Annotated in this window: 220 protein-coding genes, 1 tRNA gene and 8 pseudogenes (2 of these 229 only partly in view); 119 read left to right on the plus strand and 110 right to left on the minus strand. The window is 68.8% G+C overall.

Annotated features, from left to right (window positions below):
- Positions 1-58, minus strand: partial view of a cysteine hydrolase family protein gene (locus NKI68_RS14345; protein WP_254543788.1) — the 5' portion only. Its footprint begins 518 nt before the window's first position; only the first 58 of its 576 coding nucleotides appear in the window; its start codon is at positions 56-58; its stop codon lies beyond the left edge, outside the window.
- Between the two features lie 143 nt (positions 59-201).
- Here NKI68_RS14345 and NKI68_RS14350 point away from each other — a divergent pair, with 143 nt between their 5' ends.
- Positions 202-657 (plus strand): YbhB/YbcL family Raf kinase inhibitor-like protein, encoded by a 456-nt coding sequence (locus NKI68_RS14350; RefSeq protein ID WP_254543789.1) that lies wholly within the window; start codon positions 202-204, stop codon positions 655-657.
- A 39-nt stretch (positions 658-696) separates the two neighbouring features.
- On the opposite strand, the gene NKI68_RS14355 is transcribed toward NKI68_RS14350, so the two are convergent.
- Entirely contained in the window at positions 697-1,575 is an 879-nt protein-coding gene (locus NKI68_RS14355) for an NmrA/HSCARG family protein (protein ID WP_254543790.1), read from the minus strand.
- A gap of 244 nt (positions 1,576-1,819) precedes the next feature.
- On the opposite strand from NKI68_RS14355, the gene NKI68_RS14360 reads away from it, so the two are divergent.
- Positions 1,820-2,242 (plus strand): hypothetical protein, encoded by a 423-nt coding sequence (locus NKI68_RS14360; RefSeq protein WP_254543791.1) that lies wholly within the window; start codon positions 1,820-1,822, stop codon positions 2,240-2,242.
- 68 nt (positions 2,243-2,310) lie between these two features.
- Here NKI68_RS14360 and NKI68_RS14365 read toward each other — a convergent pair whose 3' ends face one another.
- On the minus strand, positions 2,311-3,063 hold the full coding sequence (locus NKI68_RS14365) for a DUF2797 domain-containing protein (protein ID WP_254543792.1): 753 nt from the start codon (positions 3,061-3,063) through the stop codon (positions 2,311-2,313).
- A 185-nt stretch (positions 3,064-3,248) separates the two neighbouring features.
- On the opposite strand from NKI68_RS14365, the gene NKI68_RS14370 reads away from it, so the two are divergent.
- The 4 genes from NKI68_RS14370 (at position 3,249) to NKI68_RS14385 (ending at position 6,274) form a co-directional block, all read left to right on the plus strand.
- Positions 3,249-4,037, plus strand: a complete 789-nt coding sequence (locus NKI68_RS14370) for a phosphatase PAP2 family protein (RefSeq protein ID WP_254543793.1) — start codon at positions 3,249-3,251, stop codon at positions 4,035-4,037.
- 133 nt (positions 4,038-4,170) lie between these two features.
- On the plus strand, positions 4,171-4,911 hold the full coding sequence (locus NKI68_RS14375) for a restriction endonuclease (protein ID WP_254543794.1): 741 nt from the start codon (positions 4,171-4,173) through the stop codon (positions 4,909-4,911).
- 117 nt (positions 4,912-5,028) lie between these two features.
- Positions 5,029-5,838 (plus strand): hypothetical protein, encoded by an 810-nt coding sequence (locus NKI68_RS14380; protein WP_254543795.1) that lies wholly within the window; start codon positions 5,029-5,031, stop codon positions 5,836-5,838.
- A 118-nt stretch (positions 5,839-5,956) separates the two neighbouring features.
- Positions 5,957-6,274: a BsuPI-related putative proteinase inhibitor gene (locus NKI68_RS14385; RefSeq protein WP_254543796.1), complete on the plus strand. Its 318-nt coding sequence runs from the start codon at positions 5,957-5,959 to the stop codon at positions 6,272-6,274.
- A gap of 2 nt (positions 6,275-6,276) precedes the next feature.
- On the opposite strand, the gene NKI68_RS14390 is transcribed toward NKI68_RS14385, so the two are convergent.
- Entirely contained in the window at positions 6,277-7,209 is a 933-nt protein-coding gene (locus NKI68_RS14390; protein ID WP_254543797.1) for an NAD-dependent epimerase/dehydratase family protein, read from the minus strand.
- 5 nt (positions 7,210-7,214) lie between these two features.
- Between NKI68_RS14390 and NKI68_RS23820 the strand changes: the two genes are divergently transcribed.
- Together NKI68_RS23820 and NKI68_RS14395 are read left to right on the plus strand one after the other, a co-directional pair.
- The gene (locus NKI68_RS23820) at positions 7,215-7,376 is read left to right on the plus strand and encodes a pentapeptide repeat-containing protein (protein ID WP_368410954.1); all 162 of its coding nucleotides are present in this window, start codon (positions 7,215-7,217) and stop codon (positions 7,374-7,376) included.
- The gene (locus NKI68_RS14395; protein ID WP_254543799.1) at positions 7,373-7,924 is read left to right on the plus strand and encodes a tRNA (cytidine(56)-2'-O)-methyltransferase; all 552 of its coding nucleotides are present in this window, start codon (positions 7,373-7,375) and stop codon (positions 7,922-7,924) included. Before NKI68_RS23820 ends, NKI68_RS14395 begins: the two co-directional genes overlap by 4 nt.
- A gap of 195 nt (positions 7,925-8,119) precedes the next feature.
- Here the strand turns inward: NKI68_RS14395 and NKI68_RS14400 are convergent, their stop codons facing one another.
- On the minus strand, positions 8,120-8,890 hold the full coding sequence (locus NKI68_RS14400) for a methyltransferase domain-containing protein (protein WP_254543800.1): 771 nt from the start codon (positions 8,888-8,890) through the stop codon (positions 8,120-8,122).
- A 182-nt stretch (positions 8,891-9,072) separates the two neighbouring features.
- On the opposite strand from NKI68_RS14400, the gene NKI68_RS14405 reads away from it, so the two are divergent.
- Positions 9,073-10,506, plus strand: coding sequence for an FAD-binding oxidoreductase (locus tag NKI68_RS14405; RefSeq protein WP_254543801.1), 1,434 nt, complete (start codon positions 9,073-9,075; stop codon positions 10,504-10,506).
- A 57-nt stretch (positions 10,507-10,563) separates the two neighbouring features.
- Here NKI68_RS14405 and NKI68_RS14410 read toward each other — a convergent pair whose 3' ends face one another.
- The 3 genes from NKI68_RS14410 to NKI68_RS14420 form a co-directional block, all read right to left on the minus strand.
- Positions 10,564-11,760: an AI-2E family transporter gene (locus NKI68_RS14410; RefSeq protein WP_254543803.1), complete on the minus strand. Its 1,197-nt coding sequence runs from the start codon at positions 11,758-11,760 to the stop codon at positions 10,564-10,566.
- Positions 11,761-12,057: 297 nt separating this feature from the next.
- On the minus strand, positions 12,058-12,669 hold the full coding sequence (locus NKI68_RS14415) for an HdeD family acid-resistance protein (RefSeq protein WP_254543805.1): 612 nt from the start codon (positions 12,667-12,669) through the stop codon (positions 12,058-12,060).
- Between the two features lie 142 nt (positions 12,670-12,811).
- Positions 12,812-13,165: a hypothetical protein gene (locus NKI68_RS14420; protein ID WP_254543806.1), complete on the minus strand. Its 354-nt coding sequence runs from the start codon at positions 13,163-13,165 to the stop codon at positions 12,812-12,814.
- 92 nt (positions 13,166-13,257) lie between these two features.
- On the opposite strand from NKI68_RS14420, the gene NKI68_RS14425 reads away from it, so the two are divergent.
- The 4 genes from NKI68_RS14425 to NKI68_RS14440 are packed head-to-tail and all read left to right on the plus strand — an operon-like array spanning position 13,258 to position 15,925.
- Complete coding sequence (locus NKI68_RS14425; RefSeq protein WP_254543807.1) at positions 13,258-13,776, plus strand: transcription factor; 519 nt, start codon at positions 13,258-13,260, stop codon at positions 13,774-13,776.
- A complete protein-coding gene (locus tag NKI68_RS14430) occupies positions 13,776-14,441 on the plus strand; it encodes a DUF2110 family protein (protein WP_254543808.1) in 666 nt (221 codons plus the stop codon). The genes NKI68_RS14425 and NKI68_RS14430 overlap by 1 nt, the downstream gene beginning before the upstream one ends.
- Positions 14,438-15,169, plus strand: coding sequence for a DUF5803 family protein (locus NKI68_RS14435; protein WP_254543809.1), 732 nt, complete (start codon positions 14,438-14,440; stop codon positions 15,167-15,169). The genes NKI68_RS14430 and NKI68_RS14435 overlap by 4 nt, the downstream gene beginning before the upstream one ends.
- A gap of 39 nt (positions 15,170-15,208) precedes the next feature.
- On the plus strand, positions 15,209-15,925 hold the full coding sequence (locus NKI68_RS14440) for a competence/damage-inducible protein A (protein ID WP_254543810.1): 717 nt from the start codon (positions 15,209-15,211) through the stop codon (positions 15,923-15,925).
- A 312-nt stretch (positions 15,926-16,237) separates the two neighbouring features.
- Here NKI68_RS14440 and NKI68_RS14445 read toward each other — a convergent pair whose 3' ends face one another.
- Positions 16,238-21,100: a multicopper oxidase domain-containing protein gene (locus NKI68_RS14445; protein ID WP_254543811.1), complete on the minus strand. Its 4,863-nt coding sequence runs from the start codon at positions 21,098-21,100 to the stop codon at positions 16,238-16,240.
- A 517-nt stretch (positions 21,101-21,617) separates the two neighbouring features.
- On the opposite strand from NKI68_RS14445, the gene NKI68_RS14450 reads away from it, so the two are divergent.
- Together NKI68_RS14450 and NKI68_RS14455 are read left to right on the plus strand one after the other, a co-directional pair.
- Positions 21,618-22,685, plus strand: coding sequence for an ATP-NAD kinase family protein (locus NKI68_RS14450; protein ID WP_254543812.1), 1,068 nt, complete (start codon positions 21,618-21,620; stop codon positions 22,683-22,685).
- A gap of 102 nt (positions 22,686-22,787) precedes the next feature.
- The gene (locus NKI68_RS14455; RefSeq protein ID WP_254543813.1) at positions 22,788-23,822 is read left to right on the plus strand and encodes a phosphate signaling complex PhoU family protein; all 1,035 of its coding nucleotides are present in this window, start codon (positions 22,788-22,790) and stop codon (positions 23,820-23,822) included.
- 180 nt (positions 23,823-24,002) lie between these two features.
- Here the strand turns inward: NKI68_RS14455 and NKI68_RS14460 are convergent, their stop codons facing one another.
- Genes NKI68_RS14460 through NKI68_RS14470 form a run of 3 tightly spaced genes read right to left on the minus strand, consistent with a single transcriptional unit; the run spans position 24,003 to position 27,417 of the window.
- Positions 24,003-25,202, minus strand: coding sequence for an LEA/WHy family protein (locus NKI68_RS14460; protein WP_254543814.1), 1,200 nt, complete (start codon positions 25,200-25,202; stop codon positions 24,003-24,005).
- A gap of 33 nt (positions 25,203-25,235) precedes the next feature.
- Entirely contained in the window at positions 25,236-26,339 is a 1,104-nt protein-coding gene (locus NKI68_RS14465; protein ID WP_254543815.1) for a glycosyltransferase, read from the minus strand.
- A gap of 25 nt (positions 26,340-26,364) precedes the next feature.
- Complete coding sequence (locus NKI68_RS14470; RefSeq protein WP_254543816.1) at positions 26,365-27,417, minus strand: glycosyltransferase family 4 protein; 1,053 nt, start codon at positions 27,415-27,417, stop codon at positions 26,365-26,367.
- An 86-nt stretch (positions 27,418-27,503) separates the two neighbouring features.
- Between NKI68_RS14470 and NKI68_RS14475 the strand changes: the two genes are divergently transcribed.
- The 9 genes from NKI68_RS14475 (at position 27,504) to NKI68_RS14515 (ending at position 35,413) form a co-directional block, all read left to right on the plus strand.
- Complete coding sequence (locus tag NKI68_RS14475; protein ID WP_254543817.1) at positions 27,504-27,833, plus strand: ribonuclease P protein component 4; 330 nt, start codon at positions 27,504-27,506, stop codon at positions 27,831-27,833.
- Between the two features lie 35 nt (positions 27,834-27,868).
- The gene (locus NKI68_RS14480; protein WP_254543818.1) at positions 27,869-28,114 is read left to right on the plus strand and encodes a YhbY family RNA-binding protein; all 246 of its coding nucleotides are present in this window, start codon (positions 27,869-27,871) and stop codon (positions 28,112-28,114) included.
- Complete coding sequence (locus tag NKI68_RS14485; RefSeq protein ID WP_254543819.1) at positions 28,114-29,034, plus strand: mechanosensitive ion channel family protein; 921 nt, start codon at positions 28,114-28,116, stop codon at positions 29,032-29,034. Before NKI68_RS14480 ends, NKI68_RS14485 begins: the two co-directional genes overlap by 1 nt.
- A gap of 182 nt (positions 29,035-29,216) precedes the next feature.
- On the plus strand, positions 29,217-30,821 hold the full coding sequence (locus NKI68_RS14490) for a long-chain-fatty-acid--CoA ligase (protein WP_254543820.1): 1,605 nt from the start codon (positions 29,217-29,219) through the stop codon (positions 30,819-30,821).
- Positions 30,822-31,118: 297 nt separating this feature from the next.
- Positions 31,119-31,907, plus strand: a complete 789-nt coding sequence (locus tag NKI68_RS14495; RefSeq protein ID WP_254543821.1) for an enoyl-CoA hydratase/isomerase family protein — start codon at positions 31,119-31,121, stop codon at positions 31,905-31,907.
- Between the two features lie 66 nt (positions 31,908-31,973).
- Positions 31,974-33,113 (plus strand): acyl-CoA dehydrogenase family protein, encoded by a 1,140-nt coding sequence (locus NKI68_RS14500; RefSeq protein WP_254543822.1) that lies wholly within the window; start codon positions 31,974-31,976, stop codon positions 33,111-33,113.
- Between the two features lie 9 nt (positions 33,114-33,122).
- Positions 33,123-33,980: an alpha/beta fold hydrolase gene (locus NKI68_RS14505; protein ID WP_254543823.1), complete on the plus strand. Its 858-nt coding sequence runs from the start codon at positions 33,123-33,125 to the stop codon at positions 33,978-33,980.
- Positions 33,981-34,017: 37 nt separating this feature from the next.
- The gene (locus tag NKI68_RS14510) at positions 34,018-34,554 is read left to right on the plus strand and encodes an Lrp/AsnC family transcriptional regulator (RefSeq protein WP_254543824.1); all 537 of its coding nucleotides are present in this window, start codon (positions 34,018-34,020) and stop codon (positions 34,552-34,554) included.
- 70 nt (positions 34,555-34,624) lie between these two features.
- Positions 34,625-35,413 (plus strand): CPBP family intramembrane glutamic endopeptidase, encoded by a 789-nt coding sequence (locus NKI68_RS14515; protein ID WP_254543825.1) that lies wholly within the window; start codon positions 34,625-34,627, stop codon positions 35,411-35,413.
- On the opposite strand, the gene NKI68_RS14520 is transcribed toward NKI68_RS14515, so the two are convergent.
- The 4 genes from NKI68_RS14520 to NKI68_RS14535 form a co-directional block, all read right to left on the minus strand.
- On the minus strand, positions 35,414-35,872 hold the full coding sequence (locus NKI68_RS14520; protein ID WP_254543826.1) for a MaoC/PaaZ C-terminal domain-containing protein: 459 nt from the start codon (positions 35,870-35,872) through the stop codon (positions 35,414-35,416).
- A complete protein-coding gene (locus tag NKI68_RS14525; RefSeq protein WP_254543827.1) occupies positions 35,865-36,326 on the minus strand; it encodes a PaaI family thioesterase in 462 nt (153 codons plus the stop codon). Before NKI68_RS14525 ends, NKI68_RS14520 begins: the two co-directional genes overlap by 8 nt.
- On the minus strand, positions 36,323-38,278 hold the full coding sequence (locus NKI68_RS14530; RefSeq protein ID WP_254543828.1) for a 3-hydroxyacyl-CoA dehydrogenase/enoyl-CoA hydratase family protein: 1,956 nt from the start codon (positions 38,276-38,278) through the stop codon (positions 36,323-36,325). Before NKI68_RS14530 ends, NKI68_RS14525 begins: the two co-directional genes overlap by 4 nt.
- Positions 38,279-38,398: 120 nt before the next feature.
- On the minus strand, positions 38,399-40,003 hold the full coding sequence (locus tag NKI68_RS14535; protein WP_254543829.1) for a long-chain-fatty-acid--CoA ligase: 1,605 nt from the start codon (positions 40,001-40,003) through the stop codon (positions 38,399-38,401).
- Positions 40,004-40,084: 81 nt separating this feature from the next.
- On the opposite strand from NKI68_RS14535, the gene NKI68_RS14540 reads away from it, so the two are divergent.
- The 5 genes from NKI68_RS14540 to NKI68_RS14560 all read left to right on the plus strand — a co-directional run bounded on the left by NKI68_RS14540 (position 40,085) and on the right by NKI68_RS14560 (position 43,913).
- A complete protein-coding gene (locus tag NKI68_RS14540; RefSeq protein ID WP_254543830.1) occupies positions 40,085-40,369 on the plus strand; it encodes a DNA-directed RNA polymerase subunit L in 285 nt (94 codons plus the stop codon).
- Between the two features lie 93 nt (positions 40,370-40,462).
- Positions 40,463-41,611 (plus strand): SLC13 family permease, encoded by a 1,149-nt coding sequence (locus NKI68_RS14545; protein ID WP_256562688.1) that lies wholly within the window; start codon positions 40,463-40,465, stop codon positions 41,609-41,611.
- 121 nt (positions 41,612-41,732) lie between these two features.
- On the plus strand, positions 41,733-42,821 hold the full coding sequence (locus tag NKI68_RS14550; RefSeq protein WP_254543832.1) for an AI-2E family transporter: 1,089 nt from the start codon (positions 41,733-41,735) through the stop codon (positions 42,819-42,821).
- 82 nt (positions 42,822-42,903) lie between these two features.
- Entirely contained in the window at positions 42,904-43,596 is a 693-nt protein-coding gene (locus NKI68_RS14555) for a hypothetical protein (RefSeq protein WP_254543833.1), read from the plus strand.
- A 149-nt stretch (positions 43,597-43,745) separates the two neighbouring features.
- On the plus strand, positions 43,746-43,913 hold the full coding sequence (locus tag NKI68_RS14560; protein WP_254543834.1) for a hypothetical protein: 168 nt from the start codon (positions 43,746-43,748) through the stop codon (positions 43,911-43,913).
- Between the two features lie 83 nt (positions 43,914-43,996).
- On the opposite strand, the gene NKI68_RS14565 is transcribed toward NKI68_RS14560, so the two are convergent.
- Entirely contained in the window at positions 43,997-44,218 is a 222-nt protein-coding gene (locus NKI68_RS14565) for a hypothetical protein (protein ID WP_254543835.1), read from the minus strand.
- On the minus strand, positions 44,208-44,402 hold the full coding sequence (locus NKI68_RS14570) for a DUF8118 domain-containing protein (protein ID WP_254543836.1): 195 nt from the start codon (positions 44,400-44,402) through the stop codon (positions 44,208-44,210). Before NKI68_RS14570 ends, NKI68_RS14565 begins: the two co-directional genes overlap by 11 nt.
- Before the next feature lie 314 nt (positions 44,403-44,716).
- On the opposite strand from NKI68_RS14570, the gene NKI68_RS14575 reads away from it, so the two are divergent.
- Entirely contained in the window at positions 44,717-45,916 is a 1,200-nt protein-coding gene (locus tag NKI68_RS14575; protein WP_254543837.1) for a low temperature requirement protein A, read from the plus strand.
- A 14-nt stretch (positions 45,917-45,930) separates the two neighbouring features.
- On the opposite strand, the gene hisF is transcribed toward NKI68_RS14575, so the two are convergent.
- Positions 45,931-46,743: an imidazole glycerol phosphate synthase subunit HisF gene (hisF, locus tag NKI68_RS14580; RefSeq protein WP_254543838.1), complete on the minus strand. Its 813-nt coding sequence runs from the start codon at positions 46,741-46,743 to the stop codon at positions 45,931-45,933.
- Between the two features lie 74 nt (positions 46,744-46,817).
- A complete protein-coding gene (locus NKI68_RS14585) occupies positions 46,818-47,009 on the minus strand; it encodes a DUF8027 family protein (protein WP_254543839.1) in 192 nt (63 codons plus the stop codon).
- A gap of 97 nt (positions 47,010-47,106) precedes the next feature.
- Here NKI68_RS14585 and NKI68_RS14590 point away from each other — a divergent pair, with 97 nt between their 5' ends.
- The 4 genes and pseudogenes from NKI68_RS14590 (at position 47,107) to NKI68_RS14605 (ending at position 51,148) form a co-directional block, all read left to right on the plus strand.
- Entirely contained in the window at positions 47,107-47,316 is a 210-nt protein-coding gene (locus NKI68_RS14590) for an OadG family protein (protein ID WP_254543840.1), read from the plus strand.
- 151 nt (positions 47,317-47,467) lie between these two features.
- Positions 47,468-49,243 (plus strand): ABC transporter substrate-binding protein, encoded by a 1,776-nt coding sequence (locus NKI68_RS14595; RefSeq protein ID WP_254543841.1) that lies wholly within the window; start codon positions 47,468-47,470, stop codon positions 49,241-49,243.
- 2 nt (positions 49,244-49,245) lie between these two features.
- Positions 49,246-50,073: pseudogene (locus NKI68_RS14600) on the plus strand (phosphatase PAP2 family protein); the annotation flags it as partial.
- A gap of 355 nt (positions 50,074-50,428) precedes the next feature.
- On the plus strand, positions 50,429-51,148 hold the full coding sequence (locus NKI68_RS14605; RefSeq protein WP_254543843.1) for a dolichyl-phosphate hexose transferase: 720 nt from the start codon (positions 50,429-50,431) through the stop codon (positions 51,146-51,148).
- Positions 51,149-51,172: 24 nt separating this feature from the next.
- Here the strand turns inward: NKI68_RS14605 and NKI68_RS14610 are convergent, their stop codons facing one another.
- The 8 genes from NKI68_RS14610 to purL form a co-directional block, all read right to left on the minus strand.
- The gene (locus NKI68_RS14610; RefSeq protein WP_254543844.1) at positions 51,173-52,840 is read right to left on the minus strand and encodes a GMC family oxidoreductase; all 1,668 of its coding nucleotides are present in this window, start codon (positions 52,838-52,840) and stop codon (positions 51,173-51,175) included.
- A 19-nt stretch (positions 52,841-52,859) separates the two neighbouring features.
- A complete protein-coding gene (locus NKI68_RS14615; RefSeq protein ID WP_254543845.1) occupies positions 52,860-53,414 on the minus strand; it encodes a gluconate 2-dehydrogenase subunit 3 family protein in 555 nt (184 codons plus the stop codon).
- Positions 53,415-53,440: 26 nt separating this feature from the next.
- Positions 53,441-55,666: a DUF7846 domain-containing protein gene (locus NKI68_RS14620; protein ID WP_254543846.1), complete on the minus strand. Its 2,226-nt coding sequence runs from the start codon at positions 55,664-55,666 to the stop codon at positions 53,441-53,443.
- Positions 55,667-55,669: 3 nt separating this feature from the next.
- On the minus strand, positions 55,670-56,812 hold the full coding sequence (locus NKI68_RS14625) for an ABC transporter ATP-binding protein (RefSeq protein WP_254543847.1): 1,143 nt from the start codon (positions 56,810-56,812) through the stop codon (positions 55,670-55,672).
- Entirely contained in the window at positions 56,802-58,472 is a 1,671-nt protein-coding gene (locus NKI68_RS14630) for an ABC transporter permease (RefSeq protein ID WP_254543848.1), read from the minus strand. The genes NKI68_RS14625 and NKI68_RS14630 overlap by 11 nt, the downstream gene beginning before the upstream one ends.
- Before the next feature lie 13 nt (positions 58,473-58,485).
- Complete coding sequence (locus NKI68_RS14635; protein WP_254543849.1) at positions 58,486-59,649, minus strand: iron ABC transporter substrate-binding protein; 1,164 nt, start codon at positions 59,647-59,649, stop codon at positions 58,486-58,488.
- 92 nt (positions 59,650-59,741) lie between these two features.
- Positions 59,742-60,902, minus strand: a complete 1,161-nt coding sequence (locus NKI68_RS14640) for an alpha-1 4-glucan-protein synthase (protein ID WP_254543850.1) — start codon at positions 60,900-60,902, stop codon at positions 59,742-59,744.
- A 66-nt stretch (positions 60,903-60,968) separates the two neighbouring features.
- Complete coding sequence (gene purL, locus NKI68_RS14645) at positions 60,969-63,155, minus strand: phosphoribosylformylglycinamidine synthase subunit PurL (RefSeq protein WP_254543851.1); 2,187 nt, start codon at positions 63,153-63,155, stop codon at positions 60,969-60,971.
- Between the two features lie 175 nt (positions 63,156-63,330).
- Here purL and NKI68_RS14650 point away from each other — a divergent pair.
- Positions 63,331-63,468: pseudogene (locus tag NKI68_RS14650) on the plus strand (CRISPR-associated endoribonuclease Cas6); the annotation flags it as partial.
- A 280-nt stretch (positions 63,469-63,748) separates the two neighbouring features.
- Here NKI68_RS14650 and NKI68_RS14655 read toward each other — a convergent pair.
- From NKI68_RS14655 to NKI68_RS14665, 3 genes are all read right to left on the minus strand, one after another.
- Entirely contained in the window at positions 63,749-65,119 is a 1,371-nt protein-coding gene (locus NKI68_RS14655; RefSeq protein WP_254543852.1) for a dihydrolipoyl dehydrogenase family protein, read from the minus strand.
- A gap of 137 nt (positions 65,120-65,256) precedes the next feature.
- Positions 65,257-66,150: a sulfurtransferase gene (locus NKI68_RS14660; protein WP_254543853.1), complete on the minus strand. Its 894-nt coding sequence runs from the start codon at positions 66,148-66,150 to the stop codon at positions 65,257-65,259.
- A gap of 148 nt (positions 66,151-66,298) precedes the next feature.
- Positions 66,299-67,798: a lipopolysaccharide biosynthesis protein gene (locus tag NKI68_RS14665; protein WP_254543854.1), complete on the minus strand. Its 1,500-nt coding sequence runs from the start codon at positions 67,796-67,798 to the stop codon at positions 66,299-66,301.
- Between the two features lie 207 nt (positions 67,799-68,005).
- On the opposite strand from NKI68_RS14665, the gene NKI68_RS14670 reads away from it, so the two are divergent.
- The gene (locus NKI68_RS14670; protein ID WP_254543855.1) at positions 68,006-69,079 is read left to right on the plus strand and encodes an FkbM family methyltransferase; all 1,074 of its coding nucleotides are present in this window, start codon (positions 68,006-68,008) and stop codon (positions 69,077-69,079) included.
- A 9-nt stretch (positions 69,080-69,088) separates the two neighbouring features.
- Here the strand turns inward: NKI68_RS14670 and NKI68_RS14675 are convergent, their stop codons facing one another.
- Genes NKI68_RS14675 through NKI68_RS14685 form a run of 3 tightly spaced genes read right to left on the minus strand, consistent with a single transcriptional unit; the run spans position 69,089 to position 70,354 of the window.
- Positions 69,089-69,967, minus strand: coding sequence for a nucleotidyltransferase family protein (locus tag NKI68_RS14675; protein ID WP_254543856.1), 879 nt, complete (start codon positions 69,965-69,967; stop codon positions 69,089-69,091).
- Positions 69,961-70,158, minus strand: a complete 198-nt coding sequence (locus NKI68_RS14680; RefSeq protein ID WP_254543857.1) for a hypothetical protein — start codon at positions 70,156-70,158, stop codon at positions 69,961-69,963. The genes NKI68_RS14675 and NKI68_RS14680 overlap by 7 nt, the downstream gene beginning before the upstream one ends.
- Positions 70,145-70,354 (minus strand): hypothetical protein, encoded by a 210-nt coding sequence (locus NKI68_RS14685; RefSeq protein ID WP_254543858.1) that lies wholly within the window; start codon positions 70,352-70,354, stop codon positions 70,145-70,147. Before NKI68_RS14685 ends, NKI68_RS14680 begins: the two co-directional genes overlap by 14 nt.
- Before the next feature lie 306 nt (positions 70,355-70,660).
- Between NKI68_RS14685 and NKI68_RS14690 the strand changes: the two genes are divergently transcribed.
- A complete protein-coding gene (locus NKI68_RS14690) occupies positions 70,661-71,344 on the plus strand; it encodes a PHP domain-containing protein (RefSeq protein ID WP_254543859.1) in 684 nt (227 codons plus the stop codon).
- A 95-nt stretch (positions 71,345-71,439) separates the two neighbouring features.
- Here NKI68_RS14690 and NKI68_RS14695 read toward each other — a convergent pair.
- Positions 71,440-71,910: pseudogene (locus tag NKI68_RS14695) on the minus strand (NUDIX hydrolase); the annotation flags it as partial.
- A 198-nt stretch (positions 71,911-72,108) separates the two neighbouring features.
- Positions 72,109-73,089: a transcription initiation factor IIB gene (locus tag NKI68_RS14700; RefSeq protein ID WP_254543860.1), complete on the minus strand. Its 981-nt coding sequence runs from the start codon at positions 73,087-73,089 to the stop codon at positions 72,109-72,111.
- 162 nt (positions 73,090-73,251) lie between these two features.
- On the opposite strand from NKI68_RS14700, the gene gatC reads away from it, so the two are divergent.
- From gatC to NKI68_RS14720, 4 genes are all read left to right on the plus strand, one after another.
- Entirely contained in the window at positions 73,252-73,530 is a 279-nt protein-coding gene (gene gatC, locus NKI68_RS14705; RefSeq protein ID WP_254543861.1) for an Asp-tRNA(Asn)/Glu-tRNA(Gln) amidotransferase subunit GatC, read from the plus strand.
- Positions 73,531-74,886: an Asp-tRNA(Asn)/Glu-tRNA(Gln) amidotransferase subunit GatA gene (gene gatA / locus NKI68_RS14710; RefSeq protein WP_254543862.1), complete on the plus strand. Its 1,356-nt coding sequence runs from the start codon at positions 73,531-73,533 to the stop codon at positions 74,884-74,886.
- Positions 74,887-75,090: 204 nt separating this feature from the next.
- The gene (locus tag NKI68_RS14715; protein ID WP_254543863.1) at positions 75,091-76,683 is read left to right on the plus strand and encodes a long-chain-fatty-acid--CoA ligase; all 1,593 of its coding nucleotides are present in this window, start codon (positions 75,091-75,093) and stop codon (positions 76,681-76,683) included.
- 78 nt (positions 76,684-76,761) lie between these two features.
- Complete coding sequence (locus NKI68_RS14720) at positions 76,762-76,947, plus strand: hypothetical protein (RefSeq protein WP_254543864.1); 186 nt, start codon at positions 76,762-76,764, stop codon at positions 76,945-76,947.
- A gap of 82 nt (positions 76,948-77,029) precedes the next feature.
- On the opposite strand, the gene NKI68_RS14725 is transcribed toward NKI68_RS14720, so the two are convergent.
- The 8 genes from NKI68_RS14725 to NKI68_RS14760 form a co-directional block, all read right to left on the minus strand.
- The gene (locus tag NKI68_RS14725) at positions 77,030-77,536 is read right to left on the minus strand and encodes a PIN domain-containing protein (RefSeq protein WP_254543865.1); all 507 of its coding nucleotides are present in this window, start codon (positions 77,534-77,536) and stop codon (positions 77,030-77,032) included.
- Positions 77,533-77,916, minus strand: a complete 384-nt coding sequence (locus NKI68_RS14730) for a UPF0175 family protein (protein ID WP_254543866.1) — start codon at positions 77,914-77,916, stop codon at positions 77,533-77,535. Before NKI68_RS14730 ends, NKI68_RS14725 begins: the two co-directional genes overlap by 4 nt.
- Positions 77,917-78,155: 239 nt before the next feature.
- Positions 78,156-79,229, minus strand: coding sequence for a nucleotidyl transferase family protein (locus NKI68_RS14735; RefSeq protein ID WP_254543867.1), 1,074 nt, complete (start codon positions 79,227-79,229; stop codon positions 78,156-78,158).
- 262 nt (positions 79,230-79,491) lie between these two features.
- Positions 79,492-79,839 carry a helix-turn-helix transcriptional regulator gene (locus tag NKI68_RS14740; RefSeq protein ID WP_254543868.1) on the minus strand — a complete coding sequence of 116 codons (348 nt, stop codon included), beginning with the start codon at positions 79,837-79,839 and terminating at the stop codon, positions 79,492-79,494.
- Between the two features lie 24 nt (positions 79,840-79,863).
- Positions 79,864-80,607: an NRDE family protein gene (locus NKI68_RS14745; RefSeq protein WP_254543869.1), complete on the minus strand. Its 744-nt coding sequence runs from the start codon at positions 80,605-80,607 to the stop codon at positions 79,864-79,866.
- A 26-nt stretch (positions 80,608-80,633) separates the two neighbouring features.
- Positions 80,634-82,118: a class I adenylate-forming enzyme family protein gene (locus tag NKI68_RS14750; protein WP_254543870.1), complete on the minus strand. Its 1,485-nt coding sequence runs from the start codon at positions 82,116-82,118 to the stop codon at positions 80,634-80,636.
- Complete coding sequence (gene menC / locus NKI68_RS14755) at positions 82,111-83,160, minus strand: o-succinylbenzoate synthase (protein WP_254546438.1); 1,050 nt, start codon at positions 83,158-83,160, stop codon at positions 82,111-82,113. Before menC ends, NKI68_RS14750 begins: the two co-directional genes overlap by 8 nt.
- A gap of 8 nt (positions 83,161-83,168) precedes the next feature.
- A complete protein-coding gene (locus tag NKI68_RS14760; RefSeq protein ID WP_254543871.1) occupies positions 83,169-84,113 on the minus strand; it encodes a 1,4-dihydroxy-2-naphthoate polyprenyltransferase in 945 nt (314 codons plus the stop codon).
- 142 nt (positions 84,114-84,255) lie between these two features.
- Between NKI68_RS14760 and NKI68_RS14765 the strand changes: the two genes are divergently transcribed.
- The 3 genes from NKI68_RS14765 to NKI68_RS14775 are packed head-to-tail and all read left to right on the plus strand — an operon-like array spanning position 84,256 to position 86,265.
- Positions 84,256-85,554: an MFS transporter gene (locus NKI68_RS14765; RefSeq protein WP_254543872.1), complete on the plus strand. Its 1,299-nt coding sequence runs from the start codon at positions 84,256-84,258 to the stop codon at positions 85,552-85,554.
- A 26-nt stretch (positions 85,555-85,580) separates the two neighbouring features.
- Positions 85,581-85,883, plus strand: a complete 303-nt coding sequence (locus NKI68_RS14770; RefSeq protein ID WP_254543873.1) for an AbrB/MazE/SpoVT family DNA-binding domain-containing protein — start codon at positions 85,581-85,583, stop codon at positions 85,881-85,883.
- Positions 85,861-86,265 carry a type II toxin-antitoxin system VapC family toxin gene (locus NKI68_RS14775; protein ID WP_254543874.1) on the plus strand — a complete coding sequence of 135 codons (405 nt, stop codon included), beginning with the start codon at positions 85,861-85,863 and terminating at the stop codon, positions 86,263-86,265. Before NKI68_RS14770 ends, NKI68_RS14775 begins: the two co-directional genes overlap by 23 nt.
- A 124-nt stretch (positions 86,266-86,389) precedes the next feature.
- Here the strand turns inward: NKI68_RS14775 and NKI68_RS14780 are convergent, their stop codons facing one another.
- From NKI68_RS14780 to NKI68_RS14795, 4 genes are all read right to left on the minus strand, one after another.
- A complete protein-coding gene (locus NKI68_RS14780; RefSeq protein ID WP_254543875.1) occupies positions 86,390-87,301 on the minus strand; it encodes a 1,4-dihydroxy-2-naphthoyl-CoA synthase in 912 nt (303 codons plus the stop codon).
- A gap of 96 nt (positions 87,302-87,397) precedes the next feature.
- A complete protein-coding gene (gene menD, locus NKI68_RS14785; RefSeq protein WP_254543876.1) occupies positions 87,398-89,167 on the minus strand; it encodes a 2-succinyl-5-enolpyruvyl-6-hydroxy-3-cyclohexene-1-carboxylic-acid synthase in 1,770 nt (589 codons plus the stop codon).
- A complete protein-coding gene (locus NKI68_RS14790; protein ID WP_254543877.1) occupies positions 89,164-90,510 on the minus strand; it encodes an isochorismate synthase in 1,347 nt (448 codons plus the stop codon). Before NKI68_RS14790 ends, menD begins: the two co-directional genes overlap by 4 nt.
- Before the next feature lie 99 nt (positions 90,511-90,609).
- A complete protein-coding gene (locus NKI68_RS14795; protein ID WP_254543878.1) occupies positions 90,610-91,206 on the minus strand; it encodes a sulfite oxidase-like oxidoreductase in 597 nt (198 codons plus the stop codon).
- Positions 91,207-91,393: 187 nt separating this feature from the next.
- On the opposite strand from NKI68_RS14795, the gene NKI68_RS14800 reads away from it, so the two are divergent.
- From NKI68_RS14800 to NKI68_RS14815, 4 genes are all read left to right on the plus strand, one after another.
- Positions 91,394-91,609, plus strand: coding sequence for a ribbon-helix-helix domain-containing protein (locus tag NKI68_RS14800; protein ID WP_254543879.1), 216 nt, complete (start codon positions 91,394-91,396; stop codon positions 91,607-91,609).
- Between the two features lie 272 nt (positions 91,610-91,881).
- A complete protein-coding gene (locus tag NKI68_RS14805) occupies positions 91,882-92,703 on the plus strand; it encodes an FkbM family methyltransferase (RefSeq protein WP_254543880.1) in 822 nt (273 codons plus the stop codon).
- Positions 92,704-92,843: 140 nt separating this feature from the next.
- A complete protein-coding gene (locus tag NKI68_RS14810; RefSeq protein WP_254543881.1) occupies positions 92,844-93,122 on the plus strand; it encodes a UPF0058 family protein in 279 nt (92 codons plus the stop codon).
- A 76-nt stretch (positions 93,123-93,198) separates the two neighbouring features.
- Positions 93,199-95,082, plus strand: coding sequence for a DUF7527 domain-containing protein (locus NKI68_RS14815; protein ID WP_254543882.1), 1,884 nt, complete (start codon positions 93,199-93,201; stop codon positions 95,080-95,082).
- Here the strand turns inward: NKI68_RS14815 and NKI68_RS14820 are convergent.
- Entirely contained in the window at positions 95,079-95,384 is a 306-nt protein-coding gene (locus tag NKI68_RS14820; protein WP_254543883.1) for a hypothetical protein, read from the minus strand. The genes NKI68_RS14815 and NKI68_RS14820 overlap by 4 nt on opposite strands.
- Before the next feature lie 197 nt (positions 95,385-95,581).
- Here NKI68_RS14820 and NKI68_RS14825 point away from each other — a divergent pair, with 197 nt between their 5' ends.
- The 3 genes from NKI68_RS14825 to NKI68_RS14835 are packed head-to-tail and all read left to right on the plus strand — an operon-like array spanning position 95,582 to position 97,782.
- Positions 95,582-96,937, plus strand: a complete 1,356-nt coding sequence (locus tag NKI68_RS14825) for an adenylosuccinate synthase (RefSeq protein ID WP_254543884.1) — start codon at positions 95,582-95,584, stop codon at positions 96,935-96,937.
- Positions 96,938-96,988: 51 nt separating this feature from the next.
- Positions 96,989-97,183, plus strand: coding sequence for a methytransferase partner Trm112 (locus NKI68_RS14830; protein ID WP_254543885.1), 195 nt, complete (start codon positions 96,989-96,991; stop codon positions 97,181-97,183).
- A 32-nt stretch (positions 97,184-97,215) separates the two neighbouring features.
- Entirely contained in the window at positions 97,216-97,782 is a 567-nt protein-coding gene (locus NKI68_RS14835; RefSeq protein ID WP_254543886.1) for a DUF7524 family protein, read from the plus strand.
- A gap of 770 nt (positions 97,783-98,552) precedes the next feature.
- Here NKI68_RS14835 and NKI68_RS14840 read toward each other — a convergent pair.
- The gene (locus NKI68_RS14840) at positions 98,553-99,674 is read right to left on the minus strand and encodes a DR2241 family protein (RefSeq protein ID WP_254543887.1); all 1,122 of its coding nucleotides are present in this window, start codon (positions 99,672-99,674) and stop codon (positions 98,553-98,555) included.
- Positions 99,675-99,749: 75 nt separating this feature from the next.
- Positions 99,750-100,622, minus strand: coding sequence for a CbiX/SirB N-terminal domain-containing protein (locus tag NKI68_RS14845; protein WP_254543888.1), 873 nt, complete (start codon positions 100,620-100,622; stop codon positions 99,750-99,752).
- Between the two features lie 405 nt (positions 100,623-101,027).
- Between NKI68_RS14845 and NKI68_RS14850 the strand changes: the two genes are divergently transcribed.
- The 5 genes from NKI68_RS14850 (at position 101,028) to corA (ending at position 104,760) form a co-directional block, all read left to right on the plus strand.
- Positions 101,028-101,525 (plus strand): DUF7523 family protein, encoded by a 498-nt coding sequence (locus tag NKI68_RS14850; protein WP_254543889.1) that lies wholly within the window; start codon positions 101,028-101,030, stop codon positions 101,523-101,525.
- Between the two features lie 123 nt (positions 101,526-101,648).
- A complete protein-coding gene (gene cysS / locus NKI68_RS14855; protein WP_254543890.1) occupies positions 101,649-103,130 on the plus strand; it encodes a cysteine--tRNA ligase in 1,482 nt (493 codons plus the stop codon).
- Between the two features lie 13 nt (positions 103,131-103,143).
- Complete coding sequence (locus NKI68_RS14860) at positions 103,144-103,377, plus strand: DUF8150 family protein (RefSeq protein ID WP_254543891.1); 234 nt, start codon at positions 103,144-103,146, stop codon at positions 103,375-103,377.
- Between the two features lie 94 nt (positions 103,378-103,471).
- The gene (locus NKI68_RS14865; protein ID WP_254546513.1) at positions 103,472-103,771 is read left to right on the plus strand and encodes a hypothetical protein; all 300 of its coding nucleotides are present in this window, start codon (positions 103,472-103,474) and stop codon (positions 103,769-103,771) included.
- Positions 103,768-104,760: a magnesium/cobalt transporter CorA gene (gene corA, locus NKI68_RS14870; protein WP_438267780.1), complete on the plus strand. Its 993-nt coding sequence runs from the start codon at positions 103,768-103,770 to the stop codon at positions 104,758-104,760. The genes NKI68_RS14865 and corA overlap by 4 nt, the downstream gene beginning before the upstream one ends.
- A 994-nt stretch (positions 104,761-105,754) precedes the next feature.
- Here corA and NKI68_RS14875 read toward each other — a convergent pair.
- A complete protein-coding gene (locus NKI68_RS14875) occupies positions 105,755-106,243 on the minus strand; it encodes a winged helix-turn-helix domain-containing protein (protein ID WP_254543892.1) in 489 nt (162 codons plus the stop codon).
- A 115-nt stretch (positions 106,244-106,358) separates the two neighbouring features.
- Between NKI68_RS14875 and NKI68_RS14880 the strand changes: the two genes are divergently transcribed.
- Complete coding sequence (locus NKI68_RS14880; protein WP_438267781.1) at positions 106,359-107,162, plus strand: DUF8170 family protein; 804 nt, start codon at positions 106,359-106,361, stop codon at positions 107,160-107,162.
- A gap of 207 nt (positions 107,163-107,369) precedes the next feature.
- Here the strand turns inward: NKI68_RS14880 and NKI68_RS14885 are convergent, their stop codons facing one another.
- The 4 genes from NKI68_RS14885 to NKI68_RS14900 all read right to left on the minus strand — a co-directional run bounded on the left by NKI68_RS14885 (position 107,370) and on the right by NKI68_RS14900 (position 110,778).
- Positions 107,370-108,605, minus strand: coding sequence for a tripartite tricarboxylate transporter permease (locus NKI68_RS14885; RefSeq protein ID WP_254543894.1), 1,236 nt, complete (start codon positions 108,603-108,605; stop codon positions 107,370-107,372).
- Between the two features lie 123 nt (positions 108,606-108,728).
- Positions 108,729-109,073, minus strand: a complete 345-nt coding sequence (gene rpl12p, locus NKI68_RS14890; RefSeq protein ID WP_254543895.1) for a 50S ribosomal protein P1 — start codon at positions 109,071-109,073, stop codon at positions 108,729-108,731.
- 9 nt (positions 109,074-109,082) lie between these two features.
- On the minus strand, positions 109,083-110,138 hold the full coding sequence (locus tag NKI68_RS14895; protein ID WP_254543896.1) for a 50S ribosomal protein L10: 1,056 nt from the start codon (positions 110,136-110,138) through the stop codon (positions 109,083-109,085).
- A gap of 1 nt (position 110,139) precedes the next feature.
- Complete coding sequence (locus tag NKI68_RS14900; RefSeq protein WP_254543897.1) at positions 110,140-110,778, minus strand: 50S ribosomal protein L1; 639 nt, start codon at positions 110,776-110,778, stop codon at positions 110,140-110,142.
- A 324-nt stretch (positions 110,779-111,102) separates the two neighbouring features.
- Here NKI68_RS14900 and NKI68_RS14905 point away from each other — a divergent pair, with 324 nt between their 5' ends.
- Complete coding sequence (locus NKI68_RS14905) at positions 111,103-111,531, plus strand: hypothetical protein (RefSeq protein ID WP_254543898.1); 429 nt, start codon at positions 111,103-111,105, stop codon at positions 111,529-111,531.
- A 1-nt stretch (position 111,532) separates the two neighbouring features.
- Positions 111,533-112,480 carry an alpha/beta fold hydrolase gene (locus NKI68_RS14910; protein WP_254543899.1) on the plus strand — a complete coding sequence of 316 codons (948 nt, stop codon included), beginning with the start codon at positions 111,533-111,535 and terminating at the stop codon, positions 112,478-112,480.
- A 34-nt stretch (positions 112,481-112,514) separates the two neighbouring features.
- Here the strand turns inward: NKI68_RS14910 and NKI68_RS14915 are convergent, their stop codons facing one another.
- The 3 genes from NKI68_RS14915 to NKI68_RS14925 form a co-directional block, all read right to left on the minus strand.
- Positions 112,515-114,413, minus strand: coding sequence for an ABC transporter substrate-binding protein (locus NKI68_RS14915; protein ID WP_254543900.1), 1,899 nt, complete (start codon positions 114,411-114,413; stop codon positions 112,515-112,517).
- A gap of 312 nt (positions 114,414-114,725) precedes the next feature.
- Complete coding sequence (locus tag NKI68_RS14920) at positions 114,726-115,205, minus strand: 50S ribosomal protein L11 (RefSeq protein WP_254543901.1); 480 nt, start codon at positions 115,203-115,205, stop codon at positions 114,726-114,728.
- 79 nt (positions 115,206-115,284) lie between these two features.
- A complete protein-coding gene (locus NKI68_RS14925) occupies positions 115,285-115,485 on the minus strand; it encodes a VNG_1110C family protein (RefSeq protein ID WP_254543902.1) in 201 nt (66 codons plus the stop codon).
- A gap of 83 nt (positions 115,486-115,568) precedes the next feature.
- Between NKI68_RS14925 and NKI68_RS14930 the strand changes: the two genes are divergently transcribed.
- Together NKI68_RS14930 and NKI68_RS14935 are read left to right on the plus strand one after the other, a co-directional pair.
- Positions 115,569-116,681 carry an OBG GTPase family GTP-binding protein gene (locus tag NKI68_RS14930; protein WP_254543903.1) on the plus strand — a complete coding sequence of 371 codons (1,113 nt, stop codon included), beginning with the start codon at positions 115,569-115,571 and terminating at the stop codon, positions 116,679-116,681.
- Complete coding sequence (locus NKI68_RS14935) at positions 116,678-117,133, plus strand: TIGR04206 family protein (protein ID WP_254543904.1); 456 nt, start codon at positions 116,678-116,680, stop codon at positions 117,131-117,133. Before NKI68_RS14930 ends, NKI68_RS14935 begins: the two co-directional genes overlap by 4 nt.
- On the opposite strand, the gene NKI68_RS14940 is transcribed toward NKI68_RS14935, so the two are convergent.
- Positions 117,124-118,710, minus strand: coding sequence for a Na+/H+ antiporter NhaC family protein (locus NKI68_RS14940; RefSeq protein ID WP_254543905.1), 1,587 nt, complete (start codon positions 118,708-118,710; stop codon positions 117,124-117,126). The genes NKI68_RS14935 and NKI68_RS14940 overlap by 10 nt on opposite strands.
- A 144-nt stretch (positions 118,711-118,854) precedes the next feature.
- Between NKI68_RS14940 and NKI68_RS14945 the strand changes: the two genes are divergently transcribed.
- From NKI68_RS14945 to artA, 4 genes are all read left to right on the plus strand, one after another.
- Complete coding sequence (locus NKI68_RS14945; RefSeq protein ID WP_254543906.1) at positions 118,855-119,631, plus strand: VOC family protein; 777 nt, start codon at positions 118,855-118,857, stop codon at positions 119,629-119,631.
- Between the two features lie 306 nt (positions 119,632-119,937).
- Positions 119,938-121,641, plus strand: a complete 1,704-nt coding sequence (locus NKI68_RS14950) for a DUF7282 domain-containing protein (RefSeq protein WP_256562628.1) — start codon at positions 119,938-119,940, stop codon at positions 121,639-121,641.
- 449 nt (positions 121,642-122,090) lie between these two features.
- Positions 122,091-124,535 carry a DUF7282 domain-containing protein gene (locus tag NKI68_RS14955; protein ID WP_254543908.1) on the plus strand — a complete coding sequence of 815 codons (2,445 nt, stop codon included), beginning with the start codon at positions 122,091-122,093 and terminating at the stop codon, positions 124,533-124,535.
- A gap of 180 nt (positions 124,536-124,715) precedes the next feature.
- Positions 124,716-125,843 (plus strand): archaeosortase A, encoded by a 1,128-nt coding sequence (gene artA, locus NKI68_RS14960; protein WP_254543909.1) that lies wholly within the window; start codon positions 124,716-124,718, stop codon positions 125,841-125,843.
- Between the two features lie 5 nt (positions 125,844-125,848).
- Here the strand turns inward: artA and dph5 are convergent, their stop codons facing one another.
- Complete coding sequence (gene dph5, locus NKI68_RS14965; RefSeq protein ID WP_254543910.1) at positions 125,849-126,628, minus strand: diphthine synthase; 780 nt, start codon at positions 126,626-126,628, stop codon at positions 125,849-125,851.
- A 151-nt stretch (positions 126,629-126,779) separates the two neighbouring features.
- Between dph5 and NKI68_RS14970 the strand changes: the two genes are divergently transcribed.
- Both NKI68_RS14970 and NKI68_RS14975 read left to right on the plus strand, forming a co-directional pair.
- On the plus strand, positions 126,780-127,796 hold the full coding sequence (locus tag NKI68_RS14970; protein WP_254543911.1) for an aldo/keto reductase: 1,017 nt from the start codon (positions 126,780-126,782) through the stop codon (positions 127,794-127,796).
- A 46-nt stretch (positions 127,797-127,842) separates the two neighbouring features.
- On the plus strand, positions 127,843-128,814 hold the full coding sequence (locus NKI68_RS14975; protein WP_254543912.1) for a class I SAM-dependent methyltransferase: 972 nt from the start codon (positions 127,843-127,845) through the stop codon (positions 128,812-128,814).
- Positions 128,815-128,877: 63 nt separating this feature from the next.
- Here NKI68_RS14975 and NKI68_RS14980 read toward each other — a convergent pair whose 3' ends face one another.
- Together NKI68_RS14980 and NKI68_RS14985 are read right to left on the minus strand one after the other, a co-directional pair.
- Complete coding sequence (locus NKI68_RS14980) at positions 128,878-129,267, minus strand: hypothetical protein (protein WP_254543913.1); 390 nt, start codon at positions 129,265-129,267, stop codon at positions 128,878-128,880.
- Between the two features lies 1 nt (position 129,268).
- Complete coding sequence (locus NKI68_RS14985) at positions 129,269-129,511, minus strand: amphi-Trp domain-containing protein (RefSeq protein ID WP_254543914.1); 243 nt, start codon at positions 129,509-129,511, stop codon at positions 129,269-129,271.
- 387 nt (positions 129,512-129,898) lie between these two features.
- Between NKI68_RS14985 and NKI68_RS14990 the strand changes: the two genes are divergently transcribed.
- Positions 129,899-130,975, plus strand: a complete 1,077-nt coding sequence (locus NKI68_RS14990; protein WP_254543915.1) for a glutamate-cysteine ligase family protein — start codon at positions 129,899-129,901, stop codon at positions 130,973-130,975.
- A 445-nt stretch (positions 130,976-131,420) separates the two neighbouring features.
- On the opposite strand, the gene NKI68_RS14995 is transcribed toward NKI68_RS14990, so the two are convergent.
- Entirely contained in the window at positions 131,421-131,573 is a 153-nt protein-coding gene (locus NKI68_RS14995) for a C2H2-type zinc finger protein (protein ID WP_254543916.1), read from the minus strand.
- A gap of 878 nt (positions 131,574-132,451) precedes the next feature.
- Here NKI68_RS14995 and NKI68_RS23595 point away from each other — a divergent pair.
- Positions 132,452-132,619, plus strand: a pseudogene (locus NKI68_RS23595) (histidine kinase); the annotation flags it as partial.
- 292 nt (positions 132,620-132,911) lie between these two features.
- Positions 132,912-133,205, plus strand: coding sequence for a PadR family transcriptional regulator (locus NKI68_RS15000; protein WP_254546440.1), 294 nt, complete (start codon positions 132,912-132,914; stop codon positions 133,203-133,205).
- Between the two features lie 45 nt (positions 133,206-133,250).
- Here the strand turns inward: NKI68_RS15000 and NKI68_RS15005 are convergent, their stop codons facing one another.
- From NKI68_RS15005 to btuC, 6 genes and pseudogenes are all read right to left on the minus strand, one after another.
- Positions 133,251-134,171 carry a universal stress protein gene (locus tag NKI68_RS15005; protein WP_254543917.1) on the minus strand — a complete coding sequence of 307 codons (921 nt, stop codon included), beginning with the start codon at positions 134,169-134,171 and terminating at the stop codon, positions 133,251-133,253.
- Between the two features lie 200 nt (positions 134,172-134,371).
- A tRNA-Thr gene (locus NKI68_RS15010) sits at positions 134,372-134,444 on the minus strand.
- 320 nt (positions 134,445-134,764) lie between these two features.
- Complete coding sequence (locus NKI68_RS15015) at positions 134,765-135,031, minus strand: UPF0058 family protein (protein ID WP_254543918.1); 267 nt, start codon at positions 135,029-135,031, stop codon at positions 134,765-134,767.
- Between the two features lie 88 nt (positions 135,032-135,119).
- Positions 135,120-135,851, minus strand: a complete 732-nt coding sequence (locus NKI68_RS15020) for a CAP domain-containing protein (protein ID WP_254543919.1) — start codon at positions 135,849-135,851, stop codon at positions 135,120-135,122.
- A gap of 348 nt (positions 135,852-136,199) precedes the next feature.
- Positions 136,200-136,988, minus strand: a pseudogene (locus NKI68_RS15025) (ABC transporter ATP-binding protein); the annotation flags it as partial.
- Positions 136,985-138,109, minus strand: a complete 1,125-nt coding sequence (gene btuC, locus NKI68_RS15030) for a vitamin B12 ABC transporter permease BtuC (RefSeq protein ID WP_254543920.1) — start codon at positions 138,107-138,109, stop codon at positions 136,985-136,987. The gene btuC and the pseudogene NKI68_RS15025, both read right to left, overlap by 4 nt.
- 61 nt (positions 138,110-138,170) lie before the next feature.
- Between btuC and NKI68_RS15035 the strand changes: the two genes are divergently transcribed.
- The 4 genes from NKI68_RS15035 (at position 138,171) to NKI68_RS15050 (ending at position 141,111) form a co-directional block, all read left to right on the plus strand.
- A complete protein-coding gene (locus NKI68_RS15035) occupies positions 138,171-139,301 on the plus strand; it encodes a PGF-CTERM-anchored ABC transporter substrate-binding protein (RefSeq protein WP_254543921.1) in 1,131 nt (376 codons plus the stop codon).
- A 217-nt stretch (positions 139,302-139,518) separates the two neighbouring features.
- Entirely contained in the window at positions 139,519-139,797 is a 279-nt protein-coding gene (gene srp19, locus NKI68_RS15040; RefSeq protein ID WP_254543922.1) for a signal recognition particle subunit SRP19, read from the plus strand.
- Positions 139,794-140,021: an H/ACA ribonucleoprotein complex subunit GAR1 gene (locus NKI68_RS15045; RefSeq protein WP_254543923.1), complete on the plus strand. Its 228-nt coding sequence runs from the start codon at positions 139,794-139,796 to the stop codon at positions 140,019-140,021. Before srp19 ends, NKI68_RS15045 begins: the two co-directional genes overlap by 4 nt.
- Before the next feature lie 73 nt (positions 140,022-140,094).
- The gene (locus tag NKI68_RS15050; RefSeq protein ID WP_254543924.1) at positions 140,095-141,111 is read left to right on the plus strand and encodes a presenilin family intramembrane aspartyl protease PSH; all 1,017 of its coding nucleotides are present in this window, start codon (positions 140,095-140,097) and stop codon (positions 141,109-141,111) included.
- Between the two features lie 484 nt (positions 141,112-141,595).
- Here NKI68_RS15050 and NKI68_RS15055 read toward each other — a convergent pair whose 3' ends face one another.
- Both NKI68_RS15055 and NKI68_RS15060 read right to left on the minus strand, forming a co-directional pair.
- Positions 141,596-142,585: an ornithine cyclodeaminase family protein gene (locus NKI68_RS15055; RefSeq protein ID WP_254543925.1), complete on the minus strand. Its 990-nt coding sequence runs from the start codon at positions 142,583-142,585 to the stop codon at positions 141,596-141,598.
- A 109-nt stretch (positions 142,586-142,694) separates the two neighbouring features.
- Positions 142,695-142,916 carry a DUF8015 family protein gene (locus NKI68_RS15060; RefSeq protein WP_254543926.1) on the minus strand — a complete coding sequence of 74 codons (222 nt, stop codon included), beginning with the start codon at positions 142,914-142,916 and terminating at the stop codon, positions 142,695-142,697.
- 345 nt (positions 142,917-143,261) lie between these two features.
- Here NKI68_RS15060 and NKI68_RS15065 point away from each other — a divergent pair, with 345 nt between their 5' ends.
- On the plus strand, positions 143,262-144,395 hold the full coding sequence (locus NKI68_RS15065; RefSeq protein ID WP_438267782.1) for an MFS transporter: 1,134 nt from the start codon (positions 143,262-143,264) through the stop codon (positions 144,393-144,395).
- On the opposite strand, the gene NKI68_RS15070 is transcribed toward NKI68_RS15065, so the two are convergent.
- Positions 144,379-144,801 carry a DUF3054 domain-containing protein gene (locus tag NKI68_RS15070; RefSeq protein ID WP_254543928.1) on the minus strand — a complete coding sequence of 141 codons (423 nt, stop codon included), beginning with the start codon at positions 144,799-144,801 and terminating at the stop codon, positions 144,379-144,381. The two genes, NKI68_RS15065 and NKI68_RS15070, sit on opposite strands and share 17 nt — an antisense overlap.
- 96 nt (positions 144,802-144,897) lie before the next feature.
- Here NKI68_RS15070 and NKI68_RS15075 point away from each other — a divergent pair, with 96 nt between their 5' ends.
- The 5 genes from NKI68_RS15075 (at position 144,898) to NKI68_RS15095 (ending at position 147,811) form a co-directional block, all read left to right on the plus strand.
- Positions 144,898-145,500: a GNAT family N-acetyltransferase gene (locus NKI68_RS15075; protein ID WP_254543929.1), complete on the plus strand. Its 603-nt coding sequence runs from the start codon at positions 144,898-144,900 to the stop codon at positions 145,498-145,500.
- 93 nt (positions 145,501-145,593) lie between these two features.
- Positions 145,594-145,920, plus strand: coding sequence for a DMT family transporter (locus NKI68_RS15080; protein ID WP_254543930.1), 327 nt, complete (start codon positions 145,594-145,596; stop codon positions 145,918-145,920).
- Between the two features lie 84 nt (positions 145,921-146,004).
- Positions 146,005-146,985, plus strand: coding sequence for a flap endonuclease-1 (gene fen, locus NKI68_RS15085; RefSeq protein ID WP_254543931.1), 981 nt, complete (start codon positions 146,005-146,007; stop codon positions 146,983-146,985).
- A 271-nt stretch (positions 146,986-147,256) separates the two neighbouring features.
- On the plus strand, positions 147,257-147,523 hold the full coding sequence (locus tag NKI68_RS15090) for a dodecin family protein (protein ID WP_254543932.1): 267 nt from the start codon (positions 147,257-147,259) through the stop codon (positions 147,521-147,523).
- A 39-nt stretch (positions 147,524-147,562) separates the two neighbouring features.
- On the plus strand, positions 147,563-147,811 hold the full coding sequence (locus NKI68_RS15095; protein WP_254543933.1) for a BolA family protein: 249 nt from the start codon (positions 147,563-147,565) through the stop codon (positions 147,809-147,811).
- A gap of 112 nt (positions 147,812-147,923) precedes the next feature.
- Here NKI68_RS15095 and NKI68_RS15100 read toward each other — a convergent pair whose 3' ends face one another.
- The 6 genes from NKI68_RS15100 to NKI68_RS15125 all read right to left on the minus strand — a co-directional run bounded on the left by NKI68_RS15100 (position 147,924) and on the right by NKI68_RS15125 (position 154,334).
- Positions 147,924-149,054 carry an ABC transporter ATP-binding protein gene (locus NKI68_RS15100; RefSeq protein WP_254543934.1) on the minus strand — a complete coding sequence of 377 codons (1,131 nt, stop codon included), beginning with the start codon at positions 149,052-149,054 and terminating at the stop codon, positions 147,924-147,926.
- Positions 149,055-149,151: 97 nt separating this feature from the next.
- Entirely contained in the window at positions 149,152-150,087 is a 936-nt protein-coding gene (locus NKI68_RS15105; RefSeq protein ID WP_254543935.1) for a carbohydrate ABC transporter permease, read from the minus strand.
- Positions 150,087-151,145 (minus strand): carbohydrate ABC transporter permease, encoded by a 1,059-nt coding sequence (locus tag NKI68_RS15110; RefSeq protein ID WP_254543936.1) that lies wholly within the window; start codon positions 151,143-151,145, stop codon positions 150,087-150,089. Before NKI68_RS15110 ends, NKI68_RS15105 begins: the two co-directional genes overlap by 1 nt.
- Positions 151,146-151,168: 23 nt before the next feature.
- Positions 151,169-152,503, minus strand: a complete 1,335-nt coding sequence (locus NKI68_RS15115; RefSeq protein WP_254543937.1) for an ABC transporter substrate-binding protein — start codon at positions 152,501-152,503, stop codon at positions 151,169-151,171.
- A gap of 158 nt (positions 152,504-152,661) precedes the next feature.
- On the minus strand, positions 152,662-153,276 hold the full coding sequence (gfcR, locus tag NKI68_RS15120) for a transcriptional regulator GfcR (RefSeq protein ID WP_254543938.1): 615 nt from the start codon (positions 153,274-153,276) through the stop codon (positions 152,662-152,664).
- Positions 153,273-154,334: a glucose 1-dehydrogenase gene (locus NKI68_RS15125; protein ID WP_254543939.1), complete on the minus strand. Its 1,062-nt coding sequence runs from the start codon at positions 154,332-154,334 to the stop codon at positions 153,273-153,275. Before NKI68_RS15125 ends, gfcR begins: the two co-directional genes overlap by 4 nt.
- Positions 154,335-154,496: 162 nt before the next feature.
- On the opposite strand from NKI68_RS15125, the gene NKI68_RS15130 reads away from it, so the two are divergent.
- The 3 genes from NKI68_RS15130 (at position 154,497) to NKI68_RS15140 (ending at position 158,194) form a co-directional block, all read left to right on the plus strand.
- Complete coding sequence (locus NKI68_RS15130) at positions 154,497-155,411, plus strand: dihydrodipicolinate synthase family protein (RefSeq protein ID WP_254543940.1); 915 nt, start codon at positions 154,497-154,499, stop codon at positions 155,409-155,411.
- Positions 155,412-155,523: 112 nt separating this feature from the next.
- Positions 155,524-156,909: a GntP family permease gene (locus NKI68_RS15135; protein ID WP_254543941.1), complete on the plus strand. Its 1,386-nt coding sequence runs from the start codon at positions 155,524-155,526 to the stop codon at positions 156,907-156,909.
- A gap of 55 nt (positions 156,910-156,964) precedes the next feature.
- Positions 156,965-158,194, plus strand: a complete 1,230-nt coding sequence (locus tag NKI68_RS15140; RefSeq protein ID WP_254543942.1) for a mandelate racemase/muconate lactonizing enzyme family protein — start codon at positions 156,965-156,967, stop codon at positions 158,192-158,194.
- Positions 158,195-158,261: 67 nt separating this feature from the next.
- On the opposite strand, the gene NKI68_RS15145 is transcribed toward NKI68_RS15140, so the two are convergent.
- Complete coding sequence (locus tag NKI68_RS15145; RefSeq protein ID WP_254543943.1) at positions 158,262-159,227, minus strand: sugar kinase; 966 nt, start codon at positions 159,225-159,227, stop codon at positions 158,262-158,264.
- Between the two features lie 73 nt (positions 159,228-159,300).
- Here NKI68_RS15145 and trmB point away from each other — a divergent pair, with 73 nt between their 5' ends.
- From trmB to NKI68_RS23830, 4 genes are all read left to right on the plus strand, one after another.
- Positions 159,301-160,347, plus strand: a complete 1,047-nt coding sequence (gene trmB, locus NKI68_RS15150; protein WP_254543944.1) for an HTH-type sugar sensing transcriptional regulator TrmB — start codon at positions 159,301-159,303, stop codon at positions 160,345-160,347.
- The gene (locus NKI68_RS15155) at positions 160,344-161,567 is read left to right on the plus strand and encodes an HAD hydrolase family protein (RefSeq protein WP_254543945.1); all 1,224 of its coding nucleotides are present in this window, start codon (positions 160,344-160,346) and stop codon (positions 161,565-161,567) included. Before trmB ends, NKI68_RS15155 begins: the two co-directional genes overlap by 4 nt.
- Before the next feature lie 165 nt (positions 161,568-161,732).
- Positions 161,733-162,029, plus strand: coding sequence for a DUF433 domain-containing protein (locus NKI68_RS23825; RefSeq protein WP_368410844.1), 297 nt, complete (start codon positions 161,733-161,735; stop codon positions 162,027-162,029).
- 3 nt (positions 162,030-162,032) lie between these two features.
- Entirely contained in the window at positions 162,033-162,287 is a 255-nt protein-coding gene (locus NKI68_RS23830; protein ID WP_368410845.1) for a hypothetical protein, read from the plus strand.
- Between the two features lie 147 nt (positions 162,288-162,434).
- Here the strand turns inward: NKI68_RS23830 and NKI68_RS15165 are convergent, their stop codons facing one another.
- Both NKI68_RS15165 and NKI68_RS15170 read right to left on the minus strand, forming a co-directional pair.
- Positions 162,435-163,031: an HAD family hydrolase gene (locus NKI68_RS15165; RefSeq protein WP_254543947.1), complete on the minus strand. Its 597-nt coding sequence runs from the start codon at positions 163,029-163,031 to the stop codon at positions 162,435-162,437.
- A gap of 142 nt (positions 163,032-163,173) precedes the next feature.
- Positions 163,174-163,497, minus strand: a complete 324-nt coding sequence (locus NKI68_RS15170; RefSeq protein WP_254543948.1) for a hypothetical protein — start codon at positions 163,495-163,497, stop codon at positions 163,174-163,176.
- A 116-nt stretch (positions 163,498-163,613) separates the two neighbouring features.
- Between NKI68_RS15170 and NKI68_RS15175 the strand changes: the two genes are divergently transcribed.
- The 4 genes from NKI68_RS15175 to gatE all read left to right on the plus strand — a co-directional run bounded on the left by NKI68_RS15175 (position 163,614) and on the right by gatE (position 167,977).
- Positions 163,614-165,023 (plus strand): class II fumarate hydratase, encoded by a 1,410-nt coding sequence (locus tag NKI68_RS15175; RefSeq protein WP_254543949.1) that lies wholly within the window; start codon positions 163,614-163,616, stop codon positions 165,021-165,023.
- 175 nt (positions 165,024-165,198) lie between these two features.
- On the plus strand, positions 165,199-165,465 hold the full coding sequence (locus tag NKI68_RS15180) for an AbrB/MazE/SpoVT family DNA-binding domain-containing protein (protein ID WP_256562689.1): 267 nt from the start codon (positions 165,199-165,201) through the stop codon (positions 165,463-165,465).
- Complete coding sequence (locus NKI68_RS15185) at positions 165,465-165,896, plus strand: type II toxin-antitoxin system VapC family toxin (RefSeq protein ID WP_254543950.1); 432 nt, start codon at positions 165,465-165,467, stop codon at positions 165,894-165,896. The genes NKI68_RS15180 and NKI68_RS15185 overlap by 1 nt, the downstream gene beginning before the upstream one ends.
- Positions 165,897-166,120: 224 nt before the next feature.
- Entirely contained in the window at positions 166,121-167,977 is a 1,857-nt protein-coding gene (gatE, locus tag NKI68_RS15190) for a Glu-tRNA(Gln) amidotransferase subunit GatE (protein ID WP_254543951.1), read from the plus strand.
- Positions 167,978-168,017: 40 nt separating this feature from the next.
- On the opposite strand, the gene NKI68_RS15195 is transcribed toward gatE, so the two are convergent.
- The 5 genes from NKI68_RS15195 to NKI68_RS15215 form a co-directional block, all read right to left on the minus strand.
- Positions 168,018-169,145, minus strand: a complete 1,128-nt coding sequence (locus NKI68_RS15195; RefSeq protein WP_254543952.1) for a DoxX family protein — start codon at positions 169,143-169,145, stop codon at positions 168,018-168,020.
- 57 nt (positions 169,146-169,202) lie between these two features.
- A complete protein-coding gene (locus tag NKI68_RS15200) occupies positions 169,203-170,657 on the minus strand; it encodes a hypothetical protein (RefSeq protein ID WP_254543953.1) in 1,455 nt (484 codons plus the stop codon).
- Positions 170,654-171,901: an outer membrane protein assembly factor BamB family protein gene (locus NKI68_RS15205; RefSeq protein ID WP_254543954.1), complete on the minus strand. Its 1,248-nt coding sequence runs from the start codon at positions 171,899-171,901 to the stop codon at positions 170,654-170,656. The genes NKI68_RS15200 and NKI68_RS15205 overlap by 4 nt, the downstream gene beginning before the upstream one ends.
- A gap of 78 nt (positions 171,902-171,979) precedes the next feature.
- Entirely contained in the window at positions 171,980-172,702 is a 723-nt protein-coding gene (locus tag NKI68_RS15210) for an RNA methyltransferase (protein WP_254543955.1), read from the minus strand.
- Complete coding sequence (locus NKI68_RS15215; protein WP_254543956.1) at positions 172,699-173,223, minus strand: DUF8114 family protein; 525 nt, start codon at positions 173,221-173,223, stop codon at positions 172,699-172,701. The genes NKI68_RS15210 and NKI68_RS15215 overlap by 4 nt, the downstream gene beginning before the upstream one ends.
- A 110-nt stretch (positions 173,224-173,333) precedes the next feature.
- Between NKI68_RS15215 and folP the strand changes: the two genes are divergently transcribed.
- The 3 genes from folP to NKI68_RS15230 all read left to right on the plus strand — a co-directional run bounded on the left by folP (position 173,334) and on the right by NKI68_RS15230 (position 175,809).
- Positions 173,334-174,524, plus strand: a complete 1,191-nt coding sequence (gene folP, locus NKI68_RS15220; RefSeq protein ID WP_254543957.1) for a dihydropteroate synthase — start codon at positions 173,334-173,336, stop codon at positions 174,522-174,524.
- A 107-nt stretch (positions 174,525-174,631) separates the two neighbouring features.
- Positions 174,632-175,321, plus strand: coding sequence for a 6-hydroxymethylpterin diphosphokinase MptE-like protein (locus tag NKI68_RS15225; protein ID WP_254543958.1), 690 nt, complete (start codon positions 174,632-174,634; stop codon positions 175,319-175,321).
- Positions 175,318-175,809, plus strand: coding sequence for a hypothetical protein (locus tag NKI68_RS15230; protein ID WP_254543959.1), 492 nt, complete (start codon positions 175,318-175,320; stop codon positions 175,807-175,809). Before NKI68_RS15225 ends, NKI68_RS15230 begins: the two co-directional genes overlap by 4 nt.
- Before the next feature lie 5 nt (positions 175,810-175,814).
- On the opposite strand, the gene NKI68_RS15235 is transcribed toward NKI68_RS15230, so the two are convergent.
- Complete coding sequence (locus NKI68_RS15235; RefSeq protein WP_254543960.1) at positions 175,815-176,810, minus strand: quinone oxidoreductase family protein; 996 nt, start codon at positions 176,808-176,810, stop codon at positions 175,815-175,817.
- A gap of 124 nt (positions 176,811-176,934) precedes the next feature.
- Between NKI68_RS15235 and NKI68_RS15240 the strand changes: the two genes are divergently transcribed.
- On the plus strand, positions 176,935-178,365 hold the full coding sequence (locus NKI68_RS15240; RefSeq protein ID WP_254543961.1) for an FAD-binding oxidoreductase: 1,431 nt from the start codon (positions 176,935-176,937) through the stop codon (positions 178,363-178,365).
- A gap of 20 nt (positions 178,366-178,385) precedes the next feature.
- Here the strand turns inward: NKI68_RS15240 and NKI68_RS15245 are convergent, their stop codons facing one another.
- The 7 genes from NKI68_RS15245 to NKI68_RS15275 form a co-directional block, all read right to left on the minus strand.
- Positions 178,386-179,768, minus strand: coding sequence for a sulfatase family protein (locus NKI68_RS15245; RefSeq protein WP_254543962.1), 1,383 nt, complete (start codon positions 179,766-179,768; stop codon positions 178,386-178,388).
- A 258-nt stretch (positions 179,769-180,026) separates the two neighbouring features.
- Positions 180,027-181,154 carry a methyltransferase gene (locus NKI68_RS15250; RefSeq protein ID WP_254543963.1) on the minus strand — a complete coding sequence of 376 codons (1,128 nt, stop codon included), beginning with the start codon at positions 181,152-181,154 and terminating at the stop codon, positions 180,027-180,029.
- A gap of 557 nt (positions 181,155-181,711) precedes the next feature.
- Positions 181,712-182,146 (minus strand): hypothetical protein, encoded by a 435-nt coding sequence (locus NKI68_RS15255; RefSeq protein WP_254543964.1) that lies wholly within the window; start codon positions 182,144-182,146, stop codon positions 181,712-181,714.
- A gap of 44 nt (positions 182,147-182,190) precedes the next feature.
- Positions 182,191-183,234 carry a hypothetical protein gene (locus tag NKI68_RS15260; protein WP_254543965.1) on the minus strand — a complete coding sequence of 348 codons (1,044 nt, stop codon included), beginning with the start codon at positions 183,232-183,234 and terminating at the stop codon, positions 182,191-182,193.
- A gap of 224 nt (positions 183,235-183,458) precedes the next feature.
- Complete coding sequence (locus NKI68_RS15265) at positions 183,459-185,159, minus strand: thiamine pyrophosphate-binding protein (protein WP_254543966.1); 1,701 nt, start codon at positions 185,157-185,159, stop codon at positions 183,459-183,461.
- A gap of 51 nt (positions 185,160-185,210) precedes the next feature.
- Positions 185,211-186,224, minus strand: a complete 1,014-nt coding sequence (locus NKI68_RS15270) for a TIGR04024 family LLM class F420-dependent oxidoreductase (protein ID WP_254543967.1) — start codon at positions 186,222-186,224, stop codon at positions 185,211-185,213.
- Positions 186,221-187,000 carry an SDR family NAD(P)-dependent oxidoreductase gene (locus NKI68_RS15275; RefSeq protein WP_254543968.1) on the minus strand — a complete coding sequence of 260 codons (780 nt, stop codon included), beginning with the start codon at positions 186,998-187,000 and terminating at the stop codon, positions 186,221-186,223. Before NKI68_RS15275 ends, NKI68_RS15270 begins: the two co-directional genes overlap by 4 nt.
- A 162-nt stretch (positions 187,001-187,162) precedes the next feature.
- Between NKI68_RS15275 and NKI68_RS15280 the strand changes: the two genes are divergently transcribed.
- The 3 genes from NKI68_RS15280 to NKI68_RS15290 all read left to right on the plus strand — a co-directional run bounded on the left by NKI68_RS15280 (position 187,163) and on the right by NKI68_RS15290 (position 189,849).
- Positions 187,163-188,137 (plus strand): MBL fold metallo-hydrolase, encoded by a 975-nt coding sequence (locus NKI68_RS15280; RefSeq protein ID WP_254543969.1) that lies wholly within the window; start codon positions 187,163-187,165, stop codon positions 188,135-188,137.
- Between the two features lie 100 nt (positions 188,138-188,237).
- Entirely contained in the window at positions 188,238-188,948 is a 711-nt protein-coding gene (locus NKI68_RS15285; RefSeq protein ID WP_254543970.1) for an HAD family hydrolase, read from the plus strand.
- Positions 188,949-189,072: 124 nt separating this feature from the next.
- Positions 189,073-189,849, plus strand: a complete 777-nt coding sequence (locus NKI68_RS15290; RefSeq protein ID WP_254543971.1) for an SDR family NAD(P)-dependent oxidoreductase — start codon at positions 189,073-189,075, stop codon at positions 189,847-189,849.
- 49 nt (positions 189,850-189,898) lie between these two features.
- On the opposite strand, the gene NKI68_RS15295 is transcribed toward NKI68_RS15290, so the two are convergent.
- From NKI68_RS15295 to NKI68_RS15305, 3 genes are all read right to left on the minus strand, one after another.
- Positions 189,899-191,896, minus strand: a complete 1,998-nt coding sequence (locus NKI68_RS15295; protein WP_254543972.1) for an AMP-dependent synthetase/ligase — start codon at positions 191,894-191,896, stop codon at positions 189,899-189,901.
- Positions 191,897-191,998: 102 nt separating this feature from the next.
- Positions 191,999-192,490 (minus strand): macro domain-containing protein, encoded by a 492-nt coding sequence (locus tag NKI68_RS15300; protein ID WP_254543973.1) that lies wholly within the window; start codon positions 192,488-192,490, stop codon positions 191,999-192,001.
- 100 nt (positions 192,491-192,590) lie between these two features.
- Complete coding sequence (locus NKI68_RS15305) at positions 192,591-193,580, minus strand: CapA family protein (protein WP_254543974.1); 990 nt, start codon at positions 193,578-193,580, stop codon at positions 192,591-192,593.
- Positions 193,581-194,133: 553 nt separating this feature from the next.
- On the opposite strand from NKI68_RS15305, the pseudogene NKI68_RS15310 reads away from it, so the two are divergent.
- Positions 194,134-194,328 (plus strand): annotated as a pseudogene (locus tag NKI68_RS15310) (zinc ribbon domain-containing protein); the annotation flags it as partial.
- Between the two features lie 476 nt (positions 194,329-194,804).
- Here NKI68_RS15310 and NKI68_RS15315 read toward each other — a convergent pair.
- Both NKI68_RS15315 and NKI68_RS15320 read right to left on the minus strand, forming a co-directional pair.
- Complete coding sequence (locus NKI68_RS15315) at positions 194,805-195,785, minus strand: LLM class flavin-dependent oxidoreductase (RefSeq protein WP_254543975.1); 981 nt, start codon at positions 195,783-195,785, stop codon at positions 194,805-194,807.
- A gap of 73 nt (positions 195,786-195,858) precedes the next feature.
- Entirely contained in the window at positions 195,859-197,019 is a 1,161-nt protein-coding gene (locus NKI68_RS15320) for a CaiB/BaiF CoA transferase family protein (RefSeq protein ID WP_254543976.1), read from the minus strand.
- Positions 197,020-197,198: 179 nt separating this feature from the next.
- Here NKI68_RS15320 and NKI68_RS15325 point away from each other — a divergent pair, with 179 nt between their 5' ends.
- Together NKI68_RS15325 and NKI68_RS15330 are read left to right on the plus strand one after the other, a co-directional pair.
- A complete protein-coding gene (locus NKI68_RS15325) occupies positions 197,199-198,827 on the plus strand; it encodes a long-chain fatty acid--CoA ligase (RefSeq protein WP_368410956.1) in 1,629 nt (542 codons plus the stop codon).
- Positions 198,828-198,894: 67 nt separating this feature from the next.
- Positions 198,895-200,118 (plus strand): acyl-CoA dehydrogenase family protein, encoded by a 1,224-nt coding sequence (locus NKI68_RS15330; protein WP_254543978.1) that lies wholly within the window; start codon positions 198,895-198,897, stop codon positions 200,116-200,118.
- Between the two features lie 20 nt (positions 200,119-200,138).
- On the opposite strand, the gene NKI68_RS15335 is transcribed toward NKI68_RS15330, so the two are convergent.
- Positions 200,139-200,609, minus strand: a complete 471-nt coding sequence (locus NKI68_RS15335; RefSeq protein WP_254543979.1) for a peroxiredoxin family protein — start codon at positions 200,607-200,609, stop codon at positions 200,139-200,141.
- Positions 200,610-200,685: 76 nt separating this feature from the next.
- On the opposite strand from NKI68_RS15335, the gene NKI68_RS15340 reads away from it, so the two are divergent.
- Both NKI68_RS15340 and NKI68_RS23945 read left to right on the plus strand, forming a co-directional pair.
- On the plus strand, positions 200,686-200,931 hold the full coding sequence (locus NKI68_RS15340; RefSeq protein ID WP_254543980.1) for a glutathione S-transferase N-terminal domain-containing protein: 246 nt from the start codon (positions 200,686-200,688) through the stop codon (positions 200,929-200,931).
- 66 nt (positions 200,932-200,997) lie between these two features.
- Positions 200,998-201,156 (plus strand): DUF7563 family protein, encoded by a 159-nt coding sequence (locus NKI68_RS23945; protein WP_438267783.1) that lies wholly within the window; start codon positions 200,998-201,000, stop codon positions 201,154-201,156.
- A gap of 9 nt (positions 201,157-201,165) precedes the next feature.
- Here the strand turns inward: NKI68_RS23945 and NKI68_RS15345 are convergent, their stop codons facing one another.
- From NKI68_RS15345 to NKI68_RS15355, 3 genes are all read right to left on the minus strand, one after another.
- Positions 201,166-201,567, minus strand: a complete 402-nt coding sequence (locus NKI68_RS15345; RefSeq protein ID WP_254543981.1) for a cupin domain-containing protein — start codon at positions 201,565-201,567, stop codon at positions 201,166-201,168.
- A 34-nt stretch (positions 201,568-201,601) separates the two neighbouring features.
- Positions 201,602-202,354, minus strand: a complete 753-nt coding sequence (locus NKI68_RS15350; RefSeq protein WP_254543982.1) for an SIR2 family NAD-dependent protein deacylase — start codon at positions 202,352-202,354, stop codon at positions 201,602-201,604.
- A gap of 127 nt (positions 202,355-202,481) precedes the next feature.
- A complete protein-coding gene (locus tag NKI68_RS15355; protein WP_254543983.1) occupies positions 202,482-203,690 on the minus strand; it encodes an acyl-CoA dehydrogenase family protein in 1,209 nt (402 codons plus the stop codon).
- A 132-nt stretch (positions 203,691-203,822) separates the two neighbouring features.
- Between NKI68_RS15355 and NKI68_RS15360 the strand changes: the two genes are divergently transcribed.
- The 3 genes from NKI68_RS15360 to NKI68_RS15370 all read left to right on the plus strand — a co-directional run bounded on the left by NKI68_RS15360 (position 203,823) and on the right by NKI68_RS15370 (position 206,875).
- The gene (locus NKI68_RS15360; RefSeq protein ID WP_254543984.1) at positions 203,823-204,914 is read left to right on the plus strand and encodes a phosphotransferase family protein; all 1,092 of its coding nucleotides are present in this window, start codon (positions 203,823-203,825) and stop codon (positions 204,912-204,914) included.
- Positions 204,915-204,975: 61 nt separating this feature from the next.
- Positions 204,976-206,604 carry a rhomboid family intramembrane serine protease gene (locus tag NKI68_RS15365; RefSeq protein WP_254543985.1) on the plus strand — a complete coding sequence of 543 codons (1,629 nt, stop codon included), beginning with the start codon at positions 204,976-204,978 and terminating at the stop codon, positions 206,602-206,604.
- A gap of 55 nt (positions 206,605-206,659) precedes the next feature.
- On the plus strand, positions 206,660-206,875 hold the full coding sequence (locus NKI68_RS15370; protein WP_254543986.1) for a type II toxin-antitoxin system VapC family toxin: 216 nt from the start codon (positions 206,660-206,662) through the stop codon (positions 206,873-206,875).
- Positions 206,876-206,914: 39 nt separating this feature from the next.
- Here the strand turns inward: NKI68_RS15370 and NKI68_RS15375 are convergent, their stop codons facing one another.
- On the minus strand, positions 206,915-207,541 hold the full coding sequence (locus NKI68_RS15375) for an METTL5 family protein (RefSeq protein WP_254543987.1): 627 nt from the start codon (positions 207,539-207,541) through the stop codon (positions 206,915-206,917).
- 154 nt (positions 207,542-207,695) lie between these two features.
- Here NKI68_RS15375 and NKI68_RS15380 point away from each other — a divergent pair, with 154 nt between their 5' ends.
- On the plus strand, positions 207,696-207,866 hold the full coding sequence (locus NKI68_RS15380) for a hypothetical protein (RefSeq protein ID WP_254543988.1): 171 nt from the start codon (positions 207,696-207,698) through the stop codon (positions 207,864-207,866).
- Positions 207,867-207,870: 4 nt separating this feature from the next.
- On the opposite strand, the pseudogene NKI68_RS15385 reads toward NKI68_RS15380, so the two are convergent.
- A pseudogene (locus NKI68_RS15385) lies at positions 207,871-208,674 on the minus strand (disk-shape morphogenesis protein volactin); the annotation flags it as partial.
- A 59-nt stretch (positions 208,675-208,733) separates the two neighbouring features.
- Between NKI68_RS15385 and NKI68_RS15390 the strand changes: the two are divergent.
- From NKI68_RS15390 to NKI68_RS15435, 10 genes are all read left to right on the plus strand, one after another.
- Positions 208,734-209,267 (plus strand): hypothetical protein, encoded by a 534-nt coding sequence (locus tag NKI68_RS15390; RefSeq protein WP_254543989.1) that lies wholly within the window; start codon positions 208,734-208,736, stop codon positions 209,265-209,267.
- Complete coding sequence (locus NKI68_RS15395; RefSeq protein WP_254543990.1) at positions 209,264-210,223, plus strand: tyrosine-type recombinase/integrase; 960 nt, start codon at positions 209,264-209,266, stop codon at positions 210,221-210,223. Before NKI68_RS15390 ends, NKI68_RS15395 begins: the two co-directional genes overlap by 4 nt.
- Before the next feature lie 75 nt (positions 210,224-210,298).
- Positions 210,299-210,475, plus strand: a complete 177-nt coding sequence (locus NKI68_RS15400) for a hypothetical protein (protein WP_254543991.1) — start codon at positions 210,299-210,301, stop codon at positions 210,473-210,475.
- Between the two features lie 381 nt (positions 210,476-210,856).
- Positions 210,857-211,477: a hypothetical protein gene (locus NKI68_RS15405; RefSeq protein WP_254543992.1), complete on the plus strand. Its 621-nt coding sequence runs from the start codon at positions 210,857-210,859 to the stop codon at positions 211,475-211,477.
- A 711-nt stretch (positions 211,478-212,188) separates the two neighbouring features.
- Positions 212,189-212,356: a hypothetical protein gene (locus NKI68_RS15410; RefSeq protein WP_254543993.1), complete on the plus strand. Its 168-nt coding sequence runs from the start codon at positions 212,189-212,191 to the stop codon at positions 212,354-212,356.
- Positions 212,357-212,538: 182 nt separating this feature from the next.
- Positions 212,539-214,431 (plus strand): hypothetical protein, encoded by a 1,893-nt coding sequence (locus NKI68_RS15415; protein WP_254543994.1) that lies wholly within the window; start codon positions 212,539-212,541, stop codon positions 214,429-214,431.
- Between the two features lie 119 nt (positions 214,432-214,550).
- On the plus strand, positions 214,551-214,838 hold the full coding sequence (locus NKI68_RS15420; RefSeq protein WP_254543995.1) for a hypothetical protein: 288 nt from the start codon (positions 214,551-214,553) through the stop codon (positions 214,836-214,838).
- 452 nt (positions 214,839-215,290) lie between these two features.
- Complete coding sequence (locus tag NKI68_RS15425; protein WP_254543996.1) at positions 215,291-215,491, plus strand: hypothetical protein; 201 nt, start codon at positions 215,291-215,293, stop codon at positions 215,489-215,491.
- 5 nt (positions 215,492-215,496) lie between these two features.
- The gene (locus tag NKI68_RS15430) at positions 215,497-216,930 is read left to right on the plus strand and encodes an HK97 family phage prohead protease (protein ID WP_254543997.1); all 1,434 of its coding nucleotides are present in this window, start codon (positions 215,497-215,499) and stop codon (positions 216,928-216,930) included.
- A 695-nt stretch (positions 216,931-217,625) separates the two neighbouring features.
- On the plus strand, positions 217,626-218,210 hold the full coding sequence (locus NKI68_RS15435; protein WP_254543998.1) for a helix-turn-helix domain-containing protein: 585 nt from the start codon (positions 217,626-217,628) through the stop codon (positions 218,208-218,210).
- 324 nt (positions 218,211-218,534) lie between these two features.
- Here the strand turns inward: NKI68_RS15435 and NKI68_RS15440 are convergent, their stop codons facing one another.
- On the minus strand, positions 218,535-218,909 hold the full coding sequence (locus NKI68_RS15440; RefSeq protein WP_254543999.1) for a DUF7344 domain-containing protein: 375 nt from the start codon (positions 218,907-218,909) through the stop codon (positions 218,535-218,537).
- 402 nt (positions 218,910-219,311) lie between these two features.
- Here NKI68_RS15440 and NKI68_RS15445 point away from each other — a divergent pair, with 402 nt between their 5' ends.
- Positions 219,312-219,533 (plus strand): hypothetical protein, encoded by a 222-nt coding sequence (locus NKI68_RS15445; RefSeq protein WP_254544000.1) that lies wholly within the window; start codon positions 219,312-219,314, stop codon positions 219,531-219,533.
- A gap of 51 nt (positions 219,534-219,584) precedes the next feature.
- Here the strand turns inward: NKI68_RS15445 and NKI68_RS15450 are convergent, their stop codons facing one another.
- The 3 genes and pseudogenes from NKI68_RS15450 to NKI68_RS15460 all read right to left on the minus strand — a co-directional run bounded on the left by NKI68_RS15450 (position 219,585) and on the right by NKI68_RS15460 (position 221,127).
- Positions 219,585-219,743, minus strand: a complete 159-nt coding sequence (locus NKI68_RS15450) for a hypothetical protein (RefSeq protein ID WP_254544001.1) — start codon at positions 219,741-219,743, stop codon at positions 219,585-219,587.
- 125 nt (positions 219,744-219,868) lie between these two features.
- Positions 219,869-220,162 (minus strand): annotated as a pseudogene (locus NKI68_RS15455) (disk-shape morphogenesis protein volactin); the annotation flags it as partial.
- Between the two features lie 92 nt (positions 220,163-220,254).
- Positions 220,255-221,127, minus strand: a complete 873-nt coding sequence (locus NKI68_RS15460; protein WP_254544002.1) for a cell division protein CdpA domain-containing protein — start codon at positions 221,125-221,127, stop codon at positions 220,255-220,257.
- 88 nt (positions 221,128-221,215) lie between these two features.
- On the opposite strand from NKI68_RS15460, the gene lipP1 reads away from it, so the two are divergent.
- Positions 221,216-221,858 carry the 5' portion of a LipP1 family hormone-sensitive lipase gene (gene lipP1 / locus NKI68_RS15465; RefSeq protein WP_254544003.1) on the plus strand. 302 nt of this gene lie beyond the right edge of the window, so 643 of the gene's 945 nt are visible here — the first part of the coding sequence; the start codon lies at positions 221,216-221,218; the stop codon falls past the right edge of the window.

Below are 221,858 nucleotides of genomic sequence, written 5' to 3' on the forward strand. Positions count from 1 at the left end.
CGATCTCGCCGGTCACGAAGTCGTTCAACATGTCGATCACGAGTAGCGCGTCGGTCATTGGGATCGTACCCCCGGTCGTCTAGCGGTCGTCGGCGACGATAACCCTTCTCGGGGCGCGACGCCGCCCACGGGTCGGCCTCGGGGACAGTCCGCGGGATCGCCGCCGCCCTATATGGCGCTCCGGGTCGAACTCCCGGACCTATGACGGCGCTGTCACTCACGAGTCCGGCGTTCGAGGACGGCGGACGCATCCCCGACGAGTACGGCTATCGGGCGGAGAACGTCAATCCGCCGCTCGAGGTCGACGGGATCCCCGACGGGACGGAGTCGCTCGCCATCGTGATGGACGATCCCGACGCGATGGAGCCGGCGGGAAAGGTGTGGGACCACTGGATCGTCTGGAACGTTCCGCCGGACGCGACGTCCATCCCCCAGGACTGGCGGGCGACCGACGCGGTCGAGGGGCGAAACGACTACGACGAGGTCGGATACGGCGGTCCGAACCCGCCCGACCGGGAGCACGCCTACCGGTTCGACTGCTACGCGCTCGACACGACGCTCGACCTCCCGGCGGGGAGCACGAAGGCGGACGTCGAGGCGGCCATCGAGGGCCACGTCATCGAACGGGCGCGGCTGATCGGGCGGTACGCGCCGTAGCGCCGACATCGAAGATCACGCCGCACGGCGGGATCGCTCTCACGCGGGCGACCGCGCCGTCGAGGTCCAGCGGTCGCTCGCGTCGAGGTACTCCTCGAACGTGCGCGGGACGAACCCGTACTCGGCGACGAGCGCGTCCACGTCGATGCCGTAGCCGTGCTCGTCGAACCAGGCGTACATGTCCGCGAGTTCGTCGCCGGCGACCATCCGGTACTCCCCGCGGTCGAGGTGGACCGCGGTCACGTCGCGATCGAGAGCCGCCGCGAACGCCGCGGCCAGTTCCGAGAGCGTCCGGGCGTCGCCCGCGAGGTCGATCGACGCGCCGACGAACCGGTCGGGGTCGGCGAACGCGGTCGCGACGAGCCGCCCCACGTCGTTCACGTCGACGAGGTCGAGGCGCGTCCCTACCTCGAGCGGGAGCGCGAGTCGACCGTCGACGATCTCCCCGCGCATGCGCTCGAAGTTCTGCATGAAGTACACCGGCCGGACGACCGTCGCCGGGAGGTCGAGTTCGCGCAGGTGTCGCTCGATCGCGTACTTCGACTCGAAGTGCTTCAGGCCCGTGTCGCGGTCCGCGCCGGCGACCGAACTGAACACGAAGTGCGGGACGCCGGCCGCGGCCGCCGCGGTCGCGAGCGTCTCGCCCTGTTCGATCTCGGCGGCGACCCCGTCCTCGAAGAACGTCGTCACGCAGTAGACGCCGTCCATCCCCTCCGCCAGCATACCCATCGTCACGCCGTCGCGCATGTCGCCCTCGACGACGTTGACGCCCCGGGCCGACAGTTCGCGCGCCGCCTCGCCGTGTGCGTCCCGGGTCAGCCCGTACACCTCGTACTTGCCGTACTCCCCGGAGAGCAGGTGATCGACGACGCCCCCTCCCTGGGAGCCCGTCGCTCCCGCAACCAGAATCCGTTTCATGGTGATAGTGGAGACGCGCCGGGAGGAGATAAGGAGTGATAATGATTAGCACGATTTTGGATTCATCCCCCGCCGCGGACCGTCACGGGAGACAGCGCCGGGGATCGGATAGTCACCTCGCGGCGCGGAACCGACCGTCGGAGCGGCGTGACGTACGCCACGAGGCCGAAGCGGTCGCCCCCGACGGCCTGGGAAACGAACAGTTATAACCACGCTTTTGTGCCGGGCGTGCGAGGTTCTCGCTATGGCCGACGACGAGGAACGATCGAACGACGAGGAGCGAACGGCAGACGACGACTCCCCCGACGAGTCGGAGGGGGACGGCGAGAAGTCCTTCCGCGAGCGCGTCGAGGAGATCCGACAGCAGCGCGAGCAGGAGGGCGGCGAGGGCGGCAAGTCCCGCGAGGAGCGCCTGGAGGAGGCCTTCGGCGGGGGCGGCGGTCCCGGCGGCATGGGCGGCAACCCCTTCGCGCAGATGATGGGCGGCATGATGGGCGGGGGCGGTCCCGGCGGCATGGGCGGCGGCCCGGGCGGCATGGGCGGTCCCGGTCAGCGCGGCCGCGGCGAGGAGAGCGAGGAACTCGTCCGCGAGGTCCGGAAGGTCCGCGACGAACTCCACGACATCCGTCGCGAACTGGAGCGCATCGGCGACGCGCTCGAGGACTGATCGGGCCTCGAATTCCACTTCTCCCGCCGGCGGATGGCGGATGGCGGATGGCGGATGGCGGGCGGCGGCTAGAACCGCGAGAGGCTCGACTGCAGTTCGCGCTCGCTCGCGCCCTCCCGAAGCTCGTAGCCCACCAGGTCACGGGCGTCCACGGCGTAGGTGCCTCCCGCCCGCTCCAGGACGAGGAGTCGCCCCTTCGTGCCGACGACCGTCCCCGTCGCCATGGTCTCGGGTAGCGGCTGGTCGTCGAGCGCGAGCCCGTAGTCGAACGCGAACCGGTCGACGACGTCGAAGCCGTCGAGCAGCGCCTCCCACGCCGCCTCGTCGACCGCCCGGTGGAGTCCGGCGACCTTCTCCGGGACGCGCACCCGGTCGGTGATCGACCGCGCGATCTCGGCCTCGAGTTCGCGCGCGATGCGCCCGTTCGAGACGGTGTGGACGTGCGCCGCGCGATCGGCCCCCTGTTCGCGCAGCCGCGTCTCGAGGCGTTCGAGCCGGGTGACGCCCACCTTGAACGTCGCGGGCGCGAACGCCGCGAGATAGACGGCGTGCTCCCGATAGCAGTCCATCTCGTCCTTCAGACACGTCCCGGTGCAGCGCGCGCAGACCCACGTGGAGGCGTGCGCCTCGCAGTACGGTGCGGTCGGATTCGAGCACGGCACGTGGCCGTCGGCGGTGAGCGCGCCGGCACAGTGACGCGACCCGAGGCCGTACTCGAGTCGCTCGTCGGGGAGGAGCGGGATCGGCTCGACCGCCCCCGAAGCCGCGTCGCTCGTCACGAGGAGGGCGAGGTCCGGACGCTGGTAACCGACGACCTGCACGCCAGTGAGTCGGTGCGCGTTCGATATATACTGTCGGCTACTCGTCGCGCGGGGGAGGCACCAGGCGTGCTCCCCGGCGGCGTCCGTTGCCCGACGGCGGCGGACGCAGACCCGCACCCGAACGAGAATTGACGCGTAACCAACAAGTATATGCTCGAGGGTGTCGCTACAGACGCGATAGCGCAATGGTCCCCCTCCCTCCAGAGACGTTGTTCGTCGGCGGCGTGTTCCTCGCCAGCGCCCTCGCGCTGGCGGTGGGTACCGCCGTCTTCCTCCCCGACCGCACGCTCCGCTCGCTGGCGCGCGAGTTCCTCAGCACCGACTGGAAGTACATCGGGGTCGCCTGGGCGGTCACGTACGCCGTGAACGAGGTCGCCCGTCGGTTCCACGCCGACCGGATGTTCACCGAGTCCGTCTACGAGGTGGAAGGCACCGCGGTCGCCGTCTTCCAGACGGTCACGTCGCCGCGATTGACGCTGTTCTTCACCGGCGCGTACCTCGTGGGCTTCCCGTTCGTCGTGTTGTTCACCTACTTCAAGCTGAAGGCGCACGACGAGCAGGAGGCGCACCGCTACGCGCTCGCGTACGTCGCGCTGGTGCTGCTCGCGGTGCCGTTCTTCCTGCTCTTTCCGGTCCGCATCCCCAGCCTCTACGTCGCGGAGGTCCGGCCGCTCATGCTCGACGTGAGTCCCGTCGTCCGCGCCGGTATCTTCGCGACCGACACGCTCGTGAAGGCCTTTCCCAGCCTCCACACCGGGTTGTCGGTACTCGCGGCGCTGTACGCGCGGTCGGTCGGCGGTCGGTACGCGCGCTTCGCGGCCGTCCTCGCGTTCGTCGTCGTCCTCTCGACGCTCTACCTCGGCGTCCACTGGCTGACGGACGCGCTGTTCGCGACGATGCTCGTCGCGCCCGCGTACTACCTCTCGCGGCGCGTCGATCCCGACCGGGTCCTCCGGTTGCCGGCGCGCCGTTAGTCGATCTTCGACCGGCCCGGCGGCAGGCCGTGCTCGGCGCGGTGCTCCACGACCGCCGCTCTCACAGGGGCTGAAACGTCCGACGACCGGCGGGGGCACGAAAGGTCTTAAGCGCTGACGACGAACCGTGCGTGTGAACGGCAGTCACGACGGTCGCGCCGAGGCGCTCCAGCGGCTCGCTCCTGAACGGTTCGCCGAGGTCGTCCGCGAGTTCGCGGTCGCCCGGTGGGACGGTTGGTCGGTCGAGGTCGCGCCGCCGACGCCCGCGGGCGGCATCGACGTCCGACTCGCGCGAGACGGCGAGCACCGCCTCCTGCACGTCCGCCACTACCCCCCGTCGAGCCGCGTCGACGCGACCGTGGTTCGCGACCTCGTCGCGCTCCGGTCGGAGCGGGACGTCGACCGCGTCTCGCTGGCGACGACCTCGACCGTCTCCCCGGAGGCCGAACGGGTGGCGAGGGCGGCGGGGATCGACCTCCTCGACGGGGCGGCGCTGGCGCGGGTGATGGCCGACGTCGGCGTCGAGGTCCCGGACGCCGAGTCGGAGGAGCCGATGCCGGCGTCGGCCGTCCCCGCCCTCGCCTACTGGCCGGATCACCTGATCGAACGCGTCGTCGGCGTCCTCGCGCGCCTCGACCGGGCGGCACCCGACGACCAGCGCGTGACGCGGACGAGCACGTACACGGACGTCGATTACTACCACCCCGACGTTCGCGGGCTGTTCGCGAAGGCCCGCATCACGGACCACAGCTTCCTCGCGTACGTCCGCATCGACGGCCGCCTCCGGCCGGTCGTGCGCCTGTCGGTCCACCAGCACGACACCCCCTACGACCCGGAGGAGGAACTCTCGACAGCGATTCGGCGGGCGCTCTGACGCCGAGCGCGAAAAGCGGGTACGATCGAGTCGACCGACGCGACGGTTACCGTCGCGCGGACGCCGCGGGTGCTGTGCAGGCGACACGTTGAGGTGTCGGGCGCGACGTCCTCCCCCATGGTGACGGTGACCGTCGCGACGGGGGCGTTCGCGCTCGTACTCGCCGCCGCGCACGTGCTCGCGGGACGCCTCAGCACCCTGGACCCGCTGTCGCACGACGCGACCCTCTCGTTCGCGGGGGGCGTCTCCGTCGCGTACGTGTTCGTCCTCCTGCTCCCCGAGATCAACGAGGCCGTCCTCGACCTCGTGGAGAGCCGCGAAGCCGTGGGGTCGTTCTTCAGCCGCGACGTACACGTCTACGTCGTCGTCCTGCTCGGGTTCGTCCTCTTCTACGGGATCCACTCGCTCGTCACGCAGGCGCGGAGCGGATCCGAAGGCGCGGGGGACGCCGCGGGCGCTGACGGGGCGGAGGGCGGGAACGACGGGGACGGCGCATCCGACGCGACGGGGGACGAGGACGCCTCCGACGCGATCTTCTGGGCGCACGTGCTGTCGTTCACCGGATACAACGCCCTCATCGGCTACCTCCTGTTCCACCAGGAGGAGTCGGGGCTCCTGAACCTGCTCTTCTACACCGTCGCCCTCGCGCTGCACTTTCTCGTCATCGACGCCGGGTTCAGACGCCACCACGGCTCCGTCTACGATCGCGTCGGCCGGTGGATCCTCTCGGGGGCGGTACTCGTCGGTGCCGGAGTCGGGCTCCTCATGGGCGTCTCGGAGGCGCTGCTGGCGGTGCTGTTCGCCTTCCTCGCCGGGAGCGTCGTGTTCAACAGCATCAAGGAGGAACTCCCGTCGCCGGCGGGGAGCCGCTTCGTCGCGTTCCTCGGCGGGGCGGGACTCTACACGGCGATCCTCCTGTTCGCCTGAGAGGGGAGAACGACTCGCGTACCGCCTTCGATGTTGGAGAACGCCGGGTGAGCGATTTGATATATCGAAATACGGTGTACCCCCGTACACCTATGCCCGTCGCCGCCCAGCGTCCGCTATGCTCCGAGGCGACCTCACGGCGACCGCTGACGGGGGGGTGACGTTCGCGTTCACCGTCGAGAACGCCGGCGACGAACCCGTTTCGCTCACCTTCTCGGACGCCGCGCGCGCCGACTTCGTCGTGGACGACGAGCGCTGGCGCTGGAGCGACGGGCGGCTGTTCGCGCAGGTGCTGGGCGAGGAGACGCTCGCGCCGGGGGAGTCGCGGACCTACGAGGCGGAGTGGCCCGACCCCGACCCGGGGACCCACGAGGCGCGCGCGGAACTCCTCGCCCGCGAGCACGACTGCGAGGCGCGGACGCGGTTCGAGATCTGACGTCAGTCCGCCCTCGCGAGTAACTCGCGGGTCGCGCGGCGGACGGACTCGTCGCTCGACAGCTCCGGCTCCCACCCGAGTTCGGCTAGGCGGTCGATGGGGAGAGACACCCGCGGGACGTCCCCGACCCAGCCGCGGTCGCCGCCGGTGTACTCGTAGCGGGGGTCGAGGCCCATCTCCTCGCTCACGATGTCGGCGACGCGGGTGACGCTCGTCGTGTCGCGCGTTCCGAGGTTGTAGACGTTGAGGTCCCCCTCGGCGCGCTCGACGACGTGGCACATCGCCGCGACGCACTCCGCGACGTGCATGTAGGACTTCTCCTGCTCGCCGTCGCCGAGGATCGTGAGCGTCTCGGGGTCGGCGCGAAGTTTCTCGACGAAATCCGGGACGACGCCCGCGCCGAACCGCGGCCCGACGATGTTCGCGAAGCGGAACGTCCACACCGTGAAGCCGCGGCTGTGCGCGTACGCCGAGAGGACGGACTCCTCGGCGAGTTTCGTCGCGCCGTAGACGCTGATCGGTTCGAGCGGGCCGTAGTCCTCGGGGGTGGGTTCGCCCGCCTCGCCGTAGACGGTGCACGAGGAGGTGAACGCGAGGTTCGCGACGCCCACCGCCTCCATGCGTTCGAGGAGCGCGTACGTGATGGCCGTGTTCGTCTCGAACTGCGCGCGCGGGCGGTCGGTGTCGACGTACTTGTCGGCCGCAGCGAGGTGACAGACGAGATCGACGTCCTCGGTGACGGCGTCCGCGACGACGGACGGGTCGGTGAGGTCCCCCTCGACGAACGTCACCGCGTCCGGGACGGACGCGCGGACGCCGTTCGAGAGGTCGTCGACGACGAGGACGTCGTTGTCGGGCACGAGGCGCGCGGCGAGGCGAGAGCCGACGAGCCCCGCGCCACCCGTGACGACGACGCGCCGGCCGCTGAGTTGCATGTCCGATATGGCCACCGCCCCGCCTAAAGTCGCTTCCGTCCGCCTCGCTCTCGTCCGCCTCGCTCTCGTCCGCCTCGCTCTCGTCCGCCTCGCTCTCGTCCGCCTCGCTTTCGTCTGCCCCGCTTTCGAAAGCCCTACTCGCGCCCGAGCGAATTCCGGCAATATGAACGACCACGAAGTCGCCGTCCTGCGTCTCGGTCACCGTCCCGGGCGGGACAACCGGATGACGACCCACGTCGGCCTCACGGCCCGGGCGCTCGGGGCCGACCGCGTCGTCCTCACCGGGAACGCGACGCAGTCGAGAGAGACCATCGAGGACATCACCGCCCGCTTCGGCGGCCCGTTCGTCGTCGAGCAGACCGAGGAGCCGAAACGCGTCGTCAGCGAGTTCCCCGGGTCGGTCGTCCACCTGACCATGTACGGCCTCCCCGTACAGGACGTGGCGGCCGATATCCGCGCCGACCACCGGGCGGGACCCCTCCTGGTCGTCGTCGGCGCGGAGAAGGTCCCCTTCGACGTGTACGAGCGGGCCGACTGGAACGTCGCCGTCACCAACCAGCCCCACTCCGAGGTGGCGGGCCTCGCGGTCTTCCTCGACCGCCTCTTCGAGGGCCGGGAACTCGAACGGGAGTGGACGGACGCGACCCACCGCGTGATCCCGAAGGCGACTGGGAAGCGGGTGGAACCGGTCGGGTCGGACGACGGCGGCGAGTAGCGGCGTTCTACGCGCGCTTTCGACGGACGACGCGAACGTCGTCGATACACCACATGTCGCGATAGTACCTCGCCGCGTCGGGACTCGCGAACTACCTCGGCGACTGTGCGATAGCACTGCGTATCGTCCGAAACGCGGACTCGTCGTCTCGACGAGTGGTCCGGCGGGTCTCGCGGTGAACGACGAGTTGGGCGCTCAGCGCGGCTTCGTGACCCGATAGAGCGACCCCGTCAGGCAGAAAAACGTCTCGCCGGCGCGCTCGCGGTCCCGGACGGCACCGGTCCACGCGTCGGCCGTAGCTCGATCCAGCACGTCCGCGGTGTGCTCCCGGACCGCGGGCACCAATCGCCCGGCGAAGGTGTTCTCCAGACTCGCGTTGCAGATAGCGTACGGCTCGACGTACTCTACCCGGAGACCAGCGTTCCGAAGCGGCGCGGCCAGCGCCGAGCCGAGTCGGGGCCGCGCGCAGTGACCGTCCCACGCGTCGTACACCCGCTCTGCCAGGTCGGGATCGCCGACGCGCCAGACGAGCGTCTCCCAGTCGGTCGCGTAGACCACCGCCCGTCCGCCGGGGCGCAGGACCCGCGCGAGTTCCACGAGCGCGTCGTCCAGCGCGTCGACGTACCCGTACACCTGCACCGAGAGCGCGGCGTCGACGGTTCCGTCGGGGAGCGGGAGCGCCGTGGCCTCGCCCGCGATCAGCGACACCGCGTCGTCCGACGCGCACCGCTCGGCCGCCAGCGCGAGCATCGCCTCGCTGCGCTCGACGCCGATCACGGATCGCACGTCGACCGCGGCCGCCAGTTCCGCGGGCTCGAATCCGGGACCCGGACCGAGCGAGAGCACGGTCTCCCCGCCGTCGAGGTCGAGCGCCTCGCGGACGCGACGGCGACGCTCCGCGGCCGCCTGCGTGCGATAGACGGCCTCTTCGCGGCGGGCCGCCTCCGCGTCGTACACCTCGTTCATGTGAGGACGACGGACCGGCTGAGAGGTAAAACGCACGCCGATCCGGGAGCACGCGGGACGACGGTCGGGCGGGAACGCCGACGCGTTCCGAACGTTCCGGCGGACGAGGAGAGTGGGCGTATGGGGTGATATATGTTGACAGAGAGCAACGGGTATCCCGTCCCGCGTCGTACCGATTCGGGATGGCTAAAGCTGGCAGACCACGGAGAGAGGAATCGAGAGGAGAACTCACCGGGGAGGAGATAGCGGCCTTCGAGGCGGGGTTCGGCGGTGAGGTCATCCGCCCCGACGACCCGGGCTACGACGAGGCGCGGCGGATCTGGAACGGCATGATCGACAAGCGTCCCGCGCTCATCGCCCGGTGTCGGGGGCCCGCCGACGTCGCGGCGGCGGTGAACTTCGCGCGGGAGCGCGACCTGCCGGTGGCGATCCGCGGCGGGGGGCACAACGTGGCCGGGACGGCCCTCTGCGACGACGGGATCGTCGTCGACCTCTCGGAGATGGACGGCGTGCGCGTCGATCCCGAGGCTCGGACGGTCCGCGCGGAGGGCGGCGCGACGCTCGGGGACGTCGACCGGGAGACGCAGGCGTTCGGCCTCGCCACGCCGCTCGGCGTCGTGAGCGAGACGGGCATCGCCGGCCTGACGCTCAACGGGGGGATCGGCCACCTTCGCCGGAAGTACGGGCTGTCGTGCGACAACCTCGCGTCCGTCGACGTCGTCACGGCCGACGGCGAGATCCGGACCGCGAGCGCCGAGCGCGAGGCGGACCTGTTCTGGGCGCTGCGGGGCGGCGGCGGCAACTTCGGCGTCGTCACCTCCTTCGAGTACGACCTCCACGAGGTCGGCCCCGAGGTGTACGGCCTCTTCGTGGTGCACCACGGCGACGTCGCGATCGAGGCCATCGAGCGGTTCCGCGAGTACGCGGCGTCCGCCTCGCGGAGCGCGAGCGTCCTCCCGTTCTACGGGTTCGTCCCCGAACTGGAGGAGTTCCCGGAGGACGCGTGGGGGGAGCCGATGGTCGTCTTCCTCGGGTGTTACGACGGCGAGACGGACGACGCCGTCTCCGAGTTCCGCGACCTCCGGACGCTGGCCGAACCGATCGTCGACTTCAGCGGCCCCATGCCGTACACCGAACTGCAGTCGATGCTCGACGAGGACTACCCCGACGGGAACTACTACTACTGGAAGGCGACGTACCTGACGGACCTCGACGACGACGTGATCGAGTACGTCGTGCGCCGCGGGGAGGAGAGCCCGTCGGCGCTGTCGACGGTCGACCTCTGGCACCTCGGCGGGGCGATCGGCGACGTCGCGCCGGACGCGACCGCGTTCTGGCACCGGGAGAAACCCTACATGCTCACCTTCGAGGCGAACTGGGACGATCCCGACGACAGCGACGCGAACGTCGAGTGGGTCCGCGAGAGCATCGCCGGGGTCCGGGAGATGCCGGTCGCGGCCGGCGGCTACGGCAACTTCCCCGGGTTCCACGAGGACCCCGCGCTGGAACTCTTCGGCGGGAACTACGACCGGCTGGTCGAGGTGAAGACCGAGTACGACCCGGGGAACCTGTTCCGGTTGAACCAGAACGTCCCCCCGAGGGCCGGCGAACCCTGACGGGCCAGGTCCGGTCGAATTCGACCCGGACCTGATCGCGCCCGCGGGCCGAACGCCTCACTTCGACGGCGCACCGTCGTCGTCCACGAACGGCCGCTCGCGCACCTCCCCCGCCTCGTCCTCCCCGACCGTCCGGAACTCCGGAAGCGTCGTCGTCGCGTCCCGCTCGGGATCGAGCAGCCACGGGAGGACGATCCGGGCGAACTCGAGGACGACCACGAGCAGGAACGGCCCGAGGAAGATGCCGTACCAGCCGAACAGCAGCGGGCCGAACAGGTACGCGAGCATGAGCGCGCCGACGTGGAGCGTCCGCCCGCTGACGATGGGCCGGAGGATCACGTCCGGGATCGCGTCCACGATCACGATCGAGACGCCCGCGAAGACCAGCGGGAACCAGAGCGTCGAGGGGTCGGCGAGCGCGCCGCGCGCGAGGAGCGCGAGGAACACCGGGACGTAGACGAGTTTCATCCCGACGACGGGGACGAGGCTGGCGACGCCGGTGAGCATGCCGAGCAGCGCGGGAACCGGGAGTGCGACGGCCGACGAGGGGGCGATCGCGTCGAGCGCCGTGTACGCCACGGTTCCGATCGCCCCGGTGAGGAAGGCGTTGAGGATGTTGCCGAAGAAGACGTTCCGAAGGTCGCGGTCGACGGTCCGGACGTAGGTCTCGACGACGGTCCCGTCGAGGTCGAACGTCCGCCGCGCCCACGAGCCGATCCGGTGGTCGTCCCGGAGCAGGTAGAACGCCAGGGTGAACGCGATGAAGAGGTGGATCCCGACGCCCGCGAGGACGCCGAACGAGACGGTCACGGCGTCGAGGGCACCCCGCAGGAGGCCGTCGGTCGGCGGTCCCGCTTCGACGAGGCGCATCGCCTCGCGGGCGAGCGTGTCTACGTCGACCGCGAGCGTCGAGAAGTCGACGAAGGGCTGGAGGTACTCCCGGTACGGGTCGAGCGCCCCCGACTCGACGAGTCGGAACAGTTCCTGCAGTGCGAGCGCGAGCGCCCAGCCGAAGACGACCACCGCCGGCAGGGCGACGACGACGAGCGCGACGAAGACGGCGAGCGTCGGGGCGGGGATCACCCGCCGCAGCCGCGAGTAGACCGGCCTCGTCACGTAGTAGACGAACAGCGCGAGGACGACGGTCCCCGCGTAGGAGTACCCGACGAACAGGATCGCGCCGAGGAGGACGAGGGCGGCGACCCAGAGCGCGGCGCGCAGACGGTCGGGGCGACGGTCGAACCAGCGGGTCATGGTCACGACGCCCGCGTTCGGTCGCGGGAGGCGGGGCGGGCCACCCCCGACACGGTGCGGGAGCGAACGGGTAACGGCTCTGCGGTCATGGCGGTCACATCAGTGGAACAACGCGTTCGCGGGGGATAAGCGGACGCGCAGGTCCGTGGCGGGGACAGTCATCGGCGTCGAGGCGAGGCGAGGCGCTCGCCTCGCCGGCGGTGAAACGGAACGAAATGGACCGGACGTCGGTCGGGACGACCGGCGTTCGACTCGCCACCCGGTGGCGGTTACGATACGATCACGGGCACGCCGCGGTCACGCGCCGCGCGCGGACCGGCGGGCCGAGGCGTCGGCCGCCTCGGCCGCGTCCCGGCCGCCCATGGCGACCATCGCCATCGAGATGCCGGTCGTGAGCAGGCTCACGCCGAACAGGAGGCCGACCGCCCAGACGGCGCTCGACGGGAGGCCGGCCCAGATGAGCGCCGCCAGGACGAGCGAGATGACGCCGCTCGCGACCATCCAGGCCCAGCGGGGTTCGCCGCGCAGGCGGAGTCCCATCACGATCTCGACGACGCCGTCGATCAGGAAGTACGCGATCAGCACGAGCGTCAGCGACATCAGTCCGAGCACCGGATCCGTCAGGAACAGGATGCCCGCGACGAGATACACCAGCGCGAGGACGATCTGCCAGAGGGTCCCCTTCCAGCCGCCCGCGGAGAACGCGTGTGCGACGTGGATGACCGCGCCGACGACCAGCGCCGCCCCCAGGAAGACCGAGATCGACACGCCGGTAACGAACGGGTAGACGATCGCGAGCACGCCCAGCAGGGCGATCAGCGCGCCGCCGATCATGAGCGTCCGCCAGGAGCCGTACAGGGTGGTCTCCGTCCGGCGCATCTCGGCGTCGCTCGAGGTTTCAGTACTCATTTCGAATCACCGACGTGGCTAGGGGGGGAGATAACTTAAGGCGTGTTGATAAATCAGACTACTGTCACGGGGGTCGGCGGTTCACCGCTTCGGTCGGGTCTCCCTTCCGACGGGTCGTGGCCGTGCGACCGGTCGCATGCGGCTACGGGTCGTGTCTCTCCTCCCCGACGAGCGTCCAGTGGTTGTGCTCCGTCCCGTCCGGGCGTCGTTCCGTCACGACGTGGTAGACGTAGGGACCGTGCGGACAGTCGTCGCACCCGCTCGCGCACGGCTGGAGTTTGTGGACCTCGGTGAACCCTTCGCGCTCGACGACGCGGACGATCTCCTCTCCGGGGGCGGCTTCGAGGTCCGTCGATCCGTCGTGGCGTTCCCGGAGGAGCGCCTGCGCGTAGAGGATGGCTCGCCGGAGGTCGTGTTCGTCCAGGTCCGAGAGCGCGTCGACGACCGGGGTGGGGAGGGTTTCGGCCGTCACCGACGCCTGGGGATCGCGGCTCATGCATCACCCGAGGGATCGGAAGCGTATAGCACTGCGGCCGAACGGCCGGAGGAGCGGAAGTTTTACCCGCGCCAGTCGCGCAGTTTTCCGTAATGGCCTTCGAGGAGCTACTGAACGACCCCGTTATTCAGAAATATCTACACGAGCTGGTGGGTCCGACGGGCATGCCGGTCGCCGCCGCGCCGCCGGACGGTGAGGTGACCGACGAGGAACTCGCCGAGGAACTCGGGCTCGAACTCAACGACGTTCGCCGGGCGCTGTTCATCCTCTACGAGAACGACCTCGCGAGTTACCGCCGTCTGCGCGACGAGGACTCCGGCTGGCTCACCTACCTCTGGACCTTCGAGTACGAGAACATCCCCGAGAAGCTCGAGGAGGAGATGTACGACCTCCTCGACGCGCTCGAGGAGCGCCGCCAGTACGAGGCGGACCACGAGTTCTACCTGTGTCCGGAGGAGTCGCTCCGCTTCGAGTTCGGCGAGGCGATGGAGTTCAACTTCCAGTGTCCGAGTTGCGGGGCGGACCTGGAGGCGATGAACAACGACGCGCTCGTGAACGCGATGAACGGCCGCATCGAGGCGCTGCGCGAGGAGTTGAACGTCGATATCTGATGGTCGTCCTCGCAACGAAGATCTACGTCGGTGGCGACGCCCGTGATCGGGCGCTCGATTCGCTCGACTCGCTCGTCGGAAACGCCCTCGGCGACCTCGACGTCGCGTGGGACGTCGGGCTCCGCAGGGACGACTTCCCGTCCGTGACGATCGAGGGCGACGACGCCGTGGTCGCGCGCAACGTCCTCCGCGAGGAGTGGGGGGCGATCACCCCCGACTTCCGCGACGGCGAGGAGTACGTCGGCACGCTCGAGGCGTGGGACGACGAGGGGTTCGTCCTCGACGCGGGCGAACGGGTGCGGATCCCCGCCGGGGACCTCGGACTCGGTCCCGGCACCCCCTCGCAGATCAGGCGGCGGTTCGGCCTCGTCCAGCACGTTCCGCTCCGGTTCGTCCACGGGGACGAACCGCGGCTGGCCGACGACGAGCGCGACCGCCTCTACGACTGGACGCGCGGTACCGGCCGGGTGAACGTGAACAGCGCCACCCGCGCCGAGGTGCGCGCGACCGTCAACCGGGCGGGCCACGCCGAGGACATCGTCACCGTCGAGCGCCTCGGCCTCCTCGAGCAGAGCGTCGTCTGCCGCGAGGACACCGACCCCCCGGGACTGCTCTCCAGCATCGGCGGCTACCTCCCCTCGGAGTTGCTCTGCGTCATTCCATGAGACGACCGCTCGCGCTCGCGTTGCTCGCCTTCCTCGCGATGAGCGCGGGCTGTACCAGCCTCTTCGGGCCGGGCGAGTTGAGCCAGGAGCAGTTGAACGAGAACACGTCCTACGACTGGAGCACCGACGCGACGGCGACGTACACCGTCTCCGCGGACGAGTACAGGGCGGTGTACGTCCTCGACAACCGGACGAACCTCTCGGTGTACGGCCGCAACACGTTCGGCCTCGAGCGGCCGCTCGACGTGTCCGCGGTGAAGTACCAGTACCCCAACGGGACGGTCATCGGGCTGAACGACAGCGACGAGTTCGCGGTCACGCAGTCGCGGGAGCGGGCGACGATCACGGTCCCGGAGAAGGGCGGCAAGGTGGCGTTCACCGTCCCGCGCAACGGGAAGACGTTCTCCACGCCGACGTTCGTCGACGGCGCGTCCTACGAGGTCGTCCTGCCGCCGAACACGGACGTGGCGGTACCGCTCCTGGGGAAGGTTTCGCCGGGCGGGTACACCACGGAGCGGGTCGACGGGCGGATTCACATCGAGTGGTCGACCGTCGAGACGAACGGCATCTCGGTGCGGTACTACCTCGACCGCGACCTGCTCATCTTCGGGTCGCTGGCCGGGATCCTCACCATCGCGGGGCTCGTCGGGAGCGCCTACTACGTCCGGCAGATACGCGAACTCGAGCGGCGACGGCGGGACGTCGGTCTCGACACGCGCGAGGAGTGAGCGCCCCCACTTTTAACGTCCCCCGCCGTAGCGCGGGGCATGCGCGTCGCGGTCGTGACCGTCGGTGACGAACTCCTCGCAGGTGAGACAGTGAACACGAACGCCGCGTGGCTCGGTGAGCGGCTCACGGCCCGCGGCGCGACCGTCGAGCGGGTCGTGACCGTGCCGGACCGGATCGAGGACATCGCGTCGGTCGTCCGCGAGTACCACGAAGAGTACGACGCCGTGGTCGTCACCGGCGGGCTCGGCCCCACCCACGACGACCTGACGATGGACGCGGTCGCCGCGGCGTTCGATCGCGACCTGGAGCGCAGCGAGAAGGCGCTCGCCTGGCTCGAGGAGCACGGCGGGTACGTCCGCGAGGACCTCACGGCGGGGACGGCGGACCTCCCCGCCGGCGCGCGGGTCCTCCACAACGAGGTGGGCGTCGCGCCGGGGTGCGTCGTCGAGTCGGTCTACGTCCTCCCGGGCGTCCCGGCGGAGATGAAGGCGATGTTCGAGTCGATCGAACCGGAGTTCACGGGGACGAAACGGTACGTCGAGACCGTGGCGGTGGACGAACCCGAGAGCGCGCTGATCGATCGCTTCGAGGAGCTACGGGATCGCTTCGACGTGACCGTCGGAAGCTATCCGGGGGACTACGTCCGGGTGAAGCTCCGCGGCGAGGATCGAGCGGCCGTCGAGGCGGCGGCCGCGTGGCTGCGCGAGCGGGCGACGCTGGTGGCGACCGCCGAACGGGGACGCGAGCGGGAGTGACGCCCGTCGCGCTCGATTGCACCCGCCGGCTAGCGGTAGAGGTAGGAGAGCCACGCGGCGGTGAGCGCGATGCCACCGATGCCGATAACGTAGCCCGCGAGGTCGATGACGCCCGCCTGAACGCCCTCTTGCAAGATCACGTACATAGACGCGGGTTCCGACGGGGGCGGCATAAGCGATACGTTCCGCGGCGGACGGCTACGGAGCGTTCGACCCTCGTCGGCCTCGCCAATCCTCGGCGACGGATCGCCTCCACCGCGAACCGCTCGGCTGCGATCCGATTCCGGTTCGATGGAGCCGTGGTCGGGCGAACTACGTCGTGCTGACCTCCGGAAGGCCCGCGACCACGCTGATGGAGGTGTTGGTCGCGTTGGTCAGCATCGGCCCGAGTCCCTCCCAGGGCACGTCGGCCAGCGCCTCGCGCAGTCCCCGTCCGGCGGGCACGGTGTAGGTCGTATCGCCCTCCGTCTCCACGACGAGAGCCGCCAGCGCATCCTCGCCATCCGGCGGCTCCGTGGTCGCGAGGGAGATGCCGGCGCGCTCGCCCGGCTCGCCGACGAAGACGCCGTCGGCCGTCGAGAGGTCCGTGACGTTCCGCCCGGCCCCGTTCTCGAAGACGTAGACCGCCCCCGCGTCCACCCCCGCGAGGTCGCTGCGCGGCACGCCGATCACCAGATCGTTCGTCCCCGAGCCGGTGAGATCAGTTCGGAGGACGTTCCAGCCGGGGCGTTCGTCCGGCGTCAGCCCCATCTTCTTCGCCATCTCCGGCAGCGGGTGAATGGGCGTCTCGAACTCGGCCGGGTTCTTCCGCACGCGGAAAATCCCCCAGAAGCCACCTTCGAGGCGGCGGCGCTCCTTGAGTTCACCGTAGAGGAAGTCCCCGGTGCTCTCCGCGAGGCCGCCAGCGCCGCTGACCATGTCCAGGAACTCGGCGCTCCCGACCGTGAACTTGTCGTCGACGCCGATGATCGGCGAGTCCGCCACGTCGGTGAAGCGCCGCCACTGATGTTCGGAGATGTGGAACGACAGACCCCGCGCCTTGTCGGAGAGTTTCCCGACGAGGAACCTGACCTCGTCGCCGAGCAGCGCCCGCGGAATCGGCGTCGCTGGATCGCCGTGCGTCTCCGAGTCGAAGACCAGGTGCTGGGCCGGGTTGTTCTCGAACCGACGGATGAACGGCTCCGACCGGTTGTTGATCGCCGGGTAGCCCTGATCCTCGCGGTCGCCGATCTGGTTACAGGGGGCGTCGGGGTTCTCCGTGTCGGGACCAGGCGGGACGACGCAGTTGTCGGGGTCGTTCTCGTTGATGATGAATCGGGCGTCGCTCATCTGGAGCGTGAACTCCCGCCTGTCGGAGCCGTCGGGGTTCTTGAGCATCACGCTGTCGCCCGTCGGCGCGGGCTCGGCCGTCCGCGGGTCGAGCCACGTCGCACCCGGCGGTTCGACCGCCAGCGCGCCGAAGGCACCGTGGTGGCGGTGGCTCCGGAGGTCCGCCGTGTCCCAGAGCGCGACGAAGGGGTGGTTCTCGTGGGGCGACCAGCGGTAGGTGATGGTCTCGCCGGGCGCGACCGTCTGATCGAAGTTGAACCCGACGGTGGCACCGTCCGACCCGTTCACGTCGTAGTCAGTGTGCAGGGCGTGCAGCGAGATCCGACTCGACGGATCCCACGGCTGTTCGATCCGCATTAGCGGGTGTGCGTGGTCGTCGTCGAGATCGCACGGGAGTTCGTTCGTGAGGTTGATCTCGATACAATCGCCCTCGTTCGCCCGGATGACCAGCGGTTCGGCGGGACGGTCGCCGCACTTGATGTCCTCGACGTGTTCGTCGAGCGCGTAGACGATCCCGAACGGGTCGTGATCGCCGTACTCGTTGAACTCGATCTCCGTCTGGAACGCCGTGACGTCGAACCGTCGCACTCGCGCGTCGTCCGGGCAGGGATCGCCCGGGTCGGGCGCTTTCGGTGGCACCTCGCCGACGTTCCTGTTCTGGCGGGCGTCCTTGTCCGGCGGGAACGCCCGACAGTCGTCCTCGTCGTAGAGCAGTTTCGCCCGCTGGCCGAGGCGCTCGAGGCGCTTGAGCCCGAGGAAGGGCGCGAAGTGGCCCATCCGTTTGAGGTCCTTCTTCGTGATCTTCTTCCCCTTCGGCGGGCCCCGATCGGGGAGTGGCTTGAGGTGGGGGGTCTTCGCGTCGAAGACGCGGTGGATCCCCCACATCCCCGTCCACCGATCGTCGATGATGCCCGTCCCGTAGAGGTAGTCCTGGATGGGAAGGCCGAACGGGTTGTCCATCCGATCGAAGTCGGTCTCGTGCTCCGCGTCGTGTGGATCGACGAAGAACGTGAACTGCTCGGAGGTACCGATGATGTTCGAGACCGTGTCCTCGCGGGCCAACCCTTCCGTCTCGAAGAAGCGACCGTGGATCTGGAAGTTGTGCTGTTCCTCCCAGGCACCCTGGATCAGCCGGATCCGGATCGGGTCGTTCGAGTAGGCTTCGAGCAGCGGCGTCGGCGGATCGCCGTGGACCGCTGAACTGAACGAGTAGGCCGGGTCGGGGTCGCCGCGCTGGTAGACCGGCGCGTTCCGGAGGTTGATCGCCATCGTCCCCGCGTTCTCGTTGTGCTCCTCCTCGTCGTTGATGAACTCGCCGTCGCGGTCGACGAGCTGGGCGAAGTCGTGGAGGTGGAGACAGAACTCGCGGAAGTCGTCCTTGCCCTTCGGCGTCTTGATAATCGCCTGCGCGCCGCTCTCGATCGGTTCGCCCGAGTACGGATCGAGGTACTCAGAGCCCTCGGGTTCGACGATGAGCGCGCAGAACTCGCCGTGCATCACGTCGTCGATGCCGAAGATGTGGTCGTGGAAGTAGATCGGCCCCTCCTCGTCCGCGTACCACCGGTAACTCCGCTGTTGACCGGGCTCGGTGTCCTGATCGTAGTTGTAGCCGTTGGCGAGCGAGTCCGACCCCAGCAGGTCGAAGCTCACGAAGTGGGGGTGGATCGACACCGGCCGCTCGGTTTCGTTCTTGAGCGTGATCTCGACGCAGTCGCCGACGTTCGCGCGGATGAACAGCGGCTCGGGGTTCATCTCGCCGGTGCGGATCGCCTCCGCGTCTTCCTCTAAGGCGTAGACGATCCCGTCGGGGTCGTGATCGCCGTTGTCGTTGTAGACGACGTCGGCGGGAAGCGCGACGATGGTGAACTCACTGACTGGCGCGTCCTTGCCCGCGGGCGGCCCACCGAACTTCGTGTTGTCGATCCAGGGATCGCAGGGGTCCGCGTACGGCGCGCCGGGGACGATCTCGCCCAGTGCCTCCTCCTCCTCGGGCGTGGGCTGGCGACCCGTTTCGAGGGGGTTCGGTCCAGTCGCGAGCGGCGAGTCCGGCGGCGGACTGCCGACCTCGTTGGGGATGAAGTCGGGGAAGCCCGGGATCGGCGAGTCTTCGGGGAGAATACCCCGCGGGAACGGCACCTCGTCGGGCACCGGGTCGTCCGCGATGGTCGTACTCGGCAGCGGCTGGAGGCCGCACTGCTCCTTGTCGAAGATGCGGAAACTTCCCCACATCCCCTCGCCGTAGTGGGGGAAGAGATGACAGTGAAAGAGGTTGTCGCCGGCGGTGCCGTGCGCGCCGCCCGCGCCGATCTCGAACGCCTCCTCGAACGTCATCTCGGGTCGCACCGTCTCGATGGGACCGGACGCCTCCGACCCCTGCGCCTCGCCGTGGGCCACGACGAAGTAGACGGGGTAGGCCGCGCCCAGCCCGATCGTCTGGGAGTCGATCGTGTCGGAGTCCGAGCGCCCGGGGATCGTCTTCCAGCGGTGGGCGTGGAGGTGGTGGACGTGGTTCTCCTCGGTGGACGCCCCGACCGCGACGAACTTCATCGGGTCGCCCTTGTAGACGGGGTAGGTGTTGTCGCCGCCGCCCGGGTCGCCGTTTATCCACGAGTTGTAGAAGAACTCCTCCAGGAGTTCGGGTTCCACGTCGAGTTCCTCGGCGCGGTCGGGATCGGCCCGCTGGCCCGTCGGATCCGCCCGGTAGTTGATCGCGTGGATCGTCTGCTCGTTGTCCGTCCCGGGGAAATCGACCCGCGGTTCGAGCCCCTCGGGTGTGTGGTAGTGGACGACGATCTCGCGGTAGCTCGTCCCGATGAACTCGGGGTCGTGGATGTCGGCCTGGACGCCGCTTCGGATCTCCCCGCCGGTGAACGGATCGGTCCAGGTCGCGCCCGCGGGCTCGACCATCATCGTCCCGAACAGGCTTCGGGCCAGCAGGTTCGCCTCCTGGGGTGGCTCCTCGGCGCTGTCCATGGCGGGGTTCGCGAGGTCGTAGAAGAAGTGGGGCCCCTGGTGGGCGGCGAACCAGCGGTAGGTGATCGACTCGCCTGGCGCGACCGTCGTGTCCGCGTTGAACCCGACCTTCGCGCCGTCGGACTCCTGTACGTCGTAGGGCAGGCCCGTCTGGTGCATCGACGCGTGGCGATCGAGGTGATTGATGAACTCGATCTCGACGATGTCGCCCTCGTTGGCGCGGATGACGAGCGGGCGCAGCACCGACGTGTCGATGCCGTCGTCGTGCGGATCGCCCGCGGGGTGGTCGTCACCGCCGTGATGGTGGGTCCCTCGCTCGTGGTCGTGCCCGCCGTCCTTTCGGTGGCGGTGGTGCTGGTCGGCCCCGTCGGGGTGGTGGTGATCGTGATCGGCTCCCTTCGGGTGCTGGTGGTGCTTGTGGTGGTCGATGTCGATGTGGGCGGTGTCCTCGCACTGCTCCTTGGCGTCGGAGCCCGAGTAGAAGTCGACGCGCTGTTCGTCGCCGTCGATCGCCTCGAACGCGTCGTTCGGGAACGTTCCAGAGGCCTTGCGCGCGGCCTTCAGGTCCTCGTCGAGGACGTACATCGCCCCCTTCGGCTGGTGGAGGCCGAACTGGTTGTACGGAATGTCTACCTCGATGGCGTGGACCGTGAACTTCCGGACCTTTCCGTCTTTCTTCGGTTCGTCGGGGACGTGTCTCTCGTCGCCGTCGAGGACGCCGAACGCGCCGCCGCCGAGGGCCATCCCCGACGCGAGCGCGCCGCTTCCTGCTAAGAACGATCGCCGCGTCGCCTGGAGGGAGCCCCGCGCTCCCCCCTCGATGCCGCCGTCCGGTGACACGCTATCGCTCCGGTCCGCTTCGTCTTTTGTCATAGCTCACGCAATTACACCCGACAGGGTGAATTAGTTATAAATGAAGTTATACACCTGAGTGTCCAGTTAATCTGGAGTACAGAGGATCCTCAATCACTCGATTCGTGGCGTTTCAGTGCCTCTTACCTGTCGAACGGCGACACAGAATCGTCGAGGGAGGTGACACGAACCGCGACACGTTCCAGAATCCCTGCTAAGTTCATTTTACCGAGTAGTAGTCGGAGAACCGAAACTCGACTGGCTCTGTAAGACAGCGGATCGGAACGAAAACCCTCGAACGAGCGTTCTCCACCCTCTCAACCGGGAACGCGGCGATACGGAGACGTCGTCGGGGCTGAATGTATCGATAAAGGTAACAGATAGATCCGTTTAACCGTCGTTATACCTCGGCGAGGCGGTGACGGTCACCGCTCTCTGACCGAACGGGTGTCACGAGGGTCACGGCGTCGGGTTCGTCCCACCCTCGCGGCGGACGCCGTCCGCGACGCTTTTGCGGCCCCTCCGAGTACGCCACCCCGTGAGACGCATCGGGTTCGTGCTCAACCCCATCGCGGGGATGGGCGGCCGGGTCGGGCTGAAGGGGACGGACGGGAAGGTCGAGGAGGCGCTGGCGCGCGGCGCGGAGGCGCGGGCACCCGATCGCGCGCGGGAGGCCCTCGATGGCCTGTTCGAGCGCGACCGGACCGTCGACCTCCTCGCCTACGGCGATCCGATGGGTGCATCCGAGGCGCGTGCCGCGGGGTTCGACCCGACGGTCGTCGGCCGCCCGGACGGCGAGGAGACGGGCGCGTCCGACACCCGGGCGGCCGTCGCGGCGTTCCTGGAGGCGGGCGTCGACCTCGTGCTGTTCGTCGGCGGGGACGGCACCGCCGTGGACGTGGCCGAGACGATCGAGTCCGCCGGCGTCGAGACGCCGATGCTCGGCGTCCCGGCCGGGGTGAAGGTCTACTCCTCGGTCTTCGCGGTGACCCCGCGGGCCGCGGGGCGGATCGCCGCCACCTACGAGCGGGTCGAAGCCCGCGAGGTCAACGACATCGACGAGGACGACTACCGCGAGGGGGAGGTCCACACCGAACTGAAGGCCGTCGTCTCGGTCCCGGTCGCCGAGGAGGTACAGGCGGGAAAGCAACTGGGCGGCGGGAGCGTCGAGTCGCTCGCGGCGGGCGTCGCGGAGGACGTCGAACCGGGGACGACCTACGTGTTCGGCCCGGGGAGCACCGTCGGCGCGATCGAGCGCGAACTCGGCTTCGAGGGGTCGCCGCTCGGCGTGGACGTCTGGCGGGACGGGGAGGTGCTCGTCCGCGACGGCGGGGAGCGCGAGATACTCGACGCGCTCTCCGAGCGTAACGTCGTCGTCGTCTCGCCCATCGGCGGACAGGGGTTCGTCTTCGGGCGGGGTAACCAGCAGCTCTCGCCCGCGGTGCTCCGTCGGTCGGACGTGCTAATCGTCGCCTCGCGGTCGAAACTCGACGGGATCGGCGTCCTGCGGGCGGACACCGGCGACCCCGACCTCGACGAGGAACTCCGGGGCTGGCACCGCGTGCGAACCGGCCGATTCGAGCGGCGACTCGTGGAACTCGTGTGAACCGTCTCGACGGTCGTGTGAGTGACTATCAGTATTATACTCGACTGTTAGATTAGCCATGTTGAGATATCCTTAAGGGCGTTCGGGGCGCTATCCGAGTGCATGGAAACGCGGAAGGTCCAGCGGCTGGGTCCCTCGACGCTGGCGATGACGCTACCGGCGGAGTGGGCGAAGCAGTACAACGTGGAGAAGGGCGACGAGGTCTCGATCCGCATCGGCGGCAAGGGGATGCTCACGGTGATGCCCGAGTCCGTCCAGCGCGAGGAGAGCGAGGCGATCATCCACGCGGGGAGCCTCGACGCCGACGCCGTCGAGCGGGCCATCATCGCCCAGTACGTCCTCGGGCGGCGGGTCATCCACGTGGAGGCCCCGGATGGCGAGACGCTCGACAGCGCGCACATCAACGCGGTCTACAACGCCGAGACGCAACTGATGGGCCTCGGCGTCATCGAGGAGACGCCCGACCGCATCGCCATCCGGTGCTCGGTCGACCCGGAGGACTTCACGCTCGACAACCTGCTCGAACGTCTCGAAGCGACGGGCCAGACGATGCGCAACGAGGCGATCCGCGCGCTCGCCCACGGCAACCCCGACCTCGCCCAGCGCGCGCTCAACCGCGAGCGGCAGGCGAACAAGATCTTCGTCCTCCTGCTTCGCCTCATCTTCACCGCCTTCCAGAACCCGAACCTGACGAACGCCCTGGGGCTCGACGACGGCTTCGCGCTCATCGGCTACCGCTCGATCGCCAAGAACCTCGAACTCACCGCCGACAACGCGGAGGACATCGCCGAGATCGCGCTCAACGCCGAGGGCCACGAGCTGAAAGTCGACCAGCCGACGATGCGGAAGATCCGCGAGTTCACCGACCAGGTGAACGAGATCACCGAGAAGGGCGTGATCTGCGCGGTCGAACGCGACTACGACACGGCGATCGAGGTGCGCCGCCTGTTCGCCGAGATCAGAGACCGCGAGAAGGAGATCCTGAGCGAACTGCCCGAGATGCCGAACGAGGACCTGCTCGAGGTGCGCGAGGTGCTCGTCAGCCTCCAGCAGACCGCCCAGTACGCCGTCCGCAACGCCGAGATCGCCACGAACCTCGCGCTCAACGCCGAGAGCGAGCACACGACGATCCGGTAGGTCAGTCGGCCACTCTTCTCGCCCCGTCTCCCTTCTTCCTTCTCCCTTCTCCCGTCTCCCGTCTCCCTTCTCCCTTCTCCCGTCTCCCTTCTCCCGTCTCCGCACACATGGATCTCCGAGCGCGGTTCGCGGTCGGAGCCGGGGCGCTCGGGGAAAAAGCGCACGAGCGGTGCCGGCGCGTCAGTTTCCGGCGCGTGCGGGGGAGAGCGCCGAGAGGAGGCCGCCGTCGTCGCCGTCGCCACCGTCAGTACCGTCGTCCGTCGGCGAGGAGCCGTCGTCCGGTTCGTCGGTGGGCGCGGACGACGCGCTCCCGTTCGATTCCGAGGGGGTCGCGGCGGACGAGTCCCCGTCCCCCTCGCCGGCGTCTGATCCCCCTGCGGTCGTTCGGTTCACGCCGCCCTCCGCCGAGGCGTTCGCTTCGGCCCCGTCGGCGGCGTCCTTCGTCCCGAAGACGTCCGTCTCGATCGTCTTCTCGTACGTCAGGCTATCGAGCGGGAGACGGATCGTCGCGCCGGAGGGCAGTTCGAGAGTCGCGTAGAAGTCGATGCGGAGGTCGGTCACCTGGTTCCGTTCGAGGTGCGAGACCCACCACTCGTCGAGGCGGGCGTTCCGGATGGCCGTCGTCGCGTCGATCGCCTCCTCGGTTCCCGGCTCGATCACGTGCGAGCGTTCGCTCGCCCCGCTCCCCACGGGGACGTCGTTCATCGTCACCTCGTATCCGATCTCGGTGAGCACGTAGGGCGAGGCGTTGGGGTTGTAGACGACGAACTGCGTCTCGATCGGCGTCCGCTCGTCGGTCACCGCGCCCCACCGCGCGTCCGTCTCGCGGACGATCAGCACCGGATCGGGCGCGAGCGGGGAGTCGGCGCGAACCGGCCGGTCCTCCGTCGAGCGGAACTGGCCGATCACGTCGGTCTCCACCGTGCGCTCCTGCGGGACGGCGAACGTCCGCCCGAGGAGCGAGGAGTGCACCCGCGCGTCGACGCGGACGCGCGTCGTCTCGCCGTTCCGGACGTGCGTCACCCACCAGTCCGGAATCCGCCGGTTGTCCATCGACGTGACGAACGAGAGGGTCGCGTTCCCGGACTCGACGTGGACGCCATCCTTCTCGCCGCTCGCCAGGACGACCCCGTTCATCGCCACCGTGTAGTTCACCGTCGTCCCGCCGAGTCGGACGCCGATCGGGTTCGGGTTCCGGACGTGCAGGTCGGTGTGAACGACCGTCCGCGACTCGTTGACCGCGCCGAAGCGATTCTCGACGCCAGTGACGGACGGTGCGCCGACGACGCCGGTGACCAGCGCCCCGCCCACGCTCGCGGCGAGCACGAGCGCGACCGCCGCGACGACGCGAAGCCGCGACGCGAACAGTTCGCGTACCATGCGGTGAGGACTCGGCCGGAGACGTATAGCTCTTCAGTACTGTTCCAACACGATAGAGTACACCGTTTCGAGAATGTTCACGGCGTGCTCCACGCTCACGCGCTCGCGAGTGGCGAGACAGGAGGCGCGGAGTCGGTCGCGTTCGTCGAGCGTCCGTCGGATGGCGCGCCGGAAGCCGTCGACGTCCCCGGGCTGGTAGTGGTATCCGGTCGAACCCTCCTCGATGGTATCGGCGAGCGCTCCCTCGTCCACCCCGACGACGGGCGTTCCGCAGACGTTGGCCTCCAGCGCGACCAGCCCCTGCGTCTCGACCGGGCTGGGGAAGACGAACACGTCGAGCGCGGAGTAGAAGCCGGGGAGTTCGTCGCGGTCGAGGAAGCCGAGGAAACGCACGTCGGCGTCCGACTCGGCCGCGCGCGATTCGAGCATCGGCCGCGCGGGGCCGTCGCCGCCGAAGACGACCGGGATGTCGAGGCCCTCGGCGGCGGCGATCACGTCCTGCAGGCGCTTCTCCTGGCCGTGGCGGCCCGTGTAGCCGAGGAGCGGGCCGTCGGGGAGGTCGTACTTCGCGCGGAAGGCGTCGCCGTCTGCGGGGGCGAACCGCTCGACGTCGATGCCGTTCGGGACGACGGTGACGGGGGCGGAGACGCCGCGCTCGATCAGCCTCGCCCGGGCGCTCTGGCTCGGCGTGACGACGTGGTCCGCGCGGTTGAGGTAGGCGGTCTCGTAGTCGTTGGCGGCGCGCGAGACGACCCTCGCGAGGTGACTGTCGAAGAGGTAGTCGGCGTACTCGGAGGTGGGCGTGTGAAAGGAGACGACGAACGGGAGGTCGCGCCGCCGCGAGAGGCGATACCCGGCCAGTCCGACCCCGAAGGGGGTGTGCGAGTGAACGAGGTCCACGTCGCGCACCGCGCTCGGGATCCGAGGGAGGCCCACGTGGAAGCCGTCGTAGAAGGGAAAGGGGAGGCTGAAGACGGGGTACTCGCCGGTCCTCGGCGCGTGGTCGCTCCTCGGGTAGACCACGTCCATCCGCCCCCCGCGGCGACGCCAGCGGTCGCTCCACGTCTCGATGGTGTAGGTCACGCCGTTCACCGTCGGGAGGTACGTGTCGGTGAAGACGGCCACGTCCGGTCGCATTTCACGAGAGTCCACCGCCCTGGGGTTAATCGTTTGTGACTCTCCGGTAGGCGGCCGTGAGTTCCTCGCCCACCCGGTCGAGGCCGTGCTCGGCCGCGGTCTCGCGGGCGTTCTCGCCGAGGCGCTCGCGCAGGTCGGGGTCGCTCGCGAGCCGATCGAGCGCCGCGCGGAACTCCGCCCGCGTCTCGCACAGCAAGCAGTCCTCGCCGTCGGTGTAGAACTCGCGGAAGACGGGGAGGTCGCGGAGGACGACCGCCTTCCCGCAGGCCATCGCCTCCAGGACGACGATCCCCTGGTTCTCGACCTTCGCCGGGAAGCAGAACACGTCGCCGGCGGCGAACGCGCCGCGCTTGTCGTCCACCCAGCCGGTGAAGGTGACGTTCTCCGGGGGGTCGCGCGTCCACCGCCGGACGGTCGGGCTCGCCTGCGGCCCGGTGTCGTAGGTCCCGAACCAGGCGAAGTCGTAGTCGGTCGCCTCGGCGAGCCGGCAGAAGTCCGTCAACCCCTTGCGCTCGAAGACGTTGCCGAGCGCGAAGACAACCATCCCCTCCAGGTCGTAGCGCGCCCGGTACTCCCCGCGGAGGGCCTCGAAGCCCGCCAGCGACTCGAGGTCCACACCGTTGGAGATGGGTCTGATCGGCGCGTCCACGGGGTAGGACTCGAGCACCCGCTTCGTGTACTCACTCGGGCACAGCACGAGGTCGGCCCGCGAGTAGAACCACCGGAGGTAGCGACGGAGCGGGGGTCCCACCGCGGTCGAACCGCGGAAGCTCTCGGCGAAGTCCTCGCTCGTGACGTGCGCGTGGAGGACGAGGGGGAGGTCGTTCCGCCGGGCGTGTCGGGCGACCGCGACCGACCCCGGCCCGACGACGTTGCAGTGCGCGAGGTCGAACTCGTCGAACGCGCCGTCCCCGACGAGCGCGTGAGAGAGCGCCCGCCCCGGCGTCCCCCCACGCCAGGGCGAGACGAGCAGTTCCACGTCGGTGTCGGCGAGCGCCTTCCGCTGGTGGGCGACGGAGGTGCCGATCCCGCTCCTGGCGAGGGGGGATTCGAGTTCGAGGTAGTGACAGACGCGCATACCGTCGCTGTTCGCGGGCGGCGATTAACCGTACCGACTTCGGAGCACAACGCAACGCGGATGTACGCCCGCCGGGTGGATCGACCATGGGTATCCCCGAGGAGCGCATCGAGCGGCTCCACGCCCTCGCGCGACGGGCCGTCGCGGAGGGCCACGAGGACCGCTCGCGGGCGTACGTGCGGCGGGCCCGCCGGATCGCCGAGCGCAACCGCTGTGGCCTGCCGCGGACGTTCAAGCGCTTCACCTGCGACGCCTGCGACGTCTACCTACGACCGGGGAAGAACGCCCGCGTCCGCCTGCGGGACGGGCACACGGTCGTCACCTGCGACTGCGGCGCGCAGAAGCGCTACCCGTACCGGCCGCGGCGCGAGGAGCGGGACGACGCCAACGCGACCGAGCGCACCCGACCCAACTGACAAGGTTCAAAGTCGTCGCGTCGATACGACGTGTGATGGCAAACGAGGACCTGAAGGCGCGCGCACACGACCTCGACGTGACCGTCTGGGTCGGCAAGGGAGGCATCGAACCGGTGGCCGAGGAGCTTCGCGACCAGTTGCGAGAGACCGACCTCGTGAAGGTGAAGTTCCTCCGGGCGTCGCGCGGCGGAACGACGACGGAGGAGCTGGCGGCCGACCTGGCGGAGCGCGTCGGTGCGGACCTCGTCGACACGCGGGGACACACCGCGGTCTTCCACTGATGGCGCAGGACGGAGTCCTCCAGTCGGGGGCGAGAGCGACCGGTGCGGTCTCGAAGGTGCTCGCGGACGCGTTCGGGTTGGACGGCCAGATCGCCAACGCGATCGGCTCGGCCATCGTCTTCGTGATCGCCTTCGTCGCCGTCTACGCCGTCGGTCGGGCGACGGTCCTGCCGCTCGCGGGGCGCGTCCTCGACTCGCGGGACGTGGACGTGCACGCGAAGAAGCCGCTGGTGCGGGTCGTCCACGTCCTCGTGGCGTTCGCCGCGGTGGCGATCGCGTTCGGGTTCGCGGGCTACGACGGCTTCCTCACCTCGATCGCGACCGTGGCGGCCGCGGCGACGCTCGCGGTCGGGCTGGCGATGCAGGACGTCCTCAAGAACCTGGTCGCGGGCGTGTTCATCTACACGGACAGGCCGTTCCGCATCGGCGACTGGATCGAGTGGGACGGGTACTCCGGCATCGTCGAGGACATCAGCCTGCGCGTGACGCGCGTGCGGACCTTCGACAACGAACTGCTCACGGTACCGAACTCGACGCTCACCGACGACGTGATCAAGAACCCCGTCGCGAAGGACAAGCTCCGGTTGCAGTTCCTGTTCGGCATCGGCTACGACGACGACATCGGGCGGGCGACCGACATCATCGTCGAGGAGGCCGAGCGGCACGCGGAGATCCTCGACACGCCCGCGCCCTCGGTGCGCCTGACTGAGCTGGCGGACTCCTACGTCGGCCTCCAGTCGCGGTTCTGGATCGCGGACCCCTCCCGCGCCGACTTCGTGCGCGTCCGCGGGGAGTACGTCACGAACGTCAAGGGGCGCTTCGACGAGGCGGGCATCAACATCCCCTACCCGCAGGTGGACGTTCACGGCGGCATCGAACTCACTAACGGCGCGACGGTGGCCGAGACGGCCGACGACTGACCGCTACGCCGTCCTCTCTCTCGACCGCCTCCCCGTCAGCACTACCGTTCTCGAAGGATTCGCGCAACCGACGCGTGGACCGTCCAACCCCGCGTCTCCCGCCCCCTCCCCTTCGGGCTGGGCTGGGCGTTGCCACGACGCACAACACCTAACTCCTCCCGCCCAGACTGTCACGGTGGTTCATGGCAAATCTCGTCTCCGACATCGAATCCACCGCCGACGCGCGTCCGGACGCACCCGCAGTCGTCTACGACGGACGGACGCTGACCTACGCCGAGTTCTGGGCGCGGGCGGGTCGCTTCGCCGCCGCCCTCGCCGAGCGCGGGATCGACCCCGGCGACCGCGTCGGTATCTACCTCCCCAACCTCCCGCAGTACGTCACCGCCTTCACCGGCACCCTGCGCGCCGGCGGCATCGTCGTCCCGATGAACCCGCAGTACAAGGAGCGGGAGATCTCGCACCTGCTCGCCGACAGCGGCGCGCGCGCCGTCGTGACGCTCGCCGACCTCGTCCCGAACGTCCTCGCCGCGCGGGAGGGGACGGCCGTGGAACACGTCGTGAGCGTTGGCGGCGCGGCGGAGGAGACGACCGAGTTCGAGGCGTTCCTCGCGGGCGACGGCCTCCCCGTCGTCGAGCGCGACGCGGACGACGTGGCCGTCCAGCCGTACACCTCCGGCACGACGGGCGAGCCGAAGGGCGTCATGCTCACCCACGAGAACCTCGGGTGGAACGCCCGGGCGACGGGCGCGCTGATGCCCGACGGGTTCCAGCCGGACGATAAGATGCTCGGGGTCCTCCCCCTGTTTCACATCTACGGGATGACCGTGACGATGCTCGGGACGCTGTTCGCGGGAGCGGCGTACTATCCCCTCCCGAGCTGGGACGCCCGGCGGGCGGTGTCGCTCATCGAGGAGGAGAGAATCACGATCATGCACGGCGTCCCGGCGATGTACAACGACCTCATCAACCAGCCGGACGCCGAGTCGTTCGACCTCTCGTCGCTCCGGTTCGCCAACTCCGGCGGCAGCAGCCTCCCGATCGAGGTGATGCGCCGCTTCGAGGCGCTGTACGACGTGGACCTCTTCGAGGGCTACGGGCTCACCGAGACCAGCCCCGTCACGCACGCCAACCGCCCTGGCGCTCGCCGCCCGGGGAGCATCGGCAAGCCGATCGACGGCGTCGAGGCGCGCGTCGTGGACGGCGCGTTCGAGGACGTGCCGCCGGTCGAGCGCGGCCCCGTCGACGAGAGCGAGGTGTCGGAGACACCTCGAAAAGACGGCGAAGCCGTCGACGAGAGCGAGGTGGACCTGAACGGGGTCACCGGCGAGGTCGTCGTCGCCGGCCCGAACGTGATGAAGGGCTACTACGGCCTCCCCGAGGCGAACGAGAAGGCCTTCACCGAGGAGGACGGCACGCGCTGGTTCCACACCGGCGACATCGGCTACCACGACGAGGACGGCTTCTTCTACGTCGTCGACCGCGCGAAGCACATGATCAACACCGCCGGGTACAACGTCTACCCCCGCGAGGTCGAGGAACTCCTCTTCGAGCACCCCGAGGTGGCCGACGCCGCGGTCGTGGGCATCCCGGACGAGCGCCGGGGAGAGACGGTCAAGGCGTTCGTGGTGCCGACGCCCGACGCGGCGGTGACCGAGGAAGAGATCCGCGAGTACTGCCTGGAGCGCCTCGCGGAGTACAAACACCCCCGCGAGGTCGAGTTCGTCGAGGCGCTCCCCCGGACGACCACCGGCAAGGTCCAGAAGTTCGAGCTGCGAGGCGGTGAGTGACCGGCGGGAACCGTGAGTTACGACGCGAGAACCGCACCGCGTTCGACCGCGTCCGTGACGAATCGCTGAAACCGAAGGAACGCGCGAAGTGACCCGTTCGACGAAGATCCTTCTGGACGAGCACGTCGGCCGGATCTTCGAGCGCGGTCAGACCGATGAAGGACCCTGACTTGGCGCACATTGTAAAGCATCTGGTCAGCACCAGAAAACGTCGTTACAGATTCTACGACTCTGTATCTATCCCGTAAAGTGTCATGTCCGGTAACACCTTTTAGGGTGGCCTCCCGTGGTGGTGCCATGAGCGACGAACCAGTGCTCCTCGACGTCGAGGACGGGATCGCGACCCTGACCCTCAACCGCCCGGACGTGCGCAACGCCATCACCCACGAGGTCTCGACCGCGATGATCGAGCGCCTGGAGGAGGCGGAGCGGAGCGACGCCCGGGCGCTCGTGGTGACGGGGTCGGGCGGCAGCTTCTCGGCGGGCGGCGACGTCAACGCGATGGCGGCGCGGCTGTCCGGCGAGGCGACGCTCGCGGAGTCGGTCCGGCGCATCCACCAGGAGACGAGCCGCGCGATCGAGCGCGTGGCGACGTTCCACCTCCCGACGATCGCCACGGTCGACGGGGTGGCCTTCGGCGCGGGCGCGAACCTCGCGCTCGCCTGCGACGTGCAGGTGGCGAGCCCGGAGGCGAAGATCAGCTTCGGCTTCAGGCAGGTCGGTCTCGCCGTGGACACCGGCACGTCCTACTTCCTCCCGCGCGTCGTCGGGATGAACAAGGCCAAGGAACTCGTGTTCACGGGCGAACTGCTCGACGCCGAGGACGCGCTCGACCTCGGGCTGTTCAACCACGTCTACGAGGACTTCGAGGCGGAGGCCGACGAGTTCGTCCGCTCGATCGCGGAGGGGCCGACCGTCGCCCTCGAGACGTCGAAGCGCGCGCTCAACCAGGGTCTGGAGCAGTCGCTCGACCAGGCGATGACCCGCGAGGCGGCCCACCAGGCGGCCGTCTTCGAGACGCGCGACCACCGGGAGGGCGCGAGCGCGTTCACGGAGAAGCGCGATCCCGAGTTCACCGGCGAGTAGTCACATCTCTTACCAGTGTTCGAGATCGACCCGAGGCTATTTTACGTCGGAAGCTAACTCCCCCTCATGGCATTCCAGCTCACGGCCGAACAGGAGGCGATCCGGGACGCCGTCCGCGAGTTCGGCGAGAACGAGATCGTGCCCGTCGCGCGCGAGTACGACGAGCAGAAGAAGTACCCCGAGGAGATCCGCAAGAAGGCGGCGGAGTACGACCTCGTCGCGCCCAACGTCCCCGAGGAGTACGGCGGGGCGGGGATGGACCTGCTCTCGACGATCGTCGTCACGGAGGAACTGTGGCGGGCGGACCCCGGCATCGGGAGCGCCGTCGGGTCGGCCGGCTTCGGCACGTCCATGATCACCCGGTTCGGCGACGAGTGGATGAAGGAGGAGTGGCTCCCGCAGATCACCGCGGGCGAGGCCGTCTCCTGCTCCTGCATCTCCGAGCCCGCCCACGGCTCTGACGTCGCCGGCATCGAGACCACCGCGGAGCGCGACGGCGACGAGTGGGTGATCGACGGGAACAAGATGTGGATCACCAACGGGACGGTCGCCGACGTGGGCGTCGTCATGGCGAAGACCGACCCGGGCGAGGGCCACAAGGGCATCAGCGCGATCCTCGTCCCCACGGACGCCGACGGCTTCGAGCCGACGAAGATCGACAACAAGCTCGGCATCCGCGCCTCCGACCTCGCGGAGATCGTCCTCGACGGCGTGCGCGTCCCCGAGGAGAACCTCATCGGCGAGGAGAACCGCGGGTTCTACCAGCTGATGAACTTCTTCGCCGGGGGGCGCGCGAGCGTCGCCTCCCAGGCGGTCGGCGCGGCCCAGGGCGCGCTCGACGCGGCCATCGACTACGCGAACGAGCGCGAGCAGTTCGGCCAGAAGATCGGCGAGTTCCAGGCGCTCCGCCACAAGCTCGCCGACATGGCGACGAAGGTCGAGGCCGCCCGCTCGCTCACCTACCGCGCCGCGGGCTACGCCGAGGAGGGCGACCGCGACCGCGGCATGAAGTACGCGAGCATGGCGAAGCTGTTCGCCTCGGAGAACGCGGTCGAGGTCGCGGACGACGCGCTCCAGGTGTTCGGCGGCTCGGGTTACGTCACCGACTACCCCGCCGAGCGCTACTACCGCGACGCCCGCATCACGAAGATCTACGAGGGGACGAGCGAGATCCAGAAGAACATCATCGCCGACCGCATCCTCTGAGCCCCGAAGATGACCGACCCCGATCACACCGCGAACGGTCCCGACCACCGCGCCTGGACCGACGCCCAGGCTGAGACGACCGTCGAGGTGGACGGCCACGAGGTGTCGATGGCCTACTACGACGAGGGCGAGGGCCACCCCGTCGTCTTCCTCCACGGCATCCCGACGTGGTCGTTCCTCTGGCGGCGGATCGCGCCCCCGCTCGCGGACGACGTTCGGACGATAGTCCCCGACCTCGTCGGCTACGGCAACAGCGACCGGCGGGACGGCTTCGACCGCTCGATCCGCGCCCAGGAGCTGGCCGTCGCCGACCTGATCGACGGGCTGGGCCTCGAGACCGTCTCGCTGGTCGCCCACGACATCGGCGGGGGCGTCGCGCTCCGCTACGCGGCCCACGAACCGGACCGGGTGGAGAGGCTCGTCCTCTCGAACGCGGTCTGCTACGACTCCTGGCCCGTCGAGTTCGTCACCACGATGGGCCTGCCGAGGACCGCGGAGATGGCCCCCGACGAATTCGAGGCGAAGCTGGATTTCGCGTTCGCCGACGGGCTCCACGGCGACGACGCGGACCCAGAGTGGCTCGACGGCATGAAGGCACCGTGGCTGGCGGAGGGCGGCCGCCGCGCGCTCGCCCGCGCCGCCGTCGCCACGAACACGAACCACACGACGGAGATCGACTACGACGCGATCGACGCCGACGTGCTGTGCCTGTGGGGCGCTGACGACCGGATGCAGCCGCTCTCGTACGGCGAGCGCCTCGCGGCGGACCTCGGCGGCGAGGTCGTCGAACTCGAGCGCGCCTACCACTGGGTCGTCGAGGACCGCCCCGAGGCGTACCTCGAGGCCTGCCGGGAGTTCCTCGGATGATCGAAAGTCTCACGGTCGAAGACGGGGAGGCACCGCTATGAGCAGCCCCGGAACGAACACCGACCCGGACGAGGCCCCCGACTGGGAGTTCAAGGAGCGGGACGTCCTCATCCTGAAGGAACTCTCGGCGGACTCACAGCTCTCCTCGCGGGAACTCGCGCGCATCCTCGAGGAGAAGTACGGCATCGAGGTCTCGCACGTCACCGTCAGCGAGTCGATCCGCGGGATGCGCGAGCAGGGCGTCTTTCGCGAGGCGATCGTCCCGAACGAGGAGTACTTCATCTTCGGCATGTTCGAGTTCAAGCTCAATCCCGAGCACTTCGCGGAGACGTGGCGCGACGCGCTCGACGCCATCTGCCAGTCGCCGAACACCCTCTTCATGTTCCTCTCCGACGGCGAGTACCAGTGGAAGTCTGTCATGATGTTCCCCAACCGCTCTGCCGAGTCGAAGTGGATCCACGAGTTCTACAAGGAACACGGCCACGCCATCCAGAACATCCGCAACTCCGTCGTCCACAACGTCCTCAAGTTCCGCACGGACCCGGCGATCTTAGAGAGCCTCTATCGGGAGTGAGCGAGAGCGATCGAACTCCGGCGGGCGTGCGGAGCGTAGGCTTTTGGACGGGTAGCCCGTATTCCGGGGTATGGTCGTTTCGTCGGGTGCCGATCGTTCGTACGCGTCCTACGTCGTCGCGGTCGTCGCCGCCGTCCTCCTGGCCGCCGTCGGTCTCGGCGTGGGCGTCGGTCTCGTTCAGGTCGCCGGTCTCACGCTCGCCACCGCCGGCGTACCGATCACCCGCGGTCTCAGCCTCGTGCTGTCGCTGCTGCTCGTCCAGGGCGTCGGCGTCCTCCTCGTCGCCGGCCTCTACCTCTGGCTGAGCGGACGGGGGCTGTCGTTCGTCGGCGTCCGCGTCCCGACGAAGCGCGATCTCGTCTGGGTGGTGAGCGGCTACGCGCTTGCGCTCGTCGCCAACTTCGCCGTCGCGATCCTCCGGATCGTCGCGGACGTTCGCTCCGCGGAGAACGACGTCATCGGCCTCGTCCGACCGGAGCCAGAACTGCTCCTCCTGCTCATCCCGGCGTCGTTCCTGCTGATCGGTCCCGGCGAGGAACTCCTCTTTCGCGGCATCGTCCAGGGGCGGCTCCGCGAGTCGTTCGGTCCCGCGCTCGGCATCGGGCTGGCGACGCTCATCTTCGTCGTCATCCACTACCCCTCGCTCTCGGGGACGCCCGGCGGGCGGGCGGTCTACATCACCGGACTGGCGCTCCCGGCGCTCGTGTTCGCCGTCGCCTACGAGGCGACCGACAACATCGTCGTCCCGTCGCTCATCCACGGCGCGTACAACGCCACGCTGTTCGCGCTGGCCTACGTCGCGCTGAAGTACGCGCCCGAGGCGGGGGCGACGGCGGCGCTGGCGCTGCTGCCGTACTGATCAGACGACGAGCGACCGCAGTTCGCAGGACAGCACGACCGTCCCCTCGCCGGTGACCACCTCGGCGTCGTAGGTGAGCACGCCGTTGCCGACGGGGTGGTCGCGCGGCTCCTTGTCCGTCACCTCGAGTTCCACGTGGACGGTGTCGCCGATGAACGTCGGCGCGCGGAACCGGAGCCGATCGACGCCGTAGAAGGCGACGACGGCGTCCCGCTCGGCGGTCGTCCGGGACTGCCAGAGCAGCCCCGTCATCACCGAGAAGACGAGCGCGCCGTGGACGATCCGCTCGCCGAAGTCCGACTCGGCCATCGCCTCGGCGTCGGTGTGGAGGTGGTTGAAGTCGCCGCTGACGCCCGCGAAGTTCGTCACGTCCGCCTCGGTGATCGTACGCCCCTGCGTGGTGACGCGCTTGCCGACCGCCGTGCGCTCGAAGACGCTCTCTCCCGCCCCCTCACTCATCGCCCTCACCCCGGAAGAGCCGGTAGGTCGTCCCGCCGGTGGCGACGGTCTTCTCAGTCCCGTCCGGCGCGGTGCTCGTGACGGTCGCCTCCGTGACGCCCATCGAGCGCCCGGCGCGGACCACCTCGCCCACAGCGCGGACGTCGCCGCGAGCGGGCCGGACGTAGCGCACGTTGAGGTCGGTCGTCGTGAGGAAGGTCGTCTCGGGGCGCTCGAAGGTCGAACGCAGGGCGAACCCGCTCACGGTGTCGATCAGCGTCGCCGTGATCCCGCCGTGCATCGTCCCGCTCGCGAGGTTGGCGAACTTCTCGTCGAACGGGATCGTCATGGCGACCCGCCCCGGTTCGAGCACCGCGAAGTCCAGGTCGAGCCACCGGAAGAGGCCGTGATCGCCGACCTCGGCGCGGAGACGGCGCTCGGCCGCGTCGGCGTCGCAATCGGCGTCCGCGCTCATCGCCCCTCGAACTCGGGGTCGCGCTTCTCGGCGAACGCGGCGGTGCCCTCGGCCGCGTCGTCGGTGCTGATGAGGAGGCCGAAGCCCTGGCTCTCCAGCTTGAGCCCGGCGTCGAGACTCGCGTCCGCGCCCTCGTCCATGACCGACTTGGCGACCTCCAGGGCGATCGGCGGTCCCTCGACGACGTCGTCGACGAACTCCGCGACCACGTCGTCGAACTCCTCTCCGTCCACGGCGCGGTTGATCAGCCCCCACTCCTCGGCCCGCTCCGCGTCGATGCGGTTGCCACGGAAGACGAGTTCCTTCGCCCGACACTCCGTGAGCATCCGCATCGCGCGCTGGGTGCCGCCGCCGCCGGGGATCAGCCCGAGGGTGATCTCGGGGAAGCCGAACTCCGAGTCCGCCGTGGCGATGCGGAGGTCGCAGGCGAGCGCGAGTTCGTGGCCCCCGCCCAGACAGTACCCGTCGATCTTCGCGATCGTGGGCCGCGGGAACGACGCGACGGTCTCGAACATCTCGGTCACGTCCATCGCGTCCGTGGGACGCAACTCGCCGAAGCCCCCGATGTCGGCCCCCGCCGAGAACGCCCGGTCGCCCGCGCCCTCGAACGTGACACAGCGCACCTCCTCGGCGTCCGCGTCGTTCAGGAGGTGGGTGATCTCCTCCATGAGGTCCTGGGAGAGGGCGTTCAGCCGCTCGGGACGGTCGAGTTCGACCGCCAGCACGCCCCGGTCGTCGAGTTCGTGGTTCAGGAACTGGTAGTCGCGCCCGCCGTCGCCGCCGTAGTCGTAGAAGCCCGCGCCCGCCTCCTCGCCGGTCCGCCCCGACTCGACCAGTTCGACGAGGTAGTCGGCTGGCTCGTAGCGCGCCTCGCCCGTCTCCTCGTGGAGCGTCCTGAGCTTGTCGAGCACCGTATCGAGGCCGTACTTGTCCGCCCGTCGGCACGGTCCCTCGGGGTAGCCCCCGCCGAGGCGCATCCCGGTGTCGATCGCCTCCGCGGTCGCGACGTCGTTCCCGACGAGCTTCGCCGCCTCGTTGATCATCCGAGCCTCGACGCGCAGCGTGTCGAAGCCCTCGCCGTCGCCGGGTTCGTAGGTCGGGCCGTCTCCCTCCTCGTACTCGTAGTACCCCCGCCCGGTCTTCCGCCCGAGGTCGCCCGCGTCCACCTTCTCCTGGACGATGGGCGGGATCGGCTTGCCCGCCTCCTTGCGGACGTGGTAGCCGATGTCGATGCCCGTGAGATCCGAGAGTTCGAACGGCCCCATCGGGTACCCCTTCCGGTGGACCATCGCGGCGTCGGCCCCCTCGATCGTGGCCTCACCCTCGCTCACCATCCAGGCCGCCTCGTCGCCGAACGGCCCGAGCACGGAGTTGACGACGAAGCCGTTGACGTCCTTCCTGACGTAGATGGGGGTCTTGTCGATCGACTCGACGAAGGCGTAGGCGAGTTCGGCGGTCTCGTCGGTGGTCCGCTCGCCGTAGATCACCTCGACGAGGTCCATCTTCACCGGCGGGTTGAAGAAGTGCATCCCGACGACCTGCTCGGGGCGGCTAGTCGCGGAGGCGATCTCCGTGATCGACAGCGAGGAGGTGTTCGACGCCAGGATCGCGTGCTCGGGCGCGAGATCGTCGAGTTCGGCGAAGATCTCCCGCTTCAGGTCCATCCGCTCGGGGGCGACCTCGACGACGAAGTCGGCGTCCGCGACCGTCTCGCCGAGGTCGACGGCGGTGTCGATCCGGGAGAGCACCTCCTCGGGGTCCTGGTCGATCAGGCCCTTCTCCGCGAGTTTCTCGAGGCTCCAGGCGATCGATTCGTAGCCCTCCCGGACGATGTCCTCCTCTATGTCCCGCATGCGCACGTCGTAGCCGGCGAGCGCGACGACCTCGGCGATGCCGTGGCCCATGTTGCCCGCGCCCAGTACCGCGACACGTTGTACGTCACCTAACTCCATGGCTTCAGGCGCGTCGGAGAGGGCTTAATTCCTGCGACGACGGTTAGCATTGTTCGAGAATTCCTCCGATAACGCACCAACGATTCGTCATGAGAGAAAAGTTCGAACGATGGTAGACGATCAGACGGGCTGTCCTTCCTCCCCCGTTTCCTCGTCGCGGAGCTTGAACTTCTGAACCTTCCCGCTCGGGTTCTTCGGGAGTTCGTCCACGAAGTAGTACCGCCGCGGGCGCTTGAAGTCCGCCACGTCGTCGCTCCCGAGCAGGTGCGAATCGAGCGCCTCCGCCGTCGTATCGCCCACTACGAAGGCGACGACGCGCTCGCCCCACTCGTCGTCCGGTTCGCCGACGACCGCCGCCTCGACGACGTCCGGGTGCGAGAACAGCGCGTCCTCGACCTCCGTCGGGTAGACGTTCTCGCCGCCGGAGATGATCATGTCGTCCTTGCGGTCGACCACGTAGAGGTACCCGTCCTCGTCGCGGTAGCCCAGGTCGCCGGTGTAGTACCACGTCTTCCCGTCTGCCTCGCGCAGCGATCGGGCGGTGGCGTCCGGGCGCTTCCAGTACTCGCGCATGGTGCACGGCCCCGAGAAGAGGATCTCGCCGACCGCTCCCGCCTCGACCTCGTCGCCCGGATCGCCGTCCGGCGTGACGATCCGCAGGTCGTGGTTGAGCGCGGGCAGGCCCGCCGAGCCGAGTTTCGGGAGCTGCTCGTCGGGGTGCTGGAACGTCCCACAGGGGCCGATCTCGGTCATCCCGTAGGCCTGCAGGTAGTCCTCGCAGAACTCCTCCATACACCCCTCGAGCACGCGGCGGGGCATCGGCGACGCGCCGTAGAAGCCGATCTCGAGCGAGGAGACGTCCGCGTCCACCTCGGGGGCGACCTGCAGGAGCGCGTTCCAGGCCGTCGGCGCGGCGAACAGCTGGGTGACGCGGTGTTCCTCGATCGCCCGCAGGACCGCCGCGGGGTCGAACTCGTGGTGGACGACGGAGGTCGCGCCGACGTGGACGCGCGGGAACAGGTTGGCGTGGAGTTCCGCGCAGTGATAGAGCGGGAGGACCGACAGCCCGACGGCGTTCCTGTCGATGCCGCTCTCGGCGATGCAGACGAGGCTGTGCTCGACCATGTCGCGGTGCTCGTGGACCACGCCCTTCGGCCGGCCCGTCGTCCCCGAGGTGTAGATGAAGGCGTAGACGTCGTCTTCGGCCACGTCCGCGTCCGGCCGGGCGGCGTCGCCGCCCGCGAGCACCTCGTAGAAGTCGCGGGCGAAGTCGGGCGTCTCGCCGTCGGGAGCGTCCGACCCCTCGGCCGTCGGGGCCGCCGGGCCGTCGACGTAGAGGTACTCCTCGACCGTCTCCAGGTCCGGACGCGCTCCCGCGACGGCCTCGCGGGTGCCCGCCTCGAAGACGACGAGGCTCGACCCGGCGTCGTTCAGGATGAACTCGATCTCGCCCGCGGGGAGGCGGTAGTTGAGCGGGTTGAACACCGCCCCGAGCTTCGCGCAGGCGTAGACCGTCAGGACGAGTTCGCTCCCGTTGAACAGCACTGTCGAGACCCGATCGCCCTTCTCGACGCCGAGGTCGGCGAGGGCGTTCGCCAGGCGGTTCGCCCGCTCGTCGAACTCGGCGTACGTGAAGCGCTGGCCCCGCCGCGGGTAGACGACGGCGTCCTTCGACGGGTACTTGGCCGCCGACCGTTCGAGGGTGTCAGCTATCGTGGTAGACATACACGCGGTACGCGTTGGCGAGGGTCGTAATTCTACCGTCGCCTTCGAAACGTTGAAACGCGGCTTGGCCGACCTTGAGGTATGGAACTCCGGGTCATCGAGAACGAACCGACCGAACTCGCGATCGAGATCGCCGGCGAGGACCACACGTTCATGAACGTACTGAAGGGGGCGCTCCTGGAGACGGAGGGCGTCGCCGCCGCGACCTACGACGTGAACCCCGAGCAGTCGGGGGGGCAGACCGACCCCATCCTCACCGTCAAGACCGAGGGGGGCGTCGACCCGCTCGACGCGCTCGAGGCCGCCGCGCAGAACGTGAAGGACAAGTCGACCGCCTTCCGCGAGGCCTTCGAGTCGGCGGCCTGAATCGGGGATCGAACCATCGGCGTCCTCGCCGGTCCCCTCACGGTCACCGCCGACGACGGTCTCGCCCTGTTCGTCGTCTTCGGAACGTTCGTCCTGCTCGCGGTTCGCCGCGTGCGCGGCTACCCGCTCGACAGGCCGACGACCGCCGCCGGCGGTGCGGTCCTCGTCCTCGCGATCGGGGCGATCTCGACCGAACGGGCGCTCGCCGCCGTCGACGCGGGGACGCTCCTCCTGCTGTTCGGCATGATGGTCCACGTCGAGGCGCTCGCGCTGAGCGGGTTCTACGGCTGGTGCGCCGCCCGCCTCGTCGCGCTCGCCGGGACGGTCCGCCGGCTGACGCTCGGGACGCTCGTCCTCGCCTCGGTGCTGAGCGCGATCGCGCTCAACGACGCCGTCGTGCTGCTGCTCACGCCCATCCTGCTCCGGGCGCTCGCGGAGACGGACACCGAGGTGGACGTCGTCCCGACGCTCCTCGCGGTCGTCCTCGGCGCGAACGTCGGCAGCGTCGCCACGCCCCTCGGCAACCCGCAGAACGCGTACGTCCTCTCGCGGAGCGGACTCTCGGCCGCGGAGTTCATCGCCGCGCTCGCGCCCGTCGCCGCCGTCGCGCTCGTCGTCGCCGCGCTCGCGCTGGTGCCGTTCACGCCGCGCGGTCTGACGCTCGCCCCGGTCGACGCGCCCGCGTTCGACCGGACCGGGGCGGCGGCGAGCCTCTGTTTTCTCGGAGCGACCCTCACCGTTCTCGTCGTCCGTCCCGACCTCGACCCCGGCGCGGTGGCGGCCTCGCTCGGCGTCGCGCACGTCGCCTGGCTCCAGGCGACCCGACAGATACCGGGCGACGTCGTGCTCGACGGGATCGACTGGGGGTTGCTCGTGCTGTTCACCGGGATGTTCGTCCTCGTCGGCGCGCTGGAGGGGACCGTCGTCACCGACGCCCTCGCCCGCGTCGGCGGCGGGTTCGAACTCGCCGCGGCCACCTTCGTCCTCTCGAACCTCGTGAGCAACGTCCCCGCCGTCGTCCTGCTCTCGACGGCCGTCTCGACGCCGGACGGCTGGCTCGTCCTCGCCGCCGTGAGCACGCTCGCGGGGAACGCGACGCCGATCGCGAGCGCCGCGACGCTCATCGTGCTCGAACAGGCAAGCGGCGCTGACGTGGAGATCCCCGTCCTCCGGGTCGTCCTCGTGGGGACGCCGGTCGCGCTCGCGACCACGCTCGTCGCCGTCCTCATGCTCTCGCCGTGAATGCGCGAACCGGGAGGCGAACCGTTCGCGCTCGGCCTGCAATCGCGGGCACCGCGCTGAAACGTCGCCGGGGCGAACGACTCGCCGGTCGAGGTCGACGCTCCCTCGCCTGTTGTCACCCATGCTCTCGCGCACCGATTTCGACGTCGACACTCGGACGGCCGTCCTCTGGGCGCTCGGTGCGGCGATCACCGCGGCCGTCGCGTACGCGGTGTTCCAGTTCTTCGGCTCCCTGGTGTTCGCCCTCTTCGCCTACTACGCCTCGCGTCCGATCTACCGGCGACTGGCCGCCAGGACCGACCACCCGGACCTCGCGGTGACGGCGACCGTCCTGCTGTTCACGCTGCCGGTCCTCGCCGTCGCGGGGTACGGTCTCCTCGTCGCCGTCCAGGAACTCGACCGGGCGCTGCTGGCGGCCGGGCTGGATCGGTACCGATCGCTGTTACAACCGTACCTGCACGTCGTCCGGCAGCGGGACCTGCAGGCGATCGTCGCGATGCTCCAGCGCCCGGAGCGGACGCTCGGTCCCCTGGCCCAGCGGGTCCTCAGGCGGGGGTTCGGATTCGTCGTGACGGTCGCGGGGACGGTCCTCGCCGTCCTGGGGCGGCTGTTCCTGGCGCTCGTCTACCTGTTCTACCTCCTGCGCGACGACGGGCGGATCGCCGACTGGTTCCGTCGGATCGCCGACCACGACCCGGACCTGCTGACGTTCGCCGAGGGCGTCGACGACAAGTTGGGAACGCTCTTCTTCGGGAACCTCCTCACCATCGTCACGACCGGCGCGATCGCCGCCGTCACCTACCTCCTGATCGACCGGTTCGTCCCGGCGGGCGGCATCGCGTATCCCGTCCTGCTCGGGGCGCTCATCGGGATCGGGACGCTCGTCCCCGCGGTCGGGATCAAGATCGTCTACCTCCCGTACACGGCGCTCCTCCTGTTCGACGCCCTGGCGGGCGAGACGCCGCTGTGGTTTCCCGCCCTCTTCTTCGTCGTCTCGCTGATCGTCGTCGACACCGTCCCCGACTACTTCATCCGGTCGTACCTCTCGGCGGGCGACCTCGACTTCGGGCTCGTCCTGCTCGCGTACGTCCTCGGGACGATGGTCTTCGGCTGGGTCGGGCTCTTCCTGGGGCCGATCCTGCTCGCGCTGTTCGTTCAATTCGCCCGCGGTCTCCTTCCGAAGCTGACGAGCAGGGCGCTGTCCGAGTGAACCGCTTCCGTCCCCGGACGGCCATCAAACGACCGTTTGATCCTAGCGCGGCCTTTTGCCCTCGTCCGCCGTCCTCCGATCCATGCGACGACGAACCGCCCTCGGACTCGGTGCGACGACCCTCGCCGGCGTCCTGGCGGGGTGCCTCTCGCGGCCGTCCGGCGCGGCCGGCGGCGACGGTGGTGGCGGGGGTGACGGGAACGATTCGGGTACCCGCGACGGAACCGACGGCGAACCGTCCGGCGACGCCCCCCCGACCGACGCGCCGCGTGCCGCCGTCTCCCTCGCGGGCGTGGACGACCCGCCCGACCTCCCCGTCCGCCCCGCGGTCGAGGTGCTCCACGCCGACGCGACCGACGAGCGTCCGCCGCGGCTCCGCGTCACCCTGACGAACGAGGCGGACCACGCGGTCGAGGTGGGCGAGGGGCGGGCGGTGCTGTTCGAGTACGTCGGCTCGTCGGACCGACGCCTCGTCCTGCTCCCCGGACCGGCGGATCGGTACGAGGCGATCCGCTCGGGGTGCTGGACGCTCGCCGAACCGATCGCCGTCACCGCGGAGTATCGGCTGCTCGCGCTGGACGCCGGCGAGTCGATCTCGCGGGACCTCGGCGTGTGGGGGGCGGCGGATCGCGACGGAGGCGGAGACGCGGACGCGTGCCTCCCGACCGGCGAGTTCAGATTCGAGAGCGCGTACGCCGTCGCCCGCGACGAGCAGCGGGGGCTCGACGACCCCGAGTGGGAGGCGACGTGGGGATTCGCGCTGCGCGTCGAGTAGCGAGGGGCAGCCCGCGGCGTCGCCGCGCGGTCGCCACGTCCCGTGGCCGGACACCAGTCGGGTCGACCCGGGCGTGCGCCGCTCGCGTCTCGGCTCTCCTCGGCAGTGGTGGCGCAACGTTGACCTGTCCGTGGTGTAACGAGTAACGTATGGGACTCCAACTACCCCTGGGTAAGGTACTCCTCGCGCTGGGGGCGGTCGGGAGTGCCGTCACGGGCGTCGGACTCGTCGTCCAGCGGAAGACCGGCTGGCTGTTCGGGCTGACGCTGGTCCTCACCGCGCTCTTCGGCGCGCTGGCGCTCGGCCTGATTAGCTGACGGAGGCACCTGGAGAACGAACGAGGTACGCCGGGTCAACGGCGCTCACGCCCCGAATTCGAGATCCGTTCCGAGGACCGGTACTACGGTCCGTGTCCGGTCACGCGCGATCGTCGCTCTTCTCCGCGTCGTACCTCCGGACCGTCGTCGAAGTCGCGCGCGACCGTCGCGTCCGAGAGCCGTGCCGCACGACGCTCGCGATGTGAACGCGCCGACGTTCCGTCCTCGTCGGTCGGCTCGGGCGCGTCCATCGCGCGGTACACCTCGCGCCAGCCGGCGCTCGGCGAGGCGCGCTCAGCGGGCATCGGGGCCCTCCTCGCACCGCGGACAGCCCCGTTCGAGGGTCGGGTCGGTCGCTTCGAGGCCGCACCGCTCGCAGCGCCAGTAGTAGTGGTCGAGGCGACCGTACCGGTCGTAGCCCGCGTGCGGACCGGAGACGGGCGGGACGGGACGCGTCGCTCTTCGTGGGCAGTGATCGTTCGTGGACATCGGGATTCTCCGTCGGAAACGCGGCGTCGCGGCGGGGCACCTGGGATCGGGCACCTCGGGGGAAGTCCGCCCCGACGACGCACTCGTAGCTGCGTCTCCCCGGGATACGGCGCGGCCGTCTACAACGAGTCTCGGCGGTTGCGGCGAGTCGTCTCTGGTCTCCGCGTGTGATCCGGGGGAGACAGGTAGAGAGAGGGGTTCGACCGGTAAAAGGGGGCGGCTAGCGCGGTGAAAGTGAAGGACGCGACAGGTTTCGAAGGCGACCGATCCGTTCGGTCGCCCAAGGCTATGCGGTGGTGTGGCATACGAACCGTATGTTCCGCTCCGCCCTCGCGTCGCTCGCGTCGCCCGCGCTGCACGACGCGGAGTCCGACCCGGAGCGCCACGCCACGTGGCTCGAACTGTTCTTCGACCTCGTGTTCGTCGTGGCGGTCGCCGAACTGGGACACCTCCTCGCGGAGAACCTCACGCCCGGCGGCATCGTCGAGTTCGCGGCGCTGTTCGTCCCCGTCTGGTGGGTCTGGATCACGCACAGCTACTACGGTGACGTCTTCGACGACGGGGACGCGGTCTACCCCCTCGCCACGCTCGCCACGATGTTCGGCGTCGTCGTCTGGTCGGTGACGTTCCACGGCGCGCTCCACGGCGGGTCGGTCGGGTACGTCCTCGTCTACCTCGCGCTCCGCGCGCTGTCGGTCGGCCTCTACCTCTTCGCCGCCAGCACCACCCCGGAGGCCCGGACGCTGGCGCGGCGGTTCGCGGCCGGCTACTCGCTCGGACTCGCCCTCTGGGTCGCCTCGCTGGCCGTCCCGGAGCCGCTGCGCTTCGGTCTCTGGGCGATCGGCCTCGCGGTCGAGGCGCTCTCCTCGCCGGTCGTCTACGTCACGCTCCCCGACGTGCCGGCGCAGGTGTCGCACATGGACGAGCGCTTCGGCCTCTTCACGATCATCGTCCTCGGGGAGGCGATCGTCGCGGTCGCCGCGGGTACCGCCGAGGTCGAGTGGGCGCTCGCGCCCGCCCTCGCCGCGACCTGTGGGTTCGTCGTCGCCGTCTGCCTGTGGTGGCTCTACTTCGAGTACTCCGACGCGACGGTGATCGACCGCGCGCTCGTGAGCGACGCCCGCGGCCTCACCAGGTCCTTCGTCTACGGATACGGCCACCTCGCGCTGTTCGCCAGCATCGTCGCCACCGGCGTCGGTATCGGCGCGGTCATCGACGCGGCGGCGGCGAGTGCGGCGCTCTCGACCAGCGCGCGCATCGTCCTCTGTGGCGGTCTCGGCGTCTTCCTGCTCGGCCTGATCGTGGTCCAGTGGGCGGCCGTACAGCCCGTCGCCGGCGCGACGGCCGCCGTCCGCCTCGGCGCGGCGGCGGCGTTCCTCCTCGTCGGGGTCGTCGGCGTCGGCCTCCCCCCGTCGATCCTGCTCGCCGGCCTCACGGCGCTGGTGCTCTGCGTCCTCGGATCGGAACTCGTCCGCGCTCGTCGGGGCGTCGCGGGCGTGGAAGCGGAGATCTGATCCGCCCCGATCGATCAGCGGCGGACCGGCACGCCCCGCTCCGCGAGGTACTCCTTGACCTCGCCGATGGTGTACTCCTCGAAGTGGAAGATTGAGGCGGCGAGCGCGGCGTCCGCCCCCGCCTCGGTGAACACCTCGTAGGCGTCCTCGGGGCCGCCGCAGCCGGAGGAGGCGATGACCGGCGTCGAGACGGCCTCGCAGACCGCTCTCGTGAGCGGGACGTCGTAGCCGTCCTTCGTGCCGTCGGCGTCGATGGAGTTGACGAACAGTTCACCCGCCCCGCGCGATTCGGCCTCTCGCGCCCACTCGATCACGTCGACGCCGGTCCCCTCTCGGCCGCCCCGCTTGGTGCACTCGAACCAGCAGGACTCGCCGTCGACCCGCGCGTAGTGCTCGCCCGCCTCGTCGAAGCGTCGCCGGGCGTCGACGCTGATGACGATGCACTGGCTGCCGAACGCCCTCGCGCCCTCCGTGATGAGTTCGGGGCGCTCGAGCGCGCCCGTGGTGATGGAGACCTTGTCAGCCCCGGCGCGGAGCGTCTCCTTGATGTCCTCGCGGGTGCGGATGCCGCCGCCCACCGTGAGGGGGATGAAGCACTCGTCGGCGACGCGCTCTACGACCGACAGCATCGTCTCTCGGCCCTCCGCGCTCGCGGTGATGTCGAGGAAGACGAACTCGTCCGCGCCCGCCTCGTTGTACTTCTTCGCCAGTTCGACCGGATCGCCGGTGTACCTGAGGTTCTCGAAGTGGACCCCCGTGTAGACCGCCGCGTTCCCGTCCTCGTCCAGGTCCACGTCGATGCACGGGATGATCCGCTTGGTCAGCATCTACCCCCGCTTGGCGGGTGGCGGGTTTCACCGTTTCGACAGCGTGTCACGCCGTGGTCCGCCCGCTGTGCTCGCTACTCTCGCCTCGACGCCGACTTCGACAGCAACTCGCGCACGGTCGCCTCGTCGAGCACGTCCACGAGGTCCGCGCCCGCCTCGTAGCGCCGCCGTCCCTCCTCGTCGAGTACGTCCGCCGGCTCGCGGTCTCCCAGTCGGTCGAGCAGCAGGCGGTCCAGATCTTCGGGGTCGTAACCGGGTACGGGCATGCGTCGGCGTTCGTCACGTGGTACCAAAAACCATCGTTCGCGCGTGGCGGACTGTAACTCCGACAAGGCAAAGTACGCGCCCCGACGAGTCGTGGACATGAGCGACAGTCCCAGCGACGCCGGCGACGTCGGCGTGGACACGGAACACGAGCACCACGAGAGCGACACGCCCGAACCGCGCCCCGACGAGCGCCAGACGGCCCCGCAGGGACCCTACACGACGGGGCAGGTGACGACCGGGTTCGTCGTCGCGCTCGTCGGGATGGCCGTCGTCTTCGGCGTCCCGATCCTGCTCACGCTGTCCTGATCCCCGCGTCCGGCGGCCCCTCTCGGCGCTCCGTCGCCGACCGCGTAGCGGATGCGTTCGGCGGTCGTGACCGTCTCAATAGAACTATATCGGTCACGTTATATGTCTCGAGAAGGAGCTTCAGCAGGAGAGTTCGGGGGGACGACAGACTATGGCTCGCGAATCAGCGCGCACACGAACGACGCGCAGGCGGGTGATCGGCGGAGCGGCGAGCGCCTCGCTCGCCGCCACCGCCGGCTGTCTCGAGGGCGTCTGGAACACCGCGGGGCGGGAGCGGGCGGAACAGCTCTCGCTTCGCATCAAGACGCTCCCGACCGACGCCGATCCGTACGCCGTTCGCATCGCCCGGGCGCTGGCGGGCGCGCTGGAGGCGGTCGGCGTCGACACGGAACTGCTGCCGATGGCGGAGGAGGCCCTGCTCCGCGACCTGCTCGTCAACCACGACTTCGACCTCTACGTCGCGCCCCATCCCGGTGGCCGCGATCCGGACTTCCTGCGTCCGTTCCTGCACTCGCGGTACGCGGGCGAGCGGGGCTGGCAGAACCCGCTCGGCTACACCGACCTGTCGGTGGACGAACTGCTCGACGAACAGCGTCGCCGCGAGGGGGCGGCCCGGTCGGCGGCCCTCGCCGACCTGCAGACGGCGATCGCGGAGGCGCAACCGTTCACGGTCGTGGCGTTTCCGGACGACATCGTCGCGGCGCGGCGGGATCGGTTCACGGGGTGGACGCGGACGCCGCCGACGGGACCGCTCGGGTTCCTCGCGGTCGATCGGGCCGAAGCCACCCGTCCAACGGTCCTCCGCGCCCTGCTCCGCGACGCGCGCGCCACGAACAACCTCAACCCGCTCGCGGCGGAACACCGCGACCGGGGGACGGTCCTGGGACTGGTGTACGACTCGCTGGGTCGCCCCTACCGGGGCGAGGTCCGCCCCTGGCTCGCGCGTGAGTGGGAGTGGACCGGGGGCGACGGCGACTGTCGGGCGAGGGTCACCCTCCGGCGGGCCGACTGGCACGACGGGCGTCCCGTCACCGCCCGCGACGTGGCGTTCACCTACCGGTTCCTCGACGACACCTCGCTCGGCGAGGCGGAGGCCCCCGTTCCGGCGGGGCGGTTCCGCGGCGAGGGGTCGCTCGTTGCGGACGTGCGCGCGGTCGGCGAGCGGGTCGTCGAGTTCGACTTCGAGGCGGTCGCGCCGTCGGTCGCGGAGCGGGCGTTCACCGTCCCGGTGCTTCCGCGGCACGTCTGGCGCGAGCGAACGGACCCCGCGACGGTCGCGGGCGTGTCGGTCGGCGCGCGGACGACGGAGGCGCTCGTCTGGGGGAACTCCCGTCCGATCGGGAGCGGACCGCTCCGGGTGGACGCGGTCGAACCGAACGAGCGCCTCGTCCTCTCGCGCGTCGGGGGGCACTTCCTCGAGCGGGTCGACGGCGACCTCGGCGCGGCCGTCGGGGGGCGCCCCGCGTTCGACCGGCTGGAGCTGTACCCCGTTCCCTCGGACTCCGTGGCGGTCGAACTGCTCGCGGAGGGACGGGCCGACGTGGTCGCCGGCGCGCTCGGCTCGTCGGTCGCACCGGAAATTGGCCGCGCGCCCGCGCTCTCACTGCTCGCCCGCCGCTCGCCGTCGTTCTACCACGTCGGCTACAACGCGCGTCGCGCGCCCCTGTCGAACGTCCGGTTCCGACGGGCGGTCGCCCGCCTGCTCGACCGGGCGGCCCTCGTCGAGTCGGTCTTCGACGGCTACGCCGCCCCCGCGGTCAGCCCGCTCGCGGCGACCGGGAGCGTCGCACCCGAGTTGGCGTGGGACGGCGAGGCCCCGATCCTCCCGTTCGTCGGGGAGGACGGCGACCTCGACGTCGAGCGGGCCAGAGCACAGTTCGTCGAAGCCGGCTACCGATACCGGGAGGGCCGCCTCCTCCATGGGTGACGATGGATCTGGGTGAGGTCCTCGCGAGCGTCGTGGTCGTCTCCGGTTCGATGCTGGCGGTCGCCGCGCTCCTCCTCGTCGGGCCGGCGCGTCTCGTCGCGACGGCGCGCGACGCCCCCCGTCGCCTGCGCGACGCCGCGCCCGGGCTCGGTCTGCTGGTCGGGGTCCTCCTCGTGAACAAGGTCGCGCGGGACTACGGCCCCGAGGTGTCCTGGCTCATCGGGTGGAACGTGACGGGGACGATCCTCGACGTCGAGGGGGCGTTCGTCGCCGCCGTCCAGTCGGTCGCGACGCCGGCGCTCACCGCGTACTTCTCGTTCGTCTACGTCTACGGCTACGTCTTCCTGCTCGTCTTCCCGCTCGTCGCGTACGTCGCGCTCGAACGGGTCGAGGCGCTCCAGCGGACGGCGGTCGCCTACAGCCTCAACTACGCCATCGGGCTGATCTGTTACACGCTGTTCATCTCCTACGGTCCGCGGAACGTCATGCCCGAACTCGTCGAACCGCTGCTCTACTCGACGTACCCGAGTTCGCAACTGCTCACGAGCGAGGTGAACACGAACACCAACGTCTTCCCCTCGCTTCACACCTCGCTGTCGGTGACCGTCGCCCTGCTCGCCTGGGAGACGCGCGACCGCTACCCGCGCTGGGTCCCCGTCGCCGTCGTCCTCGCCGCGAGCGTCGTGGTCTCGACGATGTACCTCGGCATCCACTGGGGGACCGACGTCCTCGCCGGGGTCGTCCTCGCCGTCGGGAGCGTCCGGCTCTCGGGTCCCGCCGTCGCGTGGCTCCGTCGCCGTCTCGACGCGCGCACCGAGAGGGGACGCGACCGCCGCGGGGGACGCGACGGACGGGGCGGAACCGGCGGCCGCCGACCCGACCCCGGGACCGACGAGCGGGCGAGCGAGGGGCGGGGAGCGGTGGCGAGCGCAAGCGGGGAGAGGGAGACGAGTGAGAACGAGGTGACGAATGAGAACGGGGTGACGAGCGATGACGGGGACGAGGCGACCCGGAGGGGGAAGGCGGAGGAGGGAGCCGATTCCCGCGCCGGGACGACTCGCTCGCGGTGACGGCGCGTTACGGTTCGATTTCCCCTCGATTCTCCCGTCGAGGACCCTCACCGTCACGGACAGGAGTTTTTGGCAAACCTAAACATTCAAGTTCGACCCCGGGAACCCTCGGGTAATGAGTCTGACACTCGATCGCGGGCGGACCGAGACGTACACGTTCGACGACGTGAGCGTCGTCATGGGGACGTACAACGAGGAGGCGGCGATCGGAACCGTCCTCGACGACGTTGCGCGCGTGACGGACGGTCGCGCCGAGGTCGTCTGCGTCGACGGGTCGTCGGATCGGACGCCGGAGATCGCCCGCGAGCGCGGCGCGCGCGTCGTCCAGCAGCGACCGCGGGGCTACGGCGTGGCGGTCGAGGCGGCGCTCGCGAGCGCGACCCGGCCGGTCGTCGTCACGGTCGACTGCGACGACACCTACCCGATGGAGCGCCTCCCCGACTTCCTCGACGCGATCAACGCGGGCTACGACGTGGTCAGCGGCGACCGCCTGTACCACGGCGCGCGGGCGATGCCGCCGGTGAACCGGCTCGGGAACCGCGCGTTCGCGCTGCTGGCCAGTCTGCTCGCGGGTCGCCGCCTCCACGACGTGACGACCGGCATGCGCGCCTACCGGCGGGAGGTCGTCGACCGCATCGAGTGGACGGAGAACACGGGGCTGTCGGCCGAACTCCTCGTCAGGCCGGTCGTGCGCGGGTACGCCGTCCGCGAACTCCCCATCGAGTACGGGGAGCGGGCGGGCGAGACGACGCTCGACCCCCTCTCCGGGGGCGCGGCCATCGCGACGTCGATCGTCCGCGTCGGCCTCGAAGAGCGCGTTCGGAAACTGCGTTGACCGTCGCCCGGGCGCTCTGAACGTTCAGAGCGTCTCGTCGACGTGGTCCGCTACGCGAAGGGCCAGCGCCGCGATCGTCAGGGTGGGGTTCATCGCGCCGCTCGTGACGAAGACGCCGCTCGACGCGATCCAGCAGTTGTCGAGGTCGTGGGTCCGAAGCGTCGAGTCGACGACGCTCTCCTCCGGATCGGTCCCCATCCGCGTCGTCCCCATGTGGTGGAAGGCGGGACCGGTGTTCTCGGGGCCGACGGTCCAGGTGATCTCGACGCCGAGTTCGGAGAGGATCGCCCGCTGGATCTCGTTGGCCCGCTCGATGGTGCGCTTCGTCCGGTCGTCGATCCGCCAGTGGATCGCCGGCACGGGGTTGCCGTGGTCGTCGGTCCGCGAGCGGTCGAGCGCGACGCGGTTCTCCCGCCGGGGGAGCTGACCGACCAGCGCCCCCATGGCGATCTCGTTCCCGTACGCCTCCCGCAGAACGGAGAGCAGGTCGTCGCCCCACTCCTCGGCCCCGAGGGCCATTTCGACCGGCGAGGGGCCGGCGTAGTTGAGGAACTCCAGTTTGATACTCCCCACGTCGGCGTCCGTTCCGGGGATCCCGCGCGTCGCGCGGCCCGGATCGTCGTAGAACTGGTGGCACTCGCTGGTGATGAACCCGACGTGGTTCTGCCGCGTCGGCTCGTCGAGCCGGCCGCCCACGCCCGCGAACAGGTGATCCATGAAGTAGCGTCCCACGAGCCCGCTGGAGTTGGCGAGGCCGTCGGGGTGCCGGTCGGACGCCGACAGGAGGAGCAGGCGGGGCGTCTCGACGCCGCCGCAGGCGACGACGAACCGGCGGGCCTCCTGTCGGTGCTCCTCGCCGTCGGGGGTGGCGTAGACGGCCGCCTCGACGACCTCGCCGGAGTCGCCGTGTTCGAGGCGCTGGACCGCCGCCCGGTCGACGACGCGAGCCCCCTCGGCCTCGGCCTCGGCGACGTGGACCTCGGCGGTGTACTTCGCCCCGGAGGGGCAGACGGGCTTGCAGGTGCCGTAGCCGACGCACGGGCCGCGCCCGTCGTAGGCCTCCGAGTTGCGGGCGTTGCCCACGGAGTGCATCGCCACGCCCAGTCGCTCGCAGGCGTCGGCGAAGAGCGAGTCGCCGTAGGAGGGCGGGAAGGCGGGCATCGGGAACGGCCCGTCCCGGGGCGGCGCGAAGGGGTCGTCGACCGCGCCGGCGACGCCGAGTTCGCGCTCGGCCCGCGCGTAGTACGGCGCGAGGTCGTCGTACCCGATCGGCCAGTCGTCGGCCACCCCCTCGCGGGTGCGCCGCTCGAAGTCGAGTTCGTGCAGGCGCATCACCATCCCCTGCCAGTGGAGCGTCGACCCGCCGACGCCCTTCACCCGGGCGGCGTTGAGCGGGTAGCGTCGCTCCCCCGGCGAGGTGAACGCGTCGCGCGCGCCGCCCATCTCCCACACCGACCCGCCGCCGGGGCGGATGCTCCGCTCCATCTGCCGCAGGCGCTCTGCGGGGTCGAACCGCCGACCCGCCTCCAGCACGACCACGTCGCGCCCCCGCCGGGCGAGCGTCGCGGCGACGAGCGCGCCCGCCGGTCCCGACCCGATCACGCAGACGTCGACCCGTCCCGAGGGTCGGCGGTCCGCCTCCCCGCCCGTTCCCGCGCGGGTCCCGTCGCTCCCGCCGCTCCCGTCGCTCATCGCCGCTCGCTCCCCCCGATCACGACCTCGGCCCCCGTCGATAGCTCTCGAGCCCGCCGGGATACCCCTGCGGGTTCTCGATGCCGACCAGCCGCCCGCCCGTCGGCGACGCGTAGAACGCGTAGAGCAGTTCGTTCACCAGGTAGTACCGCAGGCGCTCGGCGTCCGTCCCGTCGGGGTTCGGCTCCGCGGTGGCGACGCCGAGTTCCCGGAGCAGTCCGTCCCGGTCGCCGTCGTCGAGCGTCGCGTACCGACCGCCGTACCACGACTCGGCGGACGCGTCGAGCGTCGAGAGGACGTCCCGGACGCCCGCCGCGTACGCCGGCCGGTCGCGAATCCGCCCGACGACGTAGGTCTCGACGAACTCCGGGACGCCCGTCGCCGCCGACGGGTAGAGGACGGTCGCGACCGCGACGAGCGTCGCCACCTCCTCCCCGTCGAACGCGGCCGACTCGCCCTCCCCGTGTTCCCCGTCAGCGCGACTGAGCCGATCCCAGGTCAGCGACGCGCCGCCGGCGACGAGCGCCCCGCTCGCCGCCAGCGCGGCCAGGGCGTCGCGTCGCGTCAGTTCCATCGCCGCGGGATTAGGCAGACCTAAACTTATGGCTTGCCATCCATCGGCACGCGCGGCGGGCTCCGAGGGCTCGGAGCGCGGGACGCGTTCGTCGCGCTGGCGTCGCTCTCGACGGCCACGCCGTCCACGTACTCCCCGTCGGGTCCGACGTACGTCCCCTCGGTCCCGCACTCGGTGACCAGCGCGCAGACCCGCGTCTCCGGCGGCCAGACGGCGCGGACGCCCTCGTCCGTGGCCTCGACGGTGAGTTCCTGACGGTAGGTGAGCGTCCCCCCCGCGCGGTCGGCGAACGTCACGACCAGATCGACCTCGCTCGCGCCGTCGGGGAGACGGATCGCCGGTGCCCCCCCGTTTCCGTCCGACGCGAGGCCGCTCCCGGCGACGAAGGGATGGTTCGTCGCCCGCGCCCCCTCCGGTCCGACGGTCCACCGGACGGTCACCGCGTCGCCCGGGTCGTCCACCGCGTAGCGGGCGTAGCCCGACGCCGTCTCGACGCGGACCCACGCGCGTTCCATCCCCTCGGGCGCGCCGACGGTCGTCGTCGCCTCGACGCGCTCCCCGCGGAGCACCGTCAGCCGACGGAGTTCCGGTTCGACGGGCGTCACCGCGCCCGTCCACCCCCCGCGGTAGGTGAACCGGTAGAGCGTGCGGTTCTCGACGGCGTCGATCGTCGCCAGGTCGCGCGCCGGGCCGCGGTCCTGGGCGTATATCACCGGTCCGTCGAACCCGGGGTCGTTGCGGAGGTGCTGGAACGGGTGGGCGCTCCAGGGTCCGTACGGCGTGGGGACGAACACGAGCGCGCGGTCGAACTCGGCGCGCTCGATCGGCTCGTACGTCGCCTCGAAATTCTCGGTTCGGAGCCGGTTCTCGGCCACGGGGTCGGCGAGCGCCCCCCGCTCCGCCGCGGCGACGACGGGCGCGCCGACGAGCAGGACGACGAGCACGACCGCGTGCGCCGCGGACGGCGAGAGTCGATCGGCCGTCGCCCGTCGGAGGGCCCGCAGGCCGCGGACCGCGCCCGCCGCGGCGAACGCCGACAGCGGGACGAGGGCGTCGAAGTGGTAGTACGGACCCAGCAGGTCGAACAGCCCGCTCAGGAGGCCGTTGTACGTCCCCCAGAAGAAGAAATTGCCGGCGATCACGGAGACGAACACCCCGACGAGGACGAGGCCGACCTCGCGGTCGGTCATGCCGCTCGTCGAGGGGCGGACCGGCGGCCCGCGGAGATCCAGGGCGAACAGTCCGAGGCCGACCGCCGCGAGCGCCGTCCCGACGGGACCGGCGGCCGTCCACTCGCCGAGCAGGCGGGCGACGACCGCGACCGTCGTCGCGAGCGCGACCCCGGCCGTGTAGTTCACCTCGTGGCCGAGGATCTCCCGCCGCCCCAGTCCCAGCCCGTCGTTCGGGGCGAACGCCTCGTAGGGAAAGAGGAGCGGGTCGCCGGTCACCAGGGCGTTGTACCCGAGCGTGACCCCGACGAACGCGAGGCCGGGGACGGCGATCGCGGCGTACCGACGCAGCACGGACGGGAACGCCCCGGTTCGCCGCGCCCGCCACAGCACGGCGAGGGCGTGGGCGACGAACGGGAGCGCGAACAGCAGCGCGGTGTACGGTCGAGAGAAGAACGCGACGCCGATCGCCGCTCCCGCCGCGAGCGCGTAGCCGAGCCGCCCCGTCCGGGCCGCCCGGACGTAGCAGACGGCGAACGCCAGGTCGAAGAGCGTCGTCGGCGCGTACGCGAGGAACACCGAGGAGGTCAGGAGGAAGAGCGGCGACCCCGCGAGCGCGACGACGGCGACGAGGCCGACCCTGCGGTCGAACGCCTGCGACGCCAGCGCGTACGTCAGCGCCGCGTTGCCGGCGGCGACGGCGGCGAGGGCGACGCGGTAGTCGCCGGCGACGGCCCTCCCGAGCGCGAAGACGGCCGGCGCGACGGGGGCGTACTTCGAGTACATCCGGACCGCCCCGCCCGGTCCCCGGTCCACGACGAAGAACCAGGGTCGGACCGCGCCCGCGAGGTCGCCGGGATAGAGGAACACCTGCCCGTCGAGGAGCATCGCGGCCTGCAGGAGGTAGACGCCCTCGTCGTCGTTGACGCTGTGGTACGCGAAGAGGTCGGTCGCGAGGTACCAGACGACGGCACCGGTGGCGAGCGCGAGCGCCGCGGCGAGGAACCGCTCCGGGGCGTCGAGGCCGAGGCGGTGCACGACGGCCCGGACTCCCCGCACGATCCGGCGGTCGGCCCGGCGCATGCGTCAGTCGCCCGCGGTCCCGGCGACGTCGGCCCCCCGGGGGAACCACGACAGCTCGTGGTCCGCCTCGAGCACCACCGCCACCCGCTCGTCGAGGTCGATCCGGTCGTCGTGGTTGTGCATGCAGCCGACGCGCTCGCCGGTGTCGAGTTCGACCTCGTACAGCACCGTCGGCCCGAGGTACCGGCGGGAGACGACCCGTCCGTTCGCCTCCGGCGCTGTCTCGTCCGCCCGCACGTCGTCGGGGCGGACGAGGACCTCGATCGTCGATCCCTCGTACTCGGCGGCGAGGCCGTGGATGCGCTCGCGGGCGACGGGGCCGACGCCCGTCTCGACCGCGTCCGCGCCGACGCGCCCGGAGAGGAAGCTCGCGTGCCCGAGGAAGCCCGCGACGAACCGCGACTCGGGGTGCTGGAACACCCGATCCGGGCGGCCGATCTGCTCGATCCGCCCGTCGTTGACGACGGCGACCCGATCGCTGATCGACATCGCCTCCTCCTGGTCGTGCGTGACCGAGACGGCAGTCACCCCGGCGCGCTTTACGATCTGCCGGACCTCCTCGCGCATCTCGACCCGGAGGTCCACGTCGAGGTTCGAGAACGGCTCGTCGAGGAGGAGGATCGCCGGCTCCGGGGCGATCGAGCGGGCGAGCGCGACCCGCTGTCGCTGGCCGCCGGAGAGTTCGCTCGGGTAGCTCTCGCCCTGCGGCCCGAGCCCCACGAGGTCGAGCAGTTCGTCCACCCGCCGCTCGCGGTCGGCGCGGTCCCACCCCTTCAGTCCGAAGGCGACGTTCTCGCGGGCCGTCAGGTGCGGGAAGAGGGCGAACTCCTGGAAGACGACGCCGATCCCGCGATCCTCGGGCGGGACGAACGCGTCCGGTCCCGAGACGACCGCGCCGTTCAGCCGGATCTCCCCCTCGTCCGGGCGGTCGAGCCCCGCGATCAGCCGGAGCGTCGTCGTCTTGCCGCACCCCGAGGGGCCGAGCAGCGTCAGGATCTCGCCCTCGCGCACCGACAGCGAGAGGTCGCGGATGACCGACTCCGACCCGAAGCGCTTCGACACGCCGGCGAGTTCGAGCACCGCCTCGACCGCGGCGTCGTTCGGTGCGTCCGTCCGGTTCACGGTTCGCGTCGTACTATCTGACATCGTACCCCTCTTGCGATATGATCACGAGCATCGACAGCGCGGAGACCCCGAGCAGGATGAGCGCGGGGACGACGGCGTAGCCGAAGTACCCCTGGCCGTAGGCCGACCAGATCCGCGTCACGAGCGTGTCGAACCCCGTGGGCGCGAGCAGCAGCGTCGCCGGGAGTTCCTTCATCGTGGTCAGGAACACGAGCGCCGCACCCCCGAGCAGTCCCGGCGCGACGAGCGGGAGCGTCACCGCGCGGAACGCGCCGGCCGAGGTCCGCCCGAGCGTCCGCGCCGCCTCCGGCAGCGCGGGGTCCACCCGGAGGAACGACGCCCGCAGCGAGCCGACCGCCTGGGGCAGGAAGCGGACCACGTAGGCGAACACCAGGAGGTACAGCGTCTGGTAGATCGGCGTCGCGTAGGAGGTGCCGAGGTAGACCAGCGCGAGGCCGAGGACGACCCCGGGGACCGCGTAGCCGACGTAGGTGGCCCGCTCGAACGACGCCGTCAGCGGCGATCGGTACCACGCCGCCAGGTAGGCGACGGGGAGCGCCGCCGCGGTCGCGGCGAGCGCCGCCGCCCCCGAGACGCCGACGGAGTTGAACACGTACGCCGCCCTGAACGCGAGCGCGGTCCCCCCCGCGCCGCTCGCGTTGACGAACCAGACGCCGAGGATGGCGAGCGGCACGACGAGCGCCAGCGCCGGGACGGCCGCGCAGAACAGCACCGCCGGGGCGGTCCACCTGCCGAGCGGGACCGTGTCGTGGTGGTGGCCGCCCCCGGTGTAGAGCGGTCCGCTCCCCCGGACGCGCGATTCGAGCGCGAGGATCAGCAGCGTGACCGCCACCAGCAGCAGCGACAGGAGCGCCGCCAGGTCGCGGCCGAAGGTGGTGAACTCGACGTAGATGACGCGCGTGAACGCGTCGAAGCGCATGATCGCGGGGGTCCCGAAGTCAGAGAGCGTGTACAGCGCGACGAGCAGGCTTCCCGCGGCGACCGCCGGGCGGATCTGCGGGACGGTCACGCGCCTGAACGCCTCCCACCGCGAGTGCTCGAGCGTCCGCGCCGCGTCGACGAGGCGCGTGTCGAGCGACGTGAGCGCGGCGCGCGTCGTGATGTAGACGTACGGGTAGGTGTACAGCGTGAGCACGAGCGTCGCGCCGGCGAAGCCGTAGATGGTCGGGAGCGACTCGACGCCGAGCGGTTCGAGGAGCCGCTGGAACGCCCCCTTCGGGCCGAACGCCGAGACGAAGGCGAACGCACCGATGTAGCTCGGGACGACGAGCGGTAGCGAGACGGCGACCGTAAACAGCCGGCGCAGCGGGAGATCGGTGCGGACCGTCAGGTACGCGAGCGGGACGCCGACGAGGATCGACGCGCCGGTGACGGCCGCGACGAGCGCCGCGCTGTTGAGGAACACGCGGACGGTCTCCGGCCGCGTGAGCAGCGCGACGGCCTCCGCCGGACCGCCCGCGAGCGCCGTCCGGACGAGCCAGAGCAGCGGCAGCAGCACGAGGGCGGCGACGGCGGCGCTCGCGGCCGTCGGCGCGAGGGGCGGTCGGTCGCGCCGGCGGGCCGCCCCGGTCGCGCCTCGTCCGCCCGCGGTTCCTCGCCCCCCGGTTCCCCGATCGCCGGTCGCGCCCCGCTCGTCGGTCGTCGGTCCCCCCGCCGTCATCGTTCGCTCGACCTCACAGCACGCCGACGTCGCGCATGAGGCGGATGGTACCCTCGAAGTCCGACAGCTGCGTGAGGTCCAGCCCCTTCGGCGGGTTCAGTTCGTCGATCGTGGGGAGCCGTCCGATCGGCTCGACCCCCGGGACGAGCGGGTACTCGAAGGTCTCCCGCGCGAAGTAGTCCTGCGCCTCGGCCGAGAGGAGGTGGCGCACGAAGTTCGCAGCCAGCGTCCCGTCGGCGGCGGTCTTCAGCACGCAGGCTCCAGCGACGTTGAACATCGCGCCCGCGTCGCCCTTCGTGAACGCGGTGGCGATGGGGGCGTCGCCGCCGCGGCCGGCGAGCACGCGCTGGATGTAGTAGTGGTTCGCGAAGCCGACGGCGATCTCCCCGTCGGCGATCGCCTCGGCGACGCGGAACTCGTCGCTGTACTCGCGGACGCCGAGGTCCAGGATCCCCCGGAGCCACTTCTTCGTCGCCGCGTCCCCCTCGAGCACGCGCATCGCGGTGACGAACGACTGGAACGAGCTGTACGTCGGTGCCCACCCGATCTTCCCGGCGAACGCCCGTTTCTCCGGGAAGACCATGATGTCGTTCGGGATGGCAGACTTCTCGAACTGCTCGGTGTTGTACGGCACGGTCCGCGCGCGTCCCGAGGTCCCCGTCCACTGCCCGTCGGGGTCGCGGAACTCCTCGCGGACGAGATCGAGGACGTCCGTCGGGAGCTTCGTCGTGAACCCGTCCTTCTTCAGTTCGCCGAGCGAACTGGCGTCGACCGTGAAGAACACCTCCGCGGGGCTGTTCTTGCCCTCGGTCTCGATCTGGTTCACCAGCTCCGCCGCCGAGTTGTACCGCACCCGAACGTCGAGGTCGGGGTAGAGGTCCTCGATGAACGAGATCAGCTCACCGACGAGCACCTCGCCGCGGGCGGAGTAGACCGTGAGCGTCCCGCTCATCTCCGGCATCTCCGCCATCGACGTCCCGCCGGTTATCTCGCGGTCACCGAAGGGCGACCGCCCGGACCCGATCTGTCCGATCGGCTTCGAACCCTTCTCTCCGTTCTCGTTCGATCCGCCGAACAACCCGGAACAGCCGGCGAGCCCGGCGACGCCCGCGACCGCACCCGCCCCGAGGAGCCGGCGACGAGTGATCACTCGTCCCGATGAACCCTCCGTCGTCATACTGGTTTAGGTGGACCTAAAGACCATATACCTGCCGGTTCTCTCGAGAACGGGTCGCCGACGCGACGGTTCGGGATTCGAGTACCGTCGGGTCAGTCGTCGGCGGTGACCGGGGCGGTGCGGGCCGCCGCGAGTCGGTCGAGGCAGTCGAGCCAGTCGCGCATGTACTCGCCGACGTGGTTGAGGAACGCGCCGTTTTCGTACGCGGACCAGTCGCCGTCGGCGAGGGCGTCTGCCATCGCGGCGAACGCCCCGGCGTAGGAGCCGGCCGACGGCTCGACGCCGTCGACGATCTCCCAGAGGTGTTCGTTCAGTTCCAGCCCCGGCACCTCGGCGTTGAGATCGTCGAACGTGGAGCGCGGGGCCTTGTTGTGCTCGCAGAGCGGGTAGCCGGTGACGATCTCGGCGTCGAGGAGGTCCGTCGCGCGCTTGAGGAACACGCCGCTCCAGATGTCGTCGAACCGGCCGACGTTCCACTCGTTGTCGTCCATCGGAAGCTGGTAGAAGGCGGGGACGACCTCCCGCTCGAACGCGAGGTTCATCGAGCAGACGGTGAGGTACTGCCCGCGCTCGGCGACGAAGTTCCCGGCGAAGTCGTCGGCCGTCGTCCGCGTCCGCGCCTGCCCCCGCAGGTCGCCGTCCATCAGGATGCGGACGGCGTCGAGGTCGGGCACGTTCGTCCACAGCCCCTGCGAGGCGACGACGTTCGTCACGCGCGTCGTCCCCGTCTCGACCGTCTCGCCCATCGCGGCGTAGGGGTACCCCCGGGGGTAGAGCCCGTGCTCGTCGGCGTTCTGGTAGAGGACGTTCACCCACCGCTCGTCGGAGCGGACCGACTCGATCGGCCCCTCGTACGCGAGGTTCGCGAAGTGCGTCCCGAAGAAGTCGAAGTCGGGGTGGGGCAGCGTGTCGTCGTCGATGAAGAACCCGTAGTCAAAGCGCTCGTCCGCCCACATGTACATGAGGCCGAAGCTCGTCTCGGCGTGGCTCGCCGCCGGGATCAGGCCCGCGTACTCCTCGACGCCGTGGCGGGCGTACCACTCCTCGCGGCGCGTCCCGTCGAACACCTCCCCGGAGACGCCCTCCTCGCGGAGCATCGCGCGCATCTCGTCGGTCGCGCAGAAGTCCTCGGTGACGAGCAGCACGTGCAGTCGATCGAGGTCGAACCCGTGCCGGCGCGCGTTCTCGAAGTACGCCCGGAGGCACTCGAACTCGCGGATCGTCGGGACGATTACGCACGTGTCTGGAGCCATCGGTTACCTCCCCGATTTTTAGGATGGCCTAAAAACTTGTCGTTCCGACGCAGCCGCGGCGACCTGTCACTCCAGTTCCCGGGCGATGACGTCCCGGAGCGCGGCGATCTCGCCCGCGTCGTAGGCGAGCGTCTCGCCGCCGACGCGGAGCGTCAGCGTTCCCGTCGAGTTCGCCTCGCCGAGGTCCGTCACCGGGGCGACGCCGTCGAAGCGCTCGCGAACCGCCTCGGGGTCGGTCGTCTCCACGACCGCGCGCCCGGGCGTCTCGTCGAACAGCGCCCGGGCGTCCCCGACGGTCGCGGTCGCGCCCGCCGCCTCCGTCACCATCTCCGCGAGCGTCGCGGCGAGGCCGCCGTGGCTCGCGTCGTGGACCGCGAGCGTCGCGGGGTGGTCCGCCACGTCGGCGAGCGCGGAGAGCGCGTCCGCGGGGGCCTCGGGCAGCGCGGGGAACCGGTCGCTCCCGCCGAACCGCGCGAGGTACTCCGACCCGCCGAGGCGCGCCTCGCCGCGGGCCAGCGGCCCGTCGCCGACGACGAGGAGGGCACCCTCCCCGGCGAGCGACGCGGGCGGCGCGTCGTACCCCGCCCTCGTCCCCACCATCGCCAGCGTCGGCGTGGGCGGGATCGGCCCCGAGGCGGAGTCGTTGTACAGCGAGACGTTCCCGCCGACGACCGGGACGGAGAGATCGCGACACATGTCCGCGAGTCCGTCCACGATCGCGCGGAAGCCGCCGTACACCTCCGGCTTCTCCGGGTTACCGCCGTTCAGGCAGTCGACGGCGGCGAGCGGGTGCGCGCCCTTCGCCGCGAGGTTCGTCGCGTTCTCCAGCGCGACCGCGCGCGCCCCCTCGTAGGGGTCGGCGCTCGTCCAGTTGGGGTCCGCGCCCGCCGAGATCGCGAGGCCCGTCTCGCGGGCCTCCGGCCCGCTCGCCCCCTCCGCGGCGCGTGGCTCCGCGCCCACTTCACGAACGGCCAGCACCGCCGCGTCGTCGCCCGGCCGGACGACCGTCCGCGCGCCCACCTCGTGGTCGTACTGGCGGTAGACCCAGCGCTTGCTCGCCGTGTTGGGGCTCCCGACGACCGCCTCGAACGCCTCTCGCAACGGTGCGTCGGGCAGGTCGCGCTCGGGGGGCGCGGGCGCGACGGCGTCGAGGTCGTTCGTCGGCGCGCCGTCGGCCAGGTACTCGGCGGGCACGTCGACGACCGTCTCGCGGTCTCCTCCCCCGTCGGCGAACGTACAAACGTAGTTACCCTCGGTCACCTCGCCGATGACCGAGCAGCCGAGGTCGAACCGCCCCGCGAGTTCGCGGACGCGCTCGACGTCGTCCGGGCGCACCTCGTAGCACATGCGCTCCTGGGACTCCGCGAGGAGGATCTCGAGCGGGCGCATGTCCGGCTCGCGCTGGTGGACCGCGTCGAGGTCGATGCGCGCGCCGAGGCCGCCCTTCGCGACCATCTCGCTCGACGCGCCGCCGAGTCCGGCCGCGCCGAGGTCGCGGGCGGCGACGACCAGCCCCTCGTCGAGCAGCGCCTCGTTACACTCGATCAGCAGCTTCTCCGTGTAGGGGTCGCCCACCTGCACCGCCGGGCGGTCCTCCGTCTCCGCGTCCTCGCTCAGGTCCTCGCTGGCGAAGGAGGCCCCGCCGAGGCCGTCGCGGCCGGTCGCGTTGCCGACGAGCACGAGCGCGTTCCCCGATTCCTGCGCCCGGGCGGTGACGAGGCGGTCGGCGCGCAGCAGGCCGACGCAGGCGACGTTCACCAGCGGGTTCCCCTCGTAGTCGGGGTGGAAGGCGACGCTCCCGCCGACGGTGGGCACGCCGATGGAGTTGCCGTAGTCGGCGATCCCCTCCACGACGCCCTCGAAGAGGTACCGCGAGTGCTCGCGGTCGAACGCGCCGAAGTAGAGCGAGTCGGTGAGCGCGATCGGGTACGCCCCCATCGAGAGCGTGTCGCGGACGATCCCGCCGACGCCCGTCGCCGCGCCGTCGTAGGGATCGACGTAGGAGGGGTGGTTGTGGCTCTCGATGCCCAGCGTGATATACCAGTCCTCCGCCAGTTCGACCACGGCGGCGTCGTCGCCCGGCCCCACGACGACCTGTCCACCCCGACTGTCGAACGCCGACAGCAGGGGACGCGAGGAGCGGTACGCGCAGTGTTCGCTCCAGAGGTTCTCGAAGAGCGCTTCCTCCGCCGGCGTCGGGTCGCGGCCGAGTTCCTCGACGACGAGTTCGCGGTCCGAGGGGGTGAGCGGCATTCACCTGTCTGGTGATTTCGGCGGGACAAAGGGGTTTCTATGTGCACGAACGTGGTGTCCGACCACTATTATACAATCCATATGTGTTTATAATAAGTTATTCGATAACGTTTATTTCCTGGCAGCATGAACGTTTGCCGTATCATGTTAGACGAGCATGGGGGTGCGTAACCGAATGCGCGTTCTGGTCCACCTCTCCGCCCGGGCGGACGCGGCGTACGACAACGCGTACCACCACAAGCTTCGGGGGCGCATCTGGCGCGCCCTCGACGGCACCGAGTACGACGCGCTGCACGACTCGGACGATCAGCCTCGAACGCCGCGACGACACGCTCCTCGGTCAGACAGTCTATTGTGAAGACTCGACTGAACGTCGTTGGTTTCTCTGAATAGCCTCGCTTCCGTCGACCTCCCCGAGTGACGGATGCAGTAACGGTCGACAGAAACAATAAGTGAGTGACTCCTGATAGAGGGCTGTGTTCCGAATGGGACACCGATCCAGATGAACCCTGTGTAGTTGAAGCCCGTAGGAGATCAGGCTGTTGACCTCGTTCGGCTGCTGTTTCAGACGAACCCTTGTGGGATTGAAGCCATCACACGTCCGTGTCCTCGAACGCTTCGAGGACGACCTTGCTCAGCGCCGGGTGGACGTGGATGGCGTTCGTGACGTCAAAGACCGTGCCCGAACCGCTCGTGATCGCGACGATCACCTCGTGGATCAGCGTCGACGCCTCGGGACCGACGATGTGACAGCCCAGGACGGTCCCGTCGTCGGGGTCGGCGAGCACCTTTACGAAGCCGTCCTCCGCCTTCAGCGCCCGTCCCATCACCGTGTCGTCGTACGCCCGTCGGCCGACGACGTACGCCCGCCCCCGCTCCTCGAGTTCCTGTTCGGTCAATCCGGTGGCGGCGATCTGCGGCGAGGTGAAGATCGCGTGCGCCATGCCCGTGTAGTCCACCGGGGTCTGCTCGCCGCGGAGGGCGTTCTCGACGACGTACTTCGCCTCGTGGTCGGCGGCGTGTTTGAACTGGAAGTTGCCGGCGATGTCGCCCTGCGCCCAGACGTTCGGCGCGCTCGTCTCCAGGTACTCGTTCGTCTCGACGAACCCCCGCTCGTCCGTCTCTATCCCGGCCGCTTCGACGTCGAGCAGGTCGGTGTTCGGCCGGCGGCCCGCGGCGACGAGCAGGTCGTCGCCCTCGATCTCGATCTCCTCGCCCCCGTCGTTCCGCTCGGCGTGGACGGTGATCCCGTCGCCGGTTCGCTCGACCGCCGTCGCGGTGTAGCCGGTGCGGACGGTGTGCCGTCGCCGCGCGAGGTCGGTGAAGGTCTCGGCGACCTCGCGGTCCTCGCGCCCGACGAGCACGTCGTCCCGACCGACGATCGTCACGTGCGTGCCGAGCGCCCCGTAGAAGTGGCCGAGTTCCGCGGCGATGTAGCCGCCGCCGATGACCACGAGGCGCTCGGGTTGCGTCTCGAGCCGCAACGCCTCCCGGTTCGTGAGGTAGTCCACCTCGTCGATCCCCTCGATCGGCGGGACGACCGGCCGCGCGCCGGCGGCCACGACCACCTTCTCGCCGGTCACCTCCCGGCCGTCGATCTCCAGGGTCCGGTCGTCCACGAAGCGCGCCTGCTCACGGAACAGCGTCAGGCGGTCGCGCTCGCGGTCGGCGCGTTCCATGCGGTCCGACTTCCCGTCGACCGACGCGGTCACCTCCCGAACGATCGCCCCGTAGTCGATCCCCTCGATCCGCGCGTCGATCCCGAACTCGCCGGCGCGCCGGATCGACTCGACGAGATCCGCACGCTGAATGAGCGTCTTCGAGGGATTACAACCGCGGTTCACGCACGTCCCGCCGATCGGTCCGCGCTCTATCAGTGCGGTTTCGAGGCCCGCGTCCGCCGCCGCGTTCGCCACCTTGTTTCCGGTTCCACCGCCGATCACGAGTACGTCGAAGTCAGCCATCCCCGGTCACCACGTCTCGCCGATAGGGTAGACGGACGTATCCCGCTTTTCCGTATCGACGGGAACGGTCGGCGGGGACGGAATGTCGCACGGGACCGTACGGACGACGATCCCGAGGACCGAGGGCGCGAAGACGCTCAGTCCGGTTCCCCCGTCTCGATGGGCGTGCGGACGGTGCTCCCCCACTCGGTCCACGACCCGTCGTAGTTCCTGACGTCGTCGTAGCCGAGTAACTCCGTGAGTGCGAACCAGGCGATCGAGGAGCGTTCGCCGACGCGACAGTAGGTCACCACCGACTCGTCGCCGTCGACGCCGTGGTCCGCGTAGAGCGATTCGAGGTCGTCGCGGTCCTTGAAGGTCCCGTCCTCGTCGAGGTTCTCCTTGACCGGCACGTTCTCCGCGCCGGGGATGTGACCGCCGCGCTGGGCCGTCTCCCTGAGGCCGGGCGGCGCGATCACCTCGCCGGAGAACTCCTCCGGCGAGCGCACGTCGACGAGGGGGACCCCCGTATCGAGGATCATCTCGACGTCGTCCCGGTACGCCCGGATCCCCTCGAACGGTCCCCTGGCGCGGTACTCGACCTCGGGGAACTCCGGTACCTCGTCGGTCAGCGGGTAGTCGTTGTTCACCCAGTAGTCCTTCCCGCCGTCGAGCACGCGGGCGTCCTCGTGGCCGTAGTACTTGAACTCCCAGTAGGCGAACAGGGCGAACCAGTTCGGGATCCAGCCGTCGCCGTAGAAGACCACCGTCGAGTCCGGTGCGATGCCGCGGCTTCCGGCCAACGCCTCGAAGTCGCCCTTGGTCAGGATGTCCCGCTGGGTCCGATCGGACAGGTCCTCGTCCCACTGGAGGCCGATCGCCCCCGGAACGTGGCCCTGGTCGTACCGCGAGGGGAAGTCGGTGTCCGGCGACTCGGGGCTGTTCACCTCGACCAGTCGATAGTCGGGGTCGTCGCTCCGGAAGTCGTCGAGGTGCTCCTCCAGCCAGTCCGCGGAGACGAGCACGTCTCTCGCGTATTCGGTGTCACTCATGCGTTCCTCGAACACCGTGGTACGCGTGGGCAGGGCATAATCGTTAGTCACCCTCCGCCCGACTGTTCGCGTTTTCGGGGCGAGGTGGTCGCCGGGTCGTCGTCCCGAATCGGCTCGCCGTCGCGGATCGGCGCGTCGTCTCGGCCGGTCACCTGACCGCCTCGTGGGCGGTCCGAACGATGTCGCCCATGCCGTAGTCGAACCGGTGTTCGATCCCGAGCATCACCAGCGCGTAGAGCAGGACGCCCGTCGCGACGAGCAGGGCGAACGTCGCGAGCGGCGAGTCGAGGGGGACGCTCGCCCGGACGAGGAACACCCCCGCGCCCATGATCGCGCTGCCGATCGCGGGGTAGCCGAGGACGCGGAGGAACTCGGCGGGTCGGCCGTCGACGACGCGCAGCGAGAGGTACGCGGCGATGGGGGTCGTCACGAACTCGTTTGCCGCGATCACGAGCGCGGTCCCGGCGAGCCCCCACTCCGCGGTCGCCGGGTAGATGAACGCGACGATCAGGGCGAGCTTCAGCGTCTTGATCTTGGTCTGGTAGTCCGGCCGCCCGACCGCCCGGAACAGCGGCGTCGTCGGCGACCTGATCGACCGCAGGAGACCGTAGACGGCGAGCAACTGCATGGGGAGGATCATCGGGAGCCACTCGTCGCCGAGGAACGCGACGAACGACGGGGTGACGAGGGCGATCCCGACCGCCATCGGGAACGACGCGAACGCGACGAGCTGGATCGTGCGCAGGAACCCCGTGCGGAGCTGTGCGACGTCGTTCTGGAGCTTCGAGAAGGTCGGAAACGTCACCTGCGAGAGGGTCTGGGAGATCTCGGTCGCGGGCGCGTTCGAGAACCGGTACGCCGGCTGGTAGAGGCCGAGCGCGGACGCGCCGAGGAACCAGCCGACGAACGCGTCGTCGCCCTGTCCGTGGAGGAAGCCGACGACCGACGAGCCGAAGATCCACTTGCCGTACCCGAGCATCTCGCGCGCGGCGTCGACGCGAAACGCCGGCCACGGGCGGTAGTCGTGGAGCAGGTACGACGAGAACACGAGGGCCGTCTGTCCGGCGACGAACCCGACCGCGAGCGCCCACACAGACGGGGAGACGAGGGCGTAGCCGAGCGTCACGACGACGCGGACGACGGTGCTGCTGAGCGTGTACCCGAACTGTCTGTGGAACTCGAGGCCCTTCTGGAAGTAGAGGACGCCCGGGTTGACGAGCCCCGAGAGCAGCGGCGTGAGCGCGACGAACCGGATGATCGCCGTCGCCTGCGGCGCGTCGAAGAACGCTGCGGCCCACGGGGCGAGCAGGTAGGCGACGGTCGCGAGCGCGACCCCCCGGGCGATGTTCAGGCACCACGCCGTGTTCAGGTACGCGTCGACGTTCGACTCCTCGCGCTGGACGAGCGCGGCGTCGACGCCGAGGTGCGAGAACTGCTTGAGCCCCGCGAGCACCAGCATCGCGATCCCCATCAACCCGATCTCGGTGGGGCTGAGCAGCAGGAGCAGCGCGACCTGCATGCCGAGCAGGAGCGCCCGATCGACGACGTTGATCAGCGCGACCCAGATGCCGCTCTTGACCGCACGCTCGGTCACGTCCCCGCTCGGGACGAACCGTCGGAGGGCTCGGACGAGAGTCTTGATCGACACGATAGATGCCCTTTCCCGTACACCATCGCCTTATTTAGTAGTTTTCCGCCACGAGATATACTGTCGACCCTCAGCCCGAGGATCGCTGCGGGACGATCGAGCGGGGTACGCACCGACGGCACGGACCCCCTCGAACTCACCCTCGACCCCCACAACTTCTTAAATAAATAGTAGTACTTATTAACCAATACGTTGGGCTGAGATACTATGGTCTCTGTATCACTCGGTACCGGAACGTACACGCTCGCGTCAGCGATCGACGCGCTCGCCGGCGTTCCCGCGTCGGCGCGGATGGTGGGCGCGAAGGCGGCGCGGTTGCTGCGGGAGCGGCGGTTCGGGCAGTTCGTCGGCTACGTCGGGGAGGTCGTCACCCGGCGGAACCCGTACTACCGGTCGGTCGCGCGTCGGAGTTCCTCGCGGTTCGTGCGCCGCGAGGTACAGGGGAACGAGATGTACCTCGACCTCGAAGACGAGGGGATCTCCCGGACGCTCATCGCCTACGGCGTCCACGAACAGCTCTCGACTGACGCGTTCGAGGACGAACTTCGCCGGCTCGGGGAGCGGGTCGACGGCGAGGTCACGGTGCTCGAGATCGGGGCGAACATCGGCTACTTCTGCCTGCTCGAAGCGGGCATCCTCGGGGAGGACGCGCACATCTACGCGATCGAGCCGGAGCCGGGCAACCTGGATCTGTTCGAGCGGAACCTCGAACTCAACGGCTACGAGGACCGCGTCGAGATCGAACGGTGCGCCATCGGCGACCGCACCGGTCCGGCCGAACTGGAGCTGAGCGAGCAGTCGAACCGACACGCGATACGGGTGGCCGAGACCGTCCGGACGACTGACACCGTCACGGACGGCGGGCGGGCGGGGGACGCGGTCGCGACCGAGCGCATCCCGGTCCGCCAGGAGACCGTCGAGGGGTTCCTCGCGGAGCGGGAGTGTTCGCCCGAGGCCGTCAACGTCGTTCGAATGGACGTCGAGGGGTACGAGGCGAACGTCTTCGACGGGATGGGGGGCGTCCTCGCCGCCCCCGGTCCGACGGTCGTGCACGTCGAACTACACCCGATCTACCTCACCGAGATCGAGATCGACCGGATCCTCTCGGCGCTCGACGAGAACGGGTTCGAGATCGCGTCGGTCGTCACGAGCGAGGGTGTCGCCAACGTCCACAGACAGTGTCGGTGGCACGGGAAGGCGCTCGACGTCGACGACTTCGACGAACTGCGCCGGACCATGCTCGAGCGGGAGTACTGGATCGAACTCGTCGTTCGGAAGTGAGCCGTCGCGTCAGTACTCGTCGAACCGGAAGAGCTTCGACCTGATCGCGTCGTATCTGCCTTCGGTCACCGAGTCGTAGACGAGTTCGTCCGCGCCGTAGAACACGTCCGACAGTAGCTCCCTGAACGCCTCGTCCTTGCGCTGGTCGGCGGTCACCTCCTCGACGAGCGCGTCGCACCGATCGACGTAGTACCCGGAGAACACCCCGTGTTTGTCGAACACGCAGTGGGCGACCAGATGGGTCAGTTCGTCTGCCGCCATCGGGACGTAGAAGCCCTCGTGTAACCGGCGACGGTCGAACAGCCGTCGCTCGACGCTCGGATCGACCCGGATCTGAGATCCGTCCGAGGTCGAGGTGTACGCCAGGTGGTTCCGCAGATCGAGCTTGACTCCCCCGCCCTGCAGTTTCCGGTTCACGTACCCCTGCTTGTGCGACGTGTTCGGGCGGACGAGTTGCACGACGCGCTCGGGCGCTCGGAGCAGCGTGGCCGCCGCCTCGGTCGGCGATCGGACCGCGTGCTCCAGCAGCTCCGCCGCGTTCGACACGATCGGCTGGAGGGTCGACTGACGCGCCGTCGTCGGCGTCTCGAATCCCAGCCGCTCGCAGACGTCGATCGCCGTCTCGAACTCGGCCGCGTCGACGTAGATGTCGACGTCGCCGCGCGGCGTCTCCGGCAGCAGGTCGTACTTTCGAGGAACGACGTAGCGGACGTCCCGCTCGTTGAACTCGTCGAACAGCCGTTCGAGGATCGCTCCCTCCGTTCGGCGCTTCGCGCTCGCTCCGTTCTCCCGCACGGTGCGGCGCTCCGCCGTCGTCGCCGCTCCCGGTCCGGTCCCCCGCTCGATCACGGTTCCGCCCCTCTCGTTCCGTTCGGTCTCTGTCACCATCCTTTCCTCTCGTGAAGTTCCCGCTGTGCCCGCGCGATGACGTCGACGAAGTGATCGAACTCGTCGACCGACATGTCCAGTCGCAGGTTGCCCGCGTGCACGTGGATCGTCTCGCCCTTGTTCAGTTCGATGCGGTACTCCTGTCCGGTCGAGATCTCGAATTCCGCGAGTTCCTCCTCAACGATCCCCATCGTGAAGCTCCTCCCTGGCGTCTCGTAGTTGGCTGGCGAACGTGTCGAAGTCGCGGACGCCCATCTCGAGGCGCAGGTTCCGCAGGTGGACGTGGATCGACTCCCCGACGTTGTCGTCGACGACGAACTTCGTGCTGGTCTTGTCCGGCGCTGGATCGACCTCGTCCTCCGCTAGCACGTACACGAATACGTTCATCGCGGGGGACCTCCCCCTGACGTAGTCATTCCCATACCATCGTATATCGAGTTATCTTTACTAAAAATTTTACTACATATTTATATTTATTTTAGAATCGTCCAGTGAGTGTCAGAATGTCGGTAACGAAGGCGGACGCTCTCCCGACCGGCTTCGGCTCTCTGCGGGTCGACGTCGCGCTCGTCGGTCGCCGATCCGGTGGCACGTCGACGTGCGACGGGCGCATCCGACGTCTGTGCGAATCGGGCGCACGCGACGGTCCGGAGACCGGATACCTTTTTCTCCTTCGCCCTCCCACCTCTCGCTGTGCTGTCGGTCGAGCTTCACACGCACTCCGAACTCTCGTACGACGGCCGGGATCCCGTCGAACTGATCCTCCAGCAGGCCGAAGCCGTCGGTCTCGACGCCGTCGCCGTCACGGATCACGACGAGATCGACGCCAGCTTGGAGATGGCGGAGGTCGCCTCGGAGTACGGCCTCGTCGGCATCCCCGGGATGGAGATCACGAGCCAGGCGGGACACGTCCTCGGTCTGGGGCTTCGGGAGCGGGTTCCGGCCGGACTCCCGTTCTCGGAGACGCTCGACCGCATCCGCGAACAGGGCGGCGTCTCGATCGTCCCGCACCCCTTCCAGAAGTCGCGCCACGGCGTCGCCCCCCACATCTCCCGCGACGAGTTAGCGAGCGCGGACGCCATCGAGGTGTACAACTCCCGGCTCCTCACCGGGCGCTCCAACCGGCAGGCCGAGCGCTTCGCCGAGCGCCGCGGGCTGCCGATGACCGCGGGCAGCGACGCGCACATCGCCGAGATGATCGGCCAGGCGGTCACGCACGTGGCGACGGAAGACCGCACCGTCGAGGGGATCCTCGACGCCGTCGTCGCGGGCGAGACGACCGTCGTCGGCAAGCGCACGCCCTGGCGCATCAGCTTCCGACAGGCCGGCGGCGCGGTCAAACGCCGGGCGGTACTCGCGATGACCTCGCTGTTCTAGCGATCCCCCTCTGCCCGCTCCGCGTCGTCCTCGCTCCCGGTCACGTCCACCCGCTCCGTCTCGCCCGTCTCGTCCACTCTCTTCGCCCCGGCCGCCTCGACCGCCTCGATGGCCCGCTGTCCGACCTCCACGACGTCGGGTTCCAGGCGGTGGGCGTTCTCCCGTAGGTCGGCCGGCGTGAACCACTCCCAGCGGGCGGGCGCGGCCTCGTCGTCGCCGGCCGGCCGAACGTCCCGCGAGTCGACCGCCCCGTAGTAGACGAAGTCGACGTGCTGATGGCCGACCTCGCCCGTCGGGTGGACGTCGATGTCCTCGAGCAGGAACTGCCGGGGCATCGCGAGGGAGCGGACCGTCTCCGAGGACACGTCCCCCGCGGGGGCGACGAGGTCAACGTCGAGGCCGGTCTCCTCGCGCACCTCCCTGATCGCCGCCTCGTGCGGGAGTTCGTCGCGGTCGAGGTGTCCGCCGGGCGGGAGCCACATGCCCAGTCTCTCGTGGTCGTGCAGCGCCGTCGCGCCCTCGTTGACGATGTACACCGTGGCGACGAAGTGCCGGGTCGTCTCCATGCCCGGCGGTCCGGGCGGTCGCCGCTTGGCGCTTCTGATCGCTCCGCGCGCGACGCTCACGGTCGAACGGTCGAACGGCGGTTCGCGTGCGACGGACGAGCGACGGAAGAACGAGCGACGAGAGAACGAGCGACGGAAGGACGAGCGGCGAACGAGCGGCGGAGAAACGAGCGGGCCGGCGACGGGCGACCCGGTCTCTCAGTACGAGGTGGCGTTCCCCTCGGCTTCGAGGAGTTCGTGGTACCGGTTGCGGATGGTGACCTCGGAGATGTTGGCGACGTCGGAGACCTGGCTCTGGGTGACCTTCTCGTTCGAGAGCAGCGCCGCCGCGTAGATCGCCGCCGCCGCCAGCCCCACCGGCGACTTGCCGGAGTGGATGCCCTGCTCCTTCGCGTTCCGGAGCAGTTCGCGGGCGCGGCGTTCGACCTCGTCGGAGAGGTCGAGGTCGCTGGCGAAGCGCGGGACGTAGCTCTCCGGATCCGCCGGCTTGATCTCCAGGTTCAACTGGCGGACGACGTAGCGGTAGGTGCGGGCGATCTCGTCCTTGTCGACGCGCGAGACGGCCGTGATCTCGTCGAGGCTGCGCGGGGTGCCGGCCTGGCGGGCGGCGGCGTAGAGCGCGCTGGTGGCGACGCCCTCGATGGAGCGACCGGGCAGGAGGTCCTCGTTGAGCGCCCGACGGTAGATCACGCTGGCGGTCTCGCGGACGTTCTCGGGGAGGCCGAGGGCGCTGGCCATGCGGTCGATCTCGCCGAGCGCCTGCTTGAGGTTGCGCTCCTTCGAGTCGCGCGTGCGGAAGCGCTCGTTCCAGGTGCGCAACCGCTGCATCTTCGCCCGCTGGCGCGAGGAGAGCGAGTTGCCGTAGGCGTCTTTGTCCTGCCAGCCGATGTTGGTCGAGAGGCCCTTGTCGTGCATCATGTTGGTGGTGGGCGCGCCGACGCGGGATTTCTGGTCGCGTTCGGCGGAGTCGAAGGCGCGCCACTCGGGGCCGCGGTCGATGCTGTCCTCCTCGACGACGAGACCGCAGTCCGCGCAGACCGTCTCGCCGTGCTCCGTGTCCGACTCCAACCGACCGCCGCACTCGGGACAGAGGAGTTCCCCCTCGTCCGCCTCGCGCTCACCCTCCTCTCGTTCACGCTCGCGCTCGCTCGTTTCCCGCCGGATAGTGGTATCTGTCATCGTGTGGGCTCGGGGTGGGTCGCTCGACCCAGAATCGTCTGTACACTACTGTTGTGAACCGAGCGACTTAAATCTGTTGACCGAGAGACGGCCTCTCACGCCCCGAGGCCGTCGAATCCGGGCATTCGAAACCCTTAGTGTCGGGCCGTTGCAGGTGCCAGTATGAGCGACGCATCGGTCGACCCCGATGAGGTCCGTCACGTCGCGGACCTCGCGCGGGTCGCGCTGGACGAGGAGGAGGTGACGCGCTTCGCCGAGCAGTTCGTCGAGATTCTCGCGCACTTCGACTCCCTCGACGAGGTGCCGGAGGTGGACCGCGAGCGCGAACTGGTCAACGTCATGCGGCCCGACGAGACCCGAGCGTGTCTCTCGCAGGAGGAGGCGCTCGCCAACGCGCCCGAGACGGAGGACGGCTACTTCAAGGGACCGCGGGTGTCGTAGATGGGCGATCTGAACGCCTTCATCACCGAGGAGACGATCGAGGGCGCGGACGACGGGCCCCTCGCGGGGCGGACCGTCGCCGTCAAGGACAACATCTCGACCGCGGGCGTCAGGACGACCTGCGGGTCGGCGATGCTCGAGGACTACGTCCCGCCCTACGACGCGACGGTCGTCGAGCGCCTGACGGCGGCCGGCGCGACCGTCGTCGGCAAGACCAACATGGACGAGTTCGGGATGGGCTCGACCACCGAGACCTCCGCCTACGGCCCGACCGAGAACCCCGCCGCGCCGGGGCGCGTCCCGGGCGGCTCCTCGGGCGGTTCCGCCGCCGCCGTGGCCGCGGGCGAGGCCGACCTCGCGCTCGGGACCGACACGGGCGGATCGATCCGCAACCCCGCCGCCTTCTGCGGCGTCGTCGGCATCAAGCCCACCTACGGTCTCGTCTCGCGCTACGGCCTCGTCGCGTACGCCAACTCGCTCGAGCAGATCGGTCCGCTCGCGCCGACGGTCGAGGAGGCGGCGGAACTGCTCGACGTGATCGCCGGCCCGGACGAGCGCGACGCGACGACCCGCGACGCGAGCGAGGCACGCGACGACCCGGACGGGCGGGCGGCCGCCGACTACGCGAGCGCCGCCGACGGCGACGTGTCGGGGACGACGATCGGCGTCCCGACCGAACTCGTCGAGGGGGCAGACGGGGGCGTCGTCGAGGCGTTCGAGGCCGCGCTGGACGACCTCCGGGCGCAGGGCGCGGAGACGGTCGACGTGTCTCTCCCCTCCGTCGAGCGGGCGGTCGCCGCCTACTACGTCATCGCGATGTCCGAGGCGTCCTCGAACCTGGCGCGCTTCGACGGCGTCCGCTACGGCGTCTCCGCGAGCAGCGCGAGCGGTGGTTCGGAGGACGAGCGGAGCGAGTCCTCCGCCGTCTCTGGCGGCTACGAGGGCAACTGGAACGACGCCTTCGCCCGGTCTCGCGAGGCGGGCTTCGGCGAGGAGGTGAAGCGCCGCGTCCTCCTCGGGACCTACGCCCTCTCGGCCGGCTACCACGACAAGTACTACGCCAAGGCCCAGGACGCCCGCGCGTGGGTCGCCCGGGACTTCGACGCGGCGCTGTCGGAGGCGGACGTCCTCGCCTCCCCCACGATGCCCGTCCCGCCGTTCGAGCGGGGCGAGAGCCTCGACGACCCGCTCCAGATGTACCTCGCGGACGTGAACACCGTCCCGATCAACCTCGCCGACCTCCCCGCGATCTCCGTCCCGGCGGGCGAGACGGACGGTCTCCCCGTCGGCGTCCAGTTCGTCGGCCCCGCCTTCGGCGAGCGCGAGATCGTCCGCGTCGGGAGCGCGCTGGCCTGAGCGGGTGTCACTGCGCTCCCGGTTCCGCCGCCGAGCACCGTCGGCCTCGTCGACGTACCGTCGATCCACCGACTTCGGCGGAGCGTCCGAACTCGAAACAGGTCACTCACGAACGACAAGTCGGACGTGACTAACGCAGCTGCGTTTGTGCTGAGGTGGCGAAAACCATTAGCCAACGCCGTCGAAACACCCGTTCGATAGTTCATGAAGGTTCAGATGCTGACGCTCGACTTCCTCGACCGGGCGCTCGATCTCTACGACGACGTGGTCGGGGTGGTCGCCCACGACGGCACGGAGTACACCTACGCCGAGTTCGGCGAGCGGGTGAACCGTCTCTCGAACGCGCTCGCCGATCTCGGCGTGGAACAGGGCTCCCGGGTCGCGCTCCTCGCGCCGAACACGCACTACTTCCTCGAGACGCTCTACGCGACCAACCAGCTCGGCGCGGTGTTCGTCCCGATGAACTACCGCCTCGTCCCGGAGGACTTCGAGTACATCCTCTCGGACTGCGAGGCGAACACGGTCATCGCGGACTACGACTACGCCGAGAACGTCGAGTCCGTTCGGGACTCGATACCGGCGGACAACTACGTCGGCTACCGGGCCGACGAGATCGAGGGCGACTGGCTCGACTACGAGGACCTGCTCGCCGACGCCTCCGTCGAGGCCCCCGAACGCCCCGACATCGTCGAGGACGACGACGCCTCGATCAACTACACCTCCGGGACGACCGGCGACCCGAAGGGCGTCGTGCGGACCCACCGCACCGAGCACTGGCACGCGCTCGTGCTCAACCAGCACATGGAGATCCGCGACGACGACACGTACCTCTGGACGCTGCCGATGTTCCACTGCAACGGCTGGGGGCACACCTACGCCATCACGGGCACCGGGGGGACGCACATCTGTCAGCGCACGTTCGATCCCGAGGGGACGCTCCGGCGCATCCGTGACCACGACGTGTCGTTCATGTGCGGCGCGCCGACGGTCCTCAACCGGATCATCGCCTACCACGAGGAGCACCCCGACGAGCCGACGACGGGCGACCGGGAACTCCGCATCGCCACCGCGGGCAGCGCCCCGCCGAAGGCGACCATCGAGACCGTCGAGGACGAGGTCGGCTGGCGCATCATCCACATCTACGGCCTCACCGAGACCGCGCCCATCATCACCACCTCGAACTCCCCCCGGCGCATCGCCCAGCGCGGCCGGGAGATCAAGTCCTTCCAGGGGTTCGAGACGCTCGCCACCGACGTGCGGGTCGTCGACGACGACGGCGAGGACGTGCCCCGCGACGGCCGGACGATGGGCGAGATCGTCGTGAAGGGCAACCAGGTGATGGACCGCTACCTCAACAAGGAGGAGGCGACCCACGAGGCGTTCAACGCGAAGAAGCCCGGCTACTTCCACACCGGCGACCTCGCGAGCTGGAACGAGGACGGGATGATCTCGATCAAGGACCGCGAGAAGGACATCATCATCTCCGGCGGGGAGAACGTCTCCTCGCTCCAGGTCGAGGACGTGCTCTACGACCACCCCGCGATCGCCAAGGCGGCGGTCATCCCCACGCCGAGCGACGAGTGGGGCGAGATGGTCACGGCGCTCGTCGTCACGAAACCCGGCGAGGACCTCACCGCCGACGAGGTGACCGAGTTCGCCCGCGAACACCTCGCGGGCTACAAGATCCCCCGGCGCGTCGAGTTCGTCGACGACCTCCCCGAGACGGCCACCGGCAAGGTCCAGAAGTACCAGCTCCGCCAGGAGTACTGGGAGGGCGAGGAGCGACTGATCGGGTAGGGCCGAGAGAGCGGGACGTTCTATACTCTGCGGAGAACGGACGTGATTATTATTGATGACCGGACAGTGACTCCCGTCATGGGAACCTTCGAGAAGATCGCCGTTCTCGATATGAAACTCAGGGTCGTCGTCGTCGTGGCAGTACTGACGTTTCTCGTCGTGGCAATTCCGATTCTCACCGTTTTCTCCCTCGACGCCGGGGTCGTAACCGGAGCGGTGGCCGCGATCGTGGCGGCGTACCTCACCGCCAAACGGCTCTCTTGATGCGACCGGTCGAGTACCGAGTACTCCGTGTGCGTGACTTACTCCGTTTTCTCTCTGTCGGGCAATTTCACTAGTACAGCGATCAGCGGTATTCCTCGATGTCCCGATACGGAACGTAGTATCCGAAATCGTCGATCCAGGTTTTAAGCCACGCGTCTGCGGTCGGTCTGTCGACTCGACCGGCGTCGATAGCCGCGAGCAAGATGCCGACAGAGCCGACTACTGAGATACCTTGGTTCTTGGCGAACGTACGAGCGTCACCGTCATCGGTCAGGAGGCGGCCATCGTGAGCGTCGGCAAGGGCGAACGCCTGTGCCTCACCGGGGTCGAGATGCCCGCGGACGACTGCCTCACGGTTTGCTACGGTGTCCGAAACCGAAGCGACGGGAACAGTTTCATCGAGCGCATCGAGCGCTGGACGGAGGTACGGATGACTGTCGACTCCGTTCTCGAGTTCTTCGCGAACGACCGGAACGGTACAAATATTCGCGAGAGCCGCCAGCAAGTCTACGCGATCGATAAACGAGAAGTTGGAGAGGACTGTGGTATCCAATACGCTCGGATTTGGCGGGACATCGTTCGTCGTCATTCAGATGGTGAATCGTTACCGCCAGCGGCCGACTGCTCGTCGTCTCTGTCGGTAAATTCGAGTTCGGTGGCGGCCCCCGCTTCGTACTCAGCGTCGGCTTCGTCCGCGAGCCCGAGTCGGAGTTCGACGCCGTGCTCACGAAGGATATCGCGCATCGTCCAGCGGTCGACGGCTGCGAGTCGGGCAGCATCTCCGAGGGTAATCACCTCTCGTTCGTAGAGGGCGACGGCGGCGGCAATGCGTTCGTTTTCGTGGTCCTCGAAGTATTCACGAGCGAACTCCCGGAGGGCATCGCTCTTACCGCCGAACACGCCGGCTTCGACCGTCCCCTCGATGAGCAGTTCTAAGTCGTCGGGGTAGGAGCCAGTGATTCGCGCCATCGTTCTACCTCCGCCTAGGCTTTCATACTATTTATGAACTCGGCTCGACGGTGTGATCAGCTATCGCGTGGGCCCTCAACTGTCGTCACGGACGCTTTTGTTGTCCGCTGAGGATGCCGCTCCTGGGAGTTACGCTACAAAGGCCGCTCGCTCACTCACTGCGTTCGTTCGCTTGCGGCACTACGCACGAGCACGAGCGAAGGCCGCCATCGAGGCGCTCAGTAGCTCCATCGCGGTCGTCACCCCCACGCCGCCGCGGCGTCGGCGAGGAAGTCCGCGTACGCTCTCTTCGCCGCCGTCCACTCGTCGCCGCCGCGCTCGTACGCCCCGCGCACCTCCTCGAACTCGGCCGTCGAGTACGGCGAGGCGACCCGCATCATCTCGAAGATCACGGCGTCGGGGAGGCGGTCGTCCGCGAGCACCCGATCCCGCACCGTCGCGGGGTCGTCGTCGAGCGAGACGTGCGACCGGGGCAGGCTCTTCGACATCTTCGGGTAGCCCGCGAGCCCGGGCACGAGCCGGGTGTAGAGGCCGGCGACGGTGCCCGAGTAGGGCGACGCGTCGAGCAGTCCCCGGACGAACGATGACAGCCCGTGGTTGTCGCTCCCGCCGACGAAGCAGACGTGCTCGTACCCGCCGCGGACGAGGGGGTGGAGCGTGTCGGCGGCGAGCAGGAGGCCGGTCTGCGCACCGGCGAACCGGGGCGTCTCGCCCCCGGGCGTCTCGGCAGACTCGTACGCCGCCGCCAGTTCGGACTCGAAGGCCGTCGGCTCCGGTTCCGACTCTCGGGCGCTCCCGTCGCCCTCCCCTGCCTCCCCCGGGTCGTCGGAGCCGTCGGCCGCCTCGCCGTCCGGGTCGTAGTACCGCGAGAGGAGCATCGCCGTCCGGAGCACCCCGGGCGCGTCGAGTTGCGTGCGGAGGGTGCCCGCCCGCTCGTCGAAGCCGAGGTCGAGCGCGAACGAGCGGTAGCGCCCCGCGAGCGCCCGCACCTCGTTCAACCCGCGCCCCGCGGCGAGGTAGGCGGGGAGGTCCGCGAGGACGAGTTGCACGTCGAGCCCCGCCTCCTGTAACCGGATCGCCGTCAGTAGCTGGCCGAGGGTGCCGACGTGCGGCGGGCCGGTCATCGAGACGCCGGACGTGACGAGCGCCGGCTCGCCCGCGTCCACCCGCGACGCGAACGCTCGCCCCCGGTCGGCGACCGCGAAGGTCCGTCCGATCTCGGGAGCCGACACTCCACCGACCGCGAAGTCCGCGCGTTCGAATCCCCGATCCTCGACGAGCGTCCGGTAGTGGTCGCGGAGCAGTTTCGACATACGTGACGGTTCTCGGGACGCGACAAAGTGTTAACTCGGCACGCGGTACCGAGCAGCACTCGCTCTCGGAGGGGACGCTACGCGTCGCACCGCGAGCGAGCGCAGTGAGCGAGCGGGCGCAAGCGCGACCGCAGGGAGCGCGCCGCGTTTTTGGTCCAGCTTTTGCCAGGGAGGCGGGAGCGACCGCGAAGCGTGTCGCTCCCGCCCGACCGCAGCAAAAGGTGGCGGAGCAAGAGGTGGCAGTTCGAAGGGTGGTGGTTGCCTATTGGTAGGCGAGTCGCATGATCCACTGCGAGAAGGCGTCGCTGCTGGTGTCGAGTTCGTCGTCCGCGACGAACGGCGAGAGCATGTCGCCGGCCATCAGCAGCGAGAAGTCGAGGTCCTTCGCCGTCGGCGTGAGGTAGTAGGTGTTGTGCCCCTCGTAGACCGTCTCCTCGCGGTCGATGAGGTCCTTCTCGACCAGCGACTCGACGATGCGACTCCCCTTGCGCGAGGAGACGTCGAGTTCCTTCCAGAACTCGCTCTGGTGAATCCCACCGCTCTCGCGCACGAGTTCGAGGCCCGCTAACTCGTCGTCAGACAGGTCCTCCTCCGAGGATGCAGCGCTCATACGGACTAGAGGGAGGTCGGTGGATTAAATCTGACTGTCCACGGGTCCGTACTCGGTCACGCACGGCGGGCCGTCGGCGAACAGGTACGACCCCCGCCCCTCCGCGTCGACGGCGATGAGCGACGAGGACTTCGTCCCGAACTGCCCCGCGTGAATACAGACGCCGTGCTCGTGATCTCCGAGGTAGGTGGCCGCCCGGTCGCGCCAGTCGAGCGCGGTCTCGCCCCCGCGCGGGGCGAGCTTCCGTAACAACCGCTCGCCGTTCTCCGCCTGCTGGCGACCGAGGTCAGGACGGAACTCGGGGGCGAAGTACGTGGCGTCGTAGCCGACGTTCATCACGACGTGGACGCCGGGGTCGAAGCGGGTCGCGGTCGGATCGCCGTCGTTCGCGACGAGGACGGCGTCGTCGGCGTCCGCGAGCAGGAGGTAGAACCCCTCGTAGTCGCGGGTCGCGAGTTCGTCCTCGACGACGGCGAGCGCGTCGTCGGCGCTCCGCTGTCGCAGCGCGTCCCGGACGAGCAGGCCGCGCGAGCGCTCGCCGGTCAGCCCTCGGACCCAGAGGTTGGTGACGGCGACGACGACGCCCGCGTCGTTGTACCCGATCCACGTTCCGCCCGCCTCCTCGTCGGTCGGGGCGACGATCCGCCGATCGCCGTCCGCGAACTCACGCGGCGAGGACGAGGGGCGGTCGAGGCGCTCGTCGCGGTTCGCGGCGACGACGACCGGGTGCGACTCGAAGACCTGCCAGGCGACGGTGAGGGTGCACACGGGTATCCCTAGGTGCGGAGCGGACGTTAAACTCGTTTCTCCTGAAGGCGCTCGCGCACGGCCGCCCGGTCGACCGTCCCCGATTCGGTCCGGGGCAACTCGCCGAACGCGACGACGCGCGGGAGTTTGTACCCCGCGAGCGACTCGCGGCAGTGCGCCTCGACCGCGGCCGCGTCGATGCGATCCGGGTCGGCGTCCGTCTCGCGCTCGATCAGCGCGGCCACCCGCTCGCCCCACTCCTGGTCGGGGAGGCCGACGACCGTCGCGTCGCGGACTCCGTCGAAGTCGCACAGGACCGCCACGACCTCCCGGGGATCGACGTTCTGTCCCCCCGTGATGATGCGGTCCGCCTTCCGATCGCCGATCCACAGGCGGCCGTCCTCGTCCACGCGGCCGACGTCGCCCGTCAGCAGTCCGTGCGGGCAGAAGGCGTCGGCGGTCGCCTCCGGATCGTCGTAGTACCCCGGGGTGACGGTCGGTCCAGCGACGACGAGTTCGCCCGCGTCCCCCGGCGGGAGCGGATCGCCGTGCTCGTCGATCACCGTCACCTCGGTGAACAGGAGCGGTCGCCCGACGGTGCCCACGTGGGCCACGGCCTCCTCCGGACGGGCGGTGGCGACCTGCGAGGCCGTCTCGGTCATGCCGTAGGTCGGGCAGACGGGGACGCCGCGCTCGCCGCACTCGCGGACGAGGTCGTCCGGGGCCGGCGCGCCGCCCAGCAGGACGAACCGGAGCGAGTCGGGGAGGTCGCCCGCGTCGAGCAGTCGCCGGAGGAGCGTCGGGACGAGCGAGATCCCCGTCGGGCGGTGCTCACGGAGCGCGTCGAGCAGATCCTCGGCGTCGGTCGGGCAGAGCACGACGGCCGAGCCGTAGAGCGTCGAACGCAGGACGGGCGCGAGTCCGCCCATCGAACTCGGCGACAGCGGCGAGGCCCACCGGTCGTCGGGGAGGGTCCCGAGGCGAAACGCGCTGGCGCTGGCGCTCGTGAGCAGGTTCTTCAGCGTGAGTACGACTAACTTCGGCCGGCCCGTCGTCCCGGAGGTGTAGAGCATCACCTGCGGGTCCTCGGGGTCCCACTCGGGCAGGTCGAACGGACGGGGCGTCGTCGCCGCGATGGGCGTCGCCTGGCCGTCCGCGTCGACCGACCGTACCGGCACGCCGTCCGCGGCGGCGAGCACCCGATCCTCGGTTTCGGCGTCGCAGAGGAGCAGGTCGAGGTCGGCGCGCTCGATTCGCGGTTCGAGTTCGGCGGTGGTCGATCGCGTCGATAGCGGGACGAGCACGCCGCCGACGCGCATCGCGGCGTGGACGGCCTCGACGGCGCGCGTGCGCGTCTCGATGAGCACGCCGACGTGGTCGTCGACGCAGATCCCCTCGGCCGCGATGCGTCCCGCGAGCAACTCGACCGCCGAGTCGAGTTCTGCGTAGGTGCGGGACGCGCCGCTTCCGGCATCGACGAGCGCCGTTGCGTCCGGCGTCACGCGCGAACGCTGGGCCAGCCAGTCACGCACCTGTCGAACCAGCGCGCGCTGGTACATTTCCTTTTCTTTCCGGGACGGTGAGTGCCCCCCCCTCGAGACGACACGGGTCGGGCGCGAGGTCCTCGGCGAGCATCGACGCGGTCGCCAGCCCGCACGCCGGAACGTCGCCGAGGCTGGCGGCGAGGTGGACCGCCGCCGTCCGGGCGTACACCGCGTCGACGGTGGTGGTCACGACCGTACGGACGCCGAGCGACCGCGCCCGGCACGCGATTCGCCGCGTCCGGTCCGGGCCGCCGAGTGCCATCGGTTTCAGGACGAGGAGATCGGCGGCGTCGGCGTCGAGGACGGTCGCGGCACCGTGTTCGACGAGCGACTCGTCGAGCGCGACGCCGACGGGACCGCCGCGGAGCGCGGCGTGCCCGGCGAGGTCGTCGGCCGCGAGCGGTTGCTCGACGTAGGCGACGGCGAGGTCGGGACCGGCGACCGCCTCGACCGCCTCGCGCGCCTGCTCGCGCGTCCACGCGGCGTTCGCGTCGGCGCGGAGTTCGACGCCGCCCCCGACCGCCTCGCGGACCGCGCGCAGTCGGGCGACGTCCTCCTCGACGGCCCGCGCGCCGACTTTCACCTTGATCGCGTCGAATCCCTCCTCGACGGCCGCCAGCGCGGCTGCGGCCGTCTCGTCGGTCGGGCCGTCGCCGACGGTCGCGTTGACGGGAACCGCAGTGACGCGCTTCGTCCCACCGAGATGTCGGTGGAGGGGGACGCCGGCGCGTCGGCTGCGGGCGTCGGCGAGCGCCAGCGCGAGGCCGTGACGCGCGGCGGGCGTCCCGCGGGGGGAGAGCGCGTCGAGCGCCGCGTCGACGCCGTCCCCGTCGGCGACGGCTCGCGCCCGCTCCAGCGCGGCCTCGCACGCGCTTCTCGACTCCGTCCAGCCCGGGAGGGGCGTCGCTTCGCCGACGCCCCGCTCGCCCCGCCGCTCGACGGCGACGACGAACCCCTCTCGTCGGTCGATCGTCCCGTTCGCGGTGGTGAGCGGACGGTCGAGCGGGAGCGAGAACGGTTCGAGGGTCACGGTCGCGCTCATGCGAGCGTCGGCGCGGCGAGTCCGATCGCGAACAGCACCGAGTGAGCCGCGAGGAGCTTCCCCGTCGTCTCGAGCGCGGGGTTGAGCGCCTCACCGCTCGTCTGCGTGAGTACCGTCCGCGAGAGCGAGACGGCGAGCGGGAGCGTGAGCAGCGGAAGCAGCGCGGGGAGTCCGTAGCCGGTGAGCGCGAAGATCGGGGGGACGGCGTAGGCCATCCCGAGCAGGAGGAGGAACTCGGCTCGGCTGAACCGGTAGCCGAGCGCGACCGCGAGCGTGCGCTTTCCGGTCGCGGCGTCGGTCTCCCGATCGCGGACGTTGTTCACGACGAGGATGCAGGTCGAGAGCCCCGCGGCGGGGAGGCTCGCGACGACGGCCGCGAGCGTGACCGTCCCGTCGGGGATCCACAGCGGGAACGGCTCCGCGAGGAGGGCCGCGGCCTGAACGTAGTACGTTCCGACGACGGCGACGAGGCCGAAGAAGACGAAGACGAAGAGGTCGCCCAGCCCGCGGTAGCCGTAGGGGTACGGCCCGCCGGTGTAGGCGATGCCGGCCGCGACGCTCGACAGCCCCACGACGAGGATGGGGACGCCGCCGACGTACACCAGGTACGTCCCGAGGGCGACGGCCGCGAGGAACGTGAGGTACATCGCGCGCTTCACCTCCCGCGGCGGGATGAGGCCGGACTGCGTGACGCGGGTGAAGCCCTCCCGGTCGTCCGTGTCCGCGCCGCGGACCGCGTCGTAGTAGTCGTTGGCGAAGTTCGTCCCGATCTGGAGGAGGAGCGCGCCGATCAGCGCCGCGACGGCTGGCAGGGCAGAGAACACCCCGTCGTGGACCGCCAGGCCCGTCCCGACGACGACGGGCGACGCCCCTGCCGGGAGCGTCTGCGGCCGCGCGGCCATCAGCCACGCCTTCGTCCGCGAGACGTTCTGCGTACTCATTGCCGGGGTGTGGGGCCGCCGGGAGGGTGAAGGTTCGGATTCGAGATAGCCAGCGTGGCGGCCCGGCCCCGGAGCGCCGGAGCCCGGCGCGGCTCTCCGGGACCGGTAACTACTCCCATGCGCTTCGCGTCACGCTCGGTCGGTGCGCTCCCTTCGACGCTCCGCGGCCGAGGTACCCCGCGGGACCGCCCTCGTCGTCGGTCTCGTCAGCGGGTCGCACGCCGTGAACCACATGTACCTCGTGCTGCTGCCGCCGGTGCTGCCGACGCTCGCCCGCGAGTTCGAGGTCAGCCTCGCGGCGCTCGGCGTCGCCATGGGTGCCCAGGCGTTCGTCAACACGGTCTGTCAGCTCCCCTACGGCTACCTCGCCGACGAGCGCGACCGGACGCTGACGCTGGGCCTCTGTCTGACGCTGGGGTCGATCGGCGCTCTGATCCTGGCGCTCGCCCCGACGTTCGAGTGGCTACTCGTCGGGCAGGTCGTCGTCGGGCTCGGCGTCGCCGGCCACCACCCCGCCCACTTCCCGCTCCTCGCCGACGCGACCGCCGAGCGCAACCGCGCGCGGGCGTTCAGCGTCCACGGCTTCGCCGGCAACCTCGGCTTCGCGGCACCGCCCGTGCTCATCACCGCGATCGCCGCCCACCCGGCGCTGACGTGGCGGCACGCGTTCGGGCTGATCGGCGGCGTCGGCCTCCTGTACGCGGCGGTCGCGGTCGTGACCCTCCTGCGCGGCGTCGACCCGGAGATCCGGCGGTCGAACGCGGACGCGGACGTGGACGCGCCCCCCGGGCGGGAACCGCGGTCGGTCGGCGACCGGCTTCGCGCCGGGATCCGCTCGATCGCGTCGGCCCCCGGCATCCTCGGACTGGGGCTGTTCGCGCTCGTCGCCTCGACGGTGATGTGGGGCGTCACCTCGTTCGTCGTCGTGCTCCTCACCGAGGGGTACGGGCTGGACTCCGGGACGGCGAACCTCGCGCTGTCGTCGGCGTTCGTCGTCGGTGCCGGACTCATCCTGATCGGCGGGGACCTCGCCGACCGGGTCGGCCCCGGTCCCGTCCTCGTCGGCAGCTACCTCCTCGTCGCGGCGTTCGTGTTCGCGCTCGCGTCGTTCGCCGTCCCGCCGCTCGTCGCCGCCGTCTGTGCGGTGTGCGCCGGGAGCGTCGGGAGCCTCAGCCTCCCCGCCCGCGACAAGTTGGCGGACGCGCTCTCCGCCCGCGGCGACGTCGGGAAGAACTTCGCCGTGATCACGGTCGGCATCATGATCGGCAACGCCGTCGCGCCGCCGGTCTTCGGCGCGCTCATCGAGTCGAGCGGCCTCAGCCCGGCGTTCGCGGCCATCGCCGCGGTCGCCCTCCTCGCCGTGGCGCTCGTCGGAACCATCGTCCGCCGCGTCGACGGCGCCGGGGTCGGGGCGAAGGGGGCGGGGACCGGCGGCGACTGAGTGAACGTCGTCTCGCTCGGAGGTGCGTGACGATTCGACTCTCCGTGGGAAAGATACAAAATCATCCCAAACATAGCGATCCCATGGGGACGGCACGCACGGACGACCGAGGCAGGCTCTACCTCCCGCGCGAACTCCGGGACCGCTACGGAACGGAGTTTCACGTCGTGAGGTACCAGGATCACGTTCGGCTCATACCGATCCCCGACGACCCGGCGGCCGTCATCCGGGACGAAGTCGGGGACGCGTTCGACGGGAAGTCGATCGACGAACTACGCGACGAAGCGCGGCAGCAGGCGATCGAGGATGCCGAAGAACACCTACGTTGAGACGGACGTTCTGCTCGCGCTGGCGAAGAACACAGATTGGCTGAAAGAGCGCGCCGAGCGTGCCGCCGACGGTGACGAGTTCGAACTCGAAACGTCGGCGTACGCGTACCTGGAATTTCTCATGCTCGGGGAGCGATACGACTTCGATCAGGGCCGCGTCGCGGTCGCCCTCATGAGTATGATTCCGATACGACCCGACTCGGATCAGGAACTGGTGCTCAAAGCGATCGAGTACCAGGACGAACACGGCGCGACCGCGTTCGACGCGTTCCACGCCGCCGTCGCCGAGATGCGAGGGCTTCCCGTCCTCGCCTCGGACAAGGCGTACGACGACTTCGAAGTGGAGAGGTTCCCGCTCGATCCCGGCGAAGAAGACGAGTGACGCCCGAGGGTATCGCGACGCGGAGAATCTCACCTCGCGTCCGGGCGGGCGCGACAGACGCCGATCGGCGCGCACCGTTCGGCATCGACGAAGCCCCGTGAGCGCCCCCGAGTGGCGGGAAACGTCAGTAGTGCCAGGGGAACCGCGAGAAGTCCGGCTCGCGCTTCTCCAGGAACGCGTCGCGACCCTCCTGGGCCTCATCGGTCATGTACCCGAGGCGCGTCGCCTCGCCCGCGAACACCTGCTGGCCGACCATCCCGTCGTCTGCCATGTTGAACGCGAACTTGAGCATCCGGATCGCCGTCGGGCTCTTCTTCGTGATCTCCTCGGCCCACTCCAGCGCGACGCGCTCTAACTCCTCGTGAGGGATCGCCTCGTTCGCCATGCCCATGTCGACCGCCTCGGCGGCGGAGTAGGTCTTCCCGCGGAAGAACACTTCGCGGGCCCTCTTCTGGCCGATCTGCCGGGCGAGGTACGCGGAACCGAACCCGGCGTCGAAGGAGGCGACGTCGGGGTCCGTCTGGAGGAACTTCGCGTGCTCCTCCGAGGCGAGCGTCAGGTCGCAGACGACGTGCAGCGAGTGGCCGCCGCCGACGGCCCACCCCGGGACGACCGCGACGACCGGCTTCGGCATGAAGCGTATCAGTCGCTGGACCTCGAGGATGTGGAGGCGGCCGGCTCTCGCCTCGCGGACGGCGGGGTCGTCGTCGGCCGCCGCCTCGTCGTCGCCGCGGTACTCGTAGCCGGAGCCGCCGCGGACCGACTGGTCGCCGCCGGCGCAGAACGCCCAGCCGCCGTCCTTCGGGGAGGGACCGTTACCCGTGAGCAGCACGCAGCCCACGTCGGCCCGTTTGCGGGCGTGGTCGAGCGCGGCGTACAGCTCGTCGACCGTGCCGGGACGGAAGGCGTTCCGGACCGCGGGCCGGTCGAAGGCGATGCGGACGGCCGGTACGTCCACCGCCCGGTGGTAGGTGACGTCCTCGAACTCCCCCGTGACCTCCTCCCAGCGGTCGGGGTCCATGATCTCCGAAGCCATGTGCGAGAGCGGGAGGCGGCGCGCAAAAAGATTCCCGTCGACCGGCCGCGAGCGGAGGACGGGGATCCGGTCGTCGCTCGCGCCCTCGACTTCGGCCTACGCGGCGTCCGAGCGGTCCGATAGTTCCGACGCGACGCGCTCGTGGAGCACCTCGCGGTGGCGGTGTGACGCCTCGCTATCGACGCGCACCTCGATCACCTGCGTCCCCGCCCGTTCGAGCGAATCGCGGTACGCCTCGCGGAACCCCTCCCGCGTCTCGACGCGCGAGAACTCCAACCCGTAGAGGTCGGCGGTGGGTTCGAAGTCGAGGCCGTGGGGCGTCCTGAAGAACTCGGTGAACGGCGGGTCGTGGGACTCGATGGGGAGCATGCGGAAGATGCCCCCGCCGTCGTTGTTCACGAGGACGATCGTGGCGTCCACGCCGCAGCGCCCGACCGCGAGCAGGCCGTTCGAGTCGTGGTAGTAGGCGAGGTCGCCGGTCACGAGCACGAGCGGGTCGTCCGCGGCGCTGCCCGCCCCGAGCGCGCTGCTCGTGATGCCGTCGATGCCCGACGCGCCCCGGTTGCCGAGCGCGGTGACGGCCGCCTCGCGGGGCCGCCCGAACCGGTCGAGGTCGCGGACGGGCATGCTGTTCGAGACGAACAGCGTCGAGGGGTCGGGCGCGAGCGCGGCCGCGTCGGCGAGGATCGCCCCCTCGAAGAACGTCCAATCGCCTTCGACGAGGGACCAGTAGTCCCGTTCGAGCGCGGCGAACCGCTCGCGCCACGCCGGATCGCCCCCTCCCTCGATCCGGCCGGCGAGCGCCCGGGCGAGGCGCGTCGGGTCGGCCACCGCGAGGTCCGTCGCGGTGAACGTCGCCTCGCGCCACCCGCCCGCCGGGTCCACGACGACCTGCCTCGCGTCCGCGCTCGCGGTAGTCGCGTCGCGCAGGTACTCCCGGAGGGTCTTCGAGGTGGGCGACGCGCCGAAGCGGAGCGCGAGGTCGGGCGGCGCGTCGAGGGCGTCGAGGTAGGAGTCGTACCCGCCGCAGACGGTCGCGTCGGCCACGTGCGGACCGAACCGGAGCCCCGAGAGCGGGTCCGCGAGCACCGGGAAGCCCGTCGCGGCGGCCAGGGCGGCCAGCGCCTCGGGCGCGAGGTCGGCCGTCGGTCCGGCGACGATCAGGCCGCGCTCGGCGCGCTCGACCGCCTCGACGAGGTCGCGCAGGTCGGCCTCGGATAGCTCGGGAGCGCCGGGCGCGACCGAGACGAAGGGTCCGTCCCGCCCCTCGACGGCCTCGCGGTGAGATGCGGCGAACCCCTCCGGGACGTCGCCCGGGACGGGCGTCGGCTCCAGCGGCTTCTCGAAGGGGACGTTCAGGTGGACCGGTCCGGGTTCGACGCCCGTCGCGGTGGCGACGGCGCGGTCGAGGGCCGTCCGGAGCGCCCTGAGCTTCCGCCCGTCGGCTTCCGGTTCCGGGAGGGTGCGGTAGTGGCGGACGGCGTCACCGTAGAGCCCCTCCTGGTCGACCGTCTGGTTCGCGCCGCTGTGCTGGAGGACGCGCGGCCGGTCGGCCGTGAGCAGGAGCATCGGCGCGCGCGACTGGTGGGCCTCGATCACCGCCGGGTGGACGTTCGCCGCCGCCGTCCCGGAGGTGCACACGACGGGGGTGGGCCTGCCGGTGCGCTTCGCCCGGCCGAGCGCGAAGAAGGCCGCGGCGCGCTCGTCGAGGTGCGAGTACGTCTCGATCCCGGGGTGCTCCGCGAACGCGACGGTCAGCGGCGTACAGCGGCTCCCGGGCGCGAGACAGACCGCGTCGACGCCCGCCTTCGCGAGTTCGTCGGCGACGACCGACCCCCAGAGCGCGTTTCGGTTCTCGAACCTCATCTCCGTTTCAACTCGTCGAGGATGGGCCGGTACTTCAGCTGTACCTCCTCCCACTCGGACGCGGGGTCGCTGTCGCCGACGATGCCGTTGCCCGCGAACAGGGTCGCGCGCCGACCGCCGGCGACGCCCGAGCGGATGGCGACGGCGAACTCGCCGTCCCCCTCGGCGTCGAACCAGCCGACCGGGGAGGCGTACCAGCCCCGCTCGAAGGTCTCCGTCTCGCGGATGGTGCGGGCCGCCTCCTCCGGGGGGAGACCGCCGACGGCGGGCGTCGGGTGGAGCGCCTCGACGATCGAGAGGACGTGCTCGTCGGCCGCGAGGTCGGCCGTGATGGGCGTACGGAGGTGCTGGATGGTCGCGAGTCGGTGGATCTCCTGTCCGCCGACGGTCACCTCGCCGAGCGGGTCGAGCAGGTCGCGGATGGCCTCGGCGACGAGGCCCTGCTCGTGCTGGATCTTCTCGCTACCCACGAGCGCGGCGGCGAGTTCGGCGTCCTCCTCGGGGGTCGCGCCGCGTGCGACGGAACCGGCGAGCGCCTCCGTCTCGACGCGTCGACCGTCCAGACGGACGAGGCGTTCGGGCGGCGCGCCGAAGAAGCCGGCCGCCTCCGTCGGCTGGACGAGGAAGCGATAGCACTGCGGGTACGTCCGGCGGAGGCGTTCGAGGACGCTCGGCACGTCCACCTCGGCGTCGAGGTCGACGTCGAGCGCGAGCGCGAGGACGACCTTCCGCAGCGACCCCTCGCGGATGCGCTCGGCCGCCTCCCCGACCTGCGCCTGCCACTGTCCGGCGTCGGTGCGGTGGCGCGTCTCGCGCACGCCCGGCGGATCGCCGCTCGGCACCATCGCCGGGAGGTCGGCGATGCGGTCGCGGACTTCGTCGAGGTCCGCCTCGACGGCGTCGGGGTCCGCGTCGGGCGCGAACCGGGAGACCGTCAGGTAGGTCGTGTCGGCCCCCCGCGTGAGCTGAACCGCCGGGAGGACGAACGACGCGCCCGCGAACCCCTCCCACGGCGGGGCGGGGTCGTGGTCGTCGGTGAACGCGATGCCGCCGAGCATCCGGGGGCGGGTCACGGCCGGCCCCTCGTGGTCCACGTCCGCGAAGATTGCTCGTGCACCCGCGCGGAGCGCGTCGAAGCGATCGGGACCGGCCGCGGTCAGACGCGCGGCGGCGCGCCCCCCGGCGAGTTCCAGTCCGTCCGGGGCGAACCAGTGGATTCGCGGGACCGCCTGGTCGGTCAGAAAGGCTCGAAAGGAGACGTCCGGTACCGCACAGGACCGGCTGACGAGCACGCCGCGCTCGCGCGCATCCGCCGCCACGCCTCCGCTGCGCGCCGATTCCATTACCGAAAACTCGGGGTTCCTGACTCTTGAGGCTATCCTTCCGGGACGGGGCCGGGGGCGAGGGCGAACGTTCAACCGTCACCGCCGCGGCCCGGCGGCTCAACTGTACCGCTCTTCGTTCCAGGGGTTCGCCGTGTCGGAGTAGCCGCGCTTCTCCCAGTAGCCGAGTTCGCGTTCCGTGAGGAACTCCACGCCGTCGACCCACTTCGCGCCCTTGTAGGCGTACTTGTGCGGGGTGACGACGCGGACGGGGCCGCCGTGGTCGTCGGGCAGCGGTTCGCCGTCGAGTTCCCACGCGAACAGCACCTCCTCGCGCATGCACTCCGACAGGGGGAGATCCGTCGCGTAGCCGTCGAAGCCGTGGAACATGACGTGCGTGGCGTCGTCCCGGACCCCCGCGCGCTCGGCCAGCGCCGGGAACGGAACGCCGGTGAACTCGTTGTCGAACCGACTCCACCCGGTGACGCAGTGGAAGTCCTGTCGCTGTCGCTCGTGAGGGAGGCGTTTGAACTCCTCGAGCGAGAACGAGCGGTCGTCCTCGACCGCACCCCACACCTCGAACGTCCACGTCTCCGGCGACCACGAGGGCGTCCCGCTCTTCGAGAGCACGGGGAACCGAGCCGTCTCGCGCTGCCCCGGCGGGAGGCGCTCACCGCCGAACTCCTCGTAGAGGTCGGTCACGTCACGTACGCTCATGCTCGCGCTACCGACGCCACGAAGGTAGGTGCATCGAATCCGCCGCGCTCGGGGACGTGTTTGTATCATTATGAAATAGACTGAGAGGATGGAGAAGATTATTTCCCTCTTCGTGAGCGTAGTTTTGCGCTACCGCCAAGATTCCCCGCAGGAATTATATACCCGACTCTCAAAGCCACGAGTGACAATGCCCAAGGTGGAAATCACGATTCCGGAGCATCTGGAGATGCAGATCGCGCAGATGATCGAACAGGGCGAGTTCGTCAACCGCGAGGAAGCGATCGAAGACCTGCTGGCGGCGGGCCTGCGGGCGTACAAGACCAGCGGTCCCATCGAGGAGGACGAACCGGGAGCCTTCGAGGACGACGGGATGATGGGACACGAAGACGAGTACGTCTTCTAGCCCCACTCATGTGCGCATCGCGATCTACCCCGCGCACCCCGCACACCCCTCTCTTCTAACCGACTCGGTCCGCCCGTTAGCTTCATGTCCCTGCTCGTTGACTCGCCACCCGAAATGTCAGCAATTAGTCATAATTGGGTACATTCCCGGCGGCTACAGCGTCAGCACATCGAACGGGAGATCGCGCGGTGGCGGGGGAGCGACGGCCGTTCGGCGGAACGCGCTCCGCTGGAGACGGACGGCGGCGGTGCGGGAGACGGGGGGGAGGGACGATGAGCGCCAGCGGACTCCTCCTTCGGGCGAAGGACGCCGTCCACACCGAGCGGGTCGATCGCCTGCTCGATCGCCTGGGGGTGCGCAGTGCGCTCGCGGTCGCCTATCGGACCGCGGTGCTCGCGACGACCGACACGCGAACCCTCTCCATGGGTGGCGCGACGGCGACCTTCCACATGGACACGGTCGAGGAGTTCCGCGACCTCCACGGGTTCGACGAGCGGGCGGTCGCGGCGGACCTCGTCTCGCGCCTCCGCCCGGACGACGTGGTCTACGACGTGGGCGCGAACCTCGGCATCTACACCTGTCTCGCCGCCGACGTCGTCGACACCGTCATCGCGTTCGAACCGCACCCCGAGAACGCCGCGCGCCTCGCGGACAACGTCGACCTGAACGACGCGTCGGTCGTCGTCTCCCGGTACGCGCTGTCGGACGCGGCGGGGGTCGCGGAACTCGCCATCACGCTCGAAGGGCTCGGATCCGCCGGCCACACGCTGTTGACGGCGGCGAACCCCGACGCGCGGACCGTGAGCGTCGAGACCCGCCGCGGCGACGACCTCGTGGCCGCGGGCGAGATCCCCCCGCCGACGGTCGTCAAGGTCGACGCCGAGGGGGCGGAGCTGTCGGTGCTGCGCGGACTGCGGGAGACGCTGAGCCGGCCCGCGTGTCGACTCGTCTACTGTGAGGTCCACGAGTCGCGCCTGGAGATCGACGGTGCCTCCGTGACCGCGGTCCGCGACCTCCTCCGGGAGTCCGGGTTCGACGTCTCGGAGGAGTCGGTCGACGCCGGACAGCGCTTCCTCGTCGGCCGGAAGGAGTGATACGCCGTCTGCCGTGACTGTGTGGCGTTCCTCGGTTTCACGGGGTGCCGACAGTCCTCGCTGACCTGTCGGCCGACAGTACACCGCTCGTCACCCGTTGGCTCGTTATGTTTAAACCGCCCTCGCAGTTACCGTAGGGTATGCACAAGGACGAACTCCTCGAACTCCACGAACAGATGGTGACGATCATGGAGTACTTCCGCGCGCAGGAGGACGTGGACGACTCGCTGTTCGAGGCGTACGACCAGATCGACGTCTCGCCCGGTGACGTTCACAAGTCGAAGAGCGAACACAAACACGCGGTCTTCGTCCTCGGCAACGCGCTGGCGAGCGCCATGAGCGAGGACGAGTTCTCCGACGCCGGGCGTATCAGCAAGCGTATGCAGGAACTCGCGGACGACGCCGAACGAAAGCTGTAGCCCGACTCGCCCCCGATCGCTCCTGTCGGAATCCCGGAGCGTCAAAGTATATCACCCTTCGGACGCATCGCGGAGTATGGACGCACGGACCGTCGAACGGATACGCGAGTGGCAGTCTCACCCGTTCTCGGGGGACGACCTCCCCGCCCTGGCGGACACCTCGTTCACGGGCGCACTCGAGACCGACGACGCGTGGTTGTTCGTGCTCAACGGTCGCGCGATCGGCGTCTACGGGGGTACCGTCGGGGACGTCGCGGACGGCGAGGGGACGGCCTACGCCGCGCCGGACCCCGCCTTCCCGCTCCTGTTCACCATGCTCGAACGCGAGGGCGAGGAACGCGGCCGCTACTACACCGCCAAGACCCCGCTCGAGGAGGTCGACCGGACGCTCCGTGACGGCGGTTTCACCGGCTACGTCGAACTCGCCGAGAACGTCCTCAGCGGCGACTACTACGTCGTCTACTACGGGGGCGACGCGATGCAGGCCGCCTTCGTCGGGGAGAGCGGTCGCCCGATCGCCGGCCAGGAGGCGTTCGACCGGGCCGCGGACGAGGTCGGCATCTACAGCGTCGTCTCGACGGACGTTCCCGTACTCGACCTCCCCGGCACCGCCGCTCCCTCGGAGGACGATCCGTCCCACGAGACCGACGGACCCGACGCGACCGTCGCAGTCGATACGACGGGCGCACCCGACGCGTCGGGGCCGATCGAGGAGGACGACGCGCCCACGGAGGCCGTAGCGAGCGCCGAGGGGGAGTCCGCGTCCGCTGCCGATTCACCCCCCGCAGGTCGGGCCGACGGGGAGGCGTCCCTCGCCGAGGGGCGCTCGCTCGACGCGACGGCTCTCTCGCCGGACGCCGCGGCGTCCGGCGCTGGAGGCGACGACCGCGCCTCCCACGACGAGGGGCGCGGCGACGATACGGGGGAGCGCGACGACCTCCGATCCGACGATTTCCGAGCCGACGATTTCCGAGCGGACGATTTCCGAGCGGACGACCGCCGAGCCGACGACCTCCGAGCGACGCTTCGCGCGCGAGAGACGGAGGTCCAGCGCCTCCAACGGCGGGTCCGATCGCTCGCCGACGAGCGCGACGAGTTACGGGCGGCAAACGAGTCGCTCAGAGACGAGCGCGACGCCCTGGACGAGCGCCGCGAGCGGCTCGAGGCGTCCGTCAGGGAACTCGAAGCGCGGATCGACGACCTGGAGTCGCGGGCGGGCGACGCCGGGGACGGGATCGAGCGCGACGTCGAGGTGTCGCCGGGGGAGGCGCTCGCCGGAACGAACCTGTTCGTGCGCTATCGCTCGCGCGGCGCGACGACGCTCGACGACGTGCTCGACGGCCACGACGACTGCGAGGGGCTTCGGAGGAACCTCGATCTCGAGGAGCACACGCGCTTCGACGCCGAGGCGGCGCGGGTCGACGGGAGGCCGTTCGAAGCGTTCCTCGGGGACACCCTCGAACGCGAGTTCGTCTCGTGGCTGGTCCTCGACCTCGCCTTCGAGGTCGTCGACACGGGATACGCGGACGCGCTGTCGTCGCTCTACGAGGCGCTCCCCGAGATCGACCGCGCGGAACTGCACGGCACCGTCGACGCGGGCGAGGCGTCGTTCACGTTCGACGTGGTCTGTCGCGACCGCCTCGGCAACCCCCTCGTCGTCGCGAACCTCCACGATTCGCGCGAGCCGGTGGAGGGGACCGGGATGGAGGCGCTCCTGTCGGGGGCGGAGCGCGTCGCGGCCGCCTACGACACGCTCGCCGGGGCGTTCGTCGTCACGGCCAGCTTCTTCGATCCGAAGGCGCTCGAACTCGCGAGCGAGGCCACGGCCAGCGGCGGGTTGTTCGGCGGCGGGAGGCGCGCGAGCTTCGTGCGCCTCTCGAGAAAACGCGGCTTCCACCTCTGTCTGGTGGAGGCGCGGGATCGGCGCTTCCACCTGACGGTGCCGGAACTGCGGGGTTAGCTCTCGATCTCGGCCATCTCGTCGATCTTCATCCCCTCGAGCTTGTCGATGATGTCGTCGACCTTGTCGTCGAGTTCGGAGACGAAGTCCGCGGTGTGGTCGGTCGTGATGGCCCCCTGGCTCGACGGCTCGATGAGGTCTTCCTCCTCGAGAACGCGCAAGGAGTAGCGGACCTTGTGGTGCGGGTATCCCGTCTCGTTGGACATCTTCACGATGCCGATCGGTTCGTTCTCGATGACCATCCGGAGGACCTGTAGATGGCGTTCGAGCATATCGACTTCCTTCTCAAGTCGGTCTATCATGGCACTTGTTAACTTGTGTTTACAGCCTTTAAAGGTTGCTGTCCGTCCCGACAAAAGCCTGCGATTGGTAACAAGTACCCCGGGGGACTGTATAACCATTGTGGCTCGCGACGCGGGATGCGTCCCAGTTCTGGCACGGACGGCGAGCACCTCGCGGATCGTAACCGGTTTAGCGCGTCCTCTGAAACCTCCGCGCGATGACTGTCACTATCGTCGGGTCGCAACTCGGCGACGAAGGCAAGGGCGGTGTCGTCGATCTCTACGGCGAGGACGTCGACGTCGTGGCCCGCTATCAGGGCGGGGACAACGCCGGCCACACCGTCGTTCACGACGGTACGACGTACAAGCTCTCGCTCGTCCCGAGCGGCGCGGTCAGGGGCAATATCGGCGTGCTCGGCAACGGCTGCGTCGTCAACCCCGAGACGCTGTTCGAGGAGATCGACGCGCTCCGCGAGCGCGGGCTCGACCCCGACGTGCGCGTCGCCGAGCGCGCGCACGTGATCACGCCGTACCACCGCGTGCTGGACGGCATCGAGGAGAAGGCCAAGGACGACCTCGCGGCGGGCACGACGGGTCGCGGCATCGGCCCCGCCTACGAGGACAAGGTCGGCCGGCGCGGCGTCCGCGTCGGCGATCTCCTCGACCCCGACGTGCTCCGCGAGCGACTGGAGTACGTCGTCCCCCAGAAGCGCGCCATCGCGACGGAGGTCTACGGGCTGGAGCCGGACGAGGCGTTCGACGTCGAACACCTCTTCGCTACCTACCGCGCCTACGGCGAGCGCCTCGCCGACGAGGACATGACCGTCAACTGCGGGGAGTTCCTCGCCGATCGCATCGACGCTGGAGACGAGGTCATGCTCGAGGGCGCGCAGGGCACGTCGATCGACATCGACCACGGCATCTACCCGTACGTCACCTCCTCGAACCCGACCGCGGGCGGCGCGGCGACCGGCACCGGTCTCGGTCCCACCGTCGTCGGGCGGGGCGAGGTGATCGGCATCGTGAAGGCGTACCTCTCGCGGGTCGGCACCGGGCCGCTCCCGACGGAACTGGGCCACGTCGAGGGCCAGACCCCCGAGGGCGGCGGCGACACCGCCGAGACGGCAGAGGAGATCGCGACCTACATCCGCGACGAGGGCGGCGAGTACGGGACGGTGACCGGCCGCCCCCGCCGCGTCGGCTGGCTCGACGTGCCGATGCTGCGCCACGCAGCCCGCGCCAACGGCTTCACCGGCCTGGCGATCAACCACGTCGACGTGCTCGCCGGACTGGACGCCGTGAAGGTGGGCCACGCCTACGAGTTCGACGGCGAGGAACTCCGCACGATGCCCGCCACGACGGAGCAGTGGGGGCGCTGTGAGGCGATCTACCGCGAGTTCGACGGCTGGCCCGAGGTCGACTGGACCGCGGTGGCCGCCGAGGGCTACGACGCCATCCCCGAGAACGCGCGAACGTACCTCGAGTACGTCAGCGACGAACTCGGCGCGCCGATCTACGCCGTCGGCGTCGGCCCGGGCCGCGAGCAGACGGTGGTCCTCGAATCGCCGGTCTGAGGCGAGGGCGGACCCGGCACGCTTTTCCCACCGTCTCCCGAGGTGTCGCACATGAAGGAATCCCTGATGGACATCCTGTGCTGTCCGCTGGACAAGCAGGACCTCGAACTCGAGGTCGTCCGTCGCGACGACGAGGAGGTGCTCGAGGGGCGACTGGTCTGTACGCAGTGTGGCGAGGTGTTCCCCATCGAGGACGGCATCCCGAACCTCCTGCCGCCGGACATGCGCGACGACGCGCCAGCCTGAAGGCTTTTAGCCGCACCCTACGACACATGCTCGTGAGCAAGACCCTCGTCGTCGACCTGAACGAGGACGGTCTCCACACGGTGACCGTCCCGGAGACCTTCTCGTCGAGCGGCGAGTTCGACCTCGTCCTCGAGAACCACGGCCCCCCGACCCGCGTCCACCTCAGCCTCGACGACGCGCTCGCCGACGTGGTGGAACTCGACGCGAGTCACCACTACGTCACCGAGGGGGCGACCGAACGGGTCCCGGTTCGCGTCGCGCCCGACGCGGACGCGCGCGGCCGCATGACCGTCGCCGTCTCCTACGGCGCGACCACTGCGGACGTGCTGGTCGACCTCGAACCGAGCGACCCCGAGAAACCCCCCGTCGAGGTCGACGAGTCGCTCGGCACCCCGACCCCCGGACGCGACGGGTCGGCGTCGCCCTCGATGGGGTTCGGCGATCCGAGCGTCGTCCCCGCGGTCGCGCTCGGTGGCGTCGCCGTCTTCCTCGCCGTCGCGACCCTGACCGTCGACGGCGTCGCGGCCGTCGTCCTGGCCGTCCTGGCCGTCCTCGCCGCAGTCCTCGCCGCGGGCTACGCGATGTACCACCGACGCTAGACGACCACGTTTTGCTGCGGTCGCTCGCTGCGCTCGCTCCCTGGCAAAACCTGGACTAAAACCGCGCCTCACCCCCTCGCTGCGCTCGGGGATTCGGCGCGGCCGCTCGCTCGGCCTTCGGCCTCACTCGCGGGTGCTCAACACCAGACTCCGCGAGCAGTGCCGCGGCGTCGCCTGCACGCCCGCCTTTTGCCGCGCTCGGCGGTTTCGTCGCCTCGCTGGCAAAAGCTGCATTGTGAGACGCGACGCGTCTCACAGGCTTCCAGAACCGCCCACGGTTCTGGAAGGACCAAACCCCCGCCTCACCCCCTCGCTGCGCTCGGGGATTCGTCACCGGAACGCGGCGCGTTCCGGTTGGCTCACGAGAGTGGAACGCTCGTGAACGTCGGTCCGCTCGTTCGCGCCTGCGGCGCTCACTCCCGGCTGCCGCGCTGGCGTCGACGGTGGTGGCTAGTCTACCGTCGCGTACCTTTATATGCGAGAGCGGGACCAGAGCACCTCGTGACGTGAGAGTCGTCGCGGGGTGCCTGCGGTCGTGCGACGCCACGCCCCGCGGTCCTGCCCCCGCCACGGCGTCGCCTGTCCGCCCACGTTTTGCTGCGGTCGCTCGCTGCGCTCGCTCCCTGACAAAACCTGGACGAAAACCCCGCCTCACCCCCTCGCTGCGCTCGGGGATTCGGCGGGTCGCGGCCTCGCTCTGCTCGGCCGCGGGGGGGACGGAGTCGCTCATCGCGTACCTGGTGTCGGTCCCGCCTCCGCCGCCCGACCGACTACGCCCCGTCCTCGTCGGTCGGCACGCCGCACAGGTTCCCCTCGTCGTCGAATCGCTTCGCCCGGAGGTAGCGCGCCCGGTAGCGGTTCGCGCCCTCGGAGACGTCCGCCTCGCGGATCTCGTCGGTCCGGCCGTCGGCGACCGCCTCGACGATCGCCTCGACCTGCTCCTTCTCGCTCGGGGTGAGTTCGAACGTGTACTCCCGGGGCTCCTCGCGCTCCAGGGTCGTCCACGTGCGCGCGGCGGCGATCACGAGCGAGCAGGGCTCCCGGCAGGGGAACTCGCCGTCGCCGCGCGGCGCGTCGAGGGGCGTCGCCTCGTCCTCGTCCCACTCGCGGCGCTTGAGACACTGCGAATCGACGCAACAGGCCTCGGCGACCCACTCGACGGCCTCCGGGGGGAGTTCCTCGACGACGCCGTAGATGCCGGTCTGGCGCTCCGCGGTCTCGCGCCAGTGGCTCACGTCGAGGTCGCCCGCCCGCTCGCGGTGCCAGTTGGCGACCGTCGCGGGGTAGAAGAAGTCGACCGCGCGCACGAGGTCCGCGCTCGGGAGGTCCGGATAGACCCACCCCCGGCGGAGCGTGGGGGCCGTCTTGAGCGGGCGGTAGCGCCCCCGCTCGTCGTCGGTCGCGAGGTGGCGGGCGTCGAGCGGATCGTCGTGGCGGTCGAGGTCCGCGACGTCGCGCCCCGCGTCCGCCTCGTGGCGGAGGTCGTAGCGACGCTCGCCGTCGTCGGCCAGCGTCGCAGTGATCCGCAGTTGCCCCCACGACCGCGCGATCCCTCCCTCGCGTAGCGCCGCGTAGCGCTCGGGGACGGGACGCTCGTTGGCCCCCTCGATCCACCGCAGGAACGCCTCGCGGTCGGCGCTCAGGTCGGCCAGCGTCCAGACGTACCAGTTGTTCACGTAGTCCGCGTACTGCGCCGCGAGGTCGCGGAACGAGCGCTCGTCGAGTCCCGAGCGCTCGACCTCGGGCGTGGCGAAGGCGTACGTCTCGCCGTCGGTCGAGACGCGCAGGCCGTCGAAGTCGACGCCGTCCTCGGCGGCGGTCAGAAGGGCGTCGAACTGCTCCGCGTTCGTCGCGCCAGCCGCGCGCCGCGTTCGGTCCGGGGACTCGTCCATGTCCGAACCGAGCGGCGGAAAACAGGTAAATCCGCGTTTTTCGGTGCGGTGACGGAGCGTCGGAGCGTCCGACCCTCAGTCGCCCGCCACGTCGCCGGTCCGCTCGCGGACGCGCTCCGCCGAATCGCGCACGTCCGCCCCGGCGTCACGGGCGCGCTCGACGATCACGTCTGCCGTGAGCGCCTCCGTCCCGACCGCGCCGGCGTACCAGATGCGCGTGCCGTCGACCGCCGCCGGCACGTCGTAGCCCTCCCGGTAGTCGTCCGTGATGCCCATGTCCTCCGGGATGTCCTCCTGCGTGTGGAAGCCGTCGGCGACGAAGAGGGGGACGACCACCACGTCGTCCGACTCCAAGTAGTCGGTCACGTCGTCGACCTCCGGGTCCTCGTCCATGAACAGCGCCTCGACCTCGTCGAAGCGATCCATCGCGCGGATGCGCTCGGCGTGGTAGTGGATGGCCTTCGCGGAGTTCTCGTTGCGCTCGGTGCCGTGGCCGACGACCGCGAGGCCGAAGCCGGGACCCACGTCGGGGTCGCCCGTCACCGACTGGGCGCGCCGGACGATCACGTCGCTCATCGCGTCGTGCGTGCCGACCGGTCCGCAGTAGTGGACCGTCTTATCCACGTCGCTCGCCCGGAGCGTGACGTGGCTCGCGCTGGTGCCGTCGGAGTCCCACTCGTCGACGTCCCACCCCTCGAGGCGGAGTTCACGCGGGATGACCTGCTCGGTGAAGTACCCCTCGCTGACGAACAGCGGGACGACGAACACCTCCTCGGCCTCGACGGTCCGGAGCACCTCCCGGAACGACGGCTCCTCCTTCCAGAAGGCCTCGCGCACTTCGTCGAAGGCCCCCGAGGCGCGGATCGTGTCCGCGTGGTCGAACGTCGGCGCGCTCGAATCGGGGTTCAGGTGCGAGCCGTGGGCGACGATGACGAGCGCCTGTGACATGCCTCGACGTTGGGGATTTCTCGGATTAAGACCTTCGCTCCCACGGTTCACGTACGACGCACCCCGAGGCCCTGGCGGACTGAAAGGGCGAGGGTCCACGCGAACCCGGAGGCCGCAAGCACCGCAACGAGGAAGCGGAGCGACCGAGTGAGGAGCGCAGCGTGTCTCCCGGGAGCGTAGGACCCGAGGGCTTTCGAGGCGTTAGCCGCAGTCGAACACACGAACGTGACCTCGAAAGCCCTCGCGGGCTACACTCGCGCGAACCACACTGCGCTCCTCGGCTCACTGCGTTCGCCTGCGGTGCTTGCGGGTTCGTGCTTCGTGTAGCCCGCTCGCCCTTTCAGTCCGCCAGGGGCTGGACGTTCGAATCGCTTTTACCGCCGTCTGTTTCACACAACGTATCGTATGTCCCTCGCAGCAGAGACGCGCGCCGCCGTCCGCGTCCGACCGTTCCTCTACGACGCCCTGCGCGCGGGCGTCGTGAACTACGCCGCCGCCGCCCGGTACCTCGACGTCGGCGACGAGGAGGCAGTCACCGCCGCGCTCCGCCGCTACGCCGAGGAACTGGACGACTACGAACCGCCGGCGGGCGCGGCCAGCGTCTCGATGCGAAGCGGGCTGGGACCCGTCGAGTCCGACCCGGACACCGGGGAATCCGAACCCGACGAACGTCCCCTCCTCCGGGTCGGCGAGCGCTCGTACGGGCCGGGGGGATCGCTCACGGGCGTGCTCGCGACGGGCGACGTGCCCGCGGCGGCGCTCGCCGAGGCGCTCTCCCGCCTGCGCGCGGAGGGGATCGCCGTCGAGGCCGCCGCCGTCTCCCCCGAAACGCTCCTCGTGCTCGTCGAGCGGCGCGACGGGCCGAACGCCGTGCGCGTCGTCGAGTCGGTCGTCGGGCGCTGACGCGTCGGACGTCGGCCGCAGACCGGGGCGGACGCCGAGTCCCTGCGAACCGCGCTCACCGGGGGAGACAGGGCGTCCCGCGGTTCCGACGGATTCAAACGCGCCTCTGCTGAATCACGGGTAATGACGATACGCGTGACGAACACGCTCACGGGCGAGCGCGAGGTCTTCGAACCGCGCGGCGACGAGGTTCTCCTCTACGTCTGCGGCCTCACCGTCTCTGACCCCGCGCACCTCGGGCACGCCCGCCTGTGGATCCACGCCGACGTGGTCCACCGCTGGCTCGAGTACCGCGGCTACGACGTCCGCCACGTGGAGAACTTCACCGACGTGAACGAGAAGATCGTCGCCCGGATCGGCGAGGCGGGCGACGACGAGGCGGACGTCGCCCGCAACAACGTCGCCCGGACCGTGGAGGACATGCGCGCGCTCAACCTCCGGCGCGCGGAGGTCTACCCCCGCGTCTCCGAGCACGTCCCGGAGATCGTCGACCTCGTGGAGACGCTGATCGAGTCGGGCCACGCCTACGAGGCGAACGGCTCGGTCTACTTCGACACCTCGACGTTCTCCGACTACGGGACGCTCTCGAACCAGTCGATCGAGGACCTCGAAGCGCAGGCCTCGGATGACGAGCGGGCCGAGAAGCGCAACCCGACCGACTTCGCGCTCTGGAAGGCCGGCGGCGTCCCGCCGGAGACGGTCGCCGAACACCGCCACGAGGGGGCCGCCCCGCCCGAGGAGGCGAGCGCGGGGGCGGAGACGTGGGACTCGCCGTGGGGCGAGGGTCGTCCCGGCTGGCACATCGAGTGTTCGGCCATGTCCATGACGCACCTCGGGGAGACGCTCGACGTGCACATGGGCGGCCAGGACCTCGTCTTCCCGCACCACGAGAACGAGATCGCCCAGAGCGAGGCCGCCACGGGCGAGCGGTTCGCCCGCTACTGGCTCCACGTCCGCCTGCTCGAGACGGAGGGCGAGAAGATGAGTTCCAGCCTCGGGAACTTCTGGACGGTACGCGACGCGGTCGAGCGACTCGGCGGCGACGTCGTCCGGACCTTCCTGCTCTCGACGGCCTACGACAGCCGCCAGACCTACTCCGAGGCGACCGTCGACGAGGCGAGGGAGCGCTGGGAGCGCCTCGAGCGCGCCTACGAGCGCGCCTGCGATGCGCTCGACGGACCGGACGCCTACGCGAAGGTCGCGGACGACGACCTCCGGTCGGCCGTCGAGACCGCGACCGCGGACTTCGAGGCCGCCATGGACGACGACTTCAACACCCGCGAGGCCATCGCGGCGCTGCTCGACCTCGCGCGGGCGGTAAATCGCCACCTCGACGGCCGCGACGCGTACGACTACCGCGGCCTCCGCGAGGCCGTCGAGGCGTTCGACCGACTCGGCGGCGACGCGCTCGGATTCGCCTTCGGCGCGGACGCCGCCGAGGGCGAGGTGACCCTCGCCGGGGAGGTCGTCGACCTCCTGCTCGAGATCCGCGAGCGCGAGCGCGAGGCGGGCAACTACGAGCGCGCCGACGAGATCCGCGACTCGCTCGAGGCCCTCGGCGTCGAGGTCGAGGACACGGACGACGGACCGACGTTCCGGTTGTGACTACTGCGAAGATATGAGCGACTCGAACGTGCGTGACGAACTCGAGGCGAAGCGCGGACGGAACCGCCAGCGACGCCTCGCGGGTATCAAACGCTGGGTGGAGTACGTCAAAACCCACGCCCCGGAGGAGTGGGGCGAACAGCAGAACCGCCTCGTCGACTCCCGACTCGGGTCCGCTCGCCGATCGGACCTCGATGTCGAACACCGCCGCCGCGTCGAGCGAGTCGGTCGCGACCGCTCGCCGTAACCGTCGATCCGCTCCGTCCTCTCTCCCTCTTACTCCCCCACCCTGGATCGAAACGACGCATACCCTTTTTTCGCTGGCAGTGAGAGCGAACGGTATGAATCGAATGCGCACAGTCGGCCTCGCGATCACGGCGCTCGCGCTCTGCGGGTACGTCGTCGGGGTCCTCGCGCCCTACCCCGGCCGGTCGTGGACCGTGACGGGCGTCATGGTGGGGATCGCGATAGCGGTGATGGCCGACCCGGACGGGTCGTCCCCCCGAGAGCGCGACCTGAGGCGAGATCCGAGGCGGTTCGACGGCGGCGAGTCGCCCGACGGACGCCACGCGCTTGGGTACCGATCGACGCGAGACGGGCCGGGGCGAGACGGGGGCGGGACGGGGGGCGATCGCGCGTGATCTCGGCGCTCTCGTACGACTCCGGAACGGTCGAGAGCCGATCGATCGACGGGTCGACCGACCTCTCGGCACTGAAGGCAGAGGAGGCGACTACGTGGGTGGACGCGACCGACGCCACCGAGAGGGAACTGCGCCTCGTGGCGGACGTCTTCGGCATCCATCCGCTCGCGGTCGAGGACGTGCTCAAGAACGTACGCCCGAAGACTGAGGAGTTCACCGACTACACGTTCGTCCTCGTGAAGGAGGCGGAACTCACCCGCGGCGATCGGCCGTTCGACGAGGAGGTGCGCGACGAACCCCTCGGCGTGTTCGTCGGCGAGGACTGGGTGTGCACGCTCTCGCTGTCGCCCATCGCCGCCGTCCAGCGCGTCTGGTCGGCCGTGACCCAGTGGGACGAGCGCCTGCTCCAGCGCGGGGCCGACTACACCGCCTACCGCGTGATCGACACGGTCGTCGACGACTACTTCGACCTGCTCGACCGCGTCGAGACGCAGATCGAACGGATCGAGGAGGAGGTGCTCGTCTCGACGGACATCCAGACGCTCGAACGCATCAACGGCGTTCGGCGCGACCTGCTGGCGTTTCGGAAGGTGACGTGGCCCTCGCGCGAGGCGGTCGGCGTTCTCGCGCGGGGGGACACGGCCCACGTCCGCCCCGAGATGGAGAAGTACTTCCGTGACGTGTACGACCACCTCGTCCACATCGTCGACCTCACGGAGACGTACCGCGACCTCACGAGCGGCGCGCGCGACATCTACCTCAACACCCTCTCTCAGTCCACCAACGAGGTGATGAAGACGCTCACCGTCGTCGCGACCATCTTCCTCCCCCTGACGTTCATCGCGGGCGTCTACGGGATGAACTTCGGCGGCAGCCGGTTCAACATGCCCGAACTCTCGTGGCCGTTCGGCTACCCGGCGGTGATGCTGGGGATGCTGCTCGTCGCGCTCGTCATGCTCGTCTACTTCCGCGAGCGCGAGTACCTCTAGCCGGCCGTCCGCTACTTCGCTCCGCCGGGATTCCGCTGGTCGTTGCCGTTCGGCGACGTACGCGAGGACGTCGCGATAGTCGCTCGGAAAGTCCGCCGCCGTCGCACCCCCTGCGCTCGGCGAGGGGTGAGAGTGAGCCCGTCCGACGTCCTTCGGATGCCGATCCCACCGACACTCCCAGCGGGTGCCGTCGGTCCGCTCCCCGACGTAGTGTACGGAGAGTTGACATCCTCCCCGCGCTGAAGCGCGAGGATTCCACCGTGGGGTCGTTCGAAACGGCGCGGCCGTTTCGTGATGACGGAAGACCTGCGGTCTTCCGAACCACGTCGGGCCGGTCCGTCTGCCCCCGGCGGTAACTTCCTCCCCGACGGGAGTACCGGGTTCGTGAGCGCCACGTCGGGGCGGTGGGCGTATGGTGACGCCAGTCCATTCGGACTCCCCCGCTTGTGGCTCCACACCCGCCCGGTCGCCCAACCGCAAGAGGGGCGACCGTCCGAACGGGTGCGTTCGGTCCCGTCTGTTCGGCGGGACCGACACGGGCCGTGCCATCGACCGGACTCTGCCGACCCGCAGTGTCGGCGGAGTGGACACCCACGAGCGGGGCAGGCTTTGGTTGCCCGTCGGCAACGCCGACGGGCCGTGTGGCACACGACGGTGGTTTCCCCCGCCGCTCGTACAACCTCGCCCGACCGCATCCACACCCGGAGTGTTTGGACACGGCGCGACTACGGGAGCGGCCCCGGTTCTCCCGGTTTGATTTTCGTGAGTGGCTTGCCGCCGGGTACGACGCCGGTCTGGATACGTGTTGTGGTCTGTGGGGCTGGAGTGTCCGCTCGACCCCGCCCTGAAGGGCGAGGCTTGCGCTCGAATCCACGTCACCGCCGACGTACCACCGAACGTCGGGGCGCGTCCCCGATACGGTCGGGGAACAGCGAGCGATCGTACCACGCCTCGACGTTTTTTCACGGCCTCAACGCACTGTCGAACCTTCCAGTTACTGGCCGGTACTCCCTTCTACCGTCTCGAGATCCGGTTCGTCGAACGCGAGTGCGTCCGCGACCGCCGCCGGGAGTTCCGGGCGCGGTGCCGCCTCGTGGCGCTCGACCTTCTCCGTCTTGCGGGTGTTCTCGTACAGGGCGCGAGCGACGGGGAGACCGCGCAGGTACTTGTACTCGTAGAGGACGTCGATTCCGCGTTCGGTGAACCCGTAGAACTGCGACGGGAGATCCCGTCTCCCCTCGCTCGGTGGGTACGTGTACTGCGCCACGAGTCCGGCCTCGATCAGCGTCTCCAGTTGATCTTTGATCGCCGCCTGACTCTTTCCGACCATGTACTCCAGTTCGGCGAGGGACATGAGGTGAGCCGGGTGCCCGAGAAGCTCCTGAACGATGAGATGGCGCGTGTCCTGGGACAAGAGTTTGAAGAGCCGCTGCTGTTCCGCGAACGGCCCCGGATCGGCGGTCCCGCTGTCGCTCCCGCTCATGGCTGTCGCTACGGCGAGTGGCACTATAACGATTAGGATCATCTGAACAGGTTATTTTAGAGATAGCCAAATAGGTTCGGAACGGATAAGGTGGGACGGTCAGAGCTGACAGGTAATGAGTGATCCCAGCCCCCCACCTGACGCGGCGGACGTTATGACGCTGGTTCACGAGGCTGTCGGTGGCCTCGAACTCGACCCCGGGGAGAAACGGGGCATCTGGCGGTTCGTCCAGCGCGAACTCCCCTACCTCTGGAGCCAGCGCACCTCCTATTTCATCCTCGGCAGCTACCGCGACCCGTACGTCCGTCGACTCCGATCCGTGCAGAACGAACTCGCGAAGCGGCTCGGTGCCTACCCCTTCCTCATGGGCGATCTCTGGGAACTTCCGACCGATCGGCTCAACGCGTTCGACATTACGTTCACCCTACTGGCCACTTATAGCGACTATATCGTCGGTGTCTTCGAGAAGGACAGTGGCGGGGAGGCACCGGAACTGGGGGAGATCGACGACCCACCCTATTTCGATAAATTGTACGTGTTCCCACGCGATTATACCTGGGTCACCGACACGAACCTGACGTCGAGACATCACGTCATCCAGGCCGCCGTGGCGATCGCGTTCACCGACGCATTGACCGACGACGAGAAGCGGGAGGAGATCGCGTCCCTCGTCGATCGTGCGCGGGGTGCCGACGTCGACATCACCGAACAGGACGTGTGGGCCACGGTCCGCGACCGAGAGAGCGACGGGAGCGAGCCGGCGACCTACAGCTGGGTACACCTCAACAAGTTCCGAAAATTCGAGTTACACGATCGGTGTTTCCCGTGGACGACGGAGGAGGAGCTCCGAACCGCGGTCTCGAAGCTTCCCTCTCCGACGCCACGCCCTGCATGGGAGAGACGCGAGGAGCCCCGATAGTAGTCGGTCCGACGCGCTGCTGTCATCGCGGAAGGCTACACTGGGTCGTCTACCAGGGCTGTGGGGAACACCGCACCGAGGACGGTACTGAATCGTGCTTCGCGATGCGGTGTCCGAACCCGTGGAGGACGATCTGTGGGCACCCCTCGAACGATACGCCGATGATCTACGCTCCGAGGAGTTCGACGGTGCTCGTGGGAGCCCGTCCTACAGCGCTATCGGCGCGTACAACACCCCCATGAGGTGCGCCCGGCGCGCGCCGAAGCGAACCGGGAGCAGGCCGACGAGCGCGCTCACGGCCAGGAGCCCGACCCCCAGCCCCCCGGCGAAGACGAACGAGAGGGCACAGAGCAGTCCGAGCACCGACAGCGACAGTCGGGTGGCGTCGACGCGACCGGCGACGCGCAGGTAGCGGTCCCCGACGAGGACGACCAGCGCGAACCCCGCCGCCGCGGCGAGCGCGACGGTGGCGAGCAGCGACGGCAGGTCGAGGGGGACGCCCGCCCGGTCCATTGCCACGAGGACGCCCGTCCGGGGCTGTCCGAGCGCGACGAGCGCGAACAGCGCGAAGATCGTGTTCGCCGTGTTGACGCCGCTGGTGGCGACGATGAACCCCCGCCCGCCGTACCGACCGGGGACGGCGAGCAGCGCGACCGTGGCGGCGACGGCGCTAGAGACGCCGGGGACGTACCCGACGACGGCACCGGCGACGGTTCCCACGCCGCCCAGTCCCGCGATCGCCCGCCGGGAGAGCGTCACCGTCGGGGCGACCTGGCGGGGCACCCCGCCACCCCCCACGGCGTCGAGGAGCACCGGCGCGCCGAACAGCCCCGCGAACAGCGGGAGCAGGACGTCGCCCGTCTCGAGCAGTCCGTCCACCGGGAGATCGAGGGCGACCAGCCCGAGCGCCCCGCTGGTGAGCAGGGCGAGCGCGCCGCCGACCGCCCCCCGCGCGGTCGGTTCGGTGAGCACGAGCGCGAGCGCCGCCCCGCCGAGGACGAGCGGGAGGTGCGCCCGGATCGTCGGGTAGAGGGCGACCATCAGCCGCGTCATCGGGATCGAGAGGGGGACGGCCATCGCGACGGCGCTCGCGCTCCCGAGCGCGGACAGGCGCAGCGCCTCGCCGCCGCGACCCTCCAGCACGAGTCTGTGGCCCGGGAGCGCGCTCGCGGCCATTGCCGAGTCGGGGACGCCGAGCGCGAGGGCGGGCACCACGTCGAGGAAGGTGTGGACGACCCCCGCGGCGAGCATCGCACAGCCCACGAGGAGGGGCGGTCCGGGGAGGGCGGGCGCGACCGCCGCGAGCAACAGCGCCATGTTGTTGGCGTGCAGGCCGGGGAGGAGTCCGCTCGCGGTGCCGAGCGCGACGCCCCCGAGGACGAACGCGAGCGTGAGCGCCGCGGCTCGGGGGGCGACGACCACGTGCGGGACTCCGGGATCCATCGACCGTCTCTGGTTCCGTTCCCCTACTTGAACGTTCGCGGAACCGGGACGGCCGGCGCGATCGGAGCGCCCGGAGCGGCCGCTCCGGGAGCGCGATAAACGGAGAAGGTGTACCGGGTCGATTCAGCCGAAGAGCGCGCCGAGGCCCTCGCCGCCGGCGTCCTCGTCCTCGTCCTCGTCTTCCTCTTCCTCGGCTTCGGCCTCCTCGGCCTCCTCGGATTCGGCTTCCGCTTCGGCCTCGGCCTCGGCACCGCCCGCGGCGGCACCGCCCGCCGCGCCCGCTGCGGGGACGGCGGCGGCCTGCTCGACGGCCTCCTCGATGTCGACGTCCTCCAGCGCGGCGACGAGCGCCTTCACGCGGGACTCCTCGACGTCGACGCCGGCGGCCTCGAGGACGCCGGTGAGGTTGTCTTCGTTGATCTCTTCGCCCGATTCGTTCAGGATGAGTGCTGCGTAGATGTACTCCATTGGTCTAAGTTATCCGAACATCGCGCCGAGCGCGTCGCCACCGTCGTCGTCTTCGTCGTCTTCGTCGTCGGTGTCGTCGGCCTCGGCTTCCTGGTCGTCAGTCGATTCCTCTTCCGCGTCTTCCTCGGCAGTCTCCGCGGCGGCCGTCCCGGGCGCGGCGATCTCGGCACCGCGCAGTTCCTCGGGGAGCGCCTCCTCGTCGTCGATGACGGCGGCCAGCGCGCGCATCTGCGCGTCGGCCTTGGCGACGAGGTCGTCGGCGATGTCCGGGCTCTCGATGGCCGCGAACAGGCCGAGGCTGCGCGCCTCGTTGCTCGCCTTCGCGAGCAGGAGGTCCGCGGTCCGCGCCGTCGGGTAGACGGCGTTGACCGACAGGTTGCGCCCCGCGGCGACGGCGGACTCGATGTCCGCGCGGTACTCCGCTACGTCGATGGCGAGTTCCTCGGGTTCGAAGAACACGCCCTCGGAGTAGACCCCGCGCAGGTCGAGTCCGACCTCCTTCGGCTCGATGTCGAGTTCGTTCAGGACGTTCGCCAGCGTCTGGTCGACCTCCTCGCCGGCCTCGAGGACCGTCGAGTCCTCGAGGACCTTGATGGAGCCGTCCTGGATGCGGGCGTTCGCGCCGACCTGCTGGAGTTCGCCCACGAACGGGCCGGGATCGATCCCGGTGTCGCCCGCGGGGATGACGATGTCGTTCGGGGCGACCTCGCCCGCGTTGATCGGCGCGGGCGTCTTCGACTCCTCGAGCCGCTTGTACAGGCCGAACGGGTTGTCGTTCGTCCCGATGACGCCGACCTGCCCCTCGACGAGGTCGACGAGCGTCTCGAGGCCGTCGTCGACCTCCTCCAGGGCGCGGACCAGGAGCGTGTTCCGCGAGATGCGGAGTTCGGCCGTGCCGTGGAGGTCGCGGCGCATCGCCTGGAGCTGGCGGCTCGGGATGCCCGCGACGTTGACGACGCCGACGCTCTCGTAGGAGCGGAGCGTGTCGACGAGGGCGTCGACCTCCTCGCGCTTCCACTGCGGGATGACTTCGGTCTTGCGTTCGGATCCTGCCTCTGCGGACATCTCAGGCCACCTCCACCGCCGGCCCCATCGTCGTCTTCACGTAGACGGAGTCGATGTTGAGCGGCCCCTTCTCGAGGTCCGCCTCCAGCCGTCGGATGATGACGTCGATGTTGTCGGCGATCTCCTCGGCCGTCATGTCCTCGGCACCGACCCGGGCGTGGAAGGTGCGCCGATCGCGGCTGCGAAGCTGCACCGTGTTCTTCATCCGGTTTACGACTTCGACGACGTCGTCGTCCGGCTGAAGCGGGGTCGGCATCTTCCCCCGCGGACCGAGCACGGTCCCGAGGTAGCGGCCGATGTCTTGCATCATGTTCGCCTGGGCGATGAAGAAGTCCGTCTCGCCTGCGAGGTCCTTCGCGGCGTCGGTGTCGTCACCCAGTTCTTCGAGATCGTCGCTGTCGAGTACCTCGTCTGCGACGTCCCGTGCCCGGAGGGCGGTCTCGCCCTCCGCGAACACGACGATACGAGTCTCCTGTCCGGTCCCGCTCGGAAGGACGATTCCTTCGTCGACGCGGTTGGACGGGTCGTTGAGATCTAGATCGCGCAGGTTGATGGCGAGGTCCACCGACTCGCGGAAGTTCCGCGGCGGGGCTCCCTCTAGTGCGCGAGAGACTGCGTCCTCTATTGACTGATCTGCCATTGTTCACCTCCGTAGTCCGCCTGTGTGGCTACTACGGCGTGAAACAGGCGTGAACCTGCCTCGTCTCCATATCACCCGCGTCGTGGACTTAAATACGTCGAAGTGTCGGGCGGACGGCAGGGACCGACGGAACCGAACGGAGAACGGGGAACGGGACCCGATCGGTGGCGAGCCCCGGGGAACGCCGTCGCCGACCAGCAGCGCGGGAGTCGGGTCGACCCCTGAGCCACTCACAGACGACGTTATTACCCGCCGAGCCGAAATACTGTCTGAGTGGTTACAAGTTAGATGTGGCTGGACGGTGTAGCGCCGTCTCGAACCGTCATGACAGCGTCAGACCTCGCCAGTCACGAGTGGTGGGAACGGTACAAGCGGGTGGTCAACGCCGACCCGGAGATGCGGGTCCGCGGCCACCAGCACTTCGAGGAGGACTTCGTCGTCGACATCGACGGCGATCGCTTCCTCGTGCGGATGGAGGGCGGACGCGTGGAGGAGGTCCTCCCGAACCCCGGTCTCAACGAGCGATGGGCGTTCGGCGTCCGGGGGAGCCGGACCGCCTGGGAGGAGTTCGTCCGGGAGGTACCGCCGCCGTTCAACCACGAGATCGTCGCGTCGCACTATCGGACCGCGGTCCGCGACGAGCCGGACCACCTCGAACTCACGGGGGACAACGAGGCGATCTTCCAGAACCTCCGCGCGTTCCAGCGCGCGCTCGATCTGATGCGCGTCGCGCACAACGACGGGGGGAGCTGAGATGAGCGTCGAGGACGTAGACGCCGTCGAACCGATCGTCGGCCGGTACGTGCACGCCGACATCGGCGGCGTCGACCACCGGATCTACTTCGAGGAGAACGGCCCCGAGGACGGCATCCCGTTGCTCTGTCAGCACACGGCGGGCAACAACTGCCAGGAGTGGCGACACCTCCTCACCGACGAGACCATCGCGGAGGAGTTCCGCGTCATCGCCTACGACCTCCCGTTCCACGGGAAGTCGGTCCCGCCGGTCTCCCAGCGGTGGTGGACGGAGGACTACCTCATGACCGCCGAGCGGTTCACCGAGTCGATCGTCGCCATCGCGGACGCGCTCGAACTCGACGAGCCGATCTACATGGGATCGAGCATGGGCGGGAACATCACGCTCGAACTCGCCGACTGGTATCCCGATCGCTTCCGGGCGTTGATCGGCCTCGAGTGCGCGGCGCACAGCCCCGGCTTCTACATCGACTGGCTCGACCACCCGCACGTCAATACGACGGAGGTCAACGCCTACGCCTGCTGGGGGTTGATGGCTCCACAGAGCCCCGAATCGACGCGCCGTGAGACGATGTACCTCTACGAACAGGGCGCGACGGGCGTGTTCAAGGGCGACCTCTACTACTACTCGGTCGACCACGATTACCGCGAGAAGCTCGACGACGTCGACGCCACGCGCGTCCCGCTGTACGTCGTCAACGGCGAGTACGACTACCTCACGACGCCCGACGACGGCCGCGAGACCGCCGCCGGGGTGGGCGAGGGTGCGGTCGCGGTCGAGATGGCCGAGATCGGTCACTTCCCGATGAGCGAGCACCCCGAACTGTTCAACGCCTACCTCCGAGAGATCCTCGCCGACGTCACCGGCGACCGCGACGAGGCGCTCCCGGACGTGCTGACGCCGGAGGACGTGGGCGTGGAGATGACGCCCAGGCCCGCGACGGAGTAACGCGCCGCGTTCGCGGCGCGGCCCGCCCGCCAGATCACGCGGAGCGCTCGCCGAGGGTCACGTCCGTGTACTTGTGCTTGTCGAAGCCCGCGGCACCGGTCTTCCGGGGGAGGTCGACCCAGGGGTAGTAGAACCCCTCCCCGATCGGGTGGTACACCGGGAGGACGACGACGTCCTGCCAGTTGGCCTCCTCCATCGTCCGATAGGCCCGTGCGCGGACGCGTCGATCCTCGTCGGTGGCGCGCGGGTGCGCCCGGATGGTCTCCCAGGCCGATCGAGCGCGGGCGGCGGCGGGCGTTCCGCCCCAGCCCCGGAACGGGGACTGCTCGTTCTCCGGGTCGAGCAGCTGCAGGAAGTTGTCCGGGGCGGGGTAGTCCATCGTCCAGGCGAACGAGAACGCGGCGAGCGATCCCTTCATCGCGCGTTCGACCAGCGTCGGGAACGGCGCGGACTCGATCTCGATCGTCAGCCCAACGCTCGCGGCCTTCGAACGGAGGAGGGTCGCCGTCTCGTGCCACGCACCGCTATCGTAGGTCGTGAACGTCAGCGACGCCGGGTTCGACTCGTCGTAGCCGGCGTCGGCCAGCACCGCGCGGGCGCGCTCCATCCCCCTCTCGCCCCCGTAGGGGTAGCCGCGGGCGTGGTCGTCGTAACCCGCCGGCCCGCCGGGAAAGACGCTCGGCGGAGTGAGGTGAACCGCCGCCTCGCCGCGCCCCTTGTGGACCCGCTCGACGATCGTCCGCCCGTCGAGCAGGTGCGCGACGGCCCGGCGCACGGCCCGCGGGACGGCCGTCGGGTCGAACCCGACGAAGTAGGTGGCGACGAGCGGAACCCGGAGGTAGGTGGCCGTCAGGCCGTTTGAGAGGGGACCGTACGTCCCGACCGCTCGGCCCGCGTCGTCGGTCGACTCGATCGCGAGCTTTCCGCGATCGAACGCCGCGTTGGGAACCCAGAAGGCGTCGACTTCGCGCTGGAGCGCGTGGTCGAACGCCGCCCCCGGATCCTCGATGACCTGCCAGTGTATCCCGGCGATCCGCGGCCCGTCTCCGTGATAGCCCTTTCGAGCGACGACGGCGTACTCCGTCCCGCTCTCCCAGCGGTCGAAGGCGAAGGGCCCAGCGCCGACCGGGGACTCGCGGGCGAAGCGTTCGTACGCGAGTTCGCCCTCGTACCCCTCGACGTCGCCGACGATCCCCTCGGGGACGATCCCGAACGCCGGCAGGGCGAGCACCTCCAGGGCGGCGTGGAACGGTTCGTCGAGGCGGATCTCGACGGTGTGCTCGTCGACCGCGCGCACGCCGAGCGAGCCGGGGGCGTACGCCCCGGTCGAACCGCCCTCGCCCTCCCCGTCGACCGTCCGGGTGTCGTGGGCGACGCCGAGCACGTCGAGCAGCGTGCTCGACCACATCGAGTGCTCCGAGGCGGCGCAGCGCTCGAACGAGTACACTACGTCGGCGGCGGTGAGCGCGCTCCCGTCGGAGAAGGTCACGTCCTCCTTCAACGCGAAGGTGTAGACGCGCCCGCCCTCGGCGGTTCGAACGTCGGTCGCGAGCAGGGGTTCGGGGTCCGGCCTGCCCTTCGGATACTGCACCAGCCCGTCGTACAGTTGCGTGACGACGCGGTTGGACGCGGTGTCGACGGAGGCGACGGGATCGAGCGTCTGGATCGGCGTCCCGATCATCCGGAGGGTCCGACGTTTCTCGTCGTCCGACCGCGCCCCTTTCGACGGGGTGAGAGCGGCACAGCCGGCCAGCGCCATCGAGCCGCCGGCACCGAGGACGCGGAGGACGTCCCGCCGCGTCGTCGCGCGGACGCCGTCGGACGTCTCGGGGGTACCGGGCCGGCGAGGCGTCTCTCGCGCGCGAGACGCCTCGCTCGTACGATCTGCGCGGGGAGTGTCGGTGGAGTCGGTGGCGTCGAACGGGGGTATCATGAAACTGACAATCGACGGTTTCGAACGGCTCTATATAACCTTACCTCACCCGATGACAGCCCGTGCGGGTAATTGTCATCGGAGTGTGCTATCGAGCACCGCGGGACGGTGACGGTGACGGTGACGGTGACGGTGACGCGGGCCCTCCGCCCGGATCCGGCGGTCGATCTCGGGTCCGGGTCCGGGTCCGGGCGTCGCCGCCGCGCTCGGCGGGGGATCGGGCGAGAGGAGCGTACCGTCGGGACTGCCCCGCGTCGGCGCGATCGCGCCGACGCGGGAGGGCCTGATCGCCCCGGAGCGGATCGAACCGGCCTACGCCTCTGCGAAGTGGTCGTCGAACTCGCCGTCGTCGATCCGCTGCTTGAACGTGCGGGCGTCCTCGCCCTCGACGGTGACGCCGAGGGAGACGCAGGTCCCCGCGACCTCCTTCGACGCGCCCTTCACGTCGTACGCGAGCAGGTCGGGCAGTTTCTGCTCGGCGATCTTCGTCAGCTGTTCCACGGACATGTCGGCGACGAACTCCGCCTGCGGCCGGCCGCTGCCGGTCTCGAAGCCGAGTTCGTCCTTGATGAGCGCCGCCGTGGGCGGCACGCCGACCTCGATCTCGAAGGAGCCGTCGTCCTCGTACGTGACCGTGACGGGCACTTCCGTGCCGTCGAAGGCGGCCGTCTGGTCGTTGATCTCGTTGACGACTGCCTGCACGTCTACCGGCGTCGGCCCCAGTTCGGGACCGAGCGGCGGGCCAGGATTGGCCTGGCCACCGGGGACGAGCACCTCGATAGTTCCAGCCATACTCGGTATGATCCCCTTGGAGGTTTTAACGATTGTCTTCCGCTCCTCCCGAGTGGGATTTTCACACGGTCCGCGCGGCCTAGGGCACGAACACGCCCTTGCGGCTCAGCCAGTCGCTCGCGCGCTTGATCTCGACGGGGCTGCCGATGATGCGCGTCGTGTCGCCCTGTTCGAGAAAGGAGAGGGTGAACTTCCGATCGAGGTCCCGCTTCAGACCGTCCAGCGCTTCGGTGGGGAGGACGATCTGCGTGCTGTCGCGGAACCGATCGGCATCGCTCATCAACGGGGCGTATCGTGCCGCCGGTATATACCTGCCGAAGCGCAAGACAAGCCTTTTCGGGGGCGACGGCGGAGTGAGGGACAATGGGACTTGAGGAGGAGATCGAGGCAATCGAAGAAGAGATCGCCACCACTCCGTACAACAAGTCCACCGAGGCGCACATCGGCCGGCTGAAGTCGAAGCTCGCCCAGAAGAAGGAGAAACTGGAGAACCGATCGTCCGCCGGCGGCGGCCAGGGCTACGCCGTCGAGAAGACCGGCGACGCCACCGTCGCGCTCGTGGGCTTCCCGAGCGTCGGCAAGTCGACGCTGCTCAACGCGCTCACCAACGCCGAGAGCGAGATCGGCGAGTACGAGTTCACCACCCTCGACGTGAACCCCGGCATGCTCCAGTACAACGGGGCCAACATCCAGATCCTCGACGTCCCCGGCCTCATCGAGGGGGCGGCGGGCGGCCGCGGCGGCGGCCGGGAGGTCCTCTCGGTCGTCCGCACGGCCGACCTCGTGCTGTTCGTCCTCTCGGTCTTCGAGATCGAGCAGTACGACCGGCTCAGAGAGGAGCTGTACGAGAACAAGATCCGGCTCGACGCCCGCCCGCCGAGCGTCAGCGTCTCGAAGAAGCACAAGGGCGGCATCAAGGTGACGACCCCGGGCGACGTCGGTCTCGACGAGGAGACGATCAAGGGCGTCCTCCGCGAGTACGACTACATCAACGCCGACGTCACCGTCCGCGAGGAACTCACGATCGATCGCCTCGTGGACGCCCTGATGGACAACCGCGTCTACCTCCCGTCGCTCGTCACGGTGAACAAGGCCGACCTCATCGACCGCGACTACCTCGAGACCGTCAACGAGGCCCTCCGTGGGCGAGGCATCGACCCCGAGGAGGCGGTGTTCATCAGCGCCGAGGAGGAGCGGGGACTCGACTCGCTCAAGGAGTCGATCTGGGAGTCGCTCGGGCTGATCCGCGTCTACATGGACAAGCCCGGCCGGGGCGTCGACTACGAGGAACCGCTGGTCCTCCGGGAGGGCGAGAACACGGTCGGCGACGCGCTCTCGAAACTCGGCGGCGACTTCGAGTCCCGGTTCCGGTTCGCCCGCGTCTCGGGCCCCAGCGCGAAACACGACGAACAGCAGGTCGGCCGGGAGCACGAACTGCACGACGAGGACGTGCTCCGGCTGATCGTGCGGCGATGAGCGACCGCCTCCTCGATACTCCCCGCCGTCGTCTCGCGCTCGTTCTCCTCCTGGGGGCGTTCCCGTGGACGGTGCTCGTCTACGACGGCGGCGTCGAGGCGTTCTTCGCGGTCGGCTTCGTCAACACGACCGCCTGGCGGTTCGTGACGCTGCTCGACTACCTCGCGGTCGCGCCGGTCGCCTCCCTCCCCGGGCGGTTGCTCGCGTGGCCGGTGAGCGCCGCGCTCTGGGCGGCGGCACTCGCGAGCGCGGCGCTCGCGCTCACACCCCGTGAGGATCGGCGGGTGACCGCCGGCGCGCTCGCGCTCGCTGGAGTCAACCAGGCGTGGTTCGCGCTCGGGTTCTGGACGCGGGCGAACCAGCTCGCGGTGCCGATCGGCGCGGTCCTGTTGCTCGGCGGGGCGGTGGCGCTCGCCCGGGCGGGGAGTGAGGACCGTCGTCGTCAGTCGTAGACGGTCACCGCGCTGACGTCGACGTGCTCGGCGAGCGCGTAGGCACCGAGCAGGAGGAGGACGACGCCGCCGGCCAGCGCGGCCCAGACGGACACGCCGAACCCCGCGGCGAGAAAGAGCACGGTCGCGACGCCCCCGGCGAGGACGGCGTAGGGGATCTGCGTGTTCACGTGATCGACGTGGTCGCTCGCGGCGAACATGCTGGACATCACCGTCGTATCCGAGATCGGCGAGCAGTGGTCGCCGAAGATGGCACCCGTGAGGATGGCACCGACGGCGGAGGGAAGCGGCGCGCCGAGGTTCGCCGCGAGAGGGATCGCCACCGGGAAGAGGATCGCCATGGTCCCCCAGGAGGTCCCGATGGCGAAGCTGATGAGCACGGCGGTCACGAAGACGATCGCCGGGAGGAGCGACGCCGTGATGAACCCCTGCGTGACGGCCACGACGTAGGGTCCGACGCCCAACTGCTGGCTTACGGCACCGATCGTCCAGGCGAGCGAGAGGACGGCGACCGGGAACATGACCATCTTGAATCCGTCGAAGATGGCGTCGCTCGCGTCCTCCAGTTCGACGCGGGCGTGGCCGACGAGGATGGCGAGGATGGACGCCGCGCCCGCGAACGACGCCCAGAGGATGGCGTTCGCGGTGTTGGCGTTGCTGAGCGCGGCGACGACGGCGTTACCGACGGCAGCGAGCGACGACGCCTCGGCGATCCGGGCGAACCCGTTGCCGCTGTAGAGCAGGCCGAGCGCCGTCACGACGACGAGGGTGAGCACGGGCACGACGAAGTACCACCAGCGCCCCTCGACGTGCTCGGGCGTCTCGATGTCCTCCTCGCGGGTCTCGATGAGCGGCGTCGCGTCGTCAGCGAGGACCTTCCCCTCGCGTTCGGCTCGGCGCTCGGCGCGCTTCATCGGGCCGAAGTCCCAGTCGGTGAAGATGATGACGAAGACCAGGAGCATCGCGAGCAGGCTGTAGAATCGGAAGGGGATGGACTGGAGGAAGAGGACGAAGGCGTCCCGACTGGATCCGATCGCTTCGAGCTGGGTCTGGATGAGGCCCACCTCGAAGCCGAGCCAGGTCGAGACCACCGCGACGGACGCGGTGGGCGACGTGGTGGAGTCGAGGATGTACGCGAGTTTCTCGCGGCTCACGTCGAACCGGTCGGTGATGGGCCGCATCACGGAGCCGGTGATCATCGTCGACGCGTAGGAGTCGACGAAGATGAGCATCCCCAGCAGGGCCGTCCCGAGTTCGGCCTGTTTGCGGGTGCGGACGCGCTCGGTGATGCGGCGCGCGAGGGCGCTCATCCCCCCCGAGAGGAAGATCATCCCCAGCGTCGCACCGATGAGGAACGTGAACAGGAGCAGGCGGACGTTGAACGACGCGGTGACGTTCGCGACCACCAGGTCGAGGCTCTTCGCGGCCCCCGCGATCGGGTTCCACCCCGTCATGATCGTCGCGCCGACCCAGATGCCCGCGAACAGCGAGAGCAGCACCTGGCGCGACGTCAGCGTGAGTACGATGGCGAGGAGCGCCGGAACGAGGCTGATCACTCCGTACGTCTCTGGAGCCATACTTACCCACCGCACTGGGGTGGGCGGGTAAAACGTTCCGATCGAGCACGTCTCGTGTAGCCGTACTGTTACGAGGTGCGGCGAGCGTCGGCACCGACGCCGCCGTTCGGTATCCTTTTCGAGCCCCCAGCCGTGGTGGGTGGTATGGGCGACTTCGCGCTCGATCACACGATGATGCGCGTCGAGGACCTCGACGCCTCGCTCGACTGGTACGGCACGCACCTCGACTACGAGGAGAAGGGCCGCATGGAGATGGACACCTTCACCAACGTCTACCTCGGTCCCGAGGACGTCCACGAGGAGGGCGCGGTGCTCGAACTCACCTACAACCACGACGACAGCACCTACGAGCAGGGCGACGCGTGGGGGCACATCGCCGTCCGCGTCGACGACGTCTACGACGCCTACGAGGAGTTGATGGAGGGCGGCGTGGAGGACTACCGCGACCCCGACTCCTGCGGCGGGCGCTACGCCTTCGTGACGGATCCCGACGGTCACGAGATCGAGATCGTCCAGCGCGACCACGGCGCGCGCTGGAGCATCGACCACACGATGGTCCGCGTCGAGGACGCGGACGCCGCGATCGGCTGGTACGAGCGAAAGCTCGGGTTCGACCTGGTGCGTCGCGCCGAGATGGACGACTTCGCGCTCTACTTCGTCAAACCCGAGGGCGCGGCCGAGGAGGCCATGTCGATCGAACTCACCTACAACTACGACGGGCGGAGCTACGAGCAGGGCGACGCGTGGGGGCACTTCGCCGTGATGGTCGACGACCTCGAGGACGCCTGGGAGACGCTGATGGGACGCCACGCGGAGGACTACCGCGATCCCGAATCCTGCGATTACACCTACGCGTTCACCCGGACCAACGACGGCCACGAGGTCGAGGTCCTCGACTCGTGGCCGGACGCCGTCGAGTGACCGACCGACGAGCACCTCGGCGCGACGCGACGGGGTGCACGCCCCGTCTGTCTCGTAAGGGAGACGTTAATCGCTGACTAACGGGCGTCCGTGCTTCCCCAAGGGAACGTTATCCGCGGTCGAAAGACGGTCTGAAACACCTATATTTTCCGAGTCGGTCGTTATTTGAATATTACTTATGCCCCTGGGGGTCACCCTAGGAATCGCAGGCGGTGACAGTACTCTCGACCGGAGTCTTTCGGTGACCGGGGTTTCATCGGTTCGCCGGCGGTAGTGAGCACTGGCACCACTAATCACTCAACAACCATGGCACCTACATCGCATCGGGTTCGCAGCCTGTTTCTGGCCACGCTTATGGTCCTCTCCGTGTTCGTCGGGTCCGTCAGCCTGGTCGGAGCCGCTGCGGGTTCGACCCTCCAGGAAAATACGTCGGTCGTCAGTTTCACGAACTCTCAGTACAACGCGTCGCGGGGCGACATCGCCGAGATCGACGTGGCGACCCCCGGCGTCAGCACCGCCTACGTCACCATCAACTCCAAGAAGGCGGGGTACAACCCCACGGTGCGAATCACCGACGGGAACCTCGACGGGCGCGTCACGCTCCTGCTCAACACCTACGACACCCCCGACGGGCCCGCTCAGAGCTTCGGCGTCGCGAGCACGGCCGACAGCGTCCAGTTCGTCGGCGGTGACGCGAACACCACCGAGCCCCTGCCGATCGGCACCTACAGCCTCACGGTTCGAGCACAGGCGGGCGGCAAACCGGCCGATTCCGCCCAGCTCCGCCTCAAGTACGGCGGGCCGAGCACCTTCGGGACGCTGACCGCGCCCGATAGCAAGAACCTCAGCTCCTTCGACACGTCGCGCGAGATCTGGAACAGTTCGATCTCGACGAGCGACGTCGCCAAGAACGACCTGGTCATCGCTCGCCTCGGCGGGTCGGGGCTGTCCGGCGCGATCATCGCGAACCAGGATCGGGGCGAGAGCACCGAGAAGGCGTTCCTCGACTTCCTCAACGCCCGCGAGGGGAACAACGACGTCGCGCTGCTGACGATCAGACAACCCCAGACCGGCGAGTCGGTGCGGATCAACCAGAACAACATCAACGTGGTGCTCGCGCCGCGCAACGGGGCGGTGTTCTTCGTCTTCGACACGGACGACCTCCGGACGGGGAGGCAGTACAACATCCGCTTCGCCGTCTCGAGCGCCAGCGAGATCGTCGACCGGACGGCGGGCGTCTCCACGTCCTTCTTCGTCCACCCGCGGACGGCGGAGTTCAACACGGAGGCGCGCAACGGCAAGCAGATGGCGGTGACCTACGCCGACGCGGGCGCGAGCCTCAGCGGGAAGACGACCGTCGCCCCCGGGACGGAACTCCACGTCACGGCGAAGACCGACGGTAAGACCCTCACCAGCCAGAACGTCACCGTCGCGAAGGACCGCACGTGGGGTGCGACGTTCGACCTGACGGGCGTGAAGCCCGGCACGACGTTCACGGCGACGGTCAGCGGGGCCGGCATCGAGCAGAAGACCGTGCCCGGCTACGTGAAGAAGGGTCGGATGGCGTCGATCACGTTCTCCGATCAGTCCACGAACGGGAGCGTCGTCACGGTCGAGAAGGTCAATATGTCGACCGGCGGGTTCGTCGTCATCCACGACACCTCGTTCGAGAACGGCGAACCGATCAAGAGCGTCCGCGGCGTCTCGAAGTACCTCACGCCGGGCGTCCACAAGAACGTCGAGATCAAGCTCGATCAGCCGTTCAAGAAGGGGAGCGACGCCATCGCGATGGCGCACCTCGACACGAACGAGAACAAGAAGTTCGACTTCGTCTCCTCGAAGGGCGAACTCGACACGCCCTACGTGGTCGACGGGACGCCCGTCTCCAGCACGGCCACGCTCTCCGTCGGCGGCTCCGGCGGGAGCGCGACGTTCGGCCCGGGCTTCGGCGTGATCGCGGCGCTCGCCGCCCTCGCCGCCATGGGCCTGTTCGCGCTGCGTCGCGACTGACCACCCTACGCGATTCACCCACACGATTCTCGCATTTTCGCGCCCGCCGAGCGACCGCTCGAGTCGGACGACCGCCCCCTCGCCTCCCGCCACTCCCACCCACGCGCGCCCTACCCACACGCGCCCCACCCACACGTTCACGACGCACACGCGAGACCCGCCGCGACTCGTTCACGGAACGCGACCTGTCCGCTCCGTGTCCCCCGCTCGTCCGCCGCTCGTGGCCGCCCCTCGACGGACGGTACACAAAGGCTATATCTCATGAATTCCCTGGTGTTAGGGCTTAACACAGTTTTCGGGGTACCAGAAAGCATTTATAACAATGGCCGTACGTTCTGCCTGTACCCCTACCCATGGTGACAGTATTCCATTCCGACCTATCTCGCGGCCGTGATACCGGGCCGCGCGGTCGGATGGCGGTACTGCCGCCGATGGTACACAGATAAACCATGACAGGTACATACAACACCAAGGTCCGCGGCCTGTTCCTGGCTGCGCTGATGGTCCTCTCCGTAGTGGTGGGGTCCGTCGCGCTGACCGGGGCTGCTGCCGCTGCGGCCAACGAAACCCTCAACGACGGGTCGACCTACTTCCAGGGTCAGACGCTCGTCTACACTAACGGCGTCGATACGCCGGACGAAACGTTCGTCATCGAGACTGAAGACGGCGCGTTCGTCCGTCAGGTCTCCGCTAACAGCGGCACCCTGACGATCGACTCGACGGAACTAGCGGTCGGCCAGTACGTGCTCGCCAGTGAGTACGACAGCACGCCGACCGGTCTGAACTTCCGCATCGCGAACCAGACGCTCGACCTCAGCAGCGAGGTCAGCTCCGTTTCGTACCAGGGGTCGGCCGACATCACGGTCGACTCGAACCGTGCAGACTACACGCACCACCTGACCGCGACGCTCGACGGATCGAACGTCGAACCCGCCGATCTCAAGGCTATCCTGGATGGCGTAGGGACGGTCACGCAGAACGCCGACGGCGACGATGTACTCGCCGTCAGCGGCTCCGACTCCCAGACGCTCACGCTCGACCTCTCCGGTACGACGTACTCGGGCGAACTCGTCATCACGTCGAACGTGGCCGACACGACGGCGTCCGACAGCATCACCCTCGACCTCAAGGCCAAGGGTGACGCCGACGCCGAGTTCAACTCGTCGGTCGTCCGCGAGACCCGCGGCGACGTCGCCGAGATCGTCGTCGACCTGAAGAACACGGACACCGCGTACGTGACGATCGGGACCGACGACGTCAACTACAAGTCGACGGTCGAGGTCGTCGACGGCGACGACGACGGTCAGGTCACGCTCCTGCTCAACACCTACGCGACGGACGACGGCTTCCAGGCGTACAGCGTCGCTGACGGCGACGACGACGTTATCAATGTCAGCGCCGCCAGCACGCCCGCTGGTCGACCGCTCGCGTCGACCGACTACGACCTGAGCCTCTCGCTCGACGCGGCGGGTAACCAGGAGACCGACGTCGGCACGCTCGTCGTCACGGACGGCGGCATCAGCACCTTCGGGATGCTGACCGCCCCCGACAGCTCCAACGTCGACGACTTCGAGTCCATCTCGGACGTCTACAACGTGTCGGTCAGCGACAACTCGATCGCGCAGGACGACCTCGCGATCGCTCGCCTCGGTGGCTCGGGCGTCTTCGGCGCGATCGAAGCCCAGTCCGGCTCGAGCGCGGAACTGAAGTTCCTGAACCTGCTCGGTACGAACAGCCACGAGAGTTCAGCCTTCGCGCTGAGCATCAAGAAGGCTGACAACAGCCCGAACGCGGACGCCCCCGAGAATCTAGTCAACACGTCGCTCACCTCGAGCAACTTCAACGTCGTCTACGACGAGGACAAGAACGCGGCGTTCATCGTCCTCGACACCGACACCCTCGAGACGGGTCAGTACAACGTGGAGTTCACTGTGGGTAAGGAGAGCGGCCTCACCGACGAGGACGGCTCCGTCGACACGGTCTTCCACGTCGTCGAGCGCACTGCCGAGTTCGACACGCAGGAGATCAACGACACGGACACCGTCGTCGTCAGCGCACAGGAGAACGCGACGGTCACCGGCGAGTCCTCGGTCGCCCCCGGCACCGAACTCACGGTCGTCGTGAAGTCCACCGGCGACAGCCCGTTCCTCCTCGACGAGACCGTCGAGGTCCAGGAGGACGGCACCTTCAACGCCACGTTCGACTTCTCGGACGTCTCGGCTAACACCGAGTTCGAGACGACGGTCAGCGGCTACGGCGGTTCCGTCACCAACCCCGGCATCGTCCAGCCCGCACCGACCTCCTCGGTCAGCGTCTCCGACCAGACGAACGACGGCTCGTACGTGATCGTCGACTCGGTCACCCTCACCGAGGGCGGCTTCGTCACGATTCACGACGCGTCGCTCCTCGACGGCAAGACCTTCGAGAGCGTCCGCGGCACCTCGGGCTACCTCGAGGCCGGCACGCACTCGAACGTCAACGTCAGCCTGGACACGCCGTACGAGGCGTCGGGTGAGGTCATCGCGATGCCCCACCTCGACACCAACGGCAACCAGGTCTACGACTTCGTCACCTCGGACGGCAGCGCCGACGGCCCGTACACGGCCGACGGCAGCGCCGTCACCGACAGCGCGACGCTGACGGTCGAGAACGAGTCCGCCGGGACGCCCAAGAACAACACCACCAACGACGGTGGCGAGGGCGACGGCAAGGACGAGACGGACGACGACAAGGACAAGACGGACGACGGCAAGGACGACAAGAAGAACGACACCACCGACGAGCCGAAGAAGGGCGAGGACGACACCACGCCCGCTGAGGGTCCCGGCTTCGGTGTCGCCGCCGCGCTCGTCGCGCTCGTCGCCGCCGCGCTCATCGCGCTCCGCCGCGACTGAGCGAATCGCCAGCTAACCACCGAACCCCTCTCCGGGTTCGCCGCCTTTCGACTTCTTTCGGACGCCGCGCCCGCGAGCGACGGCCACGGGCGGCGCGAACCTCCTCGCTCCGTCTCTCTCCTCTCTCCTCTCTCCCGACTAACGACAAGACCTATACCCGTTTCTCACCTGTACGCGGATATGTTAGGGCCGCTACTGGGTGCCCTCGAGTGGATCCAGCGCTTCGCGGATCCGCTGGCGTGGATCGTCGTGGCGACGTTCCTCGGCGGCGCGGCGCTCGAGGCCGCGGACCGGGACGCGCGCTACCGCCCCCTCGTCTTCGGCTACGTCGGTCTGCTCGCCGCGACGACCGCGCTGGTAGCCGCGCTCGGGTGGGCGCGTTTCCTCCCGCCGGCGGTCGTCTCGCTGCTCGCGGTCGGCGGCGCGACGCTGGCCTGGACCCGCGGCGCGGACGCGGCGCGCTATCTCACCGTCGGCGCGTGGGTCGCGTTCGGGCTGTTCTGGCTGACGCTCGTCCACCACTTCGCCGTCACCCAGCGGAGCGTAATCGAGGGGATCGGCGCGGTCGTCGCCGTACCGGGGAGCCTCTACGCCGGCTACCTCCTGCTGCGGGGGCGCGACTCGCTGTACGTCCTCTCGAGGGCGGTCGCGGCGATGGGGCTGGTCGTCCTGCCCGCCGAGTCGCTGTTCGTGGTGCGCGCGTTCCTCGTCGAATCGGTCACGACCCAGACCGCCTTCCTCATGAACCTCCTCGGGCAGACCCAGCCGGCCGACTTCACCGTGCAGAGCGGGGCCATCGTCGGGCGCGAGGACCTGCAGAGCACGTTCGTCTTCTGGGACGGCGACCACCGCATCACCTACACCATCCTGCTCGCGTGCACGGGCGTCGGGAGCATGGCGATCTTCGCGGGCGCGATCGCGGCCGTCCGCGCACCCCTCTCCCGGAAGGTCCGCGCGTTCGCCGTCTCCATCCCCGTCATCTACGCGCTGAACCTCGTGCGAAACGTCTTCATCGCCCTCTCGTTCGGCCAGCAGCGGATGCACGTCTTCCCCGACCTCGTCCTGACGCTGTTCGCCGCGGAGGACCCCTACCGGGTGTCGTATTTCGTCGCCGACCGGATCATCGCCCAGAGCGCGTCGGTCCTCGCGCTCGTGGCCGTCACGTACCTCGTGGTGCGTGAACTCCCCGAGGTGTTCGTCATCCTGGAGGACGCGCTGTTCATGCTGACGGGGACGGAGTACGACCTCGCTTCCGCGTTCGACGACACGCGCCGGCCCCCGCCGCGCGGCGTGGCGAACGACGACTAGCCCCCTCAGACCGTCCGCTCCTCGACGACCTCCTCCGGCGCGCCGGCGAGTTCGACCAGCGCCTCGGCCTCGAGCAGGTGGAGGTCGCCGGGGAGGACGAGCAGGTGCAGCGGGTCGCCGAAGTCCCGCTCGTCGAGCGCCGAGAGGCGGTCGGCGGCGACGACGGGGTCGGGGCTCCCGGCACGACAGACCGCCACGGCGAGGGCGTCCTCGTAGCCCCCGGCGAGCAGGTCGGCAGCCGCGTCCGCCGTCATGTACTCCCCGCGCTCGCGCTTTATGTCGAGGTAGACGAGCGTGTGCAGGCCGCGCTCGCGGTTCCCCTCGATCGTCTCTATCACGCTGCCGGGGACGTCGTTCCCGCCGTGCGCGTAGGGGAAGGGGAGGGTCGTCGCCTTGCCGAAGCGGTAGTTCTGGAGGCCGGTGAGCGAGGCGGCCGCCGCCTCTGCGGTGGTGCCGTGGATCACGCGCGTCTCGATCCCGCGCGCCGCGGCGCGCAGGCGGAGGTCGACGTGCGTCGTCGAGATCATCGTATCCCCGGCGGTGAGGAAGGCGACTTCGCTCTCCTCGGCGGCATCGAGGATCGGACCGGGGTCCCCCTCGACGCCCGCCCGGTCGCGCACCTCGATCTCGACGTCGTGGTACGCCTCGACCGCCTCGACGGTGGTCCCCATCAGTCGGCTGGTGTAGAACTCGGCGAAGACGCGGTCGGCCCCGCGGAGCGCCTCTCGCCCCTCGACGGTGATCGAGCGCTCGTCCCAGAGGCCGAGTCCGATGAAGGTGAGCATGCTCGCCCTCGGCCCGCTCGCGGGTTAAGCCTCCCGAGACGAGTTCGGACGGGCGGACGAACGGGGACCCGGGCGCGGGGGCGCGTCCCGCTGACGGATCGAGGAGAGAAGGATCCCGAACGATTTAGCCGCCGCCGTCCGTGCGCTCGCCATGGAGTACGTCTCCCTCGGTTCGACCGGCACGAAGGTCTCGCGGCTGTGTCTCGGGACGTGGCGCTTCGGCAAGCGCTCGGGCGGCGTGGTCGAGACAGGCCGCGAGGAGGCCCACGACCTGCTCGACGCGGCGTGGGACCGCGGCATCAACTTCATCGATACGGCGAACGTCTACGGCGACCCGAACGGGACCAGCGAGGAGTACATCAGCGAGTGGCTGGAGGGGCGCGACCGCGAGCAGTTCGTGCTCGCCTCGAAGGTCTACTTCCCGTTCGACGAGGACGACCCGAACGGGCGGGGACTCGGGCGGAAGCACGTCCGGGCGCAGATCGAGGGCACTCTCGATCGGCTCGGCACCGACTACCTCGACGTCTACTACATCCACCGCTGGGACGACGAGGTGCCGATCGAGGAGACGCTCGCGACGCTCGACGACCTCGTCGAGGAGGGGCGAGTGAACCACCTCGGGGCCTCCACGATGGCGGCCTGGCAGCTGACGAAGGCGCTCTGGAGGAGCGACGTACACGACTGGGAGCGCTTCGAGGTGACCCAGCCGCTCTTCCACGCCGCCTACCGCGACGACGTGGCCGACTACCTCGACGTCTGCGCGGATCAGGACCTCGCAGTCTGTCCCTACTCGCCGCTCGCCGGCGGCTTCCTCACCGGGAAGTACGAGCGCGCCGACCCGGACGACCCGAAGCGGGTGGAGGGCCCCGACGGGTCGCGCGCCAACCTCGACGAGCGCTTCTCCGATTTCTACCTCTCCGAGCGCGGCTGGCACGTCCTCGACGCGATCCGCGAAGTCGCCGACGAGACGGGCGCGACGCCCGCGCAGGTCGCCCTGCGGTGGCTGATCGACCAGGAGGCGTTCACGTGCGTCCCGATCGTCGGCGCGCGCACGGTCGAGCAACTGGACGAGAACGTCGGCGCGGTCGACGTCTCGCTGACCGACGAGGGGTACGAGCGGATCGGCGCGGCGCGGTACGCGGAGGAGGGGCGGCGCTGGGGGCACTGACCGCCGAAAGCGAAGCCCGTAAGCCCGTCGCCCGGCCACCCCGGGTATGGACGTGCCGTGCGTGCGCGTGCGACCGACGGCTGGCGAGGAGACCCGGCAGGAACTCGCGGCGCGCGACCTCATCGCGGACGACTACGAGATCGCCGTCGAGGACGGCTGGCTCTACATCCCGGTCGTCGGGGAGCCCGAGGGCTACGACGTCGTCGCCCACGACGTGCCCCCTCGGGAGGGCCAGACGCTCCCCGACGACATCCTCGGGTTCGCGCCGCGTTACGAGCGCCTCGGCGACGTCGCGATCGTCGACGAGGACGACGAGGAACGCGCCCGCGAGATCGCGGACGCGCTCGTCGCCTCCGACCTCCCCATCGCGAGCGTCGTCAACCGCGCCTCGAAGGTGAAGGGGGACATCCGGGTGCGCGACTGGGACGTGCTCGCCGGCTCGACGCGGACGGTCCACCGCGAGTACGGCTTCGAGTACGAACTCGACCTCGCGCGGGTCTATTTCTCGCCGCGATTGGCGACCGAGCGCCACCGGGTCGTAGAGCAGGTCGAGGCCGGCGAACGCGCGTTCGACATGTTCGCCGGCGTCGGGCCGTTCGCGATCCCGTTCGCCGCCCGTGGCGCTGAGGTGGTCGGGACCGACCTCAACGAGGCGGCGATCGAGTACCTGCGGCGGAACGCGGCGCGAAACGGCGTCTCAGACCGCGTGACGGCCATCGCTGGCGACGTACGGGAGGTCGAGGGGTACGACGACTGGGCCGATCGGATCGTGATGAACCTCCCGCACAGCGCCGACGAGTTCCTCGACACCGCCGTAAGTCTCGCCGGCGACGACTGCACGCTCCACTACTACGACATCCAGCACGAGGAGGATCCGTTCGGGCCGGGCGAGCGGGCGATCCGCGAGGCGGCCGGGTCCGACTACGAGGCGGCGGTCGAGACCCGTCGCGAGGTGCGCTCGTACGCGCCCCACGAACTCAACGTCTGTCTGGACGTCCGCCTGACGCGGCGACGGTAACTGCGCCGGGGTGTGGCGTGCGGGCACCCCACGTCGACGCGTTACGCTCCGGGCGTCGGCAGGTTACGCTCCGGGGACGCCGAGGGCGTCCATCCCGACGCCGAGGAACGTCCCGAGGAGCCACAGCACCACGGCGGAGGCGATGACGGCGATGACGCCGACGGCGGCGGCCGCGAACCACCCGCCGGGGTACTGCCAGTTGATGACGCCGATCCAGGCGACGACCGCGAGAAGCGGTCCGAGGAGCGGGACCCAGCCGAGGAAGAAGCTCACCAGCGCCCACACGAGCGCCCCGACGAGCGCAGTGAAGATGGCGCGGCCGAAGCCCACGTCCCGGTCGATGATGAGCGTCGCGCCGACGTGGATGCCGATCGCGCCGATGAGCAGGCTGATGACGAACGCGACGATGGAACTCGTCAGTCCGGCGTCGACCTGCAGGAGCAGTTCGCTCATCTCAGGTCCTCCAGTTCATGGTGATCGTCATCTCCTGGCGGCCCTTCCTGATGAGCGCGGACCGCTCCTTCACGCTCACCCCGCAGGCGACCTCGTTTCCCGGCTGGAGCGTGACGCGCTTGTTCCCGACCTGGATGGTCGCCTCCTCGCCCTCGCCGCGGGCGAACTCGTCGGCGATGCCGTGAAGGTACGACGCGAGTTCCTCCCGCGTCATCTCCTCTTCGAACGATGTGGTGTCGGTCATGATCCCGAACACAAAGTACGCGACGGCGAGTTATGAAAGTATTGCGCGCAGGTACAAGACGTCTATCTTTACTCTGAGAATATATCAGATTATTTTATTTCTTCTAGTTTTGTCGGACGAGCGGTCGAATTTGAGGGTGAGACTGACGTCGAGGAGGTCGGACGGTGATCGCGACCTCCGTCCCCGGGCGCTCTCGTCGGTACGCGCGCGCCGGTCCCGTCGAAAACGACGGGGGACCGAGTCGCCTTCCCGCCCGCACAGGTCCGGCCGAGTTCTGACTCGCCGGTGTCGTTTTCCCTGCCGGAGGAGTAGATCGACCGAGATCGCGCCGACGTGGTCGCCCACTGCTCCCGGCGACCGGCGCGCTCGACGGTCCGTGATGATCCCATGAAGATAGGACTCGAAGTCGAATACTGGCTCGTAGACGAAGACGGCGAACTGGTGGCCGTCCCGCCCGAACTTCCGGAGGCGCACGACTTCCTCGAGGAGGAGTTCATCCCGCCGTTACTCGAGGTGCTCACGCCGCCGGCGTCCTCGCTGGACGAACTCCGGACGGCGCTCGTCGACAGGGTCGAAACGACGCTCGGGCTCGTCGGCGAGTACGGTTACCGGCTCGTCCCGCTCGGTTCCCCGCTGGCCCGCGAGTCGCTCACCATCACCAGCGAGCGGGGGAAGGTCCTCCAGCGGATCTACGGCGAGGAACTCGAGTACGCGAAGCACTGCGCCGGGACGCACGTCCACTTCGACAAGGGCGAGGTCGTCCGACAGTTGAACCTGCTGACCGCCCTCGACCCCGCGCTCGCGCTCGTCAACTCCTCGCCGTACTACAGCAGCAGTCAGGTCGCCAGTTCGTCGCGGGCGGCGGTCTACCGCTACGAGGCCCACCGGGAGTTCGCCCGCTATCGCGACCTCTGGGACTACGTCTCCGACATCGAGGAGTGGAACGCGCGCGTCGAGGAACACCACCGCGACCTCCGGCGGATCGCCGAGGAGGTCGGCGTCGACCGCGAGCAGTTCGAGCGGTACTTCCCGCCCGAGAGTTCGGTGTTCACGCCGGTCCGGTTGCGCGAGCAGTCGCCGACGGTCGAGTGGCGCGCGCCGGACACCGCCCTCCCCAGTCAGACGCTCCGGCTCGTCGAGGACGTCGAGCGACTCCTCGCGCAGACGGAGTACAAGGAGGTCGTCGTCGGCGAGACCGGGACGTGGACCGACCGGATCGGCCTTCCGCCGTTCGCCGAACTGCAGGAGTTGAGCCGGGAGGCGATCAGCGACGGGCTTCGCTCCCTCCGCGTTCAGGACTACCTCACGACGATGGGCTTCGACGTCACGCGCTACGATCCGATCGCGGACCGGATCGAGCGGAACTGGACGATCCCCCGCGAGAAGGCCCTCGAGATCAGGCTGGAGTTCGCCGACGAACTCGAAGCCGACGTCGAAGCCCTCTCCCGGGCGTCCAGTGCGTAGACGGACGCCGAGGCGTCACTCCGTCGAGCGTCTCGGGACACCGTCGGGTGATCGCGTTCTCCTCCCGGACGGTCGTCGCGGGGTCACGGGTTCGCGGGGCACGGTGCTCGATCGCCCGCAAAAAGGACACAGGTGGGGATGTCACGGTTCAGGTGGTAGATGAACCGTACGAATCCGCGTCGGCTGATGCCCCCTTTGTGCACCTCACCGAGAACGGATTCGTCACTAGCGACTTCATCCTCGCATAAAACGTTAATTGAGCGAGACGTGATCGTCTCCCGTCGGATATTTTCGCGGGTGCGATCACGTTCGCCGACCGCCGGGAGCGCGACGGCACGGCCAGCGCCCCCGCGGGTTCCGCTCGCGGTCGCGCCGCCTCTCGCCCTCGGCGGCGGACCGTCCTCCGTCACGCGATGGATCCTCGCCGTGACCGGCGAGGGTGACGCTACCTCTCGCTCTTCCGGGACTCCCCACCGACGACGGCCTCGTCGTGCACCTGCAGGTGGTGGCTCTTCATCCCGCGCGCCGTGAGGAAGCACTTCCCGCAGGCGGGACACTCGATCGCGGATCGTTCGTCGGTGGATTCGTTGGACGACATGCGGTGACTCCACGAAGCGCGGGTGTCGATCCCGCCCCACAGGCGACGGGCACGGCGCTCCGTGGCGCGACGCTACGCCCTATATTAATATAATGGTTCGTGTGAGATTCGCCGGCCGACCCGTTCGGCAACAGCGCGGGTTCGCCGTCGCCCCGGACGACGATGCTCCGGTCGACCGTCCGTATCTGACACGATAGATAAAAGACTGCCACGCCTGAGAAAGCTATTTATTACAGTGGTATTTACTCGCTCTCGAGTCGTGACCCGGTTTCGACTCGAGTGAGAGTACCTATGAGCGAGGACGAATCGGAGATTCCCCTAGCGGAGTGCCCGAACTGCGGTGGAACCGTGCTCGAAGTCTACATCGAGGACGGAGCGTGTCCTCACTGCGCGGAGGACGAGTGAGACGTTCGATTTCCGGGTGTCGCCGCTGACCCCTCGAACGAAACGACGCTCGTTCTCATCCCCGATCGCACGCGGTCGTCCTACGCCCAGCGCGTGCGTTCGTTCGACGGTGGCGGTGCCGAGGCGAGACGCTCCAGTCGCCGGTTCGTCGGCGGTACGCGCCCCGGCAGTGAAGAGGAGACGCACCGTCCGTGGGCAGGACGGCGAGTGAGTGTGCGCCGACGAGGATTCCCCACCCGTGACCGGACGTACTCGTCGTCCGTGCCCTCCGGACGGATGCGCCTGTTTCAGGCGACACGCGTCGGTTATAAATAGATTGTTCCGACGATACGTGAACTTCGCTCGGGGTAAGGAGTACGTTCCTCCTCACACGGCGGTCGGCGGTCCCCGACGCTCCTCGGGAGTGGACCTCCCCGGGACGAAGGGGGCGGCGAAGCGCGGCGTCGTCACTCCTCGAACGACCCGCGCTCGGGCTCGGGTACGGGGCCGTCGTCTGGGCCGTCGCGATGTCGCTGTGGCTCGACGCGCTCGGCGCGGCGGCCGCGCTCCCGTTCCCGTGGTTCGACCCGATGACGCTCGTGGCTCACCTGGCGTACGGTCTCGTACTCGGCGTGGTCTTTCCGGTCGTCGAGTTCGAGTGACGATCTTCCCGATCGCCGAGTCGAGTGAGAGCAGGCGTCGATCCTTCGGACGGATCGACGCGACGGCGCGACTCTCTTCCACGCCCACCTGCGTTCGCGGTTAGGCGGCGATGACCGTCGACGACGCCTCGCGTACGACGTTCGTTCCGCGGAATCGAACGAACAGTGGGAAGGATACCGACCGCGAGAGCGTTTCGTTCGTCGATCGGAGAAGTCCGCGTTTATACCGTCCCGTACGCTCGAAAGAGCCGATTAACAATGACCTATCACCTGGTGGGGTGACACGATGAGCCTGTTCGACCTCACCGGGTTTCAGCGCGACCTGTTGTACGTGATTGCAAGTTACGACCGTCCGTCGGGCCAGCAACTCAAGACCGATCTCGAAGCCGACTTCGACCGCGAGATCACCCACGGGCGGTTGTATCCCAACCTCGATACCCTCGTGAACCGGGGACACGTCGAGAAGGGGAACGTCGACCGCCGTACAAACTACTACGCGCTCTCCGAGAAGGGGCGGAAGGCGCTCGCCGACCGTCAGGAGTGGGAGGACCGCTACCTCCCCTTCGAGACCTCCGCCGGCGTCTGACGCCGACCCCGACGCCAACCCCGACGTCGGCGAGCGGCGAGACCGTCAGTCGCCGGCGAGGGGCCGCGCGGCGTGGGCGTTCCGTGCCGACAGCACCACGCTCTGGGCGTTCGCGCGGACCGACCGGTTCGTGGAGCCGTGGATCAACTGGCGCAGCGAACCCGTGGTCGGCGCGCCGATCACCGTGAGGGGATAGTACCGCGACTGCTCGACGATCGCCTCACCGGTGTCCTCCGCCTCGAGTATCCAGGTCGTCGTGGTCTCGGGTCGCCCGATGCGCTCGTACGCCGCGTCGACGTACTCCTCCGCGGCGCTCCGCCGGCGATCCGACGCGTCCTCCCCGACGACGTGGAGGACGTCGACCCACGCGTCGCAGTCTTCGGCGATCTGCCCGGCGACGTCCGTCGCCAGGCCGGAGTGGGGGCCACCGGCGATCGGAAGGAGGATCGACGGCACCTCGTCGTAGCCGCTCCTCCCGTTGACGACGACGACGTCACACCCGGCGTGGGCCGCGATCTGCTCCGTGACCTTCCGGTGGAGGAGGTCTCTCGGCGAATTCCCCGGCAGGACGAGCGTGTCCACGTCGTGGGTCGCGATCGTGCGGAGGACGCCCCTGACGATCCGGCGACTATACAGGATTCCGCCGTCCACCTGTGACGTCGACGCGGCGGCCTGATCGAGCGCCCAGTCGAGGAGTTCGCGATCGTCGTCGGTCGCGACCTGCTCGCGGAACTCCATCGGGGTCTGCTCGGGGATCCTGACGGGATTCGTGAGGTAGAGCGACGCGTCGGCCGTCCGAGCGAGCGTCGCCGCGATCTCGAGTTGGTCGGTGATCGCCGGGACCTCCGGGGAGAGAAGTGGCACGAGGATGCACTCTCCGGTGAGTTCCCCGGCCATGTACGCCGTCTCGTCGACGAGGCCACCGTCGTCCCCCGACCACGTCGGCGCGAACGGTGCGAAGTCCATACGCTCCGTTTGACGTCACGGTCACAAAAACCCGTACGGTACTTGCTAACAGATAGGGACGTCTCCGGTACGGCGGCCGGGCGCGATACCGTCACCGACGTCTGCTCGTACCGGGTGGATTCGAATCGGGATCGACGCTTCGTCGCTCCCGGATTCGGATCGACTGCTCGCGCTCCTCGCCACAGTTCGCGGACAGAAAGAGCCGGTGGGGGGATTTGAACCCTCGACCTAATCCTTACGAAGGATTCGCTCTGCCAGCTGAGCTACACCGGCGCGGTCTTCGACGCCTCGCGGCGCAACTGATACTGGTGCGAAGAGCAGTATAAGGGTTGCGGAGTGCCGCCGCCGTGTCGCGGTATGCCGGGGCGACCGGCCGCCCGATCGGACCCGAGCGGTCCCTGGGACGGTCGTCTCCTACCACGAGCGACGAGGTCGCTCGTGGGATGGGCGGGACCGGACCTACCCGCCGGTCACAGCACCAGCGCGAGCGCGACCCCGAGAGCGATGACGACGAAGACGACGACGGCGACGAACAGGAAGAAGCGATCCGCCGAACTCACGTCCCTCCCCTCCTCATGCTGGGCTCGACACGATCAGTTGCTGTGGACGCTGGCCTGGCGTTCGTCGGCAGGCTCCCCCTCGACGCGATCGAGCGCGCGCTCCGCCGCCGCGGTGAGACGTTCCGCCAGCGTCCTGACCGCGACCTCGTGATCGCCCTTCGACCGGTACACCGCCGCGGGCGCGACGCCGAGCGACTCGTACTCCTCGAGTGCGTCCTCCGGTAGGTCCCCCCGTACTCGCATGTACCGTGCGATTCGGTCGAGCAGGGCGTGATAGTGGACCAATTCACGCTTTCTCATCGTACTCGTCTTACGGTTTAGGAACACCTAAACCCTTCGCGGGATACCGGAACGGACCGGAACGGACCGGAACGAAGCGGACGGGCGCTCAGCAGAGATCGAGCGTCGCGTAGACGTACCCCTCGTCCGTGACGGACACGCCTGTGCCGACCCGCTCGGCGTACCGGTAGGTGAGTTTCGTCCGGGCGTCGGGATCATCGGTCCAGCCGGTCACGATCGCCCGGGCGATGGCGCGCTCTCCCGGAACGTCTCCCGCGCTGAGTTCGACGCGGGAGACGACTTCGAGTTCCCGTCCTTCGCGAACGCCCGAGCGCGTGTCGTCGGGGACCCGACACTGGTCGTAGAGGTCGAACGTCTCGTATCGTTCCAGCGTGGTGTAGCCGCCGGCGGCGTGCGCGGGGTAGCCCTGTGCGACCATGTTGTCGCTGTGGAACCGGGCCATCGCGTCGAGGTCGTCGGTGCGCGCGAGCGCCGGGAGGTCGCCGCTCGCCTTCGCCCGCACGTCGGCGTTCACGATCGCGACGATCTCGCGCTCGACCCGCGCCGCGTCCACCTCCTCGGCGGGGAACGCCCGTTCGTCGGTCCCGTCGGCCGCGTCGTCGGTCCCGTTCTCGCCTCCCGTCGCGTTCGTCCCGTTCGTCCCGGTCGGTTCGCGAGGGGTGTCCGTTCCGCTCTCGTTCGTGTCACCACCGTCGCCCGAGGAAGACGGCGCGTCCGTCGCCGTCGGCCCGTCGTACAACTGCGCACCGAGGAAGCCGCCCACGGCCATCGACGCGAGTACGACGCCGCCGATGACGACGAGCAAGACCTTGTTCACCATCACGCTCACTGGGACGCCGAGAAACATCTAATTTTTGGATACTGTAATTAGATAATGTATGTGGTGGTGTCGTGTATTTCTCCTCTCGCCGGCCGAGGAGCCGTCCCGACCGTCCCGTCTCCCGTTCGCCCGTATTCCGCCCGCTCCGCGCCCGTTCGTCCCACCCCCGTCCGTTCCACCGGGCTCGCCCGCCCCATCCCGAACCGCCGTCTCGTACGCTCTACACGCCTCGCGTCCGATCCGCGCCCCGATCGCGACTGACGCACGCGTCCGACCGACCCACGCGTCCGACTCATGCGTCCGACCGACTCACGCGTCCCGTTCGTCGCGAGCGCGGGGGCCGTCGACTCCCTCGCGGTCGGCGTGGTGTCCCCCCAGCGCCGTCACCGACGGCGTTCCGGTGACGGGGTTCGTGCGTACGGCGGACGCCGTGTCGAACGCCCGCCGGACGACCTCCTCGGTGAGGACCTCGGCCGGGGGTCCCGCGGCCAGCGCCCTCCCCCCGGCGAGGACGACGAGGGCGTCGCAGTACCGCGCCGCGAGGTCGAGGTCGTGGATGGCGGCCAGGGCGGTCCGCCCGTCGTCGACCAGCCCCGAGACGAGTTCGAGCGTCCCCACCTGGTGGTTGATGTCGAGGCTCGCCGTCGGCTCGTCGAGGAGGAGCGCCGGCGTCGCCTGTGCGAGCGCGCGCGCGAGGAGGACGCGCTGGCGCTCCCCGCCGCTGACCGACCCGACGGGCCGGTCCGCGAGGTGACCGACGCAGGTACGCTCCAGCGCCCGTTCGACCGCGTCGGCGTCGCCCGGGTCGGCGCGCTCGAACCGTCCCCTGTGTGGGGTTCGGCCCATGGCGACGACGTCGCGCACGGAGAAGTCGAAGCCGAGCGTGGTGTCCTGCGGGACCGTCGCGAGGAGGCGGGCGCGCTCGCGGGCGGACAGCGACGCGACCGGGCGACCGTCGACGGTCACCCTGCCGCCGTCCGGGGCGATCACGCCGTTGATGCACCGCAGGAGCGTGGTCTTGCCGGCCCCGTTGGGTCCGACGATCGCCGCGAAGCTCCCCGTCGGAACGTCGAAGGAGACGCCGTCGAGCACACGCGTCCCGCCGAGGGTCACCCGGAGGTCGTCGACGGCGATCACAGCGCGTGCACCTCGCGCCGGCGGAGCAGGTAGAGGAAGAAGGGCGCGCCGAGCGCCGCCGTGACGATGCCGACGGGGAGTTCACCCGGGCCGGAGCGGGCGAGTGCGTCCGTTAGAACCAGGAACGTGCTCCCGGCGAGCGCGCTGGTCGGGAGCAGGATCCGGTGGTCGGGACCGACGAGCAGGCGCATCACGTGCGGGACGATCAGCCCGACGAAGCCGACGACGCCGACGACGGCGACGGCGACGGCGGTCATCAGCGTCGAGACCGCGAGCAGGATCCGCTTCGTGCGCTCGACCTCGATCCCGAGGGCGTGGGCGTCCTCCTCGCCCAGCAGGAGGACGTTCAGGTCGCGGGCGTAGGCCGCGAGCACGCCGAACGAGACGAGCACGACCGGGAGGGTGAGCGTCACGTCGTTCCACCCCGCCCCGTGGAGGTGGCCCATGAGCCAGTAGAGCGCCCGTTCGAGGCTGTCGCCGGCCTGCACGAGCAGGAAGGAGACGACCGCGCCGAGGAACGTCTGGACGGCGACGCCCGCGAGCAGGAGCGTCGCCACCGGCGTCCGCCCGTCCTTCGAGGCGATCGCGTAGACGAGCGCGGCGGCGGCGAGCGCCCCCGCAAACGCGAGCGCCGCGATGCGGACCCCCGCCGGCAGTCCCGCGACGATCGCGGGCGGACCGACGACGATGGCCGCGACCGCTCCGACGGCGGCCCCCGACGAGACGCCGATGATGGACGGATCCGCCATCGGGTTTCGGAAGAACCCCTGCATCACGGTTCCCGCGGCGGCGAGCGCGAAACCGACGACCGCCGCGAGCGCGATGCGGGGAAGTCGGAGCCGTACGACGATGATCTCCGTCGCGCGGCTCACCTCGAAGGCGAACGGGTGGACGTATCCCACGTCGAGCGCCAGCCACGAGACCTGCCCGAGGAGCGGGAGGCGGGCCGGTCGGGACGCGAGCGACACCGACGACGGCACCGCGACCGCGTTGAGGATCGCCTTCGTCACGTCGATCGCGGCGAGATCGACCGACCCGAGCATGACGCTCCCGACGACCGACGCGAACAGCGCGACCGCTAGGGCGACCGACCAGGCGACGGTTCGCGCCCACCGTTGCATGATCACAAGCCGGTTTGGATTAGGTAAATACTTATTGAATACTCACCGATCGGTCTGACGCATGCGTTTCCGCCTACTCGTCGTGCTCGCGGTTCTGCTCGTCGGCGTCGTTCCGGCGAGCGCGGTCCCCGCGAGCGCGGCACAACAGGAGCAAGCACAGTGTTCGTTCCCCTACAGCGCGACCGACGCGACGGGGGCGAACGTGACCGTCGAGGAGGAGCCCCAGCGCGTCGTCGCGTTGCAGGCGAGCACCGCGCAGATCATGTGGGAGATCGGCGCGAAGGACAAGGTGGTGGGGATGCCCGTCCGGTCGTACACCGCGTACCTGGACGGCTCGAAGGAGCGCACCGACGTGCTCACCGACGGCGGGATGGCCGTCGACGTAGAGCAGGTCGTCAAGCTCGACCCCGACCTCGTCGTCGCGCCGGGGAGCATCGCGGACGAGCAGATCCAGCAGATCCGCGACGCCGGGATCCCCGTCTACAAGTTCGCCTCCGACACCTCCATCGAGAGCATCTACCGACAGATCGAGCGCGTCGGTCGGCTGACCGGCGAGTGCGAGGGCGCGGAGCGAACCGTCTCCGATATGCGCGACCGCGTTCAGCTCATCGAGGGTGCCGTGGAGGGCGAGGAGCGACCGAGAGTGCTCTACACGTTCTACGGCTACACGGCGGGCAACGGCACGTTCATCGACAGCGTCATCACCGCCGCTGGCGGGCAGAACGTCGCCGCCGAGGCGGGCATCCAGGGGTACGCACAGATCAGCGAGGAGCAGGTCGTGAAGCAGGACCCCGAGTGGATCGTCACGCCCAACGACGCCCCGCTGCCCAACGGGACGGCCTACGAGAGCACCACCGCGTTCCGGAAGAACCAGACGGTCACCGTCAACGCCAGCCTGATGAACCAGGCCGGGCCGCGCGTCGTCCAGCCGATGACGAAGCTCGCGAAGACGTTCCACCCGGAGGCGGTCGAGGAGGCGCTCGCCAGCGCCGACGCCGCGAACGGGACGAACGGCACGGACGACTCGGCCGGCACGAACGGTACTGACGGGACGAACGGAACGAACGCGTCCGCCGACGCGACCGACGGCAACGGCTCCGGCGGAACGGGCGGGAGCGGCCCCGGCTTCGGCGTCGCCGCCGCTGTGGTCGCCCTCGTCGGCGCGGCGCTGCTGACGCTCCGGCGAACGTAGTGCCAGACGGCGGTTTCGTTCTCGGCCGTGGCTCGACAGCCGCGGCTACCGCCGGTCGCCCCCCGAGCACCGTCCGGGCGTCCGTCCGAGCGCCGCGACCGTCGACACCGGAGGCGTCGATGCCATGACGACTCGGGAACGAGAGGCGATGGTGGCCCCGGGAGCGGGGGGCGGAGCCTTCGAAACCTAGTTCACCCTCCCGTGGGGTATCGAGCACATGGTCGAGAACGTCATCTGGCCCGCCGCCCTCGACGCCAACTGCTCTCGGCGCGAGGGACGGCGCGTCTCGCTCGAACTCGCCGTCGAGGACCCGACGGTGGACGAGATCGCCCGGGCCGTCCAGCAGGTCGGCTACGACGCCGTCATCGAACGCGACAAGACCTACCCGCGGGAGTACGAACCCCGCGGGCGCGTCCTGGTCCAGAACGCCGACGACGCGGGCAAGAGCGACCTCCTCCAGGCGGTGGCGGCCTACGTCGCGGCCCTCCGCGAATGAAGCGCGTCGGCGAGGCGGTCCGGACCGCCCAGGGACTCGTCGTCGTCCGCTCGCCCGACAGGTCACACCCCGACTTCGGCGTCCAGGTGCTCGACGAGAACCTGGACCGCGTCGGGCGCGTGGTCGACGTGTTCGGTCCCGTCTCCCGCCCCTACGTCGCCGTCTCGCCCGACGACGACGTCCGCCCCGCGGCGCTGCTCGGAACGAAGCTCTACGCCCGGTGACGGTCGTCGTCGCCCGACCGTCGACCACCGGCCAAGCACAACGCACAAACGACGCCTCTCCCTGACTCCCGATATGAACAGACGGGCGTACGTCGCCGCCGGCGCGACGGTACTCATCTTCCTGCTCGTGCAGGTCGGCGCGCTGGCGATGGTCGAGCCGTTCAAATCCGCCGGACTGCAGACCGTCGAAGACCCGCAGGATCCGACGAACAGCCTCCTCTACCTCGTCGCCATCCTCGTCGCCACGGGCGCGATGCTCGCGGCGTTCAAGCTCGGGGGGGACGCCGTGATCCGCCTGTTCATCGTCCTCTCCGGGGGGATGCTCTCGTACTACGTCTTCCTCGTCCTCCTCCCGCCGGTGGTCGCCGTCGGGGGGTTCAGCGGGGCCGCCCTCGGGGCGGCGGGCCTCCTCGCGCTCGCGCTGCTCGTCTACCCCGAGTGGTACGTCATCGACGCGACCGGCATCGTGATGGGCGTCGGCGCGGCGGCGCTGTTCGGCATCAGCTTCGGTCTCCTGCCCGCCCTGCTCCTCCTGGCGGCGCTCGCCGTCTACGACGCCATCAGCGTCTACGGCACCGAGCACATGCTCACGCTCGCATCCGGCGTCATGGACCTGCGCGTTCCGGTCGTGCTGGTCGTCCCGCTCACGCTCGACTACTCGTTCCTGGAGGAGGACGGCGCGGCCCGCGTCTCCGACGGGGGGACGACGCCGGACGGCGGGGAGGTGACCGACGACCGGCCGGGAGCGAACGGCGCCGATTCGGCGGGGGAGGACGCGCCGGCCCCGGCCGAGCGCGACGCCTTCTTCATCGGCCTCGGCGACGCGGTGATGCCCACGATCCTCGTCGCCAGCGCCGCGTTCTTCCTCGAGACGCCCTCCCTCGGCGTCCCCGGCCTGCCGGCGCTCACCCTGCCCGCGCTCACCGCGATGGTCGGGACGCTCGCCGGCCTGCTCGTGCTCGTGAGGATGGTGATGAAGGGACGCGCGCACGCCGGCCTCCCGCTCCTGAACGGCGGGGCCATCGTCGGCTACCTCGCCGGCGCGCTCGCGTCGGGGGTCCCGCTGCTTCGTGCGCTCGGACTCGGATGAGAACCCGCCGCGTTTCAACCACCAGCTTTTGCTGCGGTCGCGTGCGGCCGAACCGCTTCGCGGTCGGCCGCGACTCCCTGGCAAAAGCTGGACCAAAAGCCCGCGTCACCTCCTCGGGCGCTCGCTTCGCTCACGCCCTCGAAGGTTCCTTGGCCCGCTCGCTCACTGTGTTCGCTCGCGGGTGCCGCGCTGGCGTCGGCGGTGGTGAAACCGATATTTCGTCCCGTAGCTTTATATCCGAGAGCGGGACCAGCGTCCGTGTGACGTGAGAATCGTCGCGGGGCGCTTTGCGGTCGTGCGACGCCACGCCCCGCGAGCAGCGCCGCGGCGTCGCCTGTCCGCCACTACTGTCTCCGCGCTCGTTCGCTTCGCTCGGTCGCTGGCAAAACCGCGCTTCACCCCCTGCGGTCGTTCGGCGCGTCCGCTCGCGCCTGCGGCGCTCGCGGGCCGTCGGCTCCCCCCACGTCGCGCCTCGGCGGTCCCGCTACCGGCCGGTCAGCGCCTCGCTCCCCGGCGCGAGGTCGACGTACTCGCCGAGGCCCTCGGCCTTCGCCTTCTCGTAGAGCATGTGCGCCGCGGCGACCGTCTCGATAGCGGTGCCGCCGCTGTCGAACACCGTGATCTCGTCGTCGCTCTGGCGGCCCGGAACGTCGCCCGCGAGCACCTCGCCCAGGTCGCCGTGGAGGTGACCCTCGCTCACGACCCCTTCCTCGACGGCCCTGATGAACGCCCCGGCGTCCTGGGCGGCGCGCGCGCGTAGGTCGACGACGTACGTCGCGCGCTCGACGGTGGTCGCGTCGAGTTCGCGCTTCTCGGGGTCGTACCGCCCCATCGCGGTGACGTGCGTCCCCGGTTCGAGCAGGTCGCCGTCGAACACCGGTTCGTCGGCGTTCGTCGCCGTGATCACCACGTCCGCGCCCTCGACGGCGGCGTCGCTGGAGGCGACCGCGCCGACGCTGGCGTCGTACCGGCCGTTCGCCTCGCTAGCGAACGCCTCGCGGTGCTCCTTCGTCGGGGAGTAGACGTTCACCGTCTCGAAGTCGCGGACCGTCACGGCCGCGGCGAGCTGGCCGCGCGCCTGCGCCCCGCTCCCGATGATGGCGAGGACGCTCGCGTCCTCGCGGGCGAGCGCGTCGATGCCGACGGCTCCCGTCGCGCCGGTCTTGAACGGGTTCATGCTCGCGCCGTCGATGAGCGCGAGGGGGTCGCCCGAGCGAGCGTCGAACAGCGGCAGCACGAAGTGCACGTCGCCCCGCTCGAACCCGGCGGCGTAGGTGTAGCCGCCCATCGCACCCGTCTCCGGGAGGATGGCGAGATATCCCGTGAGCATCCCGACCGGTGCCTCGCTGACGAGACGGGTTCGAGGTTCGGCGGGACCCTGCTGGCGGTACCCCTCGCGGACCGCCTCGACGTACTCCGCGGGCGTCGCGAGGTCGGCGAGTTCGCCGCTGGTGAGAAAGAGCGTCTCGGTCATGTGACAGACATGAGAGGGCCGCGGCTTAGCGTTGGCGGCTGCGGCGAATCGAACGCGGTTTCGACGTCGAGAAACAGAGCAGCGGAGGGCTCGGCGGAGGACCGACGAATCAGTCGGCGTTGACGGGACCGCGTACGCCTGCGCCCTCGGATGCGACCGGTCGATCGGTCGGGGCGTTGACGAACATCGCGTGCCCCATGACCGCGACGGCCACCAGCGCCGCGATGGGGACCGCCATGGTGAGTTCGACGCCCGCGAGCGCGAGCGTCCCCGAGATACCTGCGAGCGCAACCGGAATGACCCCTAGAACGACGTCGTAGTACCCAGTCATAATCTATCATAACAAACGGTGATGTGGTACTAAAGTCTTTCGGCGTAACTCGCCGATATCTTCTATCGTAGCAGACGGATATTGACAATCGAACGATGGGGTAGAATCTGTATAAGTTATAGTGTGGTTTCGCAACGAAAACGGTAGACTGCGGGGCTGTATCGGTGATATAAGTATTCGTCGGTACGGTCAACCTTCGCCCGGGGGGACCGACGGCTTGAAATGGATCGTGTGGGGAGTGGTAGTGTGAATCACAACGATCGGGCGATCACGGGGCTGGTGATGCTGGCGCACTCGATGGTTCACACCTACGAGTTCGCCTTTCCAGTCCTCATCACCGTCTGGTTGGTCCAGTTCGACACGACGTCGGCGGTCATCGGGGGGATCGTCGGCGTCGGCCTCGCGCTGTTCGGCCTCGGCGCGCTCCCGGCGGGCGTGCTCACCGATCGGATCGGCTCGCAGCCGCTCATCGTCGCCAGCCTCGTCGGGATGGGAGGGGCGTTCCTCCTGTTGAGCGTCGCGCCGAGCCTGCCGGTCGTCGCGCTCGCGCTCGTCGTCTGGGGAGCGTCCGCGAGCGTCTACCACCCGGCGGGCCTCTCGCTCATCACCCGGGGGGTCGAGGAACGCGGCACCGCGTTCGCCTACCACGGGACGGCGGGCAACGTCGGCACCGCCCTCGGCCCGTTTCTCACCACCGTTCTCCTCTTTCTGCTGGGCGACGACTGGCACCTCGTCGTCGCACTCCTCGCGCTCCCGGCGCTCGCCGGCGCGCTGTTCGCGCTCCGCGCGGACGTGAACGAGACGGCGGCGATCGCGGCCGACGGCGGGACGAGCAAGGCGAACCCCGGTGTCGACTCGTTCGCGGAGTTCGTCGCGACCTCGCGGCGGCTGTTCGTCGGCGCGTTCGTCCTCGTCTTCGCCGCGGTCATGCTCTCGGGGATCTACTACCGCGGCATCCTGACGTTCCTCCCCGAACTGCTCGGCGGCTTCGACGTCATCCGGCCCATGGAACTGTTCGGACGAGAGTTCACGCCCGCCAACTACATCTACACGTTCCTGCTCGGCGTGGGCGTCCTCGGCCAGTACGCCGGCGGGAAACTCACCGACCGCGTGCCGCTCGAACTCGGCCTCGCGGTCGGCTACGGGACCCTCGGGCTGGTCGCGCTCGCATATCTGCCGGTCGCCGCGGTCGGGGTCCTCCCGCTCCTCGCGCTCAGCGCCGTCCTCGGCTTCTTCCTCTTTCTCGTCCAGCCGTTCTACCAGGCGACCGTCGCCGAGTACACGCCCTCCGAGGCGCGCGGGCTCTCCTACGGCTACACCTACCTCGGCGTCTTCGGCGTCGGCGCGCTCGGCGCGCCGATCGCGGGGACCGCCCTCCAGTACCTCTCTGCCGACCTCCTGTTCGTCATCCTCGCCGCGTTCGCGTTCGGCGCGTCGGCGATCGGCCTCTCCCTCCTCCGGCTCAGCCGACGACGCTGACCGCCACCCGCCACGGCAGCAGCAGTGCGAGGCCGACGCCGAGCGAGACGAGGAAGAAGGTCGCCGCGAACTCGCCGTGGAACAGCGCCGTCGCCCGCAGCGCCTGCCCGACGACGACCGCGCCGAACCACGAGCCGGCGGCGTAGACCGCGGCCGACCGCGCCGTCGAGCGGGCCGCGCGCCCGTACGCCCCCACCAGCGGGGCGACGACGAGCCAACCGAGGGCGAACGGGAGGTACGTCCCGAGGACGTACCCCGGGTTCGCCAGCACGAACGCCGCGTCGAAGTGGCTCACCTCGCCGAGGACGACGAACGCGCCGACGAGCAGCAGATCGCCCACGGCGAGTCCGAGCGTCGCGAGGGAGGGATCGATGCGGCCGCGGAGGGTGGCCGTCGTCGTGCTCATGCGGTTCCCTCGGCGCGGGGCGGACTTGACTCCCCCGCTCCGTCCGCGAGCGGTGCCACCGGGAGCTACAAACCCCGCCGGAGGCTACGGTCGCGCATGCAGTTCGCGGTGCTCGGCTGGCCCGAGGACGGCCCCACCCTTCGCCTCGACCACCGGCGGTTCGCCTACGCCGGGAAGTTCGTCATGTCGAACACCGGCAAGGCCGTCGCGCTCGCCGACGGGGTCGCGCCAGACGACCTCCCCGCCGCCCGCGAGGCCCCGGCCCCGGCCGCGGGCGTCCTCGCCGCGCTCTCGTTCAACGGGGACCGGACCGAACCGGACGCGCTCTGGATCCGGTACGTCACGACCCGGCGCGACCGCCGCGGCGAGGGGATCGGCGCGCGCCTCGTCGCGTTCCTCGTCGCTCGTGCCCGCGAGCGCGGGTACGAGCGCGTCCGCATCGCCGTCAACAACGTCTTCGCCTACCACGCGCTCTCCAAGGCGGGCTTCGGCTACACGGGCCGGCAGACGGGCCTCTCGGAACTCGTCCTCGAGCGCTCGATCGATCGGGGGGCCGACCGCGAGGGTCGCCCCGTCGACCGGGGGCGGTACCGCGAGGGGCTCGACGTCTACGCCGCCCGCGACCTGACCGACCACGAGCGGGCGTTCGTCGCGGCGAAGCGAGAAGCGGGTCCGCCGCCGATGATCGACCACTCGTGATCGGCCACTCGGGGTCGGTCGCCCGTGGTCGGTCGGCAGGAACCGTCGCGGTAAATCGCGACGCTTTCAAGCCCCGCCCCCGGACCGTCGACGATGTCGTGGGCCTGGGCGACGCTCCTCGTCGCCGGAATCTTCGAAATCGGCTGGGCGCTCGGACTCGAACTCTCGGACGGCTTCTCCCGGTTCTGGCCGAGCGTCGGCACCGTCGTCGCGCTCGTCGTCAGCATGGTTCTCCTCGCGCGCGCGACGCGAACGCTCCCCGTCGGGACCGCCTACGCCGTCTGGACGGGCATCGGCGCGGTCGGCACCGCCGCGGGCGGTATCGTGCTGTTCGACGAGCCGAACAACGCCGCCCGCGTGTTCTGCATCCTGCTCGTCGTGGCCGGCATCGTCGGACTGAAGCTGACGAGTTCGGTCTGACCGTCGCGATCGCGAACCGCCGTCCTCCTCCCGCTGACGGCGCGAATCCGAGCCTTGATGGGTTCTCCGACGGAACTCCCGGTGATGGGAAACGCAGCGTTGCGACAGCTCGCGGTCGTCGAGGACGTCTCCTTCTCGGACCTCGCCGGGAGCGTCGTCGCCGTGGACGCACATAACTGGCTCTACCGGTATCTCACGACCACCGTGCGGTTCACGTCGGCCGGCGCGTACACGACGGCGGCGGGCGAGGAGGTGGCGAACCTCATCGGCGTCGTCCAGGGGCTCCCCAAGCTCTTCGAGCACGACGTGACGCCGGTGTTCGTCTTCGACGGCGGCGTCACCGACCTGAAGGAAGCGGAGATCGAGGACCGCCGCGACCAGCGCGAGCGCTACGAGGAGCAACTGGAGGCGGCCCGCGAGGAGGGCGACGCGGTCGAGATCTCGACGCTCGAATCGCGAACCCAGCGGCTCACCCCCCTGATCCAGGAGACGACCCGCGAACTCCTCGGGCTGCTCGACGTGCCGATCGTCGAGGCACCCGCCGAGGGGGAGGCGCAGGCGGCGCACATGGCCCGGAAGGGACGGGTCGACTACGTGGGAACCGAGGACTACGACGCCCTCCTGCTCGGCGCGCCCCGGACGCTCAGACAGTTGACGAGCGCCGGTGCTCCCGAACTCATGGACTTCGAGGCGACGCTCGCGAGACACGACCTCACCTGGGAGCAACTCGTCGACGTGGGCATCCTCTGCGGGACGGACTTCAACGAGGGCGTCCCCGGCATCGGCCCGAAGACGGCGGTGAAACTCGTCCACGAGCACGGCGACCTCTGGGGCGTGTTCGAGGCGCGTGACGCCTACGTCGAACACGCCGACCTGATCCGCGAACTCTTCCTGAACCCGACGGTCACCGACGACTACGACTTCGAGACGGCCATCTCGCCGGACGTCGACGCCGCCCGCGCCTACGTCTGCGAGGAGTGGGAGGTGCCAGAGAGCGAGGTCGAACGCGGCTTCGAGCGCATCGAGGAGTCGGTCGCACAGACGGGACTCGACGACTGGCTCTGAACGCCCTCATCGTTCCCCGTTTCCTTCCCCCTCCCCCCTCGCGACCTCTCTCCCCTCCTCTCGTTCGCCCCCCTCGTCGCCCTCCCCTCTCGTCACCGTTCCCTCTCGTCGCCCTTCCCCCTCGTCATCGTCCCCCCCCCTCGTCGTCCGTCCCCGCCTCGTTCCGCGTTCGCTGTCGTTCCACTCCGGCCGTCGTTCCCGTCCGCCGGTGGTTCTCCAATCGTGTCATACGAACGAACGAAATACCCGGGCGTTGTACACCCCGAGGCCCATGACGGCAGTGAAAATCATCAAGGTGCTCGGTACGTCGAGCGAATCGTGGGAAGACGCCGCCCAGGAGGCGGTCAGCAAGGCGAGCGAGACGATACACGACATCTCGGGCGTCGAGGTCGAAGACTGGACGGCCTCCGTCGAGGACGGGAAGATCGTCCAGTACAAGGCGACCGTGGAGATCGCCTTCCCGGTCGAGGCCCAGCGGCGCGATCGGAACTCGGGCGGTCGGAGCGTCATCCAGCGCCTCCGTCCGAAGTCGCGCTGAGCCCTCGCGCTTTTTGTCCGTCGCGCCGCCAGTAGGGGTATGACGCCCGAAGACGTCGAGCGGCTCATCGAGGAGGGTATCGAGGACGCCGAGGCGACGGTCACGCGCCCGCGCGATCCCGACGACGACACGCACCTCGCGGCGGTCGTCGTCTCGCCCGCCTTCGAGGGCCGCCCGCTCGTTCGCCAGCACCAGCTCGTCTACGACGCGCTCGGCGAGCACATGACCCGCGACATCCACGCGCTCGAACTCAAGACGTACACGCCCGAGGAGTACGAGCGACGGTAGCCGTCGACCACAGGGGCGCGAGCGTCGGAGCCGGATCGTCGGCCGCCAGTCGGTCGTCGGTCGGTCGCCGGTCCCAGTTAGTCGTCGGTCCCAGTTAGTCGCCGGTCGTCGGTCAGTCGTCGGTCGGTCGCGCCTCCGGCCGTTCGAGTTCCGCGAGCGAGCGGTTGCGTAGCGCCGCCCCCGTCTCGCGGTCGAAGAGGTGGACGCTCTCCTCGGGGATGCGCGCGACGACCGTCTCGTCGCGTCCGACGTGCGTCATCCCGTCCACGACGGCGACGAACGCCCCCCCGTCGGGGAACGACAGGTGGACGTTGTTCTCGTTGCCCATCGGCTCGACGACGCCGGCGACCGTCTCGAAGTCGTGGTCGGTCTCCGCGACCGGGACGATCTCCACGTCCTCGGGCCGAACGCCGAGGGTGAGCGCCGTCGTCCCGTCGAGCGACGCGCGCGTCTCCTCGGAGAGGGGGTACTCGAAGCCGTCGCCGACGAGCGTCGCCCCGTCGCGCTCGACGGGGAAGAAGTTCATCGACGGCTCGCCGATGAACCCGGCGACGAACTCGTTGGCCGGCTCGTGGTAGCACTCAAGCGGCGTGCCGACCTGCATCAGCCGCCCGTCGTCGAGGACGGCGATGCGATCGCCCATCGTCATCGCCTCCGTCTGGTCGTGGGTGACGTACACCGTCGTCACCGCGAGTTCCTCCTGGAGCCGCTGAAGTTCGGTTCGCATCTGCGCGCGGAGCTTGGCGTCGAGGTTGGAGAGCGGTTCGTCCATCAGGAAGACCGCCGGGTCGCGGACGATGGCGCGGCCGAGCGCGACGCGCTGTTGCTGGCCGCCCGAGAGTTCGCCCGGCTTGCGATCGAGGAGTTCGGGGATGTCGAGCAGGTCCGCGGCCTCCTCGACGCGCGCCTCGATCTCGTCGTCGGCGAGGTCGGTCGACTCCTCCAGCCCGAAGCGCATGTTCCCGCGGACGGTCATGTGCGGGTAGAGCGCGTAGCTCTGAAAGACCATCGCGATGTCCCGCTCCATCGGCTTGGCGTGGGCGATCGAGCGTCCCCCGAGGCGGATGTCTCCCCCGGTGACGCTCTCCAGCCCCGCGATCATCCGCAAGGTGGTCGACTTCCCGCAGCCGGACGGCCCGACGAGGACGAGGAACTCCCCGTCCTCGATGTCCATCGAGACGTCGTCGACGGCGACGACGTCGTCGAAGCGTTTCGTGACGCTGTCGAGCGTCAGCTCTGCCACGCGTCCGCCTCCGTGCGCGGGTCGAGCCCGCCGTTGGTGATTGTGGTAGTGGTCGTGGTCGTGATCGTGATAGTGGTCGTGTGCGTCATGTCTTCGGTCATGATTCCCCCGCCACGCCGCGGGCGAAGTAGTCCCCGAACAGGACGTAGACGAGGAGCGTCGGGAGCGCCGCGACGAACGCGCCCGCCATCTGCGTGTTGAACGTCTGGATGATCCCGCCGGTGAGGTTGTTGAGCGCCATCGTCACCACCGCCGCGGGACCGCTTCCCGACGGGATGATGACCAGCGCGAACAGCAGGTCGTTCCAGATCTGCGTGAACTGGTAGATGAGCGTCACCGCGAACATCGGCTTCGAGAGGGGCAGGACGATGCGGCGGTAGACGCGGAAGGCGCTCGCGCCGTCGAGGCGGGCCGCCTCCAGCATCTCCGCGGAGAACGTCTTGTAGTACCCCCGGAACAGCAGCGTCGTGATCGGTATCCCGTAGGCCGTGTGTGCGACGATGAGGTTGATCAGGTTCGCGTGGTGCTCCTGGAGGAACGGGAGTCCCCACAGGAACGACAGCAGCGACGCGGTGTCGACGATGGCGAACAGCCGCGACAGGGGGATGAGCACCGCCTGGTACGGGATGAAGATGCCGGCGACGAACAGCAGGACGACGCCGACCTGCCCGCGCCAGTCGATGTTCGTCAGGCCGTAAGCGGCCAGGCTCCCGAGGAGCGCGGAGAGGATCGTCGCGGGGACGGCGAGCAGCAGGCTGTTGACCAGCGCGTCCGCCATCTCGCGCACCGCGACCGTCCACGGCTCGATCGTGAACCCGCCCGGACCGGGCGGCACCAGCGGGAGCGACCGCTGGAACTCCTGGGTCGTCTTGAACGCCGTCATCAGGCCGGCCTCGAGCGGCGCGAGGTAGAACAGCAACAGGCCGACGAGGACGACGTACAGCGCCGCCCGGCGCTTCGAGCCCGGCAGCCGACGGCGGTTGCCGTCGTCGTCTTGGCCGGAATCGGTCGGCGAGACGTTCGCGCTCGCCATCAGAGTTCACCCCGCCGGTACTCGCTGTAGAGGTACGGACTGACCACGAACAGCGCCATCACGAACAGCACGATGGCGATCGCGGAGCCGTATGCCCACTGGTTCGAGCTGAACGCCTGTCGATACATCATCGTCGAGAGGATGTCCCCGTACGGCCCGGGGTTGTCCCCGAACAGCACGAAGATGAAGTCGAACGCCTTGAGCGCGAACACCATCAGCACGACCGCCGCGCTGATGGTCGAGGCGCGGAGCTGCGGGAGGACGACCCGCCAGTACATGCGCACCGTGCTCGCGCCGTCGGTGCGCGCCGCCTCGTACTGCTCGGTCGGGATCGCGCGCAGTCCGGCGAGGTAGACGACCATCGTGTAGCCGCTGAACTGCCAGATGAGCGCGAAGATGACGGCGAACAGCTTGACGTAGAGGACGTCGGGGACGAGCGGGAGCGCCCCCAGCGCGCCCGTGTCGACGAAGCCGCTCAGCCACTGGAAGCGGACGTCGATCCCCAGCGGTCCGAGGAGCGACCCGAGGACCGTGTTGATGACGCCCGACTGGGGGTTGTACATCCACCGCCAGAAGACGGCGGTGACGACGAACGAGAGGCTCATCGGGAGCAGGTAGACGGTTCGAAAGCCGTTCTCGAAGCGGACGCCCTGGTCGATGAGGATCGCGAGGCCCAGGCCGATGACCAGCGCGAGCGCGGTGAACACGACGAGCAGGATGACGGTGTTCCGGAAGGCGGTCCAGAACGTCGGGTCCGAGAACGCCCGCGCGTACGTCTCGAAGTCCCACGTCGCGGGGTCGTACGTCGGAAGCTGGAGCCCCGCGAAGTCGGTCAGCGAGATGACGAAGTTCCAGCCGATCGCCCCGTAGACGAAGAAGCCCATCAGGAGAAACGGCGGCAGCCAGAACGGGAGCGAGCTGAGGAACTCATCGGAGACGTACCGGGAGAGCCCGGTCTCGTCGTCCCGGCGCGCGGCGGTGGCCGTCGTCGTCCCGCCGTCCGCCCTGAGGCGCTCGCCGGCGTCGTCGGACCGCGGGTTCGGTGATCGATTACGCATCGTGGGTGGTGTGCGCGGTCACGCTACCGAGCGAGCGCCTCGACGATCGCCCCCTGCGCCTGCTCGACGTCGTAGCCGGAGATGAACGTCGACATCGCGCTCCCGAACGCCGTCAGCGCCTTCGGCGGCACCGCGAGCCCGTGCTGGATGCTCAGCGGCTGGGCCGTCGAGTTCGCGAAGTCCTCCATCTGGCGCTTGAGGAACGGGCCGAAGGCGTCCTTCGGCACGTCGGTGCGCGGCGGGATGGACCCCTTCTTGGGGTTGAAGCGCTTCTGCGCGTCGACGCTGCCGACGTAGCGCAGGAACTTCTTCGTCGTCTCGGGCGAGGGGTTGTTCTTCGGGAACGGGAACGAGTCCATGTTCAGCGCGTACGCTCCGTCGGTCCCGGGGAAGGGGACGTGCCCCCAGTCCGACTCGAACTCGAAGCCGTCCTGAGCGCGGTACATCCCCGCGGCCCAGTCGCCCTGGTGGAAGAAGGCGGCCTTTCCGTTGATGATGAGCTTGTTCGCGTCCTGCCAGCCGATCGAGCCGGCGTCCCGGTTGAAGTACTGCGAGTACTCCTTGACGACCGAGAGGGCGTTCTTCACCGCGTCGGCGTTCTCCTTCGCCTTCCCCTCCATGATCGCGGCGTACGTCTCGGGGTCCGACTCGCCGAGCAGCACCTGCGCCCAGAGCTGACCGGTCGACCACGCGCTCTTGGTCTGCTGGGCCATGCCGACGTAGCCGGCGTCCTCCGCCTTCTTCATCGCGGCGACGAGGTCACTCGGCTTCCCGATCGACGACGGATCGACGCCGGCGTCCTCGACGACGCTCACGTTGTAGAAGAGGTTGTTGAGCCGGTGGATGTTGAGCGGCACCGTCACGTAGGAGCCGCCGGGCTTCGCCGCCTGCTTCGGACCATCGAGGTAGGCCTTCTTCATGTCGTTCTCGCCCCAGACCGACTCGCCGATGTCGTGGAGCTTGTCCGCCTCGACGTACGGCGTCAGGTTCGCGCCGGGCCACGCCTGCCACGTGCTCGGCGGGTTGTCGTTCAGCACGCGCTTCTTGATGACCGCGTGCAGGTTCTCGCCGGCACCGCCGGAGACCGGGTTGGGGTTGACCGTGACGTCCGGGTACTTCTCCTCGAACCCGGCCAGCAACGCTTCGATGGCGGCCGACCCGTCGCCGCCCGTCCACCAGTGCTGGATCTCGAGGGCGTTCGAGCCGGAACCGCCGCCACCCGAGCCGCCGGAGCCGTTCCCGTCGTTCGAGCCACCGCCGCCGCCGAGACAGCCCGCAAGCCCCGCGACGCCCGCGGCGGCCGTTCCTTTCAGCACGGTGCGTCGGGAGAACCGACCTGCTATGTCATCCTCTGTCATTATGTTGCCCCCTGTGAAGGTTATCCGGAAAATATGGGAGCACGGACTTAACGCTTTCCTGTGTTAACTGGATAACGAGTTAATCTTTCCAGTGGCTAGCGACTCGTAGAGAGGGCGAACGAGGGAGGGAGGGCGAGACGCGAGGGCGACCGGACGTATCAGACGCGGATCACCTGCACGAGCGAGTGGACCGGCACGCCCTCCACCTCGTCGACGCCGCGCTTGTCGACGAGGATAGCGCAGGCGACGGGGTTCCCGCCGCGCTCGCGGATCGCGTCGATGGTCTCGGTCAGGGTCGTCCCGCTGGTGACGGTGTCGTCGACGACGTAACAGTCGCGGTCCTCGACGCTCGCGAAGTTGCGCGAGAAGCTCCCGCCGAGGTCCTCGATGTCGCCCTCCTCCCACTGGTGCTTGCGGGGCGTGTACGTCGCGAGGTCCGTCTCGAGTTCGCTCGCGACAGCCGTCGCGAGCGGGACGCCGGCCTTCTCGATCCCCACGGTGACGTCGACGGTGCCGTTCGCGTCGACCAGGAGGTCGGCGAGCGCCGCCCCGACGTGTCCGAGCCGGCCGGAGTCGGCACCGACGGCGCTCCAGTCGACGTGGATGTCGTCGGAATCCCGGCGACTCGTGGCGGCGGCGGCGGCACCGCTGCGCTCGACCAGCCACCGGGCGGTCTCCCGCGAGACGTTCAGTTCGTCGGCGATTTCGCCCTTCGAGAGCCCTCGTTCTGCGAGCGACGCTGCGTTCTCGATGAGGTCGTCTACGTTCTTCATAGTGTATCGAACTCGACCGCGGTCTTAATGGTGCCGTCGCCGTCGTCGAAGGCCCGCTCGTACTCCTCGAGGTCGACGACGTCGGTGACGAGCGCGTCGAGGAACCGCTCGGGGAGCGCGGAGAGCGTCTCGACTGCGGCCTCGAAGTGCTCGGCGTTGGAGTTCACGGTCCCGACCAGGGCCTTGTTGTGCAGGACCAGTTCGCGGTGGAGCGCGCCGCCGTCGACCTCGAACGTCCAGTCGCCGGGGACGCCGACGAGCGCGCCGACCCCGTTGGGCGCGAGCGCCTCGACCGTCTCGAGGGCGTGTCTGGCATAGCCCGTCGCCTCGTAGACGAGGTCCATCGGCTCGTGGGCGTCCGGGATCTCCGGGACCGGCGTCTCCCGCGAGTCGACGTACGTCGCCCCCAGTCCCTCGATGAGGTCGATCGTGGGGTCGGGGCGGTCCCGGCGGCCGAGGCAGTAGGTCCGTTCCGCCCGCGAGCCGAGCATCGCGAGGGTGAGCAGGCCGAGCGACCCGTTGCCGAGCACGAGGGCGCTCTCCGGGTTCCACTCGAACGCCGAGCGCGCGGCGACGGCGTGACCCAGCGCCTTCTCGCTGATGCTGATCGGCTCGACGAGAAAGCCCCACTCGGCGAGTTCGCGCGGGAGCGAGACGAGGTACTCCGGCGCGCTGACGAAGTACTCGCTCATGAAGCCGTGGGCACCAACGATGCCCCGCTCCACGTACGAACCCTCGGGGGCCATGTCGGGCTCTCCGCGCTCGAAGTACTCGTTGGTTCCGTTCGGCGGTCGTCGCACCGTGGGCGCGACGACGGTCCCCTCCGCGAGCGCCGTCCCGTTCGCGTCCGCGACGACGCCGACCGCCTCGTGGCCGAGCACGAGGCGGTCCTCGCCCGCCGGCGGGCCGCCGTGCTCGCAGGCGACGACCTCGTGATCGGTACCGTCGACGCCGACGCGCAGGGTGCGAACCAGGACCTGCCCGTCGGCGGGCACCGGTCGCGGTCGCTCGTCCAGCTCCGGGCCGCTTCCGTCCCCTCTAGTGGTGATCGTTCTCATGGGTCACTCCGCGATCGTGGAAAATACTTATTCTAGTCCGAGTTAAAACTTTCTGGACGTGCGCTGCCGCGGCGGACGCCTCCGTTCGGTAGGTCGTGGACGCTCCCTCCGACGCGCCGGAGACCCCCACTCGTTACGTCGGTGGCGCACCATCACCAACCGATGTCCGATCGAACCCAGCCGGACGACGCCGTGGACCCGCTTTCCCTGCACGGCGTCGTCCCCCCGACGGTGACCGCCTTCGAGGCGGACGAATCGCTCGACGCGGAGACGACGGCCGCCCACGCCCGGTACGTGGTCGACGGCGGCGCGCACGCCGTCTTCCCGCTCGGAACGAACGGCGAGTTCGCGCTCCTCACCCCGGACGAGCGCGAGTCGGTCGTCGCCGCCGTCGCGGACGAGGTCGGCGACGAGGTGCCCGTCATCGCCGGCGTCGGCGCGCCGAGCACGTACGAGACGCTGCGCCACGCGGAGCGCGCCGCGGACGCGGGCGCGGACGGCCTCGTCGTCGTCACGCCCTACTACTACCCGCTCGACGACGCGGGCGCGGTTGAGCACTACCGCCGCGTCGTCGAGGCCGTCGACGCCCCCGTCTACGTCTACCACATCCCCAGCAAGACCGGCAACGAACTCTCGCGGACGGCGGTCGCCGAGATCGCCGCGCTGGACGGGATCGCGGGGTTGAAGGACTCGAGCAAGGACGTCCCGTGGCTCGGGCAGGTCATCGCGGACGCCCCCGAACTCACCTACCTGATCGGCTCCGACTCGCTGCTCCTCCCCGGTCTCGACCTCGGCTGTGCCGGGATGGTCAGCGCCGTCGCCAACGTCTTCCCCGAACTGGTCTGCGACCTCTACGCCGCCTACGCCGAGGGCGACCGCGGGACCGCCCGCGACCTCCAGTACACGGTGTACCGGGTCCGCGACGCCCTCAAGCGGGGGCCGTACATGGCCGGCGTGAAGACCGCCCTCGACCTGCGCGGGTTCGACGCCGGGCCGCTCCGAAGCCCCCTGCGAACGATGGACGAGACCGACCGCGCGGCGCTCGAACGCGACCTGCGCGAACTCGACCTGCTGTAGGGGGCGTCGGATCCCCCGACGCGCCTTCTCTTCCAAGGCGATTAAACATTATTATATGAATATCACAAGTGGCAATAAGATACATCACACCTAATACGTCTACGTATACGACATGGCATATCCGTACAGCCCGCTGGTCGCGTTCGCCGTCGGCATCGCGGCCGTCGTGTTCCTGCTGGTGTACCTGGACCTCCCCGCGTTCCTCGGTCTCGTCGTCGCCACGCTCCTCGTCGGACTCGTGACGCCCGCCGTTCCCCTCCCGAAGATCCCGGCGAAGCTGGCGTCGGCCTTCGGCGAGAACATGGCCGGGATCGGCATCCCGATCCTGATGGCGGCCGTCATCGGGAAGTCCATGCTCGAGAGCGGATCGGCGGAGCGCATCGTCCGCGGCGCGACCGCGGTGACGGGTCGGGACAACGCCGACATCGCCCTGTGGGGGAGCAGTTCCTTCCTCGCGATCCCCGTCTTCTTCGACAACGTGTTCTACCTGATGGCCCCGCTCGCGCGGTCGATGCGGGCGCGGGTCGGCGACAACTACGCGCTCTACCTCGTCGTCGTCGGGGCGGGTGCCGCGACCACGCACGTGTTCGTGCCGCCCACGCCCGGTCCGCTGGCCGTCGCCGCCGAGGTCGCCCCCGGCAGTCTCGGGATGGTCATCCTCGTCGGCCTGGCGGTCGCCGTCCCGTCCGCGCTCGTCGCGGGGCTGCTCTACGGGCGGTGGATCAACCGCCGCATCGAGATCCCGCTGCGCGACGCGATGGACACCTCCGGCGACGACATCAGGGAGATCTCGAACCGCTCGCTCGACAGGCTCCCCGGGATCGGCGAGGCGACCCTGCCGGTGATTCTCGCGGTCGTCCTCGTCGCCTCCAACACCGTGGTGACGACCTTCCTCGGCGAGTCGTACGTCCTCGGCCCCATCGACCTCGCCGCGATCACCGGCTTCCTCGGCAACCCGAACTTCGCGCTCACCGCCGCCGCGCTCACCGCGGCGGCCACGTACCGCCGGTGGGCACCGTTCGACGACACGACGTGGAGCGACCAGCTGACGGAGGCGCTCAGGAGCGGCGGCAACATCGCCGCGATCACCGCCGCCGGCGGCGCGTTCGGCGCGATGCTCGCGGCCGCCGGCATCGGCGACTTCGTCGCCGAGGCGCTCGCCGACGTCGGCCTCGGACTGCTCGTCACCGCCTGGCTCATCGCCGCGCTCGTTCGCGTCGCGCAGGGGTCCGCGACCGTCGCCATGCTCACGACGGCGGGCATCGTCGCGCCGCTCGTCGGGAGCCTCGCCGTCCACCCCGCCTACCTCGTGATGGCGATCGGTGCCGGCGGCAACATCGCCTCGTGGTACAACGACAGCGGGTTCTGGCTGGTGAAGGAGATCGGCGGCCTCACGCAACTGGAGACGCTCAAGACGTGGACCGTCCTGACGACGATCATCTCGGTGACGGGGCTGGCGGTGGTCCTCGTCATGTCGCGGATCGTCCCGCTCGCCTGAACGCCGTCGAGCCGAGAGCCTCAAACTTTTACTAACGGGCGAGTGAACTCCCGCCATGGCCAGGGACTACACCTCGCTTCACGACCCGAACGCGGAGTACACGATGCGGGAACTCTCCAGCGAGTCGATGGGCCTCGCGAACGACCGCGGCGCGCGCGACGTCGAGATCACGGACGTCCAGACGGCGATGGTCGACGGAAACTTCCCGTGGACGCTGGTGCGCGTCTACACCGACGCGGGCGTCGTCGGCACCGGCGAGGCCTACTGGGGCGCGGGCGTCCCCGAACTCGTCGAGCGGATGACGCCGTTCGTCGTCGGCGAGAACCCGCTCGACATCGACCGCCTGTTCGAGCACCTCGTCCAGAAGATGTCCGGCGAGGGCTCGATCGAGGGCGTCACCGTCACCGCCATCTCGGGCATCGAGATCGCGCTGCACGACCTCGCCGGGAAGCTCCTCGACGTGCCCGCCTACCAGTTGCTCGGCGGGAAGTACCGCGACTCGATGCGCGTCTACTGCGACTGCCACACCGAGGAGGAGGCAGACCCCGAGGCCTGCGCCGACGAGGCAGAGCGCGTCGTCGAGGACCTCGGCTACGACGCGCTGAAGTTCGACCTCGACGTGCCGAGCGGCTTCGAGAAGGACCGCGCGAACCGCCACCTCCGCCCCGGCGAGATCCGCCACAAGGCCGAGATCGTAGAGCGCGTCACCGAGCGCGTGAAGGACCGCGCCGACGTAGCGTTCGACTGTCACTGGACGTACACCGCAAACAGCGCCGAGCGCCTCGCCCGCGCCATCGAGGACTTCGACGTGTGGTGGCTCGAGGACCCCGTCCCGCCGGAGAACCACGACGTGCAGCGGGAGGTCACCCACGGGACGACGACCCCGATCACCGCCGGCGAGAACGTCTACCGCAAGCACGGCCACCGCCGCCTGCTCGAGGAGCAGGCCGTCGACATCGTCGCGCCGGACCTGCCGAAGGTCGGCGGCATGCGCGAGACGCGGAAGATCGCCGACATGGCGGACACCTACTACGTCCCGGTCGCGATGCACAACGTCTCCTCGCCGATCGCGACGATGGCGAGCGCGCAGGTCGGCGCGGCCATCCCGAACGCGCTCGCGGTCGAGTACCACTCCTACGAACTCGGCTGGTGGGACGACCTCGTCGAGGAGACCGTCATCGAGGACGGGTACATCGAGATCCCCGAGAAGCCGGGCCTCGGCCTGACGCTCGACCTCGACGCCGTCGAGGAGCACCTCGTCGAGGGCGAGGAGCTGTTCGACTGAGCGGAGCGAAGTCGAGCAGAGACCACCTCCGGTGCGACCGAGTGGACTGGACCGGAATCGGCGCGCCCTAGCGGCTCACGTCGCGCCCGTCGTCGTCGAGGAACGCCGCCAGTTCCTCCCGCGTCGGTAGCCCCTCGATGTCGCCGGTCACCTGGGTCGCCAGCGCGCCGACCGCGTTCGCGCGCTCGGTCGCCTCGACGGGCGAGCGACCGTCGAGCCGTCCCGACAGGTAGCCGGCGGCGAACCCGTCGCCCGCGCCGATGGGATCCACGACGCGCTCGACGGGCACGGCCGGAACGCGCTCGGCGACGCCCTCCGCCGCCACGAACGCCCCGTCCTCGCCGAGTTTGACGACGACCTCCTCGGCCCCGCGCTCGCGGAACTCCCGGGCGATCTCACGGGGGTCGTCGGTCCCGAGGAGCACCTCGCCCTCGTCGAGACCCGGGAGGACGACGTCGGCCGCCGCCGCGAGCGGGAGGAGCGTCTCGCGCATCTCCGACTCCGACCACAGCGAGAACCGGAGGTTGGGGTCGAACGAGACGCGCACCCCGAGGTCGGCGCACCGCTCGACGAGGTCGAAACAGAGGTCGCGACAGGTCGAAGACAGGGCCGGGGTGATGCCCGTCAGGTGGAGGTACGACGCGCCGGCGAGCGCCTCGTCGGGGACGTCCCCGGGTTCGAGGCGGCTGGCGGCCGAGTCGTGGCGGTAGTAGAAGACCCCGCCCTCGCCGGTCGCGCGCCGCTCCTTGAACATCAGGCCGGTCGGCGCGTCGGGATCGAACCGGACGTACCGCGTGTCGACGCCGGTCCCGCGGATGGTGTCGCGGACGTAGCGACCGTGCGGGTCGTCGCCGAGGCGACTCGCCCAGGCGACCGGGTGGTCCAACCGCGCGAGGCCGACGGCGACGTTGCTCTCCGCGCCGCCGATGCGCTTACCGAACGCCGAGACGTACTGGAGCGGGCCCGTCTCCTTCGGATTCATGAGGACCATCGTCTCGCCGACGGTCACTACCGCAGGGTCGTGCGCTGTCATAGTACTGGATTCCGAGCGACGTACTACTCGTCGTGGGGTAAATATTTTGCCTCGGAGCGCGCACACACGCCGCATGGGTTCGGACGACCTCCGCCGGCGGATGGAGTCGATGGGGGAGCGGTTCAACTTCGGGGAGTACGAGATCGAGGCCTACCTCGCGGTGCTCGACCACGGCGAGATGACCGCGAGCGACATCGCCGATCACACGAGCATCCCGCAGCCGCGCGTCTACGACACGGTGCGCAAGCTGAGCGATCGCGGGATGGTGGAGTTGCGCGAGTCGCGCCCGATGCGGGTCGTCGCGCTCGACCCGGACGACGTGTTCCCCGAGGTGCAGACCTCGCTCGGGGCGATGGTCGAGGAACTCGCGGACCGCTACACCGCCCCGACGCGGGAGACGGAGGCCGTCTCGCTCGTGAAGTCCCGCCCGAGCATCCTCCGGTACCTGGAGGCGATCATCGAGAGCGCGGAGTACGAACTCACGTGCTCGCTCACGCCCGACCTGCTTGCGCGCTTCGAGGATCGACTCGAAGCCGCCGTCGAGGCCGACGTGACCGTCGAACTGCTGGTGACGCCCGCCGCCGACGCGCCGTCCCCCGAGGAGTACGACTACGCCGCCGTCGCGACGGTGGCGCGGGCGCGCCGCGGGCTCACCACCCCGGTGATGGCGGTCGCCGACGGGCAGCGCTCGGTCTACGCCACGCAGGACGCGCTCGACGGCGGATCGGAGCGCTACGGCGTCATCTTCAATCGCTCCTCGCTCGGCTTTCTCGTCTCCGGCTTCTTCAGCACCGTCCTCTGGACGACGGCCGACACGCTCCTCGATCACGTCGCGGGGCGGTCGTTCCCCCGTCAGTACGCCTCGATCCGCCGCTGTCTGAAGGACCTCGGCGACGAACCTGGGACGTTCTACGCCCGGATCCGCGGGCGCGACGTCGTGACCGGCGAGCGCCGCACCGCCGTCGGCCGCATCGCCGAGGTGACGCTCGAACCGACCGCCGAACTCGCCACGCTCACGCTCGCGACCGACGACGGCGACGTGACCGTCGGCGGGCGCGTCGCCGCCCTGGAGGACATGGAGGCCCACGAGATCGTCGTCGACACGGAGCCGCTCGAATGAACTACTACGACCTCCTCTACGAGCTGTACGACGAGTTCGACGCGAAGACGCTGCTCGAGTACCAGAACTTCGTCGACGTGTTCCCCGCAATCGGGTCGCGCGTCGCGCTCGAACACTGGCGGCGCGCCAGCGACGAACTCGAGCGCAGGAAGGACGCCGTCCGGACGGCCTTTCCCGCGGGCGAGACGCTCGCCGCCGTCGCCGCCCACGCCACGCGCGACGAGGCGTTCACCGCGCTCGACCTCCTCGCGACGTACGACCGCGCGGTGAACGTGCTCGTGCTCGACGTGGACGAGACGCTGCGCTCGGCCGGCCAGACCGACAACGAGATCCCCCGCGACACGCTCCACCTCCTGACCGAACTCCACGAGGAGGGGATGCCGATCGTCATCTGCACCGGCCAGACGCTGGAGAACGTCAAGGGGTTCATCACGCAGGGGCTGGGCAACGAACTCGTCCACTCGGGGACGCTGAGCATCGTCTACGAGGCCGGCAACGGCGTCTTCACGCCGGGCCACGGGGCGGACACGAAGCGCCTGCTCTACGAGGGCCTCGACGAGACCGTGCGCGGCGTGTTCGACGAGGTGCGCGCGCGGGTCGTCTCGGACGCCCCCGAGGACATCCGCCGGGGCTGTCACCTGCAGGGCAACGAGTTCAACGTCACGCTCAAGCCCAACCACCAGACCGGTAGCCGCGAGGCCGTCGAGGTCATCGACCACGCGCTGTGCTACCTGCTCGATCTGGTCGGCGAGGCGACTCCCGACGGCGATCCCGAGGGCGCGCGGGCGTTCTACGCCGCCGCCGACCCCGAGATCCGGGAGGTGCTCGAACACCGCGGCGGCGTCCCCGACCTCGACGTGGGGGACGTCCCGGACGACGCGAGGGAACTCTTCGAGCGCGTCGACGTGGCCTACTACGAGGGCGACGCCGCCGAGGTCGGCAGCCTCGAACTCGACAAGGTGGCCGGCGTCCAGGCCGCCTTCGAGGTGCTCGGCGTCGACGACCCCTTCGCGCTCGTGATGGGCGACTCGAAGAGCGACCTCCGCGTGATGGAGTGGGTGGAGGCGAACGGCTGCGGCATCGCCGCCGCCCCCGAACACGCCTCCGAGGTCGTCCTCGAGCACGTCCTCTCGACGGACGAACTCGTCTTCGACCGCAACGACGCCACCTCCATGCTGCGGGTCGTCTACGCGCTCGACCGGCTGGCGGGACTGTCGTAGGCGGTGTATCTTCACGAACGATCGCGTGCGAGCGTCCGGACCGCGCTGACTGCTTTCGTCGGCGCGTTTCGACGTCCGTCACCGATTCACGTTCGTGCTGCGAGTGCCAGGTCTGGACATTCGTCCTAACTCCTATACGAGCATCCGATCTATAACCGACATAATATGGGTGCCGAGGCCACCGCTCGCGTCGTGAAGACGCCCGACGTCCTCCACGGCAAACCTCGCATCGAGGGGACCCGCATCGGCGTGTTCGCGATCGGCGAATCCATCCGACGGAGCGGTCAGACCGGCGAAGGCGTCCTCGACGGCTATCCCGATCTCTCTCACGAGCAGGTGATAGCGGCGCTTGAGTACTACGACGAGCACTCCGAAGCGATGGACATCCTCCGAACGCAACGTGAAGCCAACCGTCGCCGCGTCGAGCGACAGCCGCGCGCCCCCGTAGACGCCGATAGGTGACGCGTGTCGGGCAGTATCCGTCTTCTCCGTGATCAGAACGTCAACGAACAGTACGTCGACGCGTTCGCGGTCACGAACGACTGGGTCGTCTTTACCGGCGACGACGACTTCGAACGCGACCTCCCGTTCGGTGTCGTCCTCTATCACCAGGAGGGCCTCCCCGCACCTGGTGTCGTTCTCGACGCGATCGAACTGATAGCCGATGCCTACGCCGACCACGGCGAGATCCTCGAATACGTCCCCGGGCAGTGGGTCTGAGCGCACTCACGGCGTAGACTCCGACGCTCGACCGTGGACCCCCGTTCGAGCCGGCTCGTCAGCGGACGTAGTTCCGTCGCTCGCGTTCGGTGCTCGGGTTTCGAGGCCGGTTGGCTGTTGCCCCGTTCGCGCGGCCCTCCGACTGCCCTACCCCCACCCGAGCGCGTCGGGGAGGTCGCCGAACCCCCCGCCGTCGTACCGGTGCGCGGTCCACCCGGCGTTCCGCGCCCCCTCCACGTCGGCGTCGGCGTCTCCGACCATCGCATACTCGTCGGCGGGCAGTCGCTCCTCGGCGAGCCGAAACGGCGCGGCGTCGGGCTTGTGCGCGCCCGCCTCGTAGGAGGCGACGAACGCGTCGAAGTACCCGAAGAGCCCGTGGGCCCGCAGCTTGTGCTCCTGCCACTCCCTGACGCCGTTCGTGAGGACGCCCAGTTCGTACTCCGCCGAGAGCCGCGCGAGCGTCGCATCGGTGCCCCTCGGCGGGCGGGACAGTTCGACCTCGTGCGCCAGGAGCGCGTCCGCGAACTCGCCGGGATCGGAGCGCAGGCCGATCTCCGCGAACGCTCCCCGGACGGGATCCGGCTCGCACGCGTCGAACCGGGCGTAGAACGCCCCGCCGTAGCCGTCGATCGCCTCCTCGGGGAGGTCCCCCTCGATCGCGGCGACGGCGCTCCGGAGGACGTCGCCGTAGTCGCACGTGAGGCGGAGGAGCGTCCCGTCCAGGTCGAAGAAGATGGCTCTCACGGGGAGTGGATTTCGACGCGATCGAGAAAGCACTACCCGTTCGAATCGGACTGGACCGCTCTCGGGACGGAGCGGGACGGGACGGGCTACGACGGCGGACGACGGCGGGTCGAGTTCGACTCGCCGGTCGCCTGCCGCGTGACTACTCGCGGAACTCGAAGCGGACGCGGTCGCCCTGCTCGAGGGACGTACCGGCGAAGACGCGCTCCCAGTCCCCGCCGGACCGTCGGAGCGCGACGGTGTCGTGTCGGAGGCGGTCGCCCTGCAGCAGCGCGGGGCGGACCTGCACCCCGTAGCGGTCGGTCAGTCGCTCGACGGCGTCGCCGACCGTCGCGTCCGGCGACAGCGCCATCTGCGCGCGCTCGAGGCCGGCGCGGGCGACCAGCCAGCCGCGGAGTTCGACGCCGACGCCGATGGTCGCACCCGCCCCCGCGTCCCCGCTCGTCGCGTGTAGTCCCGTGCTCATAGTCATACGTTGGCACGAGGGGTCAAAAAGTTTACTCACCATCGAAAAAATAGCTCTCGGGTCCTCGGGACGACTTTCGGTGGGTTTTACCACCGTCCCGCGACTCTCGTACGCGTATGAGCGACAACCAGTACCGCACGGAACGCGACAGTCTCGGGGAGATGCGGGTCCCGGCGGACGCCTACTGGGGTGCCCAGACCCAGCGCGCCGTGGAGAACTTCCCCATCTCCGGGATCACGTTCGGCCGCCGGTTCGTCCGGGCGCTCGGGGTCGTGAAGAAGGCCGCCGCGCGCGCGAACGTGGACCTCGGTCACGTCGACGAGGAGGCGGGCGAGGCCATCGTCGCCGCCGCGGACGAGGTCATCGCGGGCGAGCACGACGACCAGTTCCCCGTGGACGTGTTCCAGACCGGCTCCGGCACGTCCTCGAACATGAACGCGAACGAGGTCATCGCCAACCGCGCGAGCGAGATCCTGGGACAGGAGGTCGGCTCACGACACGTCCACCCGAACGACCAGGTGAACTTCGGGCAGTCGAGTAACGACGTGATCCCGACGGCGATGCACGTGAGCGCGCTGGAGGCCGTCGAGCGCGACCTGCTCCCGGCGCTCTCCCGCCTCAGCGACGAACTCGCGGCGAAGGAGGCGGACTTCGACGGCGTCGTCAAGACCGGCCGCACGCACCTGCAGGACGCCACGCCCGTCCGCCTCGGCCAGGAGTTCGGCGGCTACCGGACGCAGGTCGAGAAGGGCATCGAGCGCGTCCGGGACACGACCGACCACCTCGCCGAACTCGCGCTCGGCGGGACGGCCGTCGGGACGGGGCTCAACACCGACCCCGAGTTCCCCGAACTCGCCGCCGAGTACATCGCCGAGGAGACGGACCTCCCGTTCCGCGAGGCGGACAACCACTTCGAGGCGCAGGCCGCCCACGACGCGATGGCCGAGGCCCACGGCGCGCTGCGGGTCGTCGCCGGCTCGCTCAACAAGATCGCGAACGACCTCCGCCTGCTCGCCTCCGGCCCGCGCAACGGCCTGGGCGAGATCGACCAGCCCGAGAACCAGCCCGGCTCCTCGATCATGCCCGGGAAGATCAACCCGGTCGTCGCCGAGGCCGTCAACCAGGTCCACAAGCAGGTCGTGGGCAACGACGCCGCGGTGGCCGCCGGGGCCGCCGAGGGGCAACTCGATCTCAACCTCTACAAGCCCGTCATCGCGCACAACTTCCTCGAGTCGGCGGAGATCCTCGCCAACGCCAGCGACGTCTTCGGCGAGCGCTTCGTCGCCAAGCTGGAGGCCGACCGCGAGCACTGCGAGGCGGCGGTCGAGCGATCCATGGCGATCGCGACGGCGCTCAACCCCCACATCGGCTACGACAGGGCCGCCGAGGTGGGCAAGACGGCGCTCGAGGAGGACAAGACCGTCCGCGAGGTGGCGATCGAGAAGGGCTACGTCACCGAGGAGGAGGCCGACGCGATCCTCGACCCGCGCGAGATGACCGAGCCCGGCATCCTCGGGGGGGACTGAGCGTCGCGACGACATCCGTCATCGGTCTCCTCGTCTCGTTCGCGACTGTGGACGAGCCCCGCACGTCATCTCCTCGCAATCCCGCCGCGCTGCGGAGTTGCGCCGAAAAGTTCGTTTTCGTCGCCACGTCACATGTACCGCAGCATGTATGCTCTACGAGGTGCTAGACGTAGCCATGACGACCACAGCTCCCACTGAAGAGACGAAAGTGAGCGACCGGGGGATGGTCACTATCCCGGCGGCGATCCGTCGCCGCCTGGACATCGAGGCGGGCGACAAACTCCGGTGGGCTACCACCGACACGGGCGAGCTGACCGTCGAGGTCGTTCGGCAGCGCTACGGCGCGTTCGACGACGACACCCTGAAGGCCGACCTCGGCGGTGACAGCCTCGAAACACACGATCTCGCCGGATACGAACCGGAGTTCGCGGAGGACGTCTGATGGCGGTCGCGGTCGTCGACAGTAACGTCCTCATCGACTACAAGAACACCGGAGCCGGCGACCGTCACGACCGGGCAGAGGACATCGTGCGGGGGATGGACGCCGACGAACTCCCGACGGGTCGGGTGACGAATTACACCCTGCTCGAGACGCTGAACTGGATTCACGAGCGCCAGCGCCACGATATTGCGGTCGACCTCCACCGTCGACTCGCCGACTCGGCGGGCTTCGAACTCGTCCACTGCGCACAGAAGGACTTCCATCGCGCTGTCGACCTCTTCGAAACCTACGAGGGGCTCGCGTTCGGCGATGCGACCATCGCCGCGTACATGGAGCGCGAGGACATCGAGTACCTCTACAGCTTCGACGGTGACTTCGACACCCTCGGCTGGGTAATGCGCCTCGATACACCCGAGAATCCGTACGGCTGAACGTCGCATCGACGGCTCGCGAGAGCGAGGGGCGCGGCCGACCGGCGGAGGGACACTCGCTCGTTCGCTCACTCGTCGGCGCAACGGAGCCGTTCACCTCCACGTCCGGGCCGTCGCTTCTCACCACGCCGCCGCGACGGCGACTTCGGGCTCTTCCAGAGGTAGTCTCGCCGCGCCCGCGGCATTGGCCGGATTTTTATCGCTCCCCGCCTCACCCACGAGCAATGAGCGAGTACGACTACGAGGACCTCGGTCTCGTGGCGGGCCTCGAGATCCACCAGCAGCTCGACACCGCCGCGAAGCTCTTCTGTGACTGTCCGACGGAGCGCCGCGAGCCGGAGGAGGCGGTCCGCACCGTGACGCGGTACCTCCACCCGACGCGCAGCGAACTGGGCGAGATCGACGAGGCCGCCCTGGAGGAGAGCCGCGTCGACCGGGAGTTCCAGTACCTCGGATACGACACGACCTGCCTCGTCGAGGAGGACGACGAGCCGCCCCACCGAGTCGACGAGGAGGCGCTCGACGTGGCCCTGGAGATCGCCCAACTGCTCGACGCGACCCCGGTGGACGCGGCGCACGTGATGCGCAAGATCGTCGTGGACGGCTCGAACACGTCAGGGTTCCAGCGCTCGACGCTGATCGCCACCGACGGCGAGATCGAGACCGAGGAGGGGCCGGTCCGCATCGCGGACATGCTCCTGGAGGAGGAGAGCGCCGGTCGGATCGAGGAGACCGAGGAGGGCGTCGTCTACTCGCTCGATCGGCTGGGCATCCCCCTCGTCGAGATCGGCACGGAGCCGGACGTCCGCTCGCCCGAGCAGGCCCGGGACGCGGCCGCCCGGATCGGCATGTTACTCCGCTCGACCGGACACGTGAAGCGTGGGCTCGGCACCATCCGCCAGGACGTGAACGTCTCCATCGCGGAGGGCGCGCGGGTCGAACTCAAGGGGGTCCAGAGCCTCGACGACATCGACGACATCGTCCGCGAGGAGGTTCGCCGGCAGGTCGAACTGGTCGAGATCGGGAGGGAACTCCGGGAGCGCGGCGCGAGCGTCGGCGAGCCGCGGGACGTGACCGAGGTCTTCGAGGGCACCGACAGCGGCGTCGTCGCGTCGGCGGAGGCGGTAGTCGCCGTCCCGCTGTTCGGCTTCGACGGGCTCGTCGGCCGGGAGATCCAGCCCGATCGCCGTCTCGGGACGGAGTTCTCTGACCACGCGAAGCGCGCCGGTGCGGGCGGGATTTTCCACACCGACGAACTCCCCGCCTACGGCGTCACCGAGGACGAAGTCGCCGCGCTGCGCGAGGCGGTGGGGGCGGACGAGGCGGACGCCGTCGCGCTCGTCGCCGCCTCCCGGGCGGTCGCGGAGCGGGCCGTCGACGCCGTGGCGGAGCGCGCCCGCTCCGCGATCGAGGGCGTCCCCGAGGAGACGCGCGGCGCGAACGCCGACGGCACCTCCCGCTACCTCCGGCCGCTCCCCGGCGCGGCCCGCATGTACCCCGAGACGGACGTGCCGCCCGTCCCGCTCGACCCGACGGAGGTCGAGACGCCGGAACTGCTCACCGAGAAGGTCGACCGCTACGTCGCGGAGTACGGCCTCGACGCGGGGCTGGCCGAGCAGGTCGCCTACGGCCGCCGGATGCCGGTCTTCGAGGCGGCCGTCGAGGACGGTATCGACGCCACGCTCGCGGCCGGAACGGTCGAGTCGACCGTGACGGAACTGCGCCGCGACGACGTGCCCGTCGAGCAGCTCCGCGACGAGCACTTCCTCGACGTGCTCGCGCTCGTGGACGCGGGCGACCTCGCCAAGGAGGGCGTCGGCGACGTGCTGCGCGCGCTCGCAGAGGACCCGACGCTCACCGCGGCCGAGGCGGCCGAGGAGGCGGGCCTGTCCGGCGTCGACGAGGCCGAGGTGCGAGAGACGGTCGCCGAGGTCGTCGAGCGAAACGGGGAGCAGGTCGAGGCGGAGGGGATGGGCGCGTTCTCCGCGCTCATGGGCGAGGCCATGGGCGCGCTCCGCGGCAGGGCCGACGGCGAGGTGGTGAGCACGGTTCTGCGCGAGGAGATCCAGAAGCGGGCGTAGGAGAGCGGACGCGGGGGTGACGTGACGGACGCCGCTCGCGTCAGTCGGTCTCGGCGGCGACCGCCCGCCGCCCCGCGATCGTCTCGTGGAGCCACCCGTCGACGGAGAACGGTCCCGCGCCGGTGATCAGCAGGGCGGAGGTCAGCCCGAACAGCGAGACGTGCGCGAGCACCGGGTCGTCCGGGAGGCCGAACAGCGTCGTGGTGAGGAGGAGGAACGCGACGGCGGAGAACGCCCGGGTGAACAGCCCGAGGACGAGCATCACGCCGACGAGGATCTCCACCAGCCCGGCCCCGACGACCCACAGCTCCGGCCCGACGGGGACGACCGCGGTGAGGTCGTACTTCGCGACGACCGCCAGCGCGACGCCGGGGTTCATGAGCTTCTCGACCAGCCCGAGGTAGGCGAACGCGAGGCCGAGGCCGACGCGGACCACGGTCGGGACGAACGCGGTGTACGGCTCGATCCGCTCGCCGAGGGGCACCGCGAGCCGCCGGTAGACGGGGTCGACGCGGGAGTAGGCGGTCCGCTCGTCCGCGGCGACGGCGGCGATGAGGTCGTCGGCGCTCGGTCGGCCGCCGCCGAGCAGGGCGATTGCGACGAAGCCGGGGACGTACTCGAACGCGAGCAGGAGCGCCGGGAAGGCGACGACGCCCGCGAGGTACGCGGCGAGGCCGACGAGGGCGACGAGGCGGGTCGCGAGACCGAACAGGAGCAGGAAGCCGACGGCGAGACCGAACAGCCGGACGAACACCCCGCTCAGGTCGCCGAACGCCGGCGCGAACGCCTCGGCGTGGACGAGCGGCGAGAAGTAGTAACCGTTGAAGCCCGCGCCGACCAGCGGCAGGCCGAGGCTCAGCCGGAACAGCCACGGGAGCAGGTCGTCGTACCCCGCGAGCGCCCCGCGGACGGCGTCGACGTCGCGTCCGAGGGGGCGAACCCAGAGGTACGCGCCCAGCGCGGCGAGGAGTCCGACCGCCCCCGCCCCGAGGACGAACAGGTTGAACGGGTTCGACAGCGTCTCGACGAGGAAGCGCAGCGCCTCGACGGCCGCGCCGCGATCGACGACGTACCGGACGTGCGCGCTCGCGACGCCGCTCGCCCCGAGGAACGCGACGGAGAGGAACGCGACGAGCAGCGACGCGGTGCGCGCGATGGACGATCTCATGACCGGGGGTTGTCCGTCGGGTCTGATAAGTCCGTCCTCGATGGACGCGGGCCGGCGTCACGCGACCGGTCGCGAGACGACCCAGAGCGACAGGACGGTGTACCCGACCATCAGGGCCGTGAGGGGGAGGTGGGGGACGGTCGCCGTCCGCCGGTCGGTCCGGGCGGCGATGACGCCGTGGGCGGCGACGACCGCGAGGACGTGCCCCCCGACGATGACGACGACCTGCGTCCCCCAGAACGCCGCGATCGGGAGCCACGCCAGCGGCTCGACGGCGAGCGCGACGTCGAACCACCCCGCGACCGTCGTCACGAGCCGCCCGAACCCGCGAACGACGTAGGCGTAGTTGTGGGCGAACTCGTACGCCGCGGCGATCGGGAGGACCGTCGGGGCGACGACCGTCGCGGCGGCCCGCGGCGAGGACGAGAGGCCGACCGTGGCGGTCGCGACGACGACGAGCGCGAACGCCGCGAGGAACAGCCCGAACCCCAGCAGGTAGATCGGAACGCTCACCGACGCGCCCGCCCCGGTCAGCTCGCGCACGGCGAAGAGGACCGACTGGTAGGAGAGCGTCTCCGCGAACCCGTCGAAGCTCACCGTGTACACCATCGCGACGACGAACGCGACGCGGGCCGGATCGCGGATCGGGCGCGTACACTCGCGCCACGGCGCGCGCGCGACGACGCGGTAGCCATCCCCCGGCGGTCGTTCGACCCCGAGGGGCGCGACGCGACCCAACAGGCGATAGAGGACCTCGAACAGGTCCGCGTCGCGGAACCACGTCGGTCCGAAGAGCAATCCGCCGGCGTACATGACGGCGGCGTACCCGACGAGGAGCGCCGCCGTCAGGGTCGGCTCGCGCGGGATCACGGTCAGGTTCTCGACGATGCCGACCGCGAGGCAGAACCAGAGCAGGGCGGGCCAGGCACCCAGCCGGGAGGGGTACTCGACGACGGAGAGCGCTCGCCCCTCGACCGCGCAGGTCGCCCGGTACAGCGTCCGCCACGGCGAGAGGGCGGTCCACGGACTCCCGACGAGCATCGACGCGAGCGCGAGTCCCTTCAGCCAGACGGCCCACGTGAAGACGACCGAGAAATTCGTGACCGCCTGTCGACCGAGGAGGCCCGCGGCGATCGTCGTCACGAACAGCAGGAAGAAGGCGACCCGCGCGGCGCGCCGTACGAGGGTTCCCGTCCGGTCCGAGAGCCGGGCCACGACGATCCCCGGCGGGCGTGAGCGCGAGTCGGGCGAGTCGGTATCCGCGTACGCGAGGTAGCCCGCCGTCACCGCGACGGTCGCCCCCGCCCCGAGGTAGAGATACGGGAGAGGGATCGGCGCGTCGAACCGGGCCCCGCCGCCGTGGGCCGCCGCCGGCCCGGCGAACGCGCACAGCCCGGCCGCGAGGACGGCGGCCAGGAGGATCGCCCGCCGGATGGGGCGAGCGCGCTGGGCACGTCGGGCACGTGGGGTGCGCCGTGAGCGCCGGGCGTGGAACCGTCGATCGCGCCTCATCCGCCGTCGCCCCCGCGGTAGTTCAGGAGGACGACGCGCCCGTCGCCGTAGCGGGCGAGGATCTCGGCCGCCGGATCGTCGTCGACGTTCGCGAGCGTCGGGTACGTCCGGATCGGGACGTCGCGGTCGTACGCCGCGCGCTCCTCGCCGGAGGCGGGGTCGAGCACGGCGACCGTGCCCGATCCCGTCACCGCGACGAGGTCCGGCTGACCGTCACCGGTGACGTCGCCCACCACGGGCGGCGGGGTCGACGGCGATTCCTGCCGGGCGACGGTCGTCGTCCACTCCTCGTCGCCGGTGGTCCCCTCGAGAACGGTGACGCGACCGTCCGTCCGGCTGAGGTAGACCTCGACGGTCCCGTCGCCGTCGCCGTCGGTGACCGCGTGGAGCCGGGGGGACCCGCGGCGGTCGGCGGTCCACTCGCGCTCGCCCGTCTTCCCGTCGAGCGCGACGACGGACGCCGTGTCGGTGACGTACACCTCCGGCTGGTCGTCCCGGTCGGCCTGCGCGGTGACGAGGTCGTACCCCCCGACGGGGACGGTCCACTGCACCTCGCCGTTCGCGTTCAGCAGGACGGTCCGGTCCAGCGCGCTCACGAGCACGTCGCGCGACCCGTCGCCGTCCACGTCGCGCACGACCGGCTCGGCGTAGACGATCTCGCCGAAGCTGTGGTGCCAGCGCGGCGTCCCGGTCGCCGTCGCGACGACGAGGTTTCCGTAGAGGTCGACGGTGACGATCTCCTTCCCGGGGGAAGCGGTGAGGTTGGCGACGGTCGGACGGCTGTAACCGTAGCGCTCGGTCGGGATCCGGAACTCCTCGCTCCCGTCGCCCGCGTCGTAGACGATCGTCGCGTTCTCGGTCGTCCCGACGATCACCTCCAGCGTGCCGTCGCCGTCGAGGTCCTCGATCGCGGGTTCGGTCAGCGCGTGACTGAAGCACCGCTCTGCGGGCATGCCGGTGCGCCATAGCACCGTCCCGTTCGAGGGCGCGAGTCGAACGAGCGAACAGGTCGCGTTCGTCATCTCGTCGACTCCCGGTACCCCCGCGACCGGCGCGACGACGACCGAGCCGTTCGGTCCGACGCCGACGGCGTGGTGGTTCCGGTCGTTCGCGCGCGCCGTGTCGCTCACCCACGTCTCGTGGAGGTCGCCGTCGCTCGCCGTCACGAGACTGAACCCGTACCACCCGACCCCGAGCAGGGCGGCGAAGACGAGCACGACCAGGATTCCGGTTCTGAACCGCATCGACTACCGTCGCTTGTTCGAGGGCGTATACGTATCCGTCGAATCCCGGTTCGGGGACCTCCCGAACGACGACGCGCGCTACCGGGGCTCCCGATCCCGGATCCGGTTCTCGGCGCGGCGGAACACGCCGTGGAGCGTGCTCACCTCGCGGGTGGTCGGGTGGGCGCGCCCGAGCAGCCGACGCCACAGGCGAACCGTCTTCGGGCGCTTCTCCTCGACCAGTCCCGCCGCGTCGACGAACGAGGCGAACTGCTCGTGGAGCGCCTCGACGTCGCGCTCCGGCGCGCGGTCGATCTCCGTCGGGTGCTGGGTCTCCCCGACGGTCAGCGAGCGCAGTTCGTAGAGCGTGATCGTCGCGGCCTGCGCGAGGTTGAGGACGGGGTAGTCGGCGCTCGCCGGGATCGAGCAGACCTCGTCGAGGCGTTCGAGTTCCTCGTTGGTGAGGCCGATCCGCTCGCGGCCGAAGACGACGCAGGTGTCCGCGCGCACGCCGCGCAGCGACGCGGCGAGTTCCCGCGGCGTCCGGAAGGGGTAGCGCACGTGGTGGCGGTCGTCCTCGTTCGTGATCGCCGTGCAGCCGACCGTGTGGAAGTTCTCCACGAGGAAGTCGAACGACACCTCCCGCGCGTTCGGGAGGACGTCCTCGCGGGCCTGGCCGGCGAAGCCGTACGCCTCGCCGTCGCGGTCGAGGTCGGGGGGATCGACCAGGTAGAGGTCGGTCAGCCCGAAGTTCTTCATCGCCCGGGCGATGCTCCCCACGTTCCCCGGCGTCTTCGCGTCGACGACGGCCACCGAGATCATACGTCGAGGTCGGAGAAGTCGACGCCGAGGGCCTTCCGTTCCTCCTCGCTCATGTTCGCCAGCTCCTCCTCGAGCGGGTCGAGCTGCGGGTTCGGATCGGGTTGCTTCACGCCGTCCGGGTCGGTGTCGACGTGTTCGGTCCCCTCGTAGTCGTCGGGCGCGCGCCCCCCGTCGGCGAACCACTGGTGGAAGGCGTTCTGCATGTGCCGGCTCCCCGCCAGTTCGTGGCCCATCTCCTCGCGGAACCAGTAGAGGAAGTCGGCCTCGTGCCGGTCGCACAGCAGCACCTCCCCGAGCGGTTCGCCGTAGACGACCTGCGCCTGTCGGCACTTGCGTTGCTCCGCCTTGCCGTGGATCAGCCAGCAGGCGTCACACGGCTTGGTCACCAGCGTGGTCAGTCGCGCGATGCGTTCGCGGTCGTCCTCGGGGATGCGCGCCATCGGCTTCAGGTCGCCGTCGTCGTCGAGGATCGACTCCTCGTCGAACCGCCACCCGCGAAGCCCGATACTCACCTTCGCCATGTGTCGGGGTATCCGACGCGACGTGAAAAGCGGCGTGTTTGGCGTCTCGCGGAGGTGTTCGACGCGCCGGGACCGGTCGGCCTTTGGTGCGTCCGCCCCGAGCGTACGGTATGCGGAACGTAGACGCCGCGGGACTCGGCATCGGGGACGACTACCCCCCGCGTATCATGGGCGTGCTGAACGTCAGCGAGGAGTCGCCGTACGAGCCGAGCGTGTTCGACGACCCGGGGGAGGCCGCGGCCTACGTCGACGAGTCGCTCGTCGGCGAGGGGGCGGACATCGTGGACGTGGGCCTCGAGTCGGCAAACAAGCGGTTCGAGGTGCTCACCGCGGAGGAGGAACTCGCGCGCCTCGACACCGCCGTCGAGACGATCGGGAGCGTCTCCGGCGACGCCGTCTTCTCCATCGAGACGCGCTACCACGAGGTCGCCGAGGCGGCGCTTTCGCGGGGGTTCGACGTGGTCAACGACGTCTGCGGGTTCGCCGACCCCGAGATGCCGCGCGTCTGTGCGGAGTTCGACGCCGCGGTCGTGAAGATGGCCAGCCCCCCCGACCTCGGACGCCCCGGCGCGGTCGAGGAGGGGGACTGGCCGGCGCGGAGCGGCGACGACGGGCGCGACCGGACGTACGTCGACGACGTCTACGAGGCGCTCCGGCAGAACGGCTTCACCGACAAGACCGTCCTCGACCCCGCCTTCGGCGGCTGGTCGGAGGCGAAGACCCTGGCCGACGACCGCGAGACGTTCCGTCGCCTGCGGGAGTTCCGCGGCTTCGGTCGCCCCCTCCTCGTCTCGATCAACCGGAAGAACTTCCTCCGGGAGATCGCCGGGTGGTCGACCGAGGAGGCGCTCCCCGTCAGCCTCGCCGCGACCGCGATGGCCGTCGAGCGCGGCGCGCACGTGATCCGAACGCACGACGTGGCCGCGACGCGCGACGCGGCGCTCGTCGGCGAGGCGTTCGCCCGCGAGCGCGTCCGCGTCCGCGACGGGGCCGTCGGCGTCGAGGAACTCGACGTGACGACGCCCGGCGAGGCGGCGCGCCACCTCGACCGGGTCGGGGCCGACCCCGACCGCGGCGACGACGCCGTGACGCGTACGTTCGAGGTGACGGGACTCGCCGCCGCCGAGCGCGAACGCCTGGCGGCGCTGACCGCCGACTCGACCGCCGAGTTCGTGCCGGGAACCGACGGCGACCTGCTGTTCGGCTCGCCCGCCACCCTCCGTACGCTGGCCGAGGCGGACCTCGACGGCGATCTACTGGACGCGCTTCGTGAGGTTTCCGAAATCGTGACGTACAAGTAAGAGAAAACTTATACCATGAGGGAGAATACGAACGGGTGCGAGCCGGGGGGCCACGCGGGTAGGGGTACTCAAGTGGCCCTTCGGCCCATCGGTATTTCCGGCGACCCATGCTCGTGAGCGACTGGCTCGCCGTCTACGAGGTGATCCTGGCCGACTTCGGCTTCGACCGCGCGAGCGACGAGCGCGCACGCGACCGGCTGGCGGAACTCACCGACGCCTTCGACCTCGACCGACTCGCGAGCGTCGAGGGGAGCACCGTCGCCGTCGCCGGGGCGGGGCCGTCGCTCGCGGACGAACTCGCGGTCGCCCGCCGGGCGGACGTCGTCTTCGCCGCCTCCAGCGCCGCCGACGTGCTCCGCGCGGAGGGCGTCCGGGTGGACCTGATGGTGACCGACCTCGACAAGAACCCCGCGACCGCCGTCCAGCTCACCCACGAGGGGACGCCGGTGGCCGTCGCCGCCCACGGCGATAACGTCCCCGCCCTCGTGGAGTGGGTCCCGCAGATGACCCGCCGGAACGTCCTCCCGACGACGCAGGCCGAGCCCGCGGGGCCGGTGGTGAACCTCGGCGGGTTCACCGACGGCGACCGCGCCGCGTTCGTCGCGGACCACCTCGGGGCGGCCGCGCTGACCTTCCCCGGGTGGGACTTCGACGACCCCGAGGTCGACCCGATGAAACGTCGCAAGCTGGCGTGGGCGGAGCGGCTCCTCCGCTGGCTGGAACTGCGCCGCGACGAGCGGTTCGCGGTGCTCGACGGGCGGCGCGAGGGGGTGGACGTGAGCGCGCTGCCGGTGTGAGTACGGCTCGGCACGCGCCGCACGGAAAGCACTTACTGCTCGTCGATGGATACGGGGCCATGTTACTCAGGGCGCTCCTCCTCGGCCGTGACCGATCGGCGACGCGCCGGTGGCTCGCCGTCGCGGCGCTCCTGTTTTTCGTCTCGCTCGCGTACTTCGCCGGGGTAAAGCGGTTCGACGCCCCTCCAGTCGTTCTCGTCGCGCTCTGGTGGGAGGGATACGCGCTCCTGCTCGGCGTCGCCGTCGTCGTGCAGGCGTTCGAGAACGACGGCCTCCTCGTGAGTTGGCTGCTGACGTTCGTTGCGGTGGCCGGCGTCGTGCTCAACTACGGCGGCATCGCGCTGACGGGCGCTCCGCCGTCGCTGCTGGAACTCGTAGCCCTCGCCGCGGTCGGCAGTGCCGTTGCGGCGCTGACGCTCGGTACGGTCGCGTTCGCCGTCGGCGCGGGTCTGCGCCGCATCGTAGCGAAGCGGAGTACGTTCGCCTGAATTCGCTACGGAACCAGCACGACCTTCCCGCTCGTCTCGCGGTTCTCGATGGCGCGGTGGGCGTCCGCGGCGTCCGCGAGCGGGAAGGTGTGCCCGACCTGCACCGAGAGGTCGCCGGCGGTCAGCAGTTCGGTGAGGTGCGGGACGGCGCGCAGGACCCGCTGAGGGTCGCGCTGGAGGCCCTGCCCGAGGTGGTAGCCGACGACCTCGAAGTTGTTGAAGAGGAGCGTCGCGGTGTCCGGTCGGCCGGGCTCGCCGCTCGCCGCGCCGTAGACGACCATCCGCCCGAAGTGCGCGAGGCAGTCGAGGCTGCGCTCGGTGGTCTCGCCGCCGACGCCGTCGAGCACGAGGTCGACGCCCTCCCCGTCGGTGATCTCGCTCACCTCCTCGGCGAAGTCCGCCTCGACGTAGTTGATCGGGTGGTCGCAGCCGAGGTCCGCCGCGAGGTCGAGCTTCTCCGCGGTGCTCGCGGTGCCGAACACCTCCGCGCCCGCCTCGCTCGCGAGTTGCACGGCGGCGGTGCCGACGCCCCCGGCGGCGGCGTGGATCAGGACGCGCTTCCCTTCGTTCTCGCCCTCCGCCTCGCTCTCCAGTCCGCCCCACTCGAACAGGCAGTTGTGCGCCGTGAGGAACTGGACGGGGAACCCGGCGGCCTCCTCGAAGCTCATCCCCTCGGGAACGTCGAACAGGCCGTCCGCGTCCGCGACGGCGTACTCGGCGTACCCCGACCGGCCGACCATGCCGACGACGCGGTCGCCCTCAGCGAACCCGTCGACGCCCTCGCCGACGGCGTCCACCACGCCCGCGACCTCCATGCCGGGGACGTAGGGGGGAGTTGGGCCGCCCTGGTAGTGGCCGCGCCGCTGCATGATGTCGGCGAAGTTGACGCCGATCGCGCGCGCGTCGATCCGAACCTGCCCCTCGCGCGGTTCCGGGACGTCGCGCTCGACGACCTCGATCGTGTCCGCGTCGCCGAACGCCGTCACCTCGATGGCCTTCATGTTCCGGTCGTCGGGCGGGGACGGTATAAACGGTCGCCGGACGCCCGCGGGCCCGCACGTCCGAGCATCGCACGTCCGCACGTCGGGAACACACTTATCCCGGTGCGGTCGGGTCTCTCGTCACATGGCCTACGACTGTTCCTTCCTCGCCGACCTCGACGTGGACGCGTCCTTCGAGGCTGACGACCGGGAGAGCCACGCCGCGGACTGGGGCACGCAGGAGACGGGCGCGGCGGTCCGACCCGACGCCGTCGTCTGGCCCGAGTCGACCGAGGAGGTGGCCGCCGTCCTCTCGGCGGCGAACGACCGCGGCGTTCCCGTCACGCCCTACGCGGCGGGGACGAGCCTGGAGGGCAACGCCGTCCCCGTCCACGAGGGGGTCAGCATGGACGTGACGCGGATGGACGCGATCCTCGACGTGCGGCCGGACGACTTCCAGGTGGACGTCCAGCCGGGGGTCATCGGCGAGCGGATCGACGAGGCGCTGGCCGAGCACGGGCTGTTCTTCCCGCCGATGCCCGCCTCGGCCGACATCTCCACCATCGGCGGGATGATCGTCAACGACGCGAGCGGGATGAAGACCGTGAAGTACGGCGAGGTGGGCGACTGGGTGCTCGAACTGGAGGCCGTCCTCGCCGACGGTTCGGTGATCACGACGGGGAGCAAGGCCGTCAAGACCTCCGCGGGCTACAACCTGACGGACCTGCTCGTCGGCAGCGAGGGCACCCTCGCGGTCGTCACGCGCGCGACGCTCGAACTCGAGCGCCTCCCCGAACAGGTCCGCGCCGGGCGGGCCGTCTTCGGGGACCTCGACGACGCGACGACCGCTATCTTCGAGACCATCCGCTCGGGCGTTGACGTGGCGACGATCGAACTCATCGACGACGTGAGCGCCGGGATGGCGAACGATTACCTCGGGACGGACCTCCCCGACGCGCCGATGGTCTTCCTCGAGTTCCACGCGAACCACGGGATCGAGGCGGAGATCGACCGCTGTCGCGAGGCGTTCGAGGCGAACGGCGTCGTCCGCTTCGAGATCGCCGAGGACGAGGCCGAGATGGCGAGCCTCTGGCGCGCCCGCCGGGAACTCGCGCTCGCGCTCCGGAGCTACGACGAGGTCCTGAAACCGCTCACGCCGGGGGACGTCACCGTTCCGATCAGCACGTATCCGGACGTGGTGCGCTACGCGAAGGAGCTGAGCGCCGAGCACGATCTCATCATCCCCACGTTCGGCCACGCGGGCGACGGTAACGTCCACTACGCGGTGTTCGCGGATCGGTCGGATCCGGAGATGGTCGCCCTCGCCCGCGACGTCCACGGGAAGATCGTCCGCCGGGCGATCGAGTTCGGCGGCACCTGCACCGGCGAACACGGCGTCGGCCTCGGCAAGCGCGAGTACCTCGAACTCGAACACGGGCCGGAGGCGGTGGAGGCGATGCGCCGGATCAAGCGCGCGCTCGACCCGAGGGACACGCTCAACCCGGGGAAGATGTTTCCCGAGACCGCCGAGGGAAAGCGCGTGGTCGCCGACCCCGACCCCGATCCCGACGACTGATCGCCGACGAACGCCGGCGGCTACCGGTAGCCGAGCGCCTCCAGCCGTCGCTCGATCGACGCGGGCGTCTCGTCCGCCGACTCCTTGCCGTCCGCCGCCGAGTCGAGGCGTTCGGCGTGCCGCTCGACCGCCCGATGGAGCCGTCGCACCGTCGGCGCGTGGTCGGACGCTCCCGCGAGGTCGCGACGCTCGCCCGAGTCGGCGGAGCGGTCGTACAGCTCGCGGCGGCCGGAATCGGTGTGATAGATGTACGTGAATCGGTCGGTCCGGGCGCTCACGAGGAGTTCTCCGTCGGCGGGCCGCCGCGGGATCGGCTGCTGGGTAACGCGCTCTCCCCGGACGGCGACCGAGAGCACCGGCTCGCGGGCGGGGCGCTCGCCGTCCCGGACGGTCGGGAGGAGGCTCTCGGCGTCGAGGTCGGGCGCGGGGACGCCCATCGCCTCGCAGACCGTCGGCGGGATCGAGCGCAGGCCGACCGGCGCGGTGACGGTCCGCGGCGGGGCGTCGGGCGCGTCGACCACGAGCGGGACGTTGATGAGTTCCGAGTAGAGCTTCGGGTAGTGCGCGAGGTGACCGTGGTCCATGAACTCCTCGCCGTGGTCGCCCGCCACGATCACGCAGGTCTCCTCGCGCAGCCCCGCCGCCGAGAGCGCGTCGAGGAGCCGACCGACGCTCGCATCCACCTGGTGGGCCGCGCCCTCGTAGCAGGTCCGGAGGTCCGCGAGCGCCCGGTCGCCGACCTCGCGGCCGAGGCCCGCCCGAATGTGCGCCCGGAGCATCGACGCGGTGCCCGTCGCGCCGCCGACCGCCCGGACGTGCCGCGGCGCGGGGACGTACGGCGTGTGCGTGTCCATGTAGTGTACCCAGAGGAAGAGCGGGCGGTCCGCCGCCCGGACGCACTCGACGGCCCGGCGCTCCAGGGCGCGGAGGTGCGACGTGTCGACCGCGGGGTGGTCGCCCTCGCCGCGGGCGATCCCGACGGCGCGGCGACCGGGCGCGGCGACGAGCTGGAGCCACCCGCCGACGGTCGGGTGGGCGGCGAGCAGGCGGTCGATCCCGGACCCGTCGAGCCACGTCTCGAACGCGTCGAACCCGCGGTCGTACCCCCAGTGCTCGCTCAGGAAGCCGTTCGCGGCGTTGAGTCCGACCGTCTGGACGCCACCCGCGCGGAGGCGCTCGGCGAGCGTCGGCCGCGAGGAGGGACCGAGGCGATCTCCCTCCGCGAACACGGGGTCCGAGCCGAGGACGCTCGGGAAGGAGAAGGGCGTCCAGTTGCCGTGCGCGTAGGCGCGCGTAAAGTGCGCTCCCTCCCGGGCGAGCGCGCTCACGGTGGGCATGGCCGCGAGCGCGTCAGCCCGGAGGGAGTCGACGGTGACCAGGAGGGTGACGGCGTGCGTATCCACGTGTGAGACACCTCGGAAGCGGTAGGTAACCCTTGCTAGGGGGGGACAATAGCTGATCGGGTTGCTATCCGTGACTCGATAGGGCTATGGAGGCGTTCGGACGCGAGAGCACCGCGGAACGGCGTCGGTCAGTCGTGGACCAGCACGTCCAGCACCACGAGATCGTCGGTCGATGTCGATACGTGGACGCTATGGGTCGGTATCGAGGCGAATGTTGCGGTCCGTCAGCGCCGCTGCTCGCGGCGTTACCGACGTTGCTCAGGCGAATACGCGTAGAACGACGTACCCGTTCGCCGTTCGGAGTCGCTCTATCGTATCGAACTGGGAGAGATGGGCACGTAGATCGAGTTCACGACGATGGACGACCGCAAGTTCGCCGTCGGGAGCGAGAACGTCGTGTATCCCGGAGAATAGCTCGGAGAGTACATCAGCACCCGCGTGGGTTGGTGGATTACAGAACACCCGATCGAACGTCTGATCGGCGACGCCCTCGGCGCAATCAGCAGTCACAACGGTCCCATCTACCCCGGATGCACGGAGGCTGCACTCCGCACACGAGGTCGCTACCCGGTCATCGTCGCTGAGCCACACGTCACAGTCCGCGACGCGGCCAGCGTATGTCCCGACAACACCGTATCCACAGCAGATATCCAGTACCTTCTCGCCGTCTTCGATGGTCGTCGTTTCCAACAATAACCGTGTACCGCTGTCCAATTGAGATGGGGAAAACAACCCTGGGACGGTGATGAGCGAGAGCGTGACACCGTTTATCTCTACGCCGAGTTCTCGCGGCGTGGCGTAGGTTGGTGGCTCAAATGACGGTGGCCGAGTCGCCTCGAGGAGAACGCACCCGTCGTACTCAGAGCGCTGTTCGACGGTTGCAGCGAGCTCGCGCAAACACTGTTCGTACCGCGTGAGGCCGGTTCGCTTCGATGCCGCTATGTAGAGACTGCCGCCAGGTCGTAGGACAGAAAGGGCATCCGCGATGCGTTGCTGTCCGACGGACAGCGGAGTGTAGGGTTTCGGAGCGTATGCGACGGTGTCGAACGACCAGTCGAGAGTCGTGATATCTGCGACGAGCGTGGTTGTTGCGTCCGCGTCGTTCTCGATAGCGTTACGCTCACAGAGTCGCGTGGCGCGAGCGCTCGACGACGCCATGTGAACGGCGTCAGCGCGATCAGCGAGAACGACGCCGACGACGCCGTAGTTCGCTTCTAGACTGAGGAAATGCCCGAGATCGGTTTCCCAGAGAGATTCGACCAGGAGGAGTTCAGCGTTCCGGAAGGAGCGTTTCGAACAGACTCCGTCCGCGGTGTGGAATCGATAGATTGACCGTGCGCCCGAGACGCGCGATTTGAGGGCCAGTTCGTAGGGTGCGTACCTCATCGAGCGCCCCCTCCGAATAACGGCCAAAGCGGGCGAAATCGGCGACCGGAGTCATAGTCGGTGTGGATGCGATGCTGTCGACTGTGGTGTGACCGACGCGATGGTGCGTTGGGCATTTAGGTGGGTTCGGCAGGTCATAATTTGGACGACCAGACAGCCCACGCACTGCGCTTCAGCTGGTGAGAACCTGTAAAATCGGTTCACGCACGGCTAAGCGCAGGGCGCGAACCAAGTGCCGATCAGCGTGACGCTTCGGTGAGAATCACAACCCATCGTAATCCGGTTGGGTCACCGAACCGCCCACAGTCGGCGAGCCGGCCGAACCTATCCTCGCTTTCGCGCGGTGACGTGCGTCACCGAAATACGAAGCTCGGCCCGAAGCTCTTGTTCAATCTACCTCCGCGTTCGTACTCCCTGTATTAAAAATTCGTGTTCGTGGGTGTCGGGATGACGTTCGGGGGCGCGACGTCCGTCAGTCGTGCACCAGCACGTCCAGCACCACGGGACCGTCCGTCGCCAGCGCCTCCTCGGTGCGTATCGGTTCGTTGAACGCCGGTTCAGGAGCACTCGCCCTGCGCGAGTGCGTTCAGTCGGTCGCCGAGGTTAATGACGAACACCATCCGGTAGCAATCGACGTTCTCCGGACGGATGCCGGTGTCCTCCGGCGTCACCCGCAGCCAGCGTTCCCGTCCGTCGAGGCGGAAGGAGAACCGATAACTTCCGCGTTCGTCGGGCCAGTCGGAAAACTCGATGCCCGTCGGACTCGACGGATCGTCCGCGCCCTCGATCGTCCGTTCGGCGACGCGTATCGGATCGCCTTCGTATTCGACCGCGAGTTCGAATCTCTCCTCGGTCTCGCGGCGATTGAGAACGTCGACCGCCTCTAGCCGTATCTGTTTGTCTGATCGTGGTTTTGGAACACCGAGGGTTGAACAGCCCGCAAGGAGGGACAGCGACACGAAGCCTGCTTTCAGGAGTGTCCGTCTATTCATCGCTATTCATAGAGGTCAGAATTATAAAAAGAGGATGGATCTACTCAGATTGATGAAGTCGAAGTTCTCGCGGTAAATGGAAGAAATACGCGATAAACCGCTCCATGGTCGGCCATCTCCTGTACCTCCGCATACGGTGGTAGATCTTTGTGACGAACCCGCTTAGAGGGGAATGTATCTATGATTTCCCTAGTATCCATCCCCGTAGCGTTTTTTTCGGTGATTGATGACTGCTGTGACAGCACTGAATTAATATTTGGGTCCTCGGTAGTCAGCCACCATTCAACGTCGGCATACGGGACTTCATATGGATCATTAACTGTTGGTATGCTTGCCTCCTGTCGAGTGGTCACTCTCACTTCATCACCTATATCGCGACTCGTAATTGCAAACCGGAGAGTGTTTGTACAGTCATGAGGGTAGCTAGGTTTATATTCGAATTTTGGTCCCCATTCCTCTTCGTCATCAGGTGTTGAACCGTATTCGTTTGCTAATGCGTCGATAAACTCAGCGACTGCAATGTATGTGCCTGCAGTCTCCGACACTGCACCGATGGCTGCCTCTGCAGCGTTTTTCATCTGCTCTCCGTAAAAGTCAGAAGAAGCAGGTTCATCGTCGCGAGATGCACCTATCCATTCGCCAGTCCCGCCAACTTGGCTAACGATCGCACACTCATTTGGTTTGTGATTCGTGACTGTTGCTTTCTGATGGATGATGGATCGATTTTTATACCAAGTACTTCCTCCTCCAGGTCGGTCAAGCGATGTGAAGTGGCCAGCAGTGACGAAGTCATGCAGGTAGCCACCGCCATCGTAGTTCGGATTCGTGTACGAACCGTAATAATCCGACTCAATACCTGCTACTCCCAAATAATCCCGACCATTGTACGTCTTTTGTACAGGATTTGTTTCGTAGATTTCGACAGGATAGTCACCTCCACCACATGGATCCGGACCACAGGTCAAATCGTTTTGTTCTAGGTCACGTGCTTTAACGGGCATAGATGACCCGAGGAGAGCAGCGCTGCTAGCGAATACGACCGACTTCAGGTACCTTCGTCGACTTCTTCCCGGATTATCTTCTGCCACTCGATACAGTTTATACGTAGAGTATTTATACCTTTCCTACACTAGATTACTACTGCTATAACTCTACTTTGGATAAAATAATACTGTAGTATTCGATTATATTTGTACTAATATATTGGTCGTATATACCATATAATATATCGAAAACACATAAATTTATACAATATTAAATTAATAAAACGATTTAAATGTTCCAGGAATGTAGATGGTAAACCGCATGTCTATCAGTCGTGCACCAGCACGTCCAGCACCACGGGACCGTCCGTCGCCAGCGCCTCCTCGAACGCCGGCGCGATCTCCTCCTCGCGCTCCACGAGGCGACCCGTCGCGCCGTGGCTCTCGGCGTTCGTCGGGATGTCCACCGGCGGCTCGAAGTCCATGCCGACGTAGTCGTGATCCGAGTCCTCGCCCCCGAAGATGGCGTTCGTGTTGTCCTTCAGGATGCGGTAGTTGCGGTTGTCGGGGACGACGACCGTGAGGTCCACGTCGTAGCGCGCCGCCGAGTAGAGCGCGTGGGGGTAGTAGAGGTACGACCCGTCGCCGACGTAGCCGACGACCTGCCGGGGGTCGTCGGACTCGCGCTCCGCGATGGCCGCGCCCACCGAGGCGGGCAGGCCGTAGCCCAGGCCGCCGCCCTTGTTCGAGATCAGCTGCTCGGCCCCCATCGGCCAGCGCAGGAGCAGGGGGTACTTCGCGGTGATCCCCTCGTCCACGACGTAGGCGTCCGGCGCGACCGAGCGCAGGGCGTCCACGAGGCCGGCCTTCGAGGCCCGCGGGTCGTCCGGGTCGGCGTCGCCGCGGCCGATCTTCTCCATCGTATCGGCGAGCGACTCCTTCAGCGCGCGGACCTTCTCGACGCGCTCCGCACGCGTCTCCTCGTCGACGCGCGCCGCGACGCGCTCGGCGAGGTCGGCCATCACGTCGCCGGGATCGCCGAGGATCGCCGCGTCGGCGCGCTGTTGCTTGGCGAGGTCGTGAGCGTTCGTCCCGACGTGGATCCGGGTCGCGTGGTCGGGAACGAGCGGGTTCTCGTGGCGCAGGAGCGTCGTGTTGGTCGAGCAGCCGACGAACGCGAGCGCGTCGCTGTTCATCAGCATCGACGCGAAGCCCTCCTGGGGCGGGATGTGCGACACCCAGAGTTCGTGGTCGGTCGGGAAGTTCACCTCGCAGGCGAGCATCTCGCCGTGGACGCGCGCGCCGCAGGCCTCCGCGAGGTCGACGGCCGCCTCGACGGCCTCGTATCCCGACCGGGCGATCTCGTCGCCGAGGACGAACACCGGCGCGTCGGCCTCGGCGAGCAGGTCGGCGGCCGCGTCGATCTGCGCCTCGTCGCCCCGCCCGGCGGTCGGGATCGGCCCGAGCGCCTCGGGCTCGAGGTCCGTCTCCGCGAGCATCACGTCCATCGGGAGCGCGAGGAAGACGGGGCCGGTGGGCGGCGTCAGCGCGATGCGGAACGCCCGGCGGAGCAACCCGGGGAGCGCGCGCACGTCGGTCACCTCCGCGTCGAACTTCGTGAACTGCCGGACCATCTCCTGGAGATCGCCCGAGAGTAGCGGTTCCTCGTGGCGGAAGTCGAGTTCGTGGTTCCCGGCGGTGACGACGATCGGCGCGCCGACCCACTTCGCGGCGTAGAGGTTGCCGAGGCCGTGGGCGAGGCCGGGCGTGATGTGCAGGTTCACGACGCCCGCCGGCATCACCGACGGGTCGTGGTGGCCGTGGTAGCGCCGCGTCTGGGCGTACCCCGAGGCCATCCCCACGGCGACGTCCTCGTGCAGGCCGAGGACGTAGTCGAGGTCGCTGTGGGAGAGCGCCTCGAGAACCGGGAGTTCGGTCGTCCCGGGGTTCCCGAAGACGCGCGTGACGCCGTACCGTTCGAGGGTGGCGACGAACAGGTCCGCGCCGGTGGAGCCGTCTGCGTCAGTCATCGCCACTCGTGATCTCGGAGGGTTGATAAAGCTGTGCGGCGACCGCCTCGATCATCGCCCGCTCTCCGTCGGCGCGAGCGCGTCGATGGTCGCACCGATCTCGTCGGGGTCGGCCCCCCGCGGGAAGGAGACGGAGACGGCGTCGACGCCGTCGATGGCCTCGAACTCGGCGAGCCGCTCTCCGGCCTCGTCGGGTGTCCCCGCGACCGCGAGCGAGTCGAGCAGGTCGTCGTCGACGGCGGCCATCGCGGCCGCGCGGTCCCCGTCCTGCCAGGCGTCGTACACCGCGCGGGCGGTCTCCTCGTACCCCTGGCGGGCGAGGTTGTCGCGGTAGAACGTGCCCATCCCTCCGACGTAGAACGCGGTGTGTTGCCTGACGAGTTCGCGGGCGCGCTCGCGGTCGGGGAGCGCGGCGCAGGTCAGCGCGAGCGTGACGCGCACGTCGTCGGAGTCGCGCTCGCCCTTCTCGGCCCCGCGTTCGAGGTCCTCGACGCGATCGGCGATCCCGTCGGCGGTGAGCATGAGCGCGTGCCAGCCGTCGGCGAAGCGCCCCGCTAGCTCGACCGCCTTCGGTCCCATCCCGGCCACCTCGACCGGCGGGACGGGGTCCGGGGGCGTACAGCGCAGGCGGAAGCCAGAGAGGTCGAAGTACTCGCCGTCGTACTCCACCTCCTCGCCCGAGAGCACCCGCTTTACGACGTCGACCGTCTCGCGCGTCCGGCGGAGCGGGTTGCCGTAGTCGACGCCGTGCCAGTTCTCGATGACGATGGGGCCACTCGGACCGAGGCCGAGGCGGAAGCGACCCCCCGAGACCTCCTGTAGCGTGGCCGCGGTCTGGCCGATGAGTGCCGGCGAGCGCGAGTAGATCGGCATGATGCTCGTCCCGAGGTCGATCGAGTCGGTGCCCTCGGCGATGCTCGTCAGCACGACGGCCGCGTTTCGCCCCCACGTCTCGGGGATCCACGCCGCGTCGTAGCCGAGGTCCTCGGCGCGCCGGGCCTGCTCGACGAACGCCCCGACGCTCGCCTGGGCCGCGACCGGGAGGAAGACGTCTCTGTCGGTCATATCTCGGTGGTCTCCTCGATCCGCGGGACGCCGCGTGCCACGATCGTCTCGCCCACGACGTACGAGGAGGCGTCGCTGGCGAGGAACTGCACGACGTCGGCGATCTCCTCGCTCAGGCCGATCCGCCGCTTCACCTCGTGTCGGTCGATCTCGTCGGCGGTGACGCCCATCTGGCTCGCGACGCCCGGCGTGGCGACGAACCCCGGCGCGACGCAGTTGACGCGCACGTCGTCGCCCGCCCACTCGTAGGCGAGCGTCGTCGTGAGGTTCACCACGCCCGCCTTCGCCGCGCCGTAGTGGCTCATGTACGGCGACCCGTCGGTGCCCGCGACGCTCGCGAGGTTGACGATGCTCCCGCCGCCGTGCTCGCGCATGTGAGCGCCGGCGGCCTGCGAGCAGTGGAACGTGCCGTGGAGGTTGATGTCCACGATCGTCTTCCAGCCGTTCTCCGAGATGTCGTCGAACCCGGCCATGAACGACGCGCCCGCGTTGTTGACGAGGACGTCCAGCCCGCCGAACTCCTCGACGGTCGCCTCGACCAGCGCCTCGACGGCGGGCCGGTCGCGCACGTCGCACTCGACCGCGAGCACGTCGCCCGGCGCGCCGGACTCGCGGATGCCCGCCGCGACCTCGTCTACCTTCTCCTGGGAGCGCGAGGAGACGACGACGTTCGCGCCGTCCCCGGCGAAGCGCTCCGCGGTCACCCGTCCGATCCCCTGCGAGGACCCGGTGACGACGACGGTCTTCCCCGCCACGCTGAACTGTTCGGTGCTCATCCGATCTCACCCTGGCTCTCGATTACCATCGTTCACGTCTACAACCGTGCGGTATAACATTAGTCCGACGGTCGCCGCGAGCGGTTACCATCGCTAGGCGAGCCGCCGGCGAGCGCTGACGGGAACACCACCCTTATCGCCCGCCGGCGGGTTGCTCCACCGATGACGGATCGCCGGAGCGACGCGCCGCCCGCCGTCCACCGCATCGAGTTCGACGTGGAGTGGCCGCCGGGACACGTCGCCAGCTACCTCGTGGACTGCGACGAGCCGACGCTGATCGACGCCGGGATGCCCGGATCCGACGCGGAGCGCGTCCTCCGCGAGCGCCTCGCCGAGTGCGGGCGCGACCTCGCGGACGTCGAGCACCTCGTCCTCACGCACCCCCACGTGGATCACGTCGGACAGGTCGGCGCGGTCGTCGAGGCGGCCGATCCGACCGTGTACGCCCCCGCGGGGATCCGCGAGCGGTTCGACCGCGACGCGGACGACCTCGCCGCCGCCGTCCGCGCGAACGCCGTCGGCGCGGGGCTGACCGGCGACGCGCTCGACACCGCCGTCTCGATGGCCGTCGGGTCGCTGGAGCGGAACCGCGACCTCCTCCCGCCCGCCGCCGTCGACGTGTGGGTGTCGGACGGCGAGCGCGTCGAGGTGGCCGGGACACCCGTCGAGGTGATCCACACGCCGGGCCACCAGGCGGATCACTGCTGCTTCCGGGTCGACCTCGGCGAGCCGACGCTCGTCTCCGGCGACGCGGCCATCGAGCCGTTCCGACCGGTCGCCCTCCACGTCGGCCTCGACCGCGGCGTCGAGGGGGCCATCGCCGCCTTCTACGGCGCGCTCGACCGCCTCGCCGCGGTGGACGTCGCGCGCGTCTACCCCGGCCACGGCCCCGTCCACGACGACCTGGCGGGGGCGGTCGCCCGCGACCGCGCGTCCCTCGACCGCACGCTCGATCGGACGGCGGAGCGGGTCGAGGCGGGGGCGGAGACGGCCGCCGAGATCGCCCGCGAGCGGGCGGGCGACCGTGACATCGCCTACATCATCGCGGAGGTGGTGGGCGCGCTCCGCCACCTCGAGGCCGAGGGGCGGATCGACGCGACCGTCGAGGACGGCGTCCGGCGCTACCGACCCCGGTAGCCCGTCCGAACGCCGACGGTACCGATCCCGCGACCGCCGCCGTCGCCGCCCCCGACGTCGGCCGCGATAGCTTCATTAGCCCCTCGCCCGGCCATCCGCCATGGCCGACTACGACGCCGTCTTCTTCGACATCGGGGGCGTGCTACTCGACCTCTCGTCGGTTCGGTCGGGGTACGTCGCCTTCCTCGAGGCGTTCGCCGACGAACAGGGCATCGACGACCCCGACGGGCTGATCGAGGACTGGAAGCGGGCGCTCGGGTCGTACTTCGCGTCGCGCGACGGGACCGTCTACCGGACGGCCCGGCCGGGCTACCAGCGGGCGCTCGAGGCGGCCGTCGGGCGGGAGGTGGCCGAGGAGGAGTGGTTCCCCCTGTTCGCGGAGTCGACGCTCGAACACGTCCAGCCGTCCCGGTTCGCCAAGGAGGTGGTCTCGACGCTCGACGACGCGGGCCACTACCTCGGCGTCATCAGCGACATCGACCACTGGGAGGCAGAGCGCATCCTCGGGAAGTTCGACGTACTCAGACACTTCGACCACGTGACGACCAGCGAGGAGGTCGGACGGACGAAGCCCGACCCGGCGATGTTCGAGGCCGCGCTCGGGAAGGCTCCCGAACACGTCGAACCGGGGCGCTCGCTCTACGTCGGCGACCGCTACCGCCACGACATGCGCGGCGGCTCGCGGGCGGGCCTCGTCACCGTCGCGCTCGGGGGGAGCGCCGCCGAGCGGGCCGCGGAGGACCCACACGACGCGGTGGACTACGTCGCGGCGGACCTGTCGGACCTGCTCGAGATCGCCGGCCTGCGGTGAGCGCCGGGGGCGACCCGTCCCGCCGACCTCGACCGCGCCGGATCGCTCGCGCCTCGGCGGTTAAAAACGGTCGCGCATGCCGCAGGGTAACTATTTGAGCGGCCTGCGCGTCGTACCGCCCGCAATGGACTTCGGACTCGACGACAGGACGGCCCTCGTGACCGGCGGGGGCGGGCGGATCGGGAGCGAGGACTGCCGCGTGCTGGCGGCGGAGGGCGCGGAGGTGATCGCCCTCGACGTGGACCTCGACGCGGCCGAGCGAGTGGCGGACGAGATCGAGGAATCGGGCGGGACGGCCCACGCGGTCGCGTGCGACCTCACCGACCGCGAGGACGTGGCCGACACCGTCGCCGCGCTGGAGGAGGAGACCGGCGGCATCGACGTGCTGATCAACAACGCGGCGATGGTCGACGCCCGCGCGCGGGTGAAGGACTACGACGACGAGATCTGGGACCGCGACGTGTCGATCAACCTCACCGGGGCCTACAACGTCACCCGGGAGGTGTTCCCCGGCATGCTCGAACGCGAGTGGGGGCGGGTGATCAACATGTCCTCGATGGCGGGCTGGCAGGGCGGCTTCGGGCAGCTCTCCTACGCCGCGACGAAGGCGGCGCTCATCGGCTTCGGCAAGACGCTGGCGCTCGAGGGCGCGCAGAAGGGCGTCACGAGCAACGTCGTCGCGCCGAACATCGTGGTCGAGGCGCTGGCCGACCTGCCCATCGAGCAACTGGAGGAGGTCGACCCGTACTTCGCCCGCATCGCCAGGGCGACTCCCATGCGCAAGCTGGGGACGGAGGCGGACGTGGCGACCCTGATCGCCTTCCTCTGCTCCGAGCAGGCGGGGTACGTCACCGGGCAGGTCGTCGGCGTCACCGGCGGCATCGACCTCTTCAGCTTCTGACGATCCCGAGGCGTCGACGGGGGGACCGCCGACCGACCTCGGGAACGGCTCAGTCGTTCGCGTTCGCGTCCGCGGCGGCGCGCTCCCGCGGGCGGTCGTAGATCCTCCGCACCTCCTCCTCGTAGCGCGCGAGGACGTTGCGGCGCTTCTTCTTCAGCGAGGGCGTGAGCAGGTCGTTCTCCGGCGTCCACTCCTCGGGGACGAGTTCGAAGCGCTTGATCCGCTCGTACGTCTCCAGGCCCTCGTTGACGCGCTCCACGGCCTCGCCGACGAACGCGCGAACGCGCTCGTCCTCGCAGACGGCCGCCGGGTCGTCCGGGAGGTCGACGTCCTGCTCGCGCGCCCACTCGCGGACGGCCTCGAGGTTGGGGACGACGAGCGCCCCGACGAACTTCTCGTCGTCGCCGACGACCATCACCTGTTCGACGCGGTCGACGGTGGCGAACGCGTCCTCGATGGGACCGGGTGCGACGTTCTTGCCGGTCGAGAGCACGAGCAGTTGCTTGAGGCGGTCGCGGAAGATCAGGTAGCCGTCCTCGCTCTGCTCGACGATGTCGCCGGTTCGGAGGTACCCGTCGTCCGTGAACGCCGCCTCGGTGGCGTCGGGTCGGTTCCAGTACCCCGCCGTCACGTTCGGACCCCGCACCAGCAACTCGCCGACCCGTCCGCCCGCCTCCTCGGGCGATCGCTGATCCGCGGGGACGACCGACTCGTCGAGCCGCACCTCCACGTCCACGAGCGGCGGACCGAGCGTCCCCGGGCGGATGTCCTCCGGCGGGTTGGCGGAGACGACGGGGGCCGTCTCGGTGAGGCCGTACCCCTCGCAGATGGTCAGCCCCATGCCGACGAACAGCCGGGCGAGATCCGTAGAGAGGCTCCCGCCCCCGCTGATGAACAGCTCGACGTTCCCGCCGAGGCCCTCGCGGACCGTGCTGTAGACGAGGCGGTCGGCGAGGGCGTGCTGGAGGCGGAGGAGCGGGCCGGGGGCCTCCGTTCGCGCCCGCTCTCGGGCGACCCCGACGGCCCACTCGAAGATCCGCGACTTGATCTTCGACTCGCTCGCCTGCTCGCGCATCCCGCTGAAGATGCGCTCGTAGATGCGCGGGACGCTCGTCGCGCCCGTCGGCCTCACCAGTTTGATGTCGTCCGCGACGGTGTCCGTGCTCTCGGCGTAGGCGACGCACGTCCCGCTCGCGAACGGGACGAAGTGCCCCGCCGTGCGCTCGAAGACGTGCGCGAGCGGGAGAAACGAGAGCGTCGTCGAGTCGTCGTCGATCGTCGGTACCTCCGGCGGGCGGTCCGGGCGCGGGCCGAAGCGCTTGCGGACCTGATTGACGTTCGCCCGGAAGTTGCCGTGCGTGAGCTGTACGCCCTTCGGCTCGCCAGTCGTCCCCGACGTGTAGATGAGGCTCGCGAGGTCGTCGAGGTCGCGCGAGTCGAGCCAGGACCGGTACTCGCCCTCGTCGAACGCCTCGCGGCCCCGCTCGTACACCTCCCCGAGCGTGAACACGTCGTCGCGGTCCTCGCGCCCGCCCCCCTCGTCGATCACCGCGATAAACGAGAGGTCGAGGTCGTCCTCCACCTCGAGGACGCGATCGAGCGACTCGCCGTTCTCGACGACGACGCCCGTCGCGCCCGGGTCGGAGAGCAGGTACCGCACCTGCTCCGGGGTCGATTCGACGTACACGGTCGTCACGACCGCGCCCGCCGCGAGGAGCGCGAAGTCCGCCTGCGCCCACTCCATCCTGGTGTTCGCGAAGATCCCGACGCGATCGCCGGACGCGACGCCGAGGTCGCGAAAGCCCGCCGCGAGCGCGCGGACGATCCCGCGCATCTCCGCGTACGTGAGCGTCGCGTAGTCGCCGCTCGGAGCCGCGGGCACCGCGCCGGCCGCCACGAGCGAGCGGTCGTACACGCCCCCCTTGTACCGCTGGGCCGGCCGGTTCGCGTTGCGCTCCGCGCTCGCCTCGAACAGGTGCGGGATCGTGTCGTCGCCGATCACCTCGTCGGCGTACGCACGCTCGGCGCGCTCCCTGTCGCTCGTCACGGCATCACCGGGTCGGTTCTATTCCACCCTATCATTGATTATGGTTTGTGGGGTGCACCCATATGACTCTCCTTGAACTGGCAGCCGCGGAGAACGAGTTGTCTAGCCCTCCGCGACCTCCCGGAGTACGTCGTACGCCTCCTGGCCGTAGGCGACGACGCGCACGTCCGAGAGCGCCGCCGGTTCGAACGCCCGCACCTCCTCGCAGACGATCCTCGCCCCTTCGCGGAGGTCGAACCCCGCGGCCCCGGTGCCGAGTATCGGAACCGCCACGGACGTACAGCCGAGGTCGTCAGCGAGTTTCAGACTGCTGCGCGTCGCCTCGCGGACGCTCTCGGCGGTGGCGCGCCCCCCGGCGGGCATCGCGGCGGCGTGGACGACGTAGTCGGCGGGAAGGTCGAACCCGTCCGTCTCCACCGCCCCGCCCAGTTCGATCGGTCCCTTCGCGACCGCGGCCTCGGCGAGCGCCTCGCCGCCCGCGCGCCGGAGCGCCCCCGCGACGCCCGACCCCATCGCGAGGCCGGTGTTCGCCGCGTTCACGACGGCGTCGACGTCCTCCCGGGCGACGTCACCCTCCTCGACGGTGAACTCCATGGCTTTGCTCGCTCCCCGAGGTACAAAGGGGTGTTCACGGTCACCGTATCGCACAGCTGCGAGGGCGGTCCGCGTCGATGGCGTCGCGGCCGTCGGATCGTCACACCTCGAGGACGAGCGCCTCCCCCTCCCGCTCGAACTCGGTGTCGAACCGCTTCGAGCGGTCGCGCACGCGCTCGCGACACCAGCGCGCGGCGTCGCCGCGCGCCTCGTGGACGCGGTAGTCGCGGATCTCCGTGGGGTGCAGGCGGACCTCCTCGATCGCCGCGTCCGCGCGAACCTCGAACAGGAAGCTCCGATCGTTCCTGAGATCGGGGTCGACGGCGTAGTCGTCGACGAAGTCTCCCGCGTCGTAGAGGATCGGCGCGCCGTCGTACACCTCGATCCCGTGGAAGACGTGGGCGCTGTGGCCGTGGATGAGGTCGACGCCCCGGTCAACGAGCCAGCGGGCGAACGCCTCGAACGCGGGCGGGGGCTCCGTGACCATGTTCGGTCCCCAGTGGAGCGACGCGACGAGGAGGTCGGGGGAGGGTTCGCTCGCCCGCGACAGCGCCTCCCCCGCGCGACGGCGGGTCCTCTCGTTCTCGACGTCGATCTCGACGTGCGCGGTCCCCGGCGCGTCCGCCGTGGCGGCGTACTCGGGGGTGTTGTCCGTGAGCGAGACGACCGCGACGTCGAGACCGTCGATCGTCACGCGGGCGGGTTCGAGCGCCGCGTCGAGGTCCCGCCCCGCGCCGGCGTGAGCGATCCCCGCCGCGTCGAGGTGGTCGAGCGTGTCCTCCAGCGCCACCTCCCCGAAGTCGAGGACGTGGTTGTTCGCGAGCGCGCAGCAGTCCACGCCCGCCGTCTCGAGGGCCGGGATCGCCCACCTCGGATCGGCCCGGAAGTGGAACGGGCGGTACGTGCGCGTCCAGCGCGTCCCCCGCGTCGAGAGACAGCACTCGAGGTTGACGAGCGTCGCGTCGAGGTCCCGCAGGCGATCGAGGACGGTCCCCCAGACGGCTTCCGGGGGCCGGCGACGCTGGCGCTCGTCGACCGTCCGCCCGAGCATGACGTCGCCCGTCAGTCCGATCCGTCTCGTCCCCGCCATCCCCTCGCCATTGGCGTGCCGCGGACAAAACGCCTTCTGCGATTCGCGGCGGTTGTGCGGAGTCCTCCCCCGTGAAGAGCGACACGCGTCCGATACGATCAGGTTTCGCGGCTATTCCGGGTCGATCGTTCGTCACGCGAGCCGATAAACCAAAAGACTCTCAAGTCTCCACCTGATCCGTCGGGATAGGGCGAGATCCCTGCCACGATACGGGTCGATGACGGGCGGACTCGGGCCGGTCCGAAATCATCACACTCGTTCCGAGTCCGACCCCGTGACCCCGGCCGGACGGGGAGCCCGAACCGGGCGATCGCCCTCTCGTGTGCCATCACGGCGCTTCGCACGCCGGTGGGTTCGTGTGCCATTCGAACGTCGTGCCACCGGCCGTGCGACGCCTTCTGCGCGCTATCGACGGCGAGCGCGGCCGTCGTCTCGTTCGATAACTCTTACAGAAAGACGAGGGGAAAGTCCACGACTAAAGTCGTGGGCTGAATCCGACAAACAACGACACGACCTACGAGCGATAGCAAGCCCGAGTCTCCAACGTCAGGGTGTTCTTTCGACGCACTGGTCGCCGCGTGTGAACGAGAAACCACACGATTTCTGGGCGTACCGCCGATTCATCAGCCGCCTCGAAGACGTGTGTGAGGAATACGGCATCACGGTTGAGGAAGAATCCGAGGCGTGGACGAGTCAGGAGTGCCCCGAGTGCGGCGAACGCGACGCAACCGTTCGCCACGAGGGTACCTCGCGCTCGCACGGACAGCCGTGAAGGGCACCATCAACCGTTTCCTACGTCCGTTCCGCGCAGCCCGGAATCAACGCTACCTGAATTCGACACTGTCCCATGGTCGATCGGCGTCGGGTTCCCTTCCGACACTCTCTCGACCCCGTCGAGGCGATGACGTATACGACACGAGACCCGAGCGAGCGGGTAGCCATCCAGCGCACCCAGTGTTGAGAACCGACGAAAGCAATCGGCCGAATCCCTCGAACGAGGTTGTTGTCGCACACGTACGGTGAGATCATCGATCACGATATTGTCTACAACGCGCTCCAGGATCTCGACCGTTATCGGCTGTTCGTCCGGGCGGTCCGGAACTACCTCGATTCCGTCGACGCGCTTGACGACGGACTCCGTCGAGGCGCAGACGGAGACGACACAAACGCCATCGCGCTGAACGAGTACCGATTCCGCACCGCGACCTCCCGTCCCGGAGCGCCCTACAGCCGCTCGGGGGCGAGTTCCTCCAGCGTCCGCTCGGCGAGATCCCCCGCGCCGTTGGGGATGGTGACGAGCGGGCGGTCGATGACGTCGACCGCCGCGACCTCGCGCAACTGCTCGCGCGCCTCCTCCGGCGACCCCGCGACGCCGAGCGCCCGCACCATCCCGTCGGTGACGGCCGCGGTCGCCTCGCCGCGGTCACCGTCGCGCCACAGCGTCGCCACCCGCTCCGCCTCCTCGGGGAAGCGTCCGGCGACCGCCCGCTCGTACCCCCTGCCGCTACCCACGTAGTAGGCGAGGTGCTCGCGCACCTTCTGGCGGGCCTCCTCGCCGTCGTCGCTGACGCACGCGGGGACGTACGGCGCGACGGCGACGTCGTCCGGGTCGCGGCCCGCCTCCTCCGCGTGCTCCGCGACGTACTCGAACGCCTCGGGGAGGTCGCGGAAGGGGACGTTGTGGGGGATCCAGCCGTCGCAGAGGCGGGCGACGACCCGGCGGTTCGCCCTCCCGAGCGCCGCGTGGTAGATCGGCACGTCCGCGCCGAGCGCGGGGAAGTCGGCGGCGTGGAACACCTCGCCGTCGTAGTTCACGCGCCCGTCGTCGGCGAGGAACCGCTTCGTCAGCTCGATGGTCTCGTGGGCGCGGCGGACGGGGTTCGGGTCGTCCCAGTCCTGCCCGTGGAGGTCCTCGATCGCCTTTTTCGTGCTCGTCCCGACGCCGAGGGTGAACCGGCCGTCCGAGACGCGGTCGAGCGTCGCCGCGGTCATCGCGAGGACGGCGGGCGTGCGCGAGTAGACGTTGACGATGGCGGTCCCGAGTTCGATGCGGTCGGTCCGCGCGGCGACGTCGGTGAGCCTGACGATCGCGCTCTCGTGCCAGAGTTCGGGGACCCAGGCGGAGTCGTAGCCCAGTTCCTCCGCGCGGATCGCGAAGTCGGTCGGGTCGGAGACAGCCGCCGGGACGAGGACGCCGAGGTGCATGCTACCACCGTCCGGGCGCAGGTACATAAATGGTCACTCGCGCCGTCGGATCGTCGGCGCGTTCGTTCCCCGATTACTTCACCGCGCCCGCCTCCCGGAGCGCGGCGATGCGGTCCGCGGGGAGTCCGGCCTCGCGCAGCACCTCGTCGGTGTGCTCGCCGTGGCCGGGGACCCGCTCGTCGCCGTCGGGGAGGTCGGTGACGGCGGGGAACCCGAGGCGGGGAGGTGCGCTGTCGCCGCGCTCGATCATCCCCCGGGCCTCGAACTGCGGGTCGCGGACGGCCTCGCGGGGCGAGTAGACCCCGTCGACGGTGCCGTCCACGTCGCGGAACGTCTCCACCCACTCGTCGCGCGGGCGGGTCAGGAACACGTCGGCGAGCGCCTCGCGCAGCGCCGCGCGCTCGTCCGGGTCCTCGGTCATGTGCGCGTCGATCAGGTCCTCGCGGTCGACCGCCTCGCAGAACGCCCGCCAGAACTGCGGTTCGAGTGCGGCGAGGGTGACGTACTCACCGTCGGCCGCCTCGTAGACGTCGTACCAGGGGTAGCCGCCGGTGAGCGGCGTCTCGCCGGGACGGGTGTCCTCGCCCGCGAGCGACTGCGCGGCGAGCGACTGCGAGAACGACAGCACCACGTCGGTCATCCCCACGTCCACGTACGTCCCCTCGCCGGTGCGCTCGCGGGTGAGCAGGGCGCTCACGACGCCGAAGGCGGCGAACAGGCCGCCCGCGAGGTCCGCCACCTGGTAACCGGGCACCACCGGGCGGTCGCGCGGACCGGCGCGCGTCACGTCGAGCAGGCCCGCCCGCCCGACGTAGTTGACGTCGTGGCCCGCGCGCTCCGCCTCGGGACCGGTCTGGCCGTAGCCCGTGACCGAGCAGTAGACGATCTCGGGGTTGCGCGCGCGGAGCGTGTCGTAATCGACGCCGAGGCGATCGACGACGCCCGGCCGGAACCCCTCGATCACGGCGTCGGCCTCCTCGACGAGCGCGTAGACCGCCTCGCGGCCCCCCTCGTCCTTGAGGTCGACGGCGACGCTTCGCTTGCCCCGGTTCACCGCGTCGAACACCGCGCCCACGCCGCGATCCGTCAGCGGTTCCATGTGCCGGGCGTAGTCGCCGGTGCCCGCGTCCTCGATCTTCACCACGTCCGCGCCCATGTCGGAGAGCAGTTGCGTCGCGTAGGGACCGGGGAGCAGTCGCGTCAGGTCGAGCACGCGGATGCCGCGGAGATCCATGCGACGACTCCGGCCGCGGGGGACATATACTGTCGGCCGTGACCGCCGAACGACGTCACCCGACGAGATCGCGTTCACGTCGTACGAGGCGCTGGCGTAGAGCGACGTGCCCTCCCGGGAGAGGGATCGTCGGGCGAACACCTATGCCCTCGGTGTGCGATCACGTCCCACGCGCTATGATGGACGCCCAACTCACCGTGGCCGGGTTGCTCGACCGCGCGGCCGACCTCTTTCCCGACCGTGAGATCGTCACGAAGCGGCCGGACGGGGGCCTCCACCGGTACACCTACGCGGACGCTCACAGTCGGATCTGTCAGCTCGCGCACGCGCTCGACGACCTCGGAGTCGAGCGGGGCGAGCGGATCGCCACCGTCGCGGCGAACGACCACCGCCACCTGGAACTGTACTTCGCGCCGCCGTGCTCCGGCCGGTCGATCCACATGTGCAACGTGCGCCTGCCCGACGAGCACTTCCGGTACATCGTGAACGACGCCGAGGACCGGGTGCTGTTCGTCGACCCGGCGTTCGTCGAGAAGGTGGAGGCCAACGCCGACGCCCTCGAGACCGTAGAGCGGTACGTCGTGCTGGCCGACGAGGTCCCCGAGACCTCCCTCGACCCCGTGATCGCCTACGAGGACCTCGTCGCGGGCTACCCGACGGCGTACGACTGGCCCGACCTCGACGAGTGGGACGAGTGCGGGATGTGCTACACCTCGGGGACGACGGGGAGGCCGAAGGGCGTCGCCTACACCCACCGCGCCATCTACCTCCACAGCCTCATGTGCGGGCACGTCGACGCCAACGGGATCGGCGAGTCCGATGTCGTCCTCCCCGTCGTCCCGATGTTCCACGCCAACGGGTGGGGCATCCCCTACGCCGCGACGTTCGTCGGCGCGAAGCAGGTCCTCCCGGGCGTCCACACCGACCCGGGGTCGGTCGCGGAACTCGTCGCGGACGAGGGGGTGACCGTCTCGGCCGCCGTCCCGACGATCTGGCTGGAGATGGCCGAGTACCTCGACGAGCACCCCGAGGTGGACATCTCGAACGTCGACCGCCTGACCGTCGGCGGGAGCGCCCCGCCCGAGTCCCTCATCCGGCGGTACGACGAGGAGTACGACGCACCGATCGTCCAGGGCTGGGGGATGACCGAGACTACGCCGCTGGGGACGCTCAGCACGCTCCGGAAGGAACTGCGGGATCTCCCGAAGGAAGAACAGTACCGCTACCGCGCCACGGCGGGGATGCCCGTCCCCGGGATCGAGGTTCGGATCCGCGATAGCAGTGGAAACGACGTCCCCCGCGACGGCGAGTCGATGGGCGAACTCCAGATCCGCGGCCCGTGGGTGGCCGGGGAGTACCACAACCGGCCGGACGCGAACCGCGAGTCGTTCACCGAGGACGGGTGGCTCCGGACGGGCGACATCGCGACGATGGACGAGCACGGCTACGTCGACGTCAAGGACCGGACGAAGGACGTGATCAAGTCCGGCGGGGAGTGGATCTCCAGCGTCGAACTGGAGAACGAACTGATGGCCCACGACGCCGTCGCGGAGGCGGCCGTCGTCGCCGTCGACCACGAGACGTGGCAGGAGCGCCCCCTCGCGTGCGTCGTCCTCCGCGAGGGCGCGGACGCCTCCGCGGACGACCTGCGCGAGCACCTCGCAGAGCGCTTCCCGAAGTGGTGGCTCCCCGACGCGATCGAGTTCCTCGATTCGATCCCGCGCACCTCGACCGGGAAGTTCGACAAGCGGACGCTGCGCGAGCAGTACGACGACGTAGTGCTGGAGGGGGAGCGGGAGGAGGCGTGAGGATGGCCGAGAAAGCGTAACGGCGGGGGCACCGAGCGATTAAGTCGCCCCGCCCGAACGTCGAGGTATGACAACGCAGGACGCGCCGTCGTCGGGCGTGAGCTTCGAGACGACCGAGGAGTGGCGGCTCATCCGGTCCAGCCTCGACGAGTTCATAGAGCGGGAGGTGGCGGCGCTCGAGGACGACCTGGGCGAGACGTGGTCGAACCCGCGCCTGCGCCACGAGGCCGACGGCCGCCTCGTCCCGGAGGTGGTCGAGGCGATCGAGGAGGTCCGCCGGCGGAGCGCCGAGGCGGGCTTCTACGCCATGAACGTGCCGGAGGAGGCGGGCGGCGAGGGCGTCTCGAACGTGACGTGGTACCGCGCGAAGAAGCACGTCGCGAGCCACGGCCCCGGCCTGTCGCGGCACGTCCTCGCGGGGCCGGAGGGACCGAAGCCGCTGCTCCTCCAGGCGGAGGGCGAGCAGGTCGAGCGGTACCTGGAGCCGACGGTGCGCGCCGAGAAGTCCGCCGGGTTCGCGCAGACGGAACCCGGGGCGGGCTCGGACTCGCCCGCGATGCGGACGCGCGCGGAGCGCGACGGCGACGAGTGGGTGCTGAACGGCACGAAGCAGTGGATCACGAACGCCCCCTACGCCGACTTCCTGCAGGTGTTCGCGCGGACGACCCCGCGGGAGGAGGCCGGGCGCTACGGCGGGATCACCTGCTTCCTCGTCGAGCGAGACGAGTACGAGGTCGGGAGCCTCAACAACGCCGTCGGCTCCGTCGGCCGGCAGGCCGAGGTCCACCTCGACGACGTGCGCCTCGGCGACGAGCGCGTGCTCGGCGAGGTCGGCGAGGCGTTCTACGCGGCGATGGGCTTCCTCTCGCTCGGGCGGATGGAACTCGGTGCTGAGGCGGTCGGACTGTCGGCGTTCCTCCTCGATCGGGCGACGGCGTACGCGCGGGACCGCGAGGCGTTCGGGCGGCCGATCGGGGCGTTCCAGGGTGTCTCGCACAAACTCGCGGCGGGACGGGCGAAGAGCTACGCGGCCGACGCGGCGGGGTACCGGCTCGCGTGGACGATGGACGAGGAGGAGGAGGCGATCGAGGCGTCCTCGATCTTCAAGTGGTTCGCCACGCGGGCGCTCTGGGAGGTCGCGGACGCGACGGTGCAGGTCCACGGCGGCAACGGCCTGAGCGAGGACAACCCGTTCGTGGACGCGCTGCAGTACGCCCGCATCCTCCGGATCGTCGAGGGGACCGACGAGATACAGCTCGAGACCATCGCGAAGCAGATGGGCGTCAGGTAGGTGGCGGTCCGGAGCCGGCGCTACAGCTCGGTGACCGCCTCCTCGACCGCCTCGCGCGGGACGGGCGAGATCCAGTCGTCGGCCACCCACGCGTCGCGGACGGTCCGCTCTCCGTCGAGGACGAAGACGGCCCGCATCGGCGTCGACGTGTTCGCCATCCCCGCACGCGGGGTGAGGAGGTCGTACGCCTCGCTCGCCGCGCCGTCCACGTCCGCGAACATCCGGAAGGGGCTGTCGAGGTAGCGGACGAAGGCGTTGACGGCGTAGGGGCCGTCCCGGCTGACGCCGAGGACGGGCACGTCGAACGCGTCCCAGCCGGCGCGGTCGTAGCGCTTCCACCAGTTCTCCGCGATGGCGGAGAACGCGAACGCCGAGAACACGAGCACGCCGCCGCCGTCGAGCGCCGTAGAGAGGCGCGTCGAGCGGAACGTCTCGCCGGTACAGAGCAACGACTCGAAGTCGGGGGCGCGGTCGCCGGGGGTCGGTGGCATGGCACACCTCTCGTCGGGACGGAGGAAAAGCCCGCGGTCGTGAGGGTTTTTACCACTGGAACCCCTTCCACCGGTCATGACGCGAACGCTCTACCGGCTGGAGGGCTGTCCGTACTGCGAACTGGTCGTCGACAAGCTCGACGAACTCGACCTCGACTTCGAGAGCGTCTGGGTGGAGGGGCTCCACTCGAAGCGCGACGAGGTGAAGCGCGTCTCCGGCCAGCGCGCGGTGCCGGTGCTCGTCGACGACGAGCGCGGACTCACGATGGGAGAGAGCGCGAACATCGTCGACTACCTCGAACGCTCCTACGGCGCGGCCTGACCGCCGTGTCATTTCAGTCCGAGTGACACACCTATTTATAGATCGATGAGAAACCGTCGGACGAGGATGCCAAGCTGCCAGAACTGCGAGTCGTTTGTGACGGAAGCGTACGTACGAGTGTTCGCCCCGCAGGGGATGGAGTCGGTTCGGGTCTGCCCTCGGTGTGAGGATAAACTGCGCGACGGCGCGGAGATACGCCAGGCGCGGTCGTCGCGCGGGAACTGATCGAGCGGCCTACTCGTCGAGGCTGTGCGGGTCGAGCCCCGGATCGTCGACCGCCGGCGCGCCGAGCGCGAGGACGATCCCCGGCTCGTCGCCGACGTTCCGGTGGCCGTGTCCCGTCATCGGGCCGGCGGCGTAGAACGTCCCCGGCCCGGCCTCGACGATCTCCTCCTCGCCCGACTTGCCGACCTTGAGCGAGAACGTCCCCTGGAGGACGTAGTACAGTTCCTCCTGTTCGGCGTGGGCGTGGTACTGGATCTCCTCGCCGGGGTCGAAGTACCAGAGTTTCACCTTCAGGTTCTCCGTTCCGAGCGCCTCGTCGATCGCCCGGGTGTCGAGGTCCGGGGGGACCTCGTCGATCTGCGAGAGGTCGGTGATCGGGACGTCGTCGGTGTGGACGATCTCGTAGCCCATGCTATGAGGGAACAGGCACGCCGATTACAAATACCTAGTAGTCGGCGAGAGCGTCGCGGATGCGTGGGAGTGCCTCGGTCGCGTCCGCGCGGAAATCGTACTCGGCCCGCCCCGAGAGGGCGGTGCGCTCCCGATTGACGACGACGAGCGTCGCGCCGCGCCCGGCGGCCTCGCGCGGCAGACTGGCGGCCGGTTCGACCGACAGCGACGACCCCACGACGAGGACGGCGTCGGCGCGCTGGGCCATCGCGTGGGCCCGGTACCAGGCGTAGTCGGGCAGTCGCTCCCCGAAGAGCACCACGTCGGGCTTCAGGAGGCCGTCGCAGCGCCGACAGCGCGGCGGGAGGTCGGCGGCGCGGGACCGCACCGCGTCCAGGTCGTCGGTCCCCCCGCAGTCGGTGCAGACGACCCGCTCGCCGTTGCCGTGGAGTTCGACGACGCGGTCGCTCCCGGCCGCCTGGTGGAGGCCGTCGACGTTCTGGGTGATCACGCCCCCGATGTGGCCCTCGCGTTCGAGCGCCGCGAGCGCCTCGTGGGCGCGGTTCGGCTCGCGCCCCTCCCCGTACAGTTCCTCGACGAGGGCGAGGCGGTCGTCCCAGAACCCCTCCGGGTCGGCCTCGAAGCGGCTGATGTGGAAGTCCTCCGGGTCGTAGCGCGTCCAGACGCCGTCCGATCCGCGGAAGTCGGGGATACCGGAGGCGGTGCTCACCCCCGCGCCCGTCATCGCGACCGCGCGCTCCGCGTCGCCGAGCGCGCCCGCCGCGAACCGGAGTTCGTCCTCGTCCATGTGCGCGCAAGGGGACGCGGCCGCAAAAGGGCGCGGGCGGACCTCGAATCGACGAACAGTCGCGGGGACGGGCGGGCGTCGAGCGACGCGAGCGTCGCCTCCGTGTGCGAGAAGGTGGGAGGCCCTCTCAGAACTCGGGGAGGTTCGCCAGTTCGCCCTCCGCTACCTCCTCGAAGGCGTCGCGGGCGATGACGCGCTTGTGGACCTCGTCCGCGCCGTCGACGAGGCGGAACGCGCGAACCGCCTGGTAGAAGTCGGAGATCGGGAGGTCGCGGCTGATGCCCGCGCCGCCGCAGGCCTGCAGGGAGAAGTCGATGGTCTCCTGTGCGGCGTTCGCCGCGAACACCTTGCACATCGAGACGGGGACGCGCGCCTCGCCGCCCTCGGTGATCTCGCGGGCGGCGTGGCGGACCATCGTCCGTGTCGCGTGTAGCCGCGTCTCGTAGTCGGCCACCTCGAACCGGAGAGACTGCTTCTCGTCGAGCGTCGAGCCGAACGCCTCGCGGTCGGCCATGTACGCCTTCGCGATGTCGAGCGCGCGGGTCGCCATGCCGGTGAAGCGCATGCAGTGGGTCAGGCGGGCGGGACCGAGGCGCTGCTGGGCGTGCGTGAACCCCTCGTTTAGCTCCCCGAGCAGGTTCTCCTCGGGGATCCGCACGCCGTCGTACTCGATCTCGGCGTGGCTCTCGTGGATGAGGCCCTGTCCGAGGTGGGGGATGTCGCGGACGACGTTCACGCCGTCGGCGTCGGCAGGGACGAGGAAGAGCGACGTCCCGGCGTAGGGGTGGGCGTCCATGTCGGTGCGCGCCATCACGATCAGCACGTCGGCCTCGCTCCCCTGCGTCGTCCACCACTTGTGGCCGTCGATCACCCACTCGTCGCCGTCCTTCTCCGCCCTCGTGCGCATCATCTTCGGGTCCGACCCCGCCCCCTGCTTGGGTTCGGTCATCGAGAACGCGGAGACGAGATCGCCCGCCACGAGCGGCCGCAGGTACTCCTCCTTCTGTTCCTCGGTGCCGACGAGTTCGATGGTGTGCATGTTCCCCTCGTCGGGCGCGTCGACGCGCATCGCGGGCGCGCCGAGGATCGACCGGCCGGCCTCCTCGAACAGCGGGAGCACGTCGCGGAAGGCGACGCCCATCCCGCCCCACTCCTCGCCGATCTGCGGGCAGTAGACGCCGTACTCGTGGGCCGCCTCGCGCAGGTCGGCGACGACCGAGTCGGGGACCGACCCCTCGCGCTGGTACTCGCGTTCGGTCGGGACGACGACCTCGTTCATGAACTCGCGGGCGCGGTCTCTCAGTTCCAGGGCCTCCGATGAGTCGTGATACTCCATACCATCTCCTACGAGTACACCATTGTAAATGGATAGGTCGATTCTCACCGAACGATGTACGACGGAAGCGGTGCGGGCGCAAACTTATTCGTACTCGCACCGCGAGTGCGTGAACAATGGGAGGTACGACACGTGAGCGAGGGTAGCGAGGGTAGCGAGGACTACTTCGAGCGCATCGTCGACCCCGACCGGCTGGCCGACTACCTCGAGGCGGAACTCGGCCCTGCAGCGGAGTTCCACGTCGAGCACCACAAGGAGGGCCACTCGAACGAGACGCTGTTCGTCACGTGGGGCGACCGCGACCTCGTCATCAGGCGGCCGCCGCCGGGGGAGATCGCGGAGAACGCCCACGACGTGCTCCGCGAGCACCGCGTCGTCGACGCGCTCCAGGGGACCGACGTACCGCTCCCGCGGACGGTCCTCGCGTGCGACGACCACGCGATCGTGGGGAGCGACTTCTACGTCATGGAGCGCGTCGAGGGCGACGTCTTCCGGGGGAGCGAACCCGACCGGTTCGCGACGCCCGACGCTCGGCGGCGGGTGGGCGAGGAACTCGTCGACACGCTCGCGATCGTCCACGAGGTGGACTACGAGGCGGTCGGCCTCGACGACCTCGGCTACCCGCCGGGGTTCACCGAGCGACAGGTCAGGCGCTGGTCGGAACAGCTCATGTGGGCGTTCGACGTCACCGCCGAGGAGCGCGAGGTCCCCGAACTCTACGGCGTGATGGAGTGGCTCTCCGACAACGTCCCCGACGACCCGCCCGCCACGCTCGTCCACGGCGACTACAAGCTCGACAACGTCATGTACGGTCCCGGTTCCGACCCGGAGATCGTCGCCGTCTTCGACTGGGAGATGAGCACGCTGGGCGACCCCCTCACCGACCTGGGCTGGATGCTCTCCTACTGGTGGGACGAGGGCGACCCCGCCCCGCCCGCGGCCACCGACACGCTCACCTCGACGTTCATGACCCGCGAGGGCTACCCGACCCGCCGCGACCTCGTCGAGCGCTACGAGGCGCGGACCGGGATCGCCTACGGCGAGGAGGAGGACCGATTCTACCGCACGCTCGCGGTCTACAAGCTCGCCGGGCTCGGCGAGATGTTCTTCCGGCGCTACCTGGAGGGTAACTCCGACGACCCGATGTACCCGAAGATGCGCGAGGGCGTCCCGCAACTGGCCGCGCGCGCCCGGCGCATCATCGACGGCGAGGAACCGCTCTGATCCGTCGGCGCGCACCCGACGGCACTCGCAATTTAAGCCGATCGACGTTGGACCGTGATCCATGGCGGCTCTCGACTGGTACTGGCTCCTGATCCAGCGGCTCGCCCTCCTCGTCGCCGCGCTCGCCTCGCTGCTCGCGCTCCGCGCGCTGAGCGACGGCGACCCGATGCGCTCGGTCAGACGACGGCTCCTCCTCGGCGTCCCGTGGGGGACGCTCACCGCCACGGGGGTCGTGGCCGCGGTCTACCTGTTCGTCCAGAACGGCCTCGCTCACCCCTACGCGCCGACCGTCATCCCGTACCGTTCTTGGTCGTACTTCTACCCGGTTGGCGTGCTCGTCTCGCCGTTCGCCCACGCGAGCTTCGGCCACCTGTTCGGCAACCTCGTCGCGACGCTGACGCTCGGATCGCTCGCGGAGTACGCGTGGGGGCACTTCCCCCGCGAACGCGGCGCGCAGGCGTTCTCCGATCTCCGGACGAACCCGGTCGCCCGGATCGGCGCGTTCGTCGCCGCGAGCCTCCTGGTCGGCGTCCTCACGGGCGTCTTCGCGCTCGGGCCCTCGGTGGGTTTCTCGGGGGTCATCTTCGCCTTCGCCGGGTTCGCGCTGCTTCGCTATCCAATCGGGACGCTCGTGGCGCTGCTGGTCGGCGACCTCCTCTCGCTCGGGTACAACGCGCTCCGAACGCCCGCGTTCACGCAGGCGGGCCACGCCGCCTACGTCACGCCCTGGTGGGCCGACATCGCCATCCAGGGACACGCGTTCGGGCTGTTCGTCGGCGCGCTGCTCGGAGCGCTCCTGTTCGACCGGCGCGACGAGCGCCCCCCCGCCGCCCGCGTCTGGCTCGGGGCGCTCCTGTTCGTCGTCGCCCAGGGGCTCTGGGCGGTCTACCTCCCGCGCGGGGGCGGGGAGTACACGCTCTATCGCGCCGTCGGCGTGGCGCTCGGGTTCGCCATCGCCCTCCTGCTCACGGGCGCGGCGCGGGCGACCGATCGAACGGTCGTAGAGCGGATCGACCTCTCCTCGCGCGAACTGTCGTTCGGGTTCGTGCTGGCGGTCGTGCTGGCGCTCGCGGTCGTCGCCGTCCCGTTCAACCTCTTCGTCGTCGCGGACGCGGAGGCGGGGGTCGCGGGCGACAACAGCCTCTCGGTGGGCGACTACACCGTCTTCTACGCCGAGAGCGTCCCCAACCAGTACGTCTCCGCGGTCGACGTCCCCGCCTTCAGGGAACGGACGGCCGTGAACGCGAGCGGCGTCATCGTCGTCAGTCCGGAGCGCAACATCTGGTGGGAGGTCGTCTCCGACGACCGCCTCGCCTACGACGGCACCCAGGAGATCTACGTCGGCGGCCTCGGCTGGCGCGAGGCGATCACCGTCGATCGCACCGCGTGGGACGCGGTCGGCAACGAGACGACCTACACCGTCCACCTCGAACACGGTGATCGGCGGAAACTGGTGTACGTCGGCGAGTCGGTCCGCGCCGAACCGACCGTGGAGGGGCGGAACGTCACGATCTTCCCCGGCGACCCGTTCACCCTCGTCGTCACGAGCGACGGCCGGACCCTCGGCTCCGCGCCGATTCCGGAGAAGAACGCCACGACGAGCGTCGGGAACCTCACCTTCGTCCGCGAGGAGGACCGGATCTACGCGACGGCCGACGACTCTCGAGTCCGGGTGGCGACGAAGGGGTGAGCGCCCAGTTGGCGCGCGACGACGGGCTTGCGACGGTCGCACCCCCAGAATACGTGTGCGTCGGGGCAGGGAGCGCAACGATCGCGGGCAGTACGTCGGGACGTTCACGGCGGCCTGGGAGGCGTTTCGGCGCTACGACGATCAGCGAATCTCCTTCGTGGACGCGACGAGCGCGGTACTCGCTCGCGAGGCGGGGATCCGGTACGTCTTCGGGTACGACTCCGATTTCGCGACGCTCGGGTTCACGCGCGTTCCCGCGACGCGCCGGTGACGCCGGCGCGCCGATACCCCCACTTCCGGCCGTCCATCGTCACCGCCACTCGATCCGGTAGACCTCCGTCTCGATGGTCCGCCGGGCCTCGCCGTGGAAGTCGAACTGCCGCTCGAGGTCGAGGGCGGCCGCGAAGGCGTCGGTGACCTCGCCGCCCTCGTCGGCGACGAACGCCTCGACGAATCTCCGACTATTCGCGTTGTGAATCGAGTAGGAGACGTCGGCGACCGTCGCGACGGCGGCGAGAAAGGCGCGGTCGGCGTGGCGGTTCCCCCGCTGCGCGCCGAACGGCGGGTTCATCAGGACGGTCGCGGGCCGCGAGCGGGAGTCGAGGCAGATCGGCGGGCGGGTCGCGTCGGCGAGCACCCACCGGACGCGGTCGTCCGCGTCGAGTCGGACGGCGTTCCCGCGGGCGACGGCGAGCGCGGTGGGGTCGCGGTCGAGGCCGACCACCCTCCCCGCGCCCGCGAGCGCCGCCCCGATCGCGAGCACTCCCGTCCCGCACCCGAGGTCGAGGACCGTCCCCTCCAGGTCGCCCCGCAGGGACGCGAGGTGGACGAGGTGGGCGGCGACGTCAGCGGGCGTGGGGTACTGCTCCCACTCGACGCGCGGGTCGTCGAACCCCGCGACCGATTCGAGCGCGCGTTCGAGCGTGCGTCGCGCCATGTCGGTCGGGACGGCGCGCGCTCGAACAAGAGTTTCTATCCGACCATCCGTTTCCATCCGCCCGTCCTCCCTCTCCATCCCTCCGTCCACTCCTCACCACCCGTCCGCCCCCTCCCGCGGATAGATTCATCACCCCTCGTACCTATCGGGTATCATGACCTGTCCGCGGTGCGACTCGACGCTCGAACGATACGCCCTCGACGGGGAGACGGCGCTGGCCTGTCGAGCCTGCGGCTACCTGGGCGTGACGGTGAACCACGAGAGCGAGCGACGGAAGTCAGAGAGCTGGGAGGCGGCGCTCGCGCGCTTCCGTGGAGAGAGTTAGTCGGTTAGTTCTCCGCCGAGGCGGCTTCCTCCTCCGCGTCCGCGCTTCCTTCGGATTCGCCGTCCGAGACGGACCGTTCGACCGCTTCGCTCCGGTTCGGGGAGCCTCCCGCGTCCTCTCCCTCCTCGCTCCGGGCCGCGACGAGCGCGCCGCGGGCGACGCTGTAGAGCGGTTCGCGCGCGCTGCGCACGTCGCTGATGGAGAACGGGATGTTCGCGTCCTTCAGGTGGTCCGCGAACAGCGCCTCGAAGCCCCGTGGACTCGACGTGCCGCCCGTGACGACGACGGGCACGTCGAGGCCCTCCTCGATGTCCTCCTCGTCCACCTCGCGGGTGATGTTCTCGATGACGTAGTCGAGCAGGTTCTCGTAGTAGATGGCGAGCGCGCCCTCGACGCCCCCGACGTCCGTGCGGAAGTCGAGTTCGAAGTCGTCCTCCTTGATGGAGGTGACCTTGTCGATAGGTTTGCCCGTCGCCTGCGCGGCCTGCTCGTCGATCCAGTCGCCCCCGCGGGCGATGGAGAAGGTCATCACGGGCACGGCGTAGTAGGCGAGACAGACGTTCGTCATGCCCGCGCCGAAGCTGATGCCGAGGCCGGTGAAGTTGTTGTCCGCGAGTTCGGAGTAGATGACCGCCATCCCCTCGTTGATGGGTTCGGGGTCGTATCCGACGTCCCCGAGGAACGACTCCAGGGTCTTCTGGTGGTAGAGCACCGAGACGTCCGAGTCGATGGGGTCGGCGGGAACCGAGTAGTGGATGCGCTCGCCCGGTCGCTCCGGTTCGCCCGCCACCTGCTCGATGATGAGCTTCTTTGTGTTTGAATGTAATAGAAAATGTCTATACTCTACCCCGAGATAGTCTAACTGCGATGCCAGAACGAAGCCAGATAAACATTCGAATTGCCCCCGAGATGAAAGAGCAGTGGGAGGCCGCCATCGAGGATCACCCTGAGGCCCGGACGCTCACCGACTTAATCCGAATTAGCGTCACGCACGAGTTATACGACCGCCAAGCAACCGATGAGACGGTCTCTGACGACCCGAAGCTTGGCGAGATATTAGAGGGCGTCCGATCGATTCAATCCGCTCAGGAAGACCTCACGAGCCGCATAGACCAACTGGAACGAGAGGTCAAGCACCGACCGGAGGTGACGAACATGGCGGGCCGGATCTACGATCGGCTCCCCGATCTGAAGCCCGGTATAGAAGACTGGAAACTCCATGTCGAGAGATACCGGCCAGAAGAGTACACGGTGTGGCCGGGGACCGTGGAGGCCCTCGCTGAGGCGCTCGAAGAACCGGAGTATCGTGTCCGAGAGGGTGCGGAGTACCTGGCGGAAAACGATATCGACGTTCGCACCGAGACTGTCGGTGGCGAAGAGCGATTCTGGAGGATAGAATGAACGAATACATCGAGGTCTACTTGGAGTTGGTCAAGGACGACAAGAGCGAGGGGACGTATGCGGTTCGCAAATCGTGTCTGAAGCAGTTTGACGAGTGGATCGAGACTGAAGGATATGACCTGGGAGAGATATCGGCTCTTGAACTACGGAAGTATTTCAAAAAGCTCCTCGATGAAGGATGCTCTTCGACCTACGTCGTCAGCCACTACAACTCCGTCAGAGGTCTCTACAATCTCCTGACGAGCAACTCGATCGGCCTTCGAGAGGATCACCCCTTCGATGAGAAGCTCCTCAAGTCGCTACATAATAAGCATAACAAACGGACGAAGAAGCGCGAGGACGGCAAACCGATCTACCTCTCCGAGGACGACGTTGATATCCTATGTCGGTACGTTCCGAAGCCCAAGCTCCGAAACCGGCTCCTCTTCCGCTTGATGCTTCACACCGGGGTCCGACAATCAGAGGCCGCGAGGATCAAGTTGGAGAACATGAACCGTGAGAAGCGATCGATCGAGATCCCCACCAGGAAGATCGAGGGGGAGCCGATTCGAGTCGTGTCCTGGCAACCGAGCTTGGACCTGCTCATGGACCGCTGGATCGACGTAGAGCGTAACGCCTACAACCACGCTTCGGAGAGTCCGTATTTGTTCGTCTCCGCTCGCTCTGACCGGATCATAGACGAGTATCCGAACGACATTCTCCGAAAGGCCGCCAAATCCGCCGAGGAGGATGGCCACGAGTATCTCAACGAAGTGCTCTATCACGATGCCGCGGGGATGCCGCGTTACCGGTACACGGCTCACAGTCTCCGTCACGGATGCGCCTACCATCTCCTGAAGGCGGGGACTCACCTTCGAACCATTCAGAAATACCTCGGTCACACCGATGTAGAGCGGACTGAGGTCTACCTCCAACTCACCGACGACGACGTACTGGATACGGTTAAGTGGGGCTGACCCCCTCTCCTCAGAGACCTCTACGATGCTCCTCCGGGGCTAACAGTCAAGTTCTTCGACCCTAATCCTGGGGCCATGCATCCGAAGCTCCTCAGTATCGCCCTCGGGGTGGCGGTCTTGATCGGTACCGTCCTCGTTGGCTTCCTCTTCGCCGGACCGTATAGCCCGATATTCCATATCGCCGGGATGCTCGCCGCAATCCTCGTCCAACGGATAACCGAACGGCGATTATCGGCCGAAATCGCCACGTAGAGGCCTCTAAAGTCGGGAGGAAGCTTATTATGACCTTCATCGTAGCCAGAATTGGACCCAACCAAGAAAGACTCCCGCGACTAACGGAGACCAGGAATCACCGCGATCCCCTTCGGGGAGGCTCCCACTTTTTCATTTCATCGACCCTCGATCCCGTACTTTCGCCACTGAGCGATTTCTCGCTCTCGGTGGCTCCTACTTACCCGTCGAGACGAAGGTGCTCTCTCAGGGCTAACTGTGGCCCCTGACGAGACGGCATAAGTGATAGTCACCTTAGAGAGATGCCCACGGTTCACCAACAATCCGAAATCTACACTCCTTCGAAATACCCACCGCCAAAATTTCTCATAGATTGAAGTATCGAGGGTAGTCAAGTGGGGTATGAGCGATGAACCGGATTGGATGAGAATGCTACACCATCTCTATGAAAACGGAGGGAGAATATCGACTACAAAGTACGTATATCAGAGGATTGATGGAGAGTTTGAATTAGTAGATCCCAATGCACCTGATGCACAACTTGGACCACTCTTAGAAGATATTAGGGACGAAGTGCCATTTCCATCGGTGCAGGAAGCGCTTGACGCCCTACAGACTCTCGACAGACTGGATTTAGCGGAGTGGGAAGATTCAGGCGGCTCGGCGTACCTCGCCCTCAACCAACGAGGATTTGACGTTATTCACGAACGGGAGTTGCGGAAGCAACAGCACGAATTAACCGAGGCGCAAAACGAAGCAAGCCATAGAATGGTGGCACTCACGTTCTTTCTCGTTCTCGTCTCGGTCCTGCAAGCGGGGACCGCTCTCTTTTCCATGAGTTGGGGGATTGGAAAGGTAATAATGGCATTACTGACGCTCCTAACGACGGCCGTAGTCCTCTTCTATGCCTTTTTCGACCTTCCCAAGTTGTCAACCTCGGAGGCGTCTGAAATCAACCCCTCGGAGGAAATGCGAGCGTCTGAGGCAAAGACGGCTGAGGTCACCGATGAGGTATCGGAATGACCTCTGAATGCAAGGGGGGATCTCGATCCCCAGTATGACACGGTTGCGGAACCGGAACCGCCTGACCCCGCTCCGAGGGGCTTTTCCCGGGTCGTAGGGGAGTGTGCATCTCCGCTTTCTACGGTGGGGCTTGACGGCCGTTGAACCGCGATTGTCCTTTGATCCTGACCGACTTAAATCCGACGCCGTCATGCGATTCTCAGAGGTCTCTGAGAGCAATTGTGAGGACGACGCGGAGAAGCTCCCGGTCGTACCAGTTGGCACACCAAGGGAGCCCCCCCACTCCTCTATTTCCGATGGGACATGTCAGATTATCTAATATCGGACACATACTATGACTGGGGGGGGGAGTAGTAAGGAGTAGTGGGGGAGGGGGGAGAGAATAGAACAGGGACAATACCCATATGGGTAGCGCCGATTTTCCTGAGCCGGATTAAATCGCTCTCGTGGCACTCGGATAGGAACATTGTCCATTCTGGTAACGAAAAGAGTTATCATGATATACTATGTCACGGAGATTGGGGCGCTTCGGCAGTACGGTCGAATACGTCCCTGATCCCCACCTGTGTACGGACGGAGGACCACCTCCGTTTTCCCCACTGCAATCTTCAATTCAGAGACCTCTGAGCCGAAAATCGCAATACAGGAAGCGACGTGAAGAGATTAGTAACGCGACAGGTTCAAGTACATTACCGTTCTCTATACGAGTAGATGCGAGACACCCACACGACGATTACCGTCCCCAGGTACGCTAAGAGGGCGCTCGAAGCCGACAAAAACGAGAACTTCCACGAGAAGATCCCGTGGTGGGTGTACATCACTGAGGGTCTCGGAGTCGACGTGGAGGAGTACAAGGAGGAATCGGAGGTGACCGCCTAACGCCCCGCTCAAGGGCGTTTAACAAAGATTTCCGGGGTTGACCCCCGGAGAGGGTAATCGGCGTTGGCGCGCCGACATACCGAGCCTCTGGTTGTCTGCCAATTTGGCTCAACTTCTCCTACAATCCAAGCGGCGATAAATTCTCCGCTTTGGGGTCAGCCCGGGGTCAATCGTGATCCCAAATGATCCAAACCAACACTCAAATTTCGACCGCCGCCGGAACGCCTCTCGCTCCTCGCTCCGAGCAGAATGTCCTTCCCGAGGCTATGACTGTCGTCGATCAGTGGATTTGCTGGCTCCCCACGGAGACGGGATCTAAGCCTCCTCGGGCCGCCTTTAATCAATCGACGTGGATCGATTCGTTCATCGACCCCCTCGATCCAGGCCATTGGGGATCGTTCTCAGAGGCCTCTACGTTTGTGGACAAGCACCCCGAGTACGGCCTCGGATTCGTTCTCACAGAGCACGATCCGTTCGCTCTCATCGATCTCGACAAAGTAAGGGACCCTGATACGGGCGAGGTCCCCCCCGTCGTCGCCTCCCTCATCGACAGAGCAGGCTCGTATGCCGACGTGAGTATGTCGGGGACCGGGGTGCATGTCCTCGTCCGGGGTGAGTTGCCCTCGCACATCGACCGCCTAAGCAAGACCCCTCTGCCTGAGGACGAGGACTTTTCTGAGGCGTCGATCGAAATCTACGATTCGGGTCAGTACACGGTCATGACCGGCGCTCACCTCGTCGACACCCCGACGACGATTAACGACGGCCAGGCTCTGCTTGATGAGCTTGTCGACGAGTATGGGCCAGAGGTCGATCCCGATCCCTCCCCCTCCTCTGAGTCAGAGGCCTCTGAGGTTCCTATCTCGGTAGACGTGGAATCTCGGCTCCGCGGTGCCATGTACCTCGATTCGAAGCTCCGTCTCCTCTACGGAGGTTGCTACTCGGATGCTGGATTCGCCGGGGATCGATCGGCCGCCGAATGCTCGCTTGCTGAGCGGCTTGGTTGGTGGTTCTACCGCGACTCTGAGACCGTCGAGAAGCTCATCAGCCGGTCCATGAAGGAATCTCCCCGGACGGACCGGGGTAAGCCTCGTAAGTGGATCAAAGAGGGAGGCGGCTATCGTGAGTCCGTCCTACAGTACGCTGAGGCCAATCCTGAGCGCTTATATGATGGAGAGCTATCGAGACACCGCTCTCTCGTCAGCGACCGGCTCATGTCGGCCGTCCTTGATGCGTTAATCTCCATGGGTTGCGCTTCGACGAAGGAGATTCAGGACTACCTCGCCGAGGAGCATGAAATTGAGAGATCTACCAGACAGATTCGGCGGGCCGCGGGTCTGATGGAGGATAGTGGCCTCATCTCCTATCACCGCTCTGGGAACTACCGCTATTGGCAATTCTCAGAGGTCTCTCAGACCGAGGACGAGAGAAGCCCGTCGGAGCGTTCCGAGCCGGATGAGGGGTCTACTACTCGCCCGGAGGAAAAATCGTTCTCGGGCGAATCTGAGAGGTCTGAGGGCGGACTGATTCCGGAGTGGTACGATCCCGACGAGTACGGGGGGACACCGGTCCAAGAGGCCGCCGAGATGGATTCGCCGGAGAGCCCCCGGGAGCCGACTGTCTTTGCTCAAGAATTGGTCGCTCACATCGACGCTGGGACGGTCTCCGAGATTCCCCTCGGGTGCTTGGTGGAGTCGATCGGGGAGGTCGTCGATGCTGACCTCGTCCGGAGGGCCTTGGAGAAGGAGGACCGGGAGAAGGCTCGTCGTCTCCTTGATACTCGTCTGAGGGATTTGGAGGACCGACAGGCCTCCAGGGAATCGCTCCCCTCGATCGACGAGGTGGCCGCTCAACTCGAAGCGTCAGAGGAGGAGCCAGAGGTCTCTGAGGCAGTCGAAGAACAACCAGAGGGTCGACACCAATCGTCGCCAATCTCCTCCCCGGAGTCAGAGGTCTCTGAGCAAATCGAATCGGTCACGGTGGTCTGGCCGGTCGCGGTTCTGGATAGGCCGCTCGACATTCTTCCCCCGCCGTCGGTGGGAGTGGCGAAGGGCCGATTAACGGGGATCGTTTGAGAGCAAACAGGACGGTCACAGAGTGGTTTCAATCACGATATGCAGTCGACTACGGACCCAAGCAAGAACCGCAGGAGAACGGAAACTGAGGCCGCTGAGGCCATGGTAGAGGTGGGACGATGAACCAGGATGTTCCAGAGCGGCATTTTCCTGATCGACAGGAGCCCTTCCCTGAGCTCCCCCGCTGTCTCCGGTGTCGAGCCCTGTCTCCCCCCGACGGAGGAGATTTCCCGTTCCGTCTCGACTACCGGATCGAAACGCTCGACGGGGATCTAATTCAGGAAGTGAGCGGGTCGGTCTGCTCACTCGACTGCCTGAAATGGGTAAATGCTCGTCCGTCCCTCTACTCGGAGGATTTCGAGGAGCCCCCGGAACCTGAATTTGAAATGGAGGGAGTCCCTCGATGACCCCGAACCAGTTTGAGGAGTTTTGTGGGGTCGACCCTTGGGATGACGAGGACGATAACTCAGAGGACTCTGAGGATTGGGTGACTCCCGACCCGATAGTAGTCCATGAAAATGTCGCCAGATGCGAGGTCTGCGGGTGGCTCGGAGCCAGGCATGCCTACAAGCAACATGCGTATCGGCATGACCCTGAGTACGAGCCGCCCCCGCAGAGCCGTCCTCCGGCTGATAGATCCTAATCGATCTACGGCGCTCCTTCATCATGTGCACATTTTAGTACAGTGTCACTTTTAAACTACGGTCTCCAATTGAAGACTGTAGAAAACTATGGCAGATAAAGGATCTACCATTTGGGTTAAGAAATCCACGAAGGAGCGCCTCTCGAAGATCAAGCCCGACGGCTGTTCGTGGGATCTGATGCTTCGAACCAACCTTCTCGGGGAGGGTGACCGTTAATGACGGACTACGAGCTCGTCCTCATTCGAAAAGAGACGGTCGACGCCATTCGAGAGCGTCACAACTGTCCGGCTTCAATCGACGCCTACCTCCGCAATAAACTGAATCTCGGACTCGACGCGGACCACCCTTCGCAGAGTGAACTCGACTCCGAGAAGGCCACCGCTGAGAGCGCCGCGCCGAGTGACGTGCGGTACTGAGCTTCATGGTCAGCGTCGAGAACGTCGTAGAGCACGGTCGGAAACAGGGAGTCGCTGACCTCACAGGTCTCAGGACGGTCGCTTCGTTCATGCTCGACGGCAAGTGGCCCGGAGACCACCCTGCCGAGGCCTCTGAGAAAGGTCGGAATCGGCTTCTCAAGCTGTACCGTCCCAAGGTCGCCAAGGCCGTCGCCTCAGAGTCCTCAGAGGGCTCTAAGTTGCTCGAAAAGTCGGGCCACGTGGAGCGCCTGTCGTTCAAGGCCCAACTCGGTGGTCAGGTCCGCCCGATTTTCAAAGAGGACGACCGCTTCATTATCTGGGGACCGGCTTCGGTGGAGGTCGTCGACAACGAGGGGGACCGTGTATCCGCTGAGGCCTTGGAGGACGCCCTTCCGCAACTCCTGAAGCGAGCGAGACTCAGTGTCGAACACTCGGACCAACTCGTAGGCGACATTTTGGAGCGCTTCGAGACGGACGAGCCGGTTACGATCGAGATAGACGGTGAGACCTATAAGCGGGATACGTTCCCGACGGCGGTCTTAGAGTTGGAGAGTCAGCCTCCCGCTCTCTACGTCGCCGGGGAAGTGTGGGACGATTCCAGATTCGCCCGGGAGATGCGCGAGAGGATCGAGGCCGGTGAAATCGACTCCTACAGCATCTCCGGTGAGGCCCTCGTCACCAAGACTTCCGTCGAAGGTGGACAGCTTGTCGACGATATCCTTGAGATGGACCTCTCGGCCGTCACCTTGTGCGAACAAGGGATGAATCAGCGAGCGAAGTTCGCCGTCGTCGCCAAAGACGAAAGCGGGGGGTCGACCGCGTCCCCGCTGGGTATCCGAGCGGTCGCCAAATCAGCAGTAGACAAAATGTCAGAAATCAACGACAGAGAGGAGCTAATTAGCACCTTCGAGGAGACCCTAGAGGGCTACGGAGTCGTTTCAGTCAACCAGATGGAGGCCTACGTCGAGAATCGCCTTCAGAAGGAGCTTGAAAGCGAGGAGGTCGACGACGAGGACGAGGACGAGGAGGAAATGATTGCCGACGCCTTCGATGAGGACCCTCACTCGTATGGACTCGACGATCTACAGGAGGTCCTCCCAGCGGACGTGTGGGAGATTGTGAGGGCATATCTGGCCGATCCCGAGGAGAACCCCGTCGACGACCTGGAATCGCCTGAGGCGGACGCTGAGGGCGAAGAGATGGAAAAGGCGATGCCTCCGGCCCTTCGGAATGTGTACGAGCGGGTGCAGTCGCCCGGTCCGGTCTCTAAGGCCGCCGGACCGTCGTACAGCGGAGGCAACATGGGGGAGGTCCCTACCTCAGAGATGCTTCTGAAGTCCGTCTACGACCGCCTGGGGGGCTCTGAAATGGTCGAGAAGAGCGACCCCAAGTCGGTCTCTGAGACGGTGCTCGACGACATGTACGACAGGGGGCTCTAATGCCAAAGTGTCCCAGGTGTCCGGAATGCGGAGCGTCGATCCCGATGCGCTCCTCGCTCACTTCGACGTATAGAGCGCCGCTCTCGAAGACTTGCACCGGGTGTGAGGCCGACCTTCCCGACTCCCTCTTTCCTAACGTAGAGGCATCTCAGAGAGACTGGGAGAGCCGTCGGGAGGAGATTCTCCGGTGGATCGGGTGAATGAGCCATGGCACTTCCATTGAATGAACGGACCCACTCCGGGGCGACCTCCACGGGACCGTCGGACTCGCATCGGGTAAATGGGCATTACCTCGTCGCCTTGTTCGTAGAGGCCTCTAACTACGACTCCGCTAACGACTCCGTCGAAGCGGTGGTTGAAGCCTCACCTGACGGTCAGCTATGGACTCCCCTCCGTGGGGAGGATGGGTCGAAGCTCATCGTCGGAGATGCGGAGCTTGCCTCCCCTGGGACCGCCTACGCTTCCGTGAGAGGCGCTATGAGCGAATTTCTCCGAGTGAACGTCACCACCCTCAGTGACGCCTCAGGATCGGACCTCACGGTTGATACGCACCTCCTGGGAGGTGGGTGGCCCGGCCCGGCGCAGAGCGGGGGTCGCTGAATGACCCAGCGGACGGTGTACAAATGACCTTCACCCACCCCACTCCTGAAATGAGCCGAAATAACGATCCAAAGTTGCGAAGCCGCAAGGTCCGTGTGGCTGTCGCCCTCCAAAAATACTGGCAAGAGGGCTGGCAGAAACAGGAAATAGCCGAGTATCTCGGTGTGACGCCTCAGACCGTCTCTGAGTACTTCTCCGACCCCATGGCGGAAGAGGTGGAGGAGATGTTGGCAGAGGATGCCGCCGCCGTCCGTCTCGACCTCGCTAAGCGCTTCCTCGATCGATTGGAGCGGCTCGACAAGATGGAGGAGAAGCTCCTCAGAGCCACTCAAATGATCCCTACGGGATGGGAGCTTGAGGAGGTCGAAGGGGAGGTCCTTCCCCCAGAGGGCTCTGCTCACACCGAGGAGGGTGGCCCCTCTCGATCCCTGCCGAAGCCGGTCGTCACCGAGTATATCGAGGTACCCGATGTGACCGACGACCTCAGAGGGGTCTGGGATGAAATCCGGAAAACTGAGGAACAAATCGAGGACCTCCTTGGCCTCGAAGCCCCCTTCCGCGCCGAAGTTGAGGCCGAAGTCGAACGTCGGAGCGTAGAGACGAAGATTTGGAGGATGGAGGCCACGGGGGACTACCCTGAGCAACCCGTCTATGACGAGAAGCCGGAGGAAGTTCGATGAACGCCAGAGACCTCTTGGAGGAGTGGGAAGCCGGGGAGAAAACGGGAGTCCGTCCGTCGAGAGCGCAGGTTCTCCGGCCCCATCTCATCGAGTACACCAGTTTGTACGTCCCCCACCGACACGCCGCGTTAGAAGCCTGGCTTCCTCGATTCCGAGGGCAAATTACTCGCTTCCTTCGCGAGGCCGCTGAAGCAGAGGAGGAAGAGGAGGCCCTCGCTTCAGAGGCTTCAGATTAGCCTGAGAGACATTCTTTGCCTTCTGTGCTCCCTAACACTAGGAGAGTCATTGAATCGCTGAGAACGAGCGTGGTGGCCTCTGAGCTTACTATCGGTAGAAGTCTTCGATCGCCTTCCTCGAAGCACCGATAGTATCCTCTGCGGTCTCTACGGCCGCTTTGAGAGCCTCACCATCGTCCGAGAGAACTACTTCCCCTGTCTCCCGGTTGTGATCCACGATCCCGTGCTGGCTCAGCTTCGGGAGATGACAGTGATATAACGAGATGTGTGCCTCTTGCACGCATCCCGTCTTTGCGTCCGCTATAGACTCACCTGTCTCATCCTCTACGATCGCTTTCACGAGCGCCTGCCGAGTAGCCATTCCACCGTTCGCCGCTATCGTTTTGACAACGGACCGACGGCGCGCATTGGACAGCAACCCAAGCGCCGTATCAGGAGCCGTTGTCGGGTCCCACGCCGACATTTTGTTTCCACCTGTGTCTCCTACCCATTCTGTTCCTCTCTAATGGGTGCTTGGGTTGCATGTGACACGCTTTCATAACCCCGTGACTATTGCTGTCAATTCGATTAAATCCAGTGAAAATCGCTTATTATTGGCTGTTGTCACCCTCGAAGGCCCCGATCGATCGCGCACTTCCCACAGTAGTCCTTGCCGTCCTCCTCTCGCCATTGGAGCCACTCCTCCTCGCGGTACATCCTTTCGCAATCGGCGCAAATCCGATCGGGGACCGGTTCACGGAAATCGACCATAGGGTCTTCTCGTTCCATAGAGGCCTCTGAGTACTACTCGGACTTAGGTATCTCCCTCGGCGGGCAAATCCCCGAGAAGCTCACAGTTTTACCTCGAAGACATTCATTGCCCTCTGTGGTCTATCCTACTCGGATAATCGCGGACGCTCTCAGGAAGGGCGTGAGTGGGCTTGGAATCGAAGAGAGGGGGTCAGTCGATCCGAGAGTAGCGCTTTCCTCGAAGGACGAGGTCCCCCTCTCCCGTGATATGCGCATCTCCCGGGCTAAGGTCTCCTTTGATGTGAGCGAAACAGAGCCCGGCTCCGTTAATTGTAGAACCGTCGTCGGACTCCCATAGCATGAGCGAGGGGAGGCCCTCACGGGGCTTCAAACCCCGGGGTAGGGGCTATTATTCGATCCTTTGGAAGGGCTCGCCGTGGATGTAGACCGTTTCCCCGTCGGGAGACCACTCAATGTCGCCAGGGTAGACCCGATCCCGAAGGAGAGCCTCGATGAGGATTTCTCCCTCCACTTGCTCCCCCGACCGAGATTGATAGACCGTCGCCATGTCAGAATTAGAAGATGCGGCAATATAATCCGTTGGGTTTGGTCGGGAGGTAACCCGCTACCCTCGAAGTACCGGCAAAGGGGGCCGATAGTGTGTAGACATTATGCAGAATATGGAATTTTAAAGAGCTTCATCATGGGGATGGCGCTCTTCTCGTCGTTCGAGAGGATGCCGCGCTGCATCGGGCGGCGCGTCTCCTGCTTGAAGATGTTCGCGAAGCTGAGCGCGTCGTCGCCGACGACGTACACGGCGTCGTCCTTCCGGATGTGGAGGACGTCGCTCCGTGAGAGCATCTGCTCTGCCATGTCCGAGTACTCGATCTCGACGAACGAGTTGCGCTGCTGTACGAACACCGTCTCCTCCGCGTCCTGCTTCCCGGAGATGATGTTCATCGTGCCGACGTCGATCCCCTTTGCCATAGTCGGGCGGTATCACTACAGCGTAATAAACTTACTGTGGATAGAGAAAGTAACGAGATATTGGGTGTACGTGGGCGAGCCCTATCCCACGTCTATCCCAGCCGCAACAGCCCCTTGAGACGGTCGACGAGTGACGGCGGCGTCTCCGACTCGGCGGCCTGTCGCTCGCGGAGTCGGCGCAGCGCCGCCGCCTGGTCGTCCGTTCCGCCGCCGCGGGCCGTCCGGTCCTCGTTCCCGCGCAGTCGCTTCAGCCCCGCGACCGCGCCGTCCACACCCTCCGAACGGTGGGACGTCGGCGCGACGCTGTCGAAGCCGGATCGGTCGATCGACTCCGACTCGGACTCGTCGAACCGGATCCGCCGCGTCTCGACCGTCCGCACGCCGCCCCAGGAGACCTCGGCGCTCGCGAGCGCGTCGTCGATGTCGCGCCGGACCTGCTCGTCGGTCACCGTCGGGTCCGGGCGCGTCTCGCCGTCGCCCTCCGTCGGCCGGGCGCGTTCGACGTGGTAGCTGACCAGCGCCGCGGCCGTCACCGCGACGACCGCGACCAGCCCCACCGCGTAGACGGCCACGCCCTGCACGCTGTAGTCCGGTCCCGCCCGAACGTCCCACCGGTAGGGGTAGGTGCCGACGAACAGCGCGACGGCGGCGAGACAGATCGCCTCGCCGCCGAGCGCGGCGTACCGCGCCCGCCGCTCGACGGGGAGCAGGACGGTCACGCCGAGCAGGAGCGTCGGGAGGCCGCTCGCGCCGACGGCGAACGCGATCTCGCGGAGCCAGTACGCCTTGCCCGGTCCCGAGAGCGTCCCCTCGTAGACGAACAGCGCGAGCCCCGAGAGCCCGAGCCCCAGTCCGCCGAAGAACAGCGCGAACCCGAGGTAGACGTCGACGCGCCGCTCCGGTTCGCCGATGTGTCGCCGATACCACGCCACGAGGCGGTCGGTCGCCGGCTCGTTTCCGGTCATTACGGCACAATACGTATCGAAGTATATGACTGTTCTCCCGGCGTGTATTCCCGCCGAGAGTTAAGTCGGCGGTGTGCCAGTTACAACCATGTCCCGCGAACCCGACCCGCAGGCGCAGGCCGTCCTCGACCTGATCGACTCGATCCCGCGCCCGCCGACGTACGCGCTGTCGGTCCCGAGCGCCCGCGCGGCGCTGGAGGAGTTCTTCGCCAACGAGGATCCGGAACCCGTCGGTGACGTGACCGATTTCTCGATCCCCGGCCCCGCCGAGGACGTTCCGGTCCGGCTCTACCTCCCCGAGGGGGACGGCCCGCACCCCGCGCTGGTCTACCTCCACGGCGGCGGCTGGGTCATTGGTAGCCTCGACACCGTCGACGACGTCTGTCGCGGGCTGGTGAACCGCGTCGGCTGCGCCGTCCTGAGCGTCGACTACCGCCTCGCGCCGGAACACCCCTTCCCGGCCGCCCTCGACGACGCCTACGCCGCCGTGGAGTGGGTCGCGGCGCACGGCGACACGGTGGGTATCGACCCCGGGCGGATCGCCGTCGGGGGCGACAGCGCGGGCGGCAACCTCACCGCCGGGGCGACGCTCGTGGCGCGCGACCGCGGCGGGCCGGAGATCGCCCGCCAGGTGCTCGTCTACCCCGCCGTCGCCTCCCCCGCCGTCCACGACTTCGACAGCTACGAGGAGAACGGCGAGGGGTACTTCCTCGAGCGCGAGAGCATGGCGT

Source organism: Halomarina pelagica, from assembly GCF_024228315.1.
GTDB lineage: Archaea > Halobacteriota > Halobacteria > Halobacteriales > Haloarculaceae > Halomarina > Halomarina pelagica.

Excerpts from the sequence above, each read along its gene's own strand:
- NKI68_RS14350 (WP_254543789.1), top strand. The coding sequence starts at position 202 with ATGACGGCGCTGTCACTCACGAGTCCGGCGTTCGAGGACGGCGGACGC.
- NKI68_RS14355 (WP_254543790.1), bottom strand. The coding sequence starts at position 1,575 with ATGAAACGGATTCTGGTTGCGGGAGCGACGGGCTCCCAGGGAGGGGGC.
- NKI68_RS14360 (WP_254543791.1), top strand. The coding sequence starts at position 1,820 with ATGGCCGACGACGAGGAACGATCGAACGACGAGGAGCGAACGGCAGAC.
- NKI68_RS14370 (WP_254543793.1), top strand. The coding sequence starts at position 3,249 with ATGGTCCCCCTCCCTCCAGAGACGTTGTTCGTCGGCGGCGTGTTCCTC.
- NKI68_RS14380 (WP_254543795.1), top strand. The coding sequence starts at position 5,029 with ATGGTGACGGTGACCGTCGCGACGGGGGCGTTCGCGCTCGTACTCGCC.
- NKI68_RS14385 (WP_254543796.1), top strand. The coding sequence starts at position 5,957 with ATGCTCCGAGGCGACCTCACGGCGACCGCTGACGGGGGGGTGACGTTC.
- NKI68_RS14390 (WP_254543797.1), bottom strand. The coding sequence starts at position 7,209 with ATGCAACTCAGCGGCCGGCGCGTCGTCGTCACGGGTGGCGCGGGGCTC.
- NKI68_RS14395 (WP_254543799.1), top strand. The coding sequence starts at position 7,373 with ATGAACGACCACGAAGTCGCCGTCCTGCGTCTCGGTCACCGTCCCGGG.
- NKI68_RS14400 (WP_254543800.1), bottom strand. The coding sequence starts at position 8,890 with ATGAACGAGGTGTACGACGCGGAGGCGGCCCGCCGCGAAGAGGCCGTC.
- NKI68_RS14405 (WP_254543801.1), top strand. The coding sequence starts at position 9,073 with ATGGCTAAAGCTGGCAGACCACGGAGAGAGGAATCGAGAGGAGAACTC.
- NKI68_RS14410 (WP_254543803.1), bottom strand. The coding sequence starts at position 11,760 with ATGACCCGCTGGTTCGACCGTCGCCCCGACCGTCTGCGCGCCGCGCTC.
- NKI68_RS14415 (WP_254543805.1), bottom strand. The coding sequence starts at position 12,669 with ATGAGTACTGAAACCTCGAGCGACGCCGAGATGCGCCGGACGGAGACC.
- NKI68_RS14420 (WP_254543806.1), bottom strand. The coding sequence starts at position 13,165 with ATGAGCCGCGATCCCCAGGCGTCGGTGACGGCCGAAACCCTCCCCACC.
- NKI68_RS14425 (WP_254543807.1), top strand. The coding sequence starts at position 13,258 with ATGGCCTTCGAGGAGCTACTGAACGACCCCGTTATTCAGAAATATCTA.
- NKI68_RS14430 (WP_254543808.1), top strand. The coding sequence starts at position 13,776 with ATGGTCGTCCTCGCAACGAAGATCTACGTCGGTGGCGACGCCCGTGAT.
- NKI68_RS14435 (WP_254543809.1), top strand. The coding sequence starts at position 14,438 with ATGAGACGACCGCTCGCGCTCGCGTTGCTCGCCTTCCTCGCGATGAGC.
- NKI68_RS14440 (WP_254543810.1), top strand. The coding sequence starts at position 15,209 with ATGCGCGTCGCGGTCGTGACCGTCGGTGACGAACTCCTCGCAGGTGAG.
- NKI68_RS14445 (WP_254543811.1), bottom strand. The coding sequence starts at position 21,100 with ATGACAAAAGACGAAGCGGACCGGAGCGATAGCGTGTCACCGGACGGC.
- NKI68_RS14455 (WP_254543813.1), top strand. The coding sequence starts at position 22,788 with ATGGAAACGCGGAAGGTCCAGCGGCTGGGTCCCTCGACGCTGGCGATG.
- NKI68_RS14460 (WP_254543814.1), bottom strand. The coding sequence starts at position 25,202 with ATGGTACGCGAACTGTTCGCGTCGCGGCTTCGCGTCGTCGCGGCGGTC.
- NKI68_RS14465 (WP_254543815.1), bottom strand. The coding sequence starts at position 26,339 with ATGCGACCGGACGTGGCCGTCTTCACCGACACGTACCTCCCGACGGTG.
- NKI68_RS14470 (WP_254543816.1), bottom strand. The coding sequence starts at position 27,417 with ATGCGCGTCTGTCACTACCTCGAACTCGAATCCCCCCTCGCCAGGAGC.
- NKI68_RS14475 (WP_254543817.1), top strand. The coding sequence starts at position 27,504 with ATGGGTATCCCCGAGGAGCGCATCGAGCGGCTCCACGCCCTCGCGCGA.
- NKI68_RS14480 (WP_254543818.1), top strand. The coding sequence starts at position 27,869 with ATGGCAAACGAGGACCTGAAGGCGCGCGCACACGACCTCGACGTGACC.
- NKI68_RS14485 (WP_254543819.1), top strand. The coding sequence starts at position 28,114 with ATGGCGCAGGACGGAGTCCTCCAGTCGGGGGCGAGAGCGACCGGTGCG.
- NKI68_RS14490 (WP_254543820.1), top strand. The coding sequence starts at position 29,217 with ATGGCAAATCTCGTCTCCGACATCGAATCCACCGCCGACGCGCGTCCG.
- NKI68_RS14495 (WP_254543821.1), top strand. The coding sequence starts at position 31,119 with ATGAGCGACGAACCAGTGCTCCTCGACGTCGAGGACGGGATCGCGACC.
- NKI68_RS14500 (WP_254543822.1), top strand. The coding sequence starts at position 31,974 with ATGGCATTCCAGCTCACGGCCGAACAGGAGGCGATCCGGGACGCCGTC.
- NKI68_RS14505 (WP_254543823.1), top strand. The coding sequence starts at position 33,123 with ATGACCGACCCCGATCACACCGCGAACGGTCCCGACCACCGCGCCTGG.
- NKI68_RS14510 (WP_254543824.1), top strand. The coding sequence starts at position 34,018 with ATGAGCAGCCCCGGAACGAACACCGACCCGGACGAGGCCCCCGACTGG.
- NKI68_RS14515 (WP_254543825.1), top strand. The coding sequence starts at position 34,625 with ATGGTCGTTTCGTCGGGTGCCGATCGTTCGTACGCGTCCTACGTCGTC.
- NKI68_RS14520 (WP_254543826.1), bottom strand. The coding sequence starts at position 35,872 with ATGAGTGAGGGGGCGGGAGAGAGCGTCTTCGAGCGCACGGCGGTCGGC.
- NKI68_RS14525 (WP_254543827.1), bottom strand. The coding sequence starts at position 36,326 with ATGAGCGCGGACGCCGATTGCGACGCCGACGCGGCCGAGCGCCGTCTC.
- NKI68_RS14530 (WP_254543828.1), bottom strand. The coding sequence starts at position 38,278 with ATGGAGTTAGGTGACGTACAACGTGTCGCGGTACTGGGCGCGGGCAAC.
- NKI68_RS14535 (WP_254543829.1), bottom strand. The coding sequence starts at position 40,003 with ATGTCTACCACGATAGCTGACACCCTCGAACGGTCGGCGGCCAAGTAC.
- NKI68_RS14540 (WP_254543830.1), top strand. The coding sequence starts at position 40,085 with ATGGAACTCCGGGTCATCGAGAACGAACCGACCGAACTCGCGATCGAG.
- NKI68_RS14550 (WP_254543832.1), top strand. The coding sequence starts at position 41,733 with ATGCTCTCGCGCACCGATTTCGACGTCGACACTCGGACGGCCGTCCTC.
- NKI68_RS14555 (WP_254543833.1), top strand. The coding sequence starts at position 42,904 with ATGCGACGACGAACCGCCCTCGGACTCGGTGCGACGACCCTCGCCGGC.
- NKI68_RS14560 (WP_254543834.1), top strand. The coding sequence starts at position 43,746 with ATGGGACTCCAACTACCCCTGGGTAAGGTACTCCTCGCGCTGGGGGCG.
- NKI68_RS14565 (WP_254543835.1), bottom strand. The coding sequence starts at position 44,218 with ATGCCCGCTGAGCGCGCCTCGCCGAGCGCCGGCTGGCGCGAGGTGTAC.
- NKI68_RS14570 (WP_254543836.1), bottom strand. The coding sequence starts at position 44,402 with ATGTCCACGAACGATCACTGCCCACGAAGAGCGACGCGTCCCGTCCCG.
- NKI68_RS14575 (WP_254543837.1), top strand. The coding sequence starts at position 44,717 with ATGTTCCGCTCCGCCCTCGCGTCGCTCGCGTCGCCCGCGCTGCACGAC.
- hisF (WP_254543838.1), bottom strand. The coding sequence starts at position 46,743 with ATGCTGACCAAGCGGATCATCCCGTGCATCGACGTGGACCTGGACGAG.
- NKI68_RS14585 (WP_254543839.1), bottom strand. The coding sequence starts at position 47,009 with ATGCCCGTACCCGGTTACGACCCCGAAGATCTGGACCGCCTGCTGCTC.
- NKI68_RS14590 (WP_254543840.1), top strand. The coding sequence starts at position 47,107 with ATGAGCGACAGTCCCAGCGACGCCGGCGACGTCGGCGTGGACACGGAA.
- NKI68_RS14595 (WP_254543841.1), top strand. The coding sequence starts at position 47,468 with ATGGCTCGCGAATCAGCGCGCACACGAACGACGCGCAGGCGGGTGATC.
- NKI68_RS14605 (WP_254543843.1), top strand. The coding sequence starts at position 50,429 with ATGAGTCTGACACTCGATCGCGGGCGGACCGAGACGTACACGTTCGAC.
- NKI68_RS14610 (WP_254543844.1), bottom strand. The coding sequence starts at position 52,840 with ATGAGCGACGGGAGCGGCGGGAGCGACGGGACCCGCGCGGGAACGGGC.
- NKI68_RS14615 (WP_254543845.1), bottom strand. The coding sequence starts at position 53,414 with ATGGAACTGACGCGACGCGACGCCCTGGCCGCGCTGGCGGCGAGCGGG.
- NKI68_RS14620 (WP_254543846.1), bottom strand. The coding sequence starts at position 55,666 with ATGCGCCGGGCCGACCGCCGGATCGTGCGGGGAGTCCGGGCCGTCGTG.
- NKI68_RS14625 (WP_254543847.1), bottom strand. The coding sequence starts at position 56,812 with ATGTCAGATAGTACGACGCGAACCGTGAACCGGACGGACGCACCGAAC.
- NKI68_RS14630 (WP_254543848.1), bottom strand. The coding sequence starts at position 58,472 with ATGACGGCGGGGGGACCGACGACCGACGAGCGGGGCGCGACCGGCGAT.
- NKI68_RS14635 (WP_254543849.1), bottom strand. The coding sequence starts at position 59,649 with ATGACGACGGAGGGTTCATCGGGACGAGTGATCACTCGTCGCCGGCTC.
- NKI68_RS14640 (WP_254543850.1), bottom strand. The coding sequence starts at position 60,902 with ATGGCTCCAGACACGTGCGTAATCGTCCCGACGATCCGCGAGTTCGAG.
- purL (WP_254543851.1), bottom strand. The coding sequence starts at position 63,155 with ATGCCGCTCACCCCCTCGGACCGCGAACTCGTCGTCGAGGAACTCGGC.
- NKI68_RS14655 (WP_254543852.1), bottom strand. The coding sequence starts at position 65,119 with ATGGCTGACTTCGACGTACTCGTGATCGGCGGTGGAACCGGAAACAAG.
- NKI68_RS14660 (WP_254543853.1), bottom strand. The coding sequence starts at position 66,150 with ATGAGTGACACCGAATACGCGAGAGACGTGCTCGTCTCCGCGGACTGG.
- NKI68_RS14670 (WP_254543855.1), top strand. The coding sequence starts at position 68,006 with ATGGTCTCTGTATCACTCGGTACCGGAACGTACACGCTCGCGTCAGCG.
- NKI68_RS14675 (WP_254543856.1), bottom strand. The coding sequence starts at position 69,967 with ATGGTGACAGAGACCGAACGGAACGAGAGGGGCGGAACCGTGATCGAG.
- NKI68_RS14680 (WP_254543857.1), bottom strand. The coding sequence starts at position 70,158 with ATGGGGATCGTTGAGGAGGAACTCGCGGAATTCGAGATCTCGACCGGA.
- NKI68_RS14685 (WP_254543858.1), bottom strand. The coding sequence starts at position 70,354 with ATGAACGTATTCGTGTACGTGCTAGCGGAGGACGAGGTCGATCCAGCG.
- NKI68_RS14700 (WP_254543860.1), bottom strand. The coding sequence starts at position 73,089 with ATGACAGATACCACTATCCGGCGGGAAACGAGCGAGCGCGAGCGTGAA.
- gatC (WP_254543861.1), top strand. The coding sequence starts at position 73,252 with ATGAGCGACGCATCGGTCGACCCCGATGAGGTCCGTCACGTCGCGGAC.
- gatA (WP_254543862.1), top strand. The coding sequence starts at position 73,531 with ATGGGCGATCTGAACGCCTTCATCACCGAGGAGACGATCGAGGGCGCG.
- NKI68_RS14715 (WP_254543863.1), top strand. The coding sequence starts at position 75,091 with ATGAAGGTTCAGATGCTGACGCTCGACTTCCTCGACCGGGCGCTCGAT.
- NKI68_RS14720 (WP_254543864.1), top strand. The coding sequence starts at position 76,762 with ATGGGAACCTTCGAGAAGATCGCCGTTCTCGATATGAAACTCAGGGTC.
- NKI68_RS14725 (WP_254543865.1), bottom strand. The coding sequence starts at position 77,536 with ATGACGACGAACGATGTCCCGCCAAATCCGAGCGTATTGGATACCACA.
- NKI68_RS14730 (WP_254543866.1), bottom strand. The coding sequence starts at position 77,916 with ATGGCGCGAATCACTGGCTCCTACCCCGACGACTTAGAACTGCTCATC.
- NKI68_RS14735 (WP_254543867.1), bottom strand. The coding sequence starts at position 79,229 with ATGTCGAAACTGCTCCGCGACCACTACCGGACGCTCGTCGAGGATCGG.
- NKI68_RS14740 (WP_254543868.1), bottom strand. The coding sequence starts at position 79,839 with ATGAGCGCTGCATCCTCGGAGGAGGACCTGTCTGACGACGAGTTAGCG.
- NKI68_RS14760 (WP_254543871.1), bottom strand. The coding sequence starts at position 84,113 with ATGAGTACGCAGAACGTCTCGCGGACGAAGGCGTGGCTGATGGCCGCG.
- NKI68_RS14775 (WP_254543874.1), top strand. The coding sequence starts at position 85,861 with ATGCCGAAGAACACCTACGTTGAGACGGACGTTCTGCTCGCGCTGGCG.
- NKI68_RS14780 (WP_254543875.1), bottom strand. The coding sequence starts at position 87,301 with ATGGCTTCGGAGATCATGGACCCCGACCGCTGGGAGGAGGTCACGGGG.
- menD (WP_254543876.1), bottom strand. The coding sequence starts at position 89,167 with ATGAGGTTCGAGAACCGAAACGCGCTCTGGGGGTCGGTCGTCGCCGAC.
- NKI68_RS14790 (WP_254543877.1), bottom strand. The coding sequence starts at position 90,510 with ATGGAATCGGCGCGCAGCGGAGGCGTGGCGGCGGATGCGCGCGAGCGC.
- NKI68_RS14795 (WP_254543878.1), bottom strand. The coding sequence starts at position 91,206 with ATGAGCGTACGTGACGTGACCGACCTCTACGAGGAGTTCGGCGGTGAG.
- NKI68_RS14800 (WP_254543879.1), top strand. The coding sequence starts at position 91,394 with ATGCCCAAGGTGGAAATCACGATTCCGGAGCATCTGGAGATGCAGATC.
- NKI68_RS14805 (WP_254543880.1), top strand. The coding sequence starts at position 91,882 with ATGAGCGCCAGCGGACTCCTCCTTCGGGCGAAGGACGCCGTCCACACC.
- NKI68_RS14810 (WP_254543881.1), top strand. The coding sequence starts at position 92,844 with ATGCACAAGGACGAACTCCTCGAACTCCACGAACAGATGGTGACGATC.
- NKI68_RS14815 (WP_254543882.1), top strand. The coding sequence starts at position 93,199 with ATGGACGCACGGACCGTCGAACGGATACGCGAGTGGCAGTCTCACCCG.
- NKI68_RS14820 (WP_254543883.1), bottom strand. The coding sequence starts at position 95,384 with ATGATAGACCGACTTGAGAAGGAAGTCGATATGCTCGAACGCCATCTA.
- NKI68_RS14825 (WP_254543884.1), top strand. The coding sequence starts at position 95,582 with ATGACTGTCACTATCGTCGGGTCGCAACTCGGCGACGAAGGCAAGGGC.
- NKI68_RS14830 (WP_254543885.1), top strand. The coding sequence starts at position 96,989 with ATGAAGGAATCCCTGATGGACATCCTGTGCTGTCCGCTGGACAAGCAG.
- NKI68_RS14840 (WP_254543887.1), bottom strand. The coding sequence starts at position 99,674 with ATGGACGAGTCCCCGGACCGAACGCGGCGCGCGGCTGGCGCGACGAAC.
- NKI68_RS14845 (WP_254543888.1), bottom strand. The coding sequence starts at position 100,622 with ATGTCACAGGCGCTCGTCATCGTCGCCCACGGCTCGCACCTGAACCCC.
- NKI68_RS14850 (WP_254543889.1), top strand. The coding sequence starts at position 101,028 with ATGTCCCTCGCAGCAGAGACGCGCGCCGCCGTCCGCGTCCGACCGTTC.
- cysS (WP_254543890.1), top strand. The coding sequence starts at position 101,649 with ATGACGATACGCGTGACGAACACGCTCACGGGCGAGCGCGAGGTCTTC.
- NKI68_RS14860 (WP_254543891.1), top strand. The coding sequence starts at position 103,144 with ATGAGCGACTCGAACGTGCGTGACGAACTCGAGGCGAAGCGCGGACGG.
- NKI68_RS14865 (WP_254546513.1), top strand. The coding sequence starts at position 103,472 with ATGAATCGAATGCGCACAGTCGGCCTCGCGATCACGGCGCTCGCGCTC.
- NKI68_RS14875 (WP_254543892.1), bottom strand. The coding sequence starts at position 106,243 with ATGAGCGGGAGCGACAGCGGGACCGCCGATCCGGGGCCGTTCGCGGAA.
- NKI68_RS14880 (WP_438267781.1), top strand. The coding sequence starts at position 106,359 with ATGAGTGATCCCAGCCCCCCACCTGACGCGGCGGACGTTATGACGCTG.
- NKI68_RS14885 (WP_254543894.1), bottom strand. The coding sequence starts at position 108,605 with ATGGATCCCGGAGTCCCGCACGTGGTCGTCGCCCCCCGAGCCGCGGCG.
- rpl12p (WP_254543895.1), bottom strand. The coding sequence starts at position 109,073 with ATGGAGTACATCTACGCAGCACTCATCCTGAACGAATCGGGCGAAGAG.
- NKI68_RS14895 (WP_254543896.1), bottom strand. The coding sequence starts at position 110,138 with ATGTCCGCAGAGGCAGGATCCGAACGCAAGACCGAAGTCATCCCGCAG.
- NKI68_RS14900 (WP_254543897.1), bottom strand. The coding sequence starts at position 110,778 with ATGGCAGATCAGTCAATAGAGGACGCAGTCTCTCGCGCACTAGAGGGA.
- NKI68_RS14905 (WP_254543898.1), top strand. The coding sequence starts at position 111,103 with ATGACAGCGTCAGACCTCGCCAGTCACGAGTGGTGGGAACGGTACAAG.
- NKI68_RS14910 (WP_254543899.1), top strand. The coding sequence starts at position 111,533 with ATGAGCGTCGAGGACGTAGACGCCGTCGAACCGATCGTCGGCCGGTAC.
- NKI68_RS14915 (WP_254543900.1), bottom strand. The coding sequence starts at position 114,413 with ATGATACCCCCGTTCGACGCCACCGACTCCACCGACACTCCCCGCGCA.
- NKI68_RS14920 (WP_254543901.1), bottom strand. The coding sequence starts at position 115,205 with ATGGCTGGAACTATCGAGGTGCTCGTCCCCGGTGGCCAGGCCAATCCT.
- NKI68_RS14925 (WP_254543902.1), bottom strand. The coding sequence starts at position 115,485 with ATGAGCGATGCCGATCGGTTCCGCGACAGCACGCAGATCGTCCTCCCC.
- NKI68_RS14930 (WP_254543903.1), top strand. The coding sequence starts at position 115,569 with ATGGGACTTGAGGAGGAGATCGAGGCAATCGAAGAAGAGATCGCCACC.
- NKI68_RS14935 (WP_254543904.1), top strand. The coding sequence starts at position 116,678 with ATGAGCGACCGCCTCCTCGATACTCCCCGCCGTCGTCTCGCGCTCGTT.
- NKI68_RS14940 (WP_254543905.1), bottom strand. The coding sequence starts at position 118,710 with ATGGCTCCAGAGACGTACGGAGTGATCAGCCTCGTTCCGGCGCTCCTC.
- NKI68_RS14945 (WP_254543906.1), top strand. The coding sequence starts at position 118,855 with ATGGGCGACTTCGCGCTCGATCACACGATGATGCGCGTCGAGGACCTC.
- NKI68_RS14950 (WP_256562628.1), top strand. The coding sequence starts at position 119,938 with ATGGCACCTACATCGCATCGGGTTCGCAGCCTGTTTCTGGCCACGCTT.
- NKI68_RS14955 (WP_254543908.1), top strand. The coding sequence starts at position 122,091 with ATGACAGGTACATACAACACCAAGGTCCGCGGCCTGTTCCTGGCTGCG.
- artA (WP_254543909.1), top strand. The coding sequence starts at position 124,716 with ATGTTAGGGCCGCTACTGGGTGCCCTCGAGTGGATCCAGCGCTTCGCG.
- dph5 (WP_254543910.1), bottom strand. The coding sequence starts at position 126,628 with ATGCTCACCTTCATCGGACTCGGCCTCTGGGACGAGCGCTCGATCACC.
- NKI68_RS14970 (WP_254543911.1), top strand. The coding sequence starts at position 126,780 with ATGGAGTACGTCTCCCTCGGTTCGACCGGCACGAAGGTCTCGCGGCTG.
- NKI68_RS14975 (WP_254543912.1), top strand. The coding sequence starts at position 127,843 with ATGGACGTGCCGTGCGTGCGCGTGCGACCGACGGCTGGCGAGGAGACC.
- NKI68_RS14980 (WP_254543913.1), bottom strand. The coding sequence starts at position 129,267 with ATGAGCGAACTGCTCCTGCAGGTCGACGCCGGACTGACGAGTTCCATC.
- NKI68_RS14985 (WP_254543914.1), bottom strand. The coding sequence starts at position 129,511 with ATGACCGACACCACATCGTTCGAAGAGGAGATGACGCGGGAGGAACTC.
- NKI68_RS14990 (WP_254543915.1), top strand. The coding sequence starts at position 129,899 with ATGAAGATAGGACTCGAAGTCGAATACTGGCTCGTAGACGAAGACGGC.
- NKI68_RS14995 (WP_254543916.1), bottom strand. The coding sequence starts at position 131,573 with ATGTCGTCCAACGAATCCACCGACGAACGATCCGCGATCGAGTGTCCC.
- NKI68_RS15005 (WP_254543917.1), bottom strand. The coding sequence starts at position 134,171 with ATGGACTTCGCACCGTTCGCGCCGACGTGGTCGGGGGACGACGGTGGC.
- NKI68_RS15015 (WP_254543918.1), bottom strand. The coding sequence starts at position 135,031 with ATGAGAAAGCGTGAATTGGTCCACTATCACGCCCTGCTCGACCGAATC.
- NKI68_RS15020 (WP_254543919.1), bottom strand. The coding sequence starts at position 135,851 with ATGGTGAACAAGGTCTTGCTCGTCGTCATCGGCGGCGTCGTACTCGCG.
- btuC (WP_254543920.1), bottom strand. The coding sequence starts at position 138,109 with ATGCAACGGTGGGCGCGAACCGTCGCCTGGTCGGTCGCCCTAGCGGTC.
- NKI68_RS15035 (WP_254543921.1), top strand. The coding sequence starts at position 138,171 with ATGCGTTTCCGCCTACTCGTCGTGCTCGCGGTTCTGCTCGTCGGCGTC.
- srp19 (WP_254543922.1), top strand. The coding sequence starts at position 139,519 with ATGGTCGAGAACGTCATCTGGCCCGCCGCCCTCGACGCCAACTGCTCT.
- NKI68_RS15045 (WP_254543923.1), top strand. The coding sequence starts at position 139,794 with ATGAAGCGCGTCGGCGAGGCGGTCCGGACCGCCCAGGGACTCGTCGTC.
- NKI68_RS15050 (WP_254543924.1), top strand. The coding sequence starts at position 140,095 with ATGAACAGACGGGCGTACGTCGCCGCCGGCGCGACGGTACTCATCTTC.
- NKI68_RS15055 (WP_254543925.1), bottom strand. The coding sequence starts at position 142,585 with ATGACCGAGACGCTCTTTCTCACCAGCGGCGAACTCGCCGACCTCGCG.
- NKI68_RS15060 (WP_254543926.1), bottom strand. The coding sequence starts at position 142,916 with ATGACTGGGTACTACGACGTCGTTCTAGGGGTCATTCCGGTTGCGCTC.
- NKI68_RS15070 (WP_254543928.1), bottom strand. The coding sequence starts at position 144,801 with ATGAGCACGACGACGGCCACCCTCCGCGGCCGCATCGATCCCTCCCTC.
- NKI68_RS15075 (WP_254543929.1), top strand. The coding sequence starts at position 144,898 with ATGCAGTTCGCGGTGCTCGGCTGGCCCGAGGACGGCCCCACCCTTCGC.
- NKI68_RS15080 (WP_254543930.1), top strand. The coding sequence starts at position 145,594 with ATGTCGTGGGCCTGGGCGACGCTCCTCGTCGCCGGAATCTTCGAAATC.
- fen (WP_254543931.1), top strand. The coding sequence starts at position 146,005 with ATGGGAAACGCAGCGTTGCGACAGCTCGCGGTCGTCGAGGACGTCTCC.
- NKI68_RS15090 (WP_254543932.1), top strand. The coding sequence starts at position 147,257 with ATGACGGCAGTGAAAATCATCAAGGTGCTCGGTACGTCGAGCGAATCG.
- NKI68_RS15095 (WP_254543933.1), top strand. The coding sequence starts at position 147,563 with ATGACGCCCGAAGACGTCGAGCGGCTCATCGAGGAGGGTATCGAGGAC.
- NKI68_RS15105 (WP_254543935.1), bottom strand. The coding sequence starts at position 150,087 with ATGGCGAGCGCGAACGTCTCGCCGACCGATTCCGGCCAAGACGACGAC.
- NKI68_RS15110 (WP_254543936.1), bottom strand. The coding sequence starts at position 151,145 with ATGCGTAATCGATCACCGAACCCGCGGTCCGACGACGCCGGCGAGCGC.
- NKI68_RS15115 (WP_254543937.1), bottom strand. The coding sequence starts at position 152,503 with ATGACAGAGGATGACATAGCAGGTCGGTTCTCCCGACGCACCGTGCTG.
- gfcR (WP_254543938.1), bottom strand. The coding sequence starts at position 153,276 with ATGAAGAACGTAGACGACCTCATCGAGAACGCAGCGTCGCTCGCAGAA.
- NKI68_RS15125 (WP_254543939.1), bottom strand. The coding sequence starts at position 154,334 with ATGAGAACGATCACCACTAGAGGGGACGGAAGCGGCCCGGAGCTGGAC.
- NKI68_RS15130 (WP_254543940.1), top strand. The coding sequence starts at position 154,497 with ATGTCCGATCGAACCCAGCCGGACGACGCCGTGGACCCGCTTTCCCTG.
- NKI68_RS15135 (WP_254543941.1), top strand. The coding sequence starts at position 155,524 with ATGGCATATCCGTACAGCCCGCTGGTCGCGTTCGCCGTCGGCATCGCG.
- NKI68_RS15140 (WP_254543942.1), top strand. The coding sequence starts at position 156,965 with ATGGCCAGGGACTACACCTCGCTTCACGACCCGAACGCGGAGTACACG.
- NKI68_RS15145 (WP_254543943.1), bottom strand. The coding sequence starts at position 159,227 with ATGACAGCGCACGACCCTGCGGTAGTGACCGTCGGCGAGACGATGGTC.
- trmB (WP_254543944.1), top strand. The coding sequence starts at position 159,301 with ATGGGTTCGGACGACCTCCGCCGGCGGATGGAGTCGATGGGGGAGCGG.
- NKI68_RS15155 (WP_254543945.1), top strand. The coding sequence starts at position 160,344 with ATGAACTACTACGACCTCCTCTACGAGCTGTACGACGAGTTCGACGCG.
- NKI68_RS23825 (WP_368410844.1), top strand. The coding sequence starts at position 161,733 with ATGGGTGCCGAGGCCACCGCTCGCGTCGTGAAGACGCCCGACGTCCTC.
- NKI68_RS15170 (WP_254543948.1), bottom strand. The coding sequence starts at position 163,497 with ATGAGCACGGGACTACACGCGACGAGCGGGGACGCGGGGGCGGGTGCG.
- NKI68_RS15175 (WP_254543949.1), top strand. The coding sequence starts at position 163,614 with ATGAGCGACAACCAGTACCGCACGGAACGCGACAGTCTCGGGGAGATG.
- NKI68_RS15180 (WP_256562689.1), top strand. The coding sequence starts at position 165,199 with ATGACGACCACAGCTCCCACTGAAGAGACGAAAGTGAGCGACCGGGGG.
- NKI68_RS15185 (WP_254543950.1), top strand. The coding sequence starts at position 165,465 with ATGGCGGTCGCGGTCGTCGACAGTAACGTCCTCATCGACTACAAGAAC.
- gatE (WP_254543951.1), top strand. The coding sequence starts at position 166,121 with ATGAGCGAGTACGACTACGAGGACCTCGGTCTCGTGGCGGGCCTCGAG.
- NKI68_RS15195 (WP_254543952.1), bottom strand. The coding sequence starts at position 169,145 with ATGAGATCGTCCATCGCGCGCACCGCGTCGCTGCTCGTCGCGTTCCTC.
- NKI68_RS15200 (WP_254543953.1), bottom strand. The coding sequence starts at position 170,657 with ATGAGGCGCGATCGACGGTTCCACGCCCGGCGCTCACGGCGCACCCCA.
- NKI68_RS15205 (WP_254543954.1), bottom strand. The coding sequence starts at position 171,901 with ATGCGGTTCAGAACCGGAATCCTGGTCGTGCTCGTCTTCGCCGCCCTG.
- NKI68_RS15210 (WP_254543955.1), bottom strand. The coding sequence starts at position 172,702 with ATGATCTCGGTGGCCGTCGTCGACGCGAAGACGCCGGGGAACGTGGGG.
- NKI68_RS15215 (WP_254543956.1), bottom strand. The coding sequence starts at position 173,223 with ATGGCGAAGGTGAGTATCGGGCTTCGCGGGTGGCGGTTCGACGAGGAG.
- folP (WP_254543957.1), top strand. The coding sequence starts at position 173,334 with ATGCGGAACGTAGACGCCGCGGGACTCGGCATCGGGGACGACTACCCC.
- NKI68_RS15225 (WP_254543958.1), top strand. The coding sequence starts at position 174,632 with ATGCTCGTGAGCGACTGGCTCGCCGTCTACGAGGTGATCCTGGCCGAC.
- NKI68_RS15235 (WP_254543960.1), bottom strand. The coding sequence starts at position 176,810 with ATGAAGGCCATCGAGGTGACGGCGTTCGGCGACGCGGACACGATCGAG.
- NKI68_RS15240 (WP_254543961.1), top strand. The coding sequence starts at position 176,935 with ATGGCCTACGACTGTTCCTTCCTCGCCGACCTCGACGTGGACGCGTCC.
- NKI68_RS15250 (WP_254543963.1), bottom strand. The coding sequence starts at position 181,154 with ATGAGGTACGCACCCTACGAACTGGCCCTCAAATCGCGCGTCTCGGGC.
- NKI68_RS15255 (WP_254543964.1), bottom strand. The coding sequence starts at position 182,146 with ATGAATAGACGGACACTCCTGAAAGCAGGCTTCGTGTCGCTGTCCCTC.
- NKI68_RS15265 (WP_254543966.1), bottom strand. The coding sequence starts at position 185,159 with ATGACTGACGCAGACGGCTCCACCGGCGCGGACCTGTTCGTCGCCACC.
- NKI68_RS15270 (WP_254543967.1), bottom strand. The coding sequence starts at position 186,224 with ATGACCGACAGAGACGTCTTCCTCCCGGTCGCGGCCCAGGCGAGCGTC.
- NKI68_RS15275 (WP_254543968.1), bottom strand. The coding sequence starts at position 187,000 with ATGAGCACCGAACAGTTCAGCGTGGCGGGGAAGACCGTCGTCGTCACC.
- NKI68_RS15280 (WP_254543969.1), top strand. The coding sequence starts at position 187,163 with ATGACGGATCGCCGGAGCGACGCGCCGCCCGCCGTCCACCGCATCGAG.
- NKI68_RS15285 (WP_254543970.1), top strand. The coding sequence starts at position 188,238 with ATGGCCGACTACGACGCCGTCTTCTTCGACATCGGGGGCGTGCTACTC.
- NKI68_RS15290 (WP_254543971.1), top strand. The coding sequence starts at position 189,073 with ATGGACTTCGGACTCGACGACAGGACGGCCCTCGTGACCGGCGGGGGC.
- NKI68_RS15300 (WP_254543973.1), bottom strand. The coding sequence starts at position 192,490 with ATGGAGTTCACCGTCGAGGAGGGTGACGTCGCCCGGGAGGACGTCGAC.
- NKI68_RS15305 (WP_254543974.1), bottom strand. The coding sequence starts at position 193,580 with ATGGCGGGGACGAGACGGATCGGACTGACGGGCGACGTCATGCTCGGG.
- NKI68_RS15315 (WP_254543975.1), bottom strand. The coding sequence starts at position 195,785 with ATGCACCTCGGCGTCCTCGTCCCGGCGGCTGTCTCCGACCCGACCGAC.
- NKI68_RS15320 (WP_254543976.1), bottom strand. The coding sequence starts at position 197,019 with ATGGATCTCCGCGGCATCCGCGTGCTCGACCTGACGCGACTGCTCCCC.
- NKI68_RS15325 (WP_368410956.1), top strand. The coding sequence starts at position 197,199 with ATGGACGCCCAACTCACCGTGGCCGGGTTGCTCGACCGCGCGGCCGAC.
- NKI68_RS15330 (WP_254543978.1), top strand. The coding sequence starts at position 198,895 with ATGACAACGCAGGACGCGCCGTCGTCGGGCGTGAGCTTCGAGACGACC.
- NKI68_RS15335 (WP_254543979.1), bottom strand. The coding sequence starts at position 200,609 with ATGCCACCGACCCCCGGCGACCGCGCCCCCGACTTCGAGTCGTTGCTC.
- NKI68_RS15340 (WP_254543980.1), top strand. The coding sequence starts at position 200,686 with ATGACGCGAACGCTCTACCGGCTGGAGGGCTGTCCGTACTGCGAACTG.
- NKI68_RS23945 (WP_438267783.1), top strand. The coding sequence starts at position 200,998 with ATGCCAAGCTGCCAGAACTGCGAGTCGTTTGTGACGGAAGCGTACGTA.
- NKI68_RS15345 (WP_254543981.1), bottom strand. The coding sequence starts at position 201,567 with ATGGGCTACGAGATCGTCCACACCGACGACGTCCCGATCACCGACCTC.
- NKI68_RS15350 (WP_254543982.1), bottom strand. The coding sequence starts at position 202,354 with ATGGACGAGGACGAACTCCGGTTCGCGGCGGGCGCGCTCGGCGACGCG.
- NKI68_RS15355 (WP_254543983.1), bottom strand. The coding sequence starts at position 203,690 with ATGGAGTATCACGACTCATCGGAGGCCCTGGAACTGAGAGACCGCGCC.
- NKI68_RS15365 (WP_254543985.1), top strand. The coding sequence starts at position 204,976 with ATGGCGGCTCTCGACTGGTACTGGCTCCTGATCCAGCGGCTCGCCCTC.
- NKI68_RS15375 (WP_254543987.1), bottom strand. The coding sequence starts at position 207,541 with ATGGCGCGACGCACGCTCGAACGCGCGCTCGAATCGGTCGCGGGGTTC.
- NKI68_RS15380 (WP_254543988.1), top strand. The coding sequence starts at position 207,696 with ATGACCTGTCCGCGGTGCGACTCGACGCTCGAACGATACGCCCTCGAC.
- NKI68_RS15390 (WP_254543989.1), top strand. The coding sequence starts at position 208,734 with ATGCCAGAACGAAGCCAGATAAACATTCGAATTGCCCCCGAGATGAAA.
- NKI68_RS15395 (WP_254543990.1), top strand. The coding sequence starts at position 209,264 with ATGAACGAATACATCGAGGTCTACTTGGAGTTGGTCAAGGACGACAAG.
- NKI68_RS15400 (WP_254543991.1), top strand. The coding sequence starts at position 210,299 with ATGCATCCGAAGCTCCTCAGTATCGCCCTCGGGGTGGCGGTCTTGATC.
- NKI68_RS15405 (WP_254543992.1), top strand. The coding sequence starts at position 210,857 with ATGAGCGATGAACCGGATTGGATGAGAATGCTACACCATCTCTATGAA.
- NKI68_RS15410 (WP_254543993.1), top strand. The coding sequence starts at position 212,189 with ATGCGAGACACCCACACGACGATTACCGTCCCCAGGTACGCTAAGAGG.
- NKI68_RS15415 (WP_254543994.1), top strand. The coding sequence starts at position 212,539 with ATGATCCAAACCAACACTCAAATTTCGACCGCCGCCGGAACGCCTCTC.
- NKI68_RS15420 (WP_254543995.1), top strand. The coding sequence starts at position 214,551 with ATGAACCAGGATGTTCCAGAGCGGCATTTTCCTGATCGACAGGAGCCC.
- NKI68_RS15425 (WP_254543996.1), top strand. The coding sequence starts at position 215,291 with ATGACGGACTACGAGCTCGTCCTCATTCGAAAAGAGACGGTCGACGCC.
- NKI68_RS15430 (WP_254543997.1), top strand. The coding sequence starts at position 215,497 with ATGGTCAGCGTCGAGAACGTCGTAGAGCACGGTCGGAAACAGGGAGTC.
- NKI68_RS15440 (WP_254543999.1), bottom strand. The coding sequence starts at position 218,909 with ATGTCGGCGTGGGACCCGACAACGGCTCCTGATACGGCGCTTGGGTTG.
- NKI68_RS15450 (WP_254544001.1), bottom strand. The coding sequence starts at position 219,743 with ATGGCGACGGTCTATCAATCTCGGTCGGGGGAGCAAGTGGAGGGAGAA.
- NKI68_RS15460 (WP_254544002.1), bottom strand. The coding sequence starts at position 221,127 with ATGACCGGAAACGAGCCGGCGACCGACCGCCTCGTGGCGTGGTATCGG.